Origin of the sequence: Halanaerobium saccharolyticum (assembly GCF_003259895.1) — a bacterium.
Lineage (GTDB): Bacteria > Bacillota > Halanaerobiia > Halanaerobiales > Halanaerobiaceae > Halanaerobium > Halanaerobium saccharolyticum_A.
Genome location: NZ_QLME01000003.1, coordinates 1 through 216,034, shown reverse-complemented (window position 1 = coordinate 216,034; position 216,034 = coordinate 1). Strand labels below are relative to the sequence as shown.

Genomic DNA, 216,034 nt, shown 5'->3' with positions numbered 1-216,034 from the left:
AGTTTTAGGCATTGGTTGTCCCCCCTTAACTATATATTATACCAAATTCTTTTGTTAGTCGAACTTGATTAGGGGCGGACAAATGTCCTTATTTTATATTTTAGTTTTAATTATTCTCACAGCCATTTGTTAGACACTAAATTAAGGTGTATAATATACTCAGAAGGTAACCAAACTTGGCCTTCCTCGGACCTCCCAATTTGCCCTGCTTGGCAGCATACATCACATAACATGGGGTTAGCGACATTCAGCTTAGTGGATAGAATTCGGACTAAGGATGACTTATGAAATTGAGCAGTTAGGATGTAGATTGAGAGGGGTACGGATCACGTCGGGAATACTCGAGACGTTATATGAAATTGGGCATTTATTAACCAAATCAATTTTGATATTCGACACTTTTATTGGGGGTATTCTTATGATCAAAAATAAAAAAATTAATTTTCAAGGCACAATTATTTCTGTTCAACCACGTATAAGATTAACCAGATCATTTGATCAAAGTAGTCACACATATCTTGGATTTCTTCTTCGAATTAAGGGAGAAATTGTTGGTGAAGAAAGAGAGTTTACTGTTGGTATTGGAAAAGCAACTCAAGAAAAACATAAATTTAAATACCATGATATTATTAAAGGCAAGTGTTTATCAGTAAAAAATCCGAACCTTGAACCAGTTGAATATTATAAAGTATCGGGATTAGAAACTATTAACACCAGTTCAGAACAAGAGGAACCACCTCCCTGGATTGATAATCCACCAACATTAGAAGAATATAGAGAAAGAGAACATAGAAGATTATCTAAAAGAACATATAACTCAAAATGTATACCATGTATATGGGGGTGTTGTATGGCTGTGGAAATGATTATCGATCAATGGAATCCACGTAATAAACAATTTAGAACTGAGACATTTTGTTATGGTCCCAAATCATGTGAATTTTACAAATCTGGTCCTAACAGAAAAGTACCAGGTAGAAAAGGGATGGTTTGGGAAGAACCAGACTGGGTAGATGAAGAAAATACTGCTCACAGAGGTCTAAATGAATAAAAACCAGAAAAACCTCCCAACGTCATATAACAGAGTGTTCCCGTTACGGCTAAAGACCAACCTCCCCTGCAGGACATACCTTCTGTCATAAAGCTTGCAGATTAACCAATCACGAGTGTGAAAAAGCAAGCTTTACGCCAGTTCCTGTGGAAACAGGCACGAGCGCAAAATCCCAGTAACGTTATACGACATTGGGCTAAATAATTGCTGCTACTGGAACATCAATACTTTTAGCTGCTCTAACTAATCTTTTATCTAAAGTTACTAAAGGAGCATTTTTACGCCTGCTTGTAACTAAATACATAGCGTCATAAGCAGGATGACTTATCTTGCATGAAAGTGGCAAAGCTTCTTCAAAAATATCTTTTGCATCAATAAACTGATCTACCATTTTATAAAGATAGTCAATTTTTTTCATAATATCTTCTTTGCTATAATCTTGATATTCATGATATTTCCACAATGTATTACTAGCTTCATAAATAAAAAGAGAAGGCGCAATTACCCAGTCTGCCTCATTTAATATATTTATGATTTCTTGTTGTCTTTTACCACCCATCACTATTTCAACAGCTGCACTTACATCAATTGTAATTCTCATCTTTCACGATCCTCTCTAACTAATTTTACAGGATCTAATATTTCTTCATCTTTCTGTTCTTGACTGGTTTCTTCCTGTATTTTTTTTAGAAGTTGTTGACGACGTTTTTTGTTTTCTTTTTCTATATTTAAAGCTTTTTCCAGTAAGACTATTGTTTCCTGGGTAATACTCCTTCTGTCAGCTTCAGCTAATCGGACAATTTCTTGATAAAGATGTTCTGGTAAATCTCTAACTTGTAAAGATGGCATAATAAAAACTCCTTTCAGCTAATAATTAATCTTTTATTCTATTTATATTATATCACTTAACACTAATACATGCAATGTGCATGCATAATGTTTTTAATATTTATGCAGGTATTTTTTTCTATTAAAAGAATTATATTATTAATGTTCTTAATTAATAAAGATAAGAGCAGAGCCCAACAGTCGTATAACATGGGATTAGCGCCATGCCTTCTGTCATAAAGCTTGCAGATGAACCAATTACGGGTATGAAAACACAAGCTTTACGCCAGTTCCTGCGGAACCAGGCAGGAGCGCAAAATCCCAGAATCGTTATCTGAAAGATGAGGCTAGTATGGATAATTAAGAATATATGGGATTTTCTCACATAGAAAAAAGTTGAGAACATGAGCAAATCCCGTGGGATTACAAAGAAATTGTTCTTAAATATTTTAAGTCATCAGCTGAATTATTAGACATGGGTACAGGTGGCGGGAAGTTTTTATTGACTCTAGACCACCCATATAATTTAACAAGCGTAACAGAAGCTTATCCACCTAATGTAGAGTTGTGTAAAAACAAATTGTCTCCATTTGGAATTGAAGTAAAACAGGTTTTTGATGATAATAATTTTTTTGAACAAGTACTTTTTGAAACATATCCTGTTGATATCAGTTATTCTGCTGATGAATATATTCAATTACTAAATACATATTCACCAACTATATCAATGGAAACAGAGGAACGAAAGAAGTTTTTAAATGAGATTAAAGAACTAATAAATAAAAAGTTTGATGGAATTATAGAAAAGAATTTTGCAATGAGCTTAACTATTTTAAGAAAAAGATGTGATTACAATTAAAATAAATAATTTTTTATCTTCAAAATTGACAGAGGAGAATAATTGTCATAATGGCAAAGGTATAGTAAGAAATTCCCTTGTACTTAACGATGATGATTTTGAAACTAATTTAAGATTTATAAGATATATGGAGTTACCACCAAAAACATCTATTGGATATCATGAACATGGTGATGATGAAGAACTTTATATAATATTAGAGGGACAAGGAGTTATGAACGTTGATGGTGAACAAAAAGAAGTCACAATGGGTGATATCATAACTAATAAGCCATTTGGATCACATGGTTTAATTAACAATTCAGATAATGTCATAAAAATGTTAGTTTTAGAAGTGTATAAGTAAAAATCACTAATGGATCATAGACTGATATTTAAGGTGCTTTGAATGAATATTTGACATAATTTTTCACTAGAGAGATAAAACCAGAAGAATTTATAGCTTATATTGAAGTACCCAAACGCACCTTTTATGGGAAGATATAGAAATGAAAATAATACAATCTAATAATAGAGATTTTGAAGAAATAATAAGCAAATTTAAATTATACTGGAGGAAGAAAATGAACAGTATCAGTTATAGATCATTAAAAATTGACGAAATAAAACTATCATTATTTTCAAATTTCGACAGACATCAAAAAGTTAATAAATGTTGGCGAAAAGATAACAAAAAATGGATATTAAAAAATATATCATTTACTGAAAATTGGGGACCAGATGAATATAAATTTTTAGTGAAATGCTTAAAAAGACTATATATATCGGCACATTCATCGGAAAAGACACAATTATTTTATAAGGCCATGGGATGTATAGAGGCTATTGAATATAATGAAACATTAGTAGTTAAAGAACCTTATGATTGTCAGTTAGAATATGTTTTATAAACTGAATTTATTATATTAGAGTTCATATTTAGAAAGCTGGAAAACAGCATATAACATGTGATTGAAGATTTCGTTGCGCTTTATGCAAATTTCTTCACTAAGGCCAGTTGCTCTGGATTTTAAAAACTTAATAAATCCTAGGGACATTGTACGAATATGGATATTTAATTTATGGAGGTGCCGATAATGGTTACTTTAAGGATTGATAGAGATAATATGGTTTCATCTTCTGAAATTGTTCGTAATTTTAGTGAAATGTTAGATAAAACAAAAGAGACCCCACTTTTTATAACTAGAAATAATGATATTGAAGCTATTATAATGAATATTGAAGAATATGAAATTTTATTGGAAAAAATAGAATTTCTAGAAAATCAATTAGAAAGTACTCATATTGAAGAAATTATAGCAAAAAGAAAAGAAAACTTTGAACTTAAAGATGCAGTAAGTGAAAAAGAAATAATGGGAAGAAAATGATTTTGATGACCACATTAATTATGTGGAAAAAGTTGCAGAGGAAAGATGTTTTGTAGGTGGTGGATTTGTTGATGAATTAGGTGGAATGATAATTTTTGAAGCTAAAGATTTAGAAGAAGCGAAGAAAATTGCAGATAATGATCCATTAATGAAAAGAAATTTGTATACATATGAGCTATTCGAATGGGAAGTATCAGTTTTATCTAATGATAGAGACTAGTTTTGGTATCTACGAAAGTTTAATTGCAAACCGGATGATAACATCATTTTTATACAAAGTAATCGATTATATATTGCAGCTATTAACAGCAGTTTCTCATAATTTAAGAGGTTGTTTAGTAGATTTTATCGATATTAAGAAAATAAATAAAATATTAAATTTACCTGACCATATTACTTGTCAAGTATTAGTACCGATAGGTTATCCAGATAAGACACCAAATAAGAAAGACATATATAACAAAAAAGAAAGAATCTTTTATAATAAATGGGGCAAATCTGGTTCCTCTTGAAACCTCTCAGTTTGATCTGCTAGTCAGCATTCAGCACATAAAATGGGATTGTCATCATGCTTTCTATCATAAAGCTTTCAATAATAGCAGCAAGAAATTTTGCGGCAAGCTTTCCATTAGACCTAAGGGTACAGGCATGTTGGAAATCCCAGTAACGTCATACGACCTCAGAACAAGGTTAGCAATTAAAAATACTTAGTAATAAATTATAATTGTACTGCAAATAGAATATAACCAGAAGGGAGGATAGATATGTTTTATCCTACAAAGACAAGTAAAATTAAAGATAATATATATGCAATAAGGTCTTTTATGGTTAACTTTTTTGTATATACAGATGGTAAAAATTATATCTGTATTGACACCGGTTTATTTAAATTTTTATCTAAATTAGGATTAAAAGAAGTTGGTATTGACCCCGAGGATATATCACATGTATTTTTAACTCATACTGACTATGATCATGTAGGGGCATAGATTGGATTGTCACAGCTACAGACGAATTTTCTCATGTGGCAGCTGAGATTCTTCATCATCATGAATGGTGGGATGGCAGCGGTTATCCTGATGGGCTTAAAGGAGAAGAAATCCCTCTTTTGTCCAGGGTAACAGCGATTTTGGATGCCTATGATGCTATGACAAATAGTCGCCCATATAATGAACCTAAAACACATCAAGAAGCTATTGAAGAATTAAAACGATGTGCAGGCAGCCAGTTTGACCCACAATTAGTAGAAGTGTTTTTGCAGCTTATGGAGAAGATTGAAATATTTGAGTGGAATTAATAAATGCCTGGATGTTAAATTGTGCTTATTTCTCCAACCCTAAAACTTATCCCAGACCATTACTTCTGATAAATTTTTTTTAGAAGGCATATTTACATCTTCTTCTTGATAATAACCGATAGACATCAGAGTCATTAATTCCATATCTTGAGGACAATTAACTAGGTCTTTAATTTTTTTCGAATGTTCTTTTTGATAGGAATTAATCCAGCATGTTCCAAGGTCATATGATTTAGCTGCTATCATGATATTTTCAGTAGCAGCTGAAGCATCCTGTAATGGGGTAGTAGCTTTATTCTGATTAACAAAAATAGCTATACAGGCTCCAGCTTCTTCAATAAACTTCCCATATCGAGCATAAGATGCAATTTTACTTTTTATTTCAGCGTCAGTAATGACCAGAAAAGACCAGGCCTGTCTATTATTCCCGGTAGGTGCGAGTCGAGCACAATCAATTATTTCTTCCAGTATCTCTCCTGATATATTTTTATCAATATATTTTCTAACACTTCTCCGTTCTTTAATGTTTTTAATAGTTTTATTTGACATCATACATTCCTCCCTATTTCAATTGATTTTATTACCTATCATTAGATTATCATTGAAGAACCTTATTTTGCAAATTTCTAAGAGTTATATCACTAATTAAATATTGACATTTGTTTTGAAAAATAATTAATCTTTTCTCAGACTAATTTTCCTGCTATAATGTTAATAGAATAAATTAATAAAGTTGAATTAGAGAGGTGAATTTATGAGTTTGTCAATAATTGCAGCAATGGATCAAAATTATTTAATCGGAAAGCAGGGAAAAATGCCCTGGGATTTACCGGCTGATTTGAAATATTTTAAAAACACAACAATCGGTGCCCCTGTAATAATGGGTAGAAAAACTTTTGAATCAATTGGTTCCCCCTTACCCGGCAGAAGAAATATTATTTTAACCAGAAATAAAGATTATGCAGCTGAAGGTTGTGAAGTAGTTCATTCGAAAAAAGAGATTCTAGATGAATTTTTAGAAAAAGAAAAAGAAGCTTTTATAATTGGAGGAGCAGAAATTTATAAGCAATTTTTAGCTTATAGTGATAATTTATATTTAACAATAATTGAGCATGAGTTTTCTGGAGATACATATTTTCCTGAGATAGACTGGCAGAAGTGGGACAAAATATCAGAAAAAAAGGGCACTACTGACAGCAATAATCCTTATTCATATTCTTATCATGTTTATCAGCGAAAAAAAATTTATAGGAGTGATTTTTAATGAAGCAGTACCTTGAAATGTGTCAGCAAATTTTAGACAATGGAGTCGATCGAGAGGATAGAACAGGTACAGGTACCAGGAGTATTTTCGGTCATCAGCTGAGATTTGATCTACAGGAAGGTTTTCCCTTAATGACTACCAAAAAAGTTTACTGGAAAGGAGTTGCCTATGAGTTACTATGGTTTTTAAAAGGAGATACTAATATCCAATATTTAAATGATCATGATGTACATATCTGGGATGAATGGGCTGATGAAAATGGTGACTTAGGAAATGTATACGGCCACCAGTGGAGGAGCTGGGAAGGCAGAGAAGGTACTATAGACCAAATTTCTCAGGTAATAGAACAGATTAGAGAAAATCCTTATTCCAGAAGATTAATAGTAAATGCCTGGAATGTTGGAGATTTAGATAAGATGGCTCTGCCTCCCTGTCACTTACTCTTTCAGTTTTACGTAGCTGATGGTAAACTGTCCTGTCAATTATATCAGCGATCCTGTGACACTTTTTTAGGAGTGCCCTTCAATATTGCCAGCTACAGCTTGTTAATCCATATGATTGCTCATGTAGTAGGACTTGAAGTTGGCGAATTTGTCTGGACTGGTGGAGATGTACATATTTATCAGAATCATTTTGACCAGATTAAAGAACAGTTGAGCAGAGAACCAAGACCCTTACCTCAAATTAAAATTAATACTGAAACTGACAATATTTTTGATATTGACTTTAAAGATATAGAGCTAATCGGTTATGATCCTCACCCTACAATCAAGGGAGAAATTTCAGTTTAGTAGAATTACTGTATATTACAAAAAGATGGAAATTAATAGCCTGGCTGCTCAAATTAAGGCCAGGCTTTTTATAATAATTAATTAGTTCTTTAAAGAGAAATATATAATGGAACTTAGAAAATAAAAAAATACTCTTAGTATTATTAATTAAACAAATAAATTATTGGATAAATATTCAGAATTTTGGGAAGTCGATATTTATGAAGCATATTTAAATACTTTTTTAGAAAGGAAACAAAAATGACTAAATCAATTAGAAAATATATTAAAATCAGGCCTGAAACTCATAAAGACTATAAAGATATTGTATCACTTGTGCTGCGATCATTTAAGGAAGGAACTCCATATTCAGATGGTACTGATGTAGTAGCATTGATTGAAGAAATTAGAGACTCCAGATATTACATACCTGAATTATCATTTGTAGCAGAACTTGAGAATAAAACTGTTGGACATTTTATGTTCTCACATTTTTCCTTATCTTCGACAAAAGAAGGTGGGTATCAAAATGGAGCGAAAACTGAAATAGTAATGCTGGCCCCGGTAGCATCATGCTGATCACTTTAAGCAGGGAATAGGTGCTGCTATGTTGACCCAGGGAATCAAAAAAGTAAAAGAATTGAAATACCGAGGGATAACAGTTGAAGGTGATTTTAATTTTTATAATAAGGTTGGCTTTGAAACTTCAAGCAAATATGAAATTTATCCAACCAGCGGCTATCCTCTTGAAGATCCAAGATGTATGATGTGTCAGGAAACTTTTCCTGGATCCCTTACAGATATTGAAGGATATGTTGTCTACGATATGTATTATAATGCTTAAAATCTGGCAAGAATAAGCTCATTAGATTAATCATGGAAAATTTGTTTCAATAGAACATATCACATGGCAATCATGAGCCTGTAATACACCACTAATCTATTTTGAATTAAAATGATTTTAAAGTTGTTAATTTTTATAAAAATCAGGAGGGATTACTTAATGAAGATTAAAAATGTGGATAAGTTACAAAGTGAATTTGATTAATGTCCCAGCTGATTTTAAAAATATTCAATTTGTAGTCAATGAAGAATATGAAGAAAGAAAAAAGATTTCAATTTACCAGATGTTTGAAATTATAAAACTTGATGAAAGATATGAGATTCAATATAATAAACTTAAAAATAAATGTTCTATGACCTTAACATTAATTATTATTTTTTAGTAATCTTTTAATTAATAATAAGTGAAAATTATTGTTAAAGTAGGTGATAATATGAGAAAACAGTCCCTTGCTAAAATTATTATATCTCTGTTATTTATAATTTTTATACTGGTGGTTTCTCTTAATTCAAAAGAGTTCAGGCAAAGATTAGACTTAAAACAAGAAAATAACAATGCAGAATACAGTCTAAATGAGGAAGGTATTATTAGATCAGAGGATGCTGAAAAAATAATTAAAGATAAAGCATCAGAAGTGATTCAGGCTATTAGCAGCATGGATTTCAATGAACTGGCTAAATATGTTCATCCAGAAAAAGGGCTTAGATTTACTCCTTATACCCATGTTGATCCGGAAAATGACGTAGTTTTTACAAAAGAACAGGTTAGAAATTTTTTTAAAAATGAAAATGAATATCTCTGGGGCCATTACGATGGAAGCGGTAAAGAAATCAGATTAACTCCGGAGGAATATTACCATGAATTTATTTATTCAGTAGATTTTATAAATGCTGAAAGGATTGGCTATAATGAAGTTTTAAGCAGTGGAAACATGTTGGAAAATCAGTTTAAAGTCTATAATAATCCTATTATAGTTGAATACTATTTTTCTGGTTTTAATCCTGATTATGAGGGGATGGATTGGAAAAGTCTTCGCCTTGTTTTTGTAGAACATCAAAATGAATGGAAATTAACAGGAATTATTCATAATCAATGGACAATATAACTTAATTGAAAGGAGAAATTTATGCAATATCCCGAAACAACTGTAGGAGCGGTAATCTTTAATTCTGATAATAAAATACTCCTCTGTAAATCTCATAAGTGGAATGATAAGTACATTATCCCCGGTGGTCATATTGAATTGGGAGAAAAAATGGAAACAGCTTTAAAAAGAGAAATATTGGAAGAAACAGGCCTGGAAATATATGACATCAATTTAATCAGCATTAAAGAAAGTGTTTATAATAAAGCTTTCCATGAGGATAAACATTTTATTTTTATAGATTACATTTGCAGAACCGATTCAGATGATGTAATCTTAAATGAAGAGGCAGAGGAATATGAGTGGGTAGCTTTAAACGAAATTGATAATTATGATTTAGGTGGATTTGTTAAAGCATTATTAGATGAAATAAAAAATACAGAGGAATCAGAACATAAAACAGAAATCTTTTATGGATATTAATCTTAAAAATAAAGTAAGATTTAATAGTCATTGTAAAATTCACATAGAGAGGTGATATAAAATGTCAGGTTCAATATTAGGAGATATCTTTAAAATTTCTACCTGGGGTGAATCTCATGGTAAGGCTCTGGGAGTAGTAGTTGATGGCTGTCCGGCTGGACTAAAACTTTCGGAATCAGATATTCAGCAAGATTTAGATAGAAGAAAACCGGGCCAGTCTCCCTTTGCAACTCCAAGAAAAGAAGGAGATAAGATTGAAATTTTATCAGGAATATTCGAAGGAAAAACAACAGGAACTCCCATCTCTATGATTATTTTCAATAAAAATCAGAAATCTAAGGATTATTCTGCTCTCAAAGATGTTTATCGACCGGCACAATCAGACTTCAGTTATGATTTAAAATATGGATTTAGGGATCACCGGGGCAGTGGACGGGCTTCCGGCAGAGAAACAGCTGCTAGAGTGGCTGCTGGTGCGATAGCAAAAAAAATATTAGCTGCTTTAGATGTTAAAATAACAGGCTATACTTCTTCAATTGGTCCGATTGAGATTAATCCCCAAAATTATGATGAAGATTATATTATGGACAATTTTCTATATATGCCCGATTCAGAAGCAGTAGAAAAAGCTGAAAGTTACTTAAGAAAACTGATTGAAGAAAATAATTCTTCCGGTGGAACAATAGAATGCAGAGTTAAAAATATTCCAGAAGGCCTGGGTGATCCAGTATTTGATAAGTGTGAAGCGCTACTGGCAAGAGCAATTATGTCAATTGGTGCAGTTAAAGGAATAGAAATTGGCAGCGGCTTTGATGCTGCAGAAATGACAGGATATGAACATAATGATTTTTATAGATATCAAGCGGGAGAAATAAATAAACTAACAAATAATGCTGGAGGAACTCTTGGTGGGATAACAGATGGCAGTAAAATTTTATTGAAAGCTGCAGTCAAACCAACTCCTTCGATTGAGAAGACACAGAAAGCAGTCAATAAATCTGGGGAAAACATTGATCTAAATATTCACGGTAGACATGATCCAATTATTGTACCCAGAGCTGTGGTTGTAGTGGAAGCTATGGTTGCTTTGACCCTGGTTGATCTTCTTCTTAAAAATATGAGTTCTAGAATGGAATATATCAAAAAAGTTTATTAATTAAGTTAGACTAAAAAAGGAGGTTCTGATGTTAAAGCTATCAAATCAAAGTTTTAAAACTATCAATAAAAAACTTAAGGAAATAGCAAGACCCCTTGATATAGCCCATTTTAATTATCATTTTCAGCAGGGGGACAAACAGGCTTTAATTACTGAAATTAAAAAATTTCAAAATAAAGACGGTGGTTTTGGTAATGCCCTGGAACCAGATTTTAGATTACCGTTATCGACTCCAATGGCAACTTCAATTGGTTTAAGACTTTTAAAAATGGTTGATAATTCTCAGTCTGCGCAGAAGATTATAAAAAAGGCAATCACTTATCTTGAAGAAAGTTACAATAAGGATAGAAACGGCTGGTATGCAGTCCGAAAAGAGGTCAATGATTATCCTCATACTCCCTGGTGGCATTTTGACAAAGAGGAGCAAATGACCGTGATAGATAAAAGTTGGGGTAATCCCTCGGCTGAATTACTTGCCTATTTATTAAGATATAGAGATTATGTTAAACAAATTGATTTAAATTCTTTAGTTAAACAGGCTGTAAAAAACATTCAGCATAAAAAAGAACATGAATCGGAAAACGAGATCTACTGCTATCTTAAACTATATGAAGAAGCAGATACAAAAACAAAGTCCCCATTAAAAGGAAGTATTGCAGAAGGTATAAAACAAATGATCGAATATGATCAGGAAAAATGGCAGGAATATGTACCGCTTCCACTTGATTTTGTTCCGTCACCTGAACAGGAAAGATTTGGAGTTAGTGAGTCTAAAATAAAATCTAACTTAGATTTTTATGTTGAATTGATCGAAGCAAACAAAGAAAGTCTGATTAAACCACCCTGGGGTGCAAATTTTTATAAAGAAGGACTTAAAGATGCCTATCAGGAATGGCAGGGTAAGCTGACACTGGATATTTTAATTAGATTAGATAATTATGGAAGAATAGAGAGATAAACTTCTTTAAAAATTGACAATCAAAATTAACTATAACTTAGAGTCTTCTGAAATTTATTTATTATTTCAGAGGGTTTTTTTATTAAACGACGAATTATACTAATGACTATTAATAAAACAAAGAAAGGTCGCGGGCCATGATACTTAAATTTTATTTGCTGACGAACCAACCAGAGCTTTAAATTCTAAGTCAGCAATAGAGGTAATGGATGTTTTTCATACAATTAATAAAGAAGGGACTACAGTAATGATTGTAACCCAGGATATCCGGGTAGCCTCTCACAGTAGAAGAGTTCTTTTTATGAAAGATGGAAATATTATTGGTGAAAAAAATCTGGGTAAATTGAAGGATTTAAATGCAGAACTTAAAGATAGAGAAGCTGAATTAAGTAAATGGCTGTTAAATTTAGGGTTTTAGAGGTGATGTTATTTGAAATTAGATTATGATTTTTATCAAAAAGATGCTGTTACAGCAGCTAAAGATCTTTTAGGTAAAATTTTAGTTAGAGAAATTGATGGTCAAAAAATAATGGTTAAAATTGTTGATACAGAAGCCTATCTGGGGACAGATGATAAAGCCTCACATGCTTATAATAATAAAAAAACTAAGAGAACTGAGACGATGTTTGCTAGAGGTGGATTGGCCTATATTTATTTAATTTATGGCATGTATCACTGCTTTAATATTGTTACTGCAGAAGTAGACAACCCCCACGCTGTATTAATCAGAGCAGTTGAGCCAGTTGAAGGATTACAATTTATCAAAGAAAATAGAAAATTAAAAAGTAAAAAAATTGAAAATTTAACCAATGGCCCTGGTAAATTGTCACAGGCATTAAAAATTGATAAAAGTTTAGATGGCTGTAATCTGGTTAAAAGCAATAAATTATATTTACTTGATAATAAGGATGAAGATTTTAAAATTGAAGCAGCACCCAGAGTAAATATTGATTATGCTGAAGAATATAAGAATAAAAAATGGCGATTTTATATCAAAGAAAATAAATTTGTTTCTCAATCTTAATAATGAATTAATCAGGATAATATAAAATTTTTAGGACTTATGCAGGATAATTAAAGTTTTTCTAAAAGTAATAAAATAAGATGATGAAATTTATATTTTTAGCAATAAATAAGAAAGTAATATTATTTTAAAGAGGGAGTTGATATATATGAAAATTATTGATTTATTTGAGCTAGATGAAAATGCTAAAGTTTTAAATAAAAAAGAAGTTAACAGTAATTCTTATAGTCAACTTAAATTATTCACTGAGGATTATAAACAAAAAGAAGATAAAGATTTTAACATTTCCGGACAGTGGATTGTTCTAGACGAATCGGTAAAAATTAATAATAAATATTTAAATCATCTAAAAAATGAAGAAAATAATCTTACCTGGATTAAACTGCCGGAAAATTATGTAGAGGAAAATTATATGGTTAATTATAAAGTTGATGATCGATGTCCTTTAGGAATTGATGTCTTAATTAAAGAAGATGGATATCCTTTAGGTGTAATCTCTGGTTGTGATTCTATTAAGCAGGCTAAAGTAGATAATAATTTAGATGGTCATAAGTATAAAGGAGATTTAGGTATAAAACTAAACAATGATTATTTTTTAACATTTAATCAAGAAAATGATGAACTTAAAATAGTTAAGACAAATGTTGACTGGGATAGAGGAAGAAGAACAATTTAAATAATAAAAATACTAATATCTTAGTTTTAAAAGGGCTGTTTAAACAGCCCTTTTAAAACTGATAGGTGACTTTATACAATATAAGCAGTGTAATTTAGAATAAGACAATAGAAAGGATTTTTTTAATGGCAGAATTTAAAGATTTTATGAAATTAGATATTAGAGTTGGTAAAATAACTAAAGTTGACAAATTTGTAAAAGCTAATGACCCAGCTTATAAGCTCTGGCTTGATTTTGGTAAAGAAATTGGTGAAAGAAAATCCAGTGCTCAAATCACCGATTTATATACCCCGGAAGATTTAATAGGAAAACAGGTGCTGGCAGTTGTCAATTTTCCTCCAAAACAGATTGCTGATTTTATGTCAGAAGTTTTAGTTTTAGGTGTTTATGGAAAAAATGGTGTTGTTTTAATTGAGCCCGATAAAAAAGTTGAACCAGGTTCTAGATTAGGATGATTTTGTTTAAACTTAAATTAGATTAACAATCCCATCAAATTATTGAGTATAAAATTAATTGTTTTTAATATAGTGGATTATTAATGATGATTGCAGTTGTTATCTCTAAATTAAACAAAGTTAATATGAATGGTACAATTATTGCTGCTATTTTTACAGTTGCAGGTTTTGCTTTATTTGGAAAAAATATTTATAATAGTTGGAGTATAATATTTGGAGTCTTTATTTATTCTAAAATTCAAAATGAACCTTTTAGAAAGTTTTTATTAATCGCCTTATTTGGTACTGCTTTAGGACCAATGATTAGTTATATAAGTTTTGGTATCAATTTAGACCCTTTAATTGCAATTATATTTGCAAATATAAATTGATGGTTATAATAAAGAATTAAATATTTATTTAATTCTTTTGTTTTCGTCTATGCTGTTAATCGGATATTTATTTAATAATAAAAGTTTTAATGGTTATAATAAATTATTAAAACACACAGGAAGACTAGTAGATGATTTTGTAGTAACAGAAGGTTTTGGAATCTCCTTAATTAATATGGGTTTATTAGGTTTATTTAGTACAATTTATATATTTATAATAAAGGGAGATAAATGGACCGGTAATTGGAGGAATATTTACTGTAGTAGCCTTTGGAGCTTTTGGAAAGCATTTAAAAAATGTTATGCCAATTTTTATAGGAGTAATTTTGGGAGCATATTTTCAAATTTGGGAAATAAATTCTGTTGGAGCTATTCTTGCTGTTTTATTTGGAACTACTCTAGCACCTATTGCAGGAGTTTTTGGATGGAAAAGTGGAGTTGCTGCAGGATTTTTACATATGGCACTGGTAATGAATATCGGTTATTTACATGGAGGAATGAATCTTTATAATAATGGTTTTTCAGGAGGAATGGTGGCAGCAATATTAGTTCCAATAATTTCTGCTTTCAGGGAGGTTAAAAATGAAAAATGATCTTAAATCAATAAAACTAATTGGTGAATTAGCAGCTTTTGTATTTAAAGCTGGAGGAAACGAATTTGATGTTAGTTTTAAAGAAAAAAATGAAGAAATAGAAATAACAATAAAATCAAAACTTAAAGATATAACACCAGGTCAACTAGAAACTTTAAAAGGTTTATATACACCACGCCAGAGTGAGGTAGAAGATTACTACTGGGAATTAGCCGGGGAAAGTGATAATTATCAAGAATTAACACTTGTAGGAATGATGATAGATAGAGCTGAATACAGTTATGAAAATGGATTGTTAAAAATTACTGTCTATCGCCACAAATAATACTTAATCACAATTAATATGGATACTGGTCTGGCAGTAATGGTCGCTAATGACCTTTTAGGTGACAGTTTTGGATCTAAAGAGGAAGAATAATTGCAGGCTGCAGATATTTAAAGTCAGCTAAATTTATTTATAAGACACCTCTGTAATACCCATTATTTTAAAAATCTATTTAAAAGAAAATTCAAAAATATGAAGGTGGTGCAATTATGCTTTTCTGGCAGATCCAGGACTATTTAACGACTTTCCTTTCAATTTTAAAAGCTAAAATAAAAAACCGAAAACTTACTAATATTCTGCAGCCAACAAAGTATAAATACGGAGAAGATAAAAAACAATATTTGCTGTGGTATAATTCTCAATCGGAAAACAAACGCAATAATATTATTTTCTTCATTCATGGAGGCGGGTGGAATAAGGGCAGTCCGGAATTTTTTGGATTTGTGGCAGATTACTTTACTAACCTTGGTTTTATTACCGTTATGCCGACTTATAGGTTAGCACCTGACTCTCAATTTCCAGACCAGCAGATTGATGTTTTTAAGTCTCTAAAAATGACCTTTGATATTTTAGAAAAATCAAATCTTAATAAGAATATAATCATTGCTGGCCAATCAGCTGGTGCTCACCTGGGAGCTTTATTACTTTTAAATAAAAATTTACAGAAAAAGTATAAGATTAATAAAGATCGGCTTAGTGCTTTTCTATCTATTAGTGGTCCATTTGATCTTTCTCGTCCCTGCCGAACTATAAGAGCAAAGAAATATTTATCTGATTTTGTCCCGACACCTCACAAAAGAAAAAAAGCAAATCCTATTAATTATATACGACCAGACTTTAATACATCCATATTTTGTCTCCATGGTGCAAAAGATCCTCTGGTTCCTAAAGCACACTCTATTGACTTTATAGAAGAAATCAGGGCAAAAACTCAGTCAGAAACAAAATTAAAGATCTATGATAATAAACATCACTCAGATCTATCAGATTTGTTTTTTGAAGAGGGACCAGCAAACAGGGAAGTAAAAGAATGGCTGCTAAAAGTGGATAATTCGAATTGATTTAGATATAATGGTCTTAATAGGATTAAATTAACTCCAGCTAAATATAATTTGCAGTTTGATTTTAAAAATTATAAAAAATTTTAGTTTAAAAAGGAGTTGTGATTAAGATGCTTCAAAATAAATTATCAATTCTATTTTTGCTAATATTTATCATTAGCTTTTCTTTTGCTGCTTCAGCTCAAAAAGAAGAATTAAGGCAGGAGATCTATGCCTATTATCCCCTGGATGGAAATACAATTGATCAAGGACCAAATCAGCTGCATGGTAAACAAATAAATAAGGAACGCAGCACCGAGGATAGGTTCGGAAAAAGTGGAAAGGCATTATCATTTACAGGAAAAAATGATTTCATAACTTTACCTGTGAATATCAATCCAGAAATAATTCCTCAACTTACAATTGCTTTCTGGCTAAAAGTAGAGACTGCCGATGAAATAAACACTATTATCTCAAATAATGTTGGGGGTTTTGCTAGAACGATTGTAATTGATGGGAGAAAAAATTATCCATTTCTATCTATTATTGCTGGGGATAAACAAAAACTATACGGTACTATAAATATTCCCCAAAACCAATGGTTTTTTACAGCCGTTAGTTGGAATGCAGAAAACGGAAATATTTCTATATATTTAATTGATCAAAATAATAATTTTCGGGTAATCTCAACTAACAACATTAAACCAGACAAAGGAAAGGATTTTATTACTCTGGGAAAAAATAATTCTACTGGTGCTGTTTTCAGAGGAAGTATTGACCAGCTAATGATCTGGGATAAGATTTTAACAGGTGATGAAATTAAAAAATTGGCCAATAAATCTTATTGAAATCTTAATAAGTTGACAGCTGACAAAATTTCTGCTAAACTTTTATTAAATTCAAAAAATTTGAGATGGAGGATGAGAGAATGGAAAAGAAGAGTAGAGTAGAGAAGAGAGATGGTTTTTTTGGGGATTTTGGTGGGAGTATTGTACCACCGGAATTAGCAGATGTTTTAGAGGAATTAAAAGAGGCTTTTTATGAAATAAAAGATAATCCAGATTTTAAAGAAGAACTTGCATATTTATTTAAGGACTATGTCGGTAAACCAAGTCCTTTATATTTTGCTGAAAGTTTAACTAAAGAGGCTGGAGGAGCAAAAATATATTTAAAACGAGAAGATCTAAATCATACAGGTGCTCATAAGATTAACAACTGTATCGGTCAGGCATTACTTGCCCGTAAAATGGGTAAAAAAAGAATTATTGCCGAAACTGGAGCCGGACAGCATGGTGTAGCAACAGCTACTGCCTGTGCCTTATTTGATATGGACTGCATAATTTATATGGGTGAGGTAGATACTAAAAGACAGGCTTTAAATGTGTTTAGAATGGAACTTTTAGGTGCAGAAGTTAAACCTGTTACTGCTGGAGATGGTACACTTAAAGATGCTGTAGATGAGGCTTTAAAAGATTTTGTTCAAAATGCAGACGACACTTTTTATATGCTGGGTTCTGCAGTTGGTCCAGATCCATATCCAACAATGGTTAAAGAATTCCAGTCTGTTATTGGAAAAGAAGCAAAGTCTCAAATTTTAGAAAAAGAGGGGAAATTACCTGATTATATAATTGCCTGTGTTGGTGGAGGTAGTAATGCAATTGGTCTTTTTGCTCCTTTTATAGAGGATAAGGAAGTAAATATTTTGGGTATTGAGCCTGGAGGTACAGGAGATAAACCAGGTCAGAATGCTGCTCCATTAACTTATGGTAAACCAGGAGAACTACATGGATTTAAAAGTTATGTATTATATGAAGATGGAGATGTAATTTCTCATACTCATTCTATAGCGGCAGGACTTGATTATCCAGGAGTAGGTCCAGAACATAGTTTCCTTAAAGATTCCGGAAGAGCTAAATATACAACTGCTTCTGATCAGGAAGCCCTGGATGCTTTTCACCTATTATCAGAAAAAGAAGGAATCATTCCGGCCTTAGAAAGTGCCCATGCTATTGCTGGAGGAATGAAAGTAGCTGCTGATTTAGATAAAGATCAGGTAGTTATAATTAACCTTTCCGGGCGTGGAGATAAGGATGTAGCCCAAATTAAAGAATTACATGAAAACGGAAAACTGAAATAATTATAGAATTTAATTTAATATTTATCAATCAAGGCTGAATATTTCTCTAAAGATATATTCAGCCTTTTTACAACCAGTAATTTTTATTTAACTGCATAAATATAATTTGTGCATATGAAACTCTAAAACTTAAGCAGAGGTGAATATAAATGAAAAAAGTTGCTTTTGATCAGGTATTAAATAAGTATAAGGAAGTTTTGCCCAATGGAGTATTTTTAACAACAAAAGATGATCAAGAAATTAACACAATGACAATGGGCTGGGGAACTACTGGTTTTATCTGGAATCAGGATATTTTGATGGTACCAGTTAGAAAATCACGCCACACACATCAGCTGATAGAAAATAGTAAGTATTTTACTGTCAGTGTACCACTAAATGGCCAACTAAAAAAAGAACTGCAGTTTTGTGGAACTAAGTCCGGGAGAGATTATAATAAAATTAAAGAATTAAATTTAGAGCTGGCAGAAGTTAAAGAATGTGATGTTCCAATTATTAAGGGTAATGATTTACATTTTATCTGTAAGATTAAATATCAGCAGGATATGCTGCTTAAAAATTTAGCTGAAGATGTCTCAGAAAAAAATTATTCCAATCAAGATATGCACACATTTTATTACGGAGAAGTTGTGGCAGTTTATAAAGAAGAATAAAGTAATATTTTTTAAAGATTTTACTTAACTTAGATATTAGAATAAAATATAAAATAAAGCAGAGGCTCTAGAAGCAAAAAGTTTTCGCTGGGATGGGGATTTGATCAGCTTTTTAATTTATGGACGTCCTGAGAAAAAGGATAAAAAGCTTGATTTTAACTCATTTCAACGGAAATTTCTTTTTTAAAGTAAAAACTTCGTAAAATTATTATTTTGCGAAGTTTTATTAAAGATATGAATTATCTATAAAAATCTACCTAAAACAATTATACTATAATCTTCATCTTTTATCTCATATCTTAAGTTTACTTAAGATATTGGGATTTTAAAAATAAAAAAATAGTACCGGGTACTTGAGAAATTTTTCCAGGTACCCGGTACCTTATTTTTAACGGTACCTTATTTTTAAATATCCAGTTCTTTTATATTTTCTTTTAAATGCTGAGCTGAATCTTTAAATTCTTTTTCTTCTTTTTCGGAAAGTGGTAATTCTAAAACACGCTCTATTCCTTTAGAATTAATTATTGTCGGTAGACTTAAGCTCATGTTTTCAACTCCGTAATATCCCTCCATTAATGATGAAACTGTTAAAACTGCATTTTCATCTCTCAGGATAGCTCTTGCAATTCTGGCCACTCCCAGAGCAACTGCATAAAATGTTGCACCTTTTTTATCAATTATCTCATAAGCTGCATTTTTAACCTGATCACTTATTTCTTCTAAATCATGTTCATCACAACCTTTATTACAGATTGGACAGTAATTTTCTATCTTTGTTCCTGCAATATTGGTCAAACTCCAGACTGGCACCTCACTATCTCCATGTTCTCCAATAATATAACCATGAACATTACTTGCTGCTATATTACAATTTTTGCTCAATAATGATCTGAAACGAGAACTGTCAAGTACTGTTCCAGATCCGATAACTCTATTGGCTGGAAAGCCTGATAACTTGTAACTTAAATAAGTCAAAATATCAACCGGGTTTGTAACTACAAGCAGTATTCCTTCCTGATTATATTCAGTTATAGAAGAAATTATATTCTTAAAAATTCCAGTATTTTTCTTAACCAAATCAAGTCTTGATTCTCCAGGTTTTTGAGCTGCTCCAGCAGTAATCACAATCAACTTAGCATCTGCTAAGTCTTTGTAGTCGCCCGCATAAATATCAACAGGATTAACAAAAGAAGCTCCGTGCCTTAAGTCCATTGCTTCTCCTTCGGCCTTTTCTTTATTAACATCTATTAATACTATTTCTGATCCTACTCCCTGAACCATCAGAGCATAAGCTGTTGTAGCGCCAACTCCACCAGCACCAATGACGGCGATCTTATTTGGGTTTAAATTCTTATCCATCTTATATCACCTCATTAAAGTATTATCTTGATTATTAAATTAAGTCATATCTCTACTCATAATTAAGTATAGCATTTTAATCAAGAATAAAAGTAAAATATTTTACAAATATAATTCTTTATAATCTCAGGTACCAGGTACAAAAAATCTTTTTTGTACCTGGTACCTGAACATAAATGTTAAATGACTACTTCATTATTCTTTTTATATTCTTGATAGCGCCTGTGAACTGTGGACTTAGAGACATCATATCCCAATCCCCTCAAAGTAGCTGCAATATCTTTAAAAGTTAAGTCCAATTTTCTTAAGCGAATAATTTCCTTTAAAGGAACTTCCTTGCGATCCCTTCCGCCCTGATCAATATTCTTTAAGTTATCAGCTGGATTAAACTTACCTTCAGCAATTTTATTTTTCATGGCCCTGCTAATATTTTGATTTCTGAGTTCCTGTTGATAATTTTCTACCACAGATAAGATTTCTAATATCATTTTTTCTAGATCATTTAAGGCAATAGCACCTTTATCTGCTAAAGTATGTATTTCAGCTCCCATTTTTTCCACTTGATGAATTAAAGCCATCTTAGCATTACCTCGTCCCAGGCGGCTGCTATCCTGAACTAATAAAATATCAATCTTTCTTTTTTTGATTAAATCAAGAACTTCAATAATTCCCGGCCTGCTCTCATTAAAGCCGCTTTCTTTTTCTTCTACCGTCTTAAGAACTTTTAATTCATTTTCCATTGCATAGCTTAATAGTTCTTCTTTCTGTCTTTTTAAACTTGTACTCTGACTTTCTTTCTGTGTACTAACTCGGGTGTAAATAATTGTTTTTTTCATTTTTAATCAGTCCTTTATTTTAATAATTTATTAATTATAAGAATAGTTATTAAGAAAATATTATAACAAAAAATGGTTGTAAAACAGCTAAACCCTCTGAATTACAACCATCTTCATATTTTTTGAGATTTATATTTATATTTTAATTGGTATTTAATAAAATAAGTAAGGTAAGAGCAAGTATTTTTATAAATTAATTGCTATCTATATTCAAATAGTTCAATTAGTTTAAAGGAATTATCAATTCTCTTCCAGGAGTAATTATCGCAGAATCTATATTATTAATTTTTTTGATATTATAAATTATTTTTCTAAGATCAACATTATTTGAATTATAATAATAAGCAGCTATTGACCAGAGAGATTCGCCACTTTCTATTTCATGTTTGATAAAATTGCTGGTGTTTTCTCCCGATCCAATTAGAGAAAAAAGAGAAATAAATAAAATGCTTAGTAATACTATCCCAATTACTGTAGAAAAAATCTTAATAGAAATTGACTTTTTCTTATTCCTATCTGTCTTAGCTCCCTGATAATTTAATATATAAGTATTTAAACCATTCATAAATAACCCCTCCTGATATAATATAAAATTCATACTTAAAAACACCTGTACTAAACAATTGTTTGTTATTTATATTATAGCAATACGTATGTTCAATGTCAAGGATTATTTGAACGATTGTTTGTCTATTTATCAGTTTTATGTTATAATAAAAGAAAAATGAATGGAGGAAACAATTATGGAAGAATTATCTAAACGACAACAAAGTATCTTGCAATTTATTATAGATGAAATTAAAGCTAAAGGATATCCACCTTCTGTGAGAGAAATTGGAAAGGCTGTTGGACTTAAATCCCCTGCTTCTGTTCACAGCCATTTAAAAACTTTGGAAAAATTAAATTATTTACGCAGAGATCCTGCTAAGCCAAGGGCAATCGAGGTTATTTATAATAACAATCAGGAACCTAAAAATGATAAGGAAATGATTAACATACCAGTGGTTGGTAAAGTTACTGCAGGTGCTCCTATTCTGGCGGAAGAAAATGTAGAGGATTATTTTCCTTTACCTTTAAGCTATTTAAAAGTAGGCAATAATGATCTTTTTATGCTTAAAGTTAGTGGAGACAGCATGATTGAAGCTGGTATTCATGATGGTGATTTTGTAATTGCTGAAAAACAGAGTTATGCTGAAAATAATGAAATTGTTATTGCACTGCTTGATGAAGAAGCTACAGTTAAGCGCTTTTTTAAAGAAGAAAATCATATCAGACTGCAGCCCGAAAACTCAGCCTATGAGCCGATTATTTCTAAGGATGTAAAAATTCTGGGTAAGGTTACAGGCCTTTTTAGAAAATTTGATTAAATTTTGTTTTAAAAATAAAAAAACTAAGCTATTTAAAGCTTAGTTAATAAAGTCATAGCACTATAAGTACTATCTAATATTATTTAGTTATTTAAATCTATAAAATTTATATGTTTTTAATTATATTTCTCCGCTATTGGATAATTCTTTTATCCGATCAGCGGCTTTTTTTATCAATTTGAAATCATGCCAGCTATATTTTTTCATATTTTCATTTCTGAGTAAATAAGCAGGATGAAAGGTTGGTAAAAAGAAAATATCTCCTCTTTTAAACCATTTACCTCTCACTTTAGAAATTGAATCTTCAGGATCAATTAGAAACTTTGTAGCTGTTGAACCCAGAGTAACAATCACTTTGGGCTGGACCAGTTCGATTTCAGCTCTAAGAATTGAAACACAGGCCTCAAATTCATTCTGATGGGGAGCTCTATTCCCGGGAGGTCGACATTTGATTACATTAGTTATATATAAATCTTCCCTTTTTAAATCTACTGCAGCTAAAATCTTATCCATTAATTTACCGGCACGGCCAACAAAAGGACGCCCCAAACGATCCTCGTTTGCGCCTGGGCCTTCACCAATTAACATTATATTATTATTTATATCTCCTTCTCCCATCACAACTCCATTAGCTCCTTCGCGCAGCTGACAGCGGTGACATTTTAAAGCTTCTTTCTTCAATTTTTGATAATCTTTACTGGGGTAAGAAAATAGCTGCTGAATTTTAAAGTTTCCCTGCTGATCAAATAACATCATATTCCTCCCAAATAGATTATTCTATAAACTACTCTGCAAAATCCTGATATTCTTCACTCGCCAGTGCTCTAAATAAGTTTCTGGCACTTGCTGCTTCTAACGCAGCTCTAAAATAATTACCATTTTCATAATAGGCATATCCTTTAATTAAATGAGAATACTCATTTTCCTGAATGGAAAGCGCCTGATCGGCATAGTTTAGTGCCTTTTCGTATTCTTCAAATTCTACTAAAGCTGCTGCAGCATGATTTAAGGCCCATAAATTATTTGGATCAATTTCAAAAATATACTCAAATAATGAGACTGCTTCCCTATAATTTTTATTGATTACTTCTCTAAAAGCAGCATAATTTAAAAGCAGCAAATCATCGTAGGATTTATAATTTTCCCATTCTGCTAAATATGGAGAAACAGCAGCATTAAAATCCTTTCGGCTAACACTGCTGCCAAAAACATCTATAATATCATATGCTTTTTTAATTTCTCCAGTATTAGCATAGGCTACTGCCATAGTATAATTTAAAACAATATCATTCTTATTTTGATTCAGCTGTTTCTGGGTAGTATTGATCAATTCCTCCCAGGGAAATTTAGAATCAGCAGCTGTATTAATAGAGAATGCTGTAACTATAAATACTATGATTAATATAATTAAAACTTTTTTCTTCAAGAATAATTCAACTTCCTTTGACAATCAGATTAGTAGTACAATCATTTTAAATAAAACTTATTCTTCTTCTAGGTTAAGAAGACCACTTGTTTTTTCAACCGGAGCAATAGTAGAAATAGCATGTTTATAGATCATCTGGTCTCTTTCATCACTTCTCAAAATAACTGTAAAGTTATCATAGGCTTTAATTCTACCTTTTAATTGATAACCATTGACAAAGTAAACAATAACCTCAATGTCCTTTTCGTGAACATTTTTTAAAATATGATCTTGATAATTAATATTGTTATTACTCATCTCTGCAGCCCCCTTTTATATTTTTAAAGCTCTTATATATTATAATTTCAATATTATTATTAAAATTCCTGCATAGATAAATAAATATTGCCTTATAAATTAATTATTATCCGCTATTTCTTTGAAATATGAGTTTCCACTGTCAAAATAAGACTTTAACTGGTAATATATATCATCTGGAGAGCGAACTCCAAAACCGGTATAAACTGAATTTCCATCTTTAAAGACTTTAAAGACAGGTACAGAATTGATTCCATAACGCTCAAAAATTTCTGGAGCAGCAGCTAATTTTAATTGATAAAATTCTAACTGAGGAAAAGATTTTATCACTTGATTTATATTTTTTTCTGCAAGCTGACAGTAGCCACAGCCATCATTGGAAAAGAGAACAAAAAGCGCATCTTTTTCTTTTAATAACTGATCAAATCCTTTTCCACTAGAAATCAATTTCTTTTCTTTTTTTGTATTCCTCTTCATAATCTTTTTCTCCTTTAATCAACTCTACCATATTATTTAATATTTCCGTTTTATTTTCCTTTTCAATATTAAATACAATTAAATTATTTTCTTTTCTCAACCAGGTAAGCTGTCGTTTAGCAAAATGCCTGCTTCGTTTCTTGATTTCATAAACAGCTTTTTCCAGACTGGTTTCTCCTTTAAGATAAGAAATTAACTCCTTGTAACCCAGAGCCTGCTGTGCTGTATCACTTAAATTATCAAAGTTATTTAAAAGAAACTTAACTTCATCTAAAAGCCCACTTTCCATCATTAGCTCAACTCTGTTGTTAATTCTCTGATAGAGATTTTCCCGGCTCCTGATTAAAGCAAACTTATATGCACTGTAGCGAGGGGGCTGCTGCTGTTGTTTCTTTTTATAATAACTTTTAGTTTTTCCTGTTTGTTCATAAATTTCAATTGCTCTGATAACTCTCCGCAAATCATTAGGATGCAGTTTTTTGGCTGTTACTTCATCTTTTTTTGCCAAAATATCATGGACTGCTTCTGTACCCTGATCTTCAGCCAAATTCTCAAATTTTTGACGAAGTTGATAATCAGGATTGATTTCCGGCAGCATAAATCCTTCCAGTACAGCTTTTAAATAAAGATGAGTTCCTCCTACTAACATAGGCATTTTATCTCTCGTTTTAATTTCTGCAATTGTTTGATCACAGTCATCTTGAAAGCGGGAGACAGAATATTCTGCTTCTGGAGTTAGAAAATCAATCAGATAATGTTCTACCTGATCTCTTTCAGCTTTAGTGGCTTTAGCTGTACCAATATCCATATGCTGATAAATCTGCATAGAATCAGTTGAAATTATCTCAGCTTCAATTTTTTGAGCCAGTTTAAGTGATAATTCTGTTTTTCCCACTGCTGTGGGCCCTGTTAAAACAATTAAATCTCTCATTATCTACCAAGTCCTTTTTCAATTTCTTCGCGGCTGATATTAATCATAATTGGCCGGCTGTGGGGACAGCGATAAGGATTTTCTGTTTTATATAAATCCTTAACCAGCTGAATACTTTCTTTTTTTGTCAGCGGCTGTCCAGCTTTTATTGAGGATCTGCAGGCTAAATACTCGAGCATTCTTTTCTGAATTTCCGCTGCAGATTTGGCTTTACCCGCCTCAGCAAGTTCTGCTATTAGTTCTTCTATAATATTTCTTGTTGGTTTATTTTTCAGTAAAACAGGAACTTCCTGTATTAAAATTGTATTATTACCAAAATCACTAAAGTCAATTCCAATTTCTCTGATTTCAGCTTCATACTGTCTAACAATCTCTCTTTCTTCTGCTGACAATTCAATTTTAACTGGCAGAAGTAGTGACTGAGAAGCCTTATCCTTTTTATTGAATTCAGCGTAAAATTTTTCATATAAGATTCTCTCCTGAGCATTATGCTGATCAACAATTTTTAAACCCTGATCAGTTTCGATTAATAAATAACTGTTAAAAATTTGACCCAGAAACTTAAAATAGCTTTCTTCTGCCTCAACCCCAGCTAGAGAATATTCCTGATTTTCATTTACTGCTATTTGTTGATTAAAATCTTTAGTCTGCTCAGAAATATTTTCCTGATTCTGGCCTTTCTCATCACCGTAATTTATATTTTTTTGATAATTATTTTTATTATAATTCTTAGAATTGGAGCCTCTGTATTTATTACCATAATTATTACTGTCTTTATTTTTACTTTGAGAATTATAATTGTTTTTAGAAACATTTTGATCTGAATAGCTTTTATTATTAGTATTCATTTTCTTTGGTTCAGAATTCTCTGTATCAGTTTGCTTTAACTGTTCATTATCTTTTTTAAAAAGTTGATCTCTTTCTATATTTTCTTCAGAATCTTTATCTGTCTCATTTAACCCAGAAGATTGCTTTAATTTAATTCTAGTAGTGGGATCATTTTCTTTTAAAGTTCTACGAACTGCCTTATTAATAACATCAAAAATAATCTGACTGCGGCTAAATTTCACCTCACGTTTGGCAGGATGAACATTGACATCCACCAAAATTGGATTAACTTTAATAAATAGAAAAACAATGGGTTTTCTACCCGGATCGATTAATTTATTATGAGCGGTTTCTACTGCTTTTGCTGTTAAATTATTATAAATTGGTCTGCCATTAACAAAAAATAGTTCATGACTTCTGCTGGAACGAGTTAACTCTGGGCGACAGAGATAACCACTCAGCTTAATATATCTGTCTTCTATATCGATGGGAACTAAGTTTTCTGCAATTTCACTCCCATAAACAGCATAAATTGTATCTTTAAGCTTTCCATTACCGGGAGTGGATAAAATTTGTCTTTCATCATGGTAGAGTTTAAAACTCAACTCACTGTTGGCGGTAGCTTCGGCACTTACAATTTTACTGATATGCGAAAACTCAGTTGTTGTTGTTTTTAGATATTTATAGCGGGCTGGAGTATTGTAAAATAAATCTCTGACAATGATTTCTGTACCTATTGTTGAACCTACAGGTTTTTTATCTATTATTTCTCCACCCTTTAGTCTAATTTTTACAGCCTGATCACTATCCTGGTGACGGCTAATCATTTCTATTTCAGCTACAGAAGCAATACTGGCTAAAGCTTCACCACGAAAACCAAGACTATAAAGAGAATAAAGATCATCTATGTTTTCAATTTTGCTGGTAGCATAGCGGTTAAAAGCTGATTCTATATCATCAGCCTGAATACCATGACCATCATCCTTAACCTTAATCAGTTCCCGTCCACCATCTTCAATTTTAATTTCAATATTTTTGGCCCCGGCATCAATAGAGTTTTCAATCAATTCCTTCACTATTGAAGCTGGTCTTTCTATTACCTCACCTGCTGAAATCTGATTTGCTACACTCTGAGGAAGCTGTTTTATAACACCCATTTTAATTCTCCTCTTCTTTTAAATCCTTTTTTAATTTATATAAAAAGTTCATAGCATCCATTGGAGTCATCTCTAATATATCCTGTTCATCAAGCTGCTTTAGAATTGGATTTTTTTCTGAATTAAATAACGGCAGCTGCTGATGTTTATCATCAGCCACTGTTTTTTCTAATTTGCGAACCGGCATTTTATTGTTTTCTTCCAGCCGCGATAATATTTTCTGAGCACTGATTATAATTTCCTCCGGCAGCCCTGCCAGTCGGGCAACTTCTATTCCATAACTGTCACTAGATCTGCCCTCAACAATACGGTGTAAAAAGTGTACCCCATCACTATCTTCTTTAACCAATACATTGTAATTTTTAATGCCCTGGTACTCATCTTCCAATCTTGTAAGTTCGTGATAATGTGTTGCAAATAAAGTTCTTGCACCAATACGCTCTGGGTTATTAAGGTATTCACTGACAGACCAGGCAATAGAAACACCATCATAGGTGCTGGTACCTCTTCCTACTTCATCTAGAATAATTAAACTTTTTTCGGTACTGTTATTAACTATATTCGCAACCTCGTTCATTTCTACCATAAAAGTACTCTGTCCTGTTGTTAGATCATCACTGGCTCCAACTCTGGTGAAAATTCTATCTGTTAGTCCAATTACAGCTTTATCTGCCGGCACATAAGATCCTACCTGTGCCATCAATACAATCAAGGCAACCTGCCTCATATAAGTGGATTTACCGGACATGTTGGGACCTGTAATGATAATAAAGCGCTGATCACTCTGATTTAAATAACAGTCATTTGGTACAAACTGCTCGGCAAACATTTTTTCTACTACTGGATGACGTCCATTTTCAATTTTAATTTCCGCCCCATTATTAATTTCTGGTCGACTATAATTATTTTCCATTGCCAGATAGGAAAATGATAATAAAACATCTAATTGGGCAATTATAGCAGCTGTCTGATTGATTCTTTCTACTTCTTCTGCTATTTTATCTCTTATTTCTACAAATAAATTATATTCTAAATCATTTATCTTCTCTTCAGCACCAAGAACTTCTGATTCTTTTTCCTTTAATTTTGGAATAATATAACGTTCACTGTTGCTTAAAGTCTGTTTGCGTTCATATCGATCTGGTACTTTATCAGTATGAGAATTTGTCACTTCAAGATAATAACCAAAAACTTTATTAAAACCAACCTTTAAAGTATTGATCCCTGTTTTTTCTCTTTCCTCTTTCTGGAGAGAAGTAATCCAGTCCTTGCCACTGCTGACTAAGTCTCTTAAGTTATCTAACTTCGAGTTATATCCATCTTTAATAATTCCACCTTCAGTTATTGTAGTAGGAGGCTCTTCTTTAATTGAGCCATCAATTAAAGCATGAATATCTTCTAAAAGATCAAATTTTTGCTGCAGTTCAAGCAGTAAATCACTTTCCAGTTCAGCCATTAATTCTTTAACAGCGGGCAGTTTAGCCAGCGAATTTCTTAAAGCAATCATATCTCTTGCATTAGCTGACTGATAGGTTATTTTACTCATAATTCGCTCTAAATCGTAAATTTCTATAAGCTCAGATCTCAGTTTTTCTAATATCATATAATTATCAATAATCTCTGCCAGCGCCTGATGTCTTTTAACAATTTCCTCTTTTTGAATTAGAGGCTGATTAATCCATTTTTTTATTTCTCTCCCACCCATAGAAGTTACAGTCTGGTCTACTATTGAAAGCAGGGAACCTGAACGCTGATTATCTCTTATCGTTGAAGTTAGCTCCAAATTTCTGCGGCTGGCTGAATCTAAAACCATATAATCTTCTAAATGATATGATTTTAAAACTGTAATCTGATTAACAGTTCTTTTTTGAGTATCTCCTAAATAAGAAAGCACCTGTCCAGCAGCATAAACTGCTGCTTTCATTTCTTCACAGCCAAAACCCTCCAGTGACTTAAGCTTAAAATGATCCAGCAGCCTCTGATAAAGTCGATTATATTTTTTATCTTCCAGAATATTTAAAGTGAAATTATAAACATTCTGTAATTCACTGATTAAATCAGATTTAGCTGTTTTCTGATCTAATAATATCTCCTGAGGAGAAATTCTGTTGATCTCATCCTTTAATTTACCCTGATCTGAAGCAGGAAATTCGGTTAAATAAAATTCTCCGGTTGAAATATCTGTATAAGAAAAGCCATAATAATCTCCAAATTGAAAGGCAGCAGCCAGATAATTATTCTCATTATCAGCTAAAATTTCATTTTCAATAACCGTTCCTGGAGTTACAACTCTGATCACATCTCTTTCCACAATTCCACTGCTTTCTGAAGGATCTTCCAGCTGTTCACAGATTGCTACCTTGATTCCATTTTTGATTAATTTTTCAATATAAGAGGCAGCTGAATGATAGGGAACACCAGCCATTGGTATTTTTTCGCCTCCACCTTTATTACGTGAAGTTAGGGCAATATCCAGGATTTTAGCAGCTCTTTTAGCATCCTCACCAAACATTTCGTAAAAATCTCCCAGCCGAAAAAATAAGATTGAATCCTGATATTTATTTTTTAAGTCATGATACTGCTGCATCATCGGTGTTAACTCTGCCAAATTAATCCCTCCAAACCAAAATTTATAATAAATAAGCTAAAACCTGAAAGATCTATTAAATTATCCTCCAGGTTTGATTTATGAATCATTTCTTCTGTACAAGGTACAAAAAGAGCTTTTTGTACCTTGTACCTAAATATAATTATTCAATTACTGTTCCTTCTAGAGTCCAGCTTTTAGCATCCTCAATCTTGACCTTGACTACTTCCCCCACCAGATCCTCTCTTTTATCGATAAAACAGATTTTATTGGTAGATGTGCGACCTTCAAATACTTCTGGATCATTATTGCTGGGACCTGTAACTAATATTTTCTGGATACTTCCAATTAATTTCTGATTCTGATCATAACTAATCTTATTCTGCAACTCCATTAAACGATTTAAACGTCCTTTTTTAACAGCTTCAGCTATCTGATCATCTCTGCGAGCAGCAGGAGTTCCACTCCGGGGAGAATAGATAAAAGTGTAGGCCATATCAAATTTTAACTCTTTGACCAGCTCAATTGTCTTTTCAAAGTCTTCTTCACTTTCTCCCGGAAAACCAACTATAAAGTCTGTTGAAACAGCAGCTCCAGGTATTTCCTGCTGTATTTTTTTAACACGATCTATATAATATTCTCTAGTATAGCCTCGGTTCATTTCTTTGAGCACCTTATTACTTCCGGATTGAACCGGCAAATGAATATGATTGGCCACCTTATCAAGATTTTTAATTTTAGCTAATAAATCATCAGAAAGATCTCTTGGATGAGAAGTCATAAAGCGAATTCTCTTAAGTTCTTCCACTTTATTTAATTCTTCCAGTAATTTAGGAAAAGTAATCTCTTTTTCTAAATCATTACCATAAGAATTAACATTCTGACCTAAAAGAGTGATTTCCTTGACCCCATCTTCAGCCAGCCTTACTGCTTCTTCCACAATAGATTTAACAGATCGACTGCGTTCTCGTCCTCTAACATAGGGAACTATACAGTAGGTACAGAAATTATCACAACCCTGAATGATTGAGATCCAGGCAGAATGTTCTGATTCCCTCTGTGAAGGTAAATCAGGAATTAAGCCTTCTTCTTCATCCCAGACTTCAACTACTCTATCTCTTGTTTCCTCAATTTTTTTTATCAAATTTGGTAGATGGTGAATATTATGAGTCCCAAAAATTAAATCTACATGACGGTATTTTTTATATACTTCATCAACTGGTTCATCCTGCTGCATCATACAGCCGCCAATCCCAATAATTAAATCAGGATTTTCTCTTTTGTATCGCTTAAGTTCACCCAATTTACCAAATACTTTCAATTCTGCATTTTCTCTAATAATACAGGTATTTAATAAAATTATATCTGCACTACCTAATTCTTCGGTCTGCTGATAACCCATTTCTTCCAGCATCCCGGCCAGTCTTTCCGAATCATGTTCATTCATCTGACAGCCATAGGTTATTATATTATAAAATTTATTTTCACTCATTATTTCACTCCTGTAGTTAATTAAAACTATTACTTTTCATCAAAATTCTTTAGCTGGTCTAAACTTTCATTTTTACCCATTACAACCAGGCGGTCACCTTCGAGTATTTTATCCCCAGCTCCAGGAGAAATATTTAAATTATCTCCCCTCTTAATTGCCATCACATTAACATTAAACTTCGATCTAAATTCCAGTTCTTTTAAAGTCTTTCCGACCATTTTGTCAGTAGCAATAATCTCTATAACACCGTATTCCGGTGCAAATTCTATATAATCAAGCACATTAGAAGAAATAAGATTATGAGCAATTCGTGCTCCCATATCTCTTTCTGGATAAACAACTCTATCTGCTCCTACTTTGCTTAAAACTTTTCCATGTAAAGTATCTGGAGCTTTCACAATAACATAAGGTACTCCCAGTTCTTTTAATATTAACGTACATAAAATATTAGCAGAAACATTATCTCCAATACTAACAACTGCAACATCAAAATTTCTAACTCCCAGAGTTTTTAATGCTTCTTCATCTGTAGCATCTGTCTCTACTGCATGGGTTACCTTAGTTGAAATTGACTGTACTCTTTCTTCATCTTTATCTATAGCTAAAACATCATAACCATTATCAGCCAGAGTTGTAGCAACACTGGAACCAAAACGGCCTAAACCAATTACAACAAATTGTTTCATTTATTTGTCCTCCTGTCAATAAACTCATTTCAACTATGCTGCTGTTATCCTACCATTACCTTTTCGGTTGGATAATGATAAGTTCCTTTTCTCTGTTTTTCCCCAATTGCTACCGCCAGCGTTAAAGGTCCAACTCGTCCGGCAAACATAGTTATTGTAATTAAGACTCTGCTTATTTTAGACAATTGTCCGGTAATACCGGTCGATAAACCAACTGTACCAAAAGCAGACACAGTTTCAAATAAGGCATCTATAAATGGAAAGTCTTCTATAATCAATAATAATGTTGTAACCAGAATTACCAACCCTGCAGCAAGCATTGTAATAGTGAAAGCTTTGTAGATAATTTGTTTTTCAAATCTGCGATTATAAATTTCCATATCCTCTTTACCGGTAATCATATTTTTCATCGTTACCAGAATAACTCCAAAGGTGGTTGTCTTTATTCCTCCACCGGTTGATCCCGGAGAAGCACCAATAAACATTAAAACAATAATCAAAAATAGTGAAGATTGTTTTAAGGCACCTGTTGGAACTGTATTAAAACCTGCTGTACGGGGAGTAACCGAAAGAAACATTGCTCCCAGAGTTTTATCCAGTAAAGGTAGTCCCTCAAGTGTATTATTATATTCTAAAATAAAAAAGGTAATAAATCCAAAGACTAATAAAGCTAGAGTCATCACAATCACAATTTTAGTCTGTAAAGTAGTCTTTTTAAATTTAATTCTGTTATAGGCTTCCATCATAACTCCAAAACCAATTCCCCCGAGAATTATTAGGGCCATGATGACAAAGTTAATTGTAATATCACCGGTAAAACTTTCTAAACTATTGCCAAAAAGATCAAAACCAGCATTGTTAAAGGCTGAAACCGCGTGAAAAATAGAAAGATAAATTGCTCTCCAGAATGGATAATCCTGACTTAAACGTAAAAATAAAATTGCAGCCGCTGTTCCTTCTATAGCAAAGGTAAAACCTAAAAGATACTGAACCAGTCTTACCATACCGGAAATCTGATACTGATTTAAGTCTTCCTGAATTATTAGCCTCTCTTTAAGACTAATTTTCTTACCGACCACAAATGCAAATAAAGTAGACATCGACATAATCCCGAGTCCACCAATCTGGATTAAGAACATAATTACAGTAGAACCGAAAATAGTAAAAGCTTCTTTTGTATTTACTACAATCAAACCAGTTACACAGGTGGCTGAAGTTGCTGTAAACACTGCATCTACAGCGCCAAGACCCTGACCATCGGTTGTCGCAACTGGCAGCATCAAAAGCAGAGATCCAATCATAATAATTACAAAATAGCCGCTCACCAGATATTGAGCTGGTGTTAAGTTTTTTTTCTTTAAATTCATTTTTTCCACGTCCTTATTCCACTACTAGCTTATTTCTTATTCGAAGTAATTATACTATAATTAATTTTGAAAGTAAAATAAAAACTGGGGTTAAAGCCCCAGCTTTTTAAAAATATTTAAATATAAGTAAGATTAGCCATCATATGGTTCAAACATATCTTTACCTACACCACATTCAGGACATGTCCAATCATCTGGAAGATCTTCAAAAGATGTGCCTGGCTCAATTCCACCTACAGGATCTCCTTCTTCTGGATCATAAATGTACATACAAACTGTGCATTGATACTTCTGCATATTAGTCGCTCCTTCCTAATTATAGTATTTATTTATCTAACTAATTATAAAACAAAAATAGCTCAAATGTCAAGTTTTTACTATTATAGACGTTCAAAATATTCTGGTGAATAAGCAGACTTTAAACCACTCATACTTGCTATCCGCTCAGCAATCAAAGCAGCAATTAACAGCGGAATAGTCAGACTGTAATTATGAGTAAATTCCAGAATGATAAAAGTTGCTGTTAAAGGAGCTCTGATAACTGCACTAATAACTGCTGCCATTCCAATCAAAGCATATAAAGAAGCGGATCCACTGGAAAAAGGAAAATATTGATAAAATAAAGTTCCAATAATAATTCCGGTCAAACTACCAATAAATAAGGAAGGGGAAAATATTCCACCTGACCCACCTGAACCCAGGGTTACAGAAGTAGCAATAATTTTAAATATTAAAAGCAGAAATAAAAAACCAAGATTAAATTCTGTCTGGTTAAATAACGAAACAATTATTCTGTTTCCGGAACCCATAATTTCTGGCAGCTGAAAAGCAATCATTCCCAGCAGCAGTCCTCCCAAAGCAGGTTTAAAAACAATATTTACTTTTAAATTATCAAATAAATTAGATAGTTTACGCAGAGTATAGACAAAAGCCACAGCAAAAAAAGCAGCAAATATACCAATAACTGCCGCTGTCAAAAAGTTATAAGCACTTCCAACCTGACCCAGATTTAAATCTGGAAGAAAAAGTTTTTTACCACTCCAGCGAACAACCATATCCGCAGAAATTGCACTGACAGCAACCAACAGCAGCCGATTTTTTTCTACTTTATTAAATAAAATCTCACTGACAAACATAATTCCACCTAAAGGCGCGTGAAATAAGCCTGCAATTCCAGCGGCAGCTCCACAGCCTAAAAAAGTTTGATAATCAAAAAGCTCTAAATTAAGTTTATAAGCAATTAAATCACCAATTCCAGCTCCAATCTCTACGATTGGACCAATTCGACCACCAGATCCCCCGCTAGAAATCGTAATTGCAGAAGCAAAACCTTCTGTCAATAGATCCCTATATGTTAAATGCCGTTCTTTGCTCTCGATTGAGGTCAAAATAGCAGGAATCCCGTGCCCTTTAGCTGTCATACTTCCATATTTAATTATAAAGCCAACCACAAGTCCTCCCAGGGCTGGTAAAAATAAAAATATTAAGCGGTTATTAATTGTCAGCTCTCCCCCGATACCAATCAGAAAAAAGGTGGAAAAGTCTAAAAGATTATTATAAATTAGAGCAATTAATCCCACTATCAAACCTAATGAAACTGCTATAATTATTTTTGAATATCTGTTAAGATAGTTTTTACTGGCTGACAAAAAATCACCGCCCTAAATAACAATCAAGTTTCAAATAGCATTAGACATCAATAGTCTGAGCTAGTTCTGCGTTTTTAAAGATAAATTCTTTTCTCAAAGAAGCATTTGAACCCATCAGGCGAGTAAAAATATCATCAGCTTCAATTTCATCATCGATTTCAACTTTCTGCAGGACTCTATTTTCTGGATCCATTGTTGTATCCCAGAGCTGCTCAGGATTCATTTCTCCCAGACCCTTGTATCTCTGCAGGGAGAAACTGCTCCCCTCATTTTCTGTTCTATATTTTTCTAATTCCTGATCACTATATAAATAGTGACTTTTACCACGTTTTGTCACCTTATATAAAGGTGGTTTGGCCAGATAAATATGTCCATTATCAATTAGCTCTGGCATGTAACGATAAAACAGAGTCAAAATCAAAGTGGCAATATGAGCGCCATCTACATCAGCATCAGTCATGATTATAATTTTATGATAGCGAAGTTTTTTTAGATTAAAATCTTCCCCAATTCCAGCTCCTAAAGCAGTAATGATTGAAGCAACCTCATTATTATTTAATATTTTGTCCAGTCTGGCTCTTTCTACATTCAGTATCTTTCCTTTAAGCGGCAAGATAGCCTGAAATTTGCGCTCTCTACCCTGTTTGGCAGATCCACCAGCAGAATCACCCTCAACAATAAAAAGTTCACTTTTTTCGGCCTTTTTACTGCTGCAGTCAGCAAGTTTACCAGGCAGAGAATTGGATGACAGAGCAGTTTTTCTTTTTGTCAGCTCTCTTGCTTTTTTAGAAGCTTTACGAGCTCTGACAGCCTGAACAGCCTTATCAATTACTTTTTTAGCTAAATCCGGATTTGTATCAAAATATAAACTTAAATATTCATAGACTTCACTTTCTACTATACTCCGGATTTCACTATTTCCGAGTTTAGACTTAGTCTGCCCTTCAAACTGCGGTTCAGGTAATTTAACATTAATCACCGCTGTAATTCCTTCTCTGACATCTTTACCATTTAAAGAAGAAATCTTTGCTGGCAGCTGATTATTATTTTTGGCAAAGTTGTTGATAGCTCTGGTTAAAGCAGTTTTGAAACCGGTCAGGTGATAACCACCATCAACTGTGTTTATATTATTGGCATAGGAGAAAATTCGCTCATTATAACCGTCATTATATTGAACTGCAATCTCTACTTCATAATCATCAGGTTTTGATTCAAAATATATTATATCTTCATTAATCACATTTCGATCTTTATTTAAAAATTCAACAAAAGCTTTAATGCCACCATCATACTGAAATTCTTCTTCTTCAATTTTTTCTCCCCGCTCATCTTTCAGGATCAGAGTTAAATCTTTATTTAAATAGGCTGATTCCTGCAGTCGATGAGCCAAATTATCGTATTTGAATTCTGTAGCTGTAAAAATTTCTGGATCCGGCTTAAAGCGGATTACCGTACCACTGCGATCAGTGCTCCCAATTTTTTTTAATTTATCAACTGGAATCCCTTTTTTATAGTGCTGCTGATATTTATTACCCTTCCAGTGAGTTGTAATTGTTAATTTAGAAGAGAGAGCATTAACTACTGAAACACCAACTCCATGCAGCCCACCAGAAACCTTGTAACTGTTATTATTAAATTTACCACCAGCATGCAGGGTAGTTAAAACCACCTGGACCGCAGGCAGACCTGTATCTTTGTGAATATCAGCAGGGATTCCACGCCCAAAATCTTCTACTGTAATTTCTTCACCTTCGTGAATAGTGACTTTGATTCGATCACCATTTCCGGCTAAAAATTCATCTATACTGTTATCTACTACTTCCCAGACAAGGTGATGTAATCCCCTAATTCCTGTACTCCCAATATACATCCCCGGTCTTTTACGAACTGCTTCCAGACCTTTAAGCACCTGTATCTGATCAGCATTATAATCTACATTGTCAAAAAGTGTATCCATCGATCTTCACCATCCTCCATTTCATTATTATAACAAAGAGAATCTTAGAATGCCAGTCTATTCAGCTTTAAATTTGCAAAATCTATGATAAAAATGGTATTATAAATAAGCAGAAAACGATTAATTTGAGAGGAGATCGATAATGAAAGAAGAAATTTACCCAATTGCAATTGAAGATAAAATGAAAGATGCTTATTTGAATTATTCCTTAAGTGTAATCATCGGCAGAGCTCTGCCAGATGTTAGAGACGGTTTAAAACCCGTGCATAGAAGAATACTTTTTGCGGCTCGAGAACTGGGGCTGCTTCACAACAGGCCCCACAAAAAGTCAGCCCGTCTGGTTGGTGAGGTTTTAGGTAAGTTCCATCCTCATGGTGATAGTGCTGTTTATGATGCTATGGTCAGAATGGCTCAGGACTTTAACCAGCGCTATCAATTAATTGACGGCCACGGCAACTTTGGTTCGATTGATGGAGATAGTGCTGCTGCTATGCGTTATACAGAGACAAAATTAACAGAAATTGCTGAAGCCCTATTAGATAATATAGATGAAGAAACTGTTAATTTTATCGATAACTTTGACGGCAGCCTCCAGGAACCGGAGGTTTTACCTTCTAAGATACCAAATCTTTTAGTAAATGGCTCCAGCGGTATTGCCGTAGGTATGAGTACCTCTATCCCTCCTCACAACTTAGGAGAGGTTATAGACGCTCTGATTCACCTGCTGGACTATCCTAATGCCCGACTGGATACAATAATTAATAATCATCTACCTGGTCCCGATTTCCCAACCGGTGCTTCAATAGTAGGTAATGATGGTATTAAAGCTGCCTATGAGACTGGTAAGGGGAAAATAACCTTAAGAGCAAAGAGTAAGATTGAAAAAGAAGGCAGACACCAGAATCTAATTATTACTGAAATTCCATATCAGGTTAACAAAGCTAAATTAATTGAAGAAATAGCTGAGCTGGTTAATAAGGGCAAAATTTCTTCTGTTTCTGATTTAAGAGATGAATCTGATAAAAAGGGAATTAGAATTGTAATTGAACTAAAAAGCAGTGCTGATCCAGAATTAACTTTAAACAGATTATATAAATATACTAATTTACAGAACAATTTTCGAATCAATCTTTTAGCACTTAATAATAAAAAACCTGTTGTGATGGGACTTCTAGAAATTTTAAATCACTTTTTAGATTTCCGGAAAGAAGTTATCAAAAATCATACTGAATATAATTTAAATAAATCCGAAAATCGTTATCATATTCTGGAAGGATTAAAACGAGCTATTGATGAACTGGATATAGTAATTCAGGTCATTAGAAATTCTCAATCTAAAAAGGAAGCAAAAGATAAATTAATGGAAGCTCTAGAAATTTCAGAAAAACAGGCACAGTCAATTTTAGAAATGCAGCTGCAGCGGCTTGTTGGAATGGAATTTGAAAAGCTGGAAGCTGAAAGAGAAGAACTTGCTGAAAAAATAAATTATTATAAAAACATTTTAGATAACAAAGCTGAATTAAATAATGTTCTTCGAGAAGAACTAAAAGAAATCAAAAAACGTTTTAATGATCAGCGTAGAACTGATATTATTGCTGATGATAGTAAGGCTGAAATTACTAAAGATGATTTAATTAAAGAAAAAAATGCGGTTCTTTCTCTTTCCTATCGCGGAATTATTAAAAGAAATGATGAATTTAAAAGCTTAAGATCAGCAAAAAATGATTATTTGATCTCAACTGTTGAAGGTTCGTCCCTGGATCAGCTTCTATTCTTTAGCGATCAGGGAGAAGTATATAATTTACAGGTTCATGATATTGAAGAACATCACGGTCTGGCCACAGGTGATAATTTAAGTAAATATCTTCAGATCCCAATGAAAGAAAATATTATTTCACTTAATATTTTAGCTAAAAAAGCCGCCGACACTAAAGATCAATATTATACCTTTGCCACCCAATCAGGCTTAATTAAGAGAAGTAGTGCTGATGAATACAGAACAAATTACAGCCATATTAGAGCAATTAAATTAGATGATGATCAGCTGATTAATGTTGAAAAAACTGACTCTGTTCAGGATTTAGTTGTAGTCAGCAAAAATGGGTATTTGATCAGATTTAGTGGGGATACCTTCTCTACTACAGGACGCAACACTCTGGGCAGTAAGGCAATAAACTTAGGCAAAAATGATCAGGTACTGTACTTTAATACTTTTGATCAGGATAATTTCTTAGTCTCAATTAGCGATGATGGTAGAGCTAATAAAATTAAACTGAGTAATTTTAGAGCTCAAAAAAGAAATGGCAGAGGTATAAGAATTTTCTCCAATACAAATTATAAATTAGCAGGTGCAGTGAAGGCAGTAAAAGATGATAAAATACTAATTGCTGCTAAAAATGGAGAGATTAATGAAATTAAAGTTAATGATATACCTGAAACCTCAGCCGGGGGGAATATGTATCAGGTGACTAAAAATCTTAATTTTGAAAAGATAGTAGCAGTAGAAAAAATTATTGAAACTGAATAAAAATCTAATTTAATATTATATAGGAAAACCTCAGCCAATGATTAAAATGGCTGAGGTTTTATCTTAGCTAATATTTATTTTAAAAACACATGATTCCCTATAGTTACAACCTTTTCTCTGCCAGCAAAGAAGGATGGGTTTCTCGATTTAGCCGGATTATAAAAATACAGGCTTCCCTGACTTGGATCCAGACCGCTTACTGCATCATAAGCAGCTTTAAACGAATCACTATCAGGGGAAAGATTAATCATTCCATTTTCCACAGGAGTAAATTGACCTGATTGATAGACAACTTCTCTAATAGAATTGGGAAAAGAAGGATGATAAACTCTGTTAATAATCACAGCTCCCACTGCAACTTTTCCGTCATAACTCTCACCTCTAGCTTCTGCATTGATAATGCTGGCCAGTATTTCTATTTCATCTGCACTAAAGTTTTTATAACTATGAAAGTCATCACTTCTAACAGCTTCATTTTTGTTATCTCCGCCACCGGAAAGAACAACTAACAAAAACATAAGTCCTAATCCGGTATAAATATCTTCCTTTTCAATAGAAGCTGCTTTAAGCTCAGCAGATGGCATAATATAGGGTAAAAATACTGCATTTAATATCATAATTAAAGCTAGAGATATAATTATCTTTTTAAAATGAATCCTCTGCATAAAATTACTCTCCTTAATCAATTAATTATTATAATTTAGCCTGGTATTAAAGTATTAAGGCCAGTAAAGCTAAACCACCAATTATATAGCCTGTGTTTAGAGACGAAGCGCTATCTTCAGCAGTTTCCTCTGCTGCAGCAGTTCTTTCTGCTTCCAATTCTTCAATTCTGTTTTCAAGTTCTTCTATTCTAGTCATATTTACACTCTGATTGTCTTCCAGTTCTTGCAGCTGCTCGCCGGATAAACCTTCCTCCTGAATAGCAGCTAATTCATCTTCCAGACTGGCAATCTGACTGTCAATTTGATTAACACTTTCCTCTAAACTAGATACTTTTTGAACGTCCTCCTGCATCTCTGAAACTCTAACATTAATATTTGCTATATCTTCATCCTGAATCTGGTTAGTATCTTCTAAACTGTTTAATCTTTCTTCAAAGTTTTTCTGTCTCTCAGCAACAGTAACTAGTTCGTCTCTAAATTCTAAAGATAATTCGCGAATAACATCAACATCTTCTTCTGAAAGACTTTGAGATGCTGTCCCTCCAGCAGTAGTATTTTCTAATACATTGGCAATTATTTCTGCCATTTCATATCTAGTCAAAGGTTCTTCACCGTTAAAGTCTTCCCCGGAATATAAACTTAAATATCCTCTTTCTGCTAAAGTCTGCACACTATCATAAGCCCAGTGATCACGAGGTACATCATCAAATTGTTGTGCAAATGCACCCACACTAAAAATTAAGATTAATAATAAAGTTACCGAAAAAATACTTTTATATTTTAACATTTAATTTTCCTCCTCTAAAATATTTCTGATTTTAATTTGAAATGGATTTCCAGGACCATTTACAGCTTCAAGATTGTCAATGCTTATACTGCCTGGACTGTCTTCTTTTAACTTAAAATGAACAGTCGCAATAACACCATTTGCTTTATTAAAAGGAAATTCTTGATTAAATAAAACTTTTCCTATTTCAGAACGATCTGGTCTGTTAAAGGGCAGTAAATTATTATCACCAACAAAGAAATCACCACGAGAGATATGTGTCAACAATAAATTATCACTGTTATAATTAAGCTCAAAGCTAATATTTTCTGCTTCTGCAATATTAGCAGCAACAATATCAACAGAATAATAATTTTCATCTTGCTGACCCTTAGTTTCTCTAAGTAAAATTAATGGTCTTAATTCTGGTAAACTAATTTCTTCGACAATTGTTTTCTGATAGTTATTTAAACCACTTACTTTTAGGGCAAAGGGTAAAGTTCCATCAACTCTTAAAGCTTCTATCGCCCAATTAATATTAATAATTTCTTCCTGTCTTAAAATACCAAGATTCTTTTTGCTTTTTTCACTGCTTGCAGTCACTAATCCAGGTGGTAAAATCAACTCTGCTTCAACACCATATAGAGATGTTTCTCCAGAATTATTAATTTCAGCCTGAATTCTAAATGGATTTGGCTCTAATCTACCGTCAACTGATTCTACTTCTTCCATCAGAGTGATATTAGCATTTAATTCTGGTGGACCTAAAAATTCAACTCTTCTTTCCACCTCATTAGAATCAGTGTTATCTGCATCAACTATAACCCGATAAGTCATCTCTTCTGGAAGATTGTTTCTATTATCAGCTCTTACATTCCAGGTGATTTGAGAGATATCTTCTGGTGCCATATCACCAAGATTTCTGCTGGCTTCTTCAGCACTAAAATTATCAGGCAGCTCAATTTCTATTGATACATTACGAGCATTGATTTCAGAAGTGTTTTCTAAATAAGCAACAACAGGAAAACTTTGATTGTTTTCATCCAAAGTAACTTCAGCCGGTGATGTAACTCCCAGAGATAAAATTCCAGGAACAATTGTAATTCCACCAAGTCCATACTTTGTAATATAAGTTTTGCTTTCTCCTGGTTCAATCATCTCAGGTACCCAGTACATAGCCATGGCGCTGTCAATCTCATATTCACCTTTACGAATAAATTCCTGCCCTGGATTAAAATCAAAATCCCAGACACCATCAGCCAGACTACCCCAGTCAGAAAAATAAACTCTATCTGGTGTACTTACATCAGGGCCAATAAATGACCCCTGAGAGGTAACCTGCGGATTAGAAACACTATCAAAAGCCTGCCAGAAATCATCAAGCTGTTTATTATAATATAACTTATCAGTTGAAATAGTGTCTTCACCTAATCTAAAAGGTGCTCCATCATTTTCTCCAAGCATTGTGTCCAGCATCACTCTCAAGCCTACTTTTTCTTCCTGATCACCCTCATTGATAACTCTATACTGTATTTGAGCACTATCTGCAAGTCCAGTTGTTGAACTTTTTACTATTGACAGAATTTGTTCAACTACAATATTATCAAAACGAGTTTTAGTAATTATTTGATTATCTTCAACAGTGGGTTCCTGAATTACTTCACCATATTTTGCACCATCACCTGCTCTTCTTTCTGTTGTACCACCAAATACATATTTTTCTTCATTAATCCAGAGTGATGTGTATGAAGTCCAGGGATTTGGTCGACCATAGATTAAAGGCTTATTGTCATCATTTTCTCTTGCCGGAGCTCCACCAGTTGTTTCTACAGCAAATCTTCCCTGTGAATTTTCATTTTGATTTACTACAATTACTATATATTCATTTCCAAAACGAAGATTGTTATGCTCATCTTCGTTCTGGAAAAAATTATTCTGAGCTGCTGTCTTGAAACTAAAAACTAAAATTATAAGCAGCGCAATTATAAGAATCTTTCTGTATTTATACATTAATTATCACTCACCTCCAGAAACAAATTCAACTTCGCCAATATCAACCTCTACCTGAGTATTATCAGATTCATCTATAAAATATCTTACTGAGACTGGAATTCTATAAGGCCTCTGATACTCTTTAAATTCCCAACCGTGTTCAAGAGTTAGCTGTGCTACTCTATCCATAGAATCATGTCCAGAAGTTTCTACAATCTGAATATTATTAACAGTACCTCCAGGTGAAATCTGGACTGTCAACCTAACTGTACCTTCAGAACGGCTACCTACTAAATCTTTGGGGAAAGTTGGAGGCTCAATTAAACCAATTAAATCTCCTGAAGTAGGTGGAGGTGGTGGGTTAACTTCTTTTTCCTCCTGTTCAGTTGAACTTTCCTGAGCAGTTTCTTCTGCTGCAGGCTCTTCTATTTCTTCAGTGGATTCCTCTGGTTCTGCTTCTATATTTTCCTCTGTAATTTCTTCATCTGCTTCAGTATTTTCAGCAGTAGGATCAACCTGTTCTGTTTCAACCTCTTCCTCAGAATCAGCTTCCTGAACAACTTCTACCTCACTTTCACTTTCTTCACTTGCCATCAAATCTTCTTCACTTTCCTCTACACTTTCCTCAGGTGTAGGTTCAGGTTCTGGCTCAGGTTCAACTTCAGCTGCTTCCGGATCTGGCTCAGGTTCCAGTTCATGTTTTTCCACTTGTTCTGCTTCTGACTCAATATCCGTATCCATTTCAGTTTCTTCTATATTTTCGCTTTCGGATTCAGTTTCTACCTCAGCTTCCAATTCAGTTTCTTCTTCAACTACTGGCTCCGGCTCCGGTTCCGGTTCAGAAATTTCTTCTTCTGGTTCTGGTTCAGATTCCGGCGCAGGTTCTTCCTCAACTACCTCTTCTTCAATTTCTTCCAGTTCTTCCTCTGCTGGATCTTCAGTTAATTCTGTCTCCTCTTCAACATTTTCCTCTTCTAAAGGAGCAGGCTGATAGTCGACCATCTGCACATAACCGTAATCATTTAATTCGCTCTCACTCTGAGCGCTCCCATGCAGAAAACCAATTGGAAGAAAATAAAGAATTAAAAGATGTAAAATTATTGAGACACTTATATAAAGCAGTAATTTTCTATCATCATTGTTATTAGGCATAAATTCACCATCCCATTAACTACCTTCTTTATCTGCAGCTAGTGCCAGTCGTGTGATACCCACATTACGCATACCATCCATTAAAGATACTACATTTTCATAACGTGTATTCCTATCAGCACTAATCACAATTGTTAAATTTGTATTTTCATTATTCGCCACTTCTGCTTCCGAAATTATTTGATTTAACCCCAAAGATTGATCTTCATAATAATAATTCCCCTCTGAATCAATCTGTACTATAAAATTCTCTGTATTCTGTTCTGTAGCTGTTACTGCCTTTGGTAGCTGCATTTCAATTCCTTCAGGGGTTGTCCTAAATGTTGTAAAAAGCATAAAAAATACTAAAAGAAAAAAGATAACATCAATCATTGGGATTATATTGATAGTACTTTTTTTCTTAAGAGTAGTTTTGAACATCACTGTCACCTCTATTATTGCTGACAACATCGACAATTTCTACCATACTTAAATTCATCTGATGAGCTTTTCTTTCTACTTTATGAGCAAAATATGAATAAAAGATAGCAGTTGGAATAGCAATTATAAGTCCTAAAGCAGTACTAATTAAAGCAGCTGCAATACCAGAACTTATCTGAGCTGGATTTGCTGCCCCTGCAGCAGTACCTAAAATATTAAAACTGCTAATAATTCCCATTACTGTACCTAAAAGACCCAGCAAAGGAGAAATCATCGCTACAACATCTAAAATCGGAAGATGTCTCTCCATTTTTTTTATTTCATCTTCTCCTACAGCCTGTAAAACCTCACGTAAACGTGATGGGTCTTCACTATTGTGAGCTAATGCTGTTGACAAAAGTTTTGCATTTGTACTTTTTTTGCCTTTTAATTCATTTAAAGCACTTAAAATATCCCCTTCTTCAACAAGAATTTCAATTCTCTTAATTAATCTAAAATTGTTATCATTATTTCTGTAAAAGAAAATTGCTTTTTCAATAATTACAGCCAGACTAAATACCGATGCAATTAAAAGTGGTATAGTCATTGGTCCACCCAGTGTCAATAAATTCCAAATACGATTTAAATCCAATCCTATCACTCCTCTTAAATCTAATAATAATTAATATATTCCACGCTAAGTTTTAATTTCAATATAAAGTATAATAATCCTTTAAATTAATCTTTAGTTCTTTTAAAAATTAGCTTAAATAAAGTCCCCTGTTCATTAGTTTCAACTTCAATTTTTCCCTGATGAGCTTCCATTAATTCTTTGGCAACTGCCAGGCCGATACCTGTACCCTTATTTTGAGAATTTCTTGATTTATCTCCTCTATAAAATCTTTCGAAAATAAATGGTAGATCACTGTCATCAATTCCAATTCCACTATCCTGAATATAAACAATTAAATTATTTTTTTCTGCTGAAGCTTTTATTTCAATTTTCCCATTTTGAATATTATATTTGATTGCATTTTCTATAAAGTTGTTAAAAATTTGAAATAAACTATTGGGGTCACCTTGAAGACAAAGCTCTTCTTTAAGCATTAAATTTAGATTTATATTCTTTTCATTTAAATAATTTTGCTGCTGTTTTATTATTTTTTTAATTATTGGAGTTATATTAACCTGTTTTTCCTCTAAATTAAATATTTTATTTTGAGCTTCAGCAAATTCATTTAATTTATCAATCAAAATGGTCATTCTCTGTGTTTCTTCCTGCATTTCAGTCATGCTCTGCTGATTAAGATCTATTTTCCCATCTTCTATTGCTTCCAGATAACCTTTAATGGTTGTCAGTGGTGTCCTTAATTCATGAGCTAGATCAGAAGTTGATTCCTTTCTGATTTTTTCAAGTTTTAATAGTTTTTTACTCATTAAATTAAAGGCATCTACCAGTTCAGATAATTCGTCATCTCCCTTGCTTGCAACATTCTGCTGATAATTACCTTGAGCTACCTCAAGAGCAGCTTTTTTAATTTTGATTAAAGGCATTGTTACTTTCTTAGATAAAATAAATGATAAGATTATAATTATCAAAATTACAACTAAAGCACTAAATATTATTGATTGATAGATATTTCTTTTAAAATAATTATATAAATCTGAATCGAGCTGGTTTTCAGGGTTAATATCTTTCCAGTACAGGGTCAGCAATTTTTGATCATCCACAATAACTTCTTTATAATTTGTCTGTCCCGGAAGATCAGCAGGAAGCTGCCTGATATTCAGATGGCGATTCTGGTTCATTCCCATTCTTCTCATCATCTGGGACATCTGATTATGCTGAGCAGAAAAATAAATAAATTCACCTCTATTATTCTCAACCCAGATTGGAATTCTATTAGTTCTGCTGAAATTATCAACTACAGCCTGAACACTATCAAAATCATTATTTTGCAAGTGTTCACTGAGTACTGCAGCCAGTTCGCTAATATTTTCCTCTCTCTGTAAATTAATAAAATTATCAAATCTTTCTCCAACAGAAAAATTAATAAAGACTCCAACCAACAATAAAGAAAGAATAACAAGTACTAAAAAAATAACAAATAATTTTTTACCCAGTTTAGACATTAAATATCACCTGTAAACTTATATCCTGCTCCATAAACAGTGACTATATACTGATCTTTTTCTAACTGCATCTTTTTGCGTATATTTTTGATATGAACGTCAATGGTTCTATCAAAACCACTGAATTCCAGACCCATGACCTTATCAGCCAGCTGTTCACGGCTTAAAACCTGACCGGCATTATTAATTAACACCATCAGTATTTTAAATTCGGTACTTGTTAACTGACAATCACTATTATCTTTTTTTACTATCATTTCCTCATGATATATTTTGTATTCCCCGTCATTCAGGATTATAATACCTGCTTTTTCTTGATTTCGGCTGCGTCTTAAGATAGCTTTAGTGCGTACCAGTAGTTCCCTCGGACTAAAAGGTTTGGTAAGGTAATCATCTGCACCATAATTAAAACCTTCGATTTTATTTTGTTCACTACTTTTTGCAGTCAGCATAATGATCGGGATTTCAGAGATCTGCCTTATTTTTTGGCAGACTTTTTCCCCACTTATTTCAGGCAACATTAGATCTAGAATAATTAGATCAAAATAACTATCTTTAAAAAGCTCTAAACCTTCCTGTCCATTAACCGCTTCAGAAATTTCGTAATCCTCTTTTAAATAACTTCTAATTATTTTTCTTATTTTTGCTTCATCTTCAACCACTAATATTTTTTCCACTCTGCCACCTCAAAAATATAATCAAAAATTATTAAACAAGGTTACTAAATAGTCCTAACTACATCTATTATATAACTTAACACCTCTATAACACAAGTTAAAATACGATTAAAAATAAAAAAATCTGCCTGCCAGAATGGCAAACAGATAAAATTTCTATCTAGGTTCTACAATCAATTTGATTGCTGTTCTTTCTTCTCCATCAATTTCGATATCTGTGAAAGCAGGAATACAAATTAAATCAATTCCACTCGGAGCTACAAACCCTCTTGCAATAGCTACTGCTTTTACCCCCTGGTTGAGCGCTCCAGCCCCAACAGCCTGAAGTTCTGCATTACCATTTTCCCTAAGAACACCGGCCAGAGCCCCAGCAACTTTGTTAGGACTAGAATTAGATGATACTTTTAATACTTCCATCTTCGTCTATTACCTCCTTGATTGGATAAAATATTATTTCCCTCTATATAATATATTAGCCATAAATGAAATAAATTCCTGCTTTTTTAGAAAAAAATCATAAATTATTTTTTTTTATTACCATGATTTGGTTAACAGAGTTTGTTTTTTCATCTATTTTGATTAAAACAGCTTCAATTTTTACTTCACCAGTTCCTACCTCATATCTCACTGGCAGAGAATTTATCATTTTTTCTATCATTTTATCAGGCTTCATTCCTAAAATAGAATCTACTGCTCCGGTTAAACCAGCATCCGTAATATATCCACTTCCCTCAGGTAAAATTTGAGCGTCGTTTGTCTGTACATGCGTATGGGTCCCTATAACAGCTGTTATCATCCCGTCTACAGCTCTGGCAAATGCCATTTTTTCTCCTGTAGCTTCTGCATGGAAGTCAACCAAAATAATATCTGAGTCTTTAATTTCAGGATATAATTCCATAAACCTGTGATAGGGAGAATCGTAAGCCTGCATATATATCTGACCAATTAAATTTACAATAGTAATTTTTTTAGACTTAAGTTCTAAAGTCTGCCAGCCCCGACCAGGGTTATTTTTGGGAAAGTTTAAAGGCCGAATTAGATTAGGATCATCATCAATAAACTTAAAAATATCCTTATTATCCCAGGTATGATTACCCATTGTAAAAAAGTCTATACCAGAGCCATATAATTCCGCTGCAACTTTTTTAGTTATTCCAAAACCTCCAGCAGAGTTTTCGCCATTTGCAATCACAAAATCAATATCGTGTTCTGACTTTATTTCATCTAAAAAAATTCTAACAGCACGTCTTCCGGCTCTACCGACAATATCTCCAATAAATAAAATGTTCATTATAAATCTCCCCTATAAATTTAACTTTACTTTCCAAATTTATTATATCATAAATTTATTAAAGGCTCCTCAAAAAAGAGGAGCCCATTAATTTCATAATTAATTATTTTTATTTAGCATAATCCACTACTCTGGTTTCACGAATAATAACAACTTTAATCTGTCCAGGGTAATCGAGATTTTTTTCTATTTTCTTAGTAATATCTCTAACCATTTTGGTACTTTCGATGTCATTAATTTTATCAGGCTCAACAATAACTCTGATTTCTCTTCCAGCCTGAATAGCATAAGCTTTTTCTACACCATTAAAAGACTCACCAATATCCTCTAAATCTTCAAGTCTCTTAATATAAGAATCTAATGTTTCTTTTCTAGCTCCTGGTCTTGCTGCTGAAATTGCATCTGCTGCTGCAACTAAAACTGCCTCTACTGATTTAAATTCAACATCACTATGATGAGCTTCAATTGTATGAATTACTTTTTCACTTTCACCATATTTTCTTGCAGTATCAACACCAAGATTAACATGAGTACCTTCCATATCATGATCAATTGCTTTACCAATATCATGAAGAAGACCACCACGTCTTGCAAGAGTAGCGTCAGCACCCAGTTCAGCAGCCATGATGCTTGCTAAATAGGATACTTCAATAGCATGTTGTAATACATTTTGTCCATAACTTGTTCTGAATTTAAGTCTTCCTAATAACTTGATTAATTCAGGGTTTAAACCATGAACTCCTGTATCAAATGTTGCCTGTTCTCCAATTTCTTTAATATGCTGATCCAATTCTTTTTCAGCCTTTTCGACCATTTCTTCAATTCTGGCTGGATGAATTCGACCATCAACAATTAATTTTTCTAAAGCAATCCTCGCAATTTCACGTCTAATTGGATCAAAACCAGAAATAACAACTGCCTCAGGAGTGTCATCAATAATTAAATCGATACCTGTTAGACTCTCCAAAGTTCTGATATTTCTTCCTTCACGTCCGATAATTCTTCCCTTCATATCATCATTTGGAAGATTAACAACAGAAACAGTTGATTCTGTTACATGATCAGCTGCAGATCTCTGGATTGCAAGTGAAATAATTTCTCTAGCTTTTTTCTCAGATTCTTCCTTTGCCTGAGCTTCTTTTTCTTTAATCATCTTTGCATATTCATGATCCAGCTCAGATTCTACCTTATTTAAAAGATAGTCTTTAGCTTCACTTTCTGAGAAACTAGAAATCATTTCTAATTTTTCTTTCTGTTCTTTTTTAATTTCTTCGATTTCCTCTTCAGCTTTTGCTAAATTTTTATCTCGATCTTTAATACTCTGTTCTTTACGATCCAGATTTTCAGCTTTCCGATCCAGATTTTCCTCTTTTTTCATTAATCTATTTTCTAATTTCTGCAGCTCATCTCTTCTTTTCTGACTTTCTTTATTTGCTTCTTCCCGAATCTGATGAGCTTCTTCTTTAGCTTCAAGAATAGTTTCCTTTTTCTTTGCCTTGGCATCTCTTTCTGCATCTTGGAGTATCTTCTCTGCTTCTTCTTCCGCAGACTGCATACGTGCTTTCGCAATATATTTTCGAATTAAATACCCAATTACAATTCCGAGAGGTAGGGCTATTATAAAATATAACATAGCTCCATTAATAATATTCACCTCCTGTCTAATATTCAATTTTTTAATTTTATATTTACATTTACTAATAATATTTTAACTTTTTTCGCACCTTATGTCAAGAAAAGACTATAATTTGGTATAAAAAGGAAAAAGCCCGCTGAAAGCAGGCTTTTATACTTATTTATCTGTTATCTGATAAATCAAATCATAACTAAATCCTTTATTAGCTAAATAGTTTTTTAATTTATAGCTGGAACTGTCTTCTTCAGTCCGTCTGCGCAGCCATTTTCCCATTAAATATTCAGCCATTTCTAGTTCATCCTGCTCACTTAAATACTGATTTAGAGCGCTATTAATGATTTTCTGATTAACACCCTTGTTTTTTAGCTCTTTATATATCAACTTTCTGCCGCGGGGATGATGTTTTTTTCTTGACCTAATCCACATTTCGGCAAATCGCTCTTCATTTAAATAATCATTTTCTAGAAGAAAATCGACTACTGCTTTAATAACTTCCTCAGTAAAATCTTTTTTTCGCAGGCGATCTTCAATTTCTTTAATTGTTCTTTCTCGGTAGCTCAATAATTTAAAAGCTTTATTGCGTGCTTTAGAAAATGCTTCTTTATCTATTTGATCCATTGGGAATTATTCCTCTTCCTTTTCTTTTCCTTCTTCATTCTTATCTTCATTTTCACCATCTATTAAACCAACTTTAACTCTTATTTTTTTATCAATCTCTTCCATAACTTCTGGATTATCACGCAGAAACTCTTTAGAATTTTCTCTACCCTGACCAAGACGAACATCACCATAGGAATACCAGGAACCAGCTCTATCTACAATTCCGGTTTCTTCTCCTAAATCAATTACACATCCGGGCTGTGAGATTCCTGTACCATACATAATATCAAATTGACAATTTCTAAATGGAGCTGCCACCTTATTTTTAACAACTTTTACTTTAGCTGTACTACCGATTAACTTATCTCCATCTTTGATAGTCTGTGATCTTCTCATTTCAATTCTGACAGAAGAATAAAACTTAAGTGCGCGTCCACCAGGAGTTGTTTCTGGATTACCAAACATTACACCAATTTTCTCTCTAATCTGGTTGATGAATACAACTGCTGCCTTAGATTTACTAATTGCTCCAGATAGTTTACGCATTGCCTGAGACATCAGCCTGGCCTGCAGCCCCATATGAGAGTCTCCCATATCCCCTTCTAATTCTGCCTTCGGTACCAGAGCAGCAACAGAGTCAATAACCACCAGGTCAACAGCATTACTGCGGACAAGTGCTTCTCCAATTTCCAAAGCTTCTTCTCCACTGTCAGGCTGTGAAATTAGTAGATTATCAATATTTACACCTAAATTTTTAGCATATTTAGGGTCAAGTGCGTGTTCAGCGTCAATAAAGGCTGCAATACCATCCATTTTTTGAGCCTCTGCTATTATATGGAGGGCCAATGTTGTTTTACCTGATGATTCATTCCCATATAATTCAATAATTCTTCCTTTAGGGATCCCGCCAATACCTAGAGCCAGATCCAGTGGTAAAGCTCCTGTAGGTATAGCTTCCACATTTAATTTCTGTGAATCTCCCAGCCTCATAATTGAACCTTTACCAAATTGTTTTTCAATTCTCTTAACCGCCTTATCAAGTGCTTTTTCTTTATCACTAGTTGCCAAATTTATCTTCCTCCCCAAATATATTTTAACTGCAATTTTTATCTTTAATTATATTATAGAACAGATGTTTAATGATTGCAAGGATTAATTTCTATTTAATGGAAAATAATTCAATATATTCTGGTCCGCTGGCTTTTAATTCACTTTTATAAAGACTGATACTTTCAATTTTCGCATAAATGTTTAAAAAATGTTCTTCCTGAAATTCCTCTTTTATTTTAAAAGCTTCACCTTTATTGCGTCCCAGAGTTAGATGAGGAATATAGTTCTTCTGATCATCTTCAAAATCATATTTAAGCAGTTCATTTACCAGTCTATCATGCAGTTTACACAAACTATCTTTACCCTGCTTAAGTGCAAGATATAGTACTTTAGCCTGATTTAGATGGGGAAAAGCATCAACTCTATCAAATTGTATATATTCATTTTTTTCCTTAAAATTGATATTTTTTAATACTTCAATTATATCTTCTTTTTCCTTAGTTGATGCTTCACCAATAAATTTGAGAGTTAAATGCCACTTTTTCTTTTCTACCCATTTAAACTGATTTTTATATTCTTCTTTTAAAGAATTCAGCTTTCTTTCAATCAAATCTTTACTGCGTAAATTAATATTAACTGCTATAAAAAGTCTCATTTAGAACACCCTTTAATTAATCTATATTCAATTCGTTTTCTACCCTATCTAGAAGTTCTCTTGCCTGCTGATAATTATCATTAATATGCAGAGCTCTTCTCAACTCAGCTCTTGCTGCTTCTAACATGTCTGCCTGATAATAAGCTCTACCTAAATAATAACGGCTTTCTGCATAATCCTGGTTTTTTTCTACTGCCAGTGAAAAACGAGAAATAGCCCGATAATATTCTTCTCTTTCTAAATGAATTCTTCCTTCACCCAGATAAGCTTCTACATAATCAGGATTGTTTTTTAGGGCCTGACTGTAATAATTTAAAGCTTGATTTAAATTACCATTTTCTTTCTCTACATTTGCCAGCAGATAATATCCATAATAAGAATTATCATTAATTTCTACTGCTTTCTCCAGTGCAGTTTGAGCTTGATTATAATTCTCCAGTTCAATATAACTTTCTCCAAGTCCAATATAATAAGGAGCGAAATCTCTTCTTAGCTTTATTCCCTGGTTAAAAACAGAGACTGCTGAATTATAATTATTCAATTCCTGATATAAATTACCAAGGTTTAAATAAAGTGAAGATTGTGATCCATTTAAGTCCAGAGCAGATTCGTAATATTCTACTGCCTGATTTAATTCTTCCTGTCTTTCTTTAATTTTAGCCAGATTTAAGTAATCAGCTGCAGTGGCCTCTGTCTCAATTATTTCTAAATATAATTCTTCTGCCTGTTCTAATTCTTGATTTTCCAAATAACCATAAGCAAGATCTCTTCTAAAATTTATTTTGTTTAACCCGAGTTCTTCTGCTTTCTGTAAATATATTAGAGCTTCTTCAAAATCGGCACTATCAAATTGATTATTTTTATTTAAATACAGTTCTGCAATTTGCCAGTTTAAATTTCCACTCTGAAAACCTAAGTCATTCATCCTTTCTAAGTAGTCTACTGCTTTAACAGTTTGATATCTCTTAACAGCCGTCATCGTTGAATAATAGAGAACACTAAATTCCATTCCTTCATCCAATTCTTCATTCTCCAGTAGTTTGTTAAATTTTTCTTCAGCCAGGGCAAAATTCCCGGAATTATAATCATTTAAAGCTTCAGAAAAAATGTCACCAGTTGTTTGTGTTTGTTCTTCTTCTGCGACATTTTCTTCCTGAGCCAGAGCAAAACTTGAAACTGAAAACAATAAAGAAATAATAATAATTAGATAAACCATTTTTTTAAGCATTTTAATTTTCCTCGCTTTCCTTTATTAACTTATAAATTTCAAATAACACAATCTGTGAAGCAAAATAACGGTTCATTTTCCGACCATAATTTTTTTGCAACTTTAAAATTTTAATCTTTTCTTTATAAGCTATAGCAACAAACATTGTACCTGCACTTTTGCCATTATGAGCAGCTGGACCTGCAGCTCCAGTAGCTGCAGCAGCAATTTCTGAATCAAAAATTCTTGCAGCATTTTCAACCATTGCTTTAGCACACTCCCGACTCACAACTCCATATCTCTCCAGAAGCTCAGATTCAATTTCTAATATTTCTTTTTTTATTTTTTCATTATAGGCAACTATAGATCCCAAAAAATATTGGGAGCTCCCTGCTCTGGAAGTCAGCCTTTCCGCAATTAGCCCTCCTGTAAATGATTCAGCTGTAGCTATACTTAATTTTTTAGAAATTAACAGGTTGTGAACCTTATCTAATATATCCTCTTGATCTTCTCCATAAATGAAATCACTAAATTGTCTTTTTATTTTTTCCGCTGCTGTTTTTATAATTTTATGTTTTTCTGCAGCAGCTAATTGACTGTTCTGATCAATTTTAAGCCTCAATTTTACTTCGGCTCGACCAGCCTGATAACTAATCTTAAGAGCAGGATCTAATTTTAAATTATCAACTTCTGAAGCCAGGGTTGACTCACCAATTCCTATAAAATTGAATTCTTTAATAAATAATTTGTTTTTACTTTTCTTTTTAAGTTCTTTTAATATTTTATTTTTAAATAAATACTTTAATTCAGAAGGAACTCCAGGTAATAAATAAAAAGTTTTATTTTCTTTCTCCACTTTCAAAGCTGGCGCTGTTCCTTTATCATTATTGATAATTTCTGCTCCCGCAGGAATATATGCCTGAGATAAATTATTGGAAGTCATCTCTGAGCTGTGATTACAGAATATATTTTTTAATTTTTTCTCAATTTTTTTAGAATAAATCAGATTCAAATCCAGTACTTCCGCAAATGCTTCTTTAGTCTGATCATCTTTAGTTGGGCCCAGTCCTCCTGTTATAAAAATTAAATCTGCACTCCGGGAAGCAGTAAAAATCGTTTTTTTAATATTTTCTTTTTCATCTCCACAAATAAAAATGTTTTCAGGCTCAAAACCCAAATTAGCCAGATTCTCAGCTAAAAATTTAGAGTTGCTGTCCTGTACAAGTCCACTAATCAATTCAGATCCAGTTGCTATTATGGCTGTCTTCAATATCTATCCACCTCAAATTTAGTATATCATTTTAAAATAAAAAAATCGACCTATTTAAGGCCGATTGAATTAAAATCTGATTAGAATCATTAAATCAAAGTTATTAATATTTTTAAAATGATTAAAGATGTTAGTCCAGCCAGGATATCATCCATCATAACTCCCCAGCCTGATGGTAAATTCTGTACTTTATCAATCAGCCAGGGTTTTGTGATATCAAATAACCTGAATAAAATAAAACCACCAACTAAAACAGGTAAAGTTGTGGGGAGAGTATAAAATGTAAGCAGCTGTCCTGCCATCTCATCAATTACTATTCTTCCGTCATCTTTGATCCCAGTCTGTCTTTCTTCAAAATTAGCAACTGCAACTCCACCAATAGTGAGAGCTGACAGCAGATATATATTATTCAGTAAAGGAAAAAAGAAGATAAGTAAGACCATTAATAAAGAACCCCAGGTCCCAGGAGCAGCCGGAAGATGACCGCTGTAAAAACCTGTTGCTAAAAAATGATTTATTTTATTAAGCATAACTCTTTCCTCCTGTATTTAGCTTAAGAATAATCGACTTCTGCTCCAGCAAAATAAGTATAGCCGGAATAAATAGTAATAATTACAGTTAACCAGATTAAAGTTTCTGTTAAAAGCACCGGCAGTTCGAAAATTAGTGGATTTATAATTAAAACAACTGCTGTTATCATCTGAATAGTAGTTTTAGTTTTGCCCCAGATATTAGCAGGGATTACTGAACCCTGATCAGCTGCAACTACTCTTAAGCCTGTAACCGCAAGCTCTCTTGCCACAATAATTAATAAAGGCCAGGTAGAAAGAGCACCAATTTCTACAAAAGCAGTAAAAACACCAATAATTAATAATTTATCTGCCAGCGGGTCAAGAATTTTACCCAGCGTAGTAATTAAATTATATTTTCGGGCATAATAACCATCATATTTATCAGTTAAGGCAGCTAAAACAAAAACCACAAGAGCGGCAATACTGGTAGTTAAAGAATTAATTAAAAGTAAATAAATAATAATTGGAACCAGTAAAATTCTGAGTACTGATAGTTTATTTGGTAGATTCATCCTCAATCTCTCCTATTAAATCATAATGGAAGGCTTCTTTTATTACAGCCTGGTAAATTTCTCCTATTTCAAGATTGTGATCTTCAATTGGGAGATAAATCTGATTATCAATTTCCGGTGAATCATAACGAGATCTTGCCAGATAATTTTCCTGATCCTGATCTTCAATTATTACCTCAATCGTACGCCCCACTAACTCTTTATTTTTGGCCAGAGAAATTTCCTGCTGCAGCTGCATAATTTCTTCTTTTCTTTCTGATTTAATCTCTTCAGGGACTCTCTGATCTAAATTATAGGCTGCAGTTCCTTCTTCTCTGGAAAATTCAAAAACACCCAGTCTGTCAAATTCATATTTTTTAACAAATTCTTTTAAATTATTAAAGTCCTGCTCATTTTCTCCCGGAAAACCTGTGATTAGAGAAGTTCTTATTTTTGCATCAGGAATTTTTTTTCTTATCTTATTAATAATATTAGCGATATCTTCTTCATTTCCTTTGCGATTCATTAACTTTCTTATCTTTGCAGAAGAATGCTGAATTGGTAGATCGAAATAATTACAGACTTTTTCCTCTTCCGCAAAAACCTCAATTATTTCATCACTTATAAATTCTGGATAGCTGTATAAAACTCTAATCCACCTAATTCCCTCTACTTCTGCCAAATTTCTTAAAAGTGGAGCCAGGGCAGAACGTCCATAAATATCAACCCCATATTGAGTTGTATCCTGTGCAATAATTATTAACTCCTTAATTCCACTCTCAGCAATTCTTTTAGCTTCTGCTGCAATATCAGCAATTGATCTACTTTTAACTGTACCTCTAATCTGCGGAATGCTGCAGTAAGTACAATTATTATTACAGCCTTCGGCAATCTTTAAATAAGCATAAACATCATTATCTAATTCACGGGGTAGAGAAGAACTATAATCAAAACCTGCTTCTTCTACTCCACCTGTTTCTTTACCTTCCAGACTCTCTCTTATAACTTCGGCAATTTTATCAAAGTTTGAAGTACCAAGCACTGCATCAATCTCCGGAATATCTGCTTCTAATTCCTCACTATAGCGCTGTGTTAAACAGCCAGTAACAATTACCGATTTACAATTATACTGCTTTTTATATTCAAGGGCTGCCAAAATTGTCTCAATCGACTCTTCCTTTGCATCCTGAATAAAACCACAGGTATTAATAATAATTACTTCTGCTTTCTCAAAGCTATCTGTATATTGAAATTCTTTTTCTCCTCTTAAAAAACCATTCATATGCTGACTGTCAACTTCATTTTTAGGACAGCCCAGGGTCATTAAAGAATATCTTATCATTTTTACTCCTTTATAGTGTCATAATTTAAAAATAAAATTATATAATTCCAAATTTTAAGTCTCTATAACTACAAAAAAGCCCGAAAAAGGGCCTGATAACTAAAATGGTCGGGCTATCCGGATTTGAACCGGAGACCTCTACACCCCCAGTGTAGCGCGCTACCAAGCTGCGCCATAGCCCGTTGTCAACAAGAAATATTATATATAAATTAAGTCTTTTTGTCAAATTAATTCTGCTTATTTATTTTATATAGTCCAATTTTTTTAAATATTCCATTGTCTGATCAGGATAATCTGTAACTACAAATACTTCCTGTAAAGATGAACTATTTTTTGCAATTAATTTTATACCACTTCTAGTATTATATTTAAGCTGAATATAGGCAGGGGTGCCACTTCCCTTCCTTCTATTAATTCGGCCCGGAATAATGCTTTTAACAAGCTTAGAAAGCGCTATCTCTTCCAGCAGGGGTAATATATCTTCAATTATTGTATGCTCTTGTTTAACTTTATTGTGCCTGTATTTATTTGCCATTTAGATCACTTCCTCAATTAATTGTAACATTGATAGATTACTGCTGCAAATTAGTGGCTGGACTAGTTAGTTATAATCAATTAAATAAATAAGTATAAAAAAAAGAAAGTCGAAATCGACTTTCTAATAAATTCAATGGAGCTGATGACCAGACTTGAACTGGTAACCTGCTCATTACAAGTGAGCTGCTCTACCAATTGAGCTACATCAGCGTATATTAGATTAAAATGGCAGGGGAGACAGGAATTGAACCTGCAACCAATGGATTTGGAGTCCACTACTCTGCCAGTTGAGCTACTCCCCTATAAAAATGGAGCTGATGACCAGACTTGAACTGGTAACCTGCTCATTACAAGTGAGCTGCTCTACCAATTGAGCTACATCAGCATCTATTAAATTAAAATGGCAGGGGAGACAGGAATTGAACCTGCAACCAATGGATTTGGAGTCCACTACTCTGCCAGTTGAGCTACTCCCCTAAGAAGAAGCCTTTTTCAATCAAGCAATAACTATTATAATAGAGTTAGAGAGTTAGGTCAAGTCCTATTATTATAATTATTCTACTTTAGCTCTATTTAATCCTATATTTCTCAAAAATACTTGGATATCCCCTTATTTACAGCAAATATGAACAGGAATTTTATTGAAAATATTCTAAATATTCCAGCTGTCAATCTTATCAATAGAAACTGTATTATATTACTAAATTCTTTTTTTAATAGCCAGTACCTGTGGAGGCGTTCCGGGTTGATTTAAAAACTCATAATTTAATACATTAAACTTTTTATAATCTAAGGCTGAAGCGAAATCCAGAAGTTCATTTTTTTCTTCCTCTCCTCCAGAATGACCGCTGTAAATAACTAATATCACAATACCATTTTTCTTGAGCAGTTCTATTGATTTTTTTAAAGCACTAATAGTGCTCTCACTCCTGGTTATAATTTCTTTATTACCGCCTGGCAAATAGCCAAGATTGAAAATTGCAGCTGATATTTTTTGAGTTAAATATTGATCTATTTTAGCATGACTGTCCAAAATTAATTCAGCCCGGGCAGATAACTCATTCATTTTTAGTAGTTCTCTGGTCTGATCAATAGCTTTTTCCTGGATATCAAATGCAAAAACTTTACCATCAGCACCCACAAGCTCTGCTAAATATTTAGTATCATGACCATTTCCAGCTGTAGCATCGATAACTAAGTCACCAGCCTCAACATTTTCTTTTAATAATAAATGTGAAAACTCAACCGCATTTAAAAAATCTTTTTGCATAAATAATCACTCTTTCCTGGCCTGATATATATTCAATTCAAGCTTTAAAATTAAGAAAAAACGAAAAAAATATAGCATTTAATACTTAATTTAATTTAAAGGTGAATAATCACCATTAGAATAAATTGACCATCAGCTGCTGTTAATATATACTGTTAATTGTGCTTGTAAAAAAGCTATCTGCCCTCATCGTCTAGGGGTCCAGGACACTAGGTTTTCATCCTAGCGGCAGGGGTTCGAATCCCCTTGAGGGTACCATTTTTAAGAAGTAAGATGTCAGAAGCAAGATAAAGAATTAAGATTTATCCTATCTCCGACTTCCTAACTCTTATTTCTAAATATGGAGGGGTGCCCGAGTGGTTAAAGGGAGCAGACTGTAAATCTGCCGGCGATGCCTACAAAGGTTCAAATCCTTTCCCCTCCACCATTATGAATATTTAAAACACCCGTTTTTTAACGGGTGTTTTTTTTATTATTATTGAATAAAACTGCTCTTTAAAATAATAAACTAATCTCTAAGATTGTTAATTATAATTTCTTCACCTTCATTTAAAAACTCAACTTCTGCTATCTCTCCATCTCCAGCCCAGGGTCCATAGCTTTCTCCAGCCATTTCAGCTGTTATAGCACTTCCATTACCAATTTTGATATATAATCTATCCTCTAATTCAAAGCTCTGCTGATCTCCAGCTTCTAAAATCCCACTAAAAGAATTTTCTCCATCAAGCTCCACAGTTATCCAGACAGTATCACTTGCAGAAATCTCTATATTATTATCTAGAACCACTTCTTCTTGATTTGCTGATTCTTCTTCATCAGCCTCAGTTGCTGAACTGCCTTCTCCATTTACTGAATTAGCAGCCTCGGCTGATGATTGATCTCTGGACTGAATGTTATCATCATTTATTTGAGAATTGTCAGATTGAGCAGAATCCTGCCCTTCAACAGCTGCAGTTTCTTGATCATTAGTTCCCTGGTCATTATCTTCAGTTTCCTGCTGATTATTAAACTCCTCTGAAATAATTATTTCGCTAATCTGATTTTGCTCCTGAGAATCAAGGGCTTCAGGTTCATCAAAATTATTCTGATCAATAATTTCTGTATTTTCTTCTGTAAGCACATCTGAATCAAAAGAATCTAGCAAATTATCACTTTCATTCTCAGATAAATTTAAATCATTATCAGAAATATTTAATGAATTAACAGCACCATTTTCTTCTGCTGCTGGAGTTTCTTCCTCATTTTCAGGAATAGTTTCCAGATCCTCATTTTCTTCAATTTCTAGAAGTTGTGATTCTTCTTCAATATTTTCACTGCTCTGCTGATTTAATAATCGAATCTCTGAATTATTAAAATACTGAAAAGTATAAACAGCGGCTGCTCCCAAAAATAGTATTAATAATATAATAAAAATAATTTTAAAAGGCTTTTTACGGTCATTATTATTTGAACCAGAAGGTACTTTAGTTCCATTTAAATAATCTTTTTGTAAATTACTTTCTTTTTCCTCTTTTATGTTTAATATTTCGTATTTTTTAAGTAAGTCCTGATAATTTAAGCCAACTTCTCTAGCATAGCCCTTAATAAAAACTTTTAAATATACTCTTCCAGGTAGAACATCAAAGTTATTCTCTTCTATTGCTTCTAAATATTTTTTTCGGATTTTTGTTTCTTCCTGTATATCATCAAGGTTTAAGCCCTTTTCTTCTCTTGCCTTTTTAAGCAGTGAACCAAGTTCAAGTTCCATTTCTTCCAATTTATTGTCCCCCTTTAATGGCACAGTAAAATTTATATAAAGATCTCTCATAATTTCAAGCTTATAAAATCACTAATTCTTATTATAACACACTTTTATGATTTATTTAATTGTTTTAGGACATTTTTTTGTTTTTATTAAAATAATTCAAAGTTACTTATAAATTTCAGCTAAAAAATTAAGGACAGCATATATATGCTGTCCTTAATTAAATCAATATTAGATTAAATATTTTTTATTTCTCACCTTTATAATATGGCTCACCTGAAGCTGCCGGTGGGGTTGATTTGCCGAAGAAGCCAGCCAATACAACTAAAGTAAGCACATATGGTATTGCACTAATTAGCTCTGAAGGTATAAAAGGAAAATCTACCCGAACTGCAATTGCTTCTGCAAAACCAAATAACATTGCAGCTCCAAACGCACCAAAAGGATGCCATTTACCAAAAATCATAGCTGCCAGCGCAATAAATCCCCGTCCAGCAGACATTTCTCTAACAAAAGCACTACCATCACCGATTGATAAATGTGCTCCTGCTAATCCAGCCAGAACACCACTAATTAAAACACTGACAAATCTCCATCTATTAACGTTGATACCTAAAGTATCCGCTGCTGCTGGATGTTCACCAATTGATCTAATTCTTAGACCCCAGTGGGTTTTAAAGAAAATAAACCAGACAACAGGGACTAAGATTAAAGCAATATAGGTAATAGGATTAAATCTAACACCTAAGACTCTAAATGCGGGTAATCTATTTACAATTGGTGAAGTTCCTTTTACACCAAATAATACCTGCAGCAAAAAAATCGTAATACCTGAAGCAAAAATGTTAATACCGGTCGCAACAACAATTTGATTAGCCTTAAAGGTTACACAAACAAGTGCTAAAATCGCCGCAAATGAAAGGCCAGCAATCATTGAATATAAAACACCAATCCAGGGATTACCTGTGCTGGCACTACCATAAACTGCTGCAAAAGCACCAATAAGCATCATACCTTCTAAAGCAATATTAACTACACCAGATCTCTCAGAAAAAATACCTCCTAAAGCTGCTAAAATTAAAGGAGTAGCAAAACGAAAACTGGCAAGAATTAAAGATAAAGAAAATATTTGTCTCAAAATATCCATTATTCAACCCCTCCTTTTGCTTTTCTTTTGGCAAGATATACTTTAAAGACCTGGAGGGCTGCAACAAAGAAAATTACTAAAGCCTGAATTAACATTACGATTTCAGACGGAATACCTGAAAACTGCATTTCCAGACCACCCTGTGCTAGAGCTCCAAATAAAAGACCACCTAAAATAACTCCAATTGGATGAGTCTGGCCAATCAAAGCAACCGCAATTCCGGTAAAACCGTATCCAGCATCCATACCATTAATAAAACTTAAATGGGTTCCTAAAACTTCACCAACTCCAGCCAGACCTGCAACAGCACCACTAATAAACATAGCTGTTATAATACCCTTACTGGCATTAATACCACCATATTCTGCGCCATCTGGATTAAATCCAACAGCTCTCATTTCATAACCAAGTGTTGTTTTAAATAATAAATACCATAAAATAACAGCTGCTATAAGAGCTAGAAAAAAGTTTATATGAAGTCTGATTGCTGGCTGAGCAAATAACTCAGCAAAAGGAAGATTAGATAATAGCGGGTAATCCATAATATTTTTAAAGTTAAACATCGATGCAGATTCCATTATTTTTGGAGTAGCAGGACGCCCTGTATCTCTAAAGATGTTAATACCATAATTGATAGTCAGGGCAATAGCAATATGGTTTAACATGATAGTTGCAATAACTTCATGTACATCCATTTTAGCCTTTAATAAACCAGGTAAACCTCCCCAGAGTCCACCAACAAACATTCCTGCTATAATAGCAAAAGGCAGATGGATAAATGTGGGTAAAGAAGTGAAATAAAAACCGACAACTCCTGCCGTAAATCCTCCCATTAAAAGCTGTCCTTCTGCTCCAATATTAAATAAGCCTGCTCTAAAAGGTAGAGCTACAGCCAATCCAGTTAAAATTAATGGGGTCGAGCGCCATAATGTGTTTGCTATCGCTCTAAAACTTCCAAAGGCACCTATATATAAAGCAGAATAGGCGTCTATCGGTGATTTATCAGTTAAATAAATAAATAATGTACCTACAATTAATGCAACAATTATTGATAATAAAGATAATCCCAAATCAATTAATATAGATCTTATTTTGTTTGAATATTTATTCAATGATCTCACCTCCTGTTTCAGCTTTAGAACCTGTCATTAATTTACCAAGTTCTCTTTCATCAGTTTCTGAAGCATTCAAAATATCGACAATTTTCCCTTCAAAAATAACTGCAATTCTATCACTCAAAGATAATACCTCACTTAGTTCTGCAGAAACAAGTAATACTCCTGCTCCTTCATCTCTTCTGTCAATAATCTGTTTATGGATAAATTCAATAGACCCAACATCTACTCCACGAGTAGGTTGAGAAGCAATTAAAAATTCAGGATCATGAGAAAATTCTCTGGCAACAATAAGTTTCTGCTGATTACCACCCGATAAATTTTTAGCCTGTGCTTCCATACCACCACCGCGAACATCATACTTTTCTATTAAATCCTGTGTATACTGTGCTATATTATCATACTTCATAATTCCATTTTTAGAAAATGGTTCTAAATCATGATATCCTAGAATAATATTTTCCTTAAGGTCAAAATCCATAATTAGACCTCGTCTTTGCCTATCCTCTGGTATGTGAGCTACTTTTTCTCTTTTAATCTGTCGGGCATTATAATTACTGACATTCTTATCTCTAAGTTTGATTTTTCCACTTTCAATATCGCGAAGACCAGTTATAGCTTCAATAAGTTCAGATTGACCATTACCTTCTACACCGGCAATACCAAGAATTTCTCCTTTTCTAACTGATAATGATATATCTTTTACTGCCGGAATACCGCGATTATCTTTAACTTTTAAATTTTCAACGCTAAATATTTCTGAGCCAGGTTTAGCTTCAGTTTTTTCTACCTCTAATAAAACCTGCCTACCGACCATTAACTCAGCTACATCTTCCTCACTAACATCTTCTGTTTTTACAGTATCAATACTTTTACCTGAACGTAAAACTGTAATTCTATCAGAAATTTCTTTAACCTCTTTAAGTTTATGAGTAATAAAAATTATAGTTTTACCCTGTTCTTTTAAAGACCTAAATATTTCAAATAATTCATCAATCTCCTGGGGAGTTAAAACAGCAGTTGGTTCATCAAAAATTAAAAGTTCTGCACCTCTATATAAAGTTTTAATAATTTCAACTCGCTGCTGCATCCCAACAGAAATATCCTGTATTTTTGCGCCAGGATCCACAAAAAGTCCATATTTATCAGAAATTTCTTCAACTTCTCTTTTCGCTGTTTTTTGATCTAACATCAGACCACTACGCGGTTCGCTACCAAGAATAATATTCTCAGTCACAGTTAAGGGATCTACTAACATAAAATGCTGATGCACCATTCCAATCCCTAAATCAATTGCATCCTGAGGCCCATTTAAATTTACTTTTTCCCCTTCATAAAACACCTGACCACCATCGGGATCATAAAGTCCATATAAAACATTCATTAAAGTTGTTTTTCCTGCACCATTTTCTCCAACAAGAGCATGGATTTCACCCTCTTCAATTGATAAATTAACATTATCATTTGCTTTTACACCTGGAAATATTTTAGTTATATTCTGCATATCTAAAATATAATTATCTTCCCTGGGCATGATTATTCCTCCCTAAAATATACTAGAAATTAATTAGGCTCTGCTAAAAAAGCAGAGCCCTTTAAATTAAATATAAGTTGTGCTAATAATTAAAGGTTATCAGGTCTGCCAGTTTCTCCCCAATTTTCTACATCAATTTCATCATTGACGATCATTTCTTTAATTTCAGCTATCCGATCAGCGTGAGGAGAAGTAACATTTTCCTTCATCTCTTTAATAGCTTCTAACTCAGCTTCAGTAATAGTTCCATTATCTAAAGCATCCATTACAGGCTGTCCAACTTCAGTCATACTGGTTAGATCAACACCACCATCAGCTAATGTAAAGTATAGATTATTACCACCCTGATAATCATCTTCTACTACAGATTTTACTGTATCAAATACAGCATTATCTACCTTTTTAAGCATACTTGCAATAACATAACCTGGTGCAACATAGTTCTGATTTGAATCCACACCAATTGCATAAATATCTTCTTCTTCAGCTGCCTGGAAAACTCCAGAACCTGTACCGCCAGCAGCGTGATAAATTACATCTGCACCATCATCAATCATACCAAGTGCAATCTCACGACCTCTGGCAGGATCTCCAAAGTCATCAGCATATCTTGTCTGAAATTCAATATCAGGATTAATATATCTTGCACCCTGGTAAAATCCACCTTCAAAACGGTGAATTAATGAAAAGTCTACTCCACCAACAAATCCAACATTACCACTTTCACTGGTTAAGGCTGCTAAAGCACCAGCCAGAAATGAACCTTCCCATTCAGCAAAGTTTAAGGTAACAATATTATCAGGAACATCCTCAAACGCCTGATCTACATGTGCAAATTTAGTCTCTGGATATTCAGCTGCAACAGTTTGTAGACTGTCAGCCATCTGGAAACCTACACCTATTACTAAATCATATCCACGAGAAGCAAAACGACGTAACGCTGTTTGATCTTCAGAAGGATCTGCAGGTTCAATGTAATCAAAAGAAATTCCTAATTCTTTTTCTGCTCGCTGTAAACCGCGGTAAGCTGCATCATTAAAAGAAAGATCTCCAAGACCACCAGTAGAAAGAACAATACCAACTCTAGTGTCCTGTGCAGCTGCAGGAACTGCTGCAAAAACCACCATCATAACAAAGGCAAAAACGATAGTTAAACTAATAACTTTTTTCAAAATAATGACCCCCTCTTATATTTTTTTAATGGTACCAAAATTTGTGAATTACATTTATAATATAACATTTTTATATTATATTTGCAACAAAAAGCATTTCAATCTCAGACAATTATTCCAAGATTAATTATATTAAAAATTTTAAATAAATTATCTGCTCCTTAAAACCTTAAATTGAAATTGATCACTTCGAAAATAATTCTTGGAATACAGAAACAATCTTTCCTGATCATCATAGTGCATCTGTTCTAAAAGTAAGATTGGACTGTATTTCTTTACATTCAATTTTTCCATTAATCTTTCTCTGGCCGTAACCGGAATAATTTTTGTCACCGCATATTTGATTTTAAGGTCATATTTGTTTTCCAGTAAATCAAAAAGTGAATGACTAAAATCGTCATTAATGTCAATTGGGAAGATATTGATGTTTAAATAATCAATACAAAAAACAACAGCCTTGTCATCTGCAGTCCTGATCCGCTGTATTTTTAGTATTTTTTCGTCTTCTTTAATGTTCATTTTTAGAGCAAGATGTTTATCAATCTTTTCTTTCTCAACTTCTAAACCTATTGTTCCGGGTGTGAACCCCTCTTTTTTTATTGTATCAGTTACACTAAAAAGTTCTTCGATTCCCCTTTTGAAACGTGGAATTGGTTTTGAAACAAAGGTTCCCACTCCCTGACTTTTAATAATCTTACCCTCTTTTTCTAAAACTCGGAGGGCTTCTCTTAGACTAGCTCTGCTGACATCAAGTTCTTTAGCAAAAGCTGTCTCAGAGGGTAGTTTATCACCTGCTTCATAAATTTCCTGATCAATTAAGTTTTCAATATGCTCTTTAATTTTTAAATAAAGAGGCCGCTTATCATGTTTTAAGATGTCCAACTCTCTAAATCCCTCCTCCTTTCTTCAGACGTCTTACCTGTCTGACAACTAACTAAATAGTATCACAATTCAAATTTTTTGTCAAGATTTTAACTGTTTTCAGTTTCATCTTTTTGAGCTTCTTCTTCAAATTCACCGTTTAATATTGCTTCTAGATCTTCCTCTTCTACTAAAACTTCTCGCGGCTTACTGCCAGCATAGGGTCCTACAATGCCATCTTCTTCCATAGTATCAATTAATCTTGCCGCTCTGGAATGGCCAATATGCAGCCTTCTCTGCAGCATAGAAATTGAAGCTCTATATTTAACCACAAGTTTTACAGCTTCTTCGTATAACTCATCCTGTTCATCATCAATTGATAGTTCTACCTCTTTGATATCATCTTTTTCAATTTTATATTCTGCTGTAGCCTGTTTTTTAACAAAGGAAGTAATCTCAGTAATTTCCCGATCTGTTAAAAATGCTCCCTGTATCCGCTGCGGTTTCTGCATCCCTACAGGTGCGAAAAGCATATCACCTTTTCCTAATAATTTCTCAGCTCCACCCATATCTAATATGGTACGCGAATCGGTTGCCGAAGATACTGCAAAAGAAATTCTACTTGGAATATTTGCCTTAATCAAACCAGTAATTACATCTACAGATGGCCTCTGAGTTGCTATAATTAAATGAATACCTGCTGCTCTTGACATTTGTGCCAGACGGCAGATATTATCTTCTACTTCATTAGCAGCAACCATCATTAAATCAGATAACTCATCAATAACTACAACTATATAGGGCATCTTATCCTCCGGATCATCTACCTGTTTATTATAGGAATCAATCCCCCGGCTTCCAGTTTCAGAAAAGCGATCATAGCGGTCTTCCATTTCTTCTACCACCAGTTTTAAAACATTTGCAGCTTTTTTAGGATCAGTCACAACCGGAGTAATTAAATGAGGTAAGCCCTGATAGATATTCAATTCAACTTTTTTAGGGTCTACCAGCAGTAATTTAACTTCTTCTGGAGTTGCCCGATAAAGGATACTGCTGATTAAAGTATTAATACAGACACTTTTACCAGAACCAGTTGCTCCTGCCACCAATAAATGAGGCATTTTTGCCAGATTAAAGACTGCAGTATCTCCATCTATTCCTTTACCTAAAGCAAGTGTCAGTTTAGCTTCTGCTTTCTGAAATTCTTCAGAAACAATTACATCTCTAAAAGAGACTGTAATATCATTACCGTGGGGAACTTCAATTCCAACTGCTGCTTTACCAGGAATGGGAGCTTCAATCCTGACATCTTTTGCTGCCAGAGCAAGAGCTATATCATCAGATAAATTTACTATTTTACTGACTTTTACTCCTGTTGCTGGCTGTACTTCATAGCGGGTGATTGTCGGACCATGATTGACATTAATCACTTTCGCTTCTACTCCAAAACTGCTTAAAGTTTCTTCTAATAATTCACTTTTATTTGCCAGTTTAACCTTCTTTTTTCCGGAGTCATTTAATAAAGAAATACCCGGGAGAGTGTAGTCTCCGTGTTTTTCTCCCTGGTCTTTAACATTTTTGGATTGATCCTTAGTAATGTCAAAATCCTCTGTTATTTCTTTGTTATCCTCATTTTTTTCTGTAACATTTTTAATTTGCTTCTTTTTCGTTTCTGCTTGAGTATAATTTTTCTCAGCTTGCTTTTTATTTGTTTTAGAACCTGTCTTTTCAGCTTCTAAATTTTCATAATTATTATTAGCCTCTTTATCTTCTCTGGCTCCAGAAACCACATCATTTTCAGCAGCATTATTTTCTGAAAGTTTTTTCTGTTTCTTAATTTTCTTTTTTTCTTTTCTGGCAGCTCTGCTGTCCTTGATTTTTGCAAAGATATTAAATCTACCAAAAGAAAAACTGCCGAAAAAACTAATGATTTCATCTTTTAAATTTAACAAAGATTCTCTAAATGCTAAAATTTGCTCCTTAGTTTTACTAAAAATATTATGTAAAAATAAATCAAATAATAAAAGAATACCAGTTAATAAAAGTACTGATAGGATAATATAAGCTCCATTAACAGCAAATAATTCTGTCAGAAAATAACTAATAGCTCCTCCAATTATTCCTCCAGCTGCATTCTGAGGTGTATTTAGAAAAAAACTGCCGCCATCATTTAAATTTATAATCGAAATAATTGCAATAAAAGATAATAATAATCCTAAAAATCTGGCTGTTAAACTAATTTTTTTCGATCTAATTAATTGAATTCCCCAGTAAACAAATAAAAGAGGCAGAAGATAGCTGCCACTTCCCACTAAAAAATAATAGGCGTTACTGATATAATTGCCCAATAAACCTGCAGAATTACTAAAAATTGCAAAATAACTGATTGCAGCAAAGGTAATTAAAAAGAGTCCCAGTATTTCATTTTTTCTTTTCTCTAGTTTGGGATCATTTTTTTGCTTACTCATCTCTGCCCCTCCTCCTATGGTAACTATTAATAAAAGTTTTACCAAACTCTGACTAAGTCAGATTAATAAAAATAACTACTGCTGCTATTAGCCAGCAATAATAACTAAAATAATTTAATTTTTTTTCTGCCAGCACTTTCAATAAAATTTTAATCGCAAAATATCCGGAAATAACAGCTGAAAAAAATCCTAAAAACACAATTTTTAGATCCAGATTAAAAGTTCCACTTTCCAACACATTTAAAAACTGTAAAAAACCAGCTCCACCGATTACCGGTATTGACATCAAAAATGAAAATCTGGCTGCTGCTTCTCTATTTAACCCCTGAAATAAAGAGGCTGCAATTGTAGTACCAGAACGTGAAATACCAGGGATAATAGCCCCTCCCTGAGCAAGACCTACCAGTAAAGGCTGCCAGAATTTGAGTTCTTCTACTTCCAGTAAGCCATCATCAATTTTTTCCGTAATATATAAAATTAAACCAGTCACAATCAGCATTAAAGCTGTTAAATATGCATTGGAGAATAGATTTTCAAAAAAATCTTCAAATAAGACTCCAATAACTCCTGTCGGAATTATTGCCAGTAAAATATAAAAAGTTTCTTTCCTTTTTTCTTTTTTAAATAAAATCATATCCTTGATATCCTGCCAGAAAATAATAAAAATCGGGATTAAAGTACCAATATGTAATATAACATTGAATAATACCTGATCTTCCTTAATATTTAAAAAATACTGAGCAATTACTAAATGACCGGAACTGCTGACCGGTATAAATTCTGTCAAACCCTGAATTAAGCCCAAAAAAACTGCCTGAAAACTATTCAATTTTAATTTCCCCTCCTTCTTTTTATTATAGCACACTCTGAAACATATGTTCAAATTTAAAACCAGCTGCTTTTACACAGCTGGTTAATTTAAGCTTAGTTTCTATACTTCCATAATTACAGGTAAAATCATTGGATTTCTTTTTATTTTTTGATATATATAATTATTGAGTGAGTTGCGGATAGTGTTTTTGAGCACTGACCATTCGGTTACATTATTCTCTTCACAGTCTTTAAGCGCATCCTCTACTCTCTTGGTTGCAGCTTCAATTAATTCTTCAGATTCTCTGATATAGACAAATCCCCGGGTAATAATATCTGGGCCAACCAGTATATTACCATGTTTATCAATTGTAACTACAACTATAATAATTCCATCTTCAGATAATAATTTTCTATCCCTTAAAACAATATTACCAACATCACCAATACCCAGTCCATCAATCAAGACATCTCCGGATTGAACATTGTAGTCCTTTTCCACTTTTTCATCACTGAATTTGATTCTGTCACCAACATCAGCAATATAAATATTTTCACGAGGAATACCATTTTTCTCAGCCAGATCGGCATGTTTATATAAATGTCTGTACTCTCCGTGAACAGGAACAAAGTATTTTGGTTTTACCAGATTCAGCATTAACTTTAATTCTTCCTGACTGGCATGACCTGATACATGAACTCCAGAAACATCTTCGTAAATTACATTGGCTCCTCTGCGATAAAGTTTGTTAATAGTTTGACCCACAAATTTCTCATTTCCGGGTATTGCAGAAGCAGATATCATTACAGTATCTCCATCTTTAATGTTAATGTGATAATGATCTCCCCGGGCCATCCTGGTTAGAGCTGCATAGGGCTCTCCCTGACTTCCAGTTGTCAGTAAAGCTACTTTACTGTCAGGTAGGTCCGAACAATCCCTAATATCAACAATCATATCATCAGGAACCTGTAGATAGCCAAGTCTGCGAGCTATATCCACATTGTTGATCATACTGCGGCCTGTAAAAGCAATCTTGCGGTTATATTTAAAGGCTGCATCTACAACCTGTTGAACTCTGTGAATATTTGAAGCAAAGGTTGCAATAATAATTCTTTCTCTGGCACCTCTAAATATTTCATCCACAGTCTCTCCTACAACTTTTTCGGAAAGGGTATAACCTTCGCGTTCAACATTGGTACTATCCGAAAACAGAGCCAGCACACCTTCCTCACTATCTCCTAATTCAGCCAGTTTATGAAAATCAGCAACTTCTCCATCGATTGGAGTCTGATCAAACTTAAAGTCACTGGCATAGACTATAGTACCCAGAGGAGTTTCAATTGCCAGAGCACAGGTATCAGCGATACTGTGATTAACACGCACAAACTCAACTCCAAAATTTCCAACCTGATATTTCTTACCTGAATGAACCACTTTTAATCTGGTATCTTTTAGTAATTTGTGTTCCTTTAAATTTCCTTCTAAAAGCCCCAGAGTTAATTTAGTCCCATAAATTGGAGCGTTAATTTCTTTTAACAGATAAGGTAAACCACCAATATGATCTAAATGACCATGTGTTAAGACAATTCCATTAATTTTATCCTTGTTCTTAATTACATAATCATAATCAGGAATTACCAGGTCTATTCCAAGTAAATCATTTTCTGGAAATTTTACTCCCGAATCAATTATCAACATCTCACCATCAATTTCCAGAACCCACATATTCTTTCCGATTTCTCCGACTCCACCCAGTGTAGTCATTGAAACATTTTTTATTTTATTGTTATCCTTCATTTAAAAAACAAAACACCTCCATAGTATTTTAAAACAAAACTGTCATTCTTTACTTTTTATTTTTTTAAAACAAAATCTTCCTTACTTTCTTTAAAAAATTGAACACAAAAAAATAGCCTAATCCTGCCTGTAAATCAGTAAAAATAAGAAACCCGTTCCAAAGCGTTAATACTATTATACATAGTATTTAAATAAAAAACAAGCAGAATTAAGCATTTATAATTTTTAGACTAAATTATTTTCAATTAAATATTCAGCAATCTGGACTGCATTTAAAGCAGCTCCTTTGCGTAAATTATTAGCAGTCAGCCAGAGATTAAGTCCATTCTCTACAGAATTATCTCTTCTGATTCTCCCTACTAAAACATTATCATTATCTTCTGTATCAATCTGCATTGGATATTTTTCCGCTGCAGGTTGATCTACTACCTCTACATTTTTAGTTTGAGTAAATAATTGCTTAACTGCTTCCACTTTAAAGTCTTTATTTAATTCAATATTTAGTGATTCACCATGACCAAAGATCACAGGTATCCGAACACAGGTAGCAGTTATTGATAAATCAGGATCATGTAAAATTTTATGTGTTTCATTAACCATTTTCATTTCTTCTTTAGTGTAATCATTATCCAGAAAGACATCAATTTGAGGAATTGCATTAAAGGCAATCTGGTGGTTAAAGTTTTCATTTTTTATTTCTTCTTGACTTAAATAGGCTTTAGTCTGGTCAATTAACTCATCAACAGCTTTTTTACCTGCTCCAGAAACTGCCTGATAGGTATTAATCACCAGCCTCTTAAGACCATATTTTTCAGCCAGTGGTTTTAAAAGCATTACCATCTGAATGGTTGAACAGTTGGGATTGGCAATAATCTGCTGATGTTCTTTTAAATCTTCACCATTAACCTCAGGCACAACTAAAGGAGCATCCGGATCCATTCTAAAAGCATTACTGTTATCGATTACTATTCCGCCTGCTTTTTTTACCTGGGGTGCCACCTCCTTGGAAACTCCACTACCTGCAGAAAACAGGGCAATATCTATCCCCTCAAAGGTCCCTTCTTTTACAGATTCCACAGTTAATTCTCTATCTTCAAATTGAATTTTTTTACCTTCAGAACGCTCAGAAGCAATCAGCTTAAGCTGACCAAGAGGAAAATTCCTCTGACTTAATATTTTAAGCATTTCTCTACCTACTAAACCTGTTGCACCTACTACTGCTACATTATACTTTTTCATAAATTTCTTCTCCTTTCTCTACTACAGGGCGTCCAAAGTAATTTGTTCCCCAGACACCAATTATAATTAATACTGCTCCAACTACTTGAAATTTAAAAAATGGCTCATTTCTAAATACAACCCCGGCAATTATAGAAACAACTGTAGTTAAATTTGCAAACACAGCTGATTCTGCAGCGGTAATTTTAGAAAGAGTATAATTCATCATAAAAAAGGCTACCACGGAAGAAAAAATTCCTAAATAACCAACTGTAATTAAAACATCAGTATTTGTAAACAAGTTTAAATAACTGCCAAAGGCAAAATCTTTTCTATAAATTGCTATCAGATTAAAAAGTAAAGCTCCAAAACCCATCATCACATATGTAATCTCTACTGGTTTGAATTCTAAAGAAAGCTGCCTGGATATTATATTATAAAAACCAGCTGCAATAACAGCTACTCCCAGCAAAATTAAACCAAGGAAATTGCCGGCAATCGAACTTGCACCTCTATTTAAAATAATAAAAAAGGCTCCACCTACTGATAAAGCTACAAAGATACTCTGAATAAAAGTAGGTTTTTCATTTAAAAACAAAGCCGCAAGTATGGTAACGGCTATCGGAATTAAAGCAATCATCATCCCGGCCTCAGAAGAGGTTGTATATAACATACCTGTAGTTTCACAGATAAAATAAATACCAGGCTGAAATAAAGCTAAAAGAAATAACTTTTTTAAGTTTTTACCTTTCAAATTGATTTTTATTATACCAGTTAATCTTAAAATACTCAAGCAGAGAAAAGCAATTGCAAAACGAAAACCAAGTAAGTGGAATGGAGACATCAGCTCCAGTCCCTCCTTGGTAAATAAAAACGAAAAGCCAAATATTGAACTAAAAACTAAACCAGCAAGATAAGGAGAATACTTTTTAAATTTAAGCACTTTAACTTCCTCAATTCTTTGGCGGCCAGGGGCCATAATATTGATAAAACTGAGTCTCTACCCCACCATTGTATAATTTTCTTCTTTTACTGGCCTCTTTACCAAAGAGCTTTTCAAATTTAGAATGAGAGGTAATAATATAGTAGGACCAGGTCTCAAGCTTTAAAAACTTTTTCCCCATCTCTCTATATAACTCTTCTACTTCTTCTTTTTCCCCCATCCGTTCTCCATAGGGAGGATTGGTTATTATATATCCATATTTGCGGTTGGTTGAAAAATCTTTAAACTCCTGTTCCTGAAAATGAATAATATCATCTACTCCAGCCTGCTGTGCATGATAACGGGCAATACTAATTACCTCAGGGTCCTGATCATAACCCATAATCAGACGGGGTTCTACATTAATCTTTTTAGCTTTTTTAGCTTCCACCCGGGCCTTAGGCCATTCGAAATCTTGAAATAGCGGCCATTTTTCAGAATTAAACTTTCTTTTTAAGCCAGGAGCCTGATTTTTGGCCATCATGGCTGCCTCAATTAAAATAGTTCCGGAACCACAAAAGGGATCAATTAAAATCCTATCTTTATCCCAGCGGCTGAGATAAACCATACCGGCCGCTATAGTTTCCTGTATTGGTGCGGTAACTGACAGTTCCCTGTAGCCTCTTTTATGAAGTCCAGTTCCAGAACTATCGATAGTCAAAATTGCTCTATCCTTATATAAAGCAAGCTCTATTGGATAAAGCGGGCCATCTTCATTAAACCACTCTATTCCATACTCTTTTTTCATTCTGTCCACAACTGCTTTTTTTGTTACAGATTGACAGGTTGGTACACTGCTTAACTGGGAGTCTATTGATTTAGCACTGACTGGAAATTCTGCATCTTGAGGCAGCCACTGGGGCCAGTCTAAATTTTTAACTCCATCATAAAGTTCATCAAAATCACGAGCCATAAAATCTCCAATCTTAACTAAAACTCTTTCTGCTGTTCTGAGCCAGAGGTTTGCTTCTGCAATCGCCTGCAGATCCCCTAAAAATGTGATCCTGCCATTTTTAACTTCTGTAATTTCATAACCTAAATCATTTATTTCTTTTTTTACCAGGGCTTCCATACCAAAGGTACTGGTTGCCATAATTTCTATTTTATCCAAAAAAATTCTCTCCTTTTATTCTCCGACTACTATTTAGCCTCTAATTAAATTACAATTTAGATATTTAAAATGATAACTGAATAATTAAATTCAAAAAAACTTATTTAAAATTTACTCCAACATTCTTTAAATCTGACTTTACCTGTTCAATATCATCTGGATTAACAGCTCTGGTACCTTCTAAAATAACATTAGTTTTAAAACCGTTTTTTGCACTATCCTGAGCTGTATATTTAACACAGACATCAAAGGCCAGACCCACGATATCTATTTCCTCAATCTCCAATGATTTTAGCAATCCTGCCAGTCCCAGATCTGTGCCATCATTATCCTGAAAAGCAGAATAGCTATCCACTTTTTTATCTGTTCCTTTACGCAGGATATAATCAAAGTTTACTGTCTTAATTTCTGGATTAAATTCTGCTCCTTCAGACTGCTGCACACAGTGATCAGGCCACAATACTGGCCCCAATCCCTGCTGATCACTATATTCAGAAAATGGTTCCTTATTATGATTTGAGGCAAAACTCAAATGAGAATCTGGGTGCCAGTCCTGAGAACCAACAATAATTTTATATTGATCAGATTCCAACAGCTGATTAACTTGATCATTAATTTCTGATGCATTGGGGACTGCTAGTGCTCCCTCTTCGTAAAAATCATTCTGCAGATCAACAACTAATAAGGCTTTTGCCATTTTGATCACCTCTTAATTCTTTTAAGACCAGGATTAATCTAACAGTAAAGTTTAATTTTTTCTTCTATTAAAATAAATTAAACTTGAATTCGGCAAGTAAAAATACCGAATTCAGTTATGATAGTCTTTAAACAGTAAATCTAGTTCAAATTTTTTTGAATAAAAAAAATAGAATCTCCCTTAAGGTTTGTGGTAAAATGTTTTTAGCACAAAAACCATACCAAAACCAAAAAGGAGATTCTGATATGAGTTTACCACAAAACAACAATAAAATAAATAGTTTTAACAAATTAAATATTCCAGCTAAATTTGATAGTGATACAGTGTCCAGTTTCCCAGCTTTTTCTTATCTGGAAGCTGCTAAATCCTGTATAGATTTTAAATCTCTAATCTCAGATAATATTAGCTATCAAAAAGCAGCTAACGCAACTTATCAGCCTGCTGATATCATTGATTTTATGGTTGATGCATCTATTCTAGGCTATTCCCGCTTTTCTCACTATGAAAATCTTAGAGAAGATGCAGGATATTTAAAAATCAAAGATTTTAATGTTCCCAGTGAAAAAGTATGTCGTGATCTTTTAAAAGCTCTTCCTGAAGAAAGTGTAAATGAACTAAGAGAGCTTAACAAGAGCCTTCTTGCAACAATTGCTAAAACACAGCCTGCTAAAGAAGTGATACTCGACTTTGACGATACAGTCTGTACCGTTTTTGGTAATCAGGAAGGTTCTGCAAATGGATATAATCCAAGATATAAGGGCAGACCATCTTTTAAAGAGAAAGTTGGTATCATTTCTAAGACTGATGAACTACTTAACCTGACACTGGAAGAAGGGACTCATCACAGCAACCATGAATTTCTTAGTTTCTTAGAATCCTGTATTGAGACTTTACCTAAAACCTGGTATCTAAAAAGAATCAGAGCAGATAGAGGTTTCTTTGACCAGAAAAACTTTAGATACTGTGAAGATAACGGTATCGAATATGTGATCAAAGCTAAAATGCAAAATGGTGTCAAAAAAATTATTGATTATGTCAATGAAAATCCAGACCAATATCCCTGGGTCAAAATTGATAACACATTTAGTGTTACAGAAATTAGAGTCCCACTAAAAAGCTGGGATAGAGAGCGTAGATTTGTTTTAATCAAAAAATCATTACCAAAAAGCAACAAAAATGGTCAGCTTCTTTTTGAAGAATTCACCTATGAATATCAGGCCATCGTTACTAATGTTGACTATCTAACAGCTGAAGAAATATTTAATGACTACAACCAACGCTGTAATATTGAAAACAAGATTGATGAGCTGAAAGAAGGGTTTGCCTTTGACCAGAACACTCAGATTAACCGCAAATGTAATGAGCTGTATTTACTGATTAAAATGATAGCTTTTAACCTTAATAACTGGTTTAAAAGAACTTTCTTACCTGAAAGTATGCACCACCATGAGATAAACACAATCAGAAGAATATTTTACAAAACAGCAGGTAATATCTGCGGCAGCGGCTGGTACAAACACATCCGCTTTGCTCCAAATAAACTGCTGGAAAAAACAATTAAATATCTTAGAAAAGCACTAACAGATTTTAGAAAGAAGGTGGTCCTAAATTAAAACCACCAGTACAGTTTAGACTAATTTTTAAGCTATGAAAACCATAGTTTAGTTAAGTGCGTCTAAAATCTGGGAGCTGGATAAATTATTTAACTGGTTATCTAAATTAAGACTAAATATTTAATTTTAATAGATTGAAATGATTTTTTAACGGCAAAAATCTAAAAAGAACTACTTTAACTTTTTACTTGCCGAATTCAAGTTAAAATCTTATTTCAAAATCCTTATAATTATCAACTTTTTCATCATTAATTTCAAAATCATCTACCCGGGCAAAGGAAGGTCCTTCTTTCAATTTTAAAATCATCTGTTTGATATTATTTTTTTGACCCTGAATCACCACTTCTACTCTACCATCTGTCAGATTCTTGGCCCATCCCTTTATATCTAAAACAGCTGCCTGCTCACGAATAAAAGCTCTAAATCCTACTCCCTGAACTCTACCTGAGATATAAATATGCTTCTGAACTTTTTCTGCAGCCATTATAAACACCTCCATTTGTTTATATTATACATAGTATTATAATATCTGGCAAATTTCTTTTTTGTTTAAGTAGTGAGAGCCACCTCTTATTATTAGAAATGGCCCTTATCATTTCATTTTTAGCTGATATCTCTTTATCTTACAACTCAAACTTTAATTAACCTAAATACTGATTCACTCTTAAGGCAGCTTTTGCTCCTTCTGCAGCTGAGGTAATGATCTGTTTGTCAATAATGTTGGTTACATCTCCAGCAGCCCAAATTCCTTCAACACCAGTTTCATTTCTATCGTTAATAATAATTTCTTTAGCTTCATTTCTTTCCACTAAATCTTTAACAAAATCACTGTTTGCTATCAGTCCAATTTCAATAAATAAACCGTTAATCTTAAGTTCTTCTGTAGAATCATCTTTAACATTTTTGATTACCACTGATTCTAATTTATCTTCTCCCCTAATCTTGCTGACTTTAGTTGAAGTATGGACAGTAATCTTTTCATTATTCCTTACTCTATCCTGCAGATACTCATCTCCCATCAGTTTATCCTGAATTTCGATTAGATCTACCTGAGAATCAATATTGGCCAGATCAATGGCAGCTTCCAGACCAGAATTCCCACCACCAACTACAGCAGTTGGCTGACCTTTATAGAGGAAAGCATCACAGCTGGCACAATAATGAACCCCCTTGCCACTTAAAACATATTCCTGTTTCAGACCCAGGTGTCTTTTTTGAGCACCAGTGGCTATTATTACTGACTCAGTTACATATTCTTTATTATTATCAGTTTTAATTACCTTTTTTCCATTCTTGCTTCCAATTTCTACAGCTTCTTCTCCAATTGCTGTTTTTATCTCATATTTAGCAATATGATCCCAGAAATCATAAATCAATTGAGCCCCGGTTGTTTCTGCTTTACCAAGATAATTATCAATTTCATTGGTGTTAATTACCTGTCCCCCAATATCCTTTGTTAAAAGCAGCAGATCAATTCCTTTACGGACAGCATATAAAGCTGCATTTAAAGCAGCAGGGCCTGCACCTAAAATGATCAGTTCCCATTCTTTAGTTGAGTGATCTTTTACTTCTCGTCCAATGAGTGGATTAAACTTCCCCTTTTTTTCTAAGTTAATAATGTCATCATAACCACCCAGACTCTGATTATTAATGATAATTTGAGGTACTGTTTTATTTCCGGTTCTTTCCTGCATCACCTCATAATTATCTCCCTGATTAATATCAATCTCAGTAAAACTTAGCCCCTTACTTTTTAAAAAAGCTTTAGCCTTTTTACAGTATGGGCACCAATCTTTAGAATAAACCTCAATCTTTAACTCTTTTGACATAATAAATTCCCCCTATTACTAATCTCATTTGACATAAGTTGTAGTGGATGTTAACATAAATATTGGTTATTAGAAATTATAGAAAAATAACGAAAATACTTTAATGAGGTGAAATTAAATGGCAACAGTTATGGAATATGCGGAAGATCTTGCAAATGCAATTGTTGAATCACAGGAATTTCAGGAATTAAAAGAAAAAGAAGAAATTATGGTTGAAGATGAAGATGCAAAGTCAATGCTTGATAATCTCAATGCTAAATATCAGCAGGTACAGATGATGCAGCAGAATGGTCAGGAAGTTAGTGACGAAAAGAAGCAGGAATTACAGATGATGGAACAAAAAATGAAGCAAAATGATAAAATCTCTGAATTCTACGAAGCTCAAAATCACTTTAATCAGCTGATGAACTCTGTAAATCAGGTAATCACTCAAAAACTTCAGGGTGAGGAAGAAGAAGCTGAGTAATTTCTTATAAAATTCGAAATAATTGAAGCAAAAGAGAACCGCAGTCAGCTGGCTGCGGTTTTTTTCTATTTAATTTAACTTAAATTATTTCCTGCTTTATAGCCAGTAGAAAATGCAATCTGCAAATTATAACCACCTGTCATAGCTCCCAGATCAATTATCTCTCCAGCAAAATATAAATTATTAACTAATTTAGATTCCATGGTTTGAGGATCAATATCTTCAGTACTAACTCCACCTCTGGTTATTATTGCTCTTTTAAAATCTTTTTTAGCCTCAATATTCATTTTTAATTTCTTTAATAAGTATACCAGTTCTTCTCTTTCCTCTGCAGTAATCTGGTTTACTGTTTTATCATAATCTATAGAAGAAAGCTTTAAGATTATTGGAATTAGTTTCTGGGGCAGTAAATCACTCAGACTGTTGCCAAAATACTTATTGCTATATTTATTAAAATCTCGTAAAATTCTCTGATCTAAGGTCTGATAATCAAGGGCTGGTTTTAGATCAATTTCTAATTGATAAGCTTCTGGATTTTGATCTATGTGCATTGAAGCAGAAATAATTATCGGTCCATCCAAATATTTATCTCTAATCTCTAAGTCTCCAAACTCGCTAAAAACTTCTTCGCCCTTTTTTAATAATTTTAAACTAACATATTTCAATTTAAGTCCCTGTGCCTCATAAATCCAGTCTTCTTTTGTTTTTAAACCGCAGAGACCGGGTTCTGGCTCAATTATTTTATGTCCAGTTTCCTGAGCCAGTTTAAATCCACTCCCGTCTGAACCAGTCTGAGGATAAGAACTTCCGCCCGCTGCCAGGATTATCTTTTCTGCTTCAAGCTGGCCCTGATATTTTAATTTTACTCCCCTTACTTTTTGATCCTTAACTAAAATTTCAACTACCTGATCCTGAATTAGTTCAACATTATGTTCAAATAATTCTTTTTGTAATACTTTTAGCACATCCTGAGATCGGTTTGATTTAGGAAAAACTCTATCTCCTCTTTCAATTTTCAAAGGCAGCCCCAGCTCTTCAAAAAAATAATAAAGGCTGTAGGCATCAAACTCCGCCAGTGAACTGTACATAAAATCTGGATTATCAACTATATTTTTGATATGCTGGTTCATATCTGAGTAATTAGTTAAATTACAGCGGCCTTTACCGGTAATCAGTAGCTTTTTACCCAGATTTTTATTTTTTTCAATCAAAAGAACTTGATTCTCATTTATAGCAGCCTCTAGAGCAGCCATCATGCCTGCCGGGCCACCACCAATTACAATAACTTTATTCAAATTAAAACTTCCTTTCTTCAAATCATTTGTTGCAATCTGTTTTAACTTTATAAACTATCTACAGCCTTTTTGATTCTCTTTAATCCCTCTTTTAATCTCTGGCGGGGACAGGCAATATTTAAGCGCATATGCATTGAACCTGCATCTCCAAACCAGCGGCCCGGATTAAGCCCGACCTTTGCTTTTTTATTCATAAATTCTACTAACTGATCATCATTTTCAAAACCCAACTGAGAACAGTCCAGCCAGATTAAATATGTACCCTCTTCTTCTGTCACCTTAATTTGGGGAATATTTTCCTTAATATACTGCTGCAGAAATTTATAGTTTGCTTCTAAATACTTAAGCTGGGCTTGCAGCCATTCTTCACCCTGATTATAAGCTGACTTTAAAGCCAGCAGTCCAAAGGGGCTGTTACCTGTTGCCAAACCCTCTTTTGCCTTTTGATAGGAAACACGAAGTTCTTTAGATTCAATAATAGTATAGGATGTATGAAGACCTGCAATATTAAAAGTTTTGCTGGCTGCCATCAAAGAAATAACTTTTTTACGATAATCTTTAAATTCATCTCTTGCTAAAAGCAGCTTTAAAACTGGTGTGTGCTGATATCCTGGAAAAATCAAATCTAAATGAATTTCATCACTCAAAAGATAAATATCTTCTTTTTTTAATAAGCGCAGCAGCTCAAGCAATTCATTTTCCTGCCAGACACGCCCCACAGGATTATGGGGACTGCAAAAAATCATAGCTTTGACCTGTTTTCCCTGCTGATTGGATTCCTTTATCTGCTGTTCCAAAGCATCTAAATCCATCTGATAGTGATTATTTTTTTTAATCAGCTCATTTTTAAGCAGCTGACAGTTATTATTTTTGACTGCTCCATAAAAAGGTCTGTAGACCGGAGGCTGAACAATTACTGCATCACCAGTCTCTGTAATTGCTTTAAGAGTGAAATTAATAGCCGGTACCACTCCGGTATCAAAAATAAGCCAGTCTTTTTTTATAGCTAAATCAAATCTCCGCTGCAGCCAGTTCTGAACCGCCTGATAAATACTCTGATCGGCAAAACTGTAGCCAAAAATACCTTCTTCGACTTTCTCCTGCATTCTTTTCTTTACTGCCGGAGCTGTCTGCCAGTCAGAATCAGCTACCCACATCGGTAAAATATCCCGGCTGCCAAAAATTTCTTCTCTTTTATCCCATTTAGTTGCCATGGTGTTATTTCTATTTTCTAAGTTTGAGAATTCAAAATTGCTCACTCTATTTCCTCCTTATAAAATAAACTCGTAGAATATTATATTTCATAAACTGCTAATATAGATCTAAATTCAGAAAATCAGAGCTGATATCTATAGATATCAGCCGTCAAAATTGCAAATTTATTGTTTATAATCAGCTAATTTTCGTTTAAAAATAAAGTCATTAATTTAATCATTTCTTGATGATCATTACTACCTCCAAGTTCCCGACTGGAATGCATGGCCAGCAGAGGATTACCAAGATCAATACTTTTTATTCCCAGCTGAGTTGCAGCAATTGGCCCAATAGTTGATCCACCTCTCTTGTCACTGCGGTTGCTGTAAAACTGATAGGGAATGTCATTTTTATCCATCAGATCAATTATAACTCCAGCAGTACTGGCATTAGTAGTATACTTTAAATTAGCATTATATTTAATTACTGGTCCCTGATTTAATAAAGGACGGTTATTCTGATCATATTCCTCACTGAAATTAGGATGAACTGCATGAGCCATATCAGCAGAAAGCAAAAATGACTTTTCTATAATTCTATAATAATCTTCTTTTTTTGCCCCCAGATTATAAATTATTCTTTCAATTAAATCTCCAGCAAAGGGAGAGTCTGCTCCCTGAGGAGTATGACTCCCGATTTCCTCATTATCATAAAAAATAGCCATCTGAGTCCAGTCTCCTGAGTCTGCAGAAATAAGGGCCTTGAGAGCTGAATGAACCATCGACAGGTTATCCTGGCGCCCGGCTGCAATATATTCCTGATTAGGACCTGAAAATTGTGCCTTCTGGGTTGGATATAAATATAATTCTGTTTCCAGAATATCTGCTGATCTACAATCCAGAAACTGAGCAATCAAAGAATCCAGATTAAACTGAGTTTCGGAATCTGAGTTTTGACTCTTTTTCCTTTTTTTGTGCTGTTTGGACTGACTTAAATCCTGAGTTATCAGGGCTCTTAAACCTTTCTTTTTATCAATTTCTCCTTTTTTGTTCACATCTTTATTTAAATGAATTGCCAGATTGGGAATCACAGCCAGATTTTCTTTTAAATCAATCAATTTTTCCTGGAGTTTAAAGGAATTTTCTGATTTGAGAATAACTTTACCGGCTAGCGACAGTTCTCTATCATACCAGGTATTTAAAATTGGACCTCCATAAACCTCAGTGTTAAGAAGATACTGCTCTTCACTTTTAATTATCGGATCTGGTTTAACTTTTAATCCTGGACTGTCAGTATGTGATGAAATAATTCTAAAACCCTGATTCAAAAAATCTGTGCCAGGAATAAAAGCAATCAGAGCCGAATCATTACGGCTTAAAAAATACTTTTCTCCCTTTTTTAAATTCCACTGCTGCCCGGGATCCAGTTCTGTAAAACCAACCTGTTTCAGCTCCCTTTTCAATTCGGAGACTGCATGAAAAGCAGTAGGTGAATTATTAATAAAGCTTAAAAGTTCTTCTGCCTCTCTATTCATTTTATTTCACCCCGGCAATATCAATAATTGCCTTTGCATAAATAGCTGTACTTTTAATCAGATCATCAATCCTGATAAATTCATCTTTTTGGTGGGCTAATTCGGCCTGGCCAGGAAATAGTGGACCAAAGGCCACTCCTTTTTGGACCTTGCGCGCATAAGTTCCTCCACCAATTGCAACCGGCTCACTATCATCACTTGTAAATTCCTGATAGGCAGTCATCAATTTTTTTATAAAAGGATCATCTTTAGCAATATAAAGTGGTTCTGCATCACTCAGTAAATCTAAACTAATTAACTGCTGATCAATATTTTCTTTAATATCATCAACTACTTTTTTAGCACTTGATTTAACCGGATAGCGAATATTAACTATAAATTCTATTTTCTTTTGATCCCCTTTAATAATTCCGGTATTAAAGGTTAAGGCTGTTGGTACATTATCCTGGTCCTTACAGCCAATTGAAGCACCATCATATTCAAGCCCAATTTTTTCTTTATAAAATCTTAAAAATTCTTTAACTCTTGAATTTGCAAATGGCAGTTCAGCTAAGACATTAATTAAATAGGAAATCGCATTTTTACCATCTTCGGGCATACTGCCGTGGGCAGAAACACCATGATAGGATAATTTAATATTATTGTTTTCTATCTCTATTTTTAAGTCATCCTCTTTATAATCAATATCTATCAGCAGCTCCAGCAGCTCTTCTTTTTCCAGTCCGGATAAAACAGCCTCTGCATAATCTGGAACCATATTGGTAGCATTTCCACCTTTAATCTGTTTCAGCTGCAGTCCCTCCTGTTTGTCTCCGCTATCTCTGTCCAGATCTAGTGAAAATTTGAGATCTGCAATCCCTTTTTCTGCATGAATAGCAGGAAAAGTAGCATCCGGGCTAAAAGCCAGCTCAGGCATTTTTTCTTTTTTAAAGTAATGCTTCAGAGAGGCCATACCAGATTCTTCATTTGTCCCCAGAATTAATCTAACCCGTTTATTTAATTTAATTCCAAGTTCCTGAACAATTTTCATTGCATAGAGTGCTGCCACTGCTGGTCCTTTATCATCAATAGTTCCTCTGCCATAAATTTTATCATCATGAATTTCAGCTGCAAAAGGAGGATAGGTCCAATCACTGCCCTCAGGTACTACATCTAAGTGACAGAGCAGTGCCAGTATTTCATCCCCTTCTCCCATTTCGACATGTGCTGCCTGATTATCGATATTTTTGGTTTTAAAGCCCAGCTTCTCAGAAATCTCAAGTGCTTTTTCTAAAGCCAGATATACATTTTCCCCATAGGGATAATCACCATTAGCTTCTGCTTCAACACTTGGTATTTTTACCAGTTCCTGAGTGCTTAAAATTATGTTATCTCTTAAATATTCTGCTCTTTCTATAATTTTATCTTTCATATTTTAGTTTAATAGTTTTAACTATTAAACATTCACCTCCTGATATTAAATTTAATTTCTAAATAACATTCTATCACTTTTATTTATAAATTTAAAATTAATTCTTTAAATTAAATCTCAAATATAATATGATTAAAGAAAAGACGGACTGGGTGATCTAAAATTGAAATTAAATCAAATTGAAAGTTCAACTAAAATTAACCCTCTGGGTAAAGAAATTAAATATGGCTTTAATAATCAGCAGCAGAGGGGAGCGATTCTTTTAATTCATGGTTTTGGAGGAAAAAGCAGCAACTGGGATTATATTGCAAAAGAAATAAATAATAAACTAAATTTAGCTGTCTATGTTCCCCGACTGCCGGGACATGCCACAAATACTACTGACTTTTTAAACAGCAGTGCCGACCAGTGGCTGCGTAAAATTATTGACAGTTATTTATTTTTAAAAAATGATTATCAGGATATTTATCTGGCTGGTCTTTCTATGGGAGGGCTGCTGGCAACACTGCTTGCATCTAATTTTAAGGTTAAAAAATTATCTCTGATAGCTCCGGCATTTTTTGCTTTTAAAAGAAGTATTGCTTTTACTCCCTATTTAAAATATTTTATCAAAAAAGTAAACAATGATTTTAAAATTGATGAAAATAATTTAACTGAGGCAGAAATTGATTATCATAATAATTACAGCTTCAATTATTATCCCGAAGCCCTGGCTGAATTATATAAACTAATGAAAAAAGGTAGAAAAGCAGCAGCTGAAATAACTGCCCCAACCCAGTTAATTTTATCAACAAGTGATCAGCAAGTAGATAGTAAACAGATTGAAAAATTTCTAAATAAAAAAATGGGACAATTTTTAGTAGATCAAAAGATCTATCAAAAATCATCCCATGTAATTATCAATGATCTTGAAAAAGAAAGATGTGCTGAGGATATAATTAACTTTTTCAGTAAATAATTTCAATATTCAACTTCTAACTTATTTAACCGATTGCTATTCAGTCTTAAATTAATTCCTGCAGCTGTTTTAGATATTTTTTAAATTTAGCAGCTGCATTTTCTATAGCATCAGATTTTTCCATATCCACACCAGCTTTTCTTAAGATATTAAGTGGATAATCACTACCACCTGCTTTAAGAAATTCTAAATAATTGGCTGCCGTTTCTGGACCTTCAGACTGTATCTTATCTGCCAGAGCTGCTGCTGCAGAATAACCGGTTGCATATTTATAGACATAAAAATTATAGTAAAAATGAGGAATTCTGGCCCATTCATAATCCAGTTTTTGATCAATAACCAGGACCTCACCAAAATACTTCTGATTTAACTTTCTATACATTGTTTTCATTGCCTGAGAAGTTAAGCTTTCCCCTGATTCCACACTCTCATGGATCATTTTTTCAAATTCAGCAAACATAGTCTGTCTGTAGACAGTGCCCCTGAAACCCTCTAAGAAGTAATTTAGAAGATAAAGTTTCTCTTCTCTACTTTCTGCATTATCCAGCATATAATCTAATAGTAAATTTTCATTTAAAGTTGAGGCAACTTCTGCCACAAAAATTTTATAATCAGCATATAAATAGGGCTGATTTTTATTTGCGTAATAACTGTGCATGGCATGTCCCATTTCGTGGATTAAAGTAAATAAATTACTGATATCCTGAGTATAATTCATTAAAATATAGGGGTGAACACCATAACAGCCGCTTGAATAAGCTCCTGAGCGCTTGCCTTTGTTTTCATAAACATCTATCCAGCCTGAATTAAAACCCTCTTCTACCTTATTAATATAATCTTCTCCCAGAGGTTTTACTGCTTCTTTAATAATATCTTTTGTTTCCTGATACTTAAATTTAAGATCAATCTCTTTGATTAAAGGAGTATAAGTATCATAGATATGGAGTTCATCCAGCTTGAGCATTTCTTTTTTAAGTTTCATATACTGATGCAGTGGTTCTAAATTATCAGAAACAGTGTCAATTAAATTATTATAAACAGCAGTGCTGATATTATCATTATCCAGAGCCGATTCTAAAGCACTATCGTATTTTCTGGCCCGGGCATAAAAGACATCACCCTTAACTGAGCTGTCAAGCACAGCCGCAAATGCATTTTCAAGATCTTCATACTCTCCGTGCATTCCTTCAAAAGCATCCTCACGAACTCTTCTGTTTTCATTTTTTAATAAATCGATATATCTGCCGTGTGTCAGCCGCAGCTCTTCGTTATTTTCATCTTTAATAAGCGGAAATTCCAGATCGGCATTATTCAGCATACTAAAGATATTTTCTGAACTCTGAGTAACTTCTCCAGCTAGGGCCAGAATCTTTTCTTCTTCTGCAGAAAGATAATGTTCTTTCTGTCTTAAAATATTATCAAAAAAGTGGTTAAAAAATTCTAGTTCTTCATTTTCTGATTTATAACTTTCTAATTTCTCTTCTCCCAGCTGAATAATTGCCGGCACCATAAAAGCCGTTGAATTAGAAAGTTTATTATAGACCATCATTGCCTTATTTTTGTAACTTTGATATTTTTCATTCTGAGTATTTTGATCATACTTCATATGAGCGTAAGTATATAATTTTGCAGTTTTTTCTTCAATTTTAATAATTTTATTTAAAGAACTCAGCAGTTTATCAGCACTGTCTGTAAAATCATCTTTTATTTCCTTAATTTTCTTTACTTCTACCAGAACATTATCCAGTTCTGTTTCAAATTTCTGATCATCTTCATAAATATCATTCAAATTCCATTTGTATTTTTCATCAATTTCTTCTCGTTTTTTTAATTCTTTAGACAAAGGAAATCTTCCTTTCTATTTTTTTACTTTTATTATTTTCATGTTTTAAAAGCCATTCTTTTCTCCAGACTCCACCAGAATAATTTTTAATCTTACCATCTGCAGAAATAACTCTATGCGAGGGAATAATAACTGCAATTGGGTTTTTGCTGTTTGCTTTTGCTACTGCTTGAGAAGCCTCAGGTTTACCAACTGCTGCAGCCAATTCTAAATAAGAGTAAGTTTTTCCATAAGGAATTGTTTGTAAAAAATTCCAGACTTTAAGTTCGAAAGGACTGCCATCTAATTGAAATGGAATTTCAAAAGAATTTCTTTTTCCCAGAAAATACTGATTTAACTGATCAAAAATCAAATTATAAATTATGAGTATTTCCGGATCCTCATAAAAGTTCTTCTGACAGTTATTCTTTACTTCTCTTAAATGATCATCAAATTCTATTTTTAATAAAGCTTGATTATTAAAATTTATTTTTAAAATACCGATAGGTGAGGGATAATATGTATGATAGCTGTCCTTAGTCAAAATATTCACCCCTTATATATTTCAAGTCAGATGGAGCTGAAAAACGATCTAAATAATAGGCAGCAAGCAGAATCATTTCTTTTCTGGTCATTATTCTTTCTTTAGAAAAAATTGTGCTTAAATTTTCAGGAATTAAATTCATTTCTTTAGCTTTTTTAAAATATTCTTTGCTTTCCATTTCTAAAACTCGCTGGCTTTCGGCTGCCAACAGTAGTTTCAAAGCATTAATTGTAGTTAATTTCTGGCTGCTGCTTAAAGTCTCAAGGCTGCCGGGCACCCACTCATAAAGATTTTCTGCCTCTTTTTTCTGCATTATTTTTAAAATAGTTGCTGTAAATTCCTTTTCTGTTGGTGGAATATTTAATTTAAAGTTATTATTGTAACCTCCAATTGTAATTCCCCAGGACAACAATTTTTCTAGACTAATTAAAAGTTTTTGTTCCTTGATGATCGGAGATTCTGAAGGATATTTTTCTAGATCAATATTTAACTGAGAGCGAATCTTGTTTAAACTTTGATTATCACGGGTAATTGCAAGCAGCTTTTTATCTTGATTTAAGGCTTCTGAAGCTGCAATAGCTGCCGCTTCAGCTGTATTCATTCCAACTGGTAAAACCCGGGCGCTTGCTGCCGCCAGTGAACTATAACCGCTGCTGCGGCCCACAATCATTAAATTATCATTTTTTCGAGCAATTAAAGATCTTAAAGGAATAGCATAATATTCAGGATTAAATAAAACAAAACCAGGATAATCATGGTCTGCTGCCTGATAATCCAGAGGATAAGAGGCAATTGTTATACTATCAGCGAATATTTTCTGACGAAATAAATCTTTAACTTTTAACTGGTATTCCGTTAAAAAATGTCGACTTTCTCTTCTGTAAAGTTCTTCAGGTAAATCGCTAAGTTCTGCTTTTTCAAATCCCGCTAATTTATTTTGAAAATATTTTAATATCAGTTCGGCCTCTTCAGCTGCCTTATTTTTAGCTTCTAAAATTGAAGACTCAGAAAGTGGATCTACATTAAATAAAAGAAGTGCATTAATATAGGCCTCATAACTGTCGTCATTTTCTATAAAAACTATATTGAGTCCTCTTAAACGCAGATTCTGGTTCCGGGGTTGATAACTCTTACCAAAATTAGAAAATCCCCAGGCGTGATCATCTTTAAAATGACTCTGTTGATATCTATTATTTCTAACTGCTTTTTTTAGCTTTTCCGGTTCTACTTCTGAAAATTTTAAAATTTGAGTAGAAGCCATCCAGCTATTTTTTAAATTCATATCAGCTGTACCAACAAAGAAATCTTCTTCAGCAGCTGCAGCCAGATCACCATCCTGTGAAGCATCAATAAAAATTTCTGCACTAAGCTTATAAAGATTATTCTCTTTTTTTACCTTAATTGATTCAATTTTATTATCTTTACTCTGAACTTCCTGCAGCTCAGCAGAATTGATAATTTTAATATTCTGTTCTCCCTCCAGCATTTCCGTAAATGCAGCTTCTGCTTTTTGAGGAGAAAATGAGATAGATGCACCAATTTTTTGGTGCCATTCCGAAAATAGTCCCTGATTTATATTATTTGAATTACGATCATAATTTAAGTCCAGAAAATTAAGAGCTGCATAAGTCATTAACCCACCCGGCTTTTCTCTGGTCATAACCAAAATTACTTCTTTACCTTCTCTGGCAGCCGCAACAGCAGCTGCAACTCCTTCTGGTTCAGCTGAAAAAACAACTATCTCAGTTTTAAAGCTTTCAGCTGCATAAATTGAAGAACTTATAATTACAAGCAAAAAAATTGTAATTATAATATTTAACAATTTTTTATTTTCTTTTAACATCTCTTTTCTCCTCAATGATTTTTGTCTATTTATTAAAATTCAGCATTTCCAGGAGTACGGGGGAATGAAATGACATCTCTAATATTTTGCATTCCAGAGAGATACATTAAAAGTCTTTCAAAACCCAGCCCGAAACCAGAATGGGGTACTGAACCATATTTTCTAATATCCAGAAACCACTCATATTTTTCTAAATCCATATTCAGTTCTTCCATTCGTTGTTTTAGCTTATCATATCTTTCTTCACGCTGGCTGCCGCCAATAATTTCTCCTACACCAGGTACCAGACAATCAACTGCCGCAACTGTTTTACCGTCATCATTCTGCCGCATATAAAAAGCTTTAATTTCTTTTGGATAATCTTTAACCATAATTGGTTTTTGAAAATGTTCTTCTGTTAAATATCTTTCGTGTTCAGACTGCAGATCAACACCCCAGCTTACTGGATATTCAAAGTCCTGACCACTATTTTCTAAGATTTCTATAGCTTCAGTATAGGTAATTCTACCAAAATCAGCCTCGATAATATTCTCAATCATTTCCCGACGCCCTTCGTCAATCCACTGATTAAAAAAGTCCATTTCTTCTTCCGCAGTTTCCAGAGCAAATTTAAATAAGTTTTTAATAAAGTCCTCCATTAAAGTCATCATTTCGTCCAAATTACAGAAAGCCATCTCTGGTTCAATCATCCAGAACTCTGAAGCGTGGCGGGAGGTGTTAGAATTTTCAGCTCTAAAGGTTGGTCCAAAAGTATAAACATCCCCCAGAGCAGTTGCAAGCAGTTCAGCTTCCAGCTGACCACTTACCGTCAGACCGGTTTCGCGAGCAAAAAAGTCCTCATTGAAATTTATTTCTCCTTTTTCTGTGCGGGGAAGATTATCTAAATCAAGAGTAGTTACTTTAAAAACCTCACCTGCTCCCTCTGCATCACCAGAAGTAATTATTGGTGTATGAATATATTTAAAATCTTTATTATAAAAATAATCATGAACTGCATAAGACATTTTACTGCGGAAGCGGTTAACAACCCCAAATGTATTTGTTCTGGCTCTTAAATGAGCAATTTCTCTTAAAAATTCAAAACTGTGTCTTTTTTTCTGAAGAATAAAGTCTTCTGGAGCCTCTCCAATAATATCGATTTCTTCTGCTTTCATCTCTACATCCTGTTCTCTACCTTCAACTTTATCGATATAGCCTTTAACTTTTATACTGGCACCAGTATTAATCTCGTCCAGTGGATGCTGATCTGGATTTAAGATAACAAGCTGTAAATTTTCAAGAGCACTCCCATCATTAATTTCTATAAAGGCAATATTTTTTGAGACTCTTTTTGTTCTTACCCATCCCATAACAATAATGTCTTTATAGCTATCAATATTATCTTCTAAAATATCCTTAATTTTTTTCTTCTCAAAATAATTCATTTTATTATTTTCCTCCCAATTATGTTATTCTAAACTGCCGCTTAATTAGAATTAATAAATTTTACCGCAGTTAATTTATAATAGAATAATTTCTATTATATTTACTTCTCGTAAGTAGAGCTAAATCCTTTAAGAAATAAATAAAATTTCTCATCAATTTAGTCTAAAAGTATTTAAAAGCCCGGAGTAAAGACCCCGGGCTGTAATAAATTTTTAAAAATTATTTTTCTAATTTCATTGGCTCACCACAACAAACAAGTTCTCCACCGCCAGCTTCCTTTACCTCAACAACATTACCACAGATATCGCAGCGATAAACTTCTCCTTCTTTCTTTACATTCATCTTTTTACCTCCTCATATAATATCATAAAATATAAACAACAATTTTAAAAATCTGTAAATCTATTTACCTGATACTAAATATATTATATGTGAAAAAAGAAGTTTTTGCAATATTTAATTATTGATCTGGTCCAACTTAAATTCATTATGTAAGACATTCAAGGCTTTATTAGCTTCTTCCTTTTTTATTAAACAGGAAATTTTTATTTCAGAAGTAGTTATCATCTCAATATTAATCTCATTTTCACCAAAAGAACAAAACATTCTGGCAGCAATACCAGGTGTTGACTGCATGCCGGCTCCCACAATAGAAATTTTAGCAACATCTTGATCAATAGTATAATTGTTGAATTTAAGTTCCTCTTTAATTTTATTAAGCACCTTAACAGCCAGTTTTTCCTGTTCCTGATTGATAGTAAAGGTTATATCATTTAGTTCATCCCGCTGTAAGTTCTGAATAATCATATCAACATTAACTCCAGCATCGGCAAGTGCTTTAAACATTTTACCAGCTATTCCGGGCTCATCTGGCACTCTCTCAACAGTAATTTTAATTTCTCCTAGATCACTCGCTGCTCCTACTACATTTTTTTTACCTTCCATTTTCTCATCTCCTCTAACAATTGTACCTTCTGTCTTATTAAAACTTGAGGCAATATATAATTCCAGACCAAAATTATTTGCCAGTTCTACAGCCCTGGGATGCAGTACATTGGCACCTAGGTTGGCAAGTTCTAGCATTTCCTGATATGAGATAGAATCCAGTTTGCTTGCTTCTTCTACAATTCTTGGATCGGCTGTATAAACACCGTCTACATCAGAATATATCTCACAGCGATCGGCATTCATAGCTGCCGCTACTGCAACAGTTGTGGTATCAGAACCACCACGACCTAGAGTTGTAAAATCCTGATTATCATTTACCCCCTGAAAACCGGCAACTATAACAATTTTATTTTCAGCAAGTTCTTTTTTTAAGCGTGTTGTATCAACATCTTTAATCATTGCCTGATTGTGTTTTTCATCAGTTTTGATTTTCATCTGACTACCGGTTAAAGAAATCGCCGGATAACCTAAAGCATGAATTGCCATTGTTAAAAGAGCAATTGAAACCTGTTCCCCTGTTGTTAAGAGCATATCTACTTCTCTTGGATCAGGATCATCAGTGATATCTCCCATTAAATCTATTAAATGATCGGTAGTATCTCCCATAGCTGATACTACAACTACCATTTGATTGCCTTCCTCATAACCCTCAATTACTCTGCTGGCAACATTTTTTATTAAATCAGGATTTGCTACTGAACTTCCTCCATATTTTTGTACAATTAATGACAATTGTTTCACCTTCCTATTGTAAATTATAAATTATTAAGCTTCTTTAACCGCTATAATATTATTAACAGTTAATACTCCTTCTAGATCCTCAACTTCTTCTAATAATTCTTCTAAATCTTTTTCCTTTATTTTCTTAGTTAAAATTATCACCGGCAGCAGCGGTGTTTCAGTTAAATTGTCATGTAAAATTAAATCTGCCAAATTTTTTTCTGAAAATATTTTTTTTATTTTATCTATTATTTCCTCATCTTTTTCGAGCTGAAGTCTGACATAAAAAGAACTAAACTTTTCCTGATAATAATCCGATACACTAATATTTTTTATTTCAATATTAAACTCTGATTGGTTTTTATTTTTTATAAATTCAGCTGCCTTTATAAGATCAAGGCTCAACAAATTCACAGAGGCCTGATCTGAGTTTTCTGCTGTAAAGGTAGTTTTAGCATTATAATTTGAAAGTATTTCCACTCCATTACTATTTTCATTAATTGAAGCTAAAAAACTGTCCTGAGGAATCAAATTTGGTCTGACCCCAAGATATAATTCTTTATTTTCTTTTTTGATAGTACAGATCAGTTTTATTTTATAACCAAGTTCTGCTGCATAAATCAAATCATAGCTTGTAATTCCCTTAATTCCTTTAGCATTAATCAGCGCTGGATCTAGAGCTGTATTATAAAATAGATTAGTCAGTATAATTATTTTATTTAAACTATCAACTCCATTTAAATCTAGATCAGTATTTTCTTCTGTATAACTTAACTCCTTTGCCTGTTCTACTGTCTCTTTCATGCTAATAGTATATTTTTCCATCTCTGCTAGAATATAATTAGTAGTAGCATTTAAAATTGCATTTAGCTCTTCCAGCTCATCCAGAGCATAAAAATTATCAATAAGCGTTTTTATAGGCAGAGGAGAAAATGCAGCTGAAAAAAACACCCTGCTTTCAAATCTTTTCTCCATCTTTCTAATTTCCAGATAATTTTCTGCAATTACTTTGAGGTTGGAAGTAATAACAATTTTTTTGTTTTTTAGAGCTCTAAGCAGGTAATCTGAAGACTCCTGTTTTCTACTCAGCTCCAAAATTATATCAACTTCTGGATCTGCTAAAATTTTATTATAGTCTTTTATAAAATCTGTTTTTTTAAATTTTTTTGTAAAAGAAGAGGGTATTTTTTTATCCACAGAATTATTTAAAATATATGTAATCTCCACTTTTTGAGCTGTTAATTTCTCAATTTGATTTATATTTTTCTCAAAGAAATTGAAAAATTTCTGAAAAAGACCTTCCTGATTAGTAATTAGGGCCAGTTTTAGCATTTTAAGATATCTCCTCTTTTAAGATCTGATATAAGCTTTGATTACAGGCTTTCACTTTATAAACAGCTGTATTAATAAAATGGGATTCAAATACAGCTTTCATGTTATCTGCAATTATTTCTGAATTCTCTGCAGTACAGGCTAAAATCGTTGGACCTGCTCCACTTAAAGCTACTCCATAAGCCCCACTATCATAAGCTGCTTTAAGAACCTGATCAAATCCTTTAATTAGTTTTTTTCTAAAAGGTTGATGAAGTTGATCCTCCATTGCAGTTTTCAAGAGATGATATTCCTTATTAATAAAAGCTGCTGTCAGCAGACTGACCCTGCCCAGATTAGAAATAGCACCTGAATAACTAATTTTTTTAGGTAAGACCTGCCGCAGTTTTTCAGTTTTTAATTCAAAGTCGGGAACTACTAAGATAAAATCTAAATCCTGCTCCACATCTATTTTATAATAATTATAGTTATTATTGCAATAAAAATTTATTGTCAGCCCCCCAACTAAAGCTGGAACCACATTATCTGGATGTTTTTCCAGTGCGACAGCAAGTTGGATAAAATCTTTTTCACTAATTAAAGTACCTGAGACCATTGCTGCAGCAGCAAGCCCACCAATTATAGCAGAAGAACTACTTCCCAGTCCTCTAGCAAGGGGAGTGTACATTTCTTCTATTATCTCTGCACCTCTTAAATCCTGATTAATAAAATCAAAGTATTTCTGATAGGCCAAAACTACCAGATTATCTGAATTAGCAATTTTTATAGTTTTATTTTGATTTTTATCAATAACTTTAATTTTTAACTGCTGATCATCTCTCTTTTTGACTTTAAAATTATTGTATAAACTTAAAGCAAGTCCCAGCGTATCATAACCAGGACCAAGATTTGCTGAGGTTGCAGGAACTTTTATTTGAGGCATAATAATTTTCCTTTCCTAATTCTTTTTAAGACCAGTGTGGCCAAAACCGCCTTCTCCTCGCTGGCTCGCACTTAAATTATCGACTTCTTTCCACTTAATAGTGTTTACTTTTTGAATAATTAATTGTGCAATTCTATCATTAAAATTTATATTAAAATCATCTGGACCATGGTTGATCAAAATTACGCCGACTTCACCTCTATAACCAGAATCAATAACTCCATCAGCATTTAAAACAGTAACTCCTTTTTTTAAAGCCAGGCCGCTGCGCGGATAAACAAAAGCAGCATAACCCTTTGGTACCGCTATTTTTAAGCCTGTTTTTATTAATTTATAGGCTCCGCTTTTAATAGTCACCTCTTCTGCCGCATGCAGATCAAGACCAGCATCTTCTCCAAAATGTTGATATCGAGGTAATTCTATATCTTTATTAACTCTTTCTACTTTAATTTCCATTAGCATCATCCTTTATTTTATATTGCAGACCAGTTTGCGAACTAATCTGATAGTTATTATTATAGATTAGATCTTCAATTTTGACAAATTGAAATTCTTCTTTTAACATCGGAATAATTTCAGCCAGTATTTCAACAATATTGTTAGAATCATTATGAAAAAGCAGGATATCGCCTGAACTTATATTTTTATTAACTCGCTCAATAATATATTCTTTCCCGGGATTCATCCAGTCATGAGAATCCAGGCTCCACTGGACAACCTGATATCCCAGTTCTCTTGCAGTTTCAATTACAAGGCTGTTGTACTCTCCATATGGAGGTCTAAACAACTTTATTTCTGATTGAGAATCCTGATAATTGTTAATTATGGACTCCGTCCGCAGCAGCTCGGCCTTAATTTCAGACTTAGTTAAAGTATTGAAATGAGGATGGCTGTAAGAATGATTATATATTTGATGACCTGAAGCTATTATTTTATTAACAAGCTCAGGATTATTTTTGAGCCAGATTCCAGCGAAGAAAAAGGATACTGGTATTTCTTCTCTTTTAAATAATTCCAGCAGAGCTTCTGTTTGATTACTGCCCCAGGCTCCATCAACTGTCAGAGTTATTTTTTGATCATCTCTCTGAACCTGATAAATTGGAACCAGACGGCTGCTGGAGTAATCCTTTAAATAAGCAGCTTCCCCAGCAAAAGTATTAGCAGATAATAAAATAAAAACAATTATAAAAAAATAAGCCAGCTTTGGTTTAAAAAGCTGGAAGGTTTTATTTAAATAATTGGACAAAAAATCACCTCTATTCTACAAAAACATGATCGCCAATTTCGGTTATAACTCTTCTTCCTCTAAAAAAGCTAACTCTGGTAGCAGTTCTTGGATTATAAAAATAGAGAGCACCATTTGTTGGGTCACTGCCATTTAGTGCTTCTCTGGCTGCTCTATAAGCAGTCTGATTCGGAGTTAAATTAATCTGCCCATCACTGACAGCAGAAAACTGTCCACTCTGATAAATAACTTGAGCAAAAGTATCCGGAAACTGCCGACTAAGCACTCTATTAATAATAACTGCAGCTACAGCAACCTGCCCCACATAGGGCTCACCTCTGGATTCTCCATAAATTGCTCTTGCTAAAAGATCAAGTTCCTGCTTACTGACTCTCTGATTTAAAATTTGATGTGAAGTTAAGTTGTGGATCGGTAGTCTAATTTTTTCTCCAGTCCGCAAAAAACTATTTTCTTTGTCATTTAGAGCTAAAATAGTTCCAATTGAAGTGCTGAAATCTCTAGCTAAATCATAAAGTGTATCACCTGGACCAACATAATAGTCTATAATTTTATCTTCCGGTATTTTATCAATATCAGGCGCCTGCTGGCCGGGATTTATGCGAGCTGCATAATGGGTGTTGATCGCAAAAGTTAGCTTATTTTTCTGGGCTTTGTACTCTGTAAATAATTTTTTCTTTCCTTTTTTTTCTGTCTCTCTGTTTTCTTTATTATTCTGTGGGATCACTAGTTCATCCCCCATTCTAATACTTGCTTCATTAGAAATATTATTTTCAGTTTTTAATTGATTTAAATCAACCTCATATTCAGCTGCAATCTCCGAAAGCGTATCTCCCTGCTGGATAACATAGATTAAACTAAGACTGGGAGCAGAATACGCAGCAGTAGAAAATAATAATATGATTAAGAATATCATTAAATTTGGAATGAATATATTTTTATTTTTCATCTTTTTACTCCCCGTTTTTATCTATTTTAGCAAGCAATTCTTCCTGATTAACCTCTGAAACAGGACAGCCCTGAGGTAGAGAATCTAAAAACTTTTGACCATAAGATCTATTTTTAACTCTTCTATCAAATAAAATTATAAACCCTGTATCATTTTTTGATCTAATTAAACGTCCAAATCCCTGTCTGAATTTAATTACAGCCTGCGGTAAAGCCAGATTATAAAAAGGATTTAAACCTTTTTCCTTTAAAAGATTTTCCTTTGCTTTGTAAAGCGGTTCTCCTGGTACTGGAAAAGGTAGTTTAACCATAACCAAATATTTAAGTAAATCCCCCGGCAAATCTACCCCTTCCCAGAAACTTGAAGTTCCAAAAATTATTGTTTTATATTGGCTGCGAAATTCCTGCATTATATAATTACGGGATAATTTTGACTGAGACAAAATTCTAATCCCTTTTTCCTCAAGTTCGGCTTTTAAATTGTTGTAACAGTAGCTTAACATTTTATAAGAAGTAAATAATACCATAGTTGAACCCTGAGCCTTACTTATAATTTCTTTTAAACTGAGTACCAGTTCTTTCAAAAAATTTCTGTTACCCGGATCTGGAAAATCTAAAGGTATCAATAATTCAGCCTGCCTGGAATAATCAAAAGGCGATTCCACCTTTAATTCCTCAGCTTTTTTGATCCCAGTTTCCCGGTAAAAATAGTCAAAAGAATTGGCAGCTGTGATTGTAGCAGAGGTGAAAATGACATTAGTCAATTTTGACCAGATCATATCTGGCAAAAACTTCCCTGCATCAATGGGAGCAGATTTCTGCACAATCTGCTCAGAGCCCCGGTAATAGCTTGACTCCAGCCAGAAGACATAATCATCATCTTCGGATTTTAAGTTAAATTCTACTCGTTTTATTAGATCCTGACAGCGATTGAGGCTGGATTTGATTTTCATTTCGCTTTCCTCAGTTTCTGCTTCCAGACCCAAATATAAATTTTCATAAATAATTTGCAAAAAAGAAAAATCATTTTTTAAATATGCTGCTAAATCTTCTGCAGTCTTATGAAATTCCTTCCATTTAGGATTATTTTTTAAGTTTGCATTAACTGTTATTTTTTTATCTTTATAATCAGAAATCAAATCTTTAAGTTCATTAAAATATTGTGGGATTAAATCTCTAATTTTCTGAGTTGTAGGAATTATTTTTTTATCCAAAATATCTCTTAATCTTTTTTGATCCGAATCAACAGTAAATGCTATATCTTCTCTAATTTCTGAGAGAAGAGACTTTTTGTCTCCGCTCAACCTTTTGAGCCAGTTGTCTAAAAGAGGCTGATATAAGGGATAACCCAGGTGATCAGTAGCAATCTCTCCAATATTGTGAGCCTCATCTATAATTAGATGATTAAAATTGGGGAGAATGCCTCTATCAGCAGATCCCGTATCATCTTTTACCCGGGCGTCAGATAGCAGGAGATGATGATTAACAATTAAAATATCAGCTTTATATATTTTCTTTCTGGCCTGCATAAAAAAACAATTTGAATAAAAAGGACAGGAAGTTTTTAAGCAGAGATCACTTTCTGCAGCAATTTGATTCCAGACTTTATTTTTAAGCTGAAAGTTAATTTCTGTCTTCTCCCCACTTTCAGTATGTTTTTTCCAGTCATTTAATTCATTAAAAATTTTTTCTTCAATTTCTAACTCATCATTCTCAAAGTTTTTATTAAAATTTTTAAATTTACGCAAACAGAGATAATTATTTCTGCCTTTAACTAAAACAGCATTAAAATCAAAATCCAGAACTCGCTGCAGAGTAACAAGATCTTTATTAATTAATTGTTCCTGTAAATTAATTGTATTTGTCGAAACTACTATTCGAGCCTGATTTAAATTATTATAAAAAAGAGCAGGTATTAAATAGGCAAAAGATTTACCGGTGCCGGTTCCTGCCTCAATAAAATCAAATTGATGTTGATTAAAGGAATTAATAATTTTTTCAGCTGTCACCAGCTGTTCTTTTCTTTCTGCAAATCTTTCTAATTCCCGGGCTAATTTCCCCTCTTTTTTAAAATAACTTAAAACTTCCTCTTTATCCAATTTTTTATTCTCTTTTTTACTGCCGGCCTCTACAACTACATAAATTTGATCAGCCTGATTATTTACAATAGCAAAACCAACTTCTCTTGCTGCCATTTTTGCTGCCAGTCTGATATCAGCTGCCGATGGAGTTAAATCTCCTGAAGGATGATTGTGAATTATCATTTCTCCTGCCATTATATTATTGATTACAGCAGGTGCAGAATAACTATTACCTCTGGCCAGCACTTCTATTTCTTCTATAATATTTTTACTATTTAATTGAGCTCTTATAAATATTTCATTACCAGAAGCTGCTTTAATTTCTGTTTCAATTTCTTTACCAACTTCTAATAACATTTCAGCACTAGCAGACAAATTTAGTCCTCCCTTAATTCTTTTAATAAAATAACATCATCATCTTTTTCCTGGTTATCAAACCAGGGTGTCTCCAGAATAAAAATTTTATCTTCTAATTTAGAATGGTTGATTAACCTTTTAAATGCTTCACTCCCAATTTTTCCTTCTCCGATATGAGCATGTTCATCTTTATTTGTACAGCAGTCATATTTAGAATCATTAAGATGAATAACTTTTAAATGTTTCAGACCAATTACCTGATCAAAATCAGTAATTAATTCTTCCAGCCCTTCTGGTTCTGCCAGGTTATACTGAGCAGTAAAAGCATGACAGCTGTCAACACAAACTCCCAGTCTTGATGACTGGTCAACCAGATCAATAATTGCTTTAAGCTGAGTAAATTCTTCTCCGATACTTGTACCCGCTCCTGCAGTGTTTTCTAGAAGAATCATAGTTTCAGTTTCCACTTCAGCTAAAATTTGATTTAATGCTTTGGCAATTTTTTGGATACCTCTTTCTAATCCAGAACCTGTATGGCTGCCTGGATGAAAAATCAGGTATTCAGCTCCGAGCCTGTCACAGCGTTCGTATTCAGACTTAAGAGCTGAAATTGATTTTTCCCATAGTTCAATTTTTGGAGAAGCAAGATTAATCAGGTAAGCAGCATGGACTACAACTGGGTTAATTTTATATTTATTTCTTTCTACCTTAAATTTCTCTACTTCCTCTGCTTCAACCTCACGCATTTTCCAGCCGCGTGGATTTTTAACAAAGATCTGCATAGAATTACAGCCAATATCGGCTGCTCTTTTAAAAGCTTGATCAAGGCCGCCAGCTATCGAAACATGTTTACCTAAAATCATTCTAAAACTCATCTCCAATTATCAATACTATATTTATATCTTTACGTTAGTTCTTAATGAATTTTACTCATTATCTTCTAGTTCTTTTTTGGCATCCTTAAGAGATAAATTGATTCTGTCCTGATTATCTATTTCGATAACTTTTACAGGAATTTCGTCTCCTACTGATACAACATCGCCAACTTCTTTTACATGATGGTCAGCTAATTTAGAAATGTGGACAAGACCTTCTTTGTTCGGCAGAATTTCTACAAAGGCACCAAAATTCATAATTCTTTTTACCTTACCCTGATAAATTTTACCAACTTCTACCTCTTCAGTCAGGCGTTCAATCATTTCTTTTGCCTTCTGTCCACCTTCCTGATCTTCAGTCATAATTTTTACCAGACCATCATCTTCGATGTCAATGTCAGCACCAGTTTCATCAATAATCTTATTAATCATCTTTCCACCAGGACCAATAACAAATCTAATCTTTTCTGGATCAATGTTCATGGTAATAATTGCAGGAGCATTTTCAGATAGTTCTGGACGAGTTTCTGGTATAACATCCAGCATTTTATCCATAATATGCATTCTGCCTTTTTTAGCTTTTTCTAAGGCTTCCTTTAAAACTTCAGAAGATAGACCCTTTAATTTCATATCCATCTGTAAAGCTGTAATACCAGCTTTAGTTCCAGCAACTTTAAAGTCCATATCTCCATGGAAATCTTCAAAACCCTGAATATCAGACAGGACAACAATCTCATCATCTTTTTTCATTAGCCCCATAGCAATACCTGCAACAGGTGCTTTGATTGGCACACCAGCAGCCATTAAGGCTAAACTACTACCACAGATACTTGCCTGTGAGGAAGAACCGTTAGATTCTAATACCTCTGAGACAATTCTAATTGTATATGGAAAATCTTCTTCCGACGGAATAACCGGCAGTAATGCTTTTTCACCCAAAGTACCATGTCCGATCTCTCTTCTTCCAGGTGAACGCATTGGAGATGTTTCACCAACACAGAAAGATGGGAAATTATAGTGATGCATATAGCGTTTGGTCTCATTTTCACCGAGTCCAAATATTGTCTGCTCATCTCTGGCTGATCCTAAAGTTAAGACACTTAAGGCCTGAGTTTCACCTCTGGTGAAAATTCCAGAACCATGTGCTCTTGGTACAAAGTCAACCTCTGCCCAGATAGGTCTGATTTCATCATATTCTCTACCATCAGGACGAACACCATCATCAATAATTAAGCTTTTAACAGACTGTTTAATCATCTTTTCAAAAGCCAGTTCGAGCTGATCGTTGATTTCTTCATCTTCATCAGGATTAATTGTATTTTTTAGTTCTTCTTTTAAGGCATCAAGTCTAGTATTTCTGGCCTTCTTTTCCTGAATCTGAATTGCTTCTTTCATTTTATCTCCAAGAATTTGATCAACCTGAGACTGAATTTCAGAGTCAACAGTTGGAGATTCAAATGGTGCTTTTTCCTTACCTGCTTCTTCTCTAATATCTTCCTGTAGAGAAATAATCTTTTTAATTTCCTCATGAGCAGCATCCATTGCTTCCAGAATTTTTTCTTCACTTACCTCATTTGCACTGGCTTCTACCATCATAATTGCATCTTTGCTTCCTGCTACTACCAGATCAAGATCACTATTTTCTCTTTCTTCTTCATCTGGATTAATAACTATCTCACCCTCAACTAATCCAACTTTTACTCCACCAATTGGTCCAGCAAAAGGTATATCTGATAGTGTTAGTGCAACTGATGCTCCATTTAAGGCCAGTACTTCTGGATCATGATCATCATCTACAGATAAAATAGTAGCAACTATTTGTACATCACGTCTGTAGCCATCCGGAAATAGTGGTCTGATAGAGCGGTCAATTACTCTAGCAGCTAAAGTCGCTTCATCTCTGGGGCGTCCTTCTCTTCTCATAACACTGCCAGGAATTTGGCCGATAGCATAAACTCTTTCCTCATAATTGACCATCAGTGGAAAGTAGTTCATACCTGGTCTTGGATCATCCATAGTTGCTGTGACTAAAACCTGAGAATCTCCACAGCGAACTACTACCGAACCATTGGCCTGCTTGGCCAGTTTACCGGTCTGTAAGTTAAACTCATCACCGGCAAAATCAATTGTCCATTCTTTCATATTTTTTCCTCCTTATTCAAATAAAGAGCGGGGATTGCCCCGCTCTTTTAGTATGCATTATTAACCGCGAATTCCTAATTTAGAAATTAGTTCACGATAACGCAGAACATCATTATTTTTTAAATATCTAAGTAACTTTCTTCTCTGTCCAACCATTTTTAATAATCCTCTTCTTGAATGATGATCATTTTTATGGTCTTTTAAGTGCTCAGTTAAATCAGCGATTCTGGCTGTTAAAAGAGCAATCTGTACTTCAGATGACCCTGTATCGCCTTCTTCTAACTGATATTCCTTAATTATTTCTTGCTTTTTTTCTTTGCTTAACATGTAAAATTCACCTCCTGAATTATTGATTCGCCGTAAGCCAAGAAAACGTCGGAGAGTCGAAATCCTAGCTAACGGTAATTTAAAACTTTCTTTATAATTTTAACATAAAAGTTGGCGTGTGTAAAGAATATCTTGCTGCATCTGGGCAATTAATTCTTCCTTAGTTTTAAAGTCTTTCTCACTTCTAATAAAATCTATCAGATCAACACATAATCTCTGATTATACAGGTCTCCTTTGAAGTCCAAAATAAAGACCTCAAAAGAAATATCCTGATTATTAAAAGTAGGATTATATCCTAAATTAGCTGCACCAACGTATTCTTGCCCCTGATATTGAACTTTAACAGCATAAACTCCTTCAGGAGGTAGGGCATAATTTGTTTCTAAATTTAAATTGGCGGTTGGAAAGCCCAGCTTTCTACCCCTTTTTTTACCATGAATTACCTCACCACAAATTTGATAGGACCTACCAAGTAATTTTTTAGCTTTTTTTATTTTTCCCTTTTTGAGCAGAGTTCTAATCCTGGTACTTGAAATTCTATCATCACTGGCATGAAGTTGAGAAATGATTTTGGCCTGGTAATTATGTAATTTTCCCATTTCCTTTAAAATTTCAACATTACCTTCATTTTTGTAGGCAAAGCGAAAATCATCACCAACAACTATAGTTTTTACCTTAATCTTATCCAGAAGAATATTTCTAATAAATTCTTCCGGTTTAAGTTGTGCAAATTCCTGATTAAATTCCTGCTCAAAATAATAATCTACTCCCATATCTTCCAGAATAGAAATCTTCTGGCTGCGGGAAACTATAGAAGGTGGAGGCGTTTTCCCTACAATTATTTCCAGGGGATGGGGATGGAAAGATAAAACTGCAGCAGGATAATTATTTTTTCTGGCTTCTTTAATCGCCTGATTTATTATCAGCTGATGACCCTTATGCAAACCATCAAAAGCTCCAATTGCCAGACAGGTATTACTGCCTTTAAATTTATTATATTCATTACTTGTTATAACCTGCATATGATTTCCTCCAGAACTAAATAAAAACTTTATGTGGTTGATAAATATGATAATCATCTTCGACCAGATGCTGACTAATTGCTATAAATTTTCCAGATTCAGAAAAAAGCAGAAAATAATCTCCAACATCCAGCTCAATATCTGTTTCGACTAAATTATCTTTAATTAAATAATTTCCATTTTCCGCGCGTTGATATTCTTCATCTTTAATGGTGTAGTGCGGTAAATCAAGAGGTTCATAGGGAGTCTGTAATAAGTCCTTACCTTCTGCTTCAATTTCTTCATAGCTCACTGAATTTTCTAATTTAAATGGACCAGATTTAGTTCGAAGTAAAAAAGTCATTACTCCATTGGTATTTAACTTTTCAGCTATATCTCTGACCAGAGATCGGATATAAGTTCCCCGGGAAACCTCGGCTTTAAAACGAATTATAGGCAACTTAATCTCAAGCAGCTGAATCTCAAAAATTTCAATTTCTCTGCTTTCTCTTTCAACTACAATCCCTCTCCGTGCTAATTGATATAAGCGTTTTCCCTGATAATGAAGAGCAGAATACATTGGTGGAACCTGCTCCTGTTTTCCCTTAAAACTTAAAACCACAGTTTCCACTTCATTTTGAGAGAGCTGATTCCAGTTTAAATCCTCTCTGATAACCTCACCTTCTAAATCAAGTGTATCAGTTCTGGCTCCAAGCTTCATTTCACAAATATATTCTTTACGGCTGTCATCTAAAAAAGGAATAGTTTTTGTAGCCTTGCCAAAACAGACACCAAGAACACCAGCTGCAGCGGGATCCAGAGTGCCTGTATGACCGGCTTTTTTTTCGTCCAGAAGCCAGCGTAATTTTTTTATTAAAGCAAAAGAAGAGATTCCGGGTGGTTTTAAAATATTTGCAGTTCCATCAAACATATTTTTTCGCTGCTTCCACCACAGAATTTATTGCTTCCTGTAGAGTTTTCTCTACTGTTGCTCCAGAAGCTCTGGGGTGACCACCACCATTAAACTCTGCAGCCAGTTTATTTACTTCTGCATAAAAATTAGAACGCAGACTAACTTTGATTTCTTTTTCTTCTTCCTCAGTGAAAAGAATACCGATTTCCACATCCTCAATATCTCTGGCCAGGCCAACCAGACCTTCAGTATAATCTGTTTCTGCTTCGTGCATCATCTGTCGGCTGACATAAAGCCAGGCAATTTTACCATTTTCACTTTTTTCTAAAGTGGACAGAGCCATACCTTTTAAGATTAGAGCTTGATAACTCAAGCTGCCAAAGACTTTTTTGTTGATTTTATAAATATTAACCCCAAAATCCATTAGATCAGCAAGAATTCTCAAGACTCTCGAAGTAGTGTTCTCATAACGCAGAGCTCCAGTATCAGTAATGATTGCTGTACCCAGCGGCTCAGCAACTGCAAGTGGTAATTTTTTATCAATCATTTCAACAGCAAAATTGTAAATGATTTCGCCAACTGCAGCTCGGTCGGCCTGAACAAGATTTATTTTGCCAAAATGAGTGTTATCTGCATGATGATCAATATTAATTATAAATTGGGCTGAATTAATAATTTCTTCATCCAGATCTACCCGTTCTCGGGTGCCGGAGTCCAGAGTTATTAAAATATAATCTTCTGTTTTAAGATCTTCCTTTAATTTTTCAGCATCAGTGTAAAATTCTTCTCCTTTAACCTTCAGAAAAGAAAAAGGAGCCAGAGTATCACGATTAAGATAAGCTCTGACTTTTTTATTTTTCTTTTTTAACAATCGGGTTAAAGCAGTTACTGATCCAATACTGTCTCCGTCTGCACCTACATGGCCGACAATTAAAAAATTATCATTTTCATATAATATCTTAATGATTTCTTTAATTTTTTTCTGCATCAGAGTCAGACTCCTTTATCTCTCCTGTTTCTTTTAGATCTTTTATTATTTCGGAAATATGAACTCCATTTTCTATCGAATCATCATAGCGAAATATAATCTCCGGAGTATGATGAATTTTAACTCTTTCGCCTACAAGTTTGCGAACAAAACCCTGTGCCTGCTGCAGACCAGCCAGAGTTTCTTCCTTTTCTTTATCACTGCCATAAACACTGATAAAAACCTTAGCATGTCTTAAATCACCACTGACTTCAACATCAGTTACAGAGACAAAGCCAATTCGGGGATCCTTCATTTCTCTTAACACAATCTGACTTATTTCTTCTTTTAACAGTTCTCCAACTCGTACTGCACGTTTGTTCTTCATTTTACCTCACCTCTATAAGGTTCTTTTGATCTCCTTATAAGTATAGAATTCAATAATATCGCCAACTTTGACATCATTGTAATTTTCGATTCCAATTCCACACTCATAACCAGACTTTACTTCTCTTACATCATTTTCAAATCTTTTGAGTGAAGAAATTGTTCCTTCGTGAATAACTACTCCATCTCTTATTAAGCGAGCATCATAATTACGATTTACATGACCATCAGTAATATAGGCACCGGCAATGATACCTACATCAGGCACCTTAAAGGTATCTCTAACTTCTGCTCTACCAGTAATTTCTTCTTTAAGTTCTGGATCAAGCAGTCCGGCCATTGCGTCTTTGATATCTTCTAAAGCCTTATAAATAACTCTATAAGTTCTAACATCTACCTTTTCTTTTTCTGCTGCTTTAAGAGCATTATTATCAGGTCTGACATTAAATCCAATAATGATAGCATTAGAAGCACTTGCCAGATTAACATCTGTTTCATTTACCCCACCTACACCGGTGTGAATAACATTAACAGTTACCTCTTCGGTACCTAATCTTTCTAAGGAGGCTCTTAATGCTTCAATTGAACCCTGAACATCAGCTTTTATAATGATATTTAATTCTTTAACTTCACCTTCCTGAATCTGCTTATAAAGGTCATCTAAAGAAACCTTGGCATCAGATTTCAGTTCGGATTGTCTTTTTTCATCCTGTCTATCAGAGGCTACATCTCTAGCCTGGCGCTCATTTTCTAAGACCTGAACAAAATCACCTGCTGCAGGAACCTCATTAAATCCAAGTACCTCAACAGCTGCCGATGGTCCAGCCACATCCAGAGAGTCACCAAATTCATTGAACATTGCTCTAACTCGACCGGATGTTAAACCAGCTAAAATAGGATCTCCTACTTCCAGTGTACCATTTTTAATCAATACAGTAGCTACAGGACCGCGACCCTTATCAAGTTCTGCTTCAATCACAATACCTTCTGCTAATCTGTTAGGATTTGCCTTTAGTTCTTCCATTTCTGAAACCAGGATAATCATTTCTAGAAGCTCTCCAATGTTCTGCTGCTGTAAAGCAGAAACATTAACACAAATTGTATTTCCACCCCAGTCTTCAGGAACTAAACCATACTCAGTTAATTCCTGCTTAACTCTATCAGGTTGTGCATTAGCTTTATCTATCTTATTAATTGCAACAATAATTGGAATACCTGCAGCTTTAGCATGGTTAATTGCTTCTTCTGTTTGAGGCATAATACCATCATCTGCAGCAACTACTAGAATTGCAATATCAGTTAACTGAGCTCCCCGTGCTCTCATAGCTGTAAAAGCCTCATGACCCGGGGTATCAATAAAGGTGATTCTTTTATTATCCACCTCAGCCTGATAGGCACCAATATGCTGAGTAATTCCACCTGCTTCACTCCCGGCAACTCTACTTTCTCTAATTGAATCAAGGAGAGTAGTTTTACCATGGTCAACATGACCCATTACTGTTACTATGGGAGGACGAGTTTCTAAATCTTCTGCTTTATCTTCAATTTCTGGTCCAACTCGTAAAGAAACTTTTTCTTCCTCTTCAGATTTGAATTTAATTTTTATTCCCAGTTCTTCAGATAATAATTCCAGTGTATCTTCATCCAGACTCTGATTTACATTGGCCATAACACCCATATTCATTAATTCAACAATTAAATTATTAGGAGCTTCACCAATTTCCTCAGCAAATTCTTTGACAGTAATTGGAGTTTCTATTTCTACTGCCTCCTGATCTGCTTCAGCTTCATCAGTTTTTGCTTTTGCCTCATTATCAGTCTCAGCAGCTTCTTTTTTCTCTTTGTTTTCAGAATTAGTTTCAACAGTTTCCGCCTTCACTTCTTCCTTTGCCTGCTGACTGTCATCAGCATACATATCCTTTACAAGTTCTGCAGTTTCATCTGTTATTGTACTCATATGACTTGATACCTCAATATCAAGATCATTTAATATTTCAATTACTTCTTTACTATCCATATCCAGCTCATGAGCCAGATTATATACTCTAATTTTTGCCATACTTGCACCTCCAAAATATTCTACTGTTAGTTAATCATGTTTGATCTCCTCCGAAATTTGTTCATAAATTTCATCAGAAATCTCAATCTTTAATGCTTTTTTTAGTGAGTCTTTTTCAACTGCTTTATCCAAACAATCCATATTAGGACAGAGATAAGCACCACGTCCAGGTGTTCTACCTCCTGGATCAACCAAAATATCACCCTTATTATTTACCACTCTTAAAAGTTCAATCTTATCTCTTCTGGCACCACAACCTACACATTTTCTAATAGGACTTCTGCTCTGCAATCTCAATCCTCCTCAAGATTTTTTAATTAATATTTTTATTGCAATTATCTAATTTTAATCAAGCTTTTCAGCTTCTTCAGCATCATTTTTTAAATCTTCTACATCATCAGTCATATTATCAATTAAATTATCATTAGCTTTTTTTACTGTTTTTTCTTTCTCTTCATCTTCAAAATCATCTTCTTTTACTTCTTCAGCAGCTGAATTTGAGCTTTCTAATTCAGCTTCATTTTCATCAAATTGATCTAAACTCTCTGCAAGTTCAGAAGCACTTTCTTTAATTTCTTCAATGTTTTCAGGTTCTTCTTCAATTTCAGATTCTTTTTTAATATCTACTTTCCAGCCGGTTAATTTCGCTGCCAACCTCGCATTTTGACCCTCTTTACCAATTGCCAGAGAAAGCTGGAAATCTGGAACTACAACTTCAGCAATTTTATCAGATTTATTAATCTTAACATTGACAACTTCAGCAGGGTTTAAAGCATTTGCAACAAATTCCTCTGGATCTTCATCCCATTTTACAATATCAATTTTTTCATTATTTAACTGTTCAACAACTGCCTGAACTCTCATTCCCTTGGGACCAACACAGGCACCAACTGGATCAACCTGGTTGTCAGAACTACTTACAGCCATTTTAGAACGCTGACCTGCTTCTCTGGCCACTGCCTTAATTTCAACAAGACCCTGAAAAATTTCTGGAACTTCAATTTCAAAAAGTCTTTTTAAAAGACCCGGGTGAGTTCTGGAAACTAAAATTCGAGGACCTTTATTAGTTGTGCTAACTTCCACAACATAAAGTTTAATTCTTTCTCCAATTTCATATCTTTCTCCAGCTATCTGTTCAGAAGGTGGTAATAGCGCTTCTGTTTTACCCATATCTATTAAAATATTATCATTATGAAAACGCTGAATTGTACCTGTTATCAGTTCATCTTCTTTTTCCTTATAGCGATCAAAGATCACATCTCTTTCTGCCTCTCTAATCCTCTGCATAACAACCTGTTTGGCTGTTTGAGCTGCAATACGACCAAAATTGGCAGGAGTTACTTCGATCTCTACAATATCTCCAATTTCATATTTGCTATCTATATTCTCAGCTTCAGTTAAAGAAATCTCACTATTTTCATTTTCTACCTCTTCTACAACTTCTTTGCGAGAAAACACTTTAACTTCTCCAGCCTCTGCAGAAATTTCAATTCTAACATTATCTTTAGAACCAAAATCCTTTTTATAAGCAGAAACTAAAGCTGTTTCGATGGCCTCTAATAATACATCCTTAGATATTCCTTTATCTTTTTCGATATCATCCAGGGCCTGAATGAATTCTACATTCATATTTTTACCCCCTCATTTTAAATTTCAAAAGTTAAATTAGCTCGTGCTACTAAACTGTAATCAATTGCTATTTCTTCTTCATTTTTTAGATTTAAAATTATTTTTTCTTTTTCAAAATTCTTTAAAATTCCTACAAATTTTTTCTGGCCGTTAATTTTTTTAAAAGTTTTAACTTCAATCAATTCTCCCTTAAAACGTTCAAAATCCTCTTCAGTTTTAAGTGGTCTTTCCAGGCCAGGAGAAGAAACTTCAAGAATATAGCTTTTATCTATTGGATCTTCTTCATCCAGAATAATGCTTAAAGCTCGGCTTACTGTTTCACATTCCTCTATAGTTAGATCTCCATCTTTATTTTCTAAAAAAATACGTAAGACCCAGTCACTGCCTTCTTTTAAAAATTCAACATCAATTAAATTTAAATCTTCACTATGGGCAATAGGAAGCACAAAATCTGTTACTGTTTCAGCAACTTTTCCCAAATAAAACACCCCACTTTCTTAAATATTTAATTTTATTATATAATTTTTTCTTAAACTATAATAAAAGAGTGGGAAGACATCCCCACTCCTAAAGTCAACATAAGTATTTATCAGAACTCTTTCCTTTATAATTCTATCACAGCTTATTTAGACTTGCAAGTTTTTGTTTAACGGTACCGGGCACCTGGAAAATATTGGATTGATAACTAAAGTTAAACTAGCTATATAAATTCCCAATATTTCCCAGGTGCCCGGTACCAGCATCTCAAAGTTAAAACAGAGAAAGTTGATTTCTCTCCGGCATTCCATCCAGAGAACCGTGTTCTCTTAAAATCTCAATAACTGTAGAAGTAAGTGAAGTTCTATTTGATAATTCTTCAATTGAAGTGAAATCAGATTTTTGTCTTTCGATTACAACACTTTCAGCAGCACTTCCTCCCAGCCCCTGCAGACTGATCAGAGGTGCTAAAAGTTTATTATCATCTTTTTTAATAAAACGATTTGTCTCAGATTCATAAATATCAACCGGTAGAAATTCAATCCCTCTCATCATTGCTTCCAGAACAATTCGCAGTACTGTTAAAGTTCCACTTTCTTTTGCAGTCATCTCATTCCCTAAAGCTTCCAATTCCTCGATTTTTTTAACCACTGTTTGTCTACCATTACAGGCCAGCTGAGCATCAAAATCACCAGCTTTAATGGAAAAATAGGATGTATAAAAGGCAGCAGGATGATGAACTTTAAAATAAGCGATTCGATATGCCATAGTTACATAGGCGGCAGCATGTGCTTTTGGAAACATATATTTAATCTTCTTACAAGAATCAATATACCAGTCCGGTACATTATTTTCGCGCATTGCCTGTTCCTCTTCCTCAGTTAAACCTTTACCTTTACGGACATGCTCCATAATCCAGAAAGCTGTGGAAGATTCGACACCTCGCTGTAAGAGGTAGTTCATAATGTCATCCCGAACAGAAATAACTTCGGCCAATTCTGCCTTACCATCTCTAATCAAATTCTGAGCATTGTTCAGCCAGACATCTGTTCCGTGAGATAGTCCACTGATTCGAACCAGTTCAGCAAAAGTAGTTGGTCTGGTATCTCTGAGCATCTGCTGGACAAATGATGTCCCAAACTCAGGAATTCCTAGAGTTCCAATATCAGTTCCCAGTAAATCTGGATCAACCCCCAGAATTTCCGTGCTCGAAAAGATACTCATTGTCTCCGGATCATCCAGAGGAATATCTTTGGGCTCAATTCCTGTCATATCCTGCAGCAGTCTAAGTGAAGTAGGGTCATCATGCCCGAGTAAATCAAGTTTTAAAATTCTACCACTGATAGAATGATAATCAAAGTGGGTTGTTCTGATATCTGTATCCTGATCGTTGGCTGGATGCTGGATCGGACTAAAATCAAAAATACTATTAGATTTTGGAACAATCATCAAACCACCCGGATGCTGACCAGTTGTTCTGCGCACACCTGTACAACCAGCTACCAAACGGTCAATTTCTGCCCTCTTGACCTCCATTCCCTTATCATCAAGATAATTTTTGACAAAACCAAAGGCAGTCCGGTCTGCGATGGTAGAAATAGTACCTGCTTTATAAACATAATCTCTACCAAAAAACTCTTCCGTATACTTATGGATCTTACTCTGATATTCACCGGAAAAGTTTAAATCAATATCCGGTACTTTATCTCCCTTAAAACCCATAAAAACTTCAAAAGGTATATCAAAACCATCTTTGATATAGCCACAGCCACAATCAGGGCAAACTTTATCTGGTAGATCCACCCCGGTTCCAATTGAACCATCAGTAATAAACTCATGTTTAGAACATTCAGGACAGCGATAATGAGGAGGTAGTGGATTAACCTCTGTGATTTCAGTCATTGTAGCCACAAAAGAAGAACCAACTGACCCTCTGGAACCAACAAGATAACCATCTTCAAGAGATTTTTTTACCAGTTTATGAGCTATTAAATAAATAACAGCAAACCCATTTTCAATAATTGAAGATAATTCTTTTTCCAGTCTGTCTATTACAAGCTGTGGTAGTTTTTCTCCATAAAACTGATGGGCCCTCTCATAGGACATTTTACGTATTTCTTCTTCTGCCCCCTCAATCTCTGGAGTAAACAGTCCATCCGGAATCGGCTTTATTTTATCAATCTGAGCTGCTATCTTATTTGGATTATCTACTACAATTTCTTTTGCAGTCTCCTCACCAAAATAAGCAAATTCATCCAGCATCTCCTCAGTAGTTCTATAATATATAGGAGGCTGCTGATCAGCATCATTAAAACCCTGTCCGGTCTGTAAAATTTCTCTAAAGATACTGTCTTTAGAATCTAAAAAATGAGCATCTGTGGTAGCGACCACAGGTTTATCTAATTCCTGACCCAGCTGATAAATCTTTTGGTTGATTTCTTTTAAATCTTCTTTAGAATTAACCTTATCAGGAATTAAGAATTGATTATTACCCAGAGGTTGTAATTCAAGATAATCATAGAGCTTTGCAATTTTTTTAATTTCGCTTCGAGGTCTATTGTTAACAAAAGCTTTATAAATCTGACCTGCCTCACAGGCTGAACCAATAATCAAACCTTCGCGATGCTGTAAAAGTACACTTTTTAAAATTCTGGGTTTTTTATAAAAATTATTTAAATGCGAGATAGAAATCAATTTATAAAGATTTTTTAAACCTTTTTTGTTTTTTGCCAGAATTACAGCGTGAAAAGGTCTTAAATCTTTCCAGTCAATTTTGGAAGTATAGTTATTTATTTGATTTAAATTCTGACAGCCATCCTCTTTTATAATTTCCAGCAGATTTGTCAGAACTTCTGCAGTTGCAGCTGCATCATCTAAAGCTCTATGGTGATTTTCTAAATCAACACCAAAATATTTTGCCAGAGTGTTTAGCTTATGATTTTTACTGTCTTTAACTACAGCCCGGGAAAGCCCCAGAGTATCCAGTACAGTATAATCATCTTTTTCTATCTTTAAATTTTCAAGTGCAGTTCTAATAAAACCGTAGTCAAAATCAGCATTATGAGCAACTAAAACACCTTGACCAGCAAAATCAACAAAATCATTAATTACTGTTTCCAGAGGTGGAGCATCTTTGACCATCCGGTCATTGATACCTGTAATTTCAGTAATTTTAGCCGGTATCTGCACTCCAGGATTAATAAATGATTTGAATTCATCAATTTTTTCTCCACCTTTAAATTTAACAGCACCGATTTCAATTATTTCATGCTGAGATGGATTTAAACCAGTAGTCTCCAGATCAAATACCACAAATTCTGTTTGATCTAAATTTTCCGAATAAGGGTTATGGATTATTGGTTCACCATCATCAACTAAATAAGCTTCAACTCCATAGATGATCTGAACTCCATGTTTCTCTCCCGCAGCATAAGCATCAGGAAATGCCTGAACAACACCGTGATCAGTAATTGCAAGTGCCTTATGACCCCATTCTCCAGCTCTTTTAACTACATCTTTTACATTAATAATCGAATCCATGGCACTCATCTGAGTGTGCAGATGCAGTTCCACTCTTTTTTCTTCTGCCTGATCCTGACGGCCTTCTTTTGCTAAAGGAATTAAATCATTAAAAATAATCCCCCATTCTTTACTATAGGGATCAAAAGCAACCTTACCTCTTATTTTTAGATGCTGACCCTTATTTAAGCTGTCAAGAAAATCATCCTTTTCATCACAGAATGTTTTGGCAGAAATTGAACTCTCATAATCAGTAATTTTCAAGATATATAGATAACTTCCCTTACGGGTCTGGCGAACATCAATATCAAATAAATCAACCTCTACAATTACTGAGGGAATTTCGGTATCCAGCTCTATAAGATCATGAGTTTTTTTACCCCTTATCACTCGACCATAACGGTCTTTACTTTTTATTCTCTTCTTCGAAGATGAGTGAGAGCCTCTATTTGAACTATTTTGAGAGGGAGGAGCAGTTCTTTCTGAACGCTGTTTAAATTTGCTGGGATCTGATTTTTCTTCGATCTCAGGCAAAAAGTCTCCATTGTGCACACTAACCTTTTCTATCTGCTTTAAATATTTACCAATATTGTTTTTCAGAAAATCAATTACTTTTGGTTGTGCCAGTTTCTTTTGTGCCATCTTTGTTTCAACTTTTATTTTTAATTCTTGATTTTCTAAAAACAGCTGAGCTCTTTTCAGCCAGTTATTACTGAAAGAAAAATATACCTCAAAATCTTTAATTATCTGAGGCCAGATTAAAAACAATTCTTCTTTCAGGCTGAGATCAGAAATAATCTGTAATTGGTAAGAACTTAAATCAAAGTTAACTTTCTTCTGAATTTCAGCTTTGACTGCAGTTGAATTAGAATTATCTGTAATACAATAGAGTCTTCTTTCTTTCTGATCACAAATTAAATATTTATATAGATTTTTACTTTCTCTTAAGGTAATTGCTTTTGTCATTAAATACTCCTTCCAGATGAAAAATAAGACTTAAGAGATTTTTGTAAATAACTCTTTGACCTTTGCTGGTAGATTATCCAGCTCAATTTCCATTTTTTCATTATTTTCTCTAGTCATTGCTTCCACAACTCCATTTTCAAGAGAGCGAGAACCAATAGTTAAGCGGAGCGGCACTCCAATTAGTTCGGAATCATTAAACTTAACTCCGGCTCTTTCTTTGCGGTCATCTATTAAAACTTCCCAGCCTTCTGCTTTTAAATTCTGATATATTTCTTCTGATTTTTCCTGAACCGAATCATCATTACCTAAGGGAAGAATAATAATCTGATAGGGAGCAATAGCCTGAGGCCACTTAATTCCATACTGATCATTATTCTGCTCAATTGCTGCAGCAACCAGACGGGTAATCCCTATTCCATAACTTCCCATTACAATTGGCTGAGCTTTTCCATTTTCATCCAGATAATTTGCTCCCATGTTTTCACTGTACTTAGTTCCCAGTTTGAAAATATGACCAACTTCAATTCCATCTTTGATATTTAATTTACCCTGATCACATTTGGGGCATCTTTCTCCCCCTCTAACTGAGCGAAGATCAGTAAAAGCTTCTACTTCAAAATCTCTGCCGCTCTTTACATTTTTAAAATGATAATCTTTTTCATTAGCTCCAACAATGGCTCCCGACATATTTTTCAGTCTCTGATCTGCAACTACCCGGACCTCATCCAGATCAAGCGGACCAATAAATCCAGCAACACTGTTGAAAAGTTCTCCAAATTCTTTATCTTCAGCAGCCCGCAGCTCATTTGCCTGTAGATAATTAGTTAATTTAATTTCATTTAGTTCATCTTCACCAGAAACTAAAGCTAATATTGGTTCTCCATCAGCGACTACTGCTACCGCTTTCATCATTTTAGCAGCTGGAACTTCCAGATATTCTTCCAGTTCACTGATTGTTTTAATCCCTGGAGTATGTATTTTTTCGGCTTCTGCTTCAACTTCAAAGTCAATTTCGGTCTTTTTGGAAGTAGCTCTCTCAACATTTGCTGCATAATCACAGTGACTGCAGAAAGCAATTTCATCTTCTCCTGAATCAGCAAGCACCATAAATTCGTGTGAGTCTTTTCCACCCATAGCACCTGTATCTGCTTCAACTGCTACAGCTTCCAGACCGCACTCATCAAAAATACGTTCATAAGCATCATACATAGCCTGATAACTTTTATCCAATCCCTCATAATCAATATCAAGGCTGTAGGCATCTTTCATAATAAATTCTCGACCTCTCATTACACCAAAACGGGGCCTGATTTCATCTCTGACTTTAGTCTGGATTTGATATAAATTTAATGGTAAATCTTTATAAGATCGAACTTCATCTCTAACTAAATCAGTTACAACTTCCTCATGGGTTGGTCCCAGACAGTATTCGCGTGCCTTGCGATCATTAAACTTAATCATTAAGGGACCAAATTTATCCCAGCGTTTGGAATCCTTCCAAATTTTAGAAGTCTGCATAATCGGCAGCAATAGCTCCTGTGCCTCACTATTATCCATATGTTTTCTGCATATTTTTTCAATCTTTTTAATAACTCTATAACCTAAAGGAAGATAAGAATAAATTCCTGAAGAATGTTTTCTCATCATTCCTGCTCTCAGCATCAGTTTATGGCTGACTACATCAGCCTCAGCTGGGTCTTCTTTTAAAGTTGGTAGATATAATTTTGACATGCGCATCTTATAAATCACTCCTATTTCTAATCTCTAAATATTTATTATTATTTTTATGTTCAACCATCTTCTTTAAAATCAAAGTTTATTTATTTCTTTCATTAATTCCTCTAAAAGCTGATCCTCTTCCACTTTTTTGATAATTTCTCCAGATTTAAAAATTAAACCTGATTCGATTCCTCCTGCAACCCCAATATCAGCCTCTTTAGCTTCTCCTGGACCATTAACTGCACAGCCCATCACAGCTACAGTAATATCCTTATCAATTTTCATTAACTCTTTTTCTACTTTTTCTGCCAGAGAAATTAAATCAATGTTAGTTCGGCCGCAGGTAGGACAGGAAATAATCTCCACTCCTTTTTTTCTGATTTCCAGAGACTTTAAGATCTGCCAGCCTACACGGACTTCCTCAACTGGATCTCCAGTTAAAGAAACCCTTAAGGTATCACCCAGACCCTGGGTTAAAAGCGAAGCAATACCGGCAGTAGATTTAATTGTTCCCCGCCATGGTGTTCCAGATTCAGTAATCCCAATGTGGAAAGGATAATTAACCTTTTCTGCCATTAATTTATAGGCTTCAAGGGTGGTAGAAATTTGACTTGATTTAAGAGAAATTACAATCTGTCTAAAATTATTTTCTTCCAAAACCCTGACATTTCTGAGTGCACTTTCTACCATTGCTTCTGCAGTAGGGCCTCCATATTTTTTTAATAATTCTGCTTCAATTGAACCAGAATTACTGCCAACTCTGATTGGAATATCATTTTCTTTACAGGCTAAAGCAACTTTTTTGATTCTCTCTTCACTGCCGATATTTCCAGGGTTAATTCTTAAAGCATCAACCCCATTTTCAACTGCCATTAATGCCAGCCGATAATCAAAGTGAATATCAGCTACCAGGGGAATTCCAATCCTTTTCTTGATTTCTGATAGAGCCTGAGCTGCATTTTTATCAGGAACTGCAACTCTAATTATCTCACAACCTACTGCTTCCAGTTCTTTGATCTGTTTTACAGTTGCTTCAATATTTTCGGTTTTAGTATTACACATTGACTGTACAGAAACCGGAGCATTTCCTCCTATCGGCTGTTTAGCAAAATTAACAACTTTAGATTTTCTTCTATTATACATAATTCACCTCTGTAAATTATCACTAATCAACTAAGACATTTAATCAAAATGAAGTTGTCTTGAAATCATTTAATTATCAAAAGAAAGTCCGCATTAAATCATTATAAATTATAAAGATCATTAAAATCATTAAAACAGCAAAACCTACAAGATGGACATAACTTTCTTTCTGTGGATCTACAGGCTTACCTCTAATTATTTCTATAAAAATAAATAATAGTCTTCCTCCATCTAAAGCAGGGAAAGGTAATAAATTAATAATTCCTAAATTAATACTTATTATAGCTGTCCAATTTAAAACATTTAAAATTCCGGTTCTTGCAGCCTGACCGATAATCGAAGCAATCATAATCGGACCACCAATATCTTCAGTAGAACTGTCTCTAAACATTTGTACAAATCCCATAATTGTCATCTTAAAAACCTGATAAGTCTGCTGCAGACCCATAGTTATTGAGCTGCCAATAGTTACACTTTCTCTAACTAGCTGGGGATAAATACCAATCACACCCCGTTCACCTTCTTCATTTAGTGCAGGTGTTAAACTGATCGTATTTATTTCTCCATTCCGCTGATAGCGAATTGTTATTTCCTGATTGGGATTAGCTCTAATCAATTCGGACATCTCTTCCCAGCTGTTAATTTCCTGACCATTTATTGCCAGAATCTGGTCCTTAGCTCTTAAACCTGCTTCTGCAGCTGGCTGTTCTGGTATTACTTCACCCAGAATGGCTTCTTCTGTTGTAGAAGTCGGCACACCAAAGATAGCAAAAGCGAAAATGAAAATTAGAGCAGCAAGCAAAAAATTCATAATTGGTCCCATTAAAATAACTGCCAGACGCTTAATAGCAGATTTCTGTGTAAATAAACGTCCATTTTCTTTTGCCTGATCATAAATTTCTCTTTCTTCTTCTGGCATCGACTCATCAGCAGGAAACTCGCCCACCATATTACAAAATCCACCAAGCGGAATTGCTCTAATAGAATATACTGTTTCTCCAGCTTTTTTTGATAGCAATTTTGGACCAAAACCCAAAGCAAATTCGGAAACCATTATATCTGACTTTTTAGCAGTAATATAATGTCCAAATTCATGTATAAAAACTAAAACACCTAAAACAATTATAAATGAAACAATAGTTAAAACCATTCTTTAATAACCTCCACAGCTAATCGACGAGCCTCCTGATCAGAGTTTAAGATAGCCTCTAAATCTGGATCTGAGATGCTTTGATGCTGATCCAGAACCGAAGCAACAACTCGACTCATAGCTAAAAATGGGATTTCTCCCCTTAAAAAACTATAAACTGCTGCTTCATTAGCAGCATTTAAAACTGCAGGGAAAGTTCCTCCTGCTTTACCGGCTGTATAAGCATATTTCAAATTAGGAAATTTATCAGTATCTGCCTGAAAAAATTCTAAAGCTGTAATTTGGTCAAGCTCTAAATTATTACCTGCAGTTTTATTTCTTTCCGGATAAGTTAAACAAAACTGAATTGGTATTTTCATGTCAGCAGGTCCCATTTCAGCCAGTACAGTCCCATCAACCAATCTAATCATTGAATGAACAATGCTCTGAGGATGAACTAGAACTTTAATATTATCATAGGCACAATCAAATAACCAATGAGCTTCAATAACTTCCAACCCCTTATTCATTAAGGAAGCAGAGTCAATTGTTATTTTGCTGCCCATTTCCCAGTTGGGATGATTAAGTGCATCTTCTACAGACACCTGAGTTAATTCCTCCCTGGAATAAGAAAAGAAAGGACCACCAGATGCAGTTAAGATAATCTCATCTAATTCCTGCTTATGCCCTTTTAGAAGTTGAAAAATTGCATTATGTTCACTATCTACAGGCAGCAGCTTAACCCCTTTTTCTTTAACTAATTGGGTTAAGAGTGGACCACCACTGACTAGACTTTCCTTATTTGCCAGAGCAATATCATTTCCTGCTTCCGCAGCTGCCACTGAAGGCTCAAGCCCCGCGAAACCAACAATTGCATTTAGTAAGAGATCAACATCCTCAGCTGCAGCAGTCTTTAAATTATTTTTACCAGCTAACACTTCTGTTTTCTGGTTTTTTAATTTAGACTTTAACTTAGCAGCTGCCTCCTGCTCCACAACAACCACAAATTCAGGCTGATATTTTTTTACCTGTTCAAAAAGAAGATCAATATTCTGATAGACGGTTAAAGCTTTAATCTTCCAATTTTTTAAATTATCTATTACTTCTAAAGTCTGGGTTCCAATTGAGCCTGTAGAACCTAGAATTGTAATTTCTTTCATTTTTTTCACCTCAAAAGCTCCTATTTAAATTATTTTATTCTTTGATGTCAATTAAATCAGAATCAACTATTGCCTTAATAATAACTAAAAAAGTTGGTCCGACAACAAAACCGATGGCACCTAAAATTCTATATCCCGAAAAAAGAGCAATCATTGTTGCCAGTGGATGTAAACCCAGGCTTTTCCCCATAATTTTACCTTCCGAAGCTGAGCGTACAACAGCCAGAAAAACATGTAAAATAAATATAGCAAATGCCTGAGAAAAATCACTAAAGATAATTGACATCACAATCCAGGGATAAAATAGTAGAGCTGGTCCAATAATTGGAATTAAATCCAATACTGCTGCTGTCACTCCGACAATTAAGGCATATTGATTCCCTATTAATCTGGCACCTATCCCGGCAACTACACCACTAATTGAAATTAAGATCAACATAGCCCTAATATAACCAACTGCCGAACGGTTTAATTGAGTAAAAACATTTGCAATTTTCGGCTGCACCTCTTCCGGGAAAATATTAATTAAAAATTCTTTAATGTTATCCCGATCTCTGCTGATAAAAAAAGCAGCAATAAAAGCAATAAAAAGAATCATAAATAAGCTTGGCAGTCTGGTTAGAAATTCTAATATGGAATTAATAACAGAAATTAAGGCATCTCTAATCCCATTATATAATAACTGTAAATTACTGTTAATTGCATCTCGAACAGCATCCGATATTTCCCAGTTTTCCATAAAAGTCTCAAACTGCTGGTTTTGTTGTGAAAACCATTCAATTTGAGAATCTATTGAACGGTAATCTGGTAAGTTTCTAAGTAACTTGTTTAATTCTAAATACCCCTGTGCACCACCAATAATAATAATTGTTACCAGGATTACTATTACTAAAATCAGAACTCCAATTACTGTAAACCCCCGGTGGATAGGAACTTTTTGATCTATATAATCTACAACCGGATTAATTAAGCTTGCAATAACAGCTGCAATAATAAAAGGGGTGAAATATATAAAAACATGCTCTAAAATAACTAAACTCAATAATAAAAATACAAACATTAAAAAATACTTAATATACCATTTGTTAATTGTCATCTAATTCACCCCAGTAATAAAATTATAAAATAATAGGTAAATGGCGCCGTAAAAATAAAACTATCAAAGCGGTCCAATATCCCACCATGACCAGGGATAATCGTTCCCGTATCTTTTACCTTGAAACTTCTTTTAATACATGATTCAAACAAATCTCCCATAATTGCTACAGCTGGAAATAAAAAAGCAAAAATGAAGTAATAGATATTAAAAACTTCTAAAAAAATTGAGACAAATATTATAAAAATTGCTGTTGTAAAAATACCACCAACTGCACCAGCAACAGTTTTATTCGGACTAATGACTGGGGCCATTGCTTTTTTACCAAATTTTTTGCCAACAAAATAAGCACCGGAATCAGTCAACCAGGTGGCAATTAATACCAGCCATAAAGCGCTGGTATTTATAAATATACCTCGATTAATATCTCTTAAAAAAACAGCAAACGAGAGACCTCCTCCAATATAAATAACTGAAAATAATTGGTGACTTAAGTTTTTAATAAATTCCTCTTCCCGATAATTATATAAATTATAAAGATAAAGAATAAAAGTAATAATAAAAAATATAATTCCAGAAGGTAAATAATTATAATTATTGGAAATAAGATAGACATTAAAAACAATTAATACAGCAGATGCTGCAAGTATACTTCCTAATAATTTTGATTTCACTTTAAGCATTCGGCTGTATTCCCTAACAGCAAGAATGGTAATAATACTGACAGTGATAAAAAAGGGCAGTGAACCTGCAAAAACTAAAAATATTAATAATAAAATACCAATAATTGCACTAATAATTCTTTTTTTAAGCACTATAATCACCATCATTTAAGCCGCCAAATCTTCTTTCTCTATTTTTAAATTCTACAATAGCCTGTTTTAAATCTCTTTCCGCAAAATCCGGCCAGAACTTGTCGCTAAAATATAATTCTGCATAAGCGGACTGCCAGAGCAGAAAATTGCTCAATCTCAGATCTCCACCGGTTCTGATCAATAATTCTATATTCTGCAGTTCTTCTTGATATAAATAAGAAGCAAAATCATTTTCTTCAAAATTATTTAATTCAATTTTCTCATTTTTATAATCTTCGGCTATTTTTTTTGCAGCATCAGTAATTTCTGCTCTACCACCATAATTAAAAGCAATATTCAAAGTCAAATTACTATTTTCAGCAGATCTATTTTCTATATATTTAATTTCTTTAATCAAATTGTTAGAAAGATTATCTTTTCTACCAATAAATTGAACCCGAACTCCATTTTCCAGAAGCTCATCTACTTCATTGCGCATTGTTCTTTTCATTAATGTTAAAAGAAAATCAACCTCTGCTTTTGGTCTTTTCCAATTTTCGGTTGAAAAAGCATACACAGTCAATGACTCTACTTTTAAATTTACTGCAGCTTTTACTATTTTTTTAAGAGTTTTAACACCCTCTTTATGGCCTGCACTCCGGCTTTTATTTCTTTTTTCTGCCCAGCGACCATTTCCATCCATAATTATTGCAATGTTTTTGGGAGTATTCATTAAATCATCCCTTCCAATTAATTAATTACCCCCTAAAAAAGGGGGTATAAATTAGCTGTTATATTGAAAAGACCAGGTTATAAGATAATAACTTTTTTCTTTTTCAATCTTTAGTACGCGTTTTGTTCCCTTATTTTTAAGATGACCATTATTTTTAAATGGAGGTTTTATTTTTTTTAGTCTGTAATCAAACTGCTGTACTTCCATAAATTCTAATGTTTTATTCAGTGGAGAAGCTAAAAGTTTAGAAAATTTCATTGCTTAAACTTCCATTATCTCTTCTTCTTTTTTCTCAACGATATTATCAAGTTTACCAATGTACTCATCAGTTAATTCCTGAACATTTTCCAGACCCCGGTGCATATTATCCTCAGAAATTTCTCCCTCATCTTCTAACATTTCAAGTTCTTCGTTAGACTCTCTTCTAATTGCACGAACTGCAATTCTACCTTTTTCCGCTTTTTCATGCAAAATTTTAACAAGCTCTTTTCTTCTTTCCTCTGTTAACTGGGGAATGTTGATCCTAATTACACTACCATCATTACTGGGATTAAGACCTAGATTCTCCTGCATAATAGCTTTTTCAATTGTTTCAATATTATTTTTATCCCAGGGTTCAATTACTATCTGTCTGGCTTCAGGAGCAAAAACTTTAGCCATCTGCTGGATTGGAGTAGCTACTCCATAATTGTTTGCTTTTATATTTTCCACAAGTGAGGGTCTGGCTCTACCAGTTCTAATAGTATTTAAATCTTCTTTAGTTTTTTCAAGTGTCTTTTCCATCTTTTTTTCTGTTTCTTTCATCACTTCTCTAAACATAAATTTGTCCTCCTCAGATCTAATTATTAACTAACAGAAGTTCCAATGTTTTCGCCAAGTAATACTCGTTTAATATTACCTTCTTTTTTAACTGCAAAAACTTTTAAAGGTATTTTGTTGTCCATACAGAGAGAAACAGCTGTAAAGTCCATTACCCTAAGAGAATTATTCAGTAAATCAATGTAAGATAAAGTCTCATGTTTTTGAGCATCCTCATTAACACTGGGATCAGAATCATAAATCCCATCAACATTTTTAGCCATTAAAATAACATCTGCAGATATTTCTGCAGCCCTTAGAGCAGCGGTAGTGTCAGTTGAGAAAAATGGATTTCCTGTGCCTGCAGCAAAGATAACAACTCTTCCTTTTTCTAGATGTCTAATTGCACGACGACGAATATATGGTTCAGCAATCTGACGCATCTCAATTGCTGATTGAACGCGTGTTTCAATCTCAAATTTTTCAATGGAATCCTGTAATGCTAGAGCATTAATTACAGTTGCCAGCATCCCCATATAATCAGCTGTACCGCGGTCCATTCCTTTAGCACTACCAGCAATTCCTCTGAAAATATTACCACCACCAACTACAACTGCCATTTCAACATTTGTAGTTTTAACAACATCACTAATTTCTGCTGCAATTTTTTTAATCATTTCGGGATCAATACCAAAACCGTTATTACCGGCCAGCGCCTCCCCACTAATCTTAAGCAGTATTCTTGAATAAACTGGTTTTTCCGTCATTATATAATTAACCTCCATTAAATATTATTCTTCAATTTTTAGCTAATTCCTTTTTTATAAGCAAATTTACTTAAAAAAAGAGAACACTCTCTCCAGTGCTCTCCTTTTTTAATTATTATTGATTTTTTGTCATAGCAGCAACTTCAGCAGCAAAGTCCTCTTCTTTCTTTTCAATACCTTCACCAATTTCGAAACGTGTAAACTGTTTTACTTCCATATCGTTTTCTGCCAGTATTTCAGCAACAGTTTTATCATCATCTCTAACAAATGGCTGCTCTAAAAGACAGACCTGGGTATAATACTTATTGATCTTACCTTCTACAATTTGATCAAGAATATGCTCAGGCTTACCTTCATTTAACATCTGTTCCTTATAAATTTTCTTTTCTTTTTCTATTGATTCTGAATCTACAGAATCACGGTCTAAAAATTCTGGATTGATTGCAGCAATATGCATTGCTACATCTTTAGCAGCTTGAGCTTTTTCTTCAGTAAATTCATTGGCAAATTCAACTAAAACACCAATTTTTCCACCCATATGGATATAGCCAAATAAATAGCCATCAGTTTCGACTCTCTTAAATCTTCTCAAATTGATATTTTCACCAATATTAGCAATAGCTGCCTTAATAACATCACTAACAGTTTCTTTCTCATCTTTAAACCAGACTTCATTTTCTACAGTTTCAACATCTTCAGCTTCACTCTGCATTAGATGCTCAGAAATATCAGAAACAAGAGACCGGAAGTTGTCATTTTTAGCAACAAAATCAGTCTCAGAGTTAACCTCAACTAGAACACCTTTTTTACGATCATCACTTATATTTAAGCTTACTAATCCCTCAGCAGCAACTCTACCTGCTTTTTTAGCAGCAGCTGCCATACCTTTTTCTCTTAAATGCTCAACAGCAGCTTCAATATCGCCGTCAACCTTATTAAGAGCTTTTTTGCAGTCTAGAACACCTGCACCGGTGCGGGAACGAAGCTCTTTTATATCTTTCATTGTAACTCCCATTTATTAAAAACCTCCTTATAATAACTTATAAAATAATATTAATCATTTTTCTTCACATTTAAACAATATTTATTAATTTATATTAACTATCTAAAGTTAAATATAATTAAAATTTTGCTAGAAAAAAAGCGCTGCAAAGCATAAAAACTTTACCAGCGCTTTTATTAAGTCTTAATTATTCAGCAGTATTTTCTTCAACTTCAGCTTCTTGTTGTTTAGCTTCAGCTTCCTGTTTACCTTGCTTTCCAGCAAGTACTGCGTCAGAAATAACACTGGTAATCAATTTGACAGCTCTAATAGCATCATCATTACCAGGAATGACATAATCTATCAGATCTGGATCACAGTTTGTATCTAAAATTGATACAATTGGGATATCCAATTTTCTAGCTTCAGAAACTGCGATATCTTCTTTTCTTGCATCTGTAATAAAGATTACATCTGGTAAACCATTCATATCTCTAATTCCACCGAGGAATCTCTCAAGCTTATCGTGTTCTTTGTTTAACTCAATAACCTCTTTTTTAGGAAGAACTTCAAAAATCCCTTCTTCTTCCATTTGCTCGATTTCTTCTAAACGATCAATACGTTTTTTGATGGTATTATAATTTGTTAACATACCACCTAACCAACGCTGATTTACATAAGGCATTCCGCATTTTTCAGCTTCTTTTTTAACAGTTTCCTGCGCCTGACGCTTAGTTCCAACGAACAATACATTTTTCCCTTGAGCAGCCTGTTCCTTAACAAAGTTATAAGCTTTATCAATTAACTTAACTGTCTGCTGAAGATCAATGATATAAATTCCATTTCTTTCGGTGAAAATATATTGTTTCATCTTTGGGTTCCATCTCTTAGTCTGATGACCAAAATGAACACCCGATTCGAGGAGTTGTTTCATGTTTACAACTGACATAACTCCTGCACCTCCTTTCTGGTTTTAGCCTCCGACAGCATCAACTCTAAACACAACTGTATAAAATACAGCACCAGCATTTAGATCAACTATCGTGTGTATTTTGCCACAAAAAAGTATACCATAGACTCAGAATTTAATCAAGCTTTTTTGAAAGAATTCTTTTTCTAAAGCAGTTAAAAGACTCCTCAAATAAAGAGAGGAGCCTGTAAAATCAACTTAATCTCTAAAAATTAACCTTTAACCTTTTCTAATTCATCTAATAAATTATCATTAAGAACTTTAATATATGTTCCCTTCATTCCTAAGGAACGAGATTCAATTACCCCAGCACTTTCAAATTTACGTAAAGCATTTACAATAACAGATCTTGTTATACCTACTCTATCTGCTACTTTACTTGCTACTAATAAACCTTCTTCTCCATCTAATTCTTCAAAAATATGTTCGATGGCTTCTAATTCGGAATAAGATAAAGTATCAATCGCTATTTGAACAGCTGCTTTTTTACGGGCTTCTTTTTCTATTCTTTCACTGCGGGAACGTAAAATTTCCATTCCTACAACTGAAGCTCCATATTCTGCTAATACTAAATCTTCATCATCAAATGGTGAACCATAACGAGCTAATACTAAAGTTCCAAGTCTATCTCCTCCACCAATAACTGGAACAATAGTTGTTAATTTATCTTCAAATAAACAATCTTCACCATCAGCAAAAACACACTTGCCATCTTTTTGTTCAATATTAGACTTGGTTTCCCTAATCCTTAGCAAACCTTCATTATATTCCTCCGGAAATGATCCCTGATCAATAACCTTTTCTTCCATAATCTCACATTCAAAATCATCACGAAGACTATAACCTAAAATTTTCCCTTTTTTGCTTGTCACATACACATTACACCTTACAGCCTCTTTTAAAACATAAGCCATATCAGAAAAATCTACTGCATTTCCACCTGTTCTCTGTAATAATCGATTTATTTTTCGACTTTTTTCTAATAAACTACCCATTTCAATCTCCTCCATTTTCTGTTTTGAAATTATAAAATATATTTACTTAAGTCTTTATTTGCTACAACATCCTTTAATTTATCATTAACATAATCTACATCAATTTCAATTTCCTGTTTAGTTAAAGTTGGTGCTTCAAAAGAAAGATCCTCTAATAATTTTTCCATTATTGTATGCAGCCTTCTGGCTCCAATATTTTCAGTCTCTTCGTTAATATCATAAGCGAAACTGGATATTTCTTCTATAGCATCTTCACTAAAGTTAATCGTTATCCCCTCAGTCTCTAATAATGCCTTGTACTGTTTAACCAGAGAGTTCTGAGGCAGTAGAAGTATATCCTTAAAATTATCTCGACTGAGGCTGTCTAAATTGACTCTTAAGGGAAATCTACCCTGGAGTTCTGGTATCAAGTCAGCTGGCGAAGAAACATGAAATGCTCCTGCCGCAATAAATAAAATATGATCGGTTTTTACCGAACCGTGTTTGGTACTTACAGTTGAGCCTTCAACAATTGGTAGAATATCTCTTTGAACACCCTGCCTTGAAACTTCAGGGCCGGATCCTGATTCTCGACCGGCTATCTTATCCATTTCATCTAAAAAGATTATTCCATCTTCTTCAACTGTTTTTATTGCTTCTGACTTAACCTGATCCATGTCAATTAACTTTTGAGCCTCTTCGTCTTTGAGCATTTCTTTAGCCTGAGCAATAGTTACTTTTTTCTTCTGTTTTTTATTTGGAAAAATATTACCCAGCATATCTTTAAAATTAATACCCATTTCTTCAACTCCGGAACCTGAGAAAACATCCATCATTTGAGTATTATTTTCTTCTACTTCAATTTCTATTTTTTGATCATCAAGCTTACCTTCTTTGATTCTCTGGTACATTCTCTTTTTTCTGGCAGCAATTCTATCATCTACATCATCTGATTTTTTATTAATGTCGTCAACCAGATTAGAATAATATTCATCTTTATTTTTCTTTTTGCCGGGAAGCATCCGGTCTACAATTCGTTGAATTGCCTGTTTCTCAGCTTCAATTTCAACCTCTTCCATTTTGGCTTCTTTGACCATTCTAATTGCAGATTCTGTAAGATCTCTAATCATTGATTCTACATCACGACCTACATAACCTACTTCAGTAAACTTAGTCACTTCTATTTTGATAAAAGGAGATCTGGCAATTTTAGCAAGTCTGCGAGCAATCTCAGTTTTACCAACACCAGTAGGCCCAATCATCAGAATATTTTTTGGAATGATCTCATCTTTCATCTCATCTTTAACCAATTTTCTTCTGTACCTGTTTCTGAGGGCAATAGCTACTGATTTTTTAGCTTTTTCCTGTCCGATGATATATTTATCCAACTCAGCAACAATTTCTTTTGGGGTTAATTGATTATCCACCTGTTTCAGACTCACCTCCATTTAACTCCTCTAAAGTAATATTTTCATTAGTATAAATACAAATAGAAGCCGCTATTTTGAGTGCTTCACTGGCGATATCCCCGGCATTCAGGTTTTGACCATGATTTGATAATGCTGTTGCAGCCGCTCTTGCATAAGGGCCACCAGAACCAATAGCAGTAATCTTGCCATCAGGTTCAATCACATCACCATTACCTGAAATAATAAGGATTTCCTCCAGATTTGCAACAATTAGCAAAGCTTCAAGTTTTCTTAAAATTTTATCTGTCCGCCATTCTTTGGCCAGCTCAACTGCTGCCCGCTGCAGACTTCCATGATATTCTTCCAATTTACCCTCGAATTTTTCAAATAGGGTAAAAGCATCTGCAGATGTACCGGCGAATCCAGCTAAAATTTCACCATTATATAATCTTCTGACTTTTTTGGCTGTACTTTTCATAACTGTATTACCCAGGGTTACCTGTCCATCTCCAGCCAGGGCCATACAACCATTATGTTTTACTGCAACTATAGTAGTTGCTTCAAAATCTGTAATTGACAATTTAGAACCTCCTTTACTTATAATCTTATATTTTTAAATTGTCACATGATTCAAAATATTTTAATCTATTTTGTTTATATTACCATGAAAAGATCAAAAATGTCAAGTTAACGCTCTTAATTTCACAATATTTTAACCATATTCTAATCTTTTTACATATTTTAGCGCTTAATTTTATTAGTTATAATTATTATTGTAAGCGCTTTCTTGAGCTGATTTTAAGGGCTTTCTCCAAATTAAAAGTTCCTAAAAATTTGAAGAAAGCCAGATAAATCAAATTTATTCTGCTTTTTCAGTATGTCCACACTCTTTATTGGTACATTTATAGTGTTTTCCTTTAGCTTTAGTTGTTTTCTCAACCATCAGACTGCCGCATTCAGGACATGGTTTTTTAACCGGTTTATTCCAGTTCATAAAGTTACAGTCTGGATAATTACTGCAGCCATAAAAAGTTCTCCCTTTTTTAGAAGTTCTCTCTATGATTTCACCATCTTCACATTCCGGACAGTCAACACCAGTTTTGATCAAATATGGTTTAGTGTTTTTACATTCAGGATAACTGGAGCAGGCCAAAAATTTACCATAACGACCATACTTAACTACCATTGGACTACCACATTTTTCGCAGACTTCATCAGTTTCTTCAACAATCTGGACACTCTCCATATTTTCTCTTGCATCTTCCAGACGCTGATAAAAGGGCTCATAAAAATCCCTCAATATTTTTTTCCAGTCTTCATTTCCTTTTTCTATTTCATCCAGTCTTTTTTCTAAACCTGCTGTAAATTCAACATCGGTTACATCAGGAAAATAATCAGTTAATAGTTCAGTTACAGTTTCGCCAAGTTCTGTCGGCTTAAAATAGCGCCCTTCCTTTTCTACATAATCCCGGGACTCTATTGTAGACAGAGTTGGAGCATAGGTACTCGGGCGTCCTATCCCTTCTTCTTCTAAGGTTTTTACAAGTGTAGCCTCCGAATATCTGGGAGGTGGAGTTGTAAAATGCTGTTCTGGATTTGTTTTTAATAAACTGTATCTATCTCCCTCTTTTAAAACTGGAAGGTCAATATCATCTTCTTTTGCTTTTCCAGTTAAAATTAAATGTCCAGGGAATAAGAGACGAGAACCGCTAACTCTAAACTTGTATTTTTCTCCAGTTTTAAATTGGGCAGAAATACTTTCGTAAAGAGCCGGACTCATCTGACTGGCAACAAATCTTTTCCAGATTAGATCGTATAATTTATATTGATCTTTAGATAAATGTTTTTTCATTTTCTCAGGTGTTCTCTGAGTATCAGTCGGCCTGATAGCCTCATGTGCATCCTGAGCATTAGAATTTTTCTTTGATTTTTTCTTTGAACTTTTTAAAAATTTATCTCCATATTTATTTAAAATATAATCTCTGGCACCATTTTTTGCTTCATTGGAAAGTCTGGTGCTGTCTGTTCTGATATAAGAAATCAGACCAACTGTACCTGAGCTCCCAAGATCTATACCTTCATATAGCTGCTGAGCAATATACATTGTCTTTTTAGCAGTAAAGTTAAGTTTATTAGATGCCCGCTGCTGTAAAGTAGAAGTTGTAAATGGTGACTTAGGATTTCTTCTTCTTTTACGTTTTTTAACTTTAATTATTTCAAAATCCTGATCTTTGATATCAGCAATAACCTGGTCAACTTCTTCTTTACTCTCTAAATTAAATTTCTTATTATTAATTCTATATAAATCTGCCTTTAAATTTTCGTCTTTTTCATTTTTTAAATCAACTTCTAAACTCCAGTATTCTTCCTCGTCAAAATTTCTAATTTCCTCTTCTCTTTCACAGATTATTTTGACAGCAACTGTCTGAACTCTACCCGCACTTAAACCTTTGCGTACTTTTTTCCATAAAAGGGGACTTAAACGATATCCCACCAGACGATCAAGTAACCTCCGTGCCTGCTGGGCATCCACTAGATCCTTATCTATAGTCCGTGGATTTTTAATTGCATTCTGAATTGCAGTTTTAGTTATTTCATTAAATTCTATTCTGTTATTATCCTCATCAGATAATTTTAGGGCATAAGCTAAATGCCAGGAAATAGCTTCTCCTTCTCTATCAGGGTCAGTTGCAAGATATACATCTTCACTTTTTTTAGCTTCTTTTCTTAATTTACTTAAAGTTTTTCCCTTTCCCCGAATAGTTATATAATTTGGTTCAAAATCATTTTCTAAATCTATTCCCAATTTACTTTTAGGTAAATCACGAACATGACCCATTGATGCTTCTACTTTATAATTTCTGCCTAAAAACTTCTTAATTGTCTTTGCCTTTGCAGGCGATTCTACAATTACTAAATTCTTCTTTTTCTTTGCCATTAAATTGATACCTCCAGTAAACCTTTAGTTTACTCTCTGTTGTTTTAAAAGATTGCTGTCAAATTCATTTATTTCAGCTGAAATTGTCAGCATTAATTCTGAATCATCAACAACATCATTAATAATATCCCAGACTAAATCAGCTTTTAAATCATCAACACTTGCAATCTGCATCATTCTATAAATAATAATTTCCAGTTCATCTGCTGATAAAACACCAAGCCCATTCAATTTATAAATTATGGCCTTGATTTCATTACTAAAATAAAAATTTTCTACTTTTGTAAAAACCCTATTATAACCACTCGGCATTTCATAATCAATATAAAAATCACGATCTTCAACGGAAATAACTTCACTAAAAATAACTTCAAATGCTTCACTAATATTTTCAATTGTATAACCCTGGTCTTCTAATTCAATTATAACATCTTCCTGTTTCCGCCAGAGATCCTCATCATTCAGCATTTTATGGATAAGAATACTTAAAATTTCTATAACTTTTTTATTCATATTATTCTGGCATTTCTGCCGATTAGGCCTCCCTATCATAAAAAATCTTTAACTAGTATATTATTATATTGGTTTAAGGAGATTTTGTAAACCCTTAAATTGATATTTTTTACCTTTTAAGCGAATTATAAGATTCATTAACTCTAATTTTACCAGTATTTGATCAACTTTTTCTGTAGTCAAATTACTTAATCTAACTAGATCATTATAATATATTTCAATTTCATGTTGAAAGAGTTTTAGAATTTTAATTTCATCTGAATTAAGCTCGGGATAAACTTTATTGAATAATTCATCTGTTTCTACAAATTCATTCTGTTTTTTATTATTCTGTAAATATCTACTTAAATAATCTATAATATCACTAACCTTTGTAAAAATTGCTGCTCCTTTTTTGAGCAGCCTATTACAGCCAACAGAATTCGGACGATCAATATTTCCTGGTACAGCCATAATATCTTTACCCTGTTCCAGAGCATAATCAACTGTAATCAGAGTACCGCTCTTTTCTCCAGCCTCAACTACTAAAATTAAATCTGAAAGACCACTAATTATTCTATTCCTTCTGGGAAAATTATTAGCCCGGGGAGCAATCTCAGGATTAAATTCTGTTAGCATTAGACCTTTATCCATTATTTTTTGAGATAATAATTTATTTTGAGAGGGGTAAAGGTAATCAAAACCATTCCCTAAAACCGCTGTAGTAATGCCACCATCTGCTGCTAATGCCCCCTGGTGAGCAGTGCTATCAATCCCCCTGGCAAGACCACTAATTATATTTACTCCCATTTTTGCCAGCTCTGAAGCGGTTTTGCTGGTAATTTTTCGTCCATAAAGAGTTGAGTTTCTTGAACCTATAATAGCAACAGCGGGCAGCTGAAAGTTTAAACAGCCTTTATAAAATATAACAGGGGGAGGGTCATAAATTTCTTTTAACCTATCTGGATATTGGTCATTATATAAGGTAAGATAATTAATATCCTCTTTTTTAAAATCAGCAAGAATATCCTGAGGCCTAAATTCTTCTTTATGCTCATTAAATTTTTTTATTTTAAAATCTGTTAAGCCTATATTTTTTAACTGCTGCTTATTTAAAGACCACATTTCTTCTAATTTATTCAATTTGTTTTTCAAATCAATAATTGTTCTGGGACCAAATCCACTCAGCTGATTTAAGAAAATTATCACCATCTCATTAATATCCATAATTTGCCTCCTTAATTTTAATTATATTATATATCCAAATTTTGTTAAAAGCAAATTTAATCTAACATAAATAATAAGCCGGAATTTTATGGCTAATAAAGGAAATGATAATTTATTCTTGAATATATTATTATAGAAGTTATTTCAAATTAGTTTTAACAATAAGGGAGGTAAAATTATTGCTCAAATCTACTAAATATAATACAATCCTCTATTTTTTAAGTATTCTGGCATTTATCATGGGTTTTATTATAGTAATCCCTCTGGTTCTTGCTTTTATCTATCAGGAGGGAAATAGCATCTATCAGGCATTTTACTATACTATTATTATTTCTCTAATTACAGGCACAATTTTAAAACTACCCGAGGAATTAAAGTAATGAGGTTAAATATTTTAGGGGGCTTATTTAATCGGGAAGTCAAGAAAATTTATTTACCAAATCATGCTGTACTACCTGTTACCCTTGATAAGAGCATCATAGATAGTGATGAAATAAATAAATTAACAGGCTTATTTTCTTTCTGGCTATTTTTAATTGTAATTGGAGGTATAATCACTTCTGTTTTTTCTGATCTTGACGGCTGGCAGGCGTTTTCTGGGATGTTTTCAGCAATGGGAAATATCGGACCCTTTTTCTTTTCAGTGGAAAAAATGGCTTCCCTCTCTCCCGTTATTAAAATGACTTATATTATTGGCATGCTGGCTGGAAGATTAGAAATACTGCCGATTATAATTTTATTTACTAAAAAAGCCTGGGAAAAATAAATAATAAATTCAAGCTCTAATAATGGAGGTAAAAAAATGTATATAATTATTGCTGGTGGAGGTATTGCCGGAAGAAACTTAACAAAAAGTTTAGTCCAGAAACATGATGTTATTGTAATAGAAAAAGATCAAAATGTTGCTGAAAAAATATACAGCCGTTATGGTGCAGTAACTGTACTGGGTAGTGCAACTAGAATTGATATTTTGAAAGAAGCTGGTATAGAAAAATGTGATGTTGCAATCGCGGTAATGAGAGATGATGCAGATAATTTATCCTTTTCTCTGCTGGCTAAAAACTTTGGGGTGGAAAAAATTCTGGTAAGAATGAGAGAACCGGAATACGAAAATGCCTATCAGATGGCTGGTGCAACCAATATTGCTGCTACCATGGAGTTAATTGTGGACCGTTTTATTACCGATATTGAAGAACCTGATGTCCGAAAAGTTGCTTCACTTGGAGATGGAAAAGCTGAAGTTTCTATTTTAACTATCCCACCTGAGTCACGAATTTCAGGAATGAAAATCTCGGAAATTGTAAGTCAGAAAAATTTTCCTGAAAACTGTGTAATTGCAGGAATATTTGATAAAAAACAGGATAGATATATTGTGCCCAGAGGTAATAGAGAAATTTTTGCTGGCAATCAGGTCTTTCTGGTAGCTTCTAAAGATGATATGGAAAGAGCAGCCAACTTTTTACTTAATAATGAATAATAATTTATTTAATAATAAATAAAACTGCAAAAAAGCTGAGCCTATTTTATCTGGGCTCAGCTTTTTTGCTTTATAATTAGTATAATTCTATTTTTGCTGATAGAGAAACACTGATATTAACCTTTTGTTCGGCCAGTGGAACTTCCGAAAAATTTCCTTTTTCGGCAGTTCTAGTCATAGTTTGTAAGGCATCACTACCATGAATATTCTGATTTCCTAAATTTATTTCTTTGATCCTATAATTTTCTTTATCTAGATTCTCTGCCATAAAAGAAGCCTTATCTTTAAGAGAGCTTAATGCTCGAGCTGTAACTTCTTCTAAAGCCTGTTCATTGCTTTCCAGGCGATAGTTAATATTGACTACTCTATTGGCACCAGCCTCCAGTAATCGGCCCAATAAGACGGGTAGTTCAGATAAATTAGTAGAAGTAAATTTAATCTGATTGTTAACCTGATAATAAGTAATTCTTTCCTCTCTATCTTCATTATACCTTGTAGAAGGATAAACTCTAAATCCCTGTGTTTCTACATTTTCCAACTCTTCTTCTTCTAAAATTGTCATTAATTCACTTACAATTCTATTATTTTCTTCCACTGCTGCTGCCTGTTCTGTATTTTCGTTTTCAAAGCCAAGCACTACCTCAACAATATCAGGATCATATTCCTGCTGCTGACTAATATTTAAATTAGTAGTAACATAATCTTCTTTTACCTCTTCGGCGGGAACTTCTCTCTCTGCCATTTCTAAAGTTGGAACATTAAAATATAAACCGTTTATCACTAAAACAGATAGTAAAATTAAAGCTATAAAAACTAAAAACATTCCTAAATTTTTATTCACAAAAATCGCCTCCATTTGCTTTTGTTAAATTACCTTTATTAAGATTAATAATTAAGCTCTTAAATATATAATTCTAATAAGATTGGAAAAATCCTTTTTTATTTTTATAATTGAGAAATAAATATTTAATTTTTTTCTCTCAGAGCAAATGAGATATTTTGATAACCTTGATTTTTAAATTCTTCAATTAAAAATATAACTGATTCAAAGTCACTTTTTCGATCTGAATAAATTTTAACTTTTTTATTTTTTTCAGTGTTAATGACAGTAAAAAGCTCATCAATATTCTGACTGCTATATTTTTTTTCATCAAAATAAATTTCATTATTTTGTTTCAAAAATATATTTATCTCTCCCTGAGTTAAACTCTGACCGATGCTGCTGGCAGGAACTGTAATATTATATAAGACTTCCTCACCCTGTAGAGTGGAAGATACCAAAAAGAAAATCAGGAGCAAAAATACTATATCAATCATTGGGGCCAGATTTAAAGTAGAATTCTTTTCTTTAAGCTGATATTTCATTATTTTTCAGCTCCTTGATCTCTTCTCTAAAAAGCCTGCTTTCACTTTCCAGCCTCAAATTATTCATTTGATTGTGGAGTCTTTCTATTTTTGAGTAAAAATAATGATAAAAAGCTGCAGCAGGCAGGGAAATTATTAAACCAGCCGCAGTTGTAAATAGAGCTTCAGAAATACCCAGGGCCATCTGTTCCGGACTACCTCCTACACCTAAAACCTGAAAAGTTTTAATCATACCGCTGACTGTCCCCAGCAGTCCTAAAGTTGGTGAAACCTGAGCAATAAAATTTAGAAAGCCTAAATGTTTCTCAAGTTCAGGTAGTTTATCCACCTCTTCTGCATCCAGATATAAATTAAATTCTTCTCGACTTTTAGGGTTTTTTGCTAACAAACTGTGATAAATATCTGCGGCAATACCTTTTTCATTTTTTAAAATATTATTCTGCTTATTTGCAGGATCAAAATTAATAATCCCCTTTAAATATTTATCCTTATTTATTCTTCTATATTTCAAAAGAAAAATAATACTTCTCTCAATAACTATAAAAATCATTAAAAATGCTGCTAAAAGAAGTGGATAAGCAACAATACCTGCTGTGTCAATAAATTCTGTAATCATAATTTATACCTCCATTTAGTTTAACTTAAAGCGGATGGGAAGATTAACTATTACTTCAACCTTATTACCATCTTTTTCTGCAGCTTTAAATTCCCAGCTAGAAATTGCATTAAGGGCTGATTGATCAAAAGAATTATAACCGGAACTCTGATAAACTTTTAAATTATGGACTTGACCCTCCTCATCTACTCTTAAGGAAACTATAACTTCACCTTCAATATTTCTTCTTCTTAAATTTGAAGGGTATTTTGGCTTTAAATAATTTTTAATACCAGGTTTTTTAATTGAACTTAAATCACTATTTCTTAAGTCATATACTTTATTTTTCTTGATTTTTGGATTATTTTCTTCAGGCTCAGAATTATTACTATTATTTCTTTTTGCTCTCTCTATACTTTTATTATCTTCTTTAGTCTTATTGATTGTACTTTCATTTAAACTTATTTGTTCGAAATTCTGATTGTTTTCAATTTGAGACTTCTTATTTTTTTTCTCTTCTTTTTTCAATCCAGCCAGATATTTTTCTAAATCAAATTTATTTTCTTTATCTCTGGTTTTCTGAACTTTACTTTTTGAATTATCTTTTGCCTTTTCAGATTCTGTATTTTTTAACCAGGATGGTGCCTTATTCTGATCTTTTTTCAATTCTTTCATTTCTTCTGTATCAATTTTTTTTTGATCTTTATCATCTTCTATTTTATTATTCTCAACTTCAACTCGATTTTCCGCTTGAATTATTCTTTTCTCAGATTTTACTTTCTCATTAGTTTGATTTTTTGCTGGTGTAATCGCTTCCATCTCTTTTTCTAAAATATTATTATCTACTTCCTTATTAATTTCATTTTTCTTTTTCAATTTATCCTCTTTCTGCTTTTCTTGAGGTCTTTGTGTTTTTACTACTGTTTTAGGTTGATCATTCTCTTCTGATAATTTTTTAGAAATAGATAATAGTTCTATTTTAACTTCTTCCTTTCTGAGAGGTTTTATATTTTCTGTCAAAAGTTTTAAAGAACTAGCTTCCAGCAAAAAGATAAAGGATAATGATAAGAGAAAAGCTGTAAAATATATTATTTTTTTTTGCTTCATTATCATCCCTTCTTTTGGTTTTTATTTAAAATTTGGTAATTAAATTGAGCATAAAGTTACGGCCGGGCATTGGGTAATTTTCAACAACCTGATAATCCTGGTCAAATAAATTATTAACAGTTAATTTAATTTTATAATCTCTTTTTATCATTTTTATATTTTTGATAAAATTTAAATTACAAACTGTGTAATTTTCTAAATCATCAATTCTTCCTCCAACATGACTCACATTAAATATTAATTTATAGTTTTCTGGTTTATAACTTAAAGAAAGATCATTATAATATTGATCTTTTAATAATTCGTTAGTTTTAACATTTCTACTATCCAGATAAGTATGACTATAACCTAAAATTAAATTATCAGTTATATTATTACTTAAATTAAATTCTAATCCATCTGTTTCTGTTTTCTTAATATTTTTGTAAACAGGATTTGGATAACCAACAATTTCATTTTCTAGTTTACTTTTAAATAATACAGCTTCCATTTTACTATTACTTAGCTCACTTTTAATACCTATTTCATAATTCTTAGATTTTTCAGGTACTAAATCTGGGTTACCCTCTAACCATAATTCATCCCAATACAATTCATCAAAAGTTGGAGCTCGATAAGCTTCTCCATATGAAACAAATAGATTATTATTATTTACACTATATAACAAGCTTATTCTTGGATTAGTTTCTGAACCATAATCTTCATTATTATCATACCTAATTCCAGTATTTATTTTTAGATCATTAAATCCAGTATAACTATTTTCTAAAAAGATAGCTTTATTAGTTGCCTCATAAATTTCGGGCAGCTGTGAACTATCTAATTCATCATTATTAACTTCAAGGCCATAAGTCAAGGTGTTATTATCATAATATAAAGTATTATTTAATTCAAAACCAATTTTTTCTTTTAAATGAGTATTATCAACATAAAAATCAGGATTTTTATAATTAGTTTCCTGATCATTATAATAAATAGAAGTTTTAAGATCATAATTTTCCTTATTTCTTTTATAAGTTAATCTATAATTTTTCATTTCATCTTCTTGATTTGCATTTGGAGATTGCATATTTATTGAGCCCGGAATTTCTTTATCAGAATTATTAGAGATTATATCAAAAATAAATTCATTATATTGATTTAGATTATAATTTATTTTTGTAGAAATATTGTATTGATCTAAACCACTATTATCAGGATTATCTCTAAAACCATCCGAATTTACTGTTTCTGCAGTTATCATTATATCCAAATTATCAAGTATAATACCATAATTAAGTGCTGTTTTATAAGTATTAAAAGATCCTATTCCAAACTCTAAATTTAATCCTTCCATGTCAGAAGCTTTTTTAGTTATAATATTAACTACACCACCTAAAGCATTTGCACCATAAACTGCAGAAGCTGGGCCTTTTAAAACCTCAACTTTTTTTACATTAGAAAGCAAAATTTGACTTAAGTCAACATCTCCAATCATTCTGGTATTAATGGATTGTCCATCTATCAAAATTAATACTTGATTAGAATCGCTTCCCCTAATACTTATAGTTTTACTACCAGCTGGCCCTCCATAATTGGTAATTTGGACTCCTGGAAAAGACGAAATTAACTCTGCCACATTCTGAGCATTACTCTCTTCTATCTCATCCTGATCAATAAGCTCAATACTTACCGGAGTCTCCATAATACTTTCCTCATAACGGCTCGCTGTGACAACAACCTCATCCAATTCCATAACTTCTACCTGCGCACTTACCGGCACCGCGGAAATCAAAAGCGCTGTAAGCATGACTAAAACTGCCTTTTTTAACATTTTAAATTCCTCCTTGTGTTTTGTCTGCTCACAGCCACCTAAGACAAAATAAGGCTATAAAATATAAAAAAACACCCAGGTATCAATTGAGGGTGTCTAAAGACGCATAATAGCCCACAACCATTCCTGTCTCGAAGATGGCTGTCATCTTTTTAGGCAGGTCTCCTGACTTTACAGCTTTACCGATTTACCTTCCCCAGCACCATTGATGAGTGAGTGGTATTAATCGGCCTACTAATTAACAGTGGCGGACCCGTTCAGGAATTTCACCTGATTCCCTATTATCTTCTAATAAATAGAAGCACCTAAAAAGAGAACATTATTTTCTTTTCTAATATTTAATTTCGTGAAATTTGTTTAAAATCCTCTATTTTATTTGTTTTAAACAAAAATAATTTTCTTTTGCATATTTTTAATTTCATCTGATAAAATAGCTAAATCACACACTAAAAGATTAATTATAAATTTCTGAATAAAATATTATAAATATGCAGGAGTTTCTATTTATTTACATAATTATATAATATATTCTAAAAAGGAGGTATTTTAATGGCGCTACACAATAAAATTGGGGAAATCGGGGAAGAAATCGCAGTAAAATATCTAAAGAAAGAAGGTTATTATATTGTAGAACGAAATTATAGAAATAAATTTGGAGAAATAGATATCATTGCCGCTAAAAATGATTATACTATCTTTATTGAAGTAAAAAGTAGAAGTTCCGTAAATTATATCGAACTGGCCCACTCACTCTATTACAAACAGATTCATCATCTGCGTCGGGCTGCTATCTTCTATTTTGCAGAGAAAAATATCCATCTAAGTTCAATTCGTTTTGATTTAATCGCTCTAAAAATTGATCCAGCTGCCAGAAAAATTGATAAGCTTAAGCATTTTAAAAATATTATCAATTAAGCTTTATTTGATTATTTTAAATCTGATAATAACTAATTATAAGATTGAAAGGAGAATAAAATGTATTCCTATTTGTACTCGGCTGTTATTCATGGAGTAAAGGCAGAAATGGTAAAGGTTGAAGTAGATATTTCTAGAGGTTTACCAGGTTTTAATATTGTTGGACTTGCCGGAAAAACTGTTCGAGAATCAGCAAAAAGAGTTCGCTCAGCTATAATAAATTCCGGATTTGAATGGCCTGTTAAAAAGATAACTGTAAATCTTGCTCCTGGTAATATTAATAAATATGGTTCTCATTTTGATTTTGCGATTGCAGCTGTACTACTGGAATGTTCCGGACAAATAAAAATTAAGAATAAAAACAAAAAAATTTTTGCAGGAGAATTAAATTTAAATGGCAATCTCAATCATGTTAAGGGAGTACTCTCAATGCTGCTGGCAGCTGGAGAAAATAATTATCTGGAAGCCATAATTCCTGCTGCTAATCAAGAAGAATCCTTATTAGTAAAAAATTTAAATCCTTATTTAATAAACCATTTAAGAGAGCTTGATAATTTAGAAAATAGTGCTGCAGAAGTTAATAAAAATTTAAATTCAAATGAAAAATCAGTTTTAAATTATCCAGACATTAGCGAAATTAAAGGTCAAAAAAATGCAAAAAAGGCAATAATAACTGCTGCAGCTGGCGGCCACAATTTACTATTGATTGGACCTCCAGGTTGTGGCAAAACAGTACTGGCAGAATCTATAGTTAAACTGCTGGCACCTCTGAATAGGAAAGAATTGCTTGAGACAGCCTCAATTTACAGTATCAATAATAATTTGGAAGAACTTAATCTTAAGAAGAGATATCGTCCTTTTGTGGCTCCTCATCATTCAATCACTTCTGCTGCTTTAATTGGAGGAGGTCACATACCTGTGCCTGGAGAAATTTCTCTGGCTCATAATGGTGTCCTCTTTTTAGATGAGCTACCCGAATTTAAAAATAGTGTGCTGGCAAATCTAAGAGAACCACTGGAAAAAAAGAAAATTAAAATTGTTCGCCAGCAGGGAAGTTATTATTTCCCGGCAAATTTTCAATTTCTGGCTGCAATGAATCCCTGTCCCTGCGGTTTTGCAGGAGTTAAAAATAGGAAATGCAAGTGTTCGGAGCGAGATATTGTTCGGTATCAGCAAAAACTTTCTGGTCCCTTAAAAGATAGAATTGATCTACAAATTGAAGTTTTACCCTTAAAAAAAGATGAAATATTATTAAAAGAATCTGAAGCTGATAATATCAACTATAATCAACAAATAAAAAAAGCCCGCAAAATGCAGGCTGAAAGATATCAAAATACTGAAATCAAAAATAATTCTGAGCTCCAGTTAAAAGATATAGAAAAATACTGTCAGCTAAATAGCAGCTGTGATAAAATCTTAAGTCAGGCCTATCAACGTCTCAAACTAAGTGTCAGAGGCTATATTAGACTGATGCGGGTAGCTCGAACAATTGCTGATCTAAATAGCAATCCTCAGATTAAAGAATCTGATTTAATAGAAGCAGTAGACTTTCGCTGGTATGCAGAAAAATCAGAAATGCTTCTTTAGATATTTAATTAAGGGTACACCCAGGATTAAAACAACTGCTGCTTCACTTAGTCCAATTTGAATAACATTTAGCCAGTAAGGAAGATCAAATAAAATATGCAGATAAATACTGATTAGAAAAGCATTAAATAAAATTGGACTTAAATAAGCAAAAACATTGTCCCTATTTTTATATGTCACATAGGCAGCCAGGAGCGTAACAAGACTGCCACCAACAATATCAACTAAACCAAGGCCTCCTATAATATTGGCCAGCAGTACACCTAAAAATAATGCTGGTATGGCTTCTGGAAATAATATGGGAAGAACTGTTAGAGCTTCGGCAGCTCTAAACTGGATTGGCCCAAAACTTACAGGAGCCAAAAAATATGTAATAACAACATATAAGGCAGTAATTGCGGCTCCTCTGGCTAATTTTTTTGTATCCATTTTTTTATCTCCTTTCTTTAAAAACATTAAGATATAAATATTTAATAAGCAAAATTATTTAATAAAGTGATTTGATTTTTATTATTCCAGAAAGTCTAAAGTTATTCTGGAACTCTACCAAATGATTTGCGGTGAATTGGAGAAGAACCATGTTTTTCTAGAGCTGCTATATGTTCTGCAGTTCCATATCCTTTATTAGACTTAAAATTATACTGTGGAAATTTTTCAGCATATTCAAAAATAATATTATCCCTTGTTACTTTCGCAATTATAGAGGCTGCTGCAATAGCATTAACCTTTGCATCACCATTAACTATTGTATGTTGTTCCACAGTTAGATCCGGAATAACTGCATTACCATCAACCAGTAGAATATCTGGATTATTTTCTAATTCAGGCAGCAGATCTTTAACAGCCCTTTTCATAGCCACAAAGGTAGCTTCCCGGATATTATATTTATCTATTTCACTGCTGGTAGCCTGTCCAATACCTACCCTGGCCTTTTCTCTAATTTGAGAAAATAACTCTTCTCTTTTCTCCCGGGATAGTTTTTTTGAATCATCCAGACCAAAAATTTTTGATTCAGAATCAAGTACAACAGCAGCAGCTACTACTGGTCCAGCAAGAGGTCCTCTACCTGCTTCATCCAGTCCAACTATCATCTGATAACCTTTTGTCTGCAGTTCAGCTTCAATTTTATTCATTTTGTTCCACTTCTCTTGCACAGCTTCCTTTTTAGCAATTTTTCGTTCCAAGCTGGCTGCAATTTTTTGAATCCCTTTACGGGAATCCTGTTTTAAGATTTCAATTATCTCCGGCAGCTGTTTATTTATTTCAAGCTCAGCAGCAAATGATTTAACTTCTTTAATTGTTAGTTGAGAAAACTCCGGTAAATTTAGATTTTCAAGTTTATTCATTTTCCGATTCCACCTTTTGTTCAGCTGCCTCAGCAGGTTTTTCCAGAGTTAGTTCACCCAGCTTACCATCACGAAAATCATTGATTACTATTCCAGCTGCCCGGTTGCGATCTACCTTACCTCCGGTCATTAAACAGCCTCTTTTGCGTCCAATATCAGCAAGAATATCGTAGGGATGGTCTTCTAAAAAATCAAGCTCATAAGTATCTAACAAAATTTCTTCATTTATATTTACAATAAATTGAATTAATTTATAAGCAGCAAGCTCAAAATCAAAAATGTCATTATCAACAGCACCTGTTAATGCTAATTTATAGGCCATATCTTCATTCGAAAATTTAGGCCATAAAATACCTGGTGTATCAAGCAGCCTTATCTTTTTACTAACATTAACCCACTGCCTGCCCCTGGTTACTCCTGGTTTATTTCCAATAGTAGTTATATTAGAACCGGCTAGCAGATTAATCAGAGCAGATTTACCTACATTTGGGATACCAATAATCATTGCCCGCAGCCGGCGGGGGTTTCTTCCCTTTTGTGCCAGTTTAGCAGCAATACGGTCATAAGTATTATTTAATATACTCTTTAATTCACTCACACCTTCACCTGTCAGAGAATTAAGCAGCACTGCATCTTCATCTGTCTCATTTTTAAAGTATTTAATCCACTTTTGATTATATTTCGGGTCAGCCAGGTCCTTTTTATTCAAAACAGTGACTTTAGTCTGATCATTAATTAATTTTCTAAGATCAGGATTCTGACTGCTTAAAGGCACTCTTGCATCAGCAACCTCAATTACAATATCGACTAATTTTAAATCTTCCTTCAAAATTCTCTTTGCTTTGGCCATATGGCCGGGATACCACTGTATCATTATAAAAACTCCTCAAAACTTTTTTCTGAATCATATTTATTTAAATAATAATATATTTAAATATTGAAAAAAGGTGGAGAAAGTCCCCACCTTAGAATCAAATAATTATTTTCTTTCTTCTCTTTTTTCTTTAATTCTAGAAGCCTTACCTCTTCTATCCCGCAGATAATAAAGGCGAGATCTTCTAACATCACCACGGCGTACTACAGTAATTGTATCTAACTTTGAAGTATGTAGTGGGAAAGTTCTTTCCACACCTACACCGTGAGCAACCTTACGAATGGTGAAAGTTTCGCTTAAGCCACCACCATTTCTTCTAATTACAACACCTCTAAATGGCTGCAGTCTTTCTTTTCCACCTTCGGAGATTAAAACTTTAAGATCTAATGTATCTCCAACAGCAAATTCGGGAATATCATCACGAATTTGTTCTTTTTCTATTTCATTGATAATGTTCATCTATAAACCTCCTCTCAAAAAATATTTAAATTTATGCTTCCCACCAGGGATCAGATAATAAACGGTCCATAATTATCGAAGCAGCACTTCTAACTGATAGATGATTAAAATCTCCTCTACCCCAGATTGGAGAGAGCATATAATCACAGTCAGCAATCATTTCTTTAGTTAATCCATAACCTGTTCCATAGATAATCAAAAAGGGACGCTCAACTTGCTGCAGTTTACTGCGCATATTTTTATAAGATATAGTATTAGGATATTCACGGGCATCAGTAGCTATTAACAGGGGCTCTTGACCAGTTTCTTCCTTTATTCTGGCTTTAACTTCCTCTAATTCAGAGGCAATTTTAAGTACAGAAAAGGCCTGATGCCGATTATAAACATAATCTGCACCTCTACCACCTGTCCAGTAATCCCTGACTCTCTCTACCAATTCCTGTTGTGATTTTAAATTGTTTATTATATAATATTTTTTTATATCATAGGTTTTTGCAGCTCTTGCTATATCATGTAAATCATAATTTGTTACAGTTGTTGTAATAACTTCGCCCAGTTTATTATAGATAGGATTATGGACCAATCCAAGATAAACATCTGCCTCAATTTTACTCATCAACTTCACCCTTTAGTTCAAGCTTTATTTCTTTAAGTAATTCTTTTTCTTGATCACTAAGCTTTTTATCTTCCAGCAGATCTTTTCTTCTTAAAAAAGTCCTTCTTAAAGACTCTTTTTTTCGCCAGCGTTCAATTAACTGATGATTACCGCTAAGTAAAACATCAGGAACTTTAAGACCATTATATTTTTGGGGTCTGGTATAATGAGGATGTTCTAAAAGACCATTATAAAATGAGTCCTTTTTAGAAGAATCTTCAGCACCCAAAACACCACTTAAGAGTCTGGATATTGAGTCAACAAGCACCATTGCTGGTAATTCTCCACCGGTAAGTACATAATCGCCAATAGAAATTTCCTGATCTACAATAGTATCTCTTACTCGCTCATCCACACCTTCATAACGGCCACAAATTATTGTTAAACCTTCTTCCTTACTTAAATCTTTCACTAAAGCCTGAGTTAATTCCTCACCCTGAGGACTCATCAAAATTGTTTTTGATTCAGTACCTCTTTTGTTTTGAGTATCCTGCCAGGCCTTAAAGATCGGTTCAGCCTTCATCACCATCCCAGCGCCTCCACCATATGGAGGTTCATCTGTTGTATGATGTTTATCATCAGCAAAATCGCGAATATTAACTGTTTTAATATCTATCAAATCTTTTTCTCTGGCTATTTTTAAAATACTCTCACTAAAAGGTCCCTTAAACATCTCGGGAAAAAGAGTTAAAATATCAAAAAACATAAATTCAGCTCCTAAAGATCTAAGATTCCCGGAATTGGGTCTACAATAATTTTTTGATTTTCAAGATCAATTTTTAGAATCATCTCACGACTGGCAGGCAGCATATATTCTTTGTCCTGGCCTTTAACCAGAAAAATATCTGTGCCTGAAGTATCAACTACATCTATTAATTTTCCCAGATACTTGCCAGATTCTAAATAAACCTCACAGTCTATTAGATCACTGACATAAAAGTTATCTTCTGGAAGCAAATATTTTTCAGACTCATCAATTAAGATCTGATAATTTTTAAGTTCCTCTGCTTCATCAATAGAATTGACAGCAAAAAACTTAATTATTATAAATTGTTTGTGGAATCGAATATATTCAATTTCCAGCTCTTTAAAATCATCATCTCTTTTTAGATAAACAGTATCAATATCTAAAAAGCGCTCAGGGATATCAGTTGTGGCTTTAACTCTAACCTCACCCTTATTTCCCTGAAAACGAGTTATTACTCCAATTTCTAAATAATTATCACTCAATTATTTCACCAGCCTGAAAAATTATTTAATATCAACCTTTACATTTGTTCCTTCTTTAGCTGCTGCAGCATTAACAACGGTTCTAATTGCTTTTGCAATGCGGCCTCTTTTACCAATAACCTTACCCATATCATCATCTGCAACAGAAAGTTCAACAGTAATAGAATTATTATTTTCAACTCTATTAACCGAAACTTCAGAAGGATTGTCTACAATAGATTCGGCAATAAATTTTATCAGTTCTTCCATGGAGAAAACCTCCTTTTAATTACTCATTACCGTGGTACTTAGCCATAACACCTGACTTTTTCAATAAAGTCTTAACTGTATCTGAAGGTTTTGCACCATTATTTAACCACTTGAGTGCTTTTTCTTCGTCAATATTATATGTTTCTGGCTCAGTTGTAGGATCATAAAAACCTAATTCTTCAACAAAGTAGCCCTGAGGAGCTCTCTTTGAATCAGAAACAATAACTCTGTATGATGCATTACGCTTACTTCCAATTCTTTTTAAACGAATCTTAACTGCCATCTATCAAACACCTCCCTCCATTGATAATAAATGTTGTAAATTCTATTTTAATTGAAAAATGGTAGATTAAGGCCTCCACCTTTTTTCATTTTACCATTGTTTAATTGTTTCATCATTTTTTTAGTCTGCCTGAACTGCTTTAGCAGACGATTTACTTCCTGAATACTGGTACCACTACCCTGAGCAATTCTTTTGCGGCGGGAACCATTAATCACTTCTGGATCTCTTCGTTCTTCGGGAGTCATAGAAGAAATAATAGCTTCAATATAATCAAGCTGTTTATCATCAACCTGCATGTTTTTAAGCTGTTTTGCTCCACCAAGTCCAGGTATCATCCCTAAAATATCTTCCATAGGTCCCATATTTCTTACCTGTTCCATCTGCTCCATAAAATCTTCTAAGGTAAATTCATTTTTTCTCAGTTTTTCTTCCAGGGCCTTTGCCTTTTCTTTGTCAATACTTTTTTCTGCCTTTTCGATTAAACTTAAAACATCACCCATCCCTAAAATACGAGAAGCCATTCGGTCTGGATGGAAGGTTTCTAAATCGGCAAGTTTTTCTCCTGTACCAGCAAACTTAATTGGCTTACCTGTGATTGCTTTAATTGATAAAGCAGCACCACCACGGGCATCACCATCCATTTTGGTTAGAACAATTCCATTGATATCAAGACGCTCATCAAAGTTTTTAGCAACATTAACAGCATCCTGTCCGGTCATAGCATCAACAACTAAGAGGATTTCATCTGGATCAACTTCAGATTTAATAGACTCCAGTTCTTCCATCATCTCCTGATCAATATGCAGGCGTCCTGCTGTATCAAGAATAATCGTGTCACAGTTATGAGTAGAAGCATAATTAATACTTCCTTTAGCAATATCAACTGGATCACTGTCTTCTCCCATTGAAAATACAGGTAAGTCTAATCTTTCTCCCAGAACCTGCAGCTGTCTAATAGCTGCCGGACGATAAACATCTGCCGCAACCAAAAGTGGATTTTTACCATCTTTTGATAATTTGCGGGCCAGCTTACCAGCACTGGTAGTCTTACCGGAACCCTGAAGTCCCACCATCATAATAATTGTTGGAGGTTCAGATGAGATTGCAATATCTTCTTTACTGCCACCCATTAGCTCCTGCATTTCTTCGTTCACAATTTTAATAACATGCTGGCCGGGAGTTAAACTTTCCATCACTTCCTTACCAACAGCTCTATCTTCAATTTTAGAAATAAAGTCTTTTACAACTTTATAGTTAACATCTGCTTCTAAAAGGGCCATTTTAACCTCTTTTAAAGCAGCCTTAACATCTTTTTCTGAAAGTTTACCTTTTCCCCGTAACTTATCAAAGGTATCCTGCAGTTTTTCAGCCAGATTGGAAAAAATCATAATATACCTCCTCTAGAGGATCGATTTAATCGATTCCAGTTTTTTGCGTAAATCTTCATTTTGGTCTTCAGCTAAGATACCCTTAGCTGCCATCATATTCTCTAAGTCATTTATATTTTTTCTAATTCTGTTATACTTCTTTAATAAACCTAACTTAGCCTCATAATTTTCTAGACTGTCCTCACTTCTATGCAGATGATCATAGACACCCTGGCGGCTGATACCGATATTATCAGCAATCTCCGACAGAGATAAATCATTATAGAAGTAACTTTTAATAATCTGCTGCTGTTTTTCAGTCAGCATAGATCCATAAAAATCAAACAACATTGTAATTTTAATAGTTTTCTTTAGCACAAAAATCACCTGTAAAGTTAATTTACTTAACACAGGTGCTAGTATATGATATTTTGGAGCTTTTGTCAAGCTGAAATTTCAAAATATCAAGCAATTTCTTAGTAAGATAAAATTGAGCCCAGAAAAAACATAATATCTTTCCAAATTATCTTTTAAAAAGAACTAGAATTCATAACTAAAATTAGCTGCTTTTCCCTCCTGATCAGTGCCTCCTGCACTGCAGTCGGCTGTAAACATCGTATTTACAGAAACAGTTAATTTTAGTTACTCATTAAGTTCTATTAACAAAGCTAATAAGTCACTTCTATTTTGTTTTTTCTGGGCTCAATTCTTTATTTTTAAAATATGTGATAGTTTTGAATTTTAAGCTTGCAAAACTCTCTTTGTTAATATCTGGATTAGAAGTGCATAAACAAATTTGATAAGCTTAATTATAATGCTAAAGTTTTAGCTCATCTATATTAATTATTTATACTTTTCCTTCAGGTTATTAGCAAGCTTTTTTCTGTCTAACTTTCCGCTTTTCATTTTTGGCAGTTCTTTAATAAAATGGATTTTGTCTGGTAAATATTCAGTTTTTAAATTTTCTCGGCAGTATTTATAGACCTCTTTTATCTTTAAATCAGGATTGGATTTAACTATTGCAGCAATTAAAAGTTTATCTTTTAAAAAATCATCTGCAGTAATTACAGCTGCCTCGGCAATTTTTTTATTACTTTTCAATACAGATTCAAGTTTATAAGGGTTCACCTTATTCCCGGCTTTATTTATAATATTATCCTTCCGACCTGATAAGTAAAGATAAGACCCTTTAAAATATCCCAGATCTTTAGCAGAAGCCTCAGGACGATAGGCAGGCGCAAGATAGGGACTTTTAACCCAAACTTCTTTATTTTTAATTTTAATATCTACCCCTGGAAAAGCTCGACCTACAGTCCCTTTATTTTTTAATAATTGATCATAATAAGCGTAGCTAACATAACTTAATTCACTTGCTCCATAAAATTCGCATATTTCTGCCTCGGGAAAATATTTTTTTAACTTTTTTAATGTTTCTAAATCCATTTTCGAACCCGCAGTTACAATACTTTTAACTTTATTCATAGTTTTTGTAATTTCTTTTAATAAGATGCGGTAATGAGCTGGAACCATAAAAAGTGCATTAATTTCTTTATCTTCGATAATCTTTAACCAGTGTTTTGGGAAAATTGACTCAGGAAAAACAACAGTTCCACCAGCAGCAAGTAATTGTAGGATATTATTTAAATTACCAGTATAAACTATAGAACCCGTAATTAATAATTTGCTGTTTTCATTGAAAGAAAATATTTCTTTTTGAATTTCAAAAGCAGATGTCCAACTTTGATGATCTCTCCAGATAACTTTAATTTTTCCTGTACTACCAGAACTGAGAGCACCTAAAAATATATCCTCTTTTTTAGGTTTTAATAATTGACTGGCAGCTTCATTATTTTTCACCATATATTTTAAGTCATCGTTTAAAGTTATCAGCTTACTTTCGATTATTGAAACTGGTTTTACTTTTCTGATTATATTTTTCTCATCCTTCTCTGATAAATCAGCTTCAATTAGAATACTAATTAGATTAGCTCTAGCAGCACCATACAGATAAAGAAGGGCTTTTATTGGGTCTTTTACCTTGATAATTAATTTATCTCCTGCAGAAAACTTTTTGGATAAATTTAAAGAAATACTTCTGATCTTCAGACTCAATTCTCGATAAGTAATTTTTTGATTTCCATTAATTAAAGCAATTTTTTCTGGATTTTTCTCTGCAGACTCTAATACTTTATCATAAATTAACATAAATTCTCCTTAACCAATCTTTTTAATTAATGTTCCAACTCCCTGTCCTCCGGCAGCTCCCATAGCTGCCAGTCCATATTGACCATTAATCTTTTTTAAAGATTGTAATAAATGAAGTAAAATTATAGCTCCAGAAGCTCCATATGGATGACCATAAGCCAGAGCTCCACCTAAAATATTCACTTTAGCAAGATCCAGACCGAGTTCCTGACTGCAGGCCAGTATCTTTACTGCAAAGGCCTCATTGATTTCTACAGCGTCAAGATTAGAAGTGTTTAGTTTATTTTCGGCAAGAATCTCTCTCACAACTGGAACTGGCCCCATTGGTGAGAGATTAGGATCTACACCTCTGTCCCTTCCCATAATGAATTCTGCCTCTGCTTTTAAATTATTCTCTTTTAAAAAAGCCTCTGAGACTAAAACAACAGCAGCAGCTCCATCATGAGTTAAACAGGAATTACCAGCTGTAATTTTCCCCTCTTTTTTAAAAACCGGTTTTAATCTTTTTAAGAGCTTATAGGAAATATTTTTTCTTATGCCTTCGTCTTTATCAATTAATTCGTTTCTAGTATTTTTTACAGAAAGTATTATATCATCCAATAACCCAGTTTGCTGGGCTTCCAAAGCTTTTTGATGGCTCTTAATTGCCCACCTGTCCATTTCTTCTCTACTAATATTATCATATAATTCAGCGACATTTTCTGCCCCAATACCCATATCAGGATCTCCAATTTCTGCAGGCGAAAAAAATGCTCTTTCTAGAAAATCACTTTTTTCTTGAAATCGAGGATCATTTTTATTCAATTTCTTCTTTATTTCAAGACTGGTGCTTTCCAGACCTCCGGCAACTATGATTTCAGACTGACCTGACTTTATTAAGGCTGCTGCCATATTAATTGAACTTAAAGCTGAACCACACTGAAAATCAATAGTCGTAGCTGGAATAGAAAGCGGCCAGCCAGCCTTTAGAAGTGATAAACGGGCAATATTGCCACCAGGGCCAACAGCATTTCCCAGAATAACTTGATTAATATCAGCAGCTTCCAGCTTATATTTTTCTAGTAAAGCATTAAGAACTTCAGCAGTTAAATCTTCTGGCAGCATTTTTTTAAAATGACCGCCTGTTTTCCCAATTGCTGTCCTTAAACCACCTAAAATATAAACTTTTTTCATTTTAATACCTATTTCCTAAGCTTTTATTGATTCTAATTCCAAGATAGGCAGCCAGTACTGCTTTAAATAAATCTCCAGGTATAAAAGGCAGACTACCAGAAAGAAAAGCTTCTTTTAATCCCATCCCGGTTGCCTGACTCAGCCAGATAAAGCCAAGAATGTGAATTACAATAATTCCACCTATAATAACCCCTGCTAAAACCTGCCAGAAATTTTCTTTATTTTTAGTTAAGATACTAATAATTATACCACCAATCAAAAATCCAATTAAATAGCCACCAGAAGGACCAAATATTACGCCCAGACCCGCTCTACCACCAGAAAAAACAGGAACACCTGCAATTCCTAAAAATAAAAAAGTACCAATTGCCAGTGCTGTCTCCTGAGTCGATAATATTACTGCAGCCACCATAATAGCCAGCGACTGAGCTGTAATCGGAACCGGGCTAAATGGTAATGGTATAGTTATATAACTTAAAACACTAATTAAGGCAGTAAACAGTGCCGAATAAGTCAAATTTTTAACACTTATTTTTTTAAACATTTTAATTCTCCTTTATGGTTATTTCGAAATTAACTTTATCATCTACTAATCCCAAAAATCTATTATCATCTATTTCATTTAAATAGATACTTTCACCGGCTCTACTCGGTCTAAAATACTTAATTTTTATTTTTTGAGCAAATTTGTTTCTTTGTGCTAAAAAATCTTCAAAAGTTAGCAAAATTAACATCCCCTGCACTACAGGGTCAGATTTTAAATGAATTGAATTCAAATCTCCACTTAAATCTGCAAAGCTTTCTATTTCTTTTTTACTAAATCTTCTCCAGCTGAAACTTCTTTTTGAATTTAACTCTTTTTTAAAATTTTGGTTTTGTGAATTCTTTAATTTTTGATTTTTAGTCCTAATTAACTTTGAATTTAAAATAAGTAGTATATTATCCTTAAAACTAACTGTTGACTTTAATTTTAAATAAGAAAATTCATCAAATTCTCTTTCAGAAATTATTTCTGAACTTAGAGAAAAATCCATCTTTAAAGATGGATTTTGATTAATAATTAACTCCTGTTGGGCAATGTAATATTCAGATTCAACATCTGCAGCAAGAAGTGACAGGGAATAAACCCCAGCCAGAACTGCCGGAATTTTAGAGCCCCAGTCAAATTTGAGTTCAAATTCTTTCTGCCATTCAGCTAATAATAAACTATCAATAGAGATTTTACTCCTCATTACTGAAAAGTGCCTCAATAAATTCTTCTGGATCAAAATTCTGCAGATCCTCTGCTGCTTCCCCAACCCCAATCAATTTAATTGGAATCTGAAGTTCATTTTTGACTGCAATCACAATACCGCCTTTAGCAGTACCATCGAGTTTGGTTAAAGCAACTCCATCCACATCTACTGCATCATTAAAGAGTTTTGCCTGAGAAATTGCATTTTGTCCGGTTGTGGCATCTAAAACTAAGAGAACTTCAACTCCAGCCTTAATTGCTTCTGCCTCTCTATCAATTACCCTTTTTACCTTTTTAAGCTCTTCCATTAAATTAGTCTGGGTATGCAGACGTCCGGCTGTATCAACAATTAAAAGATCAACACCTTTAGCTCTGGCAGATTGCACTGCATCATAGGCTACTGCGGCTGCATCTGATCCTTCCTGCTGAGAAATCACATTAACCCCCAGACGATCCCCCCAGATCTGCAGCTGTTCAATTGCTCCAGCTCTAAAAGTATCTCCGGCTGCCAGCATAACTTTTTTACCTTCTTCTTTATGGCGTCCAGCAATTTTGGCAATAGTAGTGGTTTTCCCGGCTCCATTAACACCTACAACCATGATTATATTTAAATCATTCTCAAAATTAAAGCCTCCTTCATCATTTTGCAGCAGACTTTTAAGTTCTTTTTGAAAATATTTCATCAGTTCTTCTGGTTCAGTTATTTCTTCTTTTTCAACATCTTCTTTTAATTTCTCAATTAAAGTAAAAGTTGTTTTAACTCCAACATCAGCCTGAATAAGTACTTCTTCCAATTCTTCGAATAATTCATCATCAATATTAGTTCTACCAGTAAAAATATTGCTGACCTTATTTACAAAACCTGCTTTAGTTTTTTTAAGTCCATCTTTTAATCTCTGTAAAAATCCCACTTATAAAGCCTCCTTGATATATTCATCATTAAATTCTTCTGCTTGATCCAATTTTAAAGATACCAGTCTTGATACACCTGATTTTTCCATGGTTACACCATATAGAGAATCAACCTCAGTCATCATATAGCGGCGGTGAGTAATAATAATGAACTGAGCAACTTTTGCATATTTTTTGATAAAACTGGCAAAACGAACAATATTAACATCATCCAGAGGTGCATCAATCTCATCCAACACATAAAAAGGACTTGGTTTAACCTGGATAAAAGCGAAAATTAAGGCAATTGCCGTTAATGCTCTTTCTCCACCTGAAAGCAGCGATAAACTTTTAAGGCTCTTACCCGGCGGTTGAGCATGAATTTCAACTCCAGTTGTTAATAATTCCTCGGGCTCACTTAATTTAAGTTCAGCCTTTCCACCCTGAAACAGAGCTTTAAAAACCTTAGAAAACTCTTCTTTAACCTGATAAAAAGTTTCGGCAAACATTTTTTCCATTGATTCTTCAATATCAGAAATCACTAATTCTATTGAATTTCTGGCATGTTTTAAATCATCCTGCTGTTCATGTAAATAGTCCAATCTTTCCTTTAGCTCAGCAAATTCTTCTACTGCTGCCTCATTGACAGGATGTAAACTATCCATCTTCTTTTTTAATGACTTAATTTTTGACTCAACCTCTGCTTCATCTTCATCCTTAATTTCAATTAAATCACTTTCATCAATCTCTGTTGGCTTTAAGTTGTAGTCTTCCAGCAGTATAGATTTAATATTAGTTAGTTTATCATCTAATTTAGTATATTTTAAGTCAAGCTGATGAAAATCATCTTTAATTTTATTCAGCTGCTGCTGCAGTTCTTTTGCCTTCTTCTCTTTAACTTCAACTTCTTTTTCTAAGTTTTTAACCTTAATAGTTAATTCTTCTTTTTTCTGCTTTAAATCTTCTCCAGCAGACTCCAGTTCTTTTTTCTTCTGCTGCATTTTTACTCTGCGGTCAGATATTCTTTCTAAATCACTGCTTATTTCTTTTATCTCTTCTTCTTTATTATTAATTTCTTTAATTTTAAGTTCTAAACTTCTTTTCGCTTCCTTCAATTTTTCCTGAGCATTATTTCTTTTTTCAGAAATTCTTGCTCCATCAAGCTCCAATTCTTTTAACTGAGGTTCGAGCTCAGTTAAATTTTCTTCTTTAATATTTAAAGCAGCCTTTAAATCATTTATCTCTAAATTTAAACTTTTATTTTTTTCTTTTAATTCATTTATTTTCTTTTCTTTAATTTTAATTAAATCTTTGTTATTTTTTAGGCTGTTATCAAGTTCAGAAAAGTTGTTCTGTCTTAAATCTTTATCTGATTTCAATTCTAACAGAGTTTCTTCGACTCTATTTTTACGATTAATAATATTATTTTCTTCCATTTTTAAAGATTGGACTGCAGATTTTAAAGCTTCCAGTTTTTCTCGTTTCTGGTCCAGCTCTTTTTTATTGGTCTCCAGTTTTTCGACCAGTGCTTTTCCTTTTTGCTGCAGCCTACTTTTTTTAGTTTTAAGATCTTCTATTTTACGACTGCGGCCAATTAAATCTCTGCTGTTGCTGGAACTGCTCCCTCCCGAAATTGCTCCACCAGGATAAACAACATCTCCCTCGGTAGTAACTACTCGGAAATTGCGCTTAATATTTTTAGACATCTGGACAGCATGATTCAGATTATCACTGACCACAATCTGTCCCAGAAGAAAGTTGAATACATTCTCTAAACGATCAGGAAAATCAACAAGGTCAACAGCCAGTCCTATAAACCCTTTCTGCTGAGCCAATTTTTCTAAATAATGATCTCCCAGACGAGAACCATTAACCATATTTAGAGGTAAAAAGGTAGCACGACCCTTTTTATTTTGTTTTAAATATTTTACAGCATCACGGGCAGTCTGATCATCTTCAACAATAATATTCTGCATTTTTGCACCCAGCGCAGTTTCAATAGCCTGTTCAAATTCTGCTTTTACTGATACTATCTCTGCTACAACATCAATTATTCCACTAAATTTTTCTCGCTGTTCTAAGAGGCTGCGCACACCATTATAATAACCTTCATAACTTTCCTGCATTTCTTCCATTAACTGCAGTCGGGAATTATAGTGCTGATAATCTTCTTTTGTTTTTAAAAGTTCATCTTTGCCAGCTTCTAAAGCCTGAGCTTCTTTATCAATATTTTCTTTCAAACTATCTAAATCTGACTCTTTTTGAGTAATCTGCTCTCTAATTTCTGCCAACTCTTTTTTGATTTGAGCTGCTTTTTCTGATTCAACTTTCATTTTATCATCAATTTGATTTTGATCTGCAGATATTTCCTGCAGACGATCATTTGAAATCTCAACTCTTTCTTTTAATCTTTCTAAAGCAGAATTCTCGTCCTGAATTTTTTTCTTATTTGCTTCTATTTCGTTTTCCTTAACTTTTATTTTCTGACTGAGCGATTCTATCTGTTCATTATTCTGATTAATATTCTTTTTTAACTTATCTATTTCAGCCTGAATATTCTGCTGATCAGAATTTATTAATTCAAAATTATCTTCAGCCTGTTTAACTTTTTCCTGCTGCAGCTTACGATCTTTTTTCAAGTCAGTAATTTTCTGAGTTAAATTTTCTTTATTTTCTATGTAATTGTTTTTTCTTTCTTCCATCACATTGAGATTATTATTGATTTCATTAACTTTATTTTGATTCTGAAAATAATTATTACTTACTTCTTCTTTTTCATTTTTAAGAGATTTCAGCTTATCTTTAGAATTATCAAGCTGATAGGAAAGAGCATTATAACTGCTTTCTTTTTCATTTAGTTTTTTCTCTGCAGACTCTCTTTTCTGGCTCAACTGACTAAATTCTTCTGAATGTTCTTTCCACTGTTTATTTAATAAACTGATTTCTAAATCTGAAAGCTGATTTTTATAATCCTTATATTTCTTCGCCTTCTCAGCTGCCTTTGCTAAAGGATCATGTCTTTTTTCCAGCTCATCCACAAGATCATGAATCCTGTTTAAATCATTATTAGTATTATCAAGACGTTTTTCGGCATCTTCTTTCCGCGACTTATGCTTCATAATCCCGGCAGCCTCTTCAAAAAAGAGGCGCATCTTATCTGGCTTGGATTTTATAATAGAATCAATTCTACCCTGTCCTACTATTGAATAACCATCACTTCCCAGACCACTATCCATTAACAGCATTTCTATATCCTTTAAACGACAGGAAGCCCCATTGATCAGATAGTCGCTGCGGCCATCATCACTTACCTGACGTCCCAGAGTGAGCTCTTTACCTTCAACAGGTAAATCACCATTAGAATTATCAAAAAAGAGAGTCACACTGGCTTTCTTTTTGGCATTTAATTCTTCACTTCCCGAAAATATAATATCTGCCATTCTGCTTCCACGCAGGTTTTTAGCACTCTGCTCACCTAAAACCCAGCGGATAGCATCCACAATATTGCTTTTACCACTGCCGTTTGGTCCAACCACAGCGGTTATATTTTCTTCGATTTCTATATCAGTTTTATTAGCAAAGGATTTAAAACCTTTGAGTCTTATTTTTTTTAGAAAAATATTAACCACCAACCTCACAATTAGCCTGAATTTACATTTAAAAACCTACCCTCCCGGATAGGTTTTAAAAAATCGTGATTTATCTCGGTTCTACTAAAAATTTAATAGCTGTTCTTTCTTCTCCATCGATTTCAATTTCAACAAATGCAGGAATCATAATTAAATCCATCCCATTGGGAGCAACATAACCCCGGGATATAGCAATTGCTTTAATAGTCTGATTAACTGCTCCAGCACCTACCGCCTGTAATTCAACCTCTTTTTCATCTCTTAAGACTGCTGCTAAAGCACCGGCAACAGCTTTTGGATCTGATTTTGATGAAACCTTTAATTGTTCCATAAATAATTTAACTCCCCCTCAAAATTAATAATAATATTTTTTTCTATAAAATAGGTGGAGAATCTTCAGGATTATAAAAATATCCTTGAGAATATTTAAACAGCTTGTTAATTAATTCTTGATTAAAAGATTTATTCCTTCTTTATAACAAAAATTAAAGTATATTTTTTAATTTATTTACTTCCTGATCACTTAAATATCTAAATTCGCCTTCTTTAACTCCTTTAAGTGTTAGAAAAGCAAAAGCAATTCTTTTTAAAGAAATAACAGAAAATCCGACAATTTTAACCATTCTTCTCACCTGACGATTCCTGCCTTCGTGAATTACTATCTCAAATTGAGTCTGCTCATCTTTATAATTTACATTTGATATTTTTGCCGGGGCTGTTTTCTGACCATCAATAATCATTCCAGCTTCAAATTTTTCGAACTCTTCCTGACTCAGTTTCCCCTGGACCAGAACTCTATATTTTTTATCTACTTCTTTTTTGGGATGAGTTAATTTATAGGTTAGATCTCCATCATTTGTCATTAACAGCAGACCGGAACTATCATAATCAAGTCTGCCAGCCGGATACAATCTCTGTTTTAAATCGGGAATTAAATCCATTACTGTTGGACGGCCTTCCGGATCCGAGACTGTGGTAATATATCCTTCCGGTTTATTTAATAAAATATACCTTTTTTTCTCTTCACTTATTACTTCACCATCAACTACAATCTCATCTTCTTCCGGATCCACCTTAAATCCCATTTCTTCAACAATTTCTCCATTAACTTTAACTCTACCTTCTGCTATTATTTCTTCTGATTTTCTACGAGAAGCAACCCCTGCATGGGCCATGACTTTCTGCAGTCTCTCCATTTTTTCACCTCAAAATTATAATTATAAATTTTTATTCCGTTTAATTAATATCTATTTAGAATTTTTGTCACTTTCTGCTTCCATTTCTTCCTCTGCTGCTTCTTCTGCAGCTGCTTCTATTTCTTCAGCAAATAATTTTTCTACCCTTTCAATTTCCGGCAGCTCAGCTAAATCTTCAATATCCAGGTATTCTAAAAATTGATCAGTAGTCCCATAGATAATTGGATTACCAATAGTTTCTTTTCTGCCTACTTCTTCTATTAAATCATATTTAGTTAAAGTTGTTAAAGTCCTCTCTACACTAACCCCTCTAATCTCTTCAATTTCAGAGCGCGTTACCGGCTGTCTGTAGGCTATAATAGCCAGTGTTTCCATTGAAGCAGTAGAAAGAGAAGAAACCTTTGTGATGTCAAATAATTGTTCTATCTCAGCTGCAAATTCTTTTTTTGTCTGAAATAAATAACTATCATTATATTCTTTAAGCTGGATACCAAATTCAAGCCCCTGATATTTTTGTTCCAGATAGATAATTATTCGTTCCAGTTTTTCTTCCGAAAAAGCAGTGATTTCTTTAATTACAGTCCGGGGCAGCTTTTTTTTACTGCTAAAAATAAGAGCCTCAACCAGGGCAATCTCCTTTGGTTTTAAATCTTCAAATCCGAGGTTATCAAGTATTTTTTGCTCTTTTTCCCTTCTTTTATTACTGAGATAACTTATCTTATCCTCACTCATCAAATCACCTTTCCATACTGATCCTGATATCAGAAAAATTATTATCCTGGACTACCCTTATTCGTTTACGCTTCATCAACTCTAATAATGCCAGTAAGCTGACCACAATTTCAAGCTGATTATTTTCTTCTTTTATTAAATGAAAAAATGACACTTCGTGGTTAACCTGTCTGATATCTTTTAAAATATCTCTAATTTTATTACTAATGTTAAACTTTTCTTCTTTAAGGTACTCTAATTTAGGATTTTTTAAAACCTCTGTTTCCTCTTCCTTGTCAGCAGTTAAAGCTTTAACCACCAGCTCATAAAGTTTAGATGCTGAAATTTCCAAATCAACCTGCAGCATCTCCGGCATCAGTTCTTCAATATCAACCTTAGCCTGATAGCGGTTCCCGGCCTTCTCTTCCCACTCTTTTAACATTTGAGCAATGTTTTTGAATAATTCATATTCTTTAAGCCGGGTAATTAATTCATGTTCAGTTTCTTCTTCCTCCTGCTCATCATCCACAGGCAGCAGAGCTTTAATTTTAATTTCAATTAGTTCAGCCGCAATAATTAAGAACTCACTTGCCAGATCAATATCAAATTCCCGCATCTGCTCTAAATGTTTAAGATATTGATCAGTGATCTTTGCAAGTGAAACCTCACTGATATTTATTTCATTTTTCTTAACCAGCTGGTATAAAAGTTCCAGCGGACCCTCAAAATCATCAAGTATAAGCTTATAATCCATAACTTAACCTCTTTCTCTTACAGTAATAGTCCGTACATTGTATTTACCAGTGGTCCAATTATACTCCATAAAATTCCTGTGTAGGCAAGTATCAACAGTAAAATCATTCCATAAGGACCTTCCAGTTTACGGATATATTTATCAAATTTAGGTGGTAAAAAACCCATTAAAATCTTAGATCCGTCCAGTGGTGGCACAGGTAAAAGGTTAAAAAAACCTAAACTTAAATTAATAATTACTGCTAACTGAAAGAAAACGAAAAATGTCTGGACAAGGTTACCATAGCCAGCCATCTGCAGCTGGTATAAACTGGAAGAACTAAAAAAGACAATAATTCTTGCTGTCAGTGCGAATAAAGCGGCCAGAAAAAAATTTGCTCCCGGGCCAGCAAGACTGACAAACATCATTCCCTGTCTTGGATTTTTATAATAGTTTGGGTTAATTGGAACCGGTTTAGCCCAGCCAAAACGTCTGGTTAAAATTAAAACCAGACTTCCCATCGGATCCAGATGTGCCAGGGGATTTAAAGTTAACCTTCCCTGAGACTTCGGAGTAGGATCTCCTAATTTATATGATACATAACCATGCATAAATTCATGTAAAGATAAAGAAAATAAAAGTACCGGAATTAGTAATAATAATTCATATATTGTATTCACTATTTCACCTCTTTGTAAAACTGTCTTATTTATATAATCTTTCAAATTTTTATATTATCTCACTTAAATATTTCAAAGCTTCCTCACGACTGTTGAGCTGATCGCGCAGTATCTGATCTCTAATTTCCAATAAATATTTTTTGATTTCTGGACCCTGCTTAATCCCCATATCCATTAAATCATGACCCGAAATTGGAACTTCAATCTCATTTCTAAGCTGCAGGTGCCGAAAAATCTCTTCTGCATACTCCTGCACAAAGTTATTAACGGCAAACATAATTAATTCTTCTGACTGATAAAACTCCAATTCTCTATATCTTAAGGCCGGATCTTTAATTTCAAAAACTGCAGGCTCAATGTTTTCCCAGCTTTTTTGAACAAAAGTCTTTTTTTCTGGAATTGAAAGCGGCCAGGATTTAATTAAGCTTTCTCTACTATTATAAAACAAAATCATTAGTCTGACAAGAAAATGATTAACTTCAAGTTCTTTTTCTCTGCTCAAAGCAAGCATTTTCTCTCCTTTTAAAAACTTAGAATCTCTGCTGCTGTCAAATTTAAAATCATCCTTAATCAGTTTTAATACAGGAATCTGATTCAATAGAATAGCTGAAAATTGAGAAATATCCTTCTGCGCTTTAAATAAATATGACAGCTCAGTAAAAACTCTTTCCAGAGCCAGTTTATGATAATCGTAATTTTTTAGTGATCGCCTGCTTAGTTCAACAGTTTCAGCACTTAGTTTAAAATCTTTTAATATTTGAAAACGAATCCCCCTCAAAATTCTTAAAGGATCATCTCTAAAACTGTAATTATGAAGTACTTTGAGAATTCCACTATTCAAATCATTAAGAGCACCAAAAAAATCATATAAGATTCCTTTACGATCAGGGTGTAAATCAATAACCAGAGTGTTAATTGTAAAATCACGACGAAACAGATCAGAAAAGAGATCAGCTTTTTCTACAAGAGGTAAAGAACCTGGAAAATGATATTTTTCCTCTCTGCAGCTTGCTATATCAATTGAATAGCCATATTTGTTGTGTAAAAATCCGGTAGAAAATTTATTGTTATAATCATATTGATAATCATATTTTTCAGCCAGATGAACAAAGAACTTTTTTAGATCCCCATCCAGCAGGATATCCAAATCTTTATTTAACGGGAGATTAATCAATAAGTCCCGGACCTGGCCACCAACAAGATAAAGATTATATCCTAATTCTGCAGCCTCTGCAGCAAGTTTTAAAAGTAATCTTTTTCTTTCTGCAGGTAGATAGTCCAGTAAGTCTGATTTATAGTGCAGAAATGAAGCCTGCTCATGATTATTTTTCTGATATTTTTTTAATAAATCCAGCCCTTTATCAAGATCAATACTCAAACTTTTATAGGCTGCATCATTATGATAGGGAACATTATGCTGACCTGACTTAACTTTACCAAGAAATTGGATTTTATATTTTAAAAGATTAACACTTTCTTTATTAAAATATACATTATCCTGATCAATTAAATAATTATTTTCTACATAGTAGCTCTGGTCTTCAGCATCAACTTTTAGAGCCACTTTTTTAAAATCAGCTTCTTTTAAATTATTGATTTTTATAATTTTATTCTCATAAGAAAAATATTCTTCCGCCATAGAATTAAGTATTTTATCTAATAATTTTTTTCTTTTTTTCATTATATAGTCACCACTTTAAAAGACTGCCCCAATAGAGGCAGCCTGATTTATAATCTTAATTAATACTATCTAGTTGATTTCGCTCAGATCAATTTCTTTTAAATTTGGATTATCAGCTGCTGACCGGCCTACCTTGGCCAGATCAATCCATTCACCATCAACTTTAACCCTTACTACATCACCTGTAAAATCATTTTTGGTTCCCTCACAGGAACAATTAGATAAAAGCCAGCTGCCAACTCCATAAATATCGACAGGAACCTGTGATGATTCAAAACGATCAATTTTTTCGGGATTAAAGCCTCCGGTTGCTATAATTTTAACTTCCTGACAGAATTTTTTTGCAAGTTCTAAATCTTCAGGTCGTAGATCCCATTCTTTGTAAGCATTATCAAGAGCTTTACGCAAATTAAAAATAAGACGAGCATTAACTCCATTATCAAGTTCTTTTTTACCCAGAGGCTCAACACTTTTATCTCTCAGATCAGAAGAGTTATCCGGTCTTACCCCAAATAATTTATATTTTTTTGCTTGCTTATCTTTACCTGCTTTTAATAATTGCAGGTATTTATCAAACATTGCTTTTAAAACATTTTTACTGGTAGCCACACAATCATTTTTAAAATCTACCAGGGCAATTCTATTAACATTAAGCGGCATTAAACGACAAAACTGCAGCATTGCCTCTGCCGTCTCCCCTAAAAATGATGCTACATAGGAATGACTAATAGTTCCTCCACCTTTACCACCCCACCAGGCTCCCTGTTCGTCAGTGGAAATATAGCGCTGGGTATTGGTGCCGTATTCGTTATTATAAGCATTTACTCCTAAAGAATAGGCATAGCCGTGCATTGCCTGAGATTTATAATGAGTAAATCTGGCTGGAAAAAACAAAATATCCTTTCCTCTTGCAGCTACCATTACCTGATAAACATTAGTAGCTATCCGGGAGGCTTCTGTCAGAGAACCCAGAATTGGAGTTTCCAGAATTGAAAAATCACGATAACGTCCTCTAATTTTAATCACCGGATCAACATTATGAGGATTCCCTTTGTAAAAGGCTTTTTCCCCATCATGACAGGCTTCAACTTCTAAGTTAGAGGAAGTATTAACAAAATTACCCTCCTCATCCTGATAACCTGTAGCTGTTTTTAAAATAGAAAGAGCCTCATCAATTCCGCCTAAAATACAAAATGGCTGGCGTCTGGGAAAAATCTGCATTTCTACTTCAATATTTCCAATATCCTGTTCTTTAAACTGATAACCTTCTTCCGACAACTTAGTTAAAATACCTGCTATGTTGCGAAAATAAACATCTGAATACCAGCCATCTGCCATTCTTTTTCTATCCAATTGGAATAGTTCAGTTTCCAGACGCTCACCATTAAAAATAGTCATAAACTCACCTCAAAATTACCTTATTTAATTATTTCATAAATTAGTTCTTTTTTATCTTTCTTTTCTGCAGTAATTGTAAAAGCTTCCAGCAATTTTTGTTTTGCTTCTTCTAAATCATTACATTCATTATAGTGAAGCACAGCCAGTGTATCTCCTTTACTTACTGGATCAGAAATCTTTTTCTTGATTTCTAAACCCGCAGCAAGGTCAATTACAGACTCTTTATTTTCTCTGCCAGCACCTAAAATCATCGCAGATAGTCCAACATCTAAAGCCTTAATCTCAGATATATAACCATCTTTTTCTGCTTTAACCTCAAAAGTTGCATCCGCAATTGGCAGCAGGGATAAATCTTCAATAACATTTGCATTACCACCCTGAGCAGAAATCATTTCTGAAAACTTAGCCAGAGCTTTTCCATTTTTAAGATTTTCTCTTAAAATCTCTTTGCCTTCTTCTATATCTTTAATTTTCCCAGCAAGCTGCAGCATTCCAGCCCCCAGTTCGATACAGAGTTCTGTTAAATCTTCAGGACCTTCCCCTTTAAGAGTTTTAATTGCTTCTTTAACCTCAAGTGCATTACCAACAGCATTACCCAGAGGCTGATTCATATCAGTAATATAAGCGGTGGTATCCCGACCTACTTCTTTACCAATAGCAACCATTGCTTTTGCCAGTTTTTTAGCCTTTTCAAAATCTTTCATAAAAGCACCATTACCGGTTTTAACATCAAGCACAATTGCATCTGCTCCCCCGGCAAGTTTTTTACTCATGATACTGCTGGCAATCAGTGGAATAGACTCAACTGTAGCAGTTACATCTCTTAAAGTATATAACTTTTTGTCAGCAGGAGTTAAATTTCCAGTCTGTCCAACTACTGCTATTCCATGCTGATTTACATTATCAAAAAATTTATCTCTATCTAAAGATGTATTAAAACTTGGTATAGATTCTAATTTATCAATTGTTCCACCTGTATGACCAAGTCCACGCCCGGACATCTTGGCCACAGGTATCCCTGCTGAAGCGACAAGGGGAGCCAGAACAAGGGTTGTAGTGTCACCTACACCACCTGTGCTGTGTTTATCAACCTTAATTCCCTCAATTGGACTTAAATCTATCATGTCACCTGATTCCGCCATCAGCATAGTTAAATTTGCAGTTTCTTCAGCATCCATACCCTGAAAATAAACTGCCATTGCCCAGGCTGACATCTGATAATCCGGAATTTCTCCTTCAACATAACCATTGATTAAGAATCCCAGTTCTTCTTTATTTAATTTTTGACCTTCTCTTTTTTTATATATTATATCATATGCACGCATTATTAAACCCTCCAGCTAAATATTTTTAATAATACCCCTCATTAATTTAATAAAATCAGGTCTTACCTTTTCCGCTATTTCAACAACTTCTTTATGATCTAGGGGCTGATTTAATACTCCAGCAGCCATATTTGTTACACAGGAAACTCCAACAATTCCAAGTCCCATATGATTGGCCGCAATTACTTCTGGAACAGTTGACATCCCAACTGCATCAGCACCAATAGTCCTTAGATATTTTATTTCTGCTGGTGTTTCATAACTGGGCCCTGATTCAGCAGCATAAACACCTTTACGAGTTAATATTCCATTATCTCGAGCTACATTTTCAGCCACTTCAATCAGTTCTTTATTATAGGCTTCTGACATATCAGGAAAACGCGGACCAAATTCCTCATAATTTTCACCTATTAGTGGATTATCTCCCATTAAATTTATATGATCAGAAATTATCATAAATTCACCGGCACTAAATTCTTCATTAACTCCCCCGGCGGCATTGGTTAAAATCAATTTTTCTATTCCAACCTCTTTCATAATCCTAACAGGCATTACCAGTTCCTGCATGGAATAACCTTCATAATAGTGGGTCCTTCCCTGCATAGCAATAACTTTTTTTCCTTCTAATTCCCCAATAACAAATCTGCCAGCATGACCCTCTACTGTCGAAACAGGAAAATGTTCTAGTTTACCATAATCTATATAAACAGGATTTTCAATTTCCTCTGCCATTACCCCGAGTCCAGAACCTAAAACAAGACCAATCTCCGGCTTATAATCAAGCTGTTCAGAAATAATCTGAGCATTCTTTTTAATATCCTTAATCATAATTTAATCCCTCCAAATTAGTAATTTTTTATTTTTCTCTAAAATCAATCTAAAAAAATTTAGTTAAAACTTCTCCAAAAAACTATCTGATTGTAAATTTATAATTTATAAAAATATATAGCTAAATTATTATATTTTCAAAACAAATTTATAACGAGTTGACTTACAAACTTTTATTAGAGAGAGTTAATGATTATTGAACTTAAATCAGGCCGAAAAAAACGAGGTTTTGAGCTGCCCGTGCCACAGGAGGTGGTAATCGGGCAGGAAACCTGATTTAAGTGAGATATGAATTCTACTTTCTCTTTAAAAGTTTTATGGAAAGAGCTTATAATTTTGTTTTGAAAATAATAAGCTTATCAGTATTGCACTAAATTATAAATTTACCATCACGATAGATCAATTCACCATCAGCATAAATTTCTCCACCGTCTTTCATATCACAGAGCATATCCCAGTGGATTGTAGAGTTGTTTTCTCCTCCAGTTTCTGGATAACTGCGTCCTAAGGCTAAATGAATTGTTCCACCAATTTTCTCATCAAACAGCATATTTCGGGTGAATTCTGTTATTCCCTGATTACAGCCAACTGCAACTTCTCCTACATATCGCGATCCCTCATCTGTATCTAGCAATGAATGTAATAACTCCTCACCTTTAGCCGCAGAAGCATTAATCACCTTACCATTTTTAAATTCCAGTCTTATATCTTCAATTTCTTTACCGCTGTAAATTCCCGGAAAAGAAAATCTAATTATTCCTTCAACACTATCTTCAATTGGCCCGGTAAAAACTTCCCCTCCTGGATAATTTTCCTTACCCTTATCAGCAATCCAGGTTCTACCTTCAACCTTACATTTTAAATCCGTTTCCTGAGAAATAAAATGCAGCTCATTTTTCTGATTTAAAATCTTTGCAATTCTTTCCAGTTCTTTACCGAATTCTGTCCAGTAAGCAACAGGATCCTTTTTGTTAAGATGACAGGCCTGATAAACAAATTCTCTATAATCACCTAAAGACATCCCTGCTTCCTGAGCATCAGCATGAGTAGGAAACTGACAAATATTCCAGTTCAAACTTCCCTCAGCCGCTCTGTTCATCAGAATTTCGCTAATTTCTTTTTGGGCAATTGAATGCTTCTTTATTTTTTCTGGATCAACACCGGCCAGATTTTTAGTATTATTGTGGCCTAAAATCCTTAGAGAGGCATCAACATTTTCCATTAGATGTTTGATAAAAGGAGCACTGTAATTAAGCTGTTCTTCTGAAGCATATTTATAAAAAAGTTCTGCCTGTTCTTCAAATTTAGTTATTACCAGCGGATGTCCACCGTTTTTAAGTACTTCTTTGTAAACTTCTTTAATTAAATCTTTGCTGACATCTTCTCCCTGAATTAAAACCTGATCTCCCTTTTTAACTTCCAGAGAATAGTTAACCAGTAATTCTGCATACTTATTTAATTTAGCATCTGCCATATTTTAACCTTCTTTCTAATTCAATATTTTAAAACTAAAAAATCACCTTACCGTATGTGCCGCCTCCTCCTGACTGGAAGCTGAAATTCTGCTGACGTGCTTTCTTTATTTTTTTAAAAATTCTACTGCTCATACATTCTTTTAATTCGGCAGTAGATAAATTATGAATAACATCCATTTCAGTGCCGCAGTTTTCGAACAATTTAGCGGCAGTTTTTTTCCCAATTCCAGGAATATCTAAAAGTGGTACCTGATAAACATATTCAGGCCGGTGTTCAGGATGTTCTGGATTCCTATTTGCTGCAATTTCTAAAATCCTATCCTTAACTCCTACCACTACTTTTTCTGAGCCGCAGTTTGGACACTGTAGAACAGCTTTTGCTCCAGAAAAAGTTCTGTCACATTTTTCACAATGAGTCCTGTGATATTTTCCTAACTCAGGATTTAAACCATAATTCTTTTTAATACTGCTGCCTGATTCTCTTTTTAAAGCCTGAAGGACTGAATTATAATTCAAACCTTCTAACTCCATAATATTATATTCTCTGGCAATTTTGGGCAGAGAATGAGCATCAGAATTACTCAAAAATGTTTTTGAGCTTAATTCCGGCAGTAGATCAGCCATTTCTGTGTCAGCACTAAGTCCCAGCTCTATGGCTGGTATCTTTTCCCACTCTGCTGGTGTAAAAACTTCTGTATAAGTTTTAAAAGCTCTGCCGTAAAAACTTTTATGAGGAGTAAAGATATGAGCAGGGATCATTATACCACCGTGATAATCCACAATTTTTAAGAGCTCTTTTCCAGTTAATTTTGCAGCCTGAGAACTTAAAGTGATATTGGAAATATAATTTTCCATTGTCCCGCTAAATTCTTTGATCTGCTTTATTTTTGGAAAAAAAGCTAAATAGTGTACCTGACCCCCATTTTCCTCTCTGCTTTCAATTTCTGCCCCAGGTAAAACCAGCAGCTGATCAGAATAGAGTATTCCTCCCTGATCCAACTCTTTCATTTCTCCAGCAGCCAGCATTTGATCTATATCTTTAAGAACCACAGGAGAGGCACAGTCAATAATTCCAATTATATCAAGTCCCTTTTTAAAAGCAGCCTCTTTTAAGATATTGGGAAAATTCAATTTTCTGGAGGCTGTAATTTTAACCGGACTGCCATCACTACCCCCACCTATATGGATATGTAGATCAGCAAAATATTCTTTTTTCATTAAAAATCACCAAGATAGTGCATGACAGCAATTAAAGTTTTACTGTCTTTAATTTTACCAGACTGCATAAGTTCTTTTAATTCTGCTTTAGTTTGGGGTACAACTTCTATATATTCTCCTTCTTCTAAATCTCTCCCCACATATTTTAAGTTTTCTGCCTGATAAATATAAATAGTTTCTGTACTATAGCCTGGTGTAGGAAAAAATTCGAATAACTTGCTGAATTTTTCGGCTGTATACCCAGTTTCCTCTCTTAATTCTCGCCTGGCACATTCCTCAACCTTTTCCTCCAGTTCTAATTTACCAGCTGGAATTTCATAAATCACTTCATCAACAGGATATCTATACTGCCTGATTAATAAAATTTTGCCTTCTTCATTTTCAGCCAGCACAGAAACTCCCCCGCTGTGTTCTACTACTTCCCGGGTAGATTTATGTTTATTAGGAAATTCTACTTCATCTCTATATAGTTTCAAAATATTTCCTTCATATATTGTTTCAGATGCGGTTCTTATTTCCTTTTTAATCTCCATTATAAGCCTCCATTTATGAAACTTTTAAATCAACCACAATTTTGTCAGCAATTCTAGCAATAAATTGAGAATTGGTAGGTTTAACATTTTCATTTATATTATTTTTGAAATATTTTTTTAAAGCTTTTTGATTTCCTCGCTGCCAGGCAACATCAATTGCATGTCTAATTGCTCTTTCAACCCTGCTGGGAGTAGAATCAAATTCATCTGCCACCCGCGGGTATAATTCTTTAGTTACTGCACCCAATAAATCCATATCTTTAATTACCATTTTCACAGCCTGGCGTACATAACGATAACCTTTAATATGTGCCGGAACTCCCAGTTCCTGAATGATTTGAGTTATGTAAGGTATATAATTTCCATTCTCTATCTCTAATTGTGGATCCTGAAAATGTATATTTTCTGAAACTCCCGTATTTTTTTCCATCAGCTGTTTAATTCTCTGCTGCAATTTATCCAGATCAAAAGGTTTCATAATATAATAATGAACTCCTAAATCAATAACTGTCTTCATTATTTTATCATGCCCCATAGCTGTTAAAGCAATTACTTTCATCTCTCCAATTAAATCCTGGGAGTTTAGTTCCTCTAAAACACCAATCCCATCAAGGTGGGGCATTATTAAATCTAAAATTAAAACATCTGGATTTTCATTATTTTTTAAAAATTCAAGAACCTGTTCTCCATCATGTAAAATTTCTACAACATTAAATTTCTCATTCACCTCAAAAAATTCAGCCAGAAGCTGACAGAATTCCTGATTATCATCCACAATTAAAATATCTATAGTCTGTCCCAATATTTTTCCCCCTCTTAGAATAAAATTAGTTATCTATCTTTTAATATATCCATTTCTATAATAATAAAATATTAAATTAACAATATCTCCCTCTATAATATCTCCTATTTTTCTGCCAGAAGCAGCATTTCTTCTGCATGAGCTAAAGTTTTGTCAGTTATTGTTGTCCCACCAATCATTCTGGCAATTTCCTTAACTCTATCGGCTTCATCTAAAGAATAAATCTTCGTAAAAGTCCTGTTTTCTCCTTTTTCCTTTTTAATTAAAAAATGATGATTTGCTGCACTTGCAAGCTGCGGCAGGTGAGTAATACAAATTATCTGTCTATCCTGAGCAATCTGCGTTAATTTTGCAGCCATTTTAGCAGCTGTTTTGCCCCCCACCCCACTGTCAACTTCATCAAAAATTAATGTATCAACCTGATCTAAAGCTGCTGTAATAGTTTTTAAAGACAGCATGATTCTGGATATCTCTCCCCCAGAGGCAATCTTAGATAGAGATTTTAAATCTTCACCTCTATTTGGTGAAATTAAAAATTCTATCTGATCAGTACCATCTGCAGATATTGTTTTTTCTTTAAAATCAACTTTAAATCTAACATCTTCCATAGCTAAATCCTTAAGTTCCTGTTTTAGCTTCACTTCTAAATCTTCAGCATGTTTTTTTCTTTTCTCAGACAATTGCTCCGATTTTTTGGTTAATTTTTTCTTAAAATCATCTTTCTTTTTAGTGAGAGAATTAATTTTATCTTCAACATTTTCTAATTTATTCCGCTTCTGATATAACTCTTCCAGATAAGATAGTACTGTTTCTATATCTTCTCCATATTTTCTCAAAAGAGTATTAATCAGATCAAGTCGATCACTAATTAAAGATATTCTTTCCTCATCATAAGCAAAAGAACTTTCAAAATCACCTAAATCAAAAATAAATTCTTCCAGTCCATAATAAATATCTGCAAATTTTTTATTTAACTCTTTCAATTTTTGATTATAATCCTCAATTTCTGCAAATTTATTCTTTAATACCGAAAGGCGATCCATTATTCCTTTTTCACTGTAGTCATCTCCGCTTAGAGATGTCAGCAGTTCGGATACAACTTTATAAATTTCTTCGCCGTGAGATAAAGTTTTATATTCTTCTTTTAATTCTTCGTATTCTCCTTCTTTAAGAGCAGCTTCCTCAATCTCTTCAATCTGAAAATTAATAACATCCAATTCTCTGGCTCTCTGTGAATCATCAATTTCAATTTCTGACAGTTCTTTTCTTACCTCTGATAATTCCTGATATAATGATTTAATTTCTGATTTTAAGGGGCTAATTTCTTCCCCAATAAAGGCATCAAGAATCATTAGATGAGAACTCTGATCTAAAAGCAGCTGGTGCTCATGCTGACCGTGGATGTCAATTAAATAACGGCTAATTTTTTTAACAATCTTTAAAGTTGCCAGCTGTCCATTAATCAAAGTGCGGTTGCGCCCGTTTTCTCTAATCTCACGGGCAATCAAAATACCATTTTCTTCTTTTTCAATACCTGCTTCATTTAAAATATCATTTATAATTTTCAGTTCCTCAGGCTGAAAAAAAGCAGAAATATATGCTGCTTTTTTTCCACTTCGGATAACATCAGTATTTGCTCTGGCCCCCAGTAATAAATCAAGTGCTCCAATAATTATTGATTTACCTGCACCAGTTTCTCCACTTAAAATATTTAATCCCTGCTTAAAATTAATATTAACCTTATTTATTAAGGCAAAGTTTTTAACCTGTAAGTCACTGAGCATAAGTTTTCCTCCTGTCAATTAAGCAAGATTCATTTTTTCCTTAACAATCGTATAAAAAGTTCTATCAGGTAATTTGATAATTGATAATTCCTTGTCTGCTCCACTGATATAAATTTCATCCCCGGGAATGATTTCATTTTTCTGTCTACCATCAGCACAACCTTTAACAGAACGGCCATCACTATCAACTTTAATTCTAATTTCTTCCTGATCTGAGATTACCATTGGCCGCAGGTGGAGATTATGAGGACAAATTGGAGTTATTAAAATTGCCTGAATTTGACGGGGATTTATTATCGGCCCTCCTGCTGAAAGCGAGTAAGCTGTGGAACCAGTTGGAGTGGCAATAATTAAACCATCTCCTCTAAAATTGTTGACAAGTTCTTTGTTAATATAGAGCTCAATTTTGAGCATTTGAGAATCAGGGTCTCTATTTATAACATAATCATTAAGGGCATAGCTGCTGTTAATCTTCTCTTCCTCTCGATAGTGTTCTGTCTGCAGCATCATTCTTTTTTCTATATTATAATTATTATTATCAATCATCTCCAGCGCTTTTGTCAGCTCATTAGTCTCAACATCAGTTAAAAAACCCAGATGCCCAACATTAATTCCCAGTAAGGGAAGATCACTGCCAATAAAATGATGAGAAGTATGCAAAAAAGTTCCATCACCACCAATTATAATAATATAATCGGCTTCGTTTTTGATGCGCTCATAATCAGCCTCTCTATTTTTTTGCGAAAGCTGTAAAGCAGCATGTTCTTCAATTAGAAATTCTTTATTTCTTTCTTCAAACCATTCAATAGCTCTTTCCGCTACAGTAAAAGCTTCTTTTTTGTCTAAATTTACTATTAATGCAGCTTTATCCATTTTAAGAACCTCCCAGTTCTGAATGAGCAGTATAAACCAGTTTATCAATTTTCTGCTGCCAGCTCTGCCGATCAAATTCAGCAGTTAGCTCAGTAAAACTTAGATGGATTAAATACTCAATATTTTTACTTGCAGCACCGGTTATCGGTGAATAATCAAGGTCAAGTGGCTTAAAACCTTCTTCAAGAAAAAAATCACTTAAACTTTTAATCACATCTTTATGAACAGCTGGATCCTTAACTACCCCATTTTTTCCAACCCGCTCTCGGCCAGCTTCAAATTGTGGTTTAATTAGGGCAACAAAATCTCCATCCTGCTCTATAAATTTTTTGACACCAGGTACGATTAATCGCAGAGAAATAAAAGAAACATCAGTTACAATTAAAGGGACTTTAACCGGAAGTTCGTCTTTTTCTAAATACCGAAAGTTGCATCTTTCAAAGACCTTAACTCGTTCATCCTGTCTTAGTTTCCAGGCCAGCTGTCCATAACCTACATCTATTGCATAAACCTTTTGAGCTTCATGCTGTAAAAGACAATCTGTAAAACCACCTGTGGAGGCTCCGATATCTATTGCTTCTTTTGCATCTGGATCAATATCAAAAACTTTTAAAGCCTTCTCAAGTTTAAAACCTCCCCGACTTACATACGGGTTTTTGTCACCTCTAAACTCAATTTTGGCATCTGGATCTATCTGAGTTCCAGCCTTATCTTCTCGCTGGCCATTAACAAAAACTAACCCGGCCATAATAGCTCTTTTAGCCCGAGAACGACTTTTAAATAATCCCCGTTCAGTTACAACAATATCTAGTCTTTCTTTTCGGGCCATAACCTATTTACCTCCTCTGCTTGAACAAGCAAAGAAAGTGCTTTTTTAAGAATACCTCTGGCGTCCAGCTGATATTCTTTTTTCATTTCTTCCATTCCACCATGGGTTACAAACTCATCCCCAACACCAATTCTTTTTAAATTTTTAAGGGCAATTCCACTATCTGCAGCCAGTTCCAGAACCGCAGAAGAAAAACCACCTGCTAAAACCTGTTCTTCAACTGTTAATATGTTTTTAGAGTTTTTAAGAGCTCGGAGGATCATTTCTTCATCCAGAGGTTTGATAAATCTGGCATCAACTAAAGCAGTCTGATAACCATTGTTATTTAAAATTTCAGCAGCTTTCCGTGCTGGCTCAACAGTCGAACCTACAGCTAAAATTGTTAGATCCATTTCCTTATCAATTTCAATTAATTCCTCAGCCTTTCCAATCTCAATTTCTTTTAAGTCACTGACTTTGTGAGGGATATATTCTCCAGCTGCACTTCCCCTGGGATAGCGCAGAACTGCAGGTCCTTGATAGTTAACAGCAGTAAAAAGCATCTGCTGCAGCTGTTCAGCGTCTCTGACTGCCATCATAACTAAATTGGGCACAGGGCGCAGAAATGAATAATCAAATAATCCCTGATGGGTTTCACCATCATTACCTACAATTCCTGCTCGATCAACAGCTATAGTTAGATCAATATTCTGGATTGCAGCATCATGAATCACCTGATCATAGGCCCTCTGTAAAAAAGTAGAATATATAGCACAAACTGGCTTCATACCGCCTTTGGCCAGTCCAGTACTCATAGTAATAGCATGCTGTTCTGCAATTCCTACATCATAATATCTTTCTGGGTAGGAGCTTGCAAAAATCCCCATTCCCGTTCCTGAAGGCATAGCAGCAGTTATGCCAGCAATCCTTTTATCTACAGCTGCCATTCTTTTTAAAGTTTCTCCAAAAACCTGGCTGTAACTTACTTTTGATTTTATTTTTTTAGAACTACCATCCTCAATATTAAAGGGGCCAACCCCGTGAAATTTATCAGGGTTATTTTCAGCAGGTGGGTAACCTTTACCTTTCCTGGTTATTACATGTAAAAGTACAGGTCCAGCTACTGCTTCTGCCTGTTTAAAATATTTCATAAGTTCAATTATATTGTGACCATCAACAGGACCAAGGTAATTAAATCCAAATTCTTCAAAAAGTACACCCTGAATAAAACTGTATTTTAATGCATCTTTAACTCGATCAACAGTATTGGAGACTGTTTTCCCGAATTTAGGAATTTTATTAATCAAAAATTCTATATCTTCTTTTACTTTTTTTAAGGTAGGATCATTCCTTAAATTAGATAAATAATTAGAAATAGCACCTACATTATCAGAAATTGACATCTCATTATCATTTAAGATCACATTAATATTACTGCCAATATGACCAGCGTGATTTAATGCTTCAAAAGCCATTCCACCAGTTAAAGCACCATCTCCAATAACTGCATAAATATCACCAATTTGATCTAGATTCTCTCGAGCCAGAGAGAGTCCAACGGCAGCAGAAATTGAGGTGCTGCTGTGTCCGGCACCGATAATATCATGAGGAGATTCACTGCACTTGGGATACCCACTCATCCCATCCCTCTGTCGCAAATTAATAAAACAATCTTTACGTCCCGTTAATATTTTATGAGTATATGCCTGGTGTCCTACATCCCAGATTATTTTGTCTGTAGGACTATTTAAATAATGATGTAAGGCAATAGTCAGCTCAACTGTTCCCAGATTAGAAGCTAAATGTCCACCGGTCTGTGAAATGTTTTCTAATAAAAATTCTCTGATTTCCGCAGCCAGTTCTTTCAGCTGAGAACCCTTCAATTTTTTTAAATCATCTATTCCATTTATTTTTGATAAATAATCACTCATTAATTCCACCTCTTTTTTAGAAATCCGTAAATTTTATCATAGATAAGATGAAAAAACTCTAAAAAGCGGCCAACAACGAAAATAATCTCTGTCGATTTTTTCATTCCATAATATTTAAAAAATGCTTTACCCCCAACAGTTAATGCTGAAGCCAGGCCAATTATTATCAAATTAGTCCATAAATTTGAAAAGCCATAATAATTAACTAAATCAATTGCAATTACTGCACTGATAGCTCCACTGACCGTTCCACAAATATCACCAACAATATCACACATTAAACTGGCCACTTTATCACCATTTTTTGCCAGATAAAGAGAAATCTTGGCTCCGAAAATTTTCTTGGCAGCTTTTGCATTAAAAGGTTCAGTTCTGGCAACAGTTGCAGCAACTCCTACCATATCTGCTAAAACACCCACTATAATAATAATTAACAGTATTATTACTGCCATCGGTAATGGTACAAACCGTACCTGTGTCTGTGAAACAGAGGAGACACTTACCGCAATAAAAAAAGTCATTATAGCAATAATAATACTGCTCTTTAAATTATCCAAAAATATTCACCTCAATTAATAAAATAACAGATGGTAATATAATAGATAAATGCTGTGTCATAGGTCCAGCAGGTTTTCCCCGGAAATTCCCGTCTGTCGCCATTCGGGAGATTTCTCTTTAAATTTCCGCTGCAGGGTCTCCCTCTGCAGAGCTGAATTACCACTAAGAACACACTTTAATCCCTATTACACCCCTTCTGGACAGTCTAGAAGTTTTCCTTAACAGCATTTAAACTATCTCCTAGCTTCTTTTGCAGTACAAGTTTCCAGCAGGTTCAACCCAGGGCTGGATCCAGGCACCTGTGTTTTGCTACTGTCTCCAGTACCACTTCAAAGCAGGCTACACTGTTCAACCTTACGGTTAAAACAGGTGAACCTGGCCTTGCTATGTATATAATAACTCGACCAGGCCTCCGCGGGAAAGGGGTCAACGCCCACATGCCGTTGTGGATCGCCCCAAGCCCTTATCTCTCTGCAATGGCCCCCAACTGGGCGTCAGCAGCCATTACAAAGAACTTCATCGATATGCCCGTTGACGGATTTTTAGGCCCGCCTTCAAAGATAGTATGCTGACTAGAATACTGCACCATCTGCATTTTAACTAATTATAACACATTTGTTTAGTCGCTTCAATTAATGCTGTCTTTTAAAAATATAATCAACTAAATCCTTTAAGTTCTGGGCACGAGAACCAAAAATATTTAATTCCTCTTTGGCTTTTTTTGCATGTTTTGAGGCTGCTTTTTTTGCAGATTCAATCCCCATTAATTTAGGATAGGTTGATTTATTTAATTCCTGATCCCTGCCAACAACTTTACCCAATTTTTCTGTATCTCCGGTTAAGTCAAGTAAATCATCAACAATCTGGAAGAGAACCCCTATATTTTCTGCATATGCCAGCAGTGCCTTTTTCTCTTCGGTATTAAAGTCGGAACAATAGAGTCCATTTAAAACAGAAGCTTTAATTAAAGCCCCTGTTTTGGCCCGGTGTACTTTCTTCATTTCTGTTAGAGTTAATTTTTTATTCTCAGCTTCAATGTCCAGAACCTGGCCACCTACCATACCCTGGTAGCCAGAAAATTTAGCTGTATTAGCAATAATTTTAATTTTATTATCTGGTTTAAGTTCCAGTTCTGATAGGACTTCAAAGGCATATGTTAAAAGAGCATCACCCGCCAAAATTGCAGCTGCTTCTCCAAAAACAAGGTGGTTAGTTTTCTTCCCCCGACGCAGATCATCATTATCCATCGCCGGCAGATCATCATGAATTAATGAATAACTATGAATCATTTCCAGAGCTGAACCTGCCTTTAATGCAGCCTGATAATTGCCTCCCAATAATTCTACAGTTAAAAGTGATAAGACAGGTCTAATTCTTTTTCCCCCTGAAAGAAGAGTATATTTCATTGCCTCAGTCAGCTGAGGAGCTATTTCTTCTTTTAAAGTCATCAACTTTTCTAACTGCAATTCCACTTCTTCCGCTTTTACAGCAAGAATTTTTTTAATTTCCTGCAAGTTTAATCCTCCTCAATCTCTGTATCAAAAGGTACTTCTTTAGTAAACTCATTATCTTCTTCCAGCATTAACTCTATTTTCTTTTCTGCCTTATCAAGTTTTTGATGGCAGAATTTAAGCAGTTTCATCCCCTGACTAAATTCAGCAAGAGTCTTATCCAGGGAAAGACCACCTTTTTCAAGATCCTCTACAATTTTTTGCAGTTTTTCTAAAGCTGTTTCAAAATCTAAGTTTTCAGTATCAATTTTTTCAACTTTTTCTTTCTCTTTAGTCATTAATATCACCATCTTTTCTACATGCTTTTACTTCCAAATCGGCCAGACCGTCACTTAAACGTGCCTGCAGCTGATCTCCAGCTTCAATTTGGTTTACCGACATAATTGTTTTTTCTTCCTGATCCTGCAGGATAGAATATCCCCGGTTAAGAGTCTTTAGCGGACTTAAATTATTTAATTTCTGATATAACAGCTGATAGTTGTTTTCCCAGACATTATATTTTTTTTCAATCTGGTGTTTTAATTTCGTCTCCAGACTATCAAGTTCCTGTTCATAATTACGGAAAAGTTCTTCCGGTGAAGCAAAAATCCTTCTTTCAGAAATACTCTGCAGCCTATTCTGCAGTTCTTTAATTTTAGTAGAACTGCTGTTTAATAAACGCTGAGTTAAATTATCAAGCCTATTTAAAATTTCTTCCCTATTGGCAGTTGCCAGTTCTGCTGCAGCTGAAGGAGTTGGAGCTCGCAAATCAGCCACAAAATCAGAAATGGTAAAATCAGTTTCGTGTCCAACTCCGCTAATTACCGGCAATCGCGAATTATAGATCGCCCGGGCCACCTCTTCTTCATTAAAGGGCCAGAGATCTTCAATTGAGCCACCACCCCGGCTGATAATTATTAAATCAATATCATCTCGACTGTTTAAATATTCAATTCCGGCAGTAATTTCTCCTTTAGCAAGATCTCCCTGTACATGAGAGGGAACTATTAGAACCGAAAAATTACCGCTGCGCCTTTTCATTACTGAAAGAATATCTCTAATAGCAGCACCAGTAGGAGAAGTTACAATCCCAATTTTACGGGCTAAAAGTGGAATTTCCTTTTTCTTAGCTTCAGCAAAGAGACCTTCTTTTTCCAGGCGGGCTTTCAGTTTTTCAAAAGCCTCATATAATTTACCTTTGCCCGCTTTTTCCATCTCCCGGGCATAAAATTGATATTCTCCTCGCTGAGCATAAATATCTAAATTACCTCTGGCCTCAACCTGCATTCCTTCTTCTGGCTCAAAATTCAGCGAGGAATTATAACCTTTAAACATAACTGTTTTCAGCTGCGAATTTTTATCCTTTAAGGTAAAATACATATGACCTGAGCTGTGGTGATAAAAATTGGATATTTCACCACTAATCCAGAAATCAGAAAGAAGAGCATCTTCTTTAATTAAAGCTTGAAGATACCCTGTTATTTCTGCTACTGTATAAATCTTTTTTTCTTTTTTTGAAAATAAATCATCCTGATATAAATCTGACATAAAATCAACCACTCTATTTTTTAGATTTCTCTAACAAATAATTCTTCATATTTTCAGCCGCTGTTTTTCCAGCACCCATTGCCTTAATAACTGTAGCAGCTCCGGTAACAACATCTCCTCCAGCATAGACTCCTCTGCGGCTGGTCTGCTGGTCTTCACCGACCTCAATTCCACCCCAGCTTTTAGTTTTTAAATTTTTTGTATTTGAAGTTAGAAGTGGATTTGGATTCTGTCCAATCGCAATAATTACTGTGTCCAGTTCCAGCATCCAGTTTGAACCTTCAATTGGAATTGGACGTCTACGACCAGAATCATCTTTTTCTCCCAGTTTCATCTGCTGACATTCCATCTGAGCAACTCTACCGTCTTCTCCATGGATGGCAACCGGATTATTTAAGAGCTTTAACTCAATTTTTTCTTCCTGAGCATGATGAATCTCTTCACTGCGGGCCGGCATTTGTTCCTCGGCTCTCCGATAAACTATATATACATCCTCTGCTCCCAACCTTTTAGCAGTTCTTGCTGCATCCATTGCCACATTTCCAGCTCCAACAACAGCAACTTTATCTCCAACTACAACCGGGGTTTTGTATTCCGGATATTTAAAAGCCTTCATTAAATTCACTCTGGTCAAAAATTCATTGGCCGAATAAACACCATTTAAATTTTCTCCCGGGATATTTAAAAATCTGGGCAAACCTGCTCCTACACCAATAAACATAGATTCATAACCCTGCTCAAATAATTCTTCAACTGTAATTGACTTTCCAACAACAACATTTAACTGCACGTCAACTCCCAATTCTTTAATAGCTTCAACCTCCTGATCAACTATATCCTTAGGAAGTCTAAATTCTGGGATACCATAGCGCAGAACTCCGCCTGTCTCATGTAGGGCCTCAAAAATTGTTACCTCAAGTCCATATTTAGCCAGGTCAGCTGCTGCAGTCAGCCCGGCCGGACCGGCTCCAATTACTGCAACTTTTCTTCCCTCTAACTCAGACAACTTCATCTTTTCTATTTCTTCAGCACTAGTTTTATCGCTGCCTCTTTCCATATTATAATCTGCAACATAACGCTCCAATCGACCAATTGCTACAGGTTCATTTTTAATCCCCATTACACATACCTTTTCACACTGTTCTTCCTGGGGACAGACACGACCACAGACTGCAGGCAAATTGTTTTTACTTTTAATTATCTGATTGGCTTCTACAACATCACCATCTTTTAAAGCCTGAATAAATTGAGGAATAGGTACATGAACTGGACATCCCTCAACACAGGGTTGATGCTTACAGTGTAAACATCTGTCTGCTTCCACAAGCGCTTCTTGATCACTATATCCAAACGGAACCTCTTTGAAATTCTTAATTCTTTCTTCTGGCTCCTGTTCTTTCATCGGGGTCTTTTTTTTCTGTAAAGACATTAATTATCCTCCTCGACTGCTGTATCATGAACTAAATTTTCTTCATCTTGATAAAAGTTAAGTCTGTTCATTAATTCCTTAAAATCAACCTGATGGGCATCAAATGCCGGCCCATCTACACAGGTGAACTTTCTTTCTCCACCAACAGTTACTCTGCAGGCACCACACATTCCAGTTCCATCAACCATAACTGTATTTAAACTAACAATTGTTTTTATTCCATACTCTTCAGTCATATCAGCAACTGCTTTCATCATCGGTACGGGTCCAATAGCAACTACTAAATCAATATCAGCTTCTTTTTCCAGTAAGTCTTTTAAAATATCTGTCACATAACCATGATGGCCATAACTACCGTCATCAGTAGCAATAAATAATCTGTCACTATACTTCTCCAATTCTTCTTCTAAAATAATTAAATTTTTAGTTCTAGCCCCAGTGATGCTGATAACTTCAGCTCCCTGTTCATAAAATCCTCTAACCTTAGGATATAAAAGAGCTGTTCCTGAGCCTCCCCCCAGGAGTACTACTTTCTGATATCCTTCCAGATCAATATGGTGACCTAAAGGACCAACAATATCCTGAATCTGATCCCCTTTATCCATCTGTCCCAGTAATTTAGTAGAATACCCAACCTCCTGAAAAATAATTGAAATTATCCCGCTTTCACGTTCATAATCAGCGACAGTAAGTGGAATTCTTTCTCCCTTTTCATCTACTCTTAGTATAATAAAATTACCGGGTTTAGTTTTTTTAGCAATCATAGGTGCTTTTACCTTTAATTTTTTAATAGTTGGCGCCAGTACTTCCTTTTCTAAAATCTCGTACATAATTTCCCTCCTGAATTTTTAAAACTAGAGCAAAAAAATCCTGCTTCTATACTTTATTCTTTGCCCGTCCCCTTAATTCCTCCTTGATTCAAGAAATAATTCGGACCGGAGTCAAGTTATTTTTTTCATAAAGTTATCCTGAACTTTAGTTTGTAATAATTTATCTAATTAAGTAAAATATGAAAACAATTTCCTTGACAAATTTAAATTTATAAGTTAAAATATAACTTGTCAGTGCGAAAGTGGCGGAACTGGCAGACGCGCTAGGTTCAGGGTCTAGTGGCCGCAAGGCTGTGAGGGTTCGAATCCCTCCTTTCGCACCATTAAATATAGCAGTGATAAGAGCCTTTTTGAGGGCTCTTTTTTTATTAGTTGAAAATCAGAGTTTAATGCTTCTTGCCTGCAGGATGCCTGCAGAGCAAAATTTTTAATAATATTTTATCTGTATTTATATAGTACAGTTTACTATACATAGAAGCTGAATGCAAAAAGAAAACCAGCTGCTAAAGCTGGTTATTTTTATAACAAAACTTGAATCCCTAGATTAAAGCTTTTTAGTTTCAATCATTTTAAAAATTAATTTTCTATTTCTTTTATGAAATTAGCTATTCTTTTGATCCCTTCTCTGATTCGCTCTTCTCCTAAAGCATAAGAAATTCGGATAAAATTATCCATGCCAAATGCTATACCGGGAACTACAGCCACCTTATTTTTTTTTAAAAGTAAATCACAAAATGAAAGTGAGCCTTCAATCTTCTTCCCTTTAATTTTTTTACCTACAAGTTTTGAAATATCAATAAAGAAATAAAAAGCTCCAGCAGGTTTAATAGCTTCTAAACTCTCAATTTCCGTCAGCAGCTCAGCAGTTAAATCTCTTCTTTTTTGATAAACTTCTCTGCGATCCTTTATTATGTTTTCCAGGTCATCATTGGCCAGAGCCTTTGCACTAGCATACTGAGCAATTGTATTAACATTAGAAGTTGTATGACTCTGGATTTTAGCCATTGAACTGATCCACTCTTTACTGGCAAAACCAAATCCAACCCGCCACCCGGTCATAGAATATGATTTGGACATACCATTGACAATTAATAATCTATCTTTAAGCTCCGGGAACAGTTCAATCATTGATTTAAATTCTCTGCCATCATAAAGTAATTTATCATATATCTCGTCACTGATAATAAATAAATCATTTTTTACTGCTAAATCGAGCAATTCTTTTAATTCTGAAGGAGAATAAAAATGACCATCAGGATTAGAAGGAGAATTAATTATTATGGCTTTTGAATTTTCATTCAAACTCTTTTCCAATTCTTTGGCTCTTAGTTTAAATTTATTTTCAGACTTTGTCGCTATAAAAATAGGAGTACCACCGGCAAGTTTAACTAACTCAGGATATGAGACCCAATATGGTTTTGGGATTAAGACCTCATCTCCCACTTCCAAAATAGCTGATAAACCATTAAAAAGTATCTGTTTACCACCATTACCGACTATAACTTCTTCTGTAGAATACTTATACGAATAGTCTAAAGCAAATTTGTTAACAGCTGCTTCCTTAAGTTCAGGTAGACCAGAAGCAGAAGTATATCCGGTATATCCCTTATCCATAGCTTCTACAGCAGCTTTTTTAATAAAATCTGGTGTAGGAAAATCTGGTTCTCCAGCACCAAAGCTAACCACATCTTCTCCTGCGGCAGTTAGCTCATTTGCTTTAGTACTGACCGCAATTGTTTTAGATTCCTCAATTTTAGCAATTCTTGCTGAATATTTCATCTTCACACCCCATTAACATATTTATTGGTACCAGGTACCGAAATCGTTTTATTGGACCTGGTACCTAAGTTTTTGGTACCTAAGTTTTAAAAAAAAGAAGGCCATAAGCCTTCCTTTTTAAGCAAATTTAGATAATATTCCATTTATAAATGACGGTGAACTGTCATCTGCATACTTTTTGGCAATTTTTACTGCTTCATTGATCGCAACTTTAACTGGAATATCATGTTGAATCTCATAAGCAGCAATTCTTAAAATATTTCTATCAATTGCAGGCATTCTTTCAATATCCCAGTTAATTGCATATTGATCAATCTGTGCATCCAGAAGCTCAAGTTCCATAATTATACCTTCTAAAAGTTCTTCGGCATAGAGATCTTCTTCCAGCACACCTTTTTCAGCAATAAAGTTGCTGTAACTTTTTTTTGAATTTTCAAGATCAAGCTTTTTTCTGATGTCCAGACCATAAAGTATCTGCAACACCCAGACTCTCTGTTTGTGTCTCGAAACTTTTTGCATAAAGAAAATACCTCATTTCTAACTCTATTTAAATCTATCTGGAATGATTCTTATTATAAAATCTTTTAAATCTTCTTCAAAACGCCAGCGCAACCCAAAATAATACCCGATCAAAGTAGTTAAGCAGAGCAGTAAAGTTTTAAAAAATCCAACAGTCAGGATTAAAATCCCGATAATAAGGCCAATTAATGCTCCACAAATTTTTCTGCGATTCAGATATATAAATTGAGATAACTCTTCCTTAAATTGATTTTTATTCATTTTAGAGACCACCTCATTCTACTTTTTCGGGCAGTTTATTTTCTTTTTTAACATCATCAATTCTAATTTGAACCTTTGCTACCTGAATCCCGGTAGTTTGTTTTATATAACTTTTAAGGTCATGCTGTATATTCTCACTAATAGCAGGTAAATCACCCGGTACTGTTAGTTTACCACTTAGAACAATTTTTAGACCTTCTTCCTGCTCCTCTAGTTTAACTTTTATATCATCAAATTTTTCTTTTTCTCTAACTCTATCTTTAATTAAATTTGAAAGAGCAGAAATTGTAATTGTAATATCACCGGATTCTGAACTCAGCAATCTTGTTGACTTGAATTTTCTATCTGTAAAATACGGATAGATCACAAAAAGAGCCATCAACAGAAATACTAAATACACAACTGCTGCCTGCCAGCTGTTATAGCTACTGGAAATTAGATCAGGAATAAAGTTCGCTGATAAAAGTCCAAAACTATATAGAGAAAGAGTTATTGTTAAAACGATAAGAATTAAAGCAATTAAAAAGGAAAATATATTTTGTATAATCTTCATAGCTTAACCTCCAATCATTTTTCAAAGAATAATTTATTCCTTGTCTTCTACTTTCTCTACTTCATTTTTTTCGGGTTCTTCTTTTTCCTCTTCTGGAAAATTAACTCCCTGGACATGAACATTAACAGCCTTAACATTTAAACCTGTCATTCCTTCAATTGCCTGTTTAACATTATCCTGAATTTTCCAGGCTACATCTGGAATGGAATTACCATAATTAATAATTACATATACATCAACTGTTGCGGTTTCATCGCTAACTTCAACTTTAACACCTTTACTTAAGCTTTTTCTACCAAGCATATCAGCAATCCCACCAGCAATTCCACCGCTCATTCCGGCGACTCCATCAATCTCAGTTGCAGCTAGACCAGTAATAATACCTACGACCTCATCAGCAATTTTAATACTTCCTTCATCATTTTCTTCTTCTTTTTCTACTTCCACCTTTTCCGCTTCAATATCTTTGATTTTTTCTTCACTCATAATTTACCCTCCTTTTTATTTAGAAAAAAATCATCTTTTAACATCAGCCAATATTTGATTTTGCTCTGAATACTGACCGACTATTACAGCTCCAATTTTTTCTCCATTATTTTTAATAACTTTTACATAAGTATCATTATCAACCAGTATTTCTTCTTTGTATTCCCCTTCTTTATTTAACTCACCCAGAGAAACAACATTAATACCAGCAACCTTTAATTTATGAGAAGGAACATAACCTTTAAATTCAGCTTCTTCCCCACTCATAACTTTTCCAGCAACTCTACCCTGAGCTAAAGCAGGAGGCCAGATTCCATAAACATTATCATTGTATTCGGCCACATCACCTGCAGCATAAATATTGGGATTTGAAGTCTGCATTTTACTATCAACAATAATACCTCGACTCTGGTCTATTTTAAGATTTTCAGCCAGACCATTATTACAGCGGACTCCAGTTGAAATCAAAACAAGATCTGCTTCAATTTCCTGATCTTCTAAAATAACTTTTTTTACATTTTTCTGTCCTTCAAAGCCTTTAGTGCTGGCATCTGTAATCACTTTAACATTATTTTGTTTAAGTTTTTCTTCCAGCAAATCTCCACCTTTTTTATCAAGCTGCATTGGCAGCAGATACGGTGCAACCTCAAGAACTGTTGTATCCAGACCAGCTTTGGCAAAGTTATAGGCTATCTCAAGTCCCAATAAACCACCGCCAACAACCACAGCTTTTTTTGCTTTTTCCGCTGCTCGATTAATTATCTTTAAATCAGCTGCTGTTCTTAAAGTAAAGATGTTTTCCAGATCCACACCAGAAAACGGAGGTATAAAACAGTGAGAACCATTTGCCAGTAATAATTTATCATAATTATATTCAGCATTTTTACTCTTAATTTTTTTATTTTCAGCATCAATTTCGGTTATTTTTTCACCCAAATGTAAGTCAATATTATTATCTTCAAACCACTGCTGATCATTGATAATAATATCCTCTACCTTGACTTCACCTGATAAACATTCTATCAGACGAGGACGATAATAAAATGGATAGTTTTCATCAGTAAAAATAAAAATCTGATCCTCTGGTTTTCTATTTTTTAAAATTTCTTTTGCTGCAGAAACACCTGCTGCACTAGCTCCAATAATTAAATAGTCCATGTATTCAACCCCCTCCTAAATTTAAAAGAAATATCTAACTATTTACTCTTTCAACATATTCATTACTTCTGCTGTCTATCTTAAGTATATCGCCTTCTTCTATAAATAAAGGGACCTGAACTACAAGACCAGTTTCCATAGTAGCAGGTTTACTACCACCAGAGACAGTATTTCCACGGATATTTGGTTGAGTATCCTCAACTTTTAATTCAACAAAAGTTGGAAGTTCTATATCAATCGGACGCCCCTGATAAACTGCAATGTCCAGCTCCATATTTTCTTTTAAATATTTAACCTTATCCCCAAGCTGTTCTTCGCTTAAATGAAACTGTTCGTATGTATCATTGTCCATAAAAATATAATCGCTACCATCCCAATATAAAAACTGCATTTTCTTTTTTTCAACATGAGCAGTTTCAACTTTTTCCCCTGCCTTAAAAGTTTTATTAATTGTGTAACCTTCTTCAACATTACGTAATTTAGTTCTAACAAATGCACTTCCTCTGCCGGATTTTGAATGCTGAAACTCAATTACCTGATATACTTCTCCATCCAGCTCTATTGTTAAACCTGTATTAAAATCATTTGTTGAAATCATTTTTAAGCACCTCCACTATTTTTTACTGCAGTTCAATTATAGCAGAAATCAGCACTTTAAACAAATTATAAGCCTGTAAGAGACTGTAAGCAGTCAGAATGAAAATTCAAGAAACTTTTTCATCAATCTAATTATAATATAATTAGTTCTTTAGGAGCTGAATTTAAAACTTCACACCCCTCTTCAGTAATTAAAAGATCATCTTCAATTCGAACTCCACCAAGGCCAGAAACATAAATACCCGGTTCATCTGTGACAACCATCCCTGTTTTCAATTTGTCATCAGAGGTATAGGAAACCCTGGGACCTTCATGAATCTCAAGACCGATACCGTGTCCCAGACCATGACCAAAGTTATCTTTATAACCTGCTTCTGCAATTAAATCTCTGGCAATTTTATCTGCTTCGACACAGCTCATACCGGCTTTGATTTCTGCAATAACTTTTTGTTGGGCTCTGAGAACAATCTCATATATTTCTTTTAATTTTTGTGAAGGTTCACCTACTGCTATGGTTCTGGTAATATCAGAATGATATCCCTGAAAAACCGTACCAAAATCAATTGTTACCAGATCTCCCTTTTCAATTTTTTTAGTTGAAGCAACACCATGCGGAAGAGCACCTCTTTTTCCAGATGCTGTAATAAAATCAAAGGCATTTGCTTCTCCACCTTTTCTTTTCATGAAAAATTCAAGTTCAAGGGAAATTTCTTTTTCAGTTTTACCCGGCTCGATAAAATCAAGTAGAAATTGAAATCCCTGATCTGCAATTTCTACCGCCTTTTTAATTTTATTAATCTCATTTTGATCTTTTATCATTCTTAATTTTTCAACCATTGATTCAACAGGATTCAGGGAATCTAATTCCAATTTTTCGTTGAATTTTTGATAGGTTTTAAAATTTAGATCCTGACTTTCAAAACTTAGATTTCTTACATTTTTTCTTTTCAATAGTTCAGCAAAACCATCAATAAAATTACTGCTAATTTCCTCAATCACACAACCGTCTGTCTGTTCTGCTGCCTGTTCAAGATAGCGAAAATCAGTAATAAAAACACTGTCACTCTGGGTTATTAAGAGTTTGCCAGCAGTTCCTGTAAACTGACTTAAATAGCGCACATTTTCCTTTTTGGTAACTAAAAAAGCTTCTATGTCCTTCTCATTTAGTTTTTCTCTGAGCTTATTTATTCTTTTCTCCATTAATATTTCTCCTTTCTAAACAGATCTTTTAAGCCCTCTAATGCTAAAAGATATCCATAAACACCAAGCCCTGTAATCTGACCAACTGCTGCTGCAGCTGTAATTGATTTTTTTCTAAATTCTTCCCGGCGATGAATATTGCTGATATGAACTTCAATAACCGGCAGCCGTACAGAAGCTAAAGCATCTCTTAAAACCACACTGGTATGGGTTAAACCTCCAGGATTAATGATTATTCCTGCTAACCCTTCGTAATTTTGATGTAAAAAATCAACGATTTCCCCTTCATGATTACTCTGAATTATTTCTATATTTAAATTTAATTCCTCTGCTTTTTCTCTTAAATCATTATTTAACATTTCTAAATTTGTGGTTCCATAAATTTCGGGTTCTCTTAGTCCAAGCATATTTAAATTAGGTCCATGAATTACAGCCACTTTTTGCATAAGTATTCCTCCATATATTTTTGAATATTTTTGTGATCAAATCTATCACTTAAATATGTATTACCAATGTCATTAATTAAAACCCACCACATTTTGTTATCACTAATTTTTTTATCATGAGCTATATATGAAGCAAGTACTGCTGCTTCTATATTTTCTGAGGGGAAAAGCTGATATTCAAAATCTTGAATCAAATCAATAATCTGCTCAAAAGCCTTCTGCTTTAGATCTCCAATTTTATGAGATAAAAAAGCTGTAAAAGCAATCCCCATTACAACTGCTTCTCCATGTTTATATTTAAATTTTTCTGCTCCCTCTACCGCATGTCCAAAACTGTGGCCTAAATTTAATTTTTTTCTTAACCCTTTATCTTTAACATCTTCACTTACATAATAATCTTTCATCTGCAGAGAAATTTTGGATATATCCAGCAGAATATTTTTGTCTAACTTAAGTATCCTCTCTTTATTATCTTTTAAAAGTTCAAAGAGAGGGCTCCCTCCTAAAATTGCATATTTAATAACTTCTCCCAGACCGGATTTAATTTCTCTCTTTTCTAAAGTATCCAGCCACTGTAGTTGATAATATACAATTTCTGCCTGATAAAAAGTACCGATCAGATTTTTGGTATCTCTAAAATTAACTGCAGTTTTTCCACCAACACTGCTGTCCAATTGCGAAATCAAAGTTGTCGGCATCTGAATAAGTTTCAGTCCCCTTAAATAAGTTGAGGCAATTAAGCCACCCAGATCCCCAATTGTACCTCCGCCAAAGGCAATAACATAATCAGAGCGGGTAAAATTATTCTCATATAGAATATTATATGCTTTTTCAAGATACTTAAGATCTTTAATCTGCTCTCCAGCTTCCAGCTCTAAACTAACCAATTCAGAATTATCTTCAATTAAAGAAATTATCGGTTCTGCATGATTCCCCATAACAATTTGATCTGCCAGCAAAAAGACTTTGCGGCCTTTTATTCTCTCTAAAATTTTCTTAAAACTGCTTTTTTTAAATGTCTTATCAATCAGCACAGGATAACTAGAATCCTGTGCTTTAATTTCAATCTTTAAATTTTGATCCGGAAGTTCAGCTAAAATCAATTCTGCAATTTCAGCTGCTGAGTGCTGGTCACTATCAAAATGAACTGGGATTTCCTGGTAGTATTTTTTTCTTTCTTCTATAAGAGAATTTATTTTAGCCAGAGGATTATCTACCTCCAGCAGAGGTCTGATTATATCTTCATTTTCATTTCTTCTTAAAACCTCTTCCGGACTAACATCAAGACAAAAGTTCTCTGCTTTTTTCAGCATTAGTTTTCTCAACTCATCATTTAAAATCGCACCACCACCTGGAGCCAAAACCAGCTCCTCATCTGAATCTAAAAGTTCAGCAATAACTTCCTTTTCAATTTTTCTAAAATACTCTTCACCTTTAATTGTAAAAATATCTTCAATACTCATTTTTTCTCTTGCTTCAATTAAATCATCACTATCATAAAAACTTAAATTCTTTTTCTCAGCAATAATTTTGCCAACCGTAGTCTTTCCTGCAGTCATAAATCCTGTTAATACAATTTTCACAAATTTGCCTCCTCAAATACTCCCTACTAAAAGAAAATTCAGGGTTTCCCCTGAATTAAAATTCTCTATAAACTCTAAATGTCCTGCTATTTCTCTAAAATTTCTTCTAATTCCTGTTCAGTTAATGTTTCAAACTCTCTATTGTTTTTATTCTTCTTTTCCCCTCCAATCTCCTCTTTTTTGGTTTCGATTTTTTTATTTTTATCAGTGTAAGAGTCTGTTAACTTATTATGCTGTTTTATTTGTTGATTACTCTGTATGATTTCTGGTGTAATAAAAATAATCAGTTCTGTTTCTATATCAGTATCCTCTGCTGCCGAAAATAATTCCCCCAACAGCGGCAGTTCGGCAAGAATTGGGACTTCTCTAATCGTTTTTAATTCGTCCTTCTTAATTAAACCACCAATTGCTAGAGTCTCTCCATTTTCCAAAATGACTGTGGTTTCAGCACTGCGAGAGTTTACTGCCGGCAAACCATCTGCCAGCACCTGTCCAATACTATTAACTGAAGGTTTTATTTCCAAAAGTACCTGGTTTTCATTTAAAATCTTAGGTAAAAATTCTAAAACAATACCTGCCTCAATATAACTAATTGTAGAAACAGTCTGCTCTGATTCAATTCTTTCTAATTTTACCGGAATCTGATCCCCAATTAAAAGTTTTGCTTTTTTCCGATCCAGAGTCATTAAACTTGGATTTGCCAGAATATTAGATAAACCTTTTTCATTTAAGGCTTTAAGTGTATCCGGCCAGCCAGGTCTTAATTTTTCTATCTTACCAGAGTCATCTTTTATTATTTTTAACTCTGAGAGCTGATTGGGATTTATTCCCAGCTCTTTAATTTTACTTCTGCTAATTTCTTCAACTCTTGCTTTAATCATCACCTGTTTTTGAGGTCGATCTATTTGAACTATTATCCTGTCAATTTTATTTAGATCTTCTTTACTGCCATTGATAATTAATCCTTCACTATTTAAGTCAATAATTTTTATTTCTTCAAAGTTATTATTTAAAATTTCTGCTGCTGCTTCTGAACTTAAATGTTTCAGCTTATAATTTTTGCTGATAATTGTTTTGTTTTTAGCTGCCAGTTTTTCCTCTGTGGAAACATAGATTATTTCATTTTCAAAGCTGTAATCTAAATTAAAACTATCAGTTATTAAGTTTAGCGCCTCCCGAAATCCTATCTCATTAAAAATTACAGTAATTTTGCCTGCTACAGCACTGTCACAGATAAGATTTTTATCAGCTGTATTGGCCAGCATAATTAGTGCAGTTTCCAATTCCACATCTCTTAAATTGATGGAAATTAATTCTTTTTCGACTGGTGTTTCAGCTCTAACAAAAGCAGATAACAAAATAAAAATTATAAGTAAAATTGATATCTGAATAAACTGCTTAATGATTTTCATTATTTTTCTCCTTCCAGAGGTAAATTAATCTTTCCTCTTTTTGATAGCTTATAGTTAAATTATTATTATTAATTTTTTCTATCCTAAAAACATCAATATTTTCTTTTTCTTTTTTTAAAAGAGTTTGATTTTGATACAAAAAAAGAGCAGAAGAACTAGTTTTATTTTTAATTATTCCCAGCAGTTTAAAGGGAAGTCTTATATTTTCAAGTCTCTGACTGCTAGTTGTCATAATTTCTTCTTTTTCTTTATCTTCAGGAACTGGTGGTGCCAGTTTATTTAAAGCTTGCTTCTCAGATTCAGTCATCTTTTTACTATTTTTGGTTTGAGGAATTAAGTTTTCTGCAGTAATATTTTTTTCTAAAAAAATTAGTTCTTCTGTCTTATTCATCTCATTTTCTAACTTCTTTTTATCCTTTTCTTCAGCCGTTTCACTAATCATTTGAGCAGTTTTAAAAGGATCCTTGATTTCTTTAATTAGAGTTATACTTTCTATTTTAGTTTTTTTCTTTCGATTTGCAGCTGAATTATTTTTATTATCAATATCTTCCGTTTGTTTCATCTCTTCTTTTTTTATTTTCTTTTCAGTTTCAAAAAAGAGTTCATTTTGTTTTGACTCTTTTTTTTGACCAAAAATCGAGCTGAATTCTACTTCTGTAGTTTTAATGTAGCTGGAAAATAAAATTAATCCAATGCTTACAAGCAAAAAAACTAACAGTAATTTTTTTCTTTTTTTATTTTTATGCATTTTATATCAGCTCATTTTTTAGTTTGACAAAGAAAAAGAGTGTATCCTTATTTTTTTTGATTTTAAACTCTATAATTTTTAAAGATTCTATACTGTTTTCTAAATAATAGACAAAGTTTAAAATCGAATGGAAGTTACCTTCAAGATTTAGATTTAGTTCAGTTTCTGTACTACTGAAATCGATAAGTATCAAATCATATTTTTGTACTTTTGCTAAAATAGCAGCAGTTTTTTCCTTTATATTTATTAGCTGATTATCACTTTCAGAATTACGCATGCTGATCTTAGTAGAATATTCATTTTTTAAATTATTATTTTGCTGCTTTTGTTCTGAAATTTTATACTGCATAATTTCTTTTTCTTTTATTATTTCTCTACTTTTTAGCCCCTGACTTAATAATAGAAAGAGCAGTAAAAAGATTAAAGAAATTTTGAATATTTTTTTTTGATTAATAATCATTTTTATTCACCTCATTACTGCTCAGTCAGAGTTTCAATTTCAAAATAGTAATTGTCTTTTTGATTAATATTAATTAGATCTACTTCAATAAATTTATGATCGTTTTCTAAAGCCTCAATTAACGCAAAAATATTTTTTTGCTGATTGGTAACTGCCTTTAAATTAATTTTATTATTTTTTAACTGCAGCGAATTATAACTTAAGTTATCTGCATAATCTGTAAGAGAAATTAAAAAAATATACTTATCATTTTTCACTTCACTTTCTTTCTGAGATATTGATGGATCAGTTATTAAAGATCTATATTTCTTTTCTTCCTCTTTTAACAACTTTTGATCAGATTTTAATAGCTCAACCTTATTTTCAGTCAAGATATTGAAAATAGTTAGCAAAACAACCAATAATAAGATTATAATTAAAAGATTATTAACTAAAATCATTAAATGATCAAAGTGTTTTTCTTTGAAAATTATTGACATCTACTGATACTCCAGAGCAAAGAGGCTAAGAAAACAAAATCATCATCTTTTAGTTCTATCAGCTCACCGAGCTTAAGCAAATCACTTTTCCCTTCCAGTACTTCCAGCTCAATTCCTTTATTATTTAGATAGTATTTTTTGTTTTTTTCTAATTCCTGTGCTAACTGTTTTTCTCCAATTGAAGACTGCAGTAGGTCAAGTTTTTTATCTACAGCAGTCAGCAGTGTATAACAATTGTTGATCTTATAATAGAGAAGATAGTTTTTAGTAGTTACAATTTTATTAACTACGGAAAATACAGCTACCGGTAAAGCAGAAACCAGGTAATTATTTTTATATTTTTCCATATTTTCTGTTAGCGGATCCAGAATTTTTTTATCAGCTGCAAAAAACTTAATTTCTCTCTCCTGAGTCTGATCAGATACAATTTCTAAATAATCATAGTAAAACTCTTCTTCAAAATTCTCCTTAACCTCTGCAAATTTACTTAAAATATTATCCTCACTAATCCGATAAGGATTCTTTTCTTCCAGGACAACCGAATGATAAAATAAAGAAGCAGCTGGCAGCAGCACAACATACTGACAGTTAAAATTAAACTTCTTAATTTTTCCAATTGAAGAAAGTTCATTAATTCCATCTACAAAATTAATTTGATTATTTTTTTCTCTAACTACAAGGTTTCTCAATTTGTTTTCATAAGGGATTGTTATAGAATAATAATTATTAAACATTTTACTCACTCCTATATATTATTTTATTAACTATTTTTAAACTTTCCTTCTCCATTGTCATTTCAGCAATATACGGTATTCCAGAATCAATTTCAGCAGTTAAGTAAATAAAATTATCGTCCTCCTTTCCTTTAATCGTTATTTTTATTTCTTCACTTAAATTTATATCTTCATCTAACAGCAAATTTTCTTTTTCAAAAAAATACAACTGATACTGCAGTGCTGACTCAACCGCCTCCTTATTTTGAGCAGCAGAAATTCTATTGTTTAAGATTCTATAATTAAGTTTCTGCTGCTGAATTAAAAGCGGAATAAATAAACCAATTAAGGTAATTAATATCAAATTCATAAATAACACATAGCCATCTTTTTTTTCTATATACATTATTTTACCTACTTTTTTATTATTCGAAACTCCTTAAATTTTAATCAGTCTACTTACAGTGAGCTGTGTTTGACCCTCGACTAAATAAAGAGTTATTTTCAGCAGACCCGGCTCCATAATTCTAAAATTGAGTTCTTCAATTTTATCGATCAGATCCAGATTTTTTCCAAAATCTTTGTTTGCCAGGTCTGAACTACCAATCGAACGTCCCAGAGCATTACTGGCTCCACTCTGATAAAGAGAAAATTTTAACCATTGATAATTCTGATCATAATAAGTGAAAATATTTATTTCCTGTCCGCTAATTACTTCTACCTTCTTTGAGTTCTTTATTTGTGCTGCCATGAAATCAACTGCAAGATAGGCGTCAAGCTGCCAGGCATTCTGTAGGTTAAAAAATTTATTATTTTGATAGAGATTTAAAATCAACTGTAGAAAAATTACAGCTAGCAGAGAAGAAATAGTTATCACCAGCAGCATTTCCAGTAGGGTAAATCCTTTTTCTGATTTTAATTTATCTCTGCAGCAAAGCAAGCATTTCATTTTGGTGCTCCTTATTTCTGCATTTGAAATCTACTTCCACTTTCAATCTATATAAACCATCATACTGAATTCCGTCTTTTTCATATGGGATCACTTCAACTCTTGTCATTTCATAGTCTTTAGGCAGTGATTCTTTTTCAAGTAATTCCAGGTTTTTTATAAAATCGCTGTCACTATCTTCAACTCCCTCTTCAAGCAGATCTTTATTCTTATAGGCTTCTAAAACAGACTCGGTCCAATTAACTGCTGCATTTTTATCTGCTAAAAATGTATGGACTTCCAGTCCAGTTTTTATGGTCCTACTCATTACTGCCAGTACGACACCTGCTAATGAAATTGTAATAATAACTTCCAGTAGAGAAAATCCTGCATTATTTTTCAACTCTAACCCTCCCTAATTGATTGACTGTAATTGAATATTTTTTTGCTCCCGACTGCGCTTTTGCCAGAGCTACTGTTCCCCCTCTTGCTGTTGCAGTATTATTAAATCTAATCCACTCATAATATTCGGCATCTACAATCTTTAAGCTTAATGTTTTATAAAGAATTAAGCTGGAAGAATAGTAACCTTTTTTCTTAATAATTTTCTGTCCCCCTTCTTTAATATAAAAATAGTAGGGGATTTTATTGGAGCCGCTATTTTCTTTAATTGTATAGATTCGAAAGATATAAGTTTGACTATCCAGAATCGCTTTATTTCTAGCCCACCTCAGATCTGCTGCCAGGTGTTCTACTTCCTGCTCAATTAGAAAATCATTTCTTAACTGTGGCCTATAGCTAACTGTAAATAAAATCCCCATAATTGTAATCACCAGCAAGATCTCTATTAAAGTAAAACCTGTATTATGTTTCATTAATCTATAATGTAGGCTCTGTAGTTTCCGGACCAGTTAAAGCTGATTGATCAGTAGAAATATAATAAAATTCATCAGAGTCAGCCTTATAAATTATCATATACTTTTCTGCTCCTGAGTCAGCATCACTCTGATAACTGTAAGCTGCTGCCTCATTTTTAATATTTAATTCATCTAAATCTCCACTGATCGAACTCAAATCACCTTTAGTGCTCTGACCTGGATATTCTCCCTGGTCCAGATAATACATTTCCAGACTCTGCATTATGTTGTGCAGATCAGCTTTAGCTACAGCAGTATCTGCCTTATTTTTAACTCCGCTTAATGCTGGAACTGCCATTGACATTAAAATACCAAGCACTACAATCACAATTAACAGTTCTATTAGCGTAAAACCGGACTTATTTTTGACCAAGTTTTCCCTACAAGTTTCAGATTTTTTTATCATTAATAAATTCCTCTCTGTTTTGTTTTCCATTTACTTTTTAATTGAATTAATAAATAAACTTAATTTTAATCTCATTATTTCAATCCAATTAAAAGTTCTAAATAATTAAATAGATTTGAAACATCGGCATCATTACTGCTGCAGCAAGTAAAGCAACAAAAATTGCAGTTAATGTTATCAAAAAAGGCTCTAAATACTGCAGCATTTTAGCAATTTCATTTTTTAATTTTTTAGAATAATAATCACCTGCTCTCTCCAGCATCGTTTCCATTCGGGCTGTCTCTTCTCCAGTCATTATAAGATAGTAAAAAAGATTTGGGATATATTCACTATCATCAAAACATTCTGTTAAAGAAGCCCCTTTAGAAATATTTAAAGCTGTTTTCTTAATAAAATTTTGATATTGATGGTCACTTACAATATTCTTTAAAAGTTCCAGAGCAGAAATTAATTTTAACCCGCTTTTTAAAAATAAAGATAAGTAAGTAGCTATCTGGGTTAAGATTAAATCCTGATAGATAACTGAAAATAATGGAATCTTTAATAAAAATTTGCTTTTTAAATCATTTCGTTTATTATTCTTGAAAACTAAAAATAATAATATTATTAATAATATTATGAAAATTACAATTAAAATGAAATGATCATTAAAGATTAAACTCAGTTTTAAAAATATTCTTGTTATCAGTGGTAGTTTTCCACTAAATTCTGCAAAAAGATCTATAAATACGGGCAAAATAAATTTGAAAATAAAGGCTGCTGCTAAAAATACGGTAGTGATTACAGTTAGCGGATAAAAAGAAGCTTTTTTTATTTCTTTTTTTAAATCTTCTTTATTACTATAATAATTTTCCAGACTTTTTAAAACTTCAACCAGGGTGCCGCTTTCTTCTCCGGCCCTGACTACTGCAGTAAAGAGATCAGTAAAAACTTTTTCTTCTTTTAACGCTTCGGCCAGGCTTAAACCTGACTCTATATTTCTTATTATTCCACTATATACTTCTTTTTCTTCCTGATTTTTAGTTTGTTTGGAAATAATAATTAAAGAACGATTTAAATTCAAACCTGATTTAAGCATTATCCCTAACTGGGATGCAAAAAATTTTAAATCAAAACTTTTTCTAAACAAAATTGTCATCTCCTCCAGTTATAAGATTAAATCTGAATTACTCTCAAAATTTCTTCTCTGGTTGTAATTCCTTTTTTCATTTTCTTAAGAGCAGAATTGGTAAGTGTCAGCATGCCTGAGGCCAGTGCCTCTTCTTTAAGCTGAGAATAATCTGCCTCCTGACTGATCAGTCTTCTCAACTGATCATTGATCAATAAGATTTCAGCTGCTGGTGTTCGACCTCTGTAGCCATCATCACAATTACTGCAGCCTTCAGCCTGAAAAATATAGTCAATTTTCTCCTGCCTAAAAATATTTTGATCTTCCTGACTGATCTTAATTTTTTCACTACACTCAGGACAGAGCTTTCTTAATAACCTTTGTGCTACGACAGCATTAAGAGTACTGCTGATTAAATAAGGAGGTATTCCCATCTCAATCAACCTGCTAACTGCAGAAATACTGTCAATAGTATGAATAGTACTTAAAACAAGATGACCTGTAACAGCAGCTCTAACTGCTATTTCTGCAGTTTCCTGATCTCTAATTTCTCCAATCATTATAATGTCCGGATCCTGCCTTAAAATTGACCTTAAAATTATTGGGAAAGTTAAGCCCTGAGCCTCATTAATTTCTATCTGATTTAAAAGTTCCAGTTTATATTCCACCGGGTTTTCGACTGTGATAATATTATTTTTTTCTGCGGCCAGCTGATTTAAGATTGAAAATAGAGTAGTTGTCTTCCCACTTCCTGTTGGACCTGAGAGTAATATAATTCCAGAATTAAAATCAAATATTTTTTTAAATCTCTCCAAATTATAGCTATCAAAATTTAATTCTTTAACTTCTAATAATTTTTCATTTCTTAAGAGAAGTCTTAATACAGCTTTTTCGCCATAGATTGTCGGAATAATAGAAGTTCTAATATCATAATCTGTTTCCTGGAATTTAAATTCCATTTTCCCATCCTGCGGTAAATGCCGGACTGTAATATCCATTGATGAAATAATTTTAATCCGGGAAATAACAGCTGCTGCTATTTCTCCAGGTAAACTATAATAACTTTTTAAAATACCATCTATTCTATATCTAACTTTAAAATGATTTTCTTTTTGTTCAAGATGGATATCACTTGCCTTTAAGGAAATTGCCTCAGTTAAAATCTTATTTAGCAGTTTTACTACTGGAGCATCTTCTACTATACTTCTTAAACTATCTAAATCTCTGCTATCTATTTTTTTGAAATCTCCTAAATCTTTTAAAAGTTCCTGCTGGTTAACCTGAAAATAACTGCGGTAAATAAAATTTTCTGCCTCCTTAAATTCATTTTCTGACATCAAATAAAATTTTATTCTGGCTTTGAATTTAAATTTTAGTTTTTCCTCTAAAAATAAATCAGGTGGATAAATGCTGCCAAAAGATATAATTTTTGGATTCTGACTGATTATTAAGATCTGATCTTTTTTTACCTGAGATAAATCCAGAGTTAGAGCACTATTTTTATCCAGTTTAATTTTTGAATTTCGGAACAGTTCAATTTCAAAATAGGAGGACATTGCCTGCAGTAATTCTGCCTCGTTTATGATCTTTTTGCTTTTAATATAATCAATTACTAATTTTGTTTTTTTATTTTTAGCATAAAAGTTTAGTTTTGACCAGACATCTGAAGAAATACTATATCTATTATTTAAATATTCACAAAAATTCTGCATAAAAACACTCTCTTTCTCTAAATTTAATAACTAATAATTCAAGTTTAGTTATTAAAATATTTATAATTATTAACATTTACTGATTAGTTTTTATATTCGCGGCCCAAAGAGATATTCCTGCATAATTTTGTAATTTTTTTCAAAATATATAAAATAATAGCTATGTTATTATAAATAAATGTAAAATAATAGCTATTTTGTTAGTTAATTGAAACACAAATATATTATTATGTTTTTCAGCCCATAAAAAAACAGCTGCAGAAATAATTCCACAGCTGTTTATCTTTAAATATATTATTTTTTTACTAAAACAATTATCTGTTTTTAATTAATTGTTATTCCGTCTTCAATTAAAAGCCAGTATTCAATACTATCCAGTAGAGCATCCCAGGATGCCTGAATAATGTTTGTGGAAACTCCAACAGTTGTCCAGGATTTCTCCAGATCTGCAGTTTCAATTAAAACCCTTACTTTGGCTGCTGTTCCATCATTTCCATTTAAAACACGAACCTTATAATCAATTAATTTAGTTTCAGTTATTTCTGGATAAAATGAAACCAGAGCTTTACGAAAACAGTTATCTAAAGCATTAACAGGCCCATCACCATCAGCAGCAATATGGACTTTCTTGCTGTTGACTGTCATTTTGACAACAGCCTCAGAATAAGTCTGATCGCCTCGATTAACACTGTTAGTTCTGAAATCTTCAATTTCAAAAAAAGAACTGTAATCTTTAAACTCTCTAAAAGCTAAAAGTATAAGTGAAGCTTCTGCTCCTTCAAATTGATAACCCTCATTTTCTAAGGCTTTAACTTTTTTAATTAATTTTTTTATCATCTGATCAGAGAAATCATCTAAATTAAAACCAATCTCCTTTAATTTATAGCGCAGATTAGACTTTCCAGCCAACTCTGATACCAGAACCCGACGCTCATTACCGACCAGTTCGGGTTCAATATGCTCATAAGTGTGTGGATTTTTACGGACTGCACTGACATGAATTCCACCCTTATGGGTAAAAGCACTTTTGCCAACATAAGGCTTATTATTAATTGGAATTAGATTAGCTGTTTCAGTTACAAAGAAATATAAAGGTTTGAGCTGTTTAAGCTGTTGATCTGAAACTACTTTTTCTCCATACTTTAACTGTAAAGCTGGAATAACACTGCATAAGTCAGCATTTCCACAGCGCTCACCCAGACCTCCTACTGTCCCCTGAACCTGAACAGCACCCTCTTCGTAGGCAGCAAGAGAATTAGCAACAGCAAGATTACCATCATTATGAGCGTGAATCCCGAGAGGAGTCTTTGTCTCTGCTTTTATTTCCTGCATAATTTTAGTCACCTGAGAAGGCAGCATTCCCCCATTAGTATCACATAAAATCAGGAGTTCAGCTCCCGCTGCAGCAGCTGCTTTTATAGTTTTTAGTGCATATTCAGGATTATTTGCATAGCCATCAAAAAAATGTTCAGCATCAAAGAAGACATTTAGCCCTTTTGACTTTAAAAATGAAACTGTATCTTTGATCATTTCAATGTTTTCAGCTAAAGGGATCTGCAGGGCATCCGTAACATGAAGATCCCAGCTTTTGGCAAAAATAGTTACATAATCCACTCCTGCTTCAACCAATTTTAGGATATTGGGATCCTCTGCAGCTTTAATGTTGGCTCTTCTGGTTGAACTGAAAGCCGTAATTTCGGCATGCTCCAGGTTCATGTTTTGAACTTCTCTAAAATAGGCTTCATCTTTTGGGTTGGAACCAGGCCAGCCTCCTTCAATGAAATCAATACCAAAACGATCTAATTGTCTGGTGATTCTTAATTTATCATCAAGTGATAAAGAAATTCCTTCTCCCTGAGAACCATCTCTTAAAGTCGTATCATAAAGTGTTAATCCCACTAGTCATCACTACTCACCTTCCTCTTTGCTTTTGAGATTTTGAACCAGATAATCCCCAACTTCATCTGTGCTTAAATCTCCACCCTGATCTGCAGTAACCATATTATTCTCTAAAGCATCTTTAACAGCTGCTTTCACCTTTGGTGTCAGATTCCCATAACCAAGTTCTCTGAGCATCATTCCAGCCGCTAAAACAGCTGCCAGTGGATTAGCAATGTTCTGACCGGCAATATCAGGTGCACTTCCATGAACAGGTTCAAACATTGAAATACTATCCGGATTAATATTACCAGAAACAGCCATTCCCATTCCACCCTGAATTTCTGCACCGAGATCAGTAATAATATCACCAAAGATGTTACAGGTAACAATTACATCAAAGATTTCTGGATTACGAACCATTTTCATTGTAATTGCATCAACTAAAAAGTGATTCTGCTCTACATCAGGATAATTTTTACCCATTTCCTTAAAGGAACGCTGCCATAGATTATGTGCATAAGTTAGAACATTACTTTTATCACAGACTGTTAGTTTAGGTTCTCTCCCAAATTCCTGAGCATATTCAAAGGCATATTTAATTACCCTGTCCACCCCTTTACGGGTAGAAATCATTTCCTGAGTTGCTACTTCATCCGGTGTATCTTTCTTAAGAAAACCGCCAATACCGGCATAAATCCCCTCAGTGTTTTCTCTAACAACAGTAAAGTCAATATCTTTAATTCCCTTTCCCTTTAGAGGAGAAAATTCTTCCTTATATAATTTAATCGGCCTTAAATTTACATACTGGTCAAAATAAAAGCGGAGCTTAAGTAAAATTCCTTTCTCTAGAACACCAGGTTCTACTCGCGGGTCACCGACAGCGCCAAGATATATTGAATTAAAGGTTTCCAGCTTATTTAAAACATCTTCTGGTAGAATATCACCTGTTTTTAAATATCTCTCCGCACCCAGATCAAATTTTTCAAATTTAAGTCCCAGGTTATAAGCACCATCTAAGTATTCTAAAACCTTGATTCCCTGACGGGTAACTTCTTCTCCAATTCCATCGCCTGGTATATATGCTATATTACTCATCTATACCAGCTCCTTTTTTACATGTTCAATCAGGCCGCCGTCTTTAATAATCTCCTGCATAAAGGGAGGAAAGGGTGCTGCCTGATAAGTTTTGCCAGTCCTTAAATTTTTAACCTGACCTTTGTCAATATCTACTTCTAACTCGTCTCCGGTTTCTGTTGCCTGAACAGCTTCCGGACATTCCAAAATTGGCAGACCAATATTAATTGAGTTGCGGTAGAAAATTCGAGCAAAACTTTCTGCTACTACACAGGAAACTCCGGCATATTTAATTGCTAAAGGTGCATGTTCCCGGGATGAACCGGAACCAAAGTTTTTACCTCCAACAATAATATCACCCTCATTTACCTCATCGGCAAAATTCTGATCTATATCTTCCATACAGTGGGCCGCTAAATTTTCCGGATCTGATGAGTTCAGATAACGGGCCGGAATTATTACATCTGTATCAACATTATCTCCATATTTAAATACTTTACCTTTAAACACCATTATTTAACCTCCTCTGGACCAGCAATATAACCTTTAATTGCAGATGCTGCTGCTACAGCTGGACTTGCAAGATATACTTCACTTCCGGGAGAACCCATCCGCCCAACAAAATTACGATTGGTTGTAGAGATCGCTTTTTCGCCTTCAGCTAAAATACCCATATGTCCACCTAAACAGGGTCCACAGGTAGGTGTAGAAACTGCTACTCCTGCATCAATAAAGATATCAAATAAACCTTCATTCATTGCCTGTTTGTAAACCGCCTGAGAACCAGGGAAGACAAGACAGCGCACATTTCCGTTTACTTTCTGACCTTTTAAAATCTCAGCAGCTACTCTTAAATCTTCAATTCGGCCATTAGTACAGGAACCGATAACTGACTGCTGAATCTCAATCTTCTCATTAATTTCATCAAGACCTTTAGTGTTTTCTGGCAGACTTGGAAAAGCAACCTGCGGTTCAATCTGGCTGACATCAATTTCTATAACCTGCTCATATTCTGCATCAGAATCTGCATTACGCACTGTATAATCTCTCTGAGTTCTTCCTTTGAGATATTCCTCTGTTTTTTCGTCTGCTGCAATCAGACCAGCTTTTCCGCCAGCTTCGATTGCCATATTGGACATTGTCATTCGACCTTCCATAGACAGGTTGTCAATCGCTTCTCCTGTAAATTCCATAGCTTTATATAGGGCTCCATCAACACCAATTTTACCAATTGTGTAGAGAATTAAATCCTTACCACTGACATGAGGTTTAAGTTCTCCTTTATAAACAAATTTAATTGTCGGAGGTACTTTAAACCAGGCTTTACCTGTGGCCATCGCTGCTGCCATATCAGTACTTCCAACCCCGGTCCCCAGAGCACCTAGAGCTCCATAAGTACAGGTGTGAGAGTCAGCACCAATAATAATTTCTCCCGGCAGGGTTAAACCTTTTTCGGGTAATATAACATGTTCAATCCCCATCTGACCGACTTCAAAAAAGTTTGTAATTTCGTGTTTTCTGGCAAATTTTCTAATCATATTTACCTGTTCTGCTGCCTTAATATCTTTATTTGGGGCAAAATGATCAGGTACAATTGCAATTCTTTCCTTATCAAAAACCCTATCAACACCAATTTTATTAAATTCTTCAACTGCTACTGGAGTTGTAATATCATTACCTAATACCATATCAACTCTGGCATTTACTATATCTCCAGGTTTTAACTCATCCTGAACCGAATGAGCAGCAAGAATTTTTTCTATCATTGTCATTCCCATTTACTTAAATCACTCCTCTTAAAATCCTTATAATATTATAGATGTTTGAAAATATTTATTAAACAGCCCGAGCAAACTCAGGCTGCATTAAATTTACTTATTATTCATATAGACAAGATATTTATTAATTGCTTCAATATAAGCGGCTGCACTAGCTTCAGTAATATCAGTTTGAGAAGAATGACCTGTAAAAATTTTGCCGTCAATTTCAGCAGCAATAAAAGCTTCTCCCAGAGCATCCTTACCTTCAGTAACTGCATCAATTTTATAGGACATTAATTTGATGTCCTCCATACCAGTCAGTTCGTTGATAGTCTGGAAAATAGCATCTACTGGGCCATCACCATTACAGGCTGCAGACTGTATTATTTCTCCTTCTTTTTTCAATCTAACAGTAGCTGTAGGTAATAATCCTTTACCTGTAAGAACTGATATATATTCCAACTCATATATTTTCTCGTAATCATACAATTCATTATCAAGTAAAGCAATAATATCGGCATTACTGATATTTTTCTTTTTATCTGCCAGCCCCTTGAAGCGTTTAAAGAAGCTCTCAAAGCTTTCCTCGTCAAGTTCATAGTCATATTTATCCAGAAAGTCCTTGAGGGCATGGCGGCCAGAATGCTTACCTAAAACCAATTTATTATGATCAAGGCCAATTGTTTTGGCATCCATAATCTCATAGGTAGTTCTTTCCTTAATCACACCATCCTGATGAATTCCTGCCTCATGAGCAAAAGCATTGGCCCCTACAATAGCTTTATTTGCCTGTAGAGATATACCGGTAGAATTGGCAACTAACTTGGATAAACGGGCAATCTGGGTTGTGTCCTGTGTTATATCCAGATTATAATAATCCTGTCTGGTATATAAAGCCATTACAATTTCTTCTAGAGCAGCGTTTCCTGCTCGCTCACCGATACCATTAACAGAAACCTCAACCTGGGTGGCACCATTTTCGATAGCTGCCAGAGAATTAGCAACTGCCAACCCCAGGTCATTGTGGCAGTGGACACTGATTTCTGCCTGATCAATGTTTGGAGTCTTTTCTTTTACATCTTTGATCATCTGACCAAATTCGGAAGGTACGGAATAACCAACTGTGTCCGGAATATTGATTACCTTAGCTCCTGCCTCAATTACTGCTTCAAAAAGTCTAGCCAGAAAATCTATATCACTGCGGGAAGCATCCTCTGCCGAAAATTCAATATTATCTGTATACTGAGCTGCATGTTTTACTGCTTCTACTGCATTATTTAAAACCTCATCTTCTGTCATCTGCAGTTTATATTCTAAATGAATTGGTGAAGAAGCAATAAAAACATGAATCCGTGGGTTTTCTGCATCCCTTACTGCTTCCCAGGCTCGATCAATATCACCTTTGCGGCATCTGGCTAAAGCTGCAACTTCAACTCCACTTACATTTTCAGACACCATTTTCACTGCATTAAAATCCCCATCTGAAGAAATTGGAAATCCAGCTTCAATAACATTAACCTTCATTTTGGCCAGCTGTTTGGCAATCGCCAATTTTTCTTCAGGAATTAAAGTCACTCCTGGAGACTGTTCACCATCTCTTAAAGTTGTATCAAATATTTTAACACTTGCCATTATCTTTCACCACCTTTATTCTGTCCGGGATAACTACTCAATCCAGGACATCATCTTCCTTAACTTGCGTCCTACCTCTTCTATCTGAGAATTTTCGTCTTTTTCGGTTAAAGAATTAAATACTGGCCGATTTGCCTGATTTTCTAAAATCCACTCTCTGGTAAATTTACCAGTCTGAATATCTTCCAGTACTGCCTGCATATTTTCTTTTACATGCTCATCAATAATTCTGGGACCAGAAACTAAATCTCCATATTGAGCTGTATCAGAGATCGAATCACGCATCGTAGAAATTCCACCTTCAAACATCAGGTCAACAATTAATTTTAATTCATTTAAAACTTCAAAGTAAGCAATTTCTGGCTGATATCCTGCTTCAACTAGAGTTTCAAATCCTGCTTTAACTAAAGCTGTGGTACCACCACATAAGACCGCCTGCTCACCGAAAAGATCAGTTTCTGTTTCTTCTTTAAATGTAGTCTCGATAACTCCGGCGTGAGTACAGCCAATTCCTTTAGCATAAGCTAAACCTAAGTCATAAGCTTTACCTGTATAATCCTGATATACTGCCAGTAATCCGGGAACACCCTTCCCATCTTCATAGAGTCTGCGTACTAAATGTCCCGGTGACTTGGGAGCAACCATAAAGACATCAACATTTTTTTGTGGTACAATCTGATCATAGTGGATATTAAGACCGTGTGAAAAAACTAAAGCATTTCCAGCTTCTAAATTTGGTTCAATATCATTTTTAAAGACTGAAGCCTGTTTAATATCTGGAATTAAAATCTGAATCAAATCTGCCTTTGCTGCTGCTTCTGCAGTTGTCAGCACTTCAAAGCCGTCTTCTTCTGCTATTGGCCAGCTGGAACTTTCTTTTCTTAAACCGACTACTACATTAAGTCCACTGTCCTTTAAATTCTGTGCCTGAGCATGTCCCTGACTACCATATCCAATTACCGCAACTACCTTGTCTTCTAAGTACTTTAAATCTGCATCTTTATCGTAATATATTTCCATTCCTATCTTCTCCTTTTATGTTCTTATATTTTTAAAATTAATTGATAATAAAATTAACAGAAACTTTTTGGAAGTAAGACTTTTCAGTATCATTCTAATTTCTGAGCTCTGACGCACTCGATGTGCTAATGCTGAGCTATACTTGCGTTATTAAAGAGAGCTCAGTGCTACCTCCTACATCTTACTTACTTGCCTGGCCTCTACTTAAGGCCACTGTTCCTGTTCTGACAAATTCTGCAATACCGAAATCCCTCAATAGTTCTGTTAGAGCTTCCAATTTATCCTCAGTTCCGGTGGCTTCAATCATTAAACTATCAGGTGCCACATCAACAATTTGAGCTCTAAATGTATCAGCAATCTGAATGATTTCCGAGCGCTGTTTACGGGTGCACTTAACCCTGATTAAAATTAAATCTCTTTCCACGATTGAATTTTTATCCAGCTCGGTTATTTTTAAAACATTAATCAATTTATGCAGCTGTTTGGTAACCTGCTCCAATACTTTTTCGTCACCTTTAACTACAATTGTCATCCGGGAAATCTCTGGATTTTCAGTTTTACCAACATTTAAACTTTCAATATTAAAATTCCGCCGACTAAAGAGTCCGGCAATTCTGGTTAAAACACCGGGCTTGTTAAGTACGGAAACTGATAAAATATGTGTCATAAATTATCCTCCTATCATATCTTTTAAGCCGGCACCTGCTGGTACCATGGGATAGACATTTTCTTCTTCCGGAATGTGAACATCCAGGATAGCTGGTCCATTGTGCTCCATTGCTTCTTTAAGTGCAGTATCAAGTTCTGATTTCTGATCAATACTTTTAGACCAGATACCATAAGCATCTCCCATTTTAACAAAGTCTGGAGCCGGGATCTTTGTTGAAGAATACCTCTTGTCAAAGAAAAATTCCTGCCACTGCCTGACCATTCCTAAATATTTATTATTAAAAATAATAATTTTAACAGGAATATTATAGGCTTGAGCTGTACCCAGTTCCTGAATATTCATCTGAATACTTCCATCTCCAGCTATCAGCACAACCTTTTCCTCCGGCTGTCCAATCTGAGCCCCAATTGCCGCCGGCAGTCCATACCCCATTGTTCCTAAACCACCTGAAGTAATAAATTGGCGTGGTTTTTTATACTTATGGAACTGTGCAGCCCACATCTGATGCTGGCCAACTTCAGTCACTATTGTGGCATCTCCTTTTGTGTACTTATCAATTTCTTCCATAATATACTGAGGTTTAATTGTTTCTGACTCATCAGCTTCATATTGAAGAGGATATTTTTCTTTCAGTTCTTTTATTCTCTGCTGCCATTCCCCATTTTCTTTTTCTTTTATATAAGGAAGTAGTTCTTTTAAAACTTTTTTAACATCCCCTACAATCGGAACCTCAACATCAAGATTTTTACCTATTTCTGCAGGATCAATATCAATCTGAATAATATCTGCCTGAGCGGCAAACTCATCTAACTTTCCTGTTACTCGATCATCAAAACGGGCTCCAACTGCAATTAACAGATCAGTCTCTAAGGTTGCCTTATTGGCATATTGAGTTCCATGCATTCCCAACATTTCTAGGGCCAGATCCTGATCTTCAGGATAAATACCTAAAGCCATTAAAGTTGTGGTAATCGGGATTTTTGCTTTTTCCACCATTTGTCTGATTTCTGACTGTGCACCTGAAATTACTGCTCCACCACCGACATATAGAAGCGGTTTTTTAGCCTCATTAATTGCCTTTGCTGCTTTATTAATCTGCAATTTGTGACCTTCAAAAGTAGGCCTATAGCCGGGTAAGTTAACTTGATCAGGATAATCAAATTCTGCCACTGCCTGAGTTACATCCTTTGCCAGGTCAATAAGTACTGGTCCCGGTCTACCTGTACGGGCAATATAGAATGCTTCTTTAATAGTTCTAGCAAGATCTTTAATATCTGTAACCAGAAAGTTATGCTTGGTAACTGGCAAAGAAATACCCGTAATATCAGCTTCCTGAAAAGCATCTTTACCAATCAGAGAACTTGAAACCTGTCCTGTAAAAGCAACTAAAGGAATAGAATCCATCTGAGCATTAGCAAGTCCAGTAACCAGGTTAGTTCCACCAGGTCCAGAAGTAGCAATACAAACTCCTACTTTACCACTACTGCGGGCATAACCATCAGCCGCATGAATAACCCCCTGCTCGTGTCTTCCCAAATAATGCTTCATCTTTGAATTATACAGAGCATCATATAGATTGATTACAGCTCCTCCAGGATAGCCAAAAACAACATCAACATTTTCTTTTTTCAGTGATTCAATAATTATTTCTCCACCATTTAATTTTGGCATAGATTCACCTCCGCTATGATTTTGAAAAATAAAAGCTTAGAAATATAAATAGATACAAAAATAGCCCTGAATACAATTATCCAGGGCAGAAAGTTATCTAAGAACCTAAATTGAGAAATAATCGTCTGAAAATTCAACAAACTTCCTATTTAATAGGCATATCGGTTAAATTATCAGTTGTTCTGCAGTTTATTAAGAACAACTTACAAAACTGCTATCTTCTCTTCTCAATTTATAAAATTCTTAAATGAAGCCGACCCTTCTCTACTACTTACTATACTCATAACTTCATTTAATATTCTATTTATATTTTTACTATACTAAATTCTAGTACTTTTATCAATCATTTTTGCAAAATAACTTTAATTAATTAGTTATTTATTACATTTTAAAGCAATTTTACTTTTAATCAAGTACTGCTCCTTTAGAAGCTGAGCCAACTAATTTAGCATAACGCTTTAAATAACCACTGGCCTCAGGTACAAAGGGCTTAACTTTTTCCATTCTGGCTGCTAATTCTGCTGCTGTTAATTCTACTTCCAGAATAAATTTATCCATATCAATGTGAATAATATCTCCCTCTTCTAAGGCTGCTATTGGGCCACCTGCTGCTGCTTCAGGAGAAACATGACCAATTGCTGCTCCTCTGGTTGCACCGGAAAAACGACCATCAGTGATTAGCGCTACACTGTCATCAAGTCCCATTCCTGCCAGAGCAGAAGTTGGAGCCAGCATTTCTCTCATTCCAGGTCCACCTTTTGGCCCTTCGTTTTTAATAACTACCACATCTCCGGGCTCGATCTCTCCCTTATTAATGGCTGCAATTGATTCTTCTTCACTGTTGAAAATTCTGGCCGGTCCGCGGTGCTCCATCATCCTGGGATCAACTGCTGCTCTTTTTACAACTGAGCCATCAGGAGCTAAATTACCCTTTAAAATCGCAAGTCCACCCCGTTCATGATAGGGGTTATCTAAAGGACGAATAATCTCATAGTCCACAAAATTAATTGACTTTAAATTTTCTTTCAGCGACTTTCCTGTAACTGTAACAGTGTCTAAATTTATTAAATCACCTTTAACCAGTTCCTTAATTACTGCATGAATACCACCAGCTGCGTTTAAATTTTCCATGTGATTTTTACCGGCTGGAGTTAAAGAACAGATATGTGGAACCTGATCACTAATCTGATTGAATTTCTCCAGAGGAAGATCTATTCCGGCTTCATGAGCAATCGCTGGTAAATGCAGAGCTGTATTAGTAGAACAGCCCAGAGACATATCAACAGTTATTGCATTCTCAAAAGTTTTTTCAGTTAAGATATCAGAGGGACGAATATCATTTTCGACCAGCCTCATCACTGCTTTTCCAGCTGCTTTGGCCAGCCTGATTCGATCAGCTTTTACTGCTGGAATAGTTCCATTTCCCGGCAGGGCCAGTCCCAAAACCTCTGCTAAAGAATTCATAGAATTAGCTGTAAACATTCCAGCACAGGAGCCTACTCCTGGACAGGCTGAACGAGCAATCTGATCCAGTTCTTGCTCATCCATTTCTCCAGATGTTACAGAACCAACTGCTTCAAATACATTGTGCAGATCAATTGCCTCACCACAGTGGCTTCCGGCATCCATTGGACCACCACTGATCACAATCGCTGGAATATCAAGTCTGGCTGCTGCCATCATCATTCCGGGCACAATCTTATCACAGTTTGGTATTAAAACCAGTCCATCCAGCTGATGCCCATTAACTACTGCCTCAACCGAATCAGCAATAATTTCTCTACTGGCCAGAGAATAATGCATCCCACTGTGGCCCATAGCAATTCCGTCACAGACACCAATAGTACCAAAACTCATTGCTGTACCCCCGGCTGCTGTAATTCCATGTTCAACTCCATCTCTAATTCTATCCAGATGTTTATGGCCGGGAATAATATCACTTGCTGAATTGGCAATCCCTATTAAAGGTTTATTAATATCATCATCATCAAGGCCCAGCGCATAAAGCAGAGATCTGTGAGGGGCTCTTTCGATACCTTTTTTAATCTTATCACTTCTCATTTTATTCCTCCTTATACTGCTAGCTGCTTATTGAAAAGTTTAACTATATTTAATTATAAATTTTTTATCTAGATTATTGTTAAAAAATAATTATATACAGAGTCAGCAGTTTATAATTAATTGGAATATATTTCTTTCCCGGTTGAATTGGCAATTTCTCTAAATTTAGCAATTAAGTCTGTTGTTTTAGCTCCAACCTCACCATCTCCAACCTTACGGCTGTCTACTTCAACTACTGGAATAACTTCAGCTGCAGTTCCACTGAGGAAACATTCATCGGCATTAAAAATATCGTGTCTTGTAAACAGCTCTTCTCTGACTTCTAATCCCATTTCTGCTGCTATTTCAAGTACTACCTCTCTTTTAGTTCCCTTCAGAATCCCTGCATACTTTGGAGGTGTATAGAGAGTATCATCATCAATTATAAAGATGTTATCTCCTGTACACTCTGCCACATAACCATCACTATTTAGAATAATAGCTTCCGGGGCATTCTGCATATTGGCCTCAATCCGGGCCATAATATTATTTAAATAATTTAAAGATTTAATTCTGGGATTAACCATCTCCGGGCCATTGCGCCGGGTTGGTACAGTTACCAGCTTTAATCCTGTTTCATAAAGTTCTTCTGGATAAAGCTGAATAGCGCTGGCAATAATTACAATTGTCGGCTTTGGACACTTGCGGGGATCCAGTCCTAAATCTCCTTCTCCTCTGGAAACTACCACTCTTATGTAAGCATCTCTCAACTCATTGGCTCTGATAGTCTCTAAAATCGCAGTTTCCATTTCTTCTTTGTTTAGAGGAATATCAAGCATGATTGTTTTTGCTGATTCATATAATCGTTCAATATGCTCTTCCAACATAAAAACCCGGCCATTGTAGGCTCTAATTCCTTCAAAAATACCATCGCCATAGAGATATCCATGGTCAAAAACTGAAACTTTCGCCTGATCTTCCGGGACAATTTCTCCGTTTAAATAAATATTTCTACTCACTACTATGTCCTCCTTGAATTAATTTGAATTTTAAATAAAGTATAAACTTTTTTACTATAGAGATAGCATTTTATTTAATATTTATTGCTTATAAATTATATAGTTTAATAGTTAAAATGTCAAGCTTTAGGACAAGAAAAAAGCTCCCAAAGATTGGAAGCTTTTTCTAAATACTAATCATTAGATTTTAATTAATTAAAATTTATTTTTTAGATACCAATTTTGTATTTCTTTTTTTACAAGCTTTAAACTCTGATCTTCGCCAGCCTGATCAATAAATCTATAATCTAAACCTGGAAGTATTTTAAAAGTAAAGTTATTTCTTTTAGCAAATTTATTTGCTAAATACTCTACTCCTTCTGGTGGAGTAAGTTTACTTTCTTCACCAATGAGATATAAAACTGGAATTTCTAAGTTTTTTAAATAAGGTTCAGACTCATAATCTAAAAGACTGGCAAAATGCTTATAAGTAAGATTTAACCACTTAGCATCTGGAACTGGATACTCCCTAATAATATCAAATTTCGCAGCAAGCTCTTTTTGAGTATCTATTTTTACCCTATTGAAAAATTTACCTTCATTTACTGGATCCTTAATTTTTTTAGCCAATAAAATTTTCAGTTCTTTTTCTAGTGAATAACCACCAGCTGATAAAGAAATCAAATGAGTTATTTCTGGTATTTCAGCTGCAATTTGAGGAGCAATTCTACCGCCTTCTAATCTACCAGCTAAGATAATATTTTTTAAATCATTATGATAAATAGAATTTAGGACATAATTTATCACAAACTTAGTATCTTTAATTCTACGCTTTAGATTATTTGTTTGAGCAAAAAGTTCTTGGTCTTTAAAAGCATATTTTTCTATTAATAATAAATCGGTATTTGACGGTAGATAATTTTCCCATGTTTCAAGGTTAGTATAAGGTCTCCTAGCAGCTCCCTCCAGAGCAATAAACAAATTTTTATTTAACTTATTTGGAGTCCTGCTACCTAAATGATAGGTTAGTTTTTCAGATTTTAAATTAACTGTTTCTTCTGATCTAAAACTTATTTGCCTTTCTCCAGCAGCTGTCTTAAAAGTAAATGCTAAACTAAAAATTATTATTAAAATAGCTATTTTTTTAAACATAAAATTATCCTTTCTCAGTTATCTTTATTTTTTGATCAACATATTCTATTTGATAAACTTTTTGATAAAAATTTAATTGATGTCCTAAAAAGGCTGAAGTAACTATTTTATCATTTTTAATATTTTCTGCTTTCAAAAAATTATTTTCTTCAAAGTTACGGAAATAGCCCTTTTTTATTTCATTAGTAAAATATTGCTTATATTTTTGGGGAAGTACTAAAATATTATCAGCAGGATTTTTAGCTAAATACAATTCTACTTTTGCTAAAAATTCTTTATCTTTATTAAGATCAAATTGTTTTTCTTTTGCAAAAATAATTATCTGATATTTTCCTGAAGAATGAAATTTAACAAAAAAATCTCTATCTGATATTTTTTTAAACTTTTGCGACTTATTTTTTAATTTATTAGTAAATGATAAGGCAGCCAACTTTGAGTGATTGATATTTTTCTTGATAGTCAGAGAAGAATCTATAAGACCTACTTGATCTTCTTTATAAGTATGGCCAATCATAAAATTTATTTCTTCTTTTTTATCGTGAAGATATACTGTACTATAACCCACAGTTTTAGGCAAAAATTTATTTGACCAGTTATATTGTTTTCTATATTCTATAATCTCAATTTGATTATCAAACTCATCTTTTAAAACTTTTTTTACTTCTCTTTTCGGAATTGTAAGCATAAAAAAAGTTATTGCTCCAACTAAAATTACTAAGATTAATAAAGCAGCTATGATTTTCATTTTATTATTTTCTCCTATTATCTTTTTTACTGCTGATGTTCCATAAATTGATCATTAAGAAAGTCATATTTTAAAAATCTAATCTTTAGCTCCTCATTTTGGTTAATTATACTGTCATAAATTTCAACTTCAAAACAATTTTGATCCCAAATTAAATAGGAGTCTATAAAATCAATATCTAAATTCTTATTGTATTTTTTTTGATATAATCGTTTAATTAATTCTTCGGTTTTAAGACCTAAGCTAATATCTAAATTACTACCTTTATTTAATAAATATAAATAATGTTTTTCCCTAAATTCTCCTCTAACTTCTTGTATTTTTGAGCCGTGATAGCGCCCTACATCTTCATGCATAGCTTTTTGATCAATATAACTTATCCGATAAGAGCTTAAGTGTGGTAAAAAAGCACTAAATATACCTCTGTCTAGTACTTCTAGGTCTTGAATTTCATTTTCTTTAAAAATTTTATTTTTTTCAAACTCACCAAAATAAGATTTTTTTATTTGTGACTTAAAATATTTTTTATATAGTTTAGGAATAAATATAATTTGATCAGCTTGATTTTTAGCTAAATATAATTCTAATTCTTTAAATATTTTTTTAGTTTTTTCAAATGAAAATTCATTCATATCTAAAAAAATAATTATTTGATATTTTTTGTAAGTAGGATCATAATTAACAAAAAAGTCTCTATTTGATATTTCTTTAAATTTTTTAGCTTTAGTTTTCAACTTATTAATAAAAATCAAAGCTTCTTGCTCTGATTTATTTACTTTTTCTACTAAACTTTGAAAATTATCTTTAGTTGGAATATATTTAGCTTTTTTATAATTATGTCTAATTAGATAATTTATATTTTTTTCTTTGTTATGTAAGCGAATTTCATAAAAATAAGCCTTGATATAACAAAGAATTTAATGATATAAAAAGGGCTTCACCCCAATCTTGTCGAATTTAATAGTAGCACCCAAAAAACTCGAAAGAAGGTGAAGCCCTATTAATAATATTCGACAAGAGTG

219 protein-coding genes, 8 tRNA genes, 1 pseudogene and 1 riboswitch are annotated in these 216,034 nt (G+C 33.7%); of the genes and pseudogenes, 42 read left to right on the top strand and 186 right to left on the bottom strand.

Annotated elements, in window-relative coordinates; genetic code table 11:
* Nucleotides 1–418 precede the first annotated feature (418 nt).
* Complete coding sequence (locus C7958_RS04060; protein WP_166668446.1) at nt 419–1,051, top strand: hypothetical protein; 633 nt, start codon at nt 419–421, stop codon at nt 1,049–1,051.
* Between the two features lie 196 nt (nt 1,052–1,247).
* On the opposite strand, the gene C7958_RS04055 is transcribed toward C7958_RS04060, so the two are convergent.
* Both C7958_RS04055 and C7958_RS04050 read right to left on the bottom strand, forming a co-directional pair.
* Nucleotides 1,248–1,652 carry a type II toxin-antitoxin system VapC family toxin gene (locus tag C7958_RS04055; protein WP_111571387.1) on the bottom strand — a complete coding sequence of 135 codons (405 nt, stop codon included), beginning with the start codon at nt 1,650–1,652 and terminating at the stop codon, nt 1,248–1,250.
* Nucleotides 1,649–1,900, bottom strand: coding sequence for a hypothetical protein (locus tag C7958_RS04050; RefSeq protein ID WP_111571386.1), 252 nt, complete (start codon nt 1,898–1,900; stop codon nt 1,649–1,651). The genes C7958_RS04055 and C7958_RS04050 overlap by 4 nt, the downstream gene beginning before the upstream one ends.
* 481 nt (nt 1,901–2,381) lie before the next feature.
* Between C7958_RS04050 and C7958_RS04045 the strand changes: the two genes are divergently transcribed.
* The 7 genes from C7958_RS04045 to C7958_RS04010 all read left to right on the top strand — a co-directional run bounded on the left by C7958_RS04045 (nt 2,382) and on the right by C7958_RS04010 (nt 5,402).
* Nucleotides 2,382–2,738 (top strand): hypothetical protein, encoded by a 357-nt coding sequence (locus tag C7958_RS04045; protein WP_111571385.1) that lies wholly within the window; start codon nt 2,382–2,384, stop codon nt 2,736–2,738.
* Complete coding sequence (locus C7958_RS15580; RefSeq protein WP_208320717.1) at nt 2,725–3,084, top strand: cupin domain-containing protein; 360 nt, start codon at nt 2,725–2,727, stop codon at nt 3,082–3,084. The genes C7958_RS04045 and C7958_RS15580 overlap by 14 nt, the downstream gene beginning before the upstream one ends.
* A gap of 142 nt (nt 3,085–3,226) precedes the next feature.
* A complete protein-coding gene (locus C7958_RS04035; RefSeq protein WP_243834234.1) occupies nt 3,227–3,628 on the top strand; it encodes a hypothetical protein in 402 nt (133 codons plus the stop codon).
* A gap of 186 nt (nt 3,629–3,814) precedes the next feature.
* Nucleotides 3,815–4,105: a type II toxin-antitoxin system Phd/YefM family antitoxin gene (locus C7958_RS04030; RefSeq protein ID WP_111571384.1), complete on the top strand. Its 291-nt coding sequence runs from the start codon at nt 3,815–3,817 to the stop codon at nt 4,103–4,105.
* Between the two features lie 13 nt (nt 4,106–4,118).
* On the top strand, nt 4,119–4,325 hold the full coding sequence (locus C7958_RS04025; protein WP_111571383.1) for a YciI family protein: 207 nt from the start codon (nt 4,119–4,121) through the stop codon (nt 4,323–4,325).
* Nucleotides 4,326–4,869: 544 nt separating this feature from the next.
* Complete coding sequence (locus C7958_RS04015) at nt 4,870–5,094, top strand: MBL fold metallo-hydrolase (RefSeq protein WP_111571381.1); 225 nt, start codon at nt 4,870–4,872, stop codon at nt 5,092–5,094.
* Nucleotides 5,091–5,402, top strand: coding sequence for an HD-GYP domain-containing protein (locus tag C7958_RS04010; protein WP_111571380.1), 312 nt, complete (start codon nt 5,091–5,093; stop codon nt 5,400–5,402). The genes C7958_RS04015 and C7958_RS04010 overlap by 4 nt, the downstream gene beginning before the upstream one ends.
* Nucleotides 5,403–5,441: 39 nt before the next feature.
* Here C7958_RS04010 and C7958_RS04005 read toward each other — a convergent pair whose 3' ends face one another.
* Nucleotides 5,442–5,951 (bottom strand): nitroreductase family protein, encoded by a 510-nt coding sequence (locus C7958_RS04005; RefSeq protein WP_111571379.1) that lies wholly within the window; start codon nt 5,949–5,951, stop codon nt 5,442–5,444.
* Nucleotides 5,952–6,156: 205 nt separating this feature from the next.
* Between C7958_RS04005 and C7958_RS04000 the strand changes: the two genes are divergently transcribed.
* From C7958_RS04000 to C7958_RS03905, 21 genes and pseudogenes are all read left to right on the top strand, one after another.
* Entirely contained in the window at nt 6,157–6,666 is a 510-nt protein-coding gene (locus C7958_RS04000; RefSeq protein ID WP_111571378.1) for a dihydrofolate reductase, read from the top strand.
* Nucleotides 6,666–7,457 carry a thymidylate synthase gene (locus tag C7958_RS03995; RefSeq protein ID WP_111571377.1) on the top strand — a complete coding sequence of 264 codons (792 nt, stop codon included), beginning with the start codon at nt 6,666–6,668 and terminating at the stop codon, nt 7,455–7,457. Before C7958_RS04000 ends, C7958_RS03995 begins: the two co-directional genes overlap by 1 nt.
* A gap of 240 nt (nt 7,458–7,697) precedes the next feature.
* Entirely contained in the window at nt 7,698–8,015 is a 318-nt protein-coding gene (locus C7958_RS15735; RefSeq protein WP_208320715.1) for a GNAT family N-acetyltransferase, read from the top strand.
* 28 nt (nt 8,016–8,043) lie between these two features.
* A complete protein-coding gene (locus C7958_RS15730; RefSeq protein ID WP_208320714.1) occupies nt 8,044–8,280 on the top strand; it encodes a hypothetical protein in 237 nt (78 codons plus the stop codon).
* A 190-nt stretch (nt 8,281–8,470) separates the two neighbouring features.
* Complete coding sequence (locus tag C7958_RS03985; RefSeq protein ID WP_133960266.1) at nt 8,471–8,662, top strand: hypothetical protein; 192 nt, start codon at nt 8,471–8,473, stop codon at nt 8,660–8,662.
* Nucleotides 8,663–8,713: 51 nt separating this feature from the next.
* Nucleotides 8,714–9,385, top strand: coding sequence for a hypothetical protein (locus C7958_RS03980; protein WP_111571375.1), 672 nt, complete (start codon nt 8,714–8,716; stop codon nt 9,383–9,385).
* Between the two features lie 21 nt (nt 9,386–9,406).
* Nucleotides 9,407–9,847 carry an NUDIX domain-containing protein gene (locus C7958_RS03975; protein ID WP_111571374.1) on the top strand — a complete coding sequence of 147 codons (441 nt, stop codon included), beginning with the start codon at nt 9,407–9,409 and terminating at the stop codon, nt 9,845–9,847.
* A 61-nt stretch (nt 9,848–9,908) separates the two neighbouring features.
* Nucleotides 9,909–11,003: a chorismate synthase gene (gene aroC, locus C7958_RS03970; RefSeq protein WP_111571373.1), complete on the top strand. Its 1,095-nt coding sequence runs from the start codon at nt 9,909–9,911 to the stop codon at nt 11,001–11,003.
* A gap of 28 nt (nt 11,004–11,031) precedes the next feature.
* Nucleotides 11,032–11,961 carry a hypothetical protein gene (locus C7958_RS03965; RefSeq protein ID WP_111571372.1) on the top strand — a complete coding sequence of 310 codons (930 nt, stop codon included), beginning with the start codon at nt 11,032–11,034 and terminating at the stop codon, nt 11,959–11,961.
* Between the two features lie 205 nt (nt 11,962–12,166).
* Complete coding sequence (locus C7958_RS03960; RefSeq protein ID WP_111571371.1) at nt 12,167–12,379, top strand: ABC transporter ATP-binding protein; 213 nt, start codon at nt 12,167–12,169, stop codon at nt 12,377–12,379.
* Nucleotides 12,380–12,391: 12 nt separating this feature from the next.
* Complete coding sequence (locus tag C7958_RS03955) at nt 12,392–12,985, top strand: DNA-3-methyladenine glycosylase (protein ID WP_111571370.1); 594 nt, start codon at nt 12,392–12,394, stop codon at nt 12,983–12,985.
* A gap of 148 nt (nt 12,986–13,133) precedes the next feature.
* Nucleotides 13,134–13,661 carry a hypothetical protein gene (locus C7958_RS03950; RefSeq protein WP_111571369.1) on the top strand — a complete coding sequence of 176 codons (528 nt, stop codon included), beginning with the start codon at nt 13,134–13,136 and terminating at the stop codon, nt 13,659–13,661.
* Nucleotides 13,662–13,786: 125 nt separating this feature from the next.
* The gene (locus C7958_RS03945) at nt 13,787–14,116 is read left to right on the top strand and encodes a tRNA-binding protein (RefSeq protein WP_111571368.1); all 330 of its coding nucleotides are present in this window, start codon (nt 13,787–13,789) and stop codon (nt 14,114–14,116) included.
* A gap of 83 nt (nt 14,117–14,199) precedes the next feature.
* Nucleotides 14,200–14,487 (top strand): DUF1576 domain-containing protein, encoded by a 288-nt coding sequence (locus tag C7958_RS03940; RefSeq protein WP_111571367.1) that lies wholly within the window; start codon nt 14,200–14,202, stop codon nt 14,485–14,487.
* Nucleotides 14,488–14,536: 49 nt separating this feature from the next.
* A pseudogene (locus C7958_RS16065) lies at nt 14,537–14,656 on the top strand (hypothetical protein); the annotation flags it as partial.
* 157 nt (nt 14,657–14,813) lie between these two features.
* Nucleotides 14,814–15,080: a DUF1576 domain-containing protein gene (locus tag C7958_RS15875; protein WP_375669748.1), complete on the top strand. Its 267-nt coding sequence runs from the start codon at nt 14,814–14,816 to the stop codon at nt 15,078–15,080.
* Nucleotides 15,070–15,405, top strand: a complete 336-nt coding sequence (locus tag C7958_RS03925; RefSeq protein WP_111571365.1) for a hypothetical protein — start codon at nt 15,070–15,072, stop codon at nt 15,403–15,405. The genes C7958_RS15875 and C7958_RS03925 overlap by 11 nt, the downstream gene beginning before the upstream one ends.
* 209 nt (nt 15,406–15,614) lie before the next feature.
* Nucleotides 15,615–16,466, top strand: coding sequence for an alpha/beta hydrolase (locus C7958_RS03920; RefSeq protein WP_111571364.1), 852 nt, complete (start codon nt 15,615–15,617; stop codon nt 16,464–16,466).
* Nucleotides 16,467–16,576: 110 nt separating this feature from the next.
* The gene (locus tag C7958_RS03915; protein ID WP_111571363.1) at nt 16,577–17,293 is read left to right on the top strand and encodes a LamG domain-containing protein; all 717 of its coding nucleotides are present in this window, start codon (nt 16,577–16,579) and stop codon (nt 17,291–17,293) included.
* Between the two features lie 80 nt (nt 17,294–17,373).
* Nucleotides 17,374–18,582, top strand: a complete 1,209-nt coding sequence (trpB, locus tag C7958_RS03910; protein WP_111571362.1) for a tryptophan synthase subunit beta — start codon at nt 17,374–17,376, stop codon at nt 18,580–18,582.
* A 149-nt stretch (nt 18,583–18,731) separates the two neighbouring features.
* Entirely contained in the window at nt 18,732–19,235 is a 504-nt protein-coding gene (locus tag C7958_RS03905) for a flavin reductase family protein (protein WP_111571361.1), read from the top strand.
* A 405-nt stretch (nt 19,236–19,640) separates the two neighbouring features.
* Here the strand turns inward: C7958_RS03905 and C7958_RS03900 are convergent, their stop codons facing one another.
* From C7958_RS03900 to yneA, 3 genes are all read right to left on the bottom strand, one after another.
* Nucleotides 19,641–20,594 (bottom strand): L-lactate dehydrogenase, encoded by a 954-nt coding sequence (locus C7958_RS03900; RefSeq protein ID WP_111571360.1) that lies wholly within the window; start codon nt 20,592–20,594, stop codon nt 19,641–19,643.
* A 179-nt stretch (nt 20,595–20,773) separates the two neighbouring features.
* A complete protein-coding gene (locus C7958_RS03895) occupies nt 20,774–21,430 on the bottom strand; it encodes a YneB family resolvase-like protein (protein ID WP_111571359.1) in 657 nt (218 codons plus the stop codon).
* 223 nt (nt 21,431–21,653) lie between these two features.
* Entirely contained in the window at nt 21,654–21,995 is a 342-nt protein-coding gene (gene yneA / locus C7958_RS03890; RefSeq protein WP_111571358.1) for a cell division suppressor protein YneA, read from the bottom strand.
* A gap of 178 nt (nt 21,996–22,173) precedes the next feature.
* On the opposite strand from yneA, the gene lexA reads away from it, so the two are divergent.
* A complete protein-coding gene (lexA, locus tag C7958_RS03885; protein ID WP_111571357.1) occupies nt 22,174–22,797 on the top strand; it encodes a transcriptional repressor LexA in 624 nt (207 codons plus the stop codon).
* 120 nt (nt 22,798–22,917) lie between these two features.
* Here lexA and C7958_RS03880 read toward each other — a convergent pair whose 3' ends face one another.
* The 13 genes from C7958_RS03880 to gyrB form a co-directional block, all read right to left on the bottom strand.
* Nucleotides 22,918–23,550, bottom strand: coding sequence for a uracil-DNA glycosylase (locus C7958_RS03880; RefSeq protein WP_111571356.1), 633 nt, complete (start codon nt 23,548–23,550; stop codon nt 22,918–22,920).
* Nucleotides 23,551–23,581: 31 nt separating this feature from the next.
* A complete protein-coding gene (locus C7958_RS03875) occupies nt 23,582–24,223 on the bottom strand; it encodes a tetratricopeptide repeat protein (RefSeq protein WP_111571355.1) in 642 nt (213 codons plus the stop codon).
* A gap of 57 nt (nt 24,224–24,280) precedes the next feature.
* Nucleotides 24,281–24,520 (bottom strand): RNA chaperone Hfq, encoded by a 240-nt coding sequence (hfq, locus tag C7958_RS03870; protein WP_111571354.1) that lies wholly within the window; start codon nt 24,518–24,520, stop codon nt 24,281–24,283.
* 99 nt (nt 24,521–24,619) lie between these two features.
* The gene (locus C7958_RS03865) at nt 24,620–24,997 is read right to left on the bottom strand and encodes a thioredoxin family protein (protein ID WP_111571353.1); all 378 of its coding nucleotides are present in this window, start codon (nt 24,995–24,997) and stop codon (nt 24,620–24,622) included.
* Nucleotides 24,957–25,928: a tRNA (adenosine(37)-N6)-dimethylallyltransferase MiaA gene (gene miaA / locus C7958_RS03860; RefSeq protein ID WP_111571352.1), complete on the bottom strand. Its 972-nt coding sequence runs from the start codon at nt 25,926–25,928 to the stop codon at nt 24,957–24,959. Before miaA ends, C7958_RS03865 begins: the two co-directional genes overlap by 41 nt.
* Nucleotides 25,928–27,913, bottom strand: coding sequence for a DNA mismatch repair endonuclease MutL (gene mutL, locus C7958_RS03855; protein WP_111571351.1), 1,986 nt, complete (start codon nt 27,911–27,913; stop codon nt 25,928–25,930). The genes miaA and mutL overlap by 1 nt, the downstream gene beginning before the upstream one ends.
* 1 nt (nt 27,914) lies before the next feature.
* Nucleotides 27,915–30,521 (bottom strand): DNA mismatch repair protein MutS, encoded by a 2,607-nt coding sequence (gene mutS / locus C7958_RS03850; protein ID WP_111571350.1) that lies wholly within the window; start codon nt 30,519–30,521, stop codon nt 27,915–27,917.
* A 142-nt stretch (nt 30,522–30,663) separates the two neighbouring features.
* A complete protein-coding gene (gene miaB, locus C7958_RS03845; RefSeq protein ID WP_111571349.1) occupies nt 30,664–31,992 on the bottom strand; it encodes a tRNA (N6-isopentenyl adenosine(37)-C2)-methylthiotransferase MiaB in 1,329 nt (442 codons plus the stop codon).
* 29 nt (nt 31,993–32,021) lie between these two features.
* Nucleotides 32,022–32,678 carry a potassium channel family protein gene (locus tag C7958_RS03840; protein WP_111571348.1) on the bottom strand — a complete coding sequence of 219 codons (657 nt, stop codon included), beginning with the start codon at nt 32,676–32,678 and terminating at the stop codon, nt 32,022–32,024.
* 44 nt (nt 32,679–32,722) lie between these two features.
* Nucleotides 32,723–34,045, bottom strand: coding sequence for a TrkH family potassium uptake protein (locus C7958_RS03835; protein ID WP_111571347.1), 1,323 nt, complete (start codon nt 34,043–34,045; stop codon nt 32,723–32,725).
* 132 nt (nt 34,046–34,177) lie between these two features.
* Nucleotides 34,178–34,342, bottom strand: a complete 165-nt coding sequence (rd, locus tag C7958_RS03830) for a rubredoxin (RefSeq protein ID WP_005488503.1) — start codon at nt 34,340–34,342, stop codon at nt 34,178–34,180.
* Nucleotides 34,343–34,425: 83 nt separating this feature from the next.
* Complete coding sequence (locus C7958_RS03825; protein WP_111571346.1) at nt 34,426–35,694, bottom strand: chloride channel protein; 1,269 nt, start codon at nt 35,692–35,694, stop codon at nt 34,426–34,428.
* A gap of 40 nt (nt 35,695–35,734) precedes the next feature.
* A complete protein-coding gene (gyrB, locus tag C7958_RS03820; RefSeq protein WP_111571345.1) occupies nt 35,735–37,651 on the bottom strand; it encodes a DNA topoisomerase (ATP-hydrolyzing) subunit B in 1,917 nt (638 codons plus the stop codon).
* Between the two features lie 142 nt (nt 37,652–37,793).
* On the opposite strand from gyrB, the gene gyrA reads away from it, so the two are divergent.
* Nucleotides 37,794–40,178: a DNA gyrase subunit A gene (gyrA, locus tag C7958_RS03815; RefSeq protein WP_111571344.1), complete on the top strand. Its 2,385-nt coding sequence runs from the start codon at nt 37,794–37,796 to the stop codon at nt 40,176–40,178.
* A gap of 74 nt (nt 40,179–40,252) precedes the next feature.
* Here the strand turns inward: gyrA and C7958_RS03810 are convergent, their stop codons facing one another.
* From C7958_RS03810 to C7958_RS03685, 26 genes are all read right to left on the bottom strand, one after another.
* Complete coding sequence (locus C7958_RS03810) at nt 40,253–40,843, bottom strand: cell wall hydrolase (RefSeq protein WP_111571343.1); 591 nt, start codon at nt 40,841–40,843, stop codon at nt 40,253–40,255.
* Nucleotides 40,844–40,889: 46 nt separating this feature from the next.
* On the bottom strand, nt 40,890–41,630 hold the full coding sequence (locus C7958_RS03805) for an S-layer homology domain-containing protein (protein ID WP_111571342.1): 741 nt from the start codon (nt 41,628–41,630) through the stop codon (nt 40,890–40,892).
* Nucleotides 41,631–43,619 carry a hypothetical protein gene (locus C7958_RS03800; protein ID WP_111571341.1) on the bottom strand — a complete coding sequence of 663 codons (1,989 nt, stop codon included), beginning with the start codon at nt 43,617–43,619 and terminating at the stop codon, nt 41,631–41,633.
* Nucleotides 43,620–43,625: 6 nt separating this feature from the next.
* Nucleotides 43,626–44,753: a TonB family protein gene (locus tag C7958_RS03795; RefSeq protein WP_111571340.1), complete on the bottom strand. Its 1,128-nt coding sequence runs from the start codon at nt 44,751–44,753 to the stop codon at nt 43,626–43,628.
* Nucleotides 44,754–44,768: 15 nt separating this feature from the next.
* Complete coding sequence (locus C7958_RS03790) at nt 44,769–45,173, bottom strand: ExbD/TolR family protein (protein ID WP_111571339.1); 405 nt, start codon at nt 45,171–45,173, stop codon at nt 44,769–44,771.
* On the bottom strand, nt 45,154–45,813 hold the full coding sequence (locus tag C7958_RS03785) for a MotA/TolQ/ExbB proton channel family protein (RefSeq protein WP_243834232.1): 660 nt from the start codon (nt 45,811–45,813) through the stop codon (nt 45,154–45,156). Before C7958_RS03785 ends, C7958_RS03790 begins: the two co-directional genes overlap by 20 nt.
* Before the next feature lie 77 nt (nt 45,814–45,890).
* A complete protein-coding gene (locus C7958_RS03780) occupies nt 45,891–47,285 on the bottom strand; it encodes a HAMP domain-containing sensor histidine kinase (RefSeq protein WP_111571337.1) in 1,395 nt (464 codons plus the stop codon).
* Nucleotides 47,285–47,962: a response regulator transcription factor gene (locus C7958_RS03775; RefSeq protein ID WP_111571336.1), complete on the bottom strand. Its 678-nt coding sequence runs from the start codon at nt 47,960–47,962 to the stop codon at nt 47,285–47,287. The genes C7958_RS03780 and C7958_RS03775 overlap by 1 nt, the downstream gene beginning before the upstream one ends.
* Nucleotides 47,963–48,118: 156 nt before the next feature.
* Nucleotides 48,119–48,379 (bottom strand): stage V sporulation protein S, encoded by a 261-nt coding sequence (locus C7958_RS03770; protein ID WP_111571335.1) that lies wholly within the window; start codon nt 48,377–48,379, stop codon nt 48,119–48,121.
* A 97-nt stretch (nt 48,380–48,476) separates the two neighbouring features.
* Nucleotides 48,477–49,253 (bottom strand): TIGR00282 family metallophosphoesterase, encoded by a 777-nt coding sequence (locus C7958_RS03765; protein WP_111571334.1) that lies wholly within the window; start codon nt 49,251–49,253, stop codon nt 48,477–48,479.
* 109 nt (nt 49,254–49,362) lie between these two features.
* Nucleotides 49,363–50,886, bottom strand: a complete 1,524-nt coding sequence (gene rny / locus C7958_RS03760) for a ribonuclease Y (RefSeq protein WP_111571333.1) — start codon at nt 50,884–50,886, stop codon at nt 49,363–49,365.
* A 159-nt stretch (nt 50,887–51,045) separates the two neighbouring features.
* Nucleotides 51,046–51,507 carry a regulatory protein RecX gene (locus C7958_RS03755; protein ID WP_111571332.1) on the bottom strand — a complete coding sequence of 154 codons (462 nt, stop codon included), beginning with the start codon at nt 51,505–51,507 and terminating at the stop codon, nt 51,046–51,048.
* Nucleotides 51,508–51,513: 6 nt separating this feature from the next.
* Nucleotides 51,514–52,557 carry a recombinase RecA gene (gene recA / locus C7958_RS03750; RefSeq protein ID WP_111571331.1) on the bottom strand — a complete coding sequence of 348 codons (1,044 nt, stop codon included), beginning with the start codon at nt 52,555–52,557 and terminating at the stop codon, nt 51,514–51,516.
* 91 nt (nt 52,558–52,648) lie between these two features.
* On the bottom strand, nt 52,649–53,194 hold the full coding sequence (thpR, locus tag C7958_RS03745) for an RNA 2',3'-cyclic phosphodiesterase (protein ID WP_111571330.1): 546 nt from the start codon (nt 53,192–53,194) through the stop codon (nt 52,649–52,651).
* 16 nt (nt 53,195–53,210) lie between these two features.
* Nucleotides 53,211–54,422 carry a tetratricopeptide repeat protein gene (locus tag C7958_RS03740; protein ID WP_111571329.1) on the bottom strand — a complete coding sequence of 404 codons (1,212 nt, stop codon included), beginning with the start codon at nt 54,420–54,422 and terminating at the stop codon, nt 53,211–53,213.
* A 1-nt stretch (nt 54,423) separates the two neighbouring features.
* Entirely contained in the window at nt 54,424–55,671 is a 1,248-nt protein-coding gene (locus C7958_RS03735; protein WP_111571328.1) for a competence/damage-inducible protein A, read from the bottom strand.
* Between the two features lie 89 nt (nt 55,672–55,760).
* Nucleotides 55,761–56,201: a phosphatidylglycerophosphatase A family protein gene (locus C7958_RS03730; protein WP_111571327.1), complete on the bottom strand. Its 441-nt coding sequence runs from the start codon at nt 56,199–56,201 to the stop codon at nt 55,761–55,763.
* A gap of 23 nt (nt 56,202–56,224) precedes the next feature.
* Complete coding sequence (gene pgsA / locus C7958_RS03725) at nt 56,225–56,755, bottom strand: CDP-diacylglycerol--glycerol-3-phosphate 3-phosphatidyltransferase (RefSeq protein WP_111571326.1); 531 nt, start codon at nt 56,753–56,755, stop codon at nt 56,225–56,227.
* Nucleotides 56,739–58,076: a 30S ribosomal protein S12 methylthiotransferase RimO gene (rimO, locus tag C7958_RS03720; protein ID WP_111571325.1), complete on the bottom strand. Its 1,338-nt coding sequence runs from the start codon at nt 58,074–58,076 to the stop codon at nt 56,739–56,741. Before rimO ends, pgsA begins: the two co-directional genes overlap by 17 nt.
* A 105-nt stretch (nt 58,077–58,181) precedes the next feature.
* Nucleotides 58,182–58,258 (bottom strand) — tRNA-Pro (locus C7958_RS03715).
* Nucleotides 58,259–58,317: 59 nt separating this feature from the next.
* Nucleotides 58,318–58,611: a DUF2103 domain-containing protein gene (locus C7958_RS03710; RefSeq protein WP_111571324.1), complete on the bottom strand. Its 294-nt coding sequence runs from the start codon at nt 58,609–58,611 to the stop codon at nt 58,318–58,320.
* A gap of 136 nt (nt 58,612–58,747) precedes the next feature.
* Nucleotides 58,748–58,823, bottom strand: a tRNA-Thr gene (locus C7958_RS03705).
* 16 nt (nt 58,824–58,839) lie between these two features.
* Nucleotides 58,840–58,915, bottom strand: a tRNA-Trp gene (locus tag C7958_RS03700).
* 7 nt (nt 58,916–58,922) lie between these two features.
* Nucleotides 58,923–58,998: transfer RNA gene (locus C7958_RS03695), tRNA-Thr, on the bottom strand.
* A gap of 16 nt (nt 58,999–59,014) precedes the next feature.
* Nucleotides 59,015–59,090: transfer RNA gene (locus tag C7958_RS03690), tRNA-Trp, on the bottom strand.
* A 223-nt stretch (nt 59,091–59,313) separates the two neighbouring features.
* Nucleotides 59,314–59,883: a class I SAM-dependent methyltransferase gene (locus C7958_RS03685; protein WP_111571323.1), complete on the bottom strand. Its 570-nt coding sequence runs from the start codon at nt 59,881–59,883 to the stop codon at nt 59,314–59,316.
* 182 nt (nt 59,884–60,065) lie between these two features.
* Here C7958_RS03685 and C7958_RS03680 point away from each other — a divergent pair.
* Nucleotides 60,066–60,141: transfer RNA gene (locus tag C7958_RS03680), tRNA-Glu, on the top strand.
* An 84-nt stretch (nt 60,142–60,225) separates the two neighbouring features.
* Nucleotides 60,226–60,310: transfer RNA gene (locus tag C7958_RS03675), tRNA-Tyr, on the top strand.
* An 81-nt stretch (nt 60,311–60,391) separates the two neighbouring features.
* Here C7958_RS03675 and C7958_RS03670 read toward each other — a convergent pair.
* The 13 genes from C7958_RS03670 to pncA all read right to left on the bottom strand — a co-directional run bounded on the left by C7958_RS03670 (nt 60,392) and on the right by pncA (nt 76,540).
* Nucleotides 60,392–61,630: a helix-turn-helix domain-containing protein gene (locus tag C7958_RS03670; RefSeq protein ID WP_243834236.1), complete on the bottom strand. Its 1,239-nt coding sequence runs from the start codon at nt 61,628–61,630 to the stop codon at nt 60,392–60,394.
* 244 nt (nt 61,631–61,874) lie between these two features.
* Complete coding sequence (locus C7958_RS03665; RefSeq protein WP_111571321.1) at nt 61,875–62,774, bottom strand: ABC transporter permease; 900 nt, start codon at nt 62,772–62,774, stop codon at nt 61,875–61,877.
* Nucleotides 62,774–63,895, bottom strand: a complete 1,122-nt coding sequence (locus tag C7958_RS03660) for an ABC transporter permease (RefSeq protein WP_243834231.1) — start codon at nt 63,893–63,895, stop codon at nt 62,774–62,776. Before C7958_RS03660 ends, C7958_RS03665 begins: the two co-directional genes overlap by 1 nt.
* Nucleotides 63,879–65,423 (bottom strand): ABC transporter ATP-binding protein, encoded by a 1,545-nt coding sequence (locus tag C7958_RS03655; RefSeq protein WP_111571319.1) that lies wholly within the window; start codon nt 65,421–65,423, stop codon nt 63,879–63,881. The genes C7958_RS03660 and C7958_RS03655 overlap by 17 nt, the downstream gene beginning before the upstream one ends.
* 89 nt (nt 65,424–65,512) lie before the next feature.
* Nucleotides 65,513–66,595 carry a BMP family lipoprotein gene (locus tag C7958_RS03650; protein WP_111571318.1) on the bottom strand — a complete coding sequence of 361 codons (1,083 nt, stop codon included), beginning with the start codon at nt 66,593–66,595 and terminating at the stop codon, nt 65,513–65,515.
* 150 nt (nt 66,596–66,745) lie between these two features.
* Nucleotides 66,746–67,477, bottom strand: coding sequence for a GntR family transcriptional regulator (locus tag C7958_RS03645; RefSeq protein WP_111571317.1), 732 nt, complete (start codon nt 67,475–67,477; stop codon nt 66,746–66,748).
* 89 nt (nt 67,478–67,566) lie between these two features.
* On the bottom strand, nt 67,567–69,924 hold the full coding sequence (locus C7958_RS03640; RefSeq protein ID WP_111571316.1) for an FtsK/SpoIIIE family DNA translocase: 2,358 nt from the start codon (nt 69,922–69,924) through the stop codon (nt 67,567–67,569).
* 52 nt (nt 69,925–69,976) lie between these two features.
* A complete protein-coding gene (locus C7958_RS03635; protein ID WP_111571315.1) occupies nt 69,977–70,753 on the bottom strand; it encodes an undecaprenyl-diphosphate phosphatase in 777 nt (258 codons plus the stop codon).
* Nucleotides 70,754–70,855: 102 nt separating this feature from the next.
* Nucleotides 70,856–72,532, bottom strand: a complete 1,677-nt coding sequence (locus tag C7958_RS03630; protein ID WP_111571314.1) for a ribonuclease J — start codon at nt 72,530–72,532, stop codon at nt 70,856–70,858.
* 225 nt (nt 72,533–72,757) lie between these two features.
* Nucleotides 72,758–73,771 (bottom strand): aspartate-semialdehyde dehydrogenase, encoded by a 1,014-nt coding sequence (locus C7958_RS03625; RefSeq protein ID WP_111571313.1) that lies wholly within the window; start codon nt 73,769–73,771, stop codon nt 72,758–72,760.
* Complete coding sequence (locus tag C7958_RS03620) at nt 73,758–74,693, bottom strand: DMT family transporter (protein ID WP_111571393.1); 936 nt, start codon at nt 74,691–74,693, stop codon at nt 73,758–73,760. The genes C7958_RS03625 and C7958_RS03620 overlap by 14 nt, the downstream gene beginning before the upstream one ends.
* A 10-nt stretch (nt 74,694–74,703) precedes the next feature.
* Nucleotides 74,704–75,843: a THUMP domain-containing class I SAM-dependent RNA methyltransferase gene (locus C7958_RS03615; protein ID WP_111571312.1), complete on the bottom strand. Its 1,140-nt coding sequence runs from the start codon at nt 75,841–75,843 to the stop codon at nt 74,704–74,706.
* A gap of 100 nt (nt 75,844–75,943) precedes the next feature.
* Nucleotides 75,944–76,540: a bifunctional nicotinamidase/pyrazinamidase gene (gene pncA / locus C7958_RS03610; protein WP_111571311.1), complete on the bottom strand. Its 597-nt coding sequence runs from the start codon at nt 76,538–76,540 to the stop codon at nt 75,944–75,946.
* Between the two features lie 245 nt (nt 76,541–76,785).
* Between pncA and C7958_RS03605 the strand changes: the two genes are divergently transcribed.
* The gene (locus tag C7958_RS03605; protein ID WP_111571310.1) at nt 76,786–78,153 is read left to right on the top strand and encodes an IS1380 family transposase; all 1,368 of its coding nucleotides are present in this window, start codon (nt 76,786–76,788) and stop codon (nt 78,151–78,153) included.
* Between the two features lie 202 nt (nt 78,154–78,355).
* On the opposite strand, the gene C7958_RS03600 is transcribed toward C7958_RS03605, so the two are convergent.
* Nucleotides 78,356–78,637 carry an acylphosphatase gene (locus C7958_RS03600; RefSeq protein ID WP_111571309.1) on the bottom strand — a complete coding sequence of 94 codons (282 nt, stop codon included), beginning with the start codon at nt 78,635–78,637 and terminating at the stop codon, nt 78,356–78,358.
* Between the two features lie 157 nt (nt 78,638–78,794).
* A complete protein-coding gene (locus C7958_RS03595; protein WP_111571308.1) occupies nt 78,795–79,982 on the bottom strand; it encodes an FAD-dependent oxidoreductase in 1,188 nt (395 codons plus the stop codon).
* A 118-nt stretch (nt 79,983–80,100) separates the two neighbouring features.
* Here C7958_RS03595 and C7958_RS03590 point away from each other — a divergent pair, with 118 nt between their 5' ends.
* Nucleotides 80,101–80,448, top strand: a complete 348-nt coding sequence (locus tag C7958_RS03590) for a YlbF family regulator (RefSeq protein WP_111571307.1) — start codon at nt 80,101–80,103, stop codon at nt 80,446–80,448.
* A 74-nt stretch (nt 80,449–80,522) separates the two neighbouring features.
* On the opposite strand, the gene C7958_RS03585 is transcribed toward C7958_RS03590, so the two are convergent.
* The 4 genes from C7958_RS03585 to pepV form a co-directional block, all read right to left on the bottom strand.
* The gene (locus C7958_RS03585) at nt 80,523–81,743 is read right to left on the bottom strand and encodes an NAD(P)/FAD-dependent oxidoreductase (protein WP_111571306.1); all 1,221 of its coding nucleotides are present in this window, start codon (nt 81,741–81,743) and stop codon (nt 80,523–80,525) included.
* Nucleotides 81,744–81,790: 47 nt separating this feature from the next.
* Nucleotides 81,791–83,002 carry a MalY/PatB family protein gene (locus C7958_RS03580; RefSeq protein ID WP_111571305.1) on the bottom strand — a complete coding sequence of 404 codons (1,212 nt, stop codon included), beginning with the start codon at nt 83,000–83,002 and terminating at the stop codon, nt 81,791–81,793.
* 137 nt (nt 83,003–83,139) lie between these two features.
* Nucleotides 83,140–84,471 (bottom strand): M18 family aminopeptidase, encoded by a 1,332-nt coding sequence (locus C7958_RS03575; protein WP_111571304.1) that lies wholly within the window; start codon nt 84,469–84,471, stop codon nt 83,140–83,142.
* Nucleotide 84,472: 1 nt separating this feature from the next.
* Nucleotides 84,473–85,882: a dipeptidase PepV gene (pepV, locus tag C7958_RS03570; RefSeq protein WP_111571303.1), complete on the bottom strand. Its 1,410-nt coding sequence runs from the start codon at nt 85,880–85,882 to the stop codon at nt 84,473–84,475.
* Between the two features lie 163 nt (nt 85,883–86,045).
* On the opposite strand from pepV, the gene C7958_RS03565 reads away from it, so the two are divergent.
* On the top strand, nt 86,046–86,840 hold the full coding sequence (locus tag C7958_RS03565) for an alpha/beta hydrolase (protein ID WP_111571302.1): 795 nt from the start codon (nt 86,046–86,048) through the stop codon (nt 86,838–86,840).
* Between the two features lie 46 nt (nt 86,841–86,886).
* On the opposite strand, the gene pepF is transcribed toward C7958_RS03565, so the two are convergent.
* The 42 genes from pepF to dprA form a co-directional block, all read right to left on the bottom strand.
* The gene (gene pepF, locus C7958_RS03560; RefSeq protein WP_111571301.1) at nt 86,887–88,683 is read right to left on the bottom strand and encodes an oligoendopeptidase F; all 1,797 of its coding nucleotides are present in this window, start codon (nt 88,681–88,683) and stop codon (nt 86,887–86,889) included.
* Entirely contained in the window at nt 88,676–89,206 is a 531-nt protein-coding gene (locus tag C7958_RS03555; protein WP_375669746.1) for a methylated-DNA--[protein]-cysteine S-methyltransferase, read from the bottom strand. Before C7958_RS03555 ends, pepF begins: the two co-directional genes overlap by 8 nt.
* A complete protein-coding gene (locus tag C7958_RS03550) occupies nt 89,199–91,049 on the bottom strand; it encodes an FAD-dependent oxidoreductase (RefSeq protein ID WP_111571300.1) in 1,851 nt (616 codons plus the stop codon). Before C7958_RS03550 ends, C7958_RS03555 begins: the two co-directional genes overlap by 8 nt.
* Before the next feature lie 32 nt (nt 91,050–91,081).
* On the bottom strand, nt 91,082–92,473 hold the full coding sequence (gene asnS, locus C7958_RS03545) for an asparagine--tRNA ligase (protein WP_111571299.1): 1,392 nt from the start codon (nt 92,471–92,473) through the stop codon (nt 91,082–91,084).
* Nucleotides 92,474–92,693: 220 nt separating this feature from the next.
* The gene (locus C7958_RS03540) at nt 92,694–92,816 is read right to left on the bottom strand and encodes a desulfoferrodoxin FeS4 iron-binding domain-containing protein (protein WP_111571298.1); all 123 of its coding nucleotides are present in this window, start codon (nt 92,814–92,816) and stop codon (nt 92,694–92,696) included.
* A 114-nt stretch (nt 92,817–92,930) separates the two neighbouring features.
* Nucleotides 92,931–94,154 (bottom strand): aspartate kinase, encoded by a 1,224-nt coding sequence (locus C7958_RS03535; protein WP_111571297.1) that lies wholly within the window; start codon nt 94,152–94,154, stop codon nt 92,931–92,933.
* A gap of 33 nt (nt 94,155–94,187) precedes the next feature.
* Nucleotides 94,188–95,474 carry a homoserine dehydrogenase gene (locus C7958_RS03530; protein ID WP_111571296.1) on the bottom strand — a complete coding sequence of 429 codons (1,287 nt, stop codon included), beginning with the start codon at nt 95,472–95,474 and terminating at the stop codon, nt 94,188–94,190.
* A gap of 1 nt (nt 95,475) precedes the next feature.
* Nucleotides 95,476–96,396, bottom strand: a complete 921-nt coding sequence (thrB, locus tag C7958_RS03525; protein ID WP_111571295.1) for a homoserine kinase — start codon at nt 96,394–96,396, stop codon at nt 95,476–95,478.
* Between the two features lie 15 nt (nt 96,397–96,411).
* A complete protein-coding gene (dut, locus tag C7958_RS03520; RefSeq protein ID WP_111571294.1) occupies nt 96,412–96,852 on the bottom strand; it encodes a dUTP diphosphatase in 441 nt (146 codons plus the stop codon).
* Nucleotides 96,842–97,642 (bottom strand): polysaccharide deacetylase family protein, encoded by an 801-nt coding sequence (locus C7958_RS03515; protein ID WP_243834229.1) that lies wholly within the window; start codon nt 97,640–97,642, stop codon nt 96,842–96,844. The genes dut and C7958_RS03515 overlap by 11 nt, the downstream gene beginning before the upstream one ends.
* A 10-nt stretch (nt 97,643–97,652) precedes the next feature.
* Nucleotides 97,653–98,588: a cell wall hydrolase gene (locus tag C7958_RS03510; protein WP_111571293.1), complete on the bottom strand. Its 936-nt coding sequence runs from the start codon at nt 98,586–98,588 to the stop codon at nt 97,653–97,655.
* A 4-nt stretch (nt 98,589–98,592) separates the two neighbouring features.
* On the bottom strand, nt 98,593–101,043 hold the full coding sequence (locus tag C7958_RS03505; RefSeq protein WP_111571292.1) for a helicase C-terminal domain-containing protein: 2,451 nt from the start codon (nt 101,041–101,043) through the stop codon (nt 98,593–98,595).
* A gap of 2 nt (nt 101,044–101,045) precedes the next feature.
* Nucleotides 101,046–101,888 (bottom strand): deoxyribonuclease IV, encoded by an 843-nt coding sequence (locus C7958_RS03500; protein WP_111571291.1) that lies wholly within the window; start codon nt 101,886–101,888, stop codon nt 101,046–101,048.
* Nucleotides 101,889–101,951: 63 nt separating this feature from the next.
* Nucleotides 101,952–104,042, bottom strand: coding sequence for a polyribonucleotide nucleotidyltransferase (locus C7958_RS03495; protein WP_111571290.1), 2,091 nt, complete (start codon nt 104,040–104,042; stop codon nt 101,952–101,954).
* A gap of 60 nt (nt 104,043–104,102) precedes the next feature.
* Nucleotides 104,103–104,369 carry a 30S ribosomal protein S15 gene (gene rpsO / locus C7958_RS03490; protein ID WP_111571289.1) on the bottom strand — a complete coding sequence of 89 codons (267 nt, stop codon included), beginning with the start codon at nt 104,367–104,369 and terminating at the stop codon, nt 104,103–104,105.
* A 99-nt stretch (nt 104,370–104,468) separates the two neighbouring features.
* Nucleotides 104,469–105,392 carry a bifunctional riboflavin kinase/FAD synthetase gene (locus C7958_RS03485; protein ID WP_111571288.1) on the bottom strand — a complete coding sequence of 308 codons (924 nt, stop codon included), beginning with the start codon at nt 105,390–105,392 and terminating at the stop codon, nt 104,469–104,471.
* A 16-nt stretch (nt 105,393–105,408) separates the two neighbouring features.
* Nucleotides 105,409–106,302, bottom strand: a complete 894-nt coding sequence (gene truB / locus C7958_RS03480) for a tRNA pseudouridine(55) synthase TruB (protein ID WP_111571287.1) — start codon at nt 106,300–106,302, stop codon at nt 105,409–105,411.
* Nucleotides 106,295–107,272 (bottom strand): DHH family phosphoesterase, encoded by a 978-nt coding sequence (locus tag C7958_RS03475; RefSeq protein ID WP_111571286.1) that lies wholly within the window; start codon nt 107,270–107,272, stop codon nt 106,295–106,297. The genes truB and C7958_RS03475 overlap by 8 nt, the downstream gene beginning before the upstream one ends.
* On the bottom strand, nt 107,256–107,639 hold the full coding sequence (gene rbfA / locus C7958_RS03470; protein WP_111571285.1) for a 30S ribosome-binding factor RbfA: 384 nt from the start codon (nt 107,637–107,639) through the stop codon (nt 107,256–107,258). The genes C7958_RS03475 and rbfA overlap by 17 nt, the downstream gene beginning before the upstream one ends.
* Before the next feature lie 12 nt (nt 107,640–107,651).
* Nucleotides 107,652–109,697: a translation initiation factor IF-2 gene (infB, locus tag C7958_RS03465; protein ID WP_111571284.1), complete on the bottom strand. Its 2,046-nt coding sequence runs from the start codon at nt 109,695–109,697 to the stop codon at nt 107,652–107,654.
* Nucleotides 109,698–109,727: 30 nt separating this feature from the next.
* The gene (gene rnpM, locus C7958_RS03460; RefSeq protein WP_111571283.1) at nt 109,728–109,988 is read right to left on the bottom strand and encodes an RNase P modulator RnpM; all 261 of its coding nucleotides are present in this window, start codon (nt 109,986–109,988) and stop codon (nt 109,728–109,730) included.
* A gap of 54 nt (nt 109,989–110,042) precedes the next feature.
* Nucleotides 110,043–111,326 carry a transcription termination factor NusA gene (nusA, locus tag C7958_RS03455; RefSeq protein ID WP_111571282.1) on the bottom strand — a complete coding sequence of 428 codons (1,284 nt, stop codon included), beginning with the start codon at nt 111,324–111,326 and terminating at the stop codon, nt 110,043–110,045.
* Nucleotides 111,327–111,343: 17 nt separating this feature from the next.
* Nucleotides 111,344–111,814, bottom strand: a complete 471-nt coding sequence (locus C7958_RS03450; RefSeq protein WP_208320713.1) for a ribosome maturation factor RimP — start codon at nt 111,812–111,814, stop codon at nt 111,344–111,346.
* Between the two features lie 262 nt (nt 111,815–112,076).
* Nucleotides 112,077–116,288: a PolC-type DNA polymerase III gene (locus tag C7958_RS03445; RefSeq protein WP_111571280.1), complete on the bottom strand. Its 4,212-nt coding sequence runs from the start codon at nt 116,286–116,288 to the stop codon at nt 112,077–112,079.
* A gap of 30 nt (nt 116,289–116,318) precedes the next feature.
* Nucleotides 116,319–118,025 (bottom strand): proline--tRNA ligase, encoded by a 1,707-nt coding sequence (locus C7958_RS03440; RefSeq protein WP_111571279.1) that lies wholly within the window; start codon nt 118,023–118,025, stop codon nt 116,319–116,321.
* A gap of 72 nt (nt 118,026–118,097) precedes the next feature.
* Entirely contained in the window at nt 118,098–119,150 is a 1,053-nt protein-coding gene (gene ispG / locus C7958_RS03435) for a flavodoxin-dependent (E)-4-hydroxy-3-methylbut-2-enyl-diphosphate synthase (RefSeq protein WP_111571278.1), read from the bottom strand.
* A gap of 76 nt (nt 119,151–119,226) precedes the next feature.
* Nucleotides 119,227–120,300, bottom strand: coding sequence for an RIP metalloprotease RseP (gene rseP, locus C7958_RS03430; RefSeq protein ID WP_111571277.1), 1,074 nt, complete (start codon nt 120,298–120,300; stop codon nt 119,227–119,229).
* The gene (locus tag C7958_RS03425; protein ID WP_111571390.1) at nt 120,291–121,439 is read right to left on the bottom strand and encodes a 1-deoxy-D-xylulose-5-phosphate reductoisomerase; all 1,149 of its coding nucleotides are present in this window, start codon (nt 121,437–121,439) and stop codon (nt 120,291–120,293) included. The genes rseP and C7958_RS03425 overlap by 10 nt, the downstream gene beginning before the upstream one ends.
* Nucleotides 121,440–121,473: 34 nt before the next feature.
* Nucleotides 121,474–122,535 (bottom strand): sporulation integral membrane protein YtvI, encoded by a 1,062-nt coding sequence (gene ytvI / locus C7958_RS03420; RefSeq protein WP_111571276.1) that lies wholly within the window; start codon nt 122,533–122,535, stop codon nt 121,474–121,476.
* 5 nt (nt 122,536–122,540) lie between these two features.
* Nucleotides 122,541–123,365 (bottom strand): phosphatidate cytidylyltransferase, encoded by an 825-nt coding sequence (locus C7958_RS03415; RefSeq protein WP_111571275.1) that lies wholly within the window; start codon nt 123,363–123,365, stop codon nt 122,541–122,543.
* Nucleotides 123,343–124,062 (bottom strand): isoprenyl transferase, encoded by a 720-nt coding sequence (locus C7958_RS03410; protein ID WP_111571274.1) that lies wholly within the window; start codon nt 124,060–124,062, stop codon nt 123,343–123,345. The genes C7958_RS03415 and C7958_RS03410 overlap by 23 nt, the downstream gene beginning before the upstream one ends.
* A gap of 51 nt (nt 124,063–124,113) precedes the next feature.
* Nucleotides 124,114–124,320, bottom strand: coding sequence for a hypothetical protein (locus C7958_RS03405; protein WP_111571273.1), 207 nt, complete (start codon nt 124,318–124,320; stop codon nt 124,114–124,116).
* Between the two features lie 3 nt (nt 124,321–124,323).
* A complete protein-coding gene (frr, locus tag C7958_RS03400) occupies nt 124,324–124,881 on the bottom strand; it encodes a ribosome recycling factor (RefSeq protein WP_111571272.1) in 558 nt (185 codons plus the stop codon).
* A gap of 26 nt (nt 124,882–124,907) precedes the next feature.
* Complete coding sequence (pyrH, locus tag C7958_RS03395) at nt 124,908–125,627, bottom strand: UMP kinase (protein ID WP_111571271.1); 720 nt, start codon at nt 125,625–125,627, stop codon at nt 124,908–124,910.
* A 115-nt stretch (nt 125,628–125,742) separates the two neighbouring features.
* Nucleotides 125,743–126,642: a translation elongation factor Ts gene (gene tsf / locus C7958_RS03390; protein ID WP_111571270.1), complete on the bottom strand. Its 900-nt coding sequence runs from the start codon at nt 126,640–126,642 to the stop codon at nt 125,743–125,745.
* Between the two features lie 175 nt (nt 126,643–126,817).
* Nucleotides 126,818–127,558 (bottom strand): 30S ribosomal protein S2, encoded by a 741-nt coding sequence (gene rpsB / locus C7958_RS03385; protein WP_111571269.1) that lies wholly within the window; start codon nt 127,556–127,558, stop codon nt 126,818–126,820.
* 233 nt (nt 127,559–127,791) lie between these two features.
* Nucleotides 127,792–128,574, bottom strand: coding sequence for a GTP-sensing pleiotropic transcriptional regulator CodY (gene codY / locus C7958_RS03380; RefSeq protein ID WP_111571268.1), 783 nt, complete (start codon nt 128,572–128,574; stop codon nt 127,792–127,794).
* Nucleotides 128,575–128,603: 29 nt separating this feature from the next.
* Complete coding sequence (hslU, locus tag C7958_RS03375) at nt 128,604–130,001, bottom strand: ATP-dependent protease ATPase subunit HslU (RefSeq protein ID WP_181453805.1); 1,398 nt, start codon at nt 129,999–130,001, stop codon at nt 128,604–128,606.
* The gene (gene hslV, locus C7958_RS03370) at nt 129,973–130,542 is read right to left on the bottom strand and encodes an ATP-dependent protease subunit HslV (RefSeq protein WP_111571266.1); all 570 of its coding nucleotides are present in this window, start codon (nt 130,540–130,542) and stop codon (nt 129,973–129,975) included. The genes hslU and hslV overlap by 29 nt, the downstream gene beginning before the upstream one ends.
* Before the next feature lie 279 nt (nt 130,543–130,821).
* The gene (gene topA / locus C7958_RS03365) at nt 130,822–132,900 is read right to left on the bottom strand and encodes a type I DNA topoisomerase (RefSeq protein WP_111571265.1); all 2,079 of its coding nucleotides are present in this window, start codon (nt 132,898–132,900) and stop codon (nt 130,822–130,824) included.
* 24 nt (nt 132,901–132,924) lie between these two features.
* On the bottom strand, nt 132,925–133,413 hold the full coding sequence (locus C7958_RS03360; protein ID WP_111571264.1) for a DUF494 family protein: 489 nt from the start codon (nt 133,411–133,413) through the stop codon (nt 132,925–132,927).
* A 63-nt stretch (nt 133,414–133,476) separates the two neighbouring features.
* Complete coding sequence (gene dprA, locus C7958_RS03355; RefSeq protein ID WP_111571263.1) at nt 133,477–134,619, bottom strand: DNA-processing protein DprA; 1,143 nt, start codon at nt 134,617–134,619, stop codon at nt 133,477–133,479.
* 179 nt (nt 134,620–134,798) lie between these two features.
* Between dprA and C7958_RS03350 the strand changes: the two genes are divergently transcribed.
* From C7958_RS03350 to C7958_RS03340, 3 genes are read left to right on the top strand one after another with little or no spacing between them, the layout of a single operon-like run.
* Entirely contained in the window at nt 134,799–134,999 is a 201-nt protein-coding gene (locus C7958_RS03350; RefSeq protein ID WP_111571262.1) for a hypothetical protein, read from the top strand.
* Nucleotides 134,999–135,385: a potassium transporter TrkG gene (locus tag C7958_RS03345; protein WP_243834228.1), complete on the top strand. Its 387-nt coding sequence runs from the start codon at nt 134,999–135,001 to the stop codon at nt 135,383–135,385. Before C7958_RS03350 ends, C7958_RS03345 begins: the two co-directional genes overlap by 1 nt.
* 36 nt (nt 135,386–135,421) lie before the next feature.
* Complete coding sequence (locus C7958_RS03340; RefSeq protein WP_111571261.1) at nt 135,422–136,096, top strand: potassium channel family protein; 675 nt, start codon at nt 135,422–135,424, stop codon at nt 136,094–136,096.
* 76 nt (nt 136,097–136,172) lie between these two features.
* Here C7958_RS03340 and C7958_RS03335 read toward each other — a convergent pair whose 3' ends face one another.
* From C7958_RS03335 to C7958_RS03315, 5 genes are all read right to left on the bottom strand, one after another.
* Nucleotides 136,173–136,937 (bottom strand): SIMPL domain-containing protein, encoded by a 765-nt coding sequence (locus tag C7958_RS03335; protein ID WP_111571260.1) that lies wholly within the window; start codon nt 136,935–136,937, stop codon nt 136,173–136,175.
* Nucleotides 136,938–137,062: 125 nt separating this feature from the next.
* Complete coding sequence (locus C7958_RS03330) at nt 137,063–137,461, bottom strand: ExbD/TolR family protein (protein WP_111571259.1); 399 nt, start codon at nt 137,459–137,461, stop codon at nt 137,063–137,065.
* A complete protein-coding gene (locus C7958_RS03325; RefSeq protein WP_111571258.1) occupies nt 137,445–138,077 on the bottom strand; it encodes a MotA/TolQ/ExbB proton channel family protein in 633 nt (210 codons plus the stop codon). Before C7958_RS03325 ends, C7958_RS03330 begins: the two co-directional genes overlap by 17 nt.
* A 15-nt stretch (nt 138,078–138,092) precedes the next feature.
* Nucleotides 138,093–139,163, bottom strand: a complete 1,071-nt coding sequence (locus tag C7958_RS03320) for an energy transducer TonB (protein ID WP_133960264.1) — start codon at nt 139,161–139,163, stop codon at nt 138,093–138,095.
* 25 nt (nt 139,164–139,188) lie between these two features.
* The gene (locus C7958_RS03315) at nt 139,189–140,976 is read right to left on the bottom strand and encodes a TonB-dependent receptor plug domain-containing protein (protein ID WP_111571256.1); all 1,788 of its coding nucleotides are present in this window, start codon (nt 140,974–140,976) and stop codon (nt 139,189–139,191) included.
* Nucleotides 140,977–141,114: 138 nt separating this feature from the next.
* Nucleotides 141,115–141,300: riboswitch (cobalamin riboswitch) on the bottom strand.
* A gap of 225 nt (nt 141,301–141,525) precedes the next feature.
* On the opposite strand from C7958_RS03315, the gene C7958_RS03310 reads away from it, so the two are divergent.
* Nucleotides 141,526–141,891 (top strand): YraN family protein, encoded by a 366-nt coding sequence (locus C7958_RS03310; protein ID WP_111571255.1) that lies wholly within the window; start codon nt 141,526–141,528, stop codon nt 141,889–141,891.
* A 60-nt stretch (nt 141,892–141,951) separates the two neighbouring features.
* Entirely contained in the window at nt 141,952–143,478 is a 1,527-nt protein-coding gene (locus C7958_RS03305; protein ID WP_111571254.1) for a YifB family Mg chelatase-like AAA ATPase, read from the top strand.
* Here C7958_RS03305 and C7958_RS03300 read toward each other — a convergent pair.
* From C7958_RS03300 to C7958_RS03105, 40 genes are all read right to left on the bottom strand, one after another.
* A complete protein-coding gene (locus tag C7958_RS03300; RefSeq protein ID WP_111571253.1) occupies nt 143,461–143,907 on the bottom strand; it encodes a QueT transporter family protein in 447 nt (148 codons plus the stop codon). The two genes, C7958_RS03305 and C7958_RS03300, sit on opposite strands and share 18 nt — an antisense overlap.
* A 101-nt stretch (nt 143,908–144,008) precedes the next feature.
* Entirely contained in the window at nt 144,009–144,824 is an 816-nt protein-coding gene (locus C7958_RS03295) for a ribonuclease HII (RefSeq protein WP_111571252.1), read from the bottom strand.
* Nucleotides 144,817–145,698 (bottom strand): ribosome biogenesis GTPase YlqF, encoded by an 882-nt coding sequence (gene ylqF / locus C7958_RS03290; RefSeq protein WP_111571251.1) that lies wholly within the window; start codon nt 145,696–145,698, stop codon nt 144,817–144,819. Before ylqF ends, C7958_RS03295 begins: the two co-directional genes overlap by 8 nt.
* A gap of 105 nt (nt 145,699–145,803) precedes the next feature.
* Entirely contained in the window at nt 145,804–146,157 is a 354-nt protein-coding gene (gene rplS / locus C7958_RS03285; protein ID WP_111571250.1) for a 50S ribosomal protein L19, read from the bottom strand.
* 31 nt (nt 146,158–146,188) lie between these two features.
* Nucleotides 146,189–146,773, bottom strand: coding sequence for an RNA methyltransferase (locus C7958_RS03280; protein ID WP_111571249.1), 585 nt, complete (start codon nt 146,771–146,773; stop codon nt 146,189–146,191).
* A complete protein-coding gene (trmD, locus tag C7958_RS03275) occupies nt 146,766–147,518 on the bottom strand; it encodes a tRNA (guanosine(37)-N1)-methyltransferase TrmD (RefSeq protein WP_111571248.1) in 753 nt (250 codons plus the stop codon). The genes C7958_RS03280 and trmD overlap by 8 nt, the downstream gene beginning before the upstream one ends.
* Nucleotides 147,519–147,529: 11 nt before the next feature.
* Nucleotides 147,530–148,042 carry a ribosome maturation factor RimM gene (gene rimM, locus C7958_RS03270; RefSeq protein WP_111571247.1) on the bottom strand — a complete coding sequence of 171 codons (513 nt, stop codon included), beginning with the start codon at nt 148,040–148,042 and terminating at the stop codon, nt 147,530–147,532.
* Nucleotides 148,043–148,063: 21 nt separating this feature from the next.
* The gene (locus C7958_RS03265) at nt 148,064–148,291 is read right to left on the bottom strand and encodes a KH domain-containing protein (protein WP_111571246.1); all 228 of its coding nucleotides are present in this window, start codon (nt 148,289–148,291) and stop codon (nt 148,064–148,066) included.
* Nucleotides 148,292–148,310: 19 nt separating this feature from the next.
* Nucleotides 148,311–148,574: a 30S ribosomal protein S16 gene (rpsP, locus tag C7958_RS03260; protein ID WP_111571245.1), complete on the bottom strand. Its 264-nt coding sequence runs from the start codon at nt 148,572–148,574 to the stop codon at nt 148,311–148,313.
* A gap of 47 nt (nt 148,575–148,621) precedes the next feature.
* Nucleotides 148,622–149,962, bottom strand: coding sequence for a signal recognition particle protein (gene ffh, locus C7958_RS03255; RefSeq protein ID WP_111571244.1), 1,341 nt, complete (start codon nt 149,960–149,962; stop codon nt 148,622–148,624).
* 12 nt (nt 149,963–149,974) lie between these two features.
* Nucleotides 149,975–150,319, bottom strand: coding sequence for a YlxM family DNA-binding protein (gene ylxM, locus C7958_RS03250; protein ID WP_111571243.1), 345 nt, complete (start codon nt 150,317–150,319; stop codon nt 149,975–149,977).
* Between the two features lie 465 nt (nt 150,320–150,784).
* The gene (locus tag C7958_RS03245; RefSeq protein WP_111571242.1) at nt 150,785–152,146 is read right to left on the bottom strand and encodes an AMP-binding protein; all 1,362 of its coding nucleotides are present in this window, start codon (nt 152,144–152,146) and stop codon (nt 150,785–150,787) included.
* A gap of 9 nt (nt 152,147–152,155) precedes the next feature.
* Nucleotides 152,156–153,319, bottom strand: coding sequence for a thiolase family protein (locus C7958_RS03240; RefSeq protein WP_111571241.1), 1,164 nt, complete (start codon nt 153,317–153,319; stop codon nt 152,156–152,158).
* A 1-nt stretch (nt 153,320) separates the two neighbouring features.
* On the bottom strand, nt 153,321–153,863 hold the full coding sequence (locus C7958_RS03235) for a biotin transporter BioY (RefSeq protein WP_111571240.1): 543 nt from the start codon (nt 153,861–153,863) through the stop codon (nt 153,321–153,323).
* Nucleotide 153,864: 1 nt separating this feature from the next.
* Nucleotides 153,865–154,551, bottom strand: a complete 687-nt coding sequence (locus C7958_RS03230) for a hypothetical protein (RefSeq protein WP_111571239.1) — start codon at nt 154,549–154,551, stop codon at nt 153,865–153,867.
* Nucleotides 154,541–155,464 carry a signal recognition particle-docking protein FtsY gene (gene ftsY / locus C7958_RS03225; RefSeq protein WP_111571238.1) on the bottom strand — a complete coding sequence of 308 codons (924 nt, stop codon included), beginning with the start codon at nt 155,462–155,464 and terminating at the stop codon, nt 154,541–154,543. Before ftsY ends, C7958_RS03230 begins: the two co-directional genes overlap by 11 nt.
* Nucleotides 155,465–159,073 (bottom strand): chromosome segregation protein SMC, encoded by a 3,609-nt coding sequence (gene smc, locus C7958_RS03220; protein ID WP_111571389.1) that lies wholly within the window; start codon nt 159,071–159,073, stop codon nt 155,465–155,467. It lies immediately after the preceding gene.
* 70 nt (nt 159,074–159,143) lie between these two features.
* Nucleotides 159,144–159,404 (bottom strand): stage V sporulation protein S, encoded by a 261-nt coding sequence (locus tag C7958_RS03215; RefSeq protein WP_089719155.1) that lies wholly within the window; start codon nt 159,402–159,404, stop codon nt 159,144–159,146.
* Nucleotides 159,405–159,558: 154 nt separating this feature from the next.
* On the bottom strand, nt 159,559–160,269 hold the full coding sequence (locus C7958_RS03210; RefSeq protein ID WP_111571237.1) for a pseudouridine synthase: 711 nt from the start codon (nt 160,267–160,269) through the stop codon (nt 159,559–159,561).
* A gap of 51 nt (nt 160,270–160,320) precedes the next feature.
* Entirely contained in the window at nt 160,321–161,001 is a 681-nt protein-coding gene (scpB, locus tag C7958_RS03205; RefSeq protein ID WP_111571236.1) for an SMC-Scp complex subunit ScpB, read from the bottom strand.
* Between the two features lie 4 nt (nt 161,002–161,005).
* Nucleotides 161,006–161,734: a segregation and condensation protein A gene (locus C7958_RS03200; RefSeq protein WP_111571235.1), complete on the bottom strand. Its 729-nt coding sequence runs from the start codon at nt 161,732–161,734 to the stop codon at nt 161,006–161,008.
* Between the two features lie 17 nt (nt 161,735–161,751).
* Nucleotides 161,752–162,393 (bottom strand): site-2 protease family protein, encoded by a 642-nt coding sequence (locus C7958_RS03195; protein ID WP_111571234.1) that lies wholly within the window; start codon nt 162,391–162,393, stop codon nt 161,752–161,754.
* A gap of 49 nt (nt 162,394–162,442) precedes the next feature.
* The gene (locus C7958_RS03190) at nt 162,443–164,074 is read right to left on the bottom strand and encodes a CCA tRNA nucleotidyltransferase (protein WP_111571233.1); all 1,632 of its coding nucleotides are present in this window, start codon (nt 164,072–164,074) and stop codon (nt 162,443–162,445) included.
* A 69-nt stretch (nt 164,075–164,143) separates the two neighbouring features.
* On the bottom strand, nt 164,144–165,472 hold the full coding sequence (locus C7958_RS03185; protein WP_111571232.1) for a nicotinate phosphoribosyltransferase: 1,329 nt from the start codon (nt 165,470–165,472) through the stop codon (nt 164,144–164,146).
* A 20-nt stretch (nt 165,473–165,492) separates the two neighbouring features.
* Nucleotides 165,493–166,797, bottom strand: a complete 1,305-nt coding sequence (locus C7958_RS03180) for a pyrimidine-nucleoside phosphorylase (protein WP_111571231.1) — start codon at nt 166,795–166,797, stop codon at nt 165,493–165,495.
* Nucleotides 166,798–166,812: 15 nt separating this feature from the next.
* Nucleotides 166,813–167,625: a purine-nucleoside phosphorylase gene (locus C7958_RS03175; RefSeq protein WP_111571230.1), complete on the bottom strand. Its 813-nt coding sequence runs from the start codon at nt 167,623–167,625 to the stop codon at nt 166,813–166,815.
* Nucleotides 167,626–167,995: 370 nt separating this feature from the next.
* Nucleotides 167,996–169,099 carry an aminopeptidase gene (locus C7958_RS03170; RefSeq protein ID WP_111571229.1) on the bottom strand — a complete coding sequence of 368 codons (1,104 nt, stop codon included), beginning with the start codon at nt 169,097–169,099 and terminating at the stop codon, nt 167,996–167,998.
* Nucleotides 169,100–169,133: 34 nt separating this feature from the next.
* Entirely contained in the window at nt 169,134–170,318 is a 1,185-nt protein-coding gene (locus C7958_RS03165; RefSeq protein WP_111571228.1) for an endonuclease Q family protein, read from the bottom strand.
* Nucleotides 170,318–170,851: an NUDIX domain-containing protein gene (locus C7958_RS03160; protein WP_111571227.1), complete on the bottom strand. Its 534-nt coding sequence runs from the start codon at nt 170,849–170,851 to the stop codon at nt 170,318–170,320. The genes C7958_RS03165 and C7958_RS03160 overlap by 1 nt, the downstream gene beginning before the upstream one ends.
* A gap of 13 nt (nt 170,852–170,864) precedes the next feature.
* Nucleotides 170,865–171,653, bottom strand: a complete 789-nt coding sequence (gene spo0A, locus C7958_RS03155; RefSeq protein ID WP_111571226.1) for a sporulation transcription factor Spo0A — start codon at nt 171,651–171,653, stop codon at nt 170,865–170,867.
* Nucleotides 171,654–171,757: 104 nt separating this feature from the next.
* Nucleotides 171,758–173,437, bottom strand: coding sequence for a DNA repair protein RecN (recN, locus tag C7958_RS03150; RefSeq protein ID WP_111571225.1), 1,680 nt, complete (start codon nt 173,435–173,437; stop codon nt 171,758–171,760).
* Nucleotides 173,438–173,455: 18 nt separating this feature from the next.
* Entirely contained in the window at nt 173,456–174,310 is an 855-nt protein-coding gene (locus C7958_RS03145) for an NAD(+)/NADH kinase (RefSeq protein ID WP_111571224.1), read from the bottom strand.
* A gap of 1 nt (nt 174,311) precedes the next feature.
* On the bottom strand, nt 174,312–175,139 hold the full coding sequence (locus C7958_RS03140; protein ID WP_111571223.1) for a TlyA family RNA methyltransferase: 828 nt from the start codon (nt 175,137–175,139) through the stop codon (nt 174,312–174,314).
* Nucleotides 175,118–177,049 carry a 1-deoxy-D-xylulose-5-phosphate synthase gene (gene dxs / locus C7958_RS03135; protein ID WP_111571222.1) on the bottom strand — a complete coding sequence of 644 codons (1,932 nt, stop codon included), beginning with the start codon at nt 177,047–177,049 and terminating at the stop codon, nt 175,118–175,120. The genes C7958_RS03140 and dxs overlap by 22 nt, the downstream gene beginning before the upstream one ends.
* Nucleotides 177,049–177,606, bottom strand: coding sequence for a hypothetical protein (locus C7958_RS03130; protein ID WP_111571221.1), 558 nt, complete (start codon nt 177,604–177,606; stop codon nt 177,049–177,051). Before C7958_RS03130 ends, dxs begins: the two co-directional genes overlap by 1 nt.
* Nucleotides 177,607–178,239: 633 nt before the next feature.
* Nucleotides 178,240–179,121 carry a polyprenyl synthetase family protein gene (locus C7958_RS03125; protein WP_111571220.1) on the bottom strand — a complete coding sequence of 294 codons (882 nt, stop codon included), beginning with the start codon at nt 179,119–179,121 and terminating at the stop codon, nt 178,240–178,242.
* Between the two features lie 2 nt (nt 179,122–179,123).
* Nucleotides 179,124–179,396, bottom strand: coding sequence for an exodeoxyribonuclease VII small subunit (xseB, locus tag C7958_RS03120; protein WP_111571219.1), 273 nt, complete (start codon nt 179,394–179,396; stop codon nt 179,124–179,126).
* The gene (gene xseA, locus C7958_RS03115; RefSeq protein WP_111571218.1) at nt 179,389–180,645 is read right to left on the bottom strand and encodes an exodeoxyribonuclease VII large subunit; all 1,257 of its coding nucleotides are present in this window, start codon (nt 180,643–180,645) and stop codon (nt 179,389–179,391) included. The genes xseB and xseA overlap by 8 nt, the downstream gene beginning before the upstream one ends.
* Nucleotides 180,646–180,658: 13 nt before the next feature.
* A complete protein-coding gene (gene gltA / locus C7958_RS03110) occupies nt 180,659–182,074 on the bottom strand; it encodes an NADPH-dependent glutamate synthase (RefSeq protein ID WP_111571217.1) in 1,416 nt (471 codons plus the stop codon).
* Complete coding sequence (locus C7958_RS03105) at nt 182,074–182,904, bottom strand: sulfide/dihydroorotate dehydrogenase-like FAD/NAD-binding protein (RefSeq protein ID WP_111571216.1); 831 nt, start codon at nt 182,902–182,904, stop codon at nt 182,074–182,076. The genes gltA and C7958_RS03105 overlap by 1 nt, the downstream gene beginning before the upstream one ends.
* Nucleotides 182,905–183,140: 236 nt before the next feature.
* On the opposite strand from C7958_RS03105, the gene C7958_RS03100 reads away from it, so the two are divergent.
* Nucleotides 183,141–183,227, top strand: a tRNA-Leu gene (locus C7958_RS03100).
* Between the two features lie 253 nt (nt 183,228–183,480).
* Here C7958_RS03100 and C7958_RS03095 read toward each other — a convergent pair.
* From C7958_RS03095 to C7958_RS02925, 35 genes are all read right to left on the bottom strand, one after another.
* The gene (locus C7958_RS03095) at nt 183,481–184,683 is read right to left on the bottom strand and encodes a pyridoxal phosphate-dependent aminotransferase (RefSeq protein WP_111571215.1); all 1,203 of its coding nucleotides are present in this window, start codon (nt 184,681–184,683) and stop codon (nt 183,481–183,483) included.
* Between the two features lie 117 nt (nt 184,684–184,800).
* On the bottom strand, nt 184,801–185,202 hold the full coding sequence (gene nusB / locus C7958_RS03090; protein ID WP_111571214.1) for a transcription antitermination factor NusB: 402 nt from the start codon (nt 185,200–185,202) through the stop codon (nt 184,801–184,803).
* A gap of 24 nt (nt 185,203–185,226) precedes the next feature.
* Complete coding sequence (locus C7958_RS03085) at nt 185,227–185,463, bottom strand: DUF2273 domain-containing protein (RefSeq protein WP_111571213.1); 237 nt, start codon at nt 185,461–185,463, stop codon at nt 185,227–185,229.
* A 13-nt stretch (nt 185,464–185,476) separates the two neighbouring features.
* The gene (amaP, locus tag C7958_RS03080; protein WP_111571212.1) at nt 185,477–186,016 is read right to left on the bottom strand and encodes an alkaline shock response membrane anchor protein AmaP; all 540 of its coding nucleotides are present in this window, start codon (nt 186,014–186,016) and stop codon (nt 185,477–185,479) included.
* 33 nt (nt 186,017–186,049) lie between these two features.
* Nucleotides 186,050–186,502, bottom strand: coding sequence for an Asp23/Gls24 family envelope stress response protein (locus C7958_RS03075; protein ID WP_181453804.1), 453 nt, complete (start codon nt 186,500–186,502; stop codon nt 186,050–186,052).
* A 30-nt stretch (nt 186,503–186,532) separates the two neighbouring features.
* A complete protein-coding gene (locus C7958_RS03070) occupies nt 186,533–187,660 on the bottom strand; it encodes an NAD(P)/FAD-dependent oxidoreductase (protein WP_111571211.1) in 1,128 nt (375 codons plus the stop codon).
* Nucleotides 187,661–187,694: 34 nt separating this feature from the next.
* On the bottom strand, nt 187,695–188,258 hold the full coding sequence (gene efp, locus C7958_RS03065) for an elongation factor P (RefSeq protein WP_111571210.1): 564 nt from the start codon (nt 188,256–188,258) through the stop codon (nt 187,695–187,697).
* Nucleotides 188,259–188,389: 131 nt separating this feature from the next.
* Complete coding sequence (locus C7958_RS03060; RefSeq protein ID WP_111571209.1) at nt 188,390–189,457, bottom strand: M24 family metallopeptidase; 1,068 nt, start codon at nt 189,455–189,457, stop codon at nt 188,390–188,392.
* Nucleotides 189,457–189,903 (bottom strand): type II 3-dehydroquinate dehydratase, encoded by a 447-nt coding sequence (gene aroQ, locus C7958_RS03055; RefSeq protein WP_111571208.1) that lies wholly within the window; start codon nt 189,901–189,903, stop codon nt 189,457–189,459. The genes C7958_RS03060 and aroQ overlap by 1 nt, the downstream gene beginning before the upstream one ends.
* The gene (gene aroB, locus C7958_RS03050; protein ID WP_111571207.1) at nt 189,885–191,486 is read right to left on the bottom strand and encodes a 3-dehydroquinate synthase; all 1,602 of its coding nucleotides are present in this window, start codon (nt 191,484–191,486) and stop codon (nt 189,885–189,887) included. The genes aroQ and aroB overlap by 19 nt, the downstream gene beginning before the upstream one ends.
* 86 nt (nt 191,487–191,572) lie before the next feature.
* On the bottom strand, nt 191,573–192,898 hold the full coding sequence (locus C7958_RS03045) for a type II secretion system protein GspD (protein ID WP_111571206.1): 1,326 nt from the start codon (nt 192,896–192,898) through the stop codon (nt 191,573–191,575).
* Nucleotides 192,885–193,646 carry a hypothetical protein gene (locus C7958_RS03040; protein WP_111571205.1) on the bottom strand — a complete coding sequence of 254 codons (762 nt, stop codon included), beginning with the start codon at nt 193,644–193,646 and terminating at the stop codon, nt 192,885–192,887. Before C7958_RS03040 ends, C7958_RS03045 begins: the two co-directional genes overlap by 14 nt.
* Before the next feature lies 1 nt (nt 193,647).
* Nucleotides 193,648–194,106: a hypothetical protein gene (locus C7958_RS03035; RefSeq protein WP_111571204.1), complete on the bottom strand. Its 459-nt coding sequence runs from the start codon at nt 194,104–194,106 to the stop codon at nt 193,648–193,650.
* Between the two features lie 14 nt (nt 194,107–194,120).
* Nucleotides 194,121–194,585, bottom strand: a complete 465-nt coding sequence (locus C7958_RS03030) for a hypothetical protein (RefSeq protein WP_111571203.1) — start codon at nt 194,583–194,585, stop codon at nt 194,121–194,123.
* Complete coding sequence (locus C7958_RS03025) at nt 194,576–195,319, bottom strand: hypothetical protein (RefSeq protein ID WP_111571202.1); 744 nt, start codon at nt 195,317–195,319, stop codon at nt 194,576–194,578. The genes C7958_RS03030 and C7958_RS03025 overlap by 10 nt, the downstream gene beginning before the upstream one ends.
* Nucleotide 195,320: 1 nt before the next feature.
* Entirely contained in the window at nt 195,321–195,704 is a 384-nt protein-coding gene (locus C7958_RS03020) for a hypothetical protein (RefSeq protein WP_111571201.1), read from the bottom strand.
* A 33-nt stretch (nt 195,705–195,737) separates the two neighbouring features.
* Nucleotides 195,738–196,247 (bottom strand): type II secretion system protein, encoded by a 510-nt coding sequence (locus C7958_RS03015; RefSeq protein ID WP_111571200.1) that lies wholly within the window; start codon nt 196,245–196,247, stop codon nt 195,738–195,740.
* Nucleotides 196,219–196,629 carry a prepilin-type N-terminal cleavage/methylation domain-containing protein gene (locus C7958_RS03010; protein WP_111571199.1) on the bottom strand — a complete coding sequence of 137 codons (411 nt, stop codon included), beginning with the start codon at nt 196,627–196,629 and terminating at the stop codon, nt 196,219–196,221. The genes C7958_RS03015 and C7958_RS03010 overlap by 29 nt, the downstream gene beginning before the upstream one ends.
* Nucleotides 196,619–197,101 carry a pilus assembly FimT family protein gene (locus C7958_RS03005; protein WP_111571198.1) on the bottom strand — a complete coding sequence of 161 codons (483 nt, stop codon included), beginning with the start codon at nt 197,099–197,101 and terminating at the stop codon, nt 196,619–196,621. The genes C7958_RS03010 and C7958_RS03005 overlap by 11 nt, the downstream gene beginning before the upstream one ends.
* 4 nt (nt 197,102–197,105) lie before the next feature.
* Nucleotides 197,106–197,549: a type II secretion system protein gene (locus C7958_RS03000; RefSeq protein ID WP_111571197.1), complete on the bottom strand. Its 444-nt coding sequence runs from the start codon at nt 197,547–197,549 to the stop codon at nt 197,106–197,108.
* Between the two features lie 97 nt (nt 197,550–197,646).
* On the bottom strand, nt 197,647–198,687 hold the full coding sequence (locus C7958_RS02995; RefSeq protein ID WP_111571196.1) for a type II secretion system F family protein: 1,041 nt from the start codon (nt 198,685–198,687) through the stop codon (nt 197,647–197,649).
* 17 nt (nt 198,688–198,704) lie between these two features.
* Entirely contained in the window at nt 198,705–200,369 is a 1,665-nt protein-coding gene (locus C7958_RS02990) for a GspE/PulE family protein (RefSeq protein WP_111571195.1), read from the bottom strand.
* 324 nt (nt 200,370–200,693) lie between these two features.
* Nucleotides 200,694–202,268: a citramalate synthase gene (cimA, locus tag C7958_RS02985; RefSeq protein WP_111571194.1), complete on the bottom strand. Its 1,575-nt coding sequence runs from the start codon at nt 202,266–202,268 to the stop codon at nt 200,694–200,696.
* A 9-nt stretch (nt 202,269–202,277) separates the two neighbouring features.
* Complete coding sequence (locus C7958_RS02980; protein ID WP_111571193.1) at nt 202,278–203,345, bottom strand: 3-isopropylmalate dehydrogenase; 1,068 nt, start codon at nt 203,343–203,345, stop codon at nt 202,278–202,280.
* Nucleotides 203,346–203,837 carry a 3-isopropylmalate dehydratase small subunit gene (gene leuD / locus C7958_RS02975; RefSeq protein ID WP_111571192.1) on the bottom strand — a complete coding sequence of 164 codons (492 nt, stop codon included), beginning with the start codon at nt 203,835–203,837 and terminating at the stop codon, nt 203,346–203,348.
* Nucleotides 203,837–205,102, bottom strand: a complete 1,266-nt coding sequence (gene leuC, locus C7958_RS02970) for a 3-isopropylmalate dehydratase large subunit (RefSeq protein ID WP_111571191.1) — start codon at nt 205,100–205,102, stop codon at nt 203,837–203,839. The genes leuD and leuC overlap by 1 nt, the downstream gene beginning before the upstream one ends.
* A 93-nt stretch (nt 205,103–205,195) precedes the next feature.
* Nucleotides 205,196–206,716 carry a 2-isopropylmalate synthase gene (locus C7958_RS02965; RefSeq protein ID WP_111571190.1) on the bottom strand — a complete coding sequence of 507 codons (1,521 nt, stop codon included), beginning with the start codon at nt 206,714–206,716 and terminating at the stop codon, nt 205,196–205,198.
* Nucleotides 206,717–206,749: 33 nt separating this feature from the next.
* Entirely contained in the window at nt 206,750–207,736 is a 987-nt protein-coding gene (ilvC, locus tag C7958_RS02960) for a ketol-acid reductoisomerase (RefSeq protein ID WP_111571189.1), read from the bottom strand.
* Between the two features lie 181 nt (nt 207,737–207,917).
* A complete protein-coding gene (ilvN, locus tag C7958_RS02955) occupies nt 207,918–208,403 on the bottom strand; it encodes an acetolactate synthase small subunit (protein WP_111571188.1) in 486 nt (161 codons plus the stop codon).
* A gap of 3 nt (nt 208,404–208,406) precedes the next feature.
* Nucleotides 208,407–210,077: a biosynthetic-type acetolactate synthase large subunit gene (ilvB, locus tag C7958_RS02950; RefSeq protein WP_111571187.1), complete on the bottom strand. Its 1,671-nt coding sequence runs from the start codon at nt 210,075–210,077 to the stop codon at nt 208,407–208,409.
* A 405-nt stretch (nt 210,078–210,482) separates the two neighbouring features.
* A complete protein-coding gene (gene ilvD / locus C7958_RS02945; protein ID WP_111571186.1) occupies nt 210,483–212,138 on the bottom strand; it encodes a dihydroxy-acid dehydratase in 1,656 nt (551 codons plus the stop codon).
* Nucleotides 212,139–212,254: 116 nt separating this feature from the next.
* Complete coding sequence (gene ilvE / locus C7958_RS02940) at nt 212,255–213,136, bottom strand: branched-chain-amino-acid transaminase (protein ID WP_111571185.1); 882 nt, start codon at nt 213,134–213,136, stop codon at nt 212,255–212,257.
* A 195-nt stretch (nt 213,137–213,331) separates the two neighbouring features.
* A complete protein-coding gene (locus C7958_RS02935; RefSeq protein ID WP_111571184.1) occupies nt 213,332–214,267 on the bottom strand; it encodes an alpha/beta fold hydrolase in 936 nt (311 codons plus the stop codon).
* A gap of 4 nt (nt 214,268–214,271) precedes the next feature.
* Nucleotides 214,272–215,012: a hypothetical protein gene (locus tag C7958_RS02930; protein ID WP_111571183.1), complete on the bottom strand. Its 741-nt coding sequence runs from the start codon at nt 215,010–215,012 to the stop codon at nt 214,272–214,274.
* A gap of 26 nt (nt 215,013–215,038) precedes the next feature.
* Nucleotides 215,039–215,764 (bottom strand): hypothetical protein, encoded by a 726-nt coding sequence (locus C7958_RS02925; RefSeq protein WP_111571182.1) that lies wholly within the window; start codon nt 215,762–215,764, stop codon nt 215,039–215,041.
* Between the last annotated feature and the right edge of the window lie 270 nt (nt 215,765–216,034).

Bases quoted from the DNA above. Each gene is read 5' to 3' on its own strand.
- C7958_RS03210 (WP_111571237.1), bottom strand. From the start codon at position 160,269: ATGGAGAGACTGCAGAAAGTCATGGCCCATGCAGGGGTTGCTTCTCGT.
- C7958_RS03310 (WP_111571255.1), top strand. From the start codon at position 141,526: ATGGCGCTACACAATAAAATTGGGGAAATCGGGGAAGAAATCGCAGTA.
- C7958_RS03320 (WP_133960264.1), bottom strand. From the start codon at position 139,163: ATGAAGCAAAAAAAAATAATATATTTTACAGCTTTTCTCTTATCATTA.
- C7958_RS03730 (WP_111571327.1), bottom strand. From the start codon at position 56,201: ATGCTTAATAAAATAAATCATTTTTTAGCAACAGGTTTTTACAGCGGT.
- C7958_RS02990 (WP_111571195.1), bottom strand. From the start codon at position 200,369: ATGCAGAATTTTTGTGAATATTTAAATAATAGATATAGTATTTCTTCA.
- C7958_RS04035 (WP_243834234.1), top strand. From the start codon at position 3,227: ATGAAAATAATACAATCTAATAATAGAGATTTTGAAGAAATAATAAGC.
- frr (WP_111571272.1), bottom strand. From the start codon at position 124,881: ATGTTTAGAGAAGTGATGAAAGAAACAGAAAAAAAGATGGAAAAGACA.
- C7958_RS03095 (WP_111571215.1), bottom strand. From the start codon at position 184,683: ATGAAATATTCAGCAAGAATTGCTAAAATTGAGGAATCTAAAACAATT.
- C7958_RS03015 (WP_111571200.1), bottom strand. From the start codon at position 196,247: ATGAAATGCTTGCTTTGCTGCAGAGATAAATTAAAATCAGAAAAAGGA.
- leuC (WP_111571191.1), bottom strand. From the start codon at position 205,102: ATGGGAATGACAATGATAGAAAAAATTCTTGCTGCTCATTCGGTTCAG.
- C7958_RS03425 (WP_111571390.1), bottom strand. From the start codon at position 121,439: ATGAAAGAAATTACAATTCTAGGTTCTACAGGCTCAATTGGAACCCAG.
- C7958_RS03510 (WP_111571293.1), bottom strand. From the start codon at position 98,588: ATGAAAAATAAAAATATATTCATTCCAAATTTAATGATATTCTTAATC.
- C7958_RS03040 (WP_111571205.1), bottom strand. From the start codon at position 193,646: ATGCATAAAAATAAAAAAAGAAAAAAATTACTGTTAGTTTTTTTGCTT.
- ytvI (WP_111571276.1), bottom strand. From the start codon at position 122,535: ATGACAATTAACAAATGGTATATTAAGTATTTTTTAATGTTTGTATTT.
- C7958_RS03000 (WP_111571197.1), bottom strand. From the start codon at position 197,549: ATGATAAAAAAATCTGAAACTTGTAGGGAAAACTTGGTCAAAAATAAG.
- C7958_RS03915 (WP_111571363.1), top strand. From the start codon at position 16,577: ATGCTTCAAAATAAATTATCAATTCTATTTTTGCTAATATTTATCATT.
- gltA (WP_111571217.1), bottom strand. From the start codon at position 182,074: ATGTCTTTACAGAAAAAAAAGACCCCGATGAAAGAACAGGAGCCAGAA.
- amaP (WP_111571212.1), bottom strand. From the start codon at position 186,016: ATGAAGATTATACAAAATATATTTTCCTTTTTAATTGCTTTAATTCTT.
- pgsA (WP_111571326.1), bottom strand. From the start codon at position 56,755: ATGAATCTACCAAATAAACTATCAGTACTCAGAATTTTACTGGTTCCA.
- pyrH (WP_111571271.1), bottom strand. From the start codon at position 125,627: ATGACGGAAAAACCAGTTTATTCAAGAATACTGCTTAAGATTAGTGGG.
- nusB (WP_111571214.1), bottom strand. From the start codon at position 185,202: ATGCAAAAAGTTTCGAGACACAAACAGAGAGTCTGGGTGTTGCAGATA.
- xseB (WP_111571219.1), bottom strand. From the start codon at position 179,396: ATGACTAAAGAGAAAGAAAAAGTTGAAAAAATTGATACTGAAAACTTA.
- trpB (WP_111571362.1), top strand. From the start codon at position 17,374: ATGGAAAAGAAGAGTAGAGTAGAGAAGAGAGATGGTTTTTTTGGGGAT.
- C7958_RS03070 (WP_111571211.1), bottom strand. From the start codon at position 187,660: ATGGACTATTTAATTATTGGAGCTAGTGCAGCAGGTGTTTCTGCAGCA.
- asnS (WP_111571299.1), bottom strand. From the start codon at position 92,473: ATGAATTATTTTGAGAAGAAAAAAATTAAGGATATTTTAGAAGATAAT.
- C7958_RS03605 (WP_111571310.1), top strand. From the start codon at position 76,786: ATGAGTTTACCACAAAACAACAATAAAATAAATAGTTTTAACAAATTA.
- efp (WP_111571210.1), bottom strand. From the start codon at position 188,258: ATGATTTCAACAAATGATTTTAATACAGGTTTAACAATAGAGCTGGAT.
- C7958_RS03025 (WP_111571202.1), bottom strand. From the start codon at position 195,319: ATGTTTAATAATTATTATTCTATAACAATCCCTTATGAAAACAAATTG.
- ilvB (WP_111571187.1), bottom strand. From the start codon at position 210,077: ATGCCAAAATTAAATGGTGGAGAAATAATTATTGAATCACTGAAAAAA.
- C7958_RS03315 (WP_111571256.1), bottom strand. From the start codon at position 140,976: ATGTTAAAAAAGGCAGTTTTAGTCATGCTTACAGCGCTTTTGATTTCC.
- C7958_RS03020 (WP_111571201.1), bottom strand. From the start codon at position 195,704: ATGTATATAGAAAAAAAAGATGGCTATGTGTTATTTATGAATTTGATA.
- xseA (WP_111571218.1), bottom strand. From the start codon at position 180,645: ATGTCAGATTTATATCAGGATGATTTATTTTCAAAAAAAGAAAAAAAG.
- C7958_RS03790 (WP_111571339.1), bottom strand. From the start codon at position 45,173: ATGTTCAAAACTACTCTTAAGAAAAAAAGTACTATCAATATAATCCCA.
- C7958_RS03300 (WP_111571253.1), bottom strand. From the start codon at position 143,907: ATGGATACAAAAAAATTAGCCAGAGGAGCCGCAATTACTGCCTTATAT.
- rseP (WP_111571277.1), bottom strand. From the start codon at position 120,300: ATGGTTTTAACTATTGTTTCATTTATAATTGTTTTAGGTGTTTTAGTT.
- C7958_RS03060 (WP_111571209.1), bottom strand. From the start codon at position 189,457: ATGGAGAAAAGAATAAATAAGCTCAGAGAAAAACTAAATGAGAAGGAC.
- ilvD (WP_111571186.1), bottom strand. From the start codon at position 212,138: ATGAGAAGTGATAAGATTAAAAAAGGTATCGAAAGAGCCCCTCACAGA.
- infB (WP_111571284.1), bottom strand. From the start codon at position 109,697: ATGGCAAAAATTAGAGTATATAATCTGGCTCATGAGCTGGATATGGAT.
- thrB (WP_111571295.1), bottom strand. From the start codon at position 96,396: ATGCCTCAAATAAAAGTTCCTGCAACCTCAGCAAATCTTGGTCCTGGT.
- C7958_RS03770 (WP_111571335.1), bottom strand. From the start codon at position 48,379: ATGGAAGTATTAAAAGTATCATCTAATTCTAGTCCTAACAAAGTTGCT.
- C7958_RS03240 (WP_111571241.1), bottom strand. From the start codon at position 153,319: ATGAAAAAAGTTTATATTTTAGGTGGTTTAAGGACAGCAATTGGGAAA.
- C7958_RS02930 (WP_111571183.1), bottom strand. From the start codon at position 215,012: ATGAAAATCATAGCTGCTTTATTAATCTTAGTAATTTTAGTTGGAGCA.
- C7958_RS15730 (WP_208320714.1), top strand. From the start codon at position 8,044: ATGTTGACCCAGGGAATCAAAAAAGTAAAAGAATTGAAATACCGAGGG.
- C7958_RS03345 (WP_243834228.1), top strand. From the start codon at position 134,999: ATGAGGTTAAATATTTTAGGGGGCTTATTTAATCGGGAAGTCAAGAAA.
- rd (WP_005488503.1), bottom strand. From the start codon at position 34,342: ATGCAGAAGTATCAATGCACAGTTTGTATGTACATTTATGATCCAGAA.
- C7958_RS03170 (WP_111571229.1), bottom strand. From the start codon at position 169,099: ATGGCAGATGCTAAATTAAATAAGTATGCAGAATTACTGGTTAACTAT.
- C7958_RS03895 (WP_111571359.1), bottom strand. From the start codon at position 21,430: ATGAAAAAAACAATTATTTACACCCGAGTTAGTACACAGAAAGAAAGT.
- C7958_RS04000 (WP_111571378.1), top strand. From the start codon at position 6,157: ATGAGTTTGTCAATAATTGCAGCAATGGATCAAAATTATTTAATCGGA.
- C7958_RS03540 (WP_111571298.1), bottom strand. From the start codon at position 92,816: ATGAATGTAAAGAAAGAAGGAGAAGTTTATCGCTGCGATATCTGTGGT.
- C7958_RS03600 (WP_111571309.1), bottom strand. From the start codon at position 78,637: ATGGCTGCAGAAAAAGTTCAGAAGCATATTTATATCTCAGGTAGAGTT.
- lexA (WP_111571357.1), top strand. From the start codon at position 22,174: ATGGAAGAATTATCTAAACGACAACAAAGTATCTTGCAATTTATTATA.
- C7958_RS03175 (WP_111571230.1), bottom strand. From the start codon at position 167,625: ATGATTAAGGATATTAAAAAGAATGCTCAGATTATTTCTGAACAGCTT.
- topA (WP_111571265.1), bottom strand. From the start codon at position 132,900: ATGGCAAAGAAAAAGAAGAATTTAGTAATTGTAGAATCGCCTGCAAAG.
- C7958_RS02980 (WP_111571193.1), bottom strand. From the start codon at position 203,345: ATGAGTAATATAGCATATATACCAGGCGATGGAATTGGAGAAGAAGTT.
- C7958_RS03960 (WP_111571371.1), top strand. From the start codon at position 12,167: ATGGATGTTTTTCATACAATTAATAAAGAAGGGACTACAGTAATGATT.
- C7958_RS03655 (WP_111571319.1), bottom strand. From the start codon at position 65,423: ATGCCCAGGGAAGATAATTATATTTTAGATATGCAGAATATAACTAAA.
- C7958_RS03485 (WP_111571288.1), bottom strand. From the start codon at position 105,392: ATGCAGGTTATAACAAGTAATGAATATAATAAATTTAAAGGCAGTAAT.
- C7958_RS03625 (WP_111571313.1), bottom strand. From the start codon at position 73,771: ATGAAAAAGTATAATGTAGCAGTAGTAGGTGCAACAGGTTTAGTAGGT.
- C7958_RS03215 (WP_089719155.1), bottom strand. From the start codon at position 159,404: ATGGAACAATTAAAGGTTTCATCAAAATCAGATCCAAAAGCTGTTGCC.
- hfq (WP_111571354.1), bottom strand. From the start codon at position 24,520: ATGAGTAATAACAATATTAATTATCAAGATCATATTTTAAAAAATGTT.
- C7958_RS03445 (WP_111571280.1), bottom strand. From the start codon at position 116,288: ATGACAAAAGCAATTACCTTAAGAGAAAGTAAAAATCTATATAAATAT.
- C7958_RS03405 (WP_111571273.1), bottom strand. From the start codon at position 124,320: ATGAAATTTTCTAAACTTTTAGCTTCTCCACTGAATAAAACATTAGAA.
- rny (WP_111571333.1), bottom strand. From the start codon at position 50,886: ATGTTATATTTTATAATAGCCCTACCTCTCGGAATTGTAATTGGGTAT.
- aroQ (WP_111571208.1), bottom strand. From the start codon at position 189,903: ATGCAAAAAGTGGCTGTAATTCATGGACCTAATTTAAATATGCTTGGA.
- C7958_RS04050 (WP_111571386.1), bottom strand. From the start codon at position 1,900: ATGCCATCTTTACAAGTTAGAGATTTACCAGAACATCTTTATCAAGAA.
- dprA (WP_111571263.1), bottom strand. From the start codon at position 134,619: ATGGATATTAATGAGATGGTGATAATTTTCTTAAATCAGCTGAGTGGA.
- C7958_RS03590 (WP_111571307.1), top strand. From the start codon at position 80,101: ATGGCAACAGTTATGGAATATGCGGAAGATCTTGCAAATGCAATTGTT.
- aroC (WP_111571373.1), top strand. From the start codon at position 9,909: ATGTCAGGTTCAATATTAGGAGATATCTTTAAAATTTCTACCTGGGGT.
- C7958_RS02935 (WP_111571184.1), bottom strand. From the start codon at position 214,267: ATGTTTAAAAAAATAGCTATTTTAATAATAATTTTTAGTTTAGCATTT.
- rbfA (WP_111571285.1), bottom strand. From the start codon at position 107,639: ATGAAGAACAAACGTGCAGTACGAGTTGGAGAACTGTTAAAAGAAGAA.
- C7958_RS03975 (WP_111571374.1), top strand. From the start codon at position 9,407: ATGCAATATCCCGAAACAACTGTAGGAGCGGTAATCTTTAATTCTGAT.
- C7958_RS03880 (WP_111571356.1), bottom strand. From the start codon at position 23,550: ATGTTATTTGATCAGCAGGGAAACTTTAAAATTCAGCAGCTATTTTCT.
- C7958_RS03945 (WP_111571368.1), top strand. From the start codon at position 13,787: ATGGCAGAATTTAAAGATTTTATGAAATTAGATATTAGAGTTGGTAAA.
- pncA (WP_111571311.1), bottom strand. From the start codon at position 76,540: ATGGCAAAAGCCTTATTAGTTGTTGATCTGCAGAATGATTTTTACGAA.
- C7958_RS03305 (WP_111571254.1), top strand. From the start codon at position 141,952: ATGTATTCCTATTTGTACTCGGCTGTTATTCATGGAGTAAAGGCAGAA.
- rplS (WP_111571250.1), bottom strand. From the start codon at position 146,157: ATGAACATTATCAATGAAATAGAAAAAGAACAAATTCGTGATGATATT.
- C7958_RS03925 (WP_111571365.1), top strand. From the start codon at position 15,070: ATGAAAAATGATCTTAAATCAATAAAACTAATTGGTGAATTAGCAGCT.
- C7958_RS03160 (WP_111571227.1), bottom strand. From the start codon at position 170,851: ATGGAGATTAAAAAGGAAATAAGAACCGCATCTGAAACAATATATGAA.
- ilvC (WP_111571189.1), bottom strand. From the start codon at position 207,736: ATGGAAATATATTACGATAAAGATGCAGATTTAAAGTACTTAGAAGAC.
- C7958_RS03765 (WP_111571334.1), bottom strand. From the start codon at position 49,253: ATGAACATTTTATTTATTGGAGATATTGTCGGTAGAGCCGGAAGACGT.
- C7958_RS03235 (WP_111571240.1), bottom strand. From the start codon at position 153,863: ATGTTTAAAAAAATAAGTGTTAAAAATTTGACTTATTCGGCACTGTTT.
- C7958_RS03740 (WP_111571329.1), bottom strand. From the start codon at position 54,422: ATGCTTAAAAAAATGGTTTATCTAATTATTATTATTTCTTTATTGTTT.
- mutL (WP_111571351.1), bottom strand. From the start codon at position 27,913: ATGGGTGTTATAAAACAGCTTCCTCAGAGTGTAGCAAATCAGATTTCA.
- C7958_RS03410 (WP_111571274.1), bottom strand. From the start codon at position 124,062: ATGAATACTCCCAAAAACATTGCAATAATTATGGATGGAAATGGTCGC.
- C7958_RS03905 (WP_111571361.1), top strand. From the start codon at position 18,732: ATGAAAAAAGTTGCTTTTGATCAGGTATTAAATAAGTATAAGGAAGTT.
- C7958_RS03685 (WP_111571323.1), bottom strand. From the start codon at position 59,883: ATGCAAAAAGATTTTTTAAATGCGGTTGAGTTTTCACATTTATTATTA.
- tsf (WP_111571270.1), bottom strand. From the start codon at position 126,642: ATGGGAGTTACAATGAAAGATATAAAAGAGCTTCGTTCCCGCACCGGT.
- C7958_RS03200 (WP_111571235.1), bottom strand. From the start codon at position 161,734: ATGGATTATAAGCTTATACTTGATGATTTTGAGGGTCCGCTGGAACTT.
- C7958_RS03810 (WP_111571343.1), bottom strand. From the start codon at position 40,843: ATGCAGAGGATTCATTTTAAAAAGATAATTATATCTCTAGCTTTAATT.
- C7958_RS03900 (WP_111571360.1), bottom strand. From the start codon at position 20,594: ATGGATAAGAATTTAAACCCAAATAAGATCGCCGTCATTGGTGCTGGT.
- C7958_RS03495 (WP_111571290.1), bottom strand. From the start codon at position 104,042: ATGAAAGAATGGACAATTGATTTTGCCGGTGATGAGTTTAACTTACAG.
- C7958_RS03325 (WP_111571258.1), bottom strand. From the start codon at position 138,077: ATGATTACAGAATTTATTGACACAGCAGGTATTGTTGCTTATCCACTT.
- C7958_RS15735 (WP_208320715.1), top strand. From the start codon at position 7,698: ATGACTAAATCAATTAGAAAATATATTAAAATCAGGCCTGAAACTCAT.
- C7958_RS03920 (WP_111571364.1), top strand. From the start codon at position 15,615: ATGCTTTTCTGGCAGATCCAGGACTATTTAACGACTTTCCTTTCAATT.
- nusA (WP_111571282.1), bottom strand. From the start codon at position 111,326: ATGAATGTAGAATTCATTCAGGCCCTGGATGATATCGAAAAAGATAAA.
- C7958_RS03670 (WP_243834236.1), bottom strand. From the start codon at position 61,630: ATGGAACTTGAACTTGGTTCACTGCTTAAAAAGGCAAGAGAAGAAAAG.
- C7958_RS03980 (WP_111571375.1), top strand. From the start codon at position 8,714: ATGAGAAAACAGTCCCTTGCTAAAATTATTATATCTCTGTTATTTATA.
- C7958_RS03295 (WP_111571252.1), bottom strand. From the start codon at position 144,824: ATGAATAAACTTGAAAATCTAAATTTACCGGAGTTTTCTCAACTAACA.
- ilvN (WP_111571188.1), bottom strand. From the start codon at position 208,403: ATGACACATATTTTATCAGTTTCCGTACTTAACAAGCCCGGTGTTTTA.
- hslU (WP_181453805.1), bottom strand. From the start codon at position 130,001: ATGGAGGTGAGTCTGAAACAGGTGGATAATCAATTAACCCCAAAAGAA.
- thpR (WP_111571330.1), bottom strand. From the start codon at position 53,194: ATGAGACTTTTTATAGCAGTTAATATTAATTTACGCAGTAAAGATTTG.
- C7958_RS03185 (WP_111571232.1), bottom strand. From the start codon at position 165,472: ATGACTATTTTTAATGGTGAGCGTCTGGAAACTGAACTATTCCAATTG.
- C7958_RS03245 (WP_111571242.1), bottom strand. From the start codon at position 152,146: ATGTTAATTTATGATAAAGTATTAGAGTCTGCAGAGAAAAATCCAGAA.
- ffh (WP_111571244.1), bottom strand. From the start codon at position 149,962: ATGATTTTTTCCAATCTGGCTGAAAAACTGCAGGATACCTTTGATAAG.
- miaA (WP_111571352.1), bottom strand. From the start codon at position 25,928: ATGAGAGATTTAATTGTTTTAACAGGGCCCACAGCAGTGGGAAAAACA.
- C7958_RS04030 (WP_111571384.1), top strand. From the start codon at position 3,815: ATGGTTACTTTAAGGATTGATAGAGATAATATGGTTTCATCTTCTGAA.
- C7958_RS03085 (WP_111571213.1), bottom strand. From the start codon at position 185,463: ATGAATAAAAATCAATTTAAGGAAGAGTTATCTCAATTTATATATCTG.
- C7958_RS03800 (WP_111571341.1), bottom strand. From the start codon at position 43,619: ATGTATAAATACAGAAAGATTCTTATAATTGCGCTGCTTATAATTTTA.
- dut (WP_111571294.1), bottom strand. From the start codon at position 96,852: ATGGAAATTAAAGTAGAAAGAGTTAATAAAGATATAGAATTACCTCGA.
- codY (WP_111571268.1), bottom strand. From the start codon at position 128,574: ATGGGTAGTTTATTAGAAAAAAGTCGAAAAATAAATCGATTATTACAG.
- leuD (WP_111571192.1), bottom strand. From the start codon at position 203,837: ATGGTGTTTAAAGGTAAAGTATTTAAATATGGAGATAATGTTGATACA.
- C7958_RS04005 (WP_111571379.1), bottom strand. From the start codon at position 5,951: ATGTCAAATAAAACTATTAAAAACATTAAAGAACGGAGAAGTGTTAGA.
- scpB (WP_111571236.1), bottom strand. From the start codon at position 161,001: ATGAGTGAGGATAAGATAAGTTATCTCAGTAATAAAAGAAGGGAAAAA.
- C7958_RS03475 (WP_111571286.1), bottom strand. From the start codon at position 107,272: ATGCAGAAAAAAATTAAAGAAATCATTAAGATATTATATGAAAATGAT.
- yneA (WP_111571358.1), bottom strand. From the start codon at position 21,995: ATGAATGGTTTAAATACTTATATATTAAATTATCAGGGAGCTAAGACA.
- recN (WP_111571225.1), bottom strand. From the start codon at position 173,437: ATGCTCAGTGACTTACAGGTTAAAAACTTTGCCTTAATAAATAAGGTT.
- C7958_RS03595 (WP_111571308.1), bottom strand. From the start codon at position 79,982: ATGTCAAAAGAGTTAAAGATTGAGGTTTATTCTAAAGATTGGTGCCCA.
- C7958_RS04015 (WP_111571381.1), top strand. From the start codon at position 4,870: ATGTTTTATCCTACAAAGACAAGTAAAATTAAAGATAATATATATGCA.
- C7958_RS03360 (WP_111571264.1), bottom strand. From the start codon at position 133,413: ATGAATAAAAAAGTTATAGAAATTTTAAGTATTCTTATCCATAAAATG.
- rimO (WP_111571325.1), bottom strand. From the start codon at position 58,076: ATGATAAGATATTCTTTAATGACCCTGGGCTGTCCTAAAAATGAAGTT.
- rpsB (WP_111571269.1), bottom strand. From the start codon at position 127,558: ATGTCAGTTGTAAACATGAAACAACTCCTCGAATCGGGTGTTCATTTT.
- C7958_RS03265 (WP_111571246.1), bottom strand. From the start codon at position 148,291: ATGGAAGAACTGATAAAATTTATTGCCGAATCTATTGTAGACAATCCT.
- C7958_RS03795 (WP_111571340.1), bottom strand. From the start codon at position 44,753: ATGCCTAATAACAATGATGATAGAAAATTACTGCTTTATATAAGTGTC.
- gyrA (WP_111571344.1), top strand. From the start codon at position 37,794: ATGAAAGAAGAAATTTACCCAATTGCAATTGAAGATAAAATGAAAGAT.
- C7958_RS03075 (WP_181453804.1), bottom strand. From the start codon at position 186,502: ATGAGTGAAGAAAAAATCAAAGATATTGAAGCGGAAAAGGTGGAAGTA.
- rpsP (WP_111571245.1), bottom strand. From the start codon at position 148,574: ATGGCAGTTAAGATTCGTTTAAAAAGAATTGGAAGTAAGCGTAATGCA.
- C7958_RS04055 (WP_111571387.1), bottom strand. From the start codon at position 1,652: ATGAGAATTACAATTGATGTAAGTGCAGCTGTTGAAATAGTGATGGGT.
- C7958_RS03190 (WP_111571233.1), bottom strand. From the start codon at position 164,074: ATGAAAAAAAGAAAAAAATTATTAGATAAAATACTTAATTCTATGGCG.
- C7958_RS03950 (WP_111571369.1), top strand. From the start codon at position 13,134: ATGAAAATTATTGATTTATTTGAGCTAGATGAAAATGCTAAAGTTTTA.
- truB (WP_111571287.1), bottom strand. From the start codon at position 106,302: ATGTTTGATGGAACTGCAAATATTTTAAAACCACCCGGAATCTCTTCT.
- pepV (WP_111571303.1), bottom strand. From the start codon at position 85,882: ATGAAAGATAAAATTATAGAAAGAGCAGAATATTTAAGAGATAACATA.
- C7958_RS03330 (WP_111571259.1), bottom strand. From the start codon at position 137,461: ATGAAATATCAGCTTAAAGAAAAGAATTCTACTTTAAATCTGGCCCCA.
- C7958_RS03340 (WP_111571261.1), top strand. From the start codon at position 135,422: ATGTATATAATTATTGCTGGTGGAGGTATTGCCGGAAGAAACTTAACA.
- C7958_RS03550 (WP_111571300.1), bottom strand. From the start codon at position 91,049: ATGTTAAAAGAAAATAAAAAATTGTTAAATATTATAATTACAATTTTT.
- C7958_RS02965 (WP_111571190.1), bottom strand. From the start codon at position 206,716: ATGGCAAGTGTTAAAATATTTGATACAACTTTAAGAGATGGTGAACAG.
- C7958_RS03105 (WP_111571216.1), bottom strand. From the start codon at position 182,904: ATGTACGAGATTTTAGAAAAGGAAGTACTGGCGCCAACTATTAAAAAA.
- miaB (WP_111571349.1), bottom strand. From the start codon at position 31,992: ATGAGTGAAAATAAATTTTATAATATAATAACCTATGGCTGTCAGATG.
- C7958_RS03575 (WP_111571304.1), bottom strand. From the start codon at position 84,471: ATGAATAGAGAGGCAGAAGAACTTTTAAGCTTTATTAATAATTCACCT.
- ylqF (WP_111571251.1), bottom strand. From the start codon at position 145,698: ATGATACAGTGGTATCCCGGCCATATGGCCAAAGCAAAGAGAATTTTG.
- C7958_RS03640 (WP_111571316.1), bottom strand. From the start codon at position 69,924: ATGAGTAAGCAAAAAAATGATCCCAAACTAGAGAAAAGAAAAAATGAA.
- gyrB (WP_111571345.1), bottom strand. From the start codon at position 37,651: ATGGATACACTTTTTGACAATGTAGATTATAATGCTGATCAGATACAG.
- C7958_RS03030 (WP_111571203.1), bottom strand. From the start codon at position 194,585: ATGTCAATAATTTTCAAAGAAAAACACTTTGATCATTTAATGATTTTA.
- C7958_RS03500 (WP_111571291.1), bottom strand. From the start codon at position 101,888: ATGATTTTAGGTAAACATGTTTCGATAGCTGGCGGCCTTGATCAAGCT.
- C7958_RS03145 (WP_111571224.1), bottom strand. From the start codon at position 174,310: ATGGATAAAGCTGCATTAATAGTAAATTTAGACAAAAAAGAAGCTTTT.
- C7958_RS03140 (WP_111571223.1), bottom strand. From the start codon at position 175,139: ATGGCCCGAAAAGAAAGACTAGATATTGTTGTAACTGAACGGGGATTA.
- C7958_RS03035 (WP_111571204.1), bottom strand. From the start codon at position 194,106: ATGATTATTAATCAAAAAAAAATATTCAAAATTTCTTTAATCTTTTTA.
- C7958_RS03755 (WP_111571332.1), bottom strand. From the start codon at position 51,507: ATGGATCAAATAGATAAAGAAGCATTTTCTAAAGCACGCAATAAAGCT.
- C7958_RS03005 (WP_111571198.1), bottom strand. From the start codon at position 197,101: ATGAAACATAATACAGGTTTTACTTTAATAGAGATCTTGCTGGTGATT.
- dxs (WP_111571222.1), bottom strand. From the start codon at position 177,049: ATGAGTGATTATTTATCAAAAATAAATGGAATAGATGATTTAAAAAAA.
- C7958_RS03840 (WP_111571348.1), bottom strand. From the start codon at position 32,678: ATGAAACAATTTGTTGTAATTGGTTTAGGCCGTTTTGGTTCCAGTGTT.
- C7958_RS03805 (WP_111571342.1), bottom strand. From the start codon at position 41,630: ATGTTAAAATATAAAAGTATTTTTTCGGTAACTTTATTATTAATCTTA.
- C7958_RS02995 (WP_111571196.1), bottom strand. From the start codon at position 198,687: ATGACAATTTTGTTTAGAAAAAGTTTTGATTTAAAATTTTTTGCATCC.
- C7958_RS03045 (WP_111571206.1), bottom strand. From the start codon at position 192,898: ATGAAAATCATTAAGCAGTTTATTCAGATATCAATTTTACTTATAATT.
- C7958_RS03780 (WP_111571337.1), bottom strand. From the start codon at position 47,285: ATGTCTAAACTGGGTAAAAAATTATTTGTTATTTTTTTAGTACTTGTT.
- C7958_RS03965 (WP_111571372.1), top strand. From the start codon at position 11,032: ATGTTAAAGCTATCAAATCAAAGTTTTAAAACTATCAATAAAAAACTT.
- C7958_RS03630 (WP_111571314.1), bottom strand. From the start codon at position 72,532: ATGAAGGATAACAATAAAATAAAAAATGTTTCAATGACTACACTGGGT.
- C7958_RS03940 (WP_111571367.1), top strand. From the start codon at position 14,200: ATGATGATTGCAGTTGTTATCTCTAAATTAAACAAAGTTAATATGAAT.
- C7958_RS03665 (WP_111571321.1), bottom strand. From the start codon at position 62,774: ATGGATATTTTGAGACAAATATTTTCTTTATCTTTAATTCTTGCCAGT.
- C7958_RS03835 (WP_111571347.1), bottom strand. From the start codon at position 34,045: ATGAATTTAAAGAAAAAAAACTTAACACCAGCTCAATATCTGGTGAGC.
- ispG (WP_111571278.1), bottom strand. From the start codon at position 119,150: ATGTATAATAGAAGAAAATCTAAAGTTGTTAATTTTGCTAAACAGCCG.
- rpsO (WP_111571289.1), bottom strand. From the start codon at position 104,369: ATGTTAAGCAAAGAAAAAAAGCAAGAAATAATTAAGGAATATCAGTTA.
- C7958_RS03710 (WP_111571324.1), bottom strand. From the start codon at position 58,611: ATGGCAAATAAATACAGGCACAATAAAGTTAAACAAGAGCATACAATA.
- C7958_RS03165 (WP_111571228.1), bottom strand. From the start codon at position 170,318: ATGAAAAAAGAATATTTTGCTGATCTACATATCCATATAGGTGGGGGT.
- C7958_RS03865 (WP_111571353.1), bottom strand. From the start codon at position 24,997: ATGAAGAGGAATACAAAAAAAGAAAAGAAATTGATTTCTAGTGGAAAA.
- trmD (WP_111571248.1), bottom strand. From the start codon at position 147,518: ATGTTTTTTGATATTTTAACTCTTTTTCCCGAGATGTTTAAGGGACCT.
- C7958_RS03280 (WP_111571249.1), bottom strand. From the start codon at position 146,773: ATGAGTAAAATTGAGGCAGATGTTTATCTTGGATTGGTCCATAATCCT.
- C7958_RS04060 (WP_166668446.1), top strand. From the start codon at position 419: ATGATCAAAAATAAAAAAATTAATTTTCAAGGCACAATTATTTCTGTT.
- C7958_RS03180 (WP_111571231.1), bottom strand. From the start codon at position 166,797: ATGCGTGCATATGATATAATATATAAAAAAAGAGAAGGTCAAAAATTA.
- C7958_RS03440 (WP_111571279.1), bottom strand. From the start codon at position 118,025: ATGCGCATGTCAAAATTATATCTACCAACTTTAAAAGAAGACCCAGCT.
- C7958_RS03230 (WP_111571239.1), bottom strand. From the start codon at position 154,551: ATGAGGAGTAAAATCTCTATTGATAGTTTATTATTAGCTGAATGGCAG.
- C7958_RS03530 (WP_111571296.1), bottom strand. From the start codon at position 95,474: ATGCTAAAACTGGCCCTAATTACTAATCAGGAAGGTCTTTTTCAGAAA.
- C7958_RS03415 (WP_111571275.1), bottom strand. From the start codon at position 123,365: ATGATGGTGATTATAGTGCTTAAAAAAAGAATTATTAGTGCAATTATT.
- C7958_RS03995 (WP_111571377.1), top strand. From the start codon at position 6,666: ATGAAGCAGTACCTTGAAATGTGTCAGCAAATTTTAGACAATGGAGTC.